148 protein-coding genes, 1 tRNA gene, 1 rRNA gene, 1 pseudogene and 1 riboswitch are annotated in these 186822 nt (G+C 71.1%); of the genes and pseudogenes, 46 read left to right on the forward strand and 105 right to left on the reverse strand.

From position 1 onward, the window contains the following. Nucleotides 1–70: 70 nt before the first annotated feature. The 8 genes from ACFRAC_RS17120 to ACFRAC_RS17155 all read right to left on the reverse strand — a co-directional run bounded on the left by ACFRAC_RS17120 (nucleotide 71) and on the right by ACFRAC_RS17155 (nucleotide 7859). Nucleotides 71–838: a DUF3159 domain-containing protein gene (locus ACFRAC_RS17120; RefSeq protein ID WP_382924697.1), complete on the reverse strand. Its 768-nt coding sequence runs from the start codon at nucleotides 836–838 to the stop codon at nucleotides 71–73. 3 nt (nucleotides 839–841) lie between these two features. Continuing rightward, entirely contained in the window at nucleotides 842–1240 is a 399-nt protein-coding gene (locus tag ACFRAC_RS17125; RefSeq protein ID WP_361346528.1) for an OB-fold nucleic acid binding domain-containing protein, read from the reverse strand. 20 nt (nucleotides 1241–1260) lie between these two features. Beyond that, entirely contained in the window at nucleotides 1261–1944 is a 684-nt protein-coding gene (locus tag ACFRAC_RS17130; RefSeq protein ID WP_361346525.1) for a response regulator, read from the reverse strand. After that, entirely contained in the window at nucleotides 1941–4493 is a 2553-nt protein-coding gene (locus ACFRAC_RS17135) for a DUF4118 domain-containing protein (RefSeq protein WP_382924698.1), read from the reverse strand. Before ACFRAC_RS17135 ends, ACFRAC_RS17130 begins: the two co-directional genes overlap by 4 nt. A gap of 140 nt (nucleotides 4494–4633) precedes the next feature. Continuing rightward, the gene (locus ACFRAC_RS17140) at nucleotides 4634–5800 is read right to left on the reverse strand and encodes an alginate lyase family protein (RefSeq protein WP_382924699.1); all 1167 of its coding nucleotides are present in this window, start codon (nucleotides 5798–5800) and stop codon (nucleotides 4634–4636) included. Between the two features lie 157 nt (nucleotides 5801–5957). Next, the gene (locus tag ACFRAC_RS17145) at nucleotides 5958–6716 is read right to left on the reverse strand and encodes a DUF3710 domain-containing protein (RefSeq protein WP_382924700.1); all 759 of its coding nucleotides are present in this window, start codon (nucleotides 6714–6716) and stop codon (nucleotides 5958–5960) included. Between the two features lies 1 nt (nucleotide 6717). Next, nucleotides 6718–7278: a dUTP diphosphatase gene (gene dut, locus ACFRAC_RS17150; protein ID WP_382924701.1), complete on the reverse strand. Its 561-nt coding sequence runs from the start codon at nucleotides 7276–7278 to the stop codon at nucleotides 6718–6720. Then, on the reverse strand, nucleotides 7275–7859 hold the full coding sequence (locus ACFRAC_RS17155) for a PaaI family thioesterase (protein ID WP_382924702.1): 585 nt from the start codon (nucleotides 7857–7859) through the stop codon (nucleotides 7275–7277). The genes dut and ACFRAC_RS17155 overlap by 4 nt, the downstream gene beginning before the upstream one ends. 58 nt (nucleotides 7860–7917) lie before the next feature. On the opposite strand from ACFRAC_RS17155, the gene ACFRAC_RS17160 reads away from it, so the two are divergent. Next, nucleotides 7918–8379 (forward strand): DUF3093 domain-containing protein, encoded by a 462-nt coding sequence (locus ACFRAC_RS17160; RefSeq protein ID WP_382924703.1) that lies wholly within the window; start codon nucleotides 7918–7920, stop codon nucleotides 8377–8379. A 62-nt stretch (nucleotides 8380–8441) separates the two neighbouring features. On the opposite strand, the gene ACFRAC_RS17165 is transcribed toward ACFRAC_RS17160, so the two are convergent. From ACFRAC_RS17165 to ACFRAC_RS17180, 4 genes are all read right to left on the reverse strand, one after another. After that, nucleotides 8442–9359, reverse strand: a complete 918-nt coding sequence (locus ACFRAC_RS17165) for a hypothetical protein (RefSeq protein ID WP_382924704.1) — start codon at nucleotides 9357–9359, stop codon at nucleotides 8442–8444. Between the two features lie 13 nt (nucleotides 9360–9372). Beyond that, nucleotides 9373–9669, reverse strand: a complete 297-nt coding sequence (locus tag ACFRAC_RS17170; protein ID WP_005481602.1) for a DUF4193 domain-containing protein — start codon at nucleotides 9667–9669, stop codon at nucleotides 9373–9375. Nucleotides 9670–10082: 413 nt separating this feature from the next. After that, complete coding sequence (locus tag ACFRAC_RS17175) at nucleotides 10083–11330, reverse strand: sensor histidine kinase (protein WP_382924705.1); 1248 nt, start codon at nucleotides 11328–11330, stop codon at nucleotides 10083–10085. 6 nt (nucleotides 11331–11336) lie between these two features. Next, nucleotides 11337–11990: a response regulator transcription factor gene (locus ACFRAC_RS17180; protein ID WP_055494404.1), complete on the reverse strand. Its 654-nt coding sequence runs from the start codon at nucleotides 11988–11990 to the stop codon at nucleotides 11337–11339. A 432-nt stretch (nucleotides 11991–12422) separates the two neighbouring features. On the opposite strand from ACFRAC_RS17180, the gene ACFRAC_RS17185 reads away from it, so the two are divergent. Beyond that, nucleotides 12423–12596 (forward strand): hypothetical protein, encoded by a 174-nt coding sequence (locus ACFRAC_RS17185; protein WP_164492381.1) that lies wholly within the window; start codon nucleotides 12423–12425, stop codon nucleotides 12594–12596. Between the two features lie 70 nt (nucleotides 12597–12666). Here ACFRAC_RS17185 and ACFRAC_RS17190 read toward each other — a convergent pair whose 3' ends face one another. Together ACFRAC_RS17190 and ACFRAC_RS17195 are read right to left on the reverse strand one after the other, a co-directional pair. Then, complete coding sequence (locus ACFRAC_RS17190; RefSeq protein ID WP_382924706.1) at nucleotides 12667–13494, reverse strand: inositol monophosphatase family protein; 828 nt, start codon at nucleotides 13492–13494, stop codon at nucleotides 12667–12669. Further along, nucleotides 13491–14618, reverse strand: coding sequence for a ferrochelatase (locus ACFRAC_RS17195; RefSeq protein WP_382924707.1), 1128 nt, complete (start codon nucleotides 14616–14618; stop codon nucleotides 13491–13493). The genes ACFRAC_RS17190 and ACFRAC_RS17195 overlap by 4 nt, the downstream gene beginning before the upstream one ends. Before the next feature lie 179 nt (nucleotides 14619–14797). Here ACFRAC_RS17195 and ACFRAC_RS17200 point away from each other — a divergent pair, with 179 nt between their 5' ends. From ACFRAC_RS17200 to sepH, 3 genes are all read left to right on the forward strand, one after another. Further along, nucleotides 14798–16036 carry an MFS transporter gene (locus ACFRAC_RS17200; RefSeq protein ID WP_382924708.1) on the forward strand — a complete coding sequence of 413 codons (1239 nt, stop codon included), beginning with the start codon at nucleotides 14798–14800 and terminating at the stop codon, nucleotides 16034–16036. Next, nucleotides 15996–17315, forward strand: coding sequence for a D-arabinono-1,4-lactone oxidase (locus ACFRAC_RS17205; RefSeq protein WP_382924709.1), 1320 nt, complete (start codon nucleotides 15996–15998; stop codon nucleotides 17313–17315). The genes ACFRAC_RS17200 and ACFRAC_RS17205 overlap by 41 nt, the downstream gene beginning before the upstream one ends. A gap of 426 nt (nucleotides 17316–17741) precedes the next feature. After that, complete coding sequence (gene sepH, locus ACFRAC_RS17210) at nucleotides 17742–18782, forward strand: septation protein SepH (protein ID WP_382924710.1); 1041 nt, start codon at nucleotides 17742–17744, stop codon at nucleotides 18780–18782. 88 nt (nucleotides 18783–18870) lie between these two features. Here sepH and ACFRAC_RS17215 read toward each other — a convergent pair whose 3' ends face one another. After that, nucleotides 18871–19722 carry a sulfurtransferase gene (locus ACFRAC_RS17215; RefSeq protein WP_382924711.1) on the reverse strand — a complete coding sequence of 284 codons (852 nt, stop codon included), beginning with the start codon at nucleotides 19720–19722 and terminating at the stop codon, nucleotides 18871–18873. A gap of 293 nt (nucleotides 19723–20015) precedes the next feature. On the opposite strand from ACFRAC_RS17215, the gene ACFRAC_RS17220 reads away from it, so the two are divergent. Further along, complete coding sequence (locus tag ACFRAC_RS17220; RefSeq protein ID WP_382924712.1) at nucleotides 20016–20837, forward strand: VOC family protein; 822 nt, start codon at nucleotides 20016–20018, stop codon at nucleotides 20835–20837. Between the two features lie 1014 nt (nucleotides 20838–21851). Then, the gene (locus ACFRAC_RS17225) at nucleotides 21852–25124 is read left to right on the forward strand and encodes a helicase-related protein (RefSeq protein ID WP_382924713.1); all 3273 of its coding nucleotides are present in this window, start codon (nucleotides 21852–21854) and stop codon (nucleotides 25122–25124) included. Between the two features lie 73 nt (nucleotides 25125–25197). Here the strand turns inward: ACFRAC_RS17225 and ACFRAC_RS17230 are convergent, their stop codons facing one another. From ACFRAC_RS17230 to ACFRAC_RS17250, 5 genes are all read right to left on the reverse strand, one after another. Beyond that, complete coding sequence (locus tag ACFRAC_RS17230; RefSeq protein ID WP_382924714.1) at nucleotides 25198–26868, reverse strand: Hsp70 family protein; 1671 nt, start codon at nucleotides 26866–26868, stop codon at nucleotides 25198–25200. A gap of 64 nt (nucleotides 26869–26932) precedes the next feature. Beyond that, on the reverse strand, nucleotides 26933–28933 hold the full coding sequence (locus tag ACFRAC_RS17235; RefSeq protein ID WP_382924715.1) for a hypothetical protein: 2001 nt from the start codon (nucleotides 28931–28933) through the stop codon (nucleotides 26933–26935). A 155-nt stretch (nucleotides 28934–29088) separates the two neighbouring features. Further along, a complete protein-coding gene (locus ACFRAC_RS17240) occupies nucleotides 29089–29565 on the reverse strand; it encodes a hypothetical protein (protein WP_382924716.1) in 477 nt (158 codons plus the stop codon). After that, the gene (locus tag ACFRAC_RS17245; protein ID WP_382924717.1) at nucleotides 29565–32006 is read right to left on the reverse strand and encodes an AAA family ATPase; all 2442 of its coding nucleotides are present in this window, start codon (nucleotides 32004–32006) and stop codon (nucleotides 29565–29567) included. Before ACFRAC_RS17245 ends, ACFRAC_RS17240 begins: the two co-directional genes overlap by 1 nt. 217 nt (nucleotides 32007–32223) lie before the next feature. After that, nucleotides 32224–32739 (reverse strand): ATP-binding protein, encoded by a 516-nt coding sequence (locus ACFRAC_RS17250; RefSeq protein ID WP_382924826.1) that lies wholly within the window; start codon nucleotides 32737–32739, stop codon nucleotides 32224–32226. A gap of 246 nt (nucleotides 32740–32985) precedes the next feature. On the opposite strand from ACFRAC_RS17250, the gene ACFRAC_RS17255 reads away from it, so the two are divergent. Both ACFRAC_RS17255 and ACFRAC_RS17260 read left to right on the forward strand, forming a co-directional pair. Further along, a complete protein-coding gene (locus ACFRAC_RS17255; protein ID WP_382924718.1) occupies nucleotides 32986–33948 on the forward strand; it encodes a helix-turn-helix domain-containing protein in 963 nt (320 codons plus the stop codon). Further along, nucleotides 33945–34160, forward strand: a complete 216-nt coding sequence (locus tag ACFRAC_RS17260) for a DUF397 domain-containing protein (RefSeq protein ID WP_382924719.1) — start codon at nucleotides 33945–33947, stop codon at nucleotides 34158–34160. The genes ACFRAC_RS17255 and ACFRAC_RS17260 overlap by 4 nt, the downstream gene beginning before the upstream one ends. A 63-nt stretch (nucleotides 34161–34223) precedes the next feature. On the opposite strand, the gene ACFRAC_RS17265 is transcribed toward ACFRAC_RS17260, so the two are convergent. The 5 genes from ACFRAC_RS17265 to ACFRAC_RS17285 all read right to left on the reverse strand — a co-directional run bounded on the left by ACFRAC_RS17265 (nucleotide 34224) and on the right by ACFRAC_RS17285 (nucleotide 43443). Further along, nucleotides 34224–35063, reverse strand: coding sequence for a hypothetical protein (locus ACFRAC_RS17265; protein ID WP_382924720.1), 840 nt, complete (start codon nucleotides 35061–35063; stop codon nucleotides 34224–34226). A 107-nt stretch (nucleotides 35064–35170) separates the two neighbouring features. Further along, entirely contained in the window at nucleotides 35171–38446 is a 3276-nt protein-coding gene (locus tag ACFRAC_RS17270) for a type I restriction endonuclease subunit R (protein ID WP_382924721.1), read from the reverse strand. Next, complete coding sequence (locus ACFRAC_RS17275) at nucleotides 38443–39732, reverse strand: restriction endonuclease subunit S (RefSeq protein WP_382924722.1); 1290 nt, start codon at nucleotides 39730–39732, stop codon at nucleotides 38443–38445. Before ACFRAC_RS17275 ends, ACFRAC_RS17270 begins: the two co-directional genes overlap by 4 nt. After that, the gene (locus ACFRAC_RS17280; RefSeq protein WP_382924723.1) at nucleotides 39662–41284 is read right to left on the reverse strand and encodes a type I restriction-modification system subunit M; all 1623 of its coding nucleotides are present in this window, start codon (nucleotides 41282–41284) and stop codon (nucleotides 39662–39664) included. The genes ACFRAC_RS17275 and ACFRAC_RS17280 overlap by 71 nt, the downstream gene beginning before the upstream one ends. Nucleotides 41285–41301: 17 nt before the next feature. Then, the gene (locus ACFRAC_RS17285; protein WP_382924724.1) at nucleotides 41302–43443 is read right to left on the reverse strand and encodes a hypothetical protein; all 2142 of its coding nucleotides are present in this window, start codon (nucleotides 43441–43443) and stop codon (nucleotides 41302–41304) included. A 224-nt stretch (nucleotides 43444–43667) separates the two neighbouring features. Between ACFRAC_RS17285 and ACFRAC_RS17290 the strand changes: the two genes are divergently transcribed. Continuing rightward, complete coding sequence (locus ACFRAC_RS17290) at nucleotides 43668–44303, forward strand: hypothetical protein (protein ID WP_382924725.1); 636 nt, start codon at nucleotides 43668–43670, stop codon at nucleotides 44301–44303. A 345-nt stretch (nucleotides 44304–44648) separates the two neighbouring features. Here the strand turns inward: ACFRAC_RS17290 and ACFRAC_RS17295 are convergent, their stop codons facing one another. The 4 genes from ACFRAC_RS17295 to ACFRAC_RS17310 form a co-directional block, all read right to left on the reverse strand. Beyond that, nucleotides 44649–45296, reverse strand: a complete 648-nt coding sequence (locus tag ACFRAC_RS17295) for a thymidine kinase (protein WP_382924726.1) — start codon at nucleotides 45294–45296, stop codon at nucleotides 44649–44651. 82 nt (nucleotides 45297–45378) lie between these two features. After that, entirely contained in the window at nucleotides 45379–46572 is a 1194-nt protein-coding gene (locus ACFRAC_RS17300; RefSeq protein ID WP_382924727.1) for an alkaline phosphatase family protein, read from the reverse strand. Further along, nucleotides 46572–47159 carry a DUF5998 family protein gene (locus tag ACFRAC_RS17305; RefSeq protein ID WP_382924728.1) on the reverse strand — a complete coding sequence of 196 codons (588 nt, stop codon included), beginning with the start codon at nucleotides 47157–47159 and terminating at the stop codon, nucleotides 46572–46574. Before ACFRAC_RS17305 ends, ACFRAC_RS17300 begins: the two co-directional genes overlap by 1 nt. Before the next feature lie 51 nt (nucleotides 47160–47210). Next, nucleotides 47211–50057 carry a GNAT family N-acetyltransferase gene (locus ACFRAC_RS17310; protein ID WP_382924729.1) on the reverse strand — a complete coding sequence of 949 codons (2847 nt, stop codon included), beginning with the start codon at nucleotides 50055–50057 and terminating at the stop codon, nucleotides 47211–47213. Nucleotides 50058–50223: 166 nt separating this feature from the next. Here ACFRAC_RS17310 and ACFRAC_RS17315 point away from each other — a divergent pair, with 166 nt between their 5' ends. Continuing rightward, nucleotides 50224–50505 carry an HPr family phosphocarrier protein gene (locus tag ACFRAC_RS17315; RefSeq protein WP_029382363.1) on the forward strand — a complete coding sequence of 94 codons (282 nt, stop codon included), beginning with the start codon at nucleotides 50224–50226 and terminating at the stop codon, nucleotides 50503–50505. A gap of 189 nt (nucleotides 50506–50694) precedes the next feature. On the opposite strand, the gene ACFRAC_RS17320 is transcribed toward ACFRAC_RS17315, so the two are convergent. From ACFRAC_RS17320 to ACFRAC_RS17335, 4 genes are all read right to left on the reverse strand, one after another. Continuing rightward, the gene (locus ACFRAC_RS17320) at nucleotides 50695–51390 is read right to left on the reverse strand and encodes a GntR family transcriptional regulator (protein WP_382924730.1); all 696 of its coding nucleotides are present in this window, start codon (nucleotides 51388–51390) and stop codon (nucleotides 50695–50697) included. A 184-nt stretch (nucleotides 51391–51574) separates the two neighbouring features. After that, nucleotides 51575–52360 (reverse strand): M23 family metallopeptidase, encoded by a 786-nt coding sequence (locus ACFRAC_RS17325; RefSeq protein ID WP_382924731.1) that lies wholly within the window; start codon nucleotides 52358–52360, stop codon nucleotides 51575–51577. 12 nt (nucleotides 52361–52372) lie between these two features. Continuing rightward, nucleotides 52373–52536, reverse strand: a riboswitch (cyclic di-AMP (ydaO/yuaA leader). Nucleotides 52537–52749: 213 nt separating this feature from the next. Continuing rightward, complete coding sequence (locus tag ACFRAC_RS17330) at nucleotides 52750–54138, reverse strand: M16 family metallopeptidase (RefSeq protein WP_382924732.1); 1389 nt, start codon at nucleotides 54136–54138, stop codon at nucleotides 52750–52752. Further along, nucleotides 54135–55490, reverse strand: coding sequence for a M16 family metallopeptidase (locus ACFRAC_RS17335; protein WP_382924733.1), 1356 nt, complete (start codon nucleotides 55488–55490; stop codon nucleotides 54135–54137). The genes ACFRAC_RS17330 and ACFRAC_RS17335 overlap by 4 nt, the downstream gene beginning before the upstream one ends. Nucleotides 55491–56006: 516 nt before the next feature. On the opposite strand from ACFRAC_RS17335, the gene ACFRAC_RS17340 reads away from it, so the two are divergent. After that, nucleotides 56007–58463: a DNA topoisomerase (ATP-hydrolyzing) subunit A gene (locus ACFRAC_RS17340; protein WP_382924734.1), complete on the forward strand. Its 2457-nt coding sequence runs from the start codon at nucleotides 56007–56009 to the stop codon at nucleotides 58461–58463. Between the two features lie 31 nt (nucleotides 58464–58494). On the opposite strand, the gene ACFRAC_RS17345 is transcribed toward ACFRAC_RS17340, so the two are convergent. Further along, nucleotides 58495–59553 (reverse strand): CobW family GTP-binding protein, encoded by a 1059-nt coding sequence (locus ACFRAC_RS17345; protein WP_382924735.1) that lies wholly within the window; start codon nucleotides 59551–59553, stop codon nucleotides 58495–58497. 353 nt (nucleotides 59554–59906) lie between these two features. Here ACFRAC_RS17345 and ACFRAC_RS17350 point away from each other — a divergent pair, with 353 nt between their 5' ends. Together ACFRAC_RS17350 and ACFRAC_RS17355 are read left to right on the forward strand one after the other, a co-directional pair. Beyond that, nucleotides 59907–60440, forward strand: a complete 534-nt coding sequence (locus ACFRAC_RS17350; RefSeq protein WP_382924736.1) for a DUF6082 family protein — start codon at nucleotides 59907–59909, stop codon at nucleotides 60438–60440. A gap of 119 nt (nucleotides 60441–60559) precedes the next feature. Next, a complete protein-coding gene (locus ACFRAC_RS17355) occupies nucleotides 60560–60796 on the forward strand; it encodes a hypothetical protein (RefSeq protein WP_062671481.1) in 237 nt (78 codons plus the stop codon). A 195-nt stretch (nucleotides 60797–60991) separates the two neighbouring features. Here ACFRAC_RS17355 and ACFRAC_RS17360 read toward each other — a convergent pair whose 3' ends face one another. Next, complete coding sequence (locus ACFRAC_RS17360) at nucleotides 60992–62158, reverse strand: citrate synthase/methylcitrate synthase (RefSeq protein ID WP_382924737.1); 1167 nt, start codon at nucleotides 62156–62158, stop codon at nucleotides 60992–60994. A gap of 109 nt (nucleotides 62159–62267) precedes the next feature. On the opposite strand from ACFRAC_RS17360, the gene ACFRAC_RS17365 reads away from it, so the two are divergent. From ACFRAC_RS17365 to ACFRAC_RS17380, 4 genes are all read left to right on the forward strand, one after another. Beyond that, a complete protein-coding gene (locus ACFRAC_RS17365) occupies nucleotides 62268–63518 on the forward strand; it encodes a citrate synthase (RefSeq protein WP_382924738.1) in 1251 nt (416 codons plus the stop codon). 76 nt (nucleotides 63519–63594) lie between these two features. Next, nucleotides 63595–64542 carry a sucrase ferredoxin gene (locus ACFRAC_RS17370; RefSeq protein WP_382924739.1) on the forward strand — a complete coding sequence of 316 codons (948 nt, stop codon included), beginning with the start codon at nucleotides 63595–63597 and terminating at the stop codon, nucleotides 64540–64542. Nucleotides 64543–64625: 83 nt separating this feature from the next. After that, the gene (locus ACFRAC_RS17375; RefSeq protein ID WP_382924740.1) at nucleotides 64626–66296 is read left to right on the forward strand and encodes an ATP-binding protein; all 1671 of its coding nucleotides are present in this window, start codon (nucleotides 64626–64628) and stop codon (nucleotides 66294–66296) included. Continuing rightward, on the forward strand, nucleotides 66293–66973 hold the full coding sequence (locus ACFRAC_RS17380; RefSeq protein WP_382924741.1) for a response regulator: 681 nt from the start codon (nucleotides 66293–66295) through the stop codon (nucleotides 66971–66973). The genes ACFRAC_RS17375 and ACFRAC_RS17380 overlap by 4 nt, the downstream gene beginning before the upstream one ends. Before the next feature lie 93 nt (nucleotides 66974–67066). Here the strand turns inward: ACFRAC_RS17380 and ACFRAC_RS17385 are convergent, their stop codons facing one another. The 3 genes from ACFRAC_RS17385 to ACFRAC_RS17395 form a co-directional block, all read right to left on the reverse strand. Then, nucleotides 67067–68659 (reverse strand): cation acetate symporter, encoded by a 1593-nt coding sequence (locus ACFRAC_RS17385; protein ID WP_382924742.1) that lies wholly within the window; start codon nucleotides 68657–68659, stop codon nucleotides 67067–67069. Next, nucleotides 68656–69117, reverse strand: coding sequence for a DUF485 domain-containing protein (locus tag ACFRAC_RS17390; RefSeq protein ID WP_382924743.1), 462 nt, complete (start codon nucleotides 69115–69117; stop codon nucleotides 68656–68658). The genes ACFRAC_RS17385 and ACFRAC_RS17390 overlap by 4 nt, the downstream gene beginning before the upstream one ends. Before the next feature lie 202 nt (nucleotides 69118–69319). Continuing rightward, a complete protein-coding gene (locus ACFRAC_RS17395) occupies nucleotides 69320–71443 on the reverse strand; it encodes a type IIA DNA topoisomerase subunit B (RefSeq protein ID WP_382924744.1) in 2124 nt (707 codons plus the stop codon). A 444-nt stretch (nucleotides 71444–71887) separates the two neighbouring features. Between ACFRAC_RS17395 and ACFRAC_RS17400 the strand changes: the two genes are divergently transcribed. Further along, a complete protein-coding gene (locus ACFRAC_RS17400; RefSeq protein ID WP_361346444.1) occupies nucleotides 71888–72118 on the forward strand; it encodes a hypothetical protein in 231 nt (76 codons plus the stop codon). 99 nt (nucleotides 72119–72217) lie between these two features. Here the strand turns inward: ACFRAC_RS17400 and ACFRAC_RS17405 are convergent, their stop codons facing one another. From ACFRAC_RS17405 to ACFRAC_RS17435, 7 genes are all read right to left on the reverse strand, one after another. Beyond that, nucleotides 72218–73075 (reverse strand): serine protease, encoded by an 858-nt coding sequence (locus ACFRAC_RS17405; RefSeq protein ID WP_382924745.1) that lies wholly within the window; start codon nucleotides 73073–73075, stop codon nucleotides 72218–72220. 130 nt (nucleotides 73076–73205) lie between these two features. Beyond that, entirely contained in the window at nucleotides 73206–74744 is a 1539-nt protein-coding gene (locus tag ACFRAC_RS17410; protein ID WP_382924746.1) for an RNA polymerase sigma factor, read from the reverse strand. 429 nt (nucleotides 74745–75173) lie between these two features. Then, entirely contained in the window at nucleotides 75174–76061 is an 888-nt protein-coding gene (locus ACFRAC_RS17415) for a FadR/GntR family transcriptional regulator (protein WP_382924747.1), read from the reverse strand. Nucleotides 76062–76224: 163 nt separating this feature from the next. Then, complete coding sequence (locus ACFRAC_RS17420) at nucleotides 76225–78297, reverse strand: ATP-binding cassette domain-containing protein (RefSeq protein ID WP_382924748.1); 2073 nt, start codon at nucleotides 78295–78297, stop codon at nucleotides 76225–76227. 140 nt (nucleotides 78298–78437) lie between these two features. Then, the gene (locus ACFRAC_RS17425; protein ID WP_382924749.1) at nucleotides 78438–79196 is read right to left on the reverse strand and encodes an NUDIX domain-containing protein; all 759 of its coding nucleotides are present in this window, start codon (nucleotides 79194–79196) and stop codon (nucleotides 78438–78440) included. A gap of 95 nt (nucleotides 79197–79291) precedes the next feature. Then, a complete protein-coding gene (locus tag ACFRAC_RS17430; RefSeq protein WP_382924750.1) occupies nucleotides 79292–80896 on the reverse strand; it encodes a DUF4192 family protein in 1605 nt (534 codons plus the stop codon). A gap of 149 nt (nucleotides 80897–81045) precedes the next feature. Beyond that, nucleotides 81046–83199, reverse strand: a complete 2154-nt coding sequence (locus ACFRAC_RS17435; RefSeq protein WP_382924751.1) for a RecQ family ATP-dependent DNA helicase — start codon at nucleotides 83197–83199, stop codon at nucleotides 81046–81048. A gap of 337 nt (nucleotides 83200–83536) precedes the next feature. Here ACFRAC_RS17435 and ACFRAC_RS17440 point away from each other — a divergent pair, with 337 nt between their 5' ends. Further along, nucleotides 83537–84172 (forward strand): hypothetical protein, encoded by a 636-nt coding sequence (locus ACFRAC_RS17440; RefSeq protein ID WP_382924752.1) that lies wholly within the window; start codon nucleotides 83537–83539, stop codon nucleotides 84170–84172. A 263-nt stretch (nucleotides 84173–84435) separates the two neighbouring features. Here ACFRAC_RS17440 and ACFRAC_RS17445 read toward each other — a convergent pair whose 3' ends face one another. From ACFRAC_RS17445 to ACFRAC_RS17455, 3 genes are all read right to left on the reverse strand, one after another. Then, the gene (locus tag ACFRAC_RS17445; RefSeq protein ID WP_382924753.1) at nucleotides 84436–85077 is read right to left on the reverse strand and encodes a hypothetical protein; all 642 of its coding nucleotides are present in this window, start codon (nucleotides 85075–85077) and stop codon (nucleotides 84436–84438) included. A 67-nt stretch (nucleotides 85078–85144) separates the two neighbouring features. Continuing rightward, the gene (locus ACFRAC_RS17450; RefSeq protein ID WP_382924754.1) at nucleotides 85145–85846 is read right to left on the reverse strand and encodes a ribonuclease HII; all 702 of its coding nucleotides are present in this window, start codon (nucleotides 85844–85846) and stop codon (nucleotides 85145–85147) included. Between the two features lie 81 nt (nucleotides 85847–85927). Next, the gene (locus ACFRAC_RS17455; protein ID WP_382924755.1) at nucleotides 85928–86551 is read right to left on the reverse strand and encodes a TetR/AcrR family transcriptional regulator; all 624 of its coding nucleotides are present in this window, start codon (nucleotides 86549–86551) and stop codon (nucleotides 85928–85930) included. A gap of 323 nt (nucleotides 86552–86874) precedes the next feature. Between ACFRAC_RS17455 and ACFRAC_RS17460 the strand changes: the two genes are divergently transcribed. Continuing rightward, nucleotides 86875–88434, forward strand: a complete 1560-nt coding sequence (locus ACFRAC_RS17460) for an MFS transporter (RefSeq protein ID WP_382924756.1) — start codon at nucleotides 86875–86877, stop codon at nucleotides 88432–88434. A gap of 109 nt (nucleotides 88435–88543) precedes the next feature. Here the strand turns inward: ACFRAC_RS17460 and ACFRAC_RS17465 are convergent, their stop codons facing one another. The 3 genes from ACFRAC_RS17465 to ACFRAC_RS17475 all read right to left on the reverse strand — a co-directional run bounded on the left by ACFRAC_RS17465 (nucleotide 88544) and on the right by ACFRAC_RS17475 (nucleotide 90843). Beyond that, nucleotides 88544–89449: an ADP-ribosylglycohydrolase family protein gene (locus ACFRAC_RS17465; RefSeq protein ID WP_382924757.1), complete on the reverse strand. Its 906-nt coding sequence runs from the start codon at nucleotides 89447–89449 to the stop codon at nucleotides 88544–88546. 12 nt (nucleotides 89450–89461) lie between these two features. Next, complete coding sequence (locus ACFRAC_RS17470; protein WP_382924758.1) at nucleotides 89462–90121, reverse strand: histidine phosphatase family protein; 660 nt, start codon at nucleotides 90119–90121, stop codon at nucleotides 89462–89464. Nucleotides 90122–90237: 116 nt separating this feature from the next. Then, nucleotides 90238–90843 (reverse strand): YdbC family protein, encoded by a 606-nt coding sequence (locus tag ACFRAC_RS17475; protein WP_361346421.1) that lies wholly within the window; start codon nucleotides 90841–90843, stop codon nucleotides 90238–90240. A gap of 155 nt (nucleotides 90844–90998) precedes the next feature. Here ACFRAC_RS17475 and ACFRAC_RS17480 point away from each other — a divergent pair, with 155 nt between their 5' ends. Then, on the forward strand, nucleotides 90999–91529 hold the full coding sequence (locus ACFRAC_RS17480) for a TerD family protein (protein WP_382924759.1): 531 nt from the start codon (nucleotides 90999–91001) through the stop codon (nucleotides 91527–91529). Nucleotides 91530–91612: 83 nt separating this feature from the next. Here the strand turns inward: ACFRAC_RS17480 and ACFRAC_RS17485 are convergent, their stop codons facing one another. Together ACFRAC_RS17485 and nrdR are read right to left on the reverse strand one after the other, a co-directional pair. Next, a complete protein-coding gene (locus tag ACFRAC_RS17485) occupies nucleotides 91613–94513 on the reverse strand; it encodes a vitamin B12-dependent ribonucleotide reductase (RefSeq protein WP_382924760.1) in 2901 nt (966 codons plus the stop codon). Nucleotides 94514–94678: 165 nt separating this feature from the next. Further along, nucleotides 94679–95242 carry a transcriptional regulator NrdR gene (gene nrdR, locus ACFRAC_RS17490; RefSeq protein WP_382924761.1) on the reverse strand — a complete coding sequence of 188 codons (564 nt, stop codon included), beginning with the start codon at nucleotides 95240–95242 and terminating at the stop codon, nucleotides 94679–94681. A gap of 588 nt (nucleotides 95243–95830) precedes the next feature. On the opposite strand from nrdR, the gene lexA reads away from it, so the two are divergent. Further along, nucleotides 95831–96610, forward strand: coding sequence for a transcriptional repressor LexA (lexA, locus tag ACFRAC_RS17495; RefSeq protein ID WP_361346414.1), 780 nt, complete (start codon nucleotides 95831–95833; stop codon nucleotides 96608–96610). Between the two features lie 170 nt (nucleotides 96611–96780). Here lexA and ACFRAC_RS17500 read toward each other — a convergent pair whose 3' ends face one another. The 4 genes from ACFRAC_RS17500 to ACFRAC_RS17515 form a co-directional block, all read right to left on the reverse strand. Further along, on the reverse strand, nucleotides 96781–98796 hold the full coding sequence (locus tag ACFRAC_RS17500; RefSeq protein WP_382924762.1) for an ATP-dependent DNA helicase: 2016 nt from the start codon (nucleotides 98794–98796) through the stop codon (nucleotides 96781–96783). A gap of 248 nt (nucleotides 98797–99044) precedes the next feature. Beyond that, entirely contained in the window at nucleotides 99045–99800 is a 756-nt protein-coding gene (locus ACFRAC_RS17505; protein ID WP_382924763.1) for a GNAT family N-acetyltransferase, read from the reverse strand. Between the two features lie 38 nt (nucleotides 99801–99838). Next, complete coding sequence (locus ACFRAC_RS17510) at nucleotides 99839–101665, reverse strand: IucA/IucC family protein (protein ID WP_382924764.1); 1827 nt, start codon at nucleotides 101663–101665, stop codon at nucleotides 99839–99841. Nucleotides 101666–101881: 216 nt separating this feature from the next. Beyond that, on the reverse strand, nucleotides 101882–103354 hold the full coding sequence (locus tag ACFRAC_RS17515) for a diaminobutyrate--2-oxoglutarate transaminase family protein (protein WP_382924765.1): 1473 nt from the start codon (nucleotides 103352–103354) through the stop codon (nucleotides 101882–101884). A gap of 482 nt (nucleotides 103355–103836) precedes the next feature. On the opposite strand from ACFRAC_RS17515, the gene ACFRAC_RS17520 reads away from it, so the two are divergent. Further along, nucleotides 103837–105066 carry a trypsin-like serine peptidase gene (locus ACFRAC_RS17520; RefSeq protein ID WP_382924766.1) on the forward strand — a complete coding sequence of 410 codons (1230 nt, stop codon included), beginning with the start codon at nucleotides 103837–103839 and terminating at the stop codon, nucleotides 105064–105066. A gap of 69 nt (nucleotides 105067–105135) precedes the next feature. Here ACFRAC_RS17520 and hflX read toward each other — a convergent pair whose 3' ends face one another. The 6 genes from hflX to miaA all read right to left on the reverse strand — a co-directional run bounded on the left by hflX (nucleotide 105136) and on the right by miaA (nucleotide 113443). Further along, nucleotides 105136–106629: a GTPase HflX gene (hflX, locus tag ACFRAC_RS17525; RefSeq protein ID WP_382924767.1), complete on the reverse strand. Its 1494-nt coding sequence runs from the start codon at nucleotides 106627–106629 to the stop codon at nucleotides 105136–105138. 188 nt (nucleotides 106630–106817) lie between these two features. Then, entirely contained in the window at nucleotides 106818–108404 is a 1587-nt protein-coding gene (locus ACFRAC_RS17530) for a M1 family metallopeptidase (RefSeq protein ID WP_382924768.1), read from the reverse strand. A gap of 80 nt (nucleotides 108405–108484) precedes the next feature. Then, nucleotides 108485–110668 (reverse strand): RelA/SpoT family protein, encoded by a 2184-nt coding sequence (locus tag ACFRAC_RS17535; RefSeq protein ID WP_382924769.1) that lies wholly within the window; start codon nucleotides 110666–110668, stop codon nucleotides 108485–108487. 298 nt (nucleotides 110669–110966) lie between these two features. Then, nucleotides 110967–111836, reverse strand: a complete 870-nt coding sequence (dapF, locus tag ACFRAC_RS17540) for a diaminopimelate epimerase (RefSeq protein WP_382924770.1) — start codon at nucleotides 111834–111836, stop codon at nucleotides 110967–110969. Between the two features lie 50 nt (nucleotides 111837–111886). After that, nucleotides 111887–112396 (reverse strand): hypothetical protein, encoded by a 510-nt coding sequence (locus ACFRAC_RS17545; RefSeq protein WP_382924771.1) that lies wholly within the window; start codon nucleotides 112394–112396, stop codon nucleotides 111887–111889. Between the two features lie 108 nt (nucleotides 112397–112504). Further along, nucleotides 112505–113443, reverse strand: coding sequence for a tRNA (adenosine(37)-N6)-dimethylallyltransferase MiaA (gene miaA, locus ACFRAC_RS17550; protein ID WP_382924772.1), 939 nt, complete (start codon nucleotides 113441–113443; stop codon nucleotides 112505–112507). A gap of 182 nt (nucleotides 113444–113625) precedes the next feature. On the opposite strand from miaA, the gene ACFRAC_RS17555 reads away from it, so the two are divergent. Both ACFRAC_RS17555 and ACFRAC_RS17560 read left to right on the forward strand, forming a co-directional pair. Then, nucleotides 113626–113883 (forward strand): hypothetical protein, encoded by a 258-nt coding sequence (locus ACFRAC_RS17555; RefSeq protein WP_382924773.1) that lies wholly within the window; start codon nucleotides 113626–113628, stop codon nucleotides 113881–113883. A 24-nt stretch (nucleotides 113884–113907) separates the two neighbouring features. After that, nucleotides 113908–114177 (forward strand): antitoxin, encoded by a 270-nt coding sequence (locus tag ACFRAC_RS17560; RefSeq protein WP_382924774.1) that lies wholly within the window; start codon nucleotides 113908–113910, stop codon nucleotides 114175–114177. Nucleotides 114178–114242: 65 nt separating this feature from the next. Here ACFRAC_RS17560 and ACFRAC_RS17565 read toward each other — a convergent pair whose 3' ends face one another. From ACFRAC_RS17565 to ACFRAC_RS17575, 3 genes are read right to left on the reverse strand one after another with little or no spacing between them, the layout of a single operon-like run. Next, a complete protein-coding gene (locus ACFRAC_RS17565; RefSeq protein WP_382924775.1) occupies nucleotides 114243–114959 on the reverse strand; it encodes a class III extradiol dioxygenase subunit B-like domain-containing protein in 717 nt (238 codons plus the stop codon). 58 nt (nucleotides 114960–115017) lie between these two features. Beyond that, nucleotides 115018–116532 (reverse strand): tRNA (N6-isopentenyl adenosine(37)-C2)-methylthiotransferase MiaB, encoded by a 1515-nt coding sequence (gene miaB, locus ACFRAC_RS17570; protein WP_382924776.1) that lies wholly within the window; start codon nucleotides 116530–116532, stop codon nucleotides 115018–115020. Further along, nucleotides 116519–116995: a MazG nucleotide pyrophosphohydrolase domain-containing protein gene (locus tag ACFRAC_RS17575; RefSeq protein WP_382924777.1), complete on the reverse strand. Its 477-nt coding sequence runs from the start codon at nucleotides 116993–116995 to the stop codon at nucleotides 116519–116521. Before ACFRAC_RS17575 ends, miaB begins: the two co-directional genes overlap by 14 nt. Nucleotides 116996–117088: 93 nt before the next feature. On the opposite strand from ACFRAC_RS17575, the gene ACFRAC_RS17580 reads away from it, so the two are divergent. Beyond that, nucleotides 117089–118084, forward strand: coding sequence for a TAXI family TRAP transporter solute-binding subunit (locus ACFRAC_RS17580; protein ID WP_382924778.1), 996 nt, complete (start codon nucleotides 117089–117091; stop codon nucleotides 118082–118084). Nucleotides 118085–118111: 27 nt separating this feature from the next. Here the strand turns inward: ACFRAC_RS17580 and ACFRAC_RS17585 are convergent, their stop codons facing one another. Together ACFRAC_RS17585 and ACFRAC_RS17590 are read right to left on the reverse strand one after the other, a co-directional pair. Next, nucleotides 118112–119503, reverse strand: coding sequence for a sensor histidine kinase (locus ACFRAC_RS17585; RefSeq protein ID WP_382924779.1), 1392 nt, complete (start codon nucleotides 119501–119503; stop codon nucleotides 118112–118114). Nucleotides 119504–119512: 9 nt separating this feature from the next. Continuing rightward, on the reverse strand, nucleotides 119513–120199 hold the full coding sequence (locus ACFRAC_RS17590) for a response regulator transcription factor (protein WP_055622140.1): 687 nt from the start codon (nucleotides 120197–120199) through the stop codon (nucleotides 119513–119515). Nucleotides 120200–120504: 305 nt separating this feature from the next. On the opposite strand from ACFRAC_RS17590, the gene ACFRAC_RS17595 reads away from it, so the two are divergent. The 8 genes from ACFRAC_RS17595 to ACFRAC_RS17630 all read left to right on the forward strand — a co-directional run bounded on the left by ACFRAC_RS17595 (nucleotide 120505) and on the right by ACFRAC_RS17630 (nucleotide 127113). Continuing rightward, entirely contained in the window at nucleotides 120505–121281 is a 777-nt protein-coding gene (locus tag ACFRAC_RS17595) for an amino acid ABC transporter ATP-binding protein (protein ID WP_055622141.1), read from the forward strand. A gap of 87 nt (nucleotides 121282–121368) precedes the next feature. Next, complete coding sequence (locus ACFRAC_RS17600; RefSeq protein ID WP_382924780.1) at nucleotides 121369–122211, forward strand: glutamate ABC transporter substrate-binding protein; 843 nt, start codon at nucleotides 121369–121371, stop codon at nucleotides 122209–122211. A gap of 96 nt (nucleotides 122212–122307) precedes the next feature. Beyond that, nucleotides 122308–122982: an amino acid ABC transporter permease gene (locus tag ACFRAC_RS17605; RefSeq protein WP_382924781.1), complete on the forward strand. Its 675-nt coding sequence runs from the start codon at nucleotides 122308–122310 to the stop codon at nucleotides 122980–122982. Next, nucleotides 122979–123887, forward strand: coding sequence for an amino acid ABC transporter permease (locus ACFRAC_RS17610; RefSeq protein WP_382924782.1), 909 nt, complete (start codon nucleotides 122979–122981; stop codon nucleotides 123885–123887). The genes ACFRAC_RS17605 and ACFRAC_RS17610 overlap by 4 nt, the downstream gene beginning before the upstream one ends. Nucleotides 123888–124131: 244 nt before the next feature. Further along, nucleotides 124132–125778, forward strand: coding sequence for an FAD-dependent monooxygenase (locus ACFRAC_RS17615; protein ID WP_382924783.1), 1647 nt, complete (start codon nucleotides 124132–124134; stop codon nucleotides 125776–125778). A gap of 151 nt (nucleotides 125779–125929) precedes the next feature. Next, a complete protein-coding gene (locus ACFRAC_RS17620) occupies nucleotides 125930–126001 on the forward strand; it encodes a putative leader peptide (RefSeq protein ID WP_309544753.1) in 72 nt (23 codons plus the stop codon). An 86-nt stretch (nucleotides 126002–126087) separates the two neighbouring features. Beyond that, the gene (locus tag ACFRAC_RS17625; protein WP_382924784.1) at nucleotides 126088–126651 is read left to right on the forward strand and encodes a cysteine dioxygenase; all 564 of its coding nucleotides are present in this window, start codon (nucleotides 126088–126090) and stop codon (nucleotides 126649–126651) included. Between the two features lie 27 nt (nucleotides 126652–126678). After that, nucleotides 126679–127113, forward strand: a complete 435-nt coding sequence (locus tag ACFRAC_RS17630) for a rhodanese-like domain-containing protein (RefSeq protein ID WP_382924785.1) — start codon at nucleotides 126679–126681, stop codon at nucleotides 127111–127113. Nucleotides 127114–127230: 117 nt separating this feature from the next. Here the strand turns inward: ACFRAC_RS17630 and recX are convergent, their stop codons facing one another. From recX to ACFRAC_RS17670, 8 genes are all read right to left on the reverse strand, one after another. Then, nucleotides 127231–128082 (reverse strand): recombination regulator RecX, encoded by an 852-nt coding sequence (gene recX, locus ACFRAC_RS17635; protein WP_382924786.1) that lies wholly within the window; start codon nucleotides 128080–128082, stop codon nucleotides 127231–127233. A gap of 3 nt (nucleotides 128083–128085) precedes the next feature. Then, nucleotides 128086–129213 (reverse strand): recombinase RecA, encoded by a 1128-nt coding sequence (gene recA / locus ACFRAC_RS17640; protein ID WP_382924787.1) that lies wholly within the window; start codon nucleotides 129211–129213, stop codon nucleotides 128086–128088. A 219-nt stretch (nucleotides 129214–129432) separates the two neighbouring features. Continuing rightward, on the reverse strand, nucleotides 129433–130797 hold the full coding sequence (locus ACFRAC_RS17645) for an AI-2E family transporter (protein ID WP_382924788.1): 1365 nt from the start codon (nucleotides 130795–130797) through the stop codon (nucleotides 129433–129435). A 60-nt stretch (nucleotides 130798–130857) separates the two neighbouring features. Beyond that, entirely contained in the window at nucleotides 130858–131052 is a 195-nt protein-coding gene (locus ACFRAC_RS17650; RefSeq protein WP_382924789.1) for a DUF3046 domain-containing protein, read from the reverse strand. Nucleotides 131053–131190: 138 nt separating this feature from the next. Then, complete coding sequence (locus ACFRAC_RS17655) at nucleotides 131191–131505, reverse strand: hypothetical protein (protein WP_382924790.1); 315 nt, start codon at nucleotides 131503–131505, stop codon at nucleotides 131191–131193. Beyond that, complete coding sequence (locus tag ACFRAC_RS17660; protein WP_382924791.1) at nucleotides 131502–132056, reverse strand: RNA polymerase sigma factor; 555 nt, start codon at nucleotides 132054–132056, stop codon at nucleotides 131502–131504. The genes ACFRAC_RS17655 and ACFRAC_RS17660 overlap by 4 nt, the downstream gene beginning before the upstream one ends. 417 nt (nucleotides 132057–132473) lie before the next feature. After that, nucleotides 132474–132776, reverse strand: a complete 303-nt coding sequence (locus tag ACFRAC_RS17665) for an anti-sigma factor family protein (RefSeq protein ID WP_382924792.1) — start codon at nucleotides 132774–132776, stop codon at nucleotides 132474–132476. A 657-nt stretch (nucleotides 132777–133433) separates the two neighbouring features. Beyond that, nucleotides 133434–133745 (reverse strand): anti-sigma factor family protein, encoded by a 312-nt coding sequence (locus ACFRAC_RS17670; protein ID WP_382924793.1) that lies wholly within the window; start codon nucleotides 133743–133745, stop codon nucleotides 133434–133436. A 700-nt stretch (nucleotides 133746–134445) separates the two neighbouring features. Here ACFRAC_RS17670 and ACFRAC_RS17675 point away from each other — a divergent pair. Next, nucleotides 134446–134865, forward strand: a complete 420-nt coding sequence (locus ACFRAC_RS17675) for a DoxX family membrane protein (protein WP_382924794.1) — start codon at nucleotides 134446–134448, stop codon at nucleotides 134863–134865. A 75-nt stretch (nucleotides 134866–134940) separates the two neighbouring features. On the opposite strand, the gene ACFRAC_RS17680 is transcribed toward ACFRAC_RS17675, so the two are convergent. The 7 genes from ACFRAC_RS17680 to ACFRAC_RS17710 all read right to left on the reverse strand — a co-directional run bounded on the left by ACFRAC_RS17680 (nucleotide 134941) and on the right by ACFRAC_RS17710 (nucleotide 143170). Further along, nucleotides 134941–135642 (reverse strand): response regulator, encoded by a 702-nt coding sequence (locus ACFRAC_RS17680; RefSeq protein WP_382924795.1) that lies wholly within the window; start codon nucleotides 135640–135642, stop codon nucleotides 134941–134943. Continuing rightward, on the reverse strand, nucleotides 135639–137549 hold the full coding sequence (locus ACFRAC_RS17685; protein WP_382924796.1) for a PAS domain S-box protein: 1911 nt from the start codon (nucleotides 137547–137549) through the stop codon (nucleotides 135639–135641). The genes ACFRAC_RS17680 and ACFRAC_RS17685 overlap by 4 nt, the downstream gene beginning before the upstream one ends. After that, complete coding sequence (locus ACFRAC_RS17690) at nucleotides 137546–137983, reverse strand: hypothetical protein (RefSeq protein WP_382924797.1); 438 nt, start codon at nucleotides 137981–137983, stop codon at nucleotides 137546–137548. Before ACFRAC_RS17690 ends, ACFRAC_RS17685 begins: the two co-directional genes overlap by 4 nt. Before the next feature lie 63 nt (nucleotides 137984–138046). After that, on the reverse strand, nucleotides 138047–139642 hold the full coding sequence (locus ACFRAC_RS17695) for a hypothetical protein (RefSeq protein ID WP_382924798.1): 1596 nt from the start codon (nucleotides 139640–139642) through the stop codon (nucleotides 138047–138049). Between the two features lie 24 nt (nucleotides 139643–139666). Beyond that, nucleotides 139667–141181: an ArnT family glycosyltransferase gene (locus ACFRAC_RS17700; RefSeq protein WP_382924799.1), complete on the reverse strand. Its 1515-nt coding sequence runs from the start codon at nucleotides 141179–141181 to the stop codon at nucleotides 139667–139669. 181 nt (nucleotides 141182–141362) lie between these two features. Beyond that, entirely contained in the window at nucleotides 141363–142658 is a 1296-nt protein-coding gene (locus ACFRAC_RS17705; protein ID WP_382924800.1) for a glycosyltransferase, read from the reverse strand. Next, on the reverse strand, nucleotides 142655–143170 hold the full coding sequence (locus ACFRAC_RS17710) for a GtrA family protein (RefSeq protein ID WP_382924801.1): 516 nt from the start codon (nucleotides 143168–143170) through the stop codon (nucleotides 142655–142657). The genes ACFRAC_RS17705 and ACFRAC_RS17710 overlap by 4 nt, the downstream gene beginning before the upstream one ends. A gap of 388 nt (nucleotides 143171–143558) precedes the next feature. On the opposite strand from ACFRAC_RS17710, the gene ACFRAC_RS17715 reads away from it, so the two are divergent. The 4 genes from ACFRAC_RS17715 to ACFRAC_RS17730 all read left to right on the forward strand — a co-directional run bounded on the left by ACFRAC_RS17715 (nucleotide 143559) and on the right by ACFRAC_RS17730 (nucleotide 147613). Continuing rightward, nucleotides 143559–144707, forward strand: coding sequence for a S8 family serine peptidase (locus ACFRAC_RS17715; RefSeq protein ID WP_382924802.1), 1149 nt, complete (start codon nucleotides 143559–143561; stop codon nucleotides 144705–144707). 86 nt (nucleotides 144708–144793) lie between these two features. After that, the gene (locus tag ACFRAC_RS17720; protein ID WP_382924803.1) at nucleotides 144794–145786 is read left to right on the forward strand and encodes a glycoside hydrolase family 6 protein; all 993 of its coding nucleotides are present in this window, start codon (nucleotides 144794–144796) and stop codon (nucleotides 145784–145786) included. A gap of 205 nt (nucleotides 145787–145991) precedes the next feature. Then, nucleotides 145992–146333 (forward strand): response regulator transcription factor, encoded by a 342-nt coding sequence (locus ACFRAC_RS17725; protein ID WP_382924804.1) that lies wholly within the window; start codon nucleotides 145992–145994, stop codon nucleotides 146331–146333. 170 nt (nucleotides 146334–146503) lie between these two features. Continuing rightward, nucleotides 146504–147613 carry a glycoside hydrolase family 5 protein gene (locus tag ACFRAC_RS17730; protein WP_382924805.1) on the forward strand — a complete coding sequence of 370 codons (1110 nt, stop codon included), beginning with the start codon at nucleotides 146504–146506 and terminating at the stop codon, nucleotides 147611–147613. Between the two features lie 58 nt (nucleotides 147614–147671). Here the strand turns inward: ACFRAC_RS17730 and ACFRAC_RS17735 are convergent, their stop codons facing one another. From ACFRAC_RS17735 to ACFRAC_RS17765, 7 genes and pseudogenes are all read right to left on the reverse strand, one after another. Further along, entirely contained in the window at nucleotides 147672–147812 is a 141-nt protein-coding gene (locus tag ACFRAC_RS17735) for a hypothetical protein (RefSeq protein ID WP_382924806.1), read from the reverse strand. Between the two features lie 120 nt (nucleotides 147813–147932). Next, nucleotides 147933–149897 carry a GAF domain-containing protein gene (locus ACFRAC_RS17740; RefSeq protein WP_382924807.1) on the reverse strand — a complete coding sequence of 655 codons (1965 nt, stop codon included), beginning with the start codon at nucleotides 149895–149897 and terminating at the stop codon, nucleotides 147933–147935. A gap of 110 nt (nucleotides 149898–150007) precedes the next feature. Then, a complete protein-coding gene (locus ACFRAC_RS17745) occupies nucleotides 150008–150730 on the reverse strand; it encodes a response regulator (RefSeq protein WP_382924808.1) in 723 nt (240 codons plus the stop codon). Nucleotides 150731–150806: 76 nt separating this feature from the next. Next, the gene (locus tag ACFRAC_RS17750) at nucleotides 150807–151772 is read right to left on the reverse strand and encodes a phosphatase PAP2 family protein (protein WP_382924809.1); all 966 of its coding nucleotides are present in this window, start codon (nucleotides 151770–151772) and stop codon (nucleotides 150807–150809) included. Between the two features lie 345 nt (nucleotides 151773–152117). Beyond that, nucleotides 152118–153800 (reverse strand): acetolactate synthase large subunit, encoded by a 1683-nt coding sequence (locus tag ACFRAC_RS17755; RefSeq protein ID WP_382924827.1) that lies wholly within the window; start codon nucleotides 153798–153800, stop codon nucleotides 152118–152120. Nucleotides 153801–154055: 255 nt separating this feature from the next. Further along, a complete protein-coding gene (locus tag ACFRAC_RS17760) occupies nucleotides 154056–154556 on the reverse strand; it encodes an RDD family protein (RefSeq protein WP_382924810.1) in 501 nt (166 codons plus the stop codon). Nucleotides 154557–154846: 290 nt separating this feature from the next. Further along, a pseudogene (locus tag ACFRAC_RS17765) lies at nucleotides 154847–156547 on the reverse strand (glycoside hydrolase family 9 protein); the annotation flags it as partial. Between the two features lie 1011 nt (nucleotides 156548–157558). Here ACFRAC_RS17765 and ACFRAC_RS17770 point away from each other — a divergent pair. Next, nucleotides 157559–158209 carry a pentapeptide repeat-containing protein gene (locus ACFRAC_RS17770; RefSeq protein WP_382924811.1) on the forward strand — a complete coding sequence of 217 codons (651 nt, stop codon included), beginning with the start codon at nucleotides 157559–157561 and terminating at the stop codon, nucleotides 158207–158209. Between the two features lie 413 nt (nucleotides 158210–158622). Beyond that, complete coding sequence (locus ACFRAC_RS17775; protein WP_382924812.1) at nucleotides 158623–159558, forward strand: hypothetical protein; 936 nt, start codon at nucleotides 158623–158625, stop codon at nucleotides 159556–159558. 27 nt (nucleotides 159559–159585) lie between these two features. Here the strand turns inward: ACFRAC_RS17775 and ACFRAC_RS17780 are convergent, their stop codons facing one another. The 3 genes from ACFRAC_RS17780 to ACFRAC_RS17790 all read right to left on the reverse strand — a co-directional run bounded on the left by ACFRAC_RS17780 (nucleotide 159586) and on the right by ACFRAC_RS17790 (nucleotide 161547). Next, nucleotides 159586–159894: an AzlD domain-containing protein gene (locus ACFRAC_RS17780; RefSeq protein ID WP_382924813.1), complete on the reverse strand. Its 309-nt coding sequence runs from the start codon at nucleotides 159892–159894 to the stop codon at nucleotides 159586–159588. Further along, nucleotides 159891–160559 (reverse strand): AzlC family ABC transporter permease, encoded by a 669-nt coding sequence (locus tag ACFRAC_RS17785; protein WP_382924828.1) that lies wholly within the window; start codon nucleotides 160557–160559, stop codon nucleotides 159891–159893. Before ACFRAC_RS17785 ends, ACFRAC_RS17780 begins: the two co-directional genes overlap by 4 nt. 136 nt (nucleotides 160560–160695) lie before the next feature. Next, nucleotides 160696–161547: an AraC family transcriptional regulator gene (locus ACFRAC_RS17790; RefSeq protein ID WP_382924814.1), complete on the reverse strand. Its 852-nt coding sequence runs from the start codon at nucleotides 161545–161547 to the stop codon at nucleotides 160696–160698. A 161-nt stretch (nucleotides 161548–161708) separates the two neighbouring features. Here ACFRAC_RS17790 and ACFRAC_RS17795 point away from each other — a divergent pair, with 161 nt between their 5' ends. The 3 genes from ACFRAC_RS17795 (at nucleotide 161709) to ACFRAC_RS17805 (ending at nucleotide 168329) form a co-directional block, all read left to right on the forward strand. After that, nucleotides 161709–166583, forward strand: a complete 4875-nt coding sequence (locus ACFRAC_RS17795) for an ATP-dependent helicase (protein ID WP_382924815.1) — start codon at nucleotides 161709–161711, stop codon at nucleotides 166581–166583. A 64-nt stretch (nucleotides 166584–166647) separates the two neighbouring features. Continuing rightward, a complete protein-coding gene (locus ACFRAC_RS17800) occupies nucleotides 166648–167532 on the forward strand; it encodes a DNA-formamidopyrimidine glycosylase family protein (RefSeq protein WP_382924816.1) in 885 nt (294 codons plus the stop codon). 32 nt (nucleotides 167533–167564) lie between these two features. Further along, a complete protein-coding gene (locus ACFRAC_RS17805) occupies nucleotides 167565–168329 on the forward strand; it encodes an SDR family NAD(P)-dependent oxidoreductase (protein WP_382924817.1) in 765 nt (254 codons plus the stop codon). Here ACFRAC_RS17805 and ACFRAC_RS17810 read toward each other — a convergent pair. The 9 genes from ACFRAC_RS17810 to ACFRAC_RS17850 all read right to left on the reverse strand — a co-directional run bounded on the left by ACFRAC_RS17810 (nucleotide 168277) and on the right by ACFRAC_RS17850 (nucleotide 182619). After that, complete coding sequence (locus ACFRAC_RS17810; RefSeq protein ID WP_382924818.1) at nucleotides 168277–168555, reverse strand: hypothetical protein; 279 nt, start codon at nucleotides 168553–168555, stop codon at nucleotides 168277–168279. The genes ACFRAC_RS17805 and ACFRAC_RS17810 overlap by 53 nt on opposite strands. Nucleotides 168556–168823: 268 nt before the next feature. Beyond that, nucleotides 168824–169204 (reverse strand): helix-turn-helix domain-containing protein, encoded by a 381-nt coding sequence (locus ACFRAC_RS17815; RefSeq protein WP_019756312.1) that lies wholly within the window; start codon nucleotides 169202–169204, stop codon nucleotides 168824–168826. 109 nt (nucleotides 169205–169313) lie between these two features. Further along, the gene (locus tag ACFRAC_RS17820) at nucleotides 169314–169859 is read right to left on the reverse strand and encodes a CinA family protein (RefSeq protein ID WP_382924819.1); all 546 of its coding nucleotides are present in this window, start codon (nucleotides 169857–169859) and stop codon (nucleotides 169314–169316) included. Then, the gene (gene pgsA / locus ACFRAC_RS17825) at nucleotides 169856–170644 is read right to left on the reverse strand and encodes a CDP-diacylglycerol--glycerol-3-phosphate 3-phosphatidyltransferase (RefSeq protein ID WP_382924820.1); all 789 of its coding nucleotides are present in this window, start codon (nucleotides 170642–170644) and stop codon (nucleotides 169856–169858) included. Before pgsA ends, ACFRAC_RS17820 begins: the two co-directional genes overlap by 4 nt. After that, nucleotides 170641–172110, reverse strand: a complete 1470-nt coding sequence (gene rimO / locus ACFRAC_RS17830; protein ID WP_382924821.1) for a 30S ribosomal protein S12 methylthiotransferase RimO — start codon at nucleotides 172108–172110, stop codon at nucleotides 170641–170643. The genes pgsA and rimO overlap by 4 nt, the downstream gene beginning before the upstream one ends. Before the next feature lie 94 nt (nucleotides 172111–172204). Further along, on the reverse strand, nucleotides 172205–173044 hold the full coding sequence (locus tag ACFRAC_RS17835) for a helix-turn-helix domain-containing protein (RefSeq protein WP_382924822.1): 840 nt from the start codon (nucleotides 173042–173044) through the stop codon (nucleotides 172205–172207). A gap of 276 nt (nucleotides 173045–173320) precedes the next feature. Further along, nucleotides 173321–176068: a DNA translocase FtsK gene (locus ACFRAC_RS17840; RefSeq protein ID WP_382924823.1), complete on the reverse strand. Its 2748-nt coding sequence runs from the start codon at nucleotides 176066–176068 to the stop codon at nucleotides 173321–173323. A 148-nt stretch (nucleotides 176069–176216) separates the two neighbouring features. Further along, entirely contained in the window at nucleotides 176217–176900 is a 684-nt protein-coding gene (locus tag ACFRAC_RS17845; protein ID WP_361346303.1) for a response regulator, read from the reverse strand. 244 nt (nucleotides 176901–177144) lie between these two features. Next, complete coding sequence (locus ACFRAC_RS17850; protein ID WP_382924824.1) at nucleotides 177145–182619, reverse strand: HAMP domain-containing protein; 5475 nt, start codon at nucleotides 182617–182619, stop codon at nucleotides 177145–177147. 378 nt (nucleotides 182620–182997) lie between these two features. On the opposite strand from ACFRAC_RS17850, the gene ACFRAC_RS17855 reads away from it, so the two are divergent. Beyond that, nucleotides 182998–185742 (forward strand): SpoIIE family protein phosphatase, encoded by a 2745-nt coding sequence (locus tag ACFRAC_RS17855; RefSeq protein WP_382924825.1) that lies wholly within the window; start codon nucleotides 182998–183000, stop codon nucleotides 185740–185742. A 58-nt stretch (nucleotides 185743–185800) separates the two neighbouring features. Here ACFRAC_RS17855 and ACFRAC_RS17860 read toward each other — a convergent pair. From ACFRAC_RS17860 to rrf, 3 genes are all read right to left on the reverse strand, one after another. Next, a tRNA-Thr gene (locus ACFRAC_RS17860) sits at nucleotides 185801–185876 on the reverse strand. 75 nt (nucleotides 185877–185951) lie between these two features. Then, on the reverse strand, nucleotides 185952–186614 hold the full coding sequence (locus ACFRAC_RS17865) for a DegT/DnrJ/EryC1/StrS family aminotransferase (protein WP_382924829.1): 663 nt from the start codon (nucleotides 186612–186614) through the stop codon (nucleotides 185952–185954). A gap of 113 nt (nucleotides 186615–186727) precedes the next feature. After that, nucleotides 186728–186822, reverse strand: a 5S ribosomal RNA gene (gene rrf, locus ACFRAC_RS17870); the annotation flags it as partial.

Consider the following 186822-nt stretch of genomic DNA (forward strand, 5'->3'; position numbering starts at 1 on the left):
ACTTCGAGGAGATGCCATTCGGTGGCCCCGCGGATGCGGGGCGCCCTCCGTCGTCTCGGTCCGAGGGAGCTCAGACGTCGCGGCGGTGCCGTCCGCCGGTGGTCTCCCCGGTCTCGGCGGCCGTCGCGGCCCGGCGCTCCTCCTCGGCCTTCTCCGCCGCCTCCATCTCCGCGAAGACGTCGATCGGCGCCGGGGCCTTCGCCAGGAACACCCAGGTCAGCCAGACGGCCAGCAGGAACGGCGGGATCTTCAGGGCGACCAGCACCCAGCCCAGCTGGGTGGTGTCGGCCCACCAGTACAGCGGGAAGAGGATCGCGCACTTGGCGAGCAGGATCAGGCCCCAGGCGTAGCTGGCCTTGGAGTACGCCTTCTTGCGGCCGGGGTTGCGGGTGCGCCAGGAGAGGTTCTCCTTGAACACCGGCCCGAGGATCAGCCCGATCAGGGGGACGCCGCACAGCGTCGTGATGATGTAGGCGAGGGCGAGGCCCAGCGTGTAGAGCATGCCGGGCAGGTAGAAGTCCTTGGCGTTGCCCGTCATCATCGCGAAGACGACACCGAAGGCCACACCGAAGACACCGCTGAACGCGTGCTTGACCGTGTCCCGGGTCACCAGGCGCACCACGACCAGCACGACGGACACCGCGAGGGCGGCGATGGCCGCCATGTGCAGGTTCTTGTTGATCGTGTAGATCGTGACGAAGAGCAGGCCCGGCAGGACCGTCTCGATCATGCCGCGCATGCCGCCGAAGGCCTCGAACAGCGCGGCCTCCGTCACCGCGCGGGAGTCGTGCCCGGCGTCTGCGGTGGTGTCTTCGGTCGGCTTGTCGAGCGACGTCACCGGCTACTCCCGTCCGAGGGGTCTCAGTTCGTATTTCGGGTTGAACAGCACCCGGCGGCCCCGGCTCATGGCGATCCTGCCGGAGGCGATCAGCCGGCGCCCGGGCTCTATGCCGACTATGGAGCGCCTGCCGAGCCACACCACGTCCAGCGCGGCCGTGCCGTCGAACAGCTCGGCCTCCAAGGCCGGGACTCCGGCGCGCGGCCGCAGGGTGACCGTGCGCAAGGTACCAGTAACCGTCACGATCTGGCGGTCCCGGCAGTCACCGATCTTGGTGCATCCGGCGGTCTCGGCGTCCTCACGCAGCTCCTCGGACTCCAGGTCCTCCTGCGACGAGGAGAGCCGGTCGAGCATGCGCCGGAACCGGCCCACCGCCTTTTCCGAACGAGGAACAGCAGTCATGTCTTGAAGCGTACCGGGCCTCACTTCTCGAACCGATAGCCCATCCCCGGCTCGGTGACGAAGTGCTTCGGGTGGGAGGGGTCCGCCTCGAGCTTTCTGCGCAGCTGGGCCATGTACACCCGCAGATAGTTGGTCTCCGTCCCGTAGGACGGGCCCCAGACCTCCTGGAGCAGCTGTTTCTGGCTGACGAGCCGGCCGGTGCTGCGGACCAGCACTTCGAGGAGATGCCATTCGGTGGGCGTGAGGCGTACGTCCCGCCCGCCGCGGTTGACCTTCTTCGCGGCGAGGTCGACGGTGAACTCGTCGGTCTCCACGATCACGTCGTCCTCGCCGCCCCCGGTGGGCTCGGCCCGGCGGACGGCGGCCCGCAGCCGGGCCAGCAGCTCGTCCATGCCGAAGGGCTTGGTGACGTAGTCGTCGGCGCCCGCGTCCAGCGCCTCGACCTTCTCGTCGGAGGAGTGCCGGGCGGACAGCACCAGGATCGGCACCCGGGTCCAGCCGCGCAGACCGCGGATCACCTCCACGCCGTCCATGTCGGGCAGCCCGAGGTCGAGGACGACGACGTCGGGGTGCCGGGCGGCGGCGAGGGCGAGGGCGGTGGCCCCGTCGTGGGCCGCGTCGACCTCGTAGTGGCGGGCCTTGAGGTTGATCACGAGGGCGCGCACGATCTGCGGCTCGTCGTCCACCACGAGTACCCGGGTCATGCGGTCTGCCTTTCGGGTCGTACGTCGGGGCGGACGGGGCCGGGCCCCGCTCCGGCGGCCCGCAGGGTGAGAACCATGGTGAGACCGCCGCCAGGGGTGTCCTCCACGCCCAGGGTGCCGTTCATGGCCTCGGCGAAACCTCGGGCGACCGCGAGGCCCAGACCGACCCCGGCGCCGCGCGGGGCGTCGCCGTACCGCTGGAAGGGCTCGAAGATGCGCTCCTTGGCCGCGTCCGGGACTCCGGGCCCGCGGTCGACCACCCGGACCTCCACCCGGTCCGCCAGGGCGCTGGCGGCCACCAGGACCCTGCCGTCACGGGGGCTGTACTTGACGGCGTTCTCGACGAGGTTGGCCACCGAGCGCTCCAGCAGGCCGGGGTCGACGGCGACCATCGGGAGCGTCTCCGGCACGTCCAGGTCGACGCTGCCCTCGGGCACCCCGCCGAGCGCCATCGGCACCACCTCGTCGAGGTCGATCTCCCTGATCAGCGGGGTGACCGTGCCGGTCTGGAGCCGGGACATGTCCAGCAGGTTCCCGACGAGGTGGTCCAGCCGGTCGGCGCCCTCCTCGATGCCGGCCAGCAGCTCGGCCTCGTCCTCGGGCGACCAGGCCACGTCGTCGGAACGCAGCGAGGACACCGCCGCCTTGATGCCGGCGAGGGGGGTGCGCAGATCGTGGCTGACGGCCGCCAGGAGCGCCGTGCGGATGCGGTTGCCCTCGGCGAGCTCCTTGGCCTGGTCGGCCTCACGCTGGAGCCGCTGGCGGTCCAGGACGACCGCGGACTGCGCGGCGAAGGCGGCCAGGACGCGCCGGTCCTCGGCAGGCAGCACCCGGCCGGTCAGGGCGAGCGCCATGTGGTCGCCGACGGGGACGTCGACGTCGGCGTCCTCGGGCCGGCTCAGGGCCGGTCCCGCGCCGGCGCGGCCCGCACAGGTCCAGGGGGCCACGTCGTCCTCCCGTTCGAGCAGCGCCGCGGACTCCATGCCGAAGGTCTCCCGGACCCGTTCCAGCAGCTCCTCGAGGCCGGTCTCGCCGCGCAGCACGCTGCCGGCGAGGAACGACAGGATCTCCGACTCGGCCCGCAGCCGGGCCGCCTGGTGGGTGCGGCGGGCCGCGAGGTCGACCACGGAGGCGACCGCGACCGCCACGCACACGAAGATCAGCAGGGCGAGCAGGTTCTTGGGGTCGGCGATCGAGATGCGGTGCAGCGGCGGGGTGAAGAACCAGTTGAGCAGCAGGGAGCCGACGGCGGCGGAGGCGAGCGCCGGACAGAGCCCGCCGATCAGGGCCGCCGCGACCGTCAGGGTCAGGAACAGCAGCATGTCGTTGGCGAGGCCGAGCTCGACGTCGACGTTCGACAGCAGCATGGTGAGCAGCACCGGCCCGCCGATCGCGGCGAGCCAGCCCCACACGGTCCGCCACCGGCCCAGGCGGGCGCCCCGCGCGACGGGCAGCCCGCGGCCCTTGGCGACCTCGTCGTGCGTGACGATGTGCACGTCGAGGTCGGGTCCTGACTCCCGGGCGACCGTGGCGCCCACGCCGGGCCCGAGGACGTACTGCCAGGTCTTGCGGCGGGACGAGCCGAGGACTATCTGCGTGGCGTTGACGCCGCGCGCGAAGGCCAGGAGCGCCGCGGGGACGTCGTCGCCGACGACGTGGTGGAAGGTGCCGCCGAGATCCTCCACGAGGGTCCGCTGGAGTGCCAGCTCCTTGGGCGAGCCGGAGGTGAGGCCGTCGCTGCGGGCGACGTAGACGGCCAGCACCTCGCCGCCGGCCCCCTTCTCCGCCAGCCGCACCGCGCGCCGGACCAGGGTGCGCCCCTCGGGGCCGCCGGTGAGTCCGACGACGATCCGCTCCCGGGACCCCCAGATCGCCGACACGTGGTGCTCGGCGCGGTACTGCTGCAGATGGGCGTCGACCCGGTCGGCCACCCACAGCAGGGCGAGCTCGCGCAGCGCGGTGAGGTTGCCGGGGCGGAAGTAGTTGGACAGGGCCGCGTCGACCTTGTCGGGCCGGTAGATGTTGCCGTGCGCCATGCGCCGCCGCAGCGCCTCGGGCGACATGTCGACGAGTTCGATCTGGTCGGCGCGGCGCACCACCTCGTCCGGCACGGTCTCCTGCTGCCGTACCCCGGTGATGGACTCCACGACGTCGCCCAGGGACTCCAGGTGCTGGATGTTGACCGTCGAGATGACGTCGATGCCGGCCGCGAGGAGTTCCTCGACGTCCTGCCAGCGCTTGGTGTTGCGGGAGCCGGGGATGTTGGTGTGGGCCAGTTCGTCCACGAGGGCCACCTCGGGGCGGCGGGCGAGGACGGCGTCGACGTCCATCTCCGTGAAGGTGCCGCCCCGGTACTCCAGCCGCCGGCGCTCCACCTGCTCCAGGCCGTGCAGCAGGACCTCGGTGCGGGGCCGGCCGTGGTGCTCCACGACGGCGACGACGCAGTCCGTGCCCCGCTCGACGCGGCGGTGCGCTTCGGCGAGCATGGCGTAGGTCTTGCCGACGCCAGGTGCCGCACCGAGGTGGATCCGAAGCCTGCCGCGTCCCATGGTCCTCATTGTGTTCCGGTCGAAGGTGCCTGCGCAGCGTCGACCCTACGACCCGCAATCGCGACAAAGGGGACCGGGTGAGACGGCGGCGGCGTCTTTGACGCAACCCTGACGCCACCGCCGTCACCCGTGGGGGGTGGTCAGGCCGGGTTGTCTCCGTGGGTGAGGGTCTCCCAGGCGACGAAGAGGTTGTTGGTGCCGGAGGGGCGGTTGCGCTGGTTCAGCGTCTCGGTGTTGGTCATGGCGTGGCCGAGGCGGTTGGCCAGGGCGTTGTGCCCGACCTCGGTGACGGGGCCGAGCCCGAGGTGGAGCGAGCCGCCGCACAGCCAGCTCGGCACGGCGGCGCCGAGCTCGTACTTGGCCTGGAAGCCGAGCGCGTGCCGCAGCCGCTCGCCGACGTCGGTGCCGTAGAGGTCCTGGCCCTGGATGCGGCTGGTCTCGGCGACGTGGGAGATCGCGGAGACGCCGTATCCGGTGTGGGTGAGGTCGCGGCAGGTCTCCTGGGTGAGACCGGTGACGAAGGTGCCCTGCCCCTGCCAGTAGTCGACGATCTTCTGGCGGGTGTCCAGGTTCTGGCCGGGCACCGTCTTCGGCAGATCGCCGTCGGAGGCCAGGTAGACGTACGCGGCGGTGCGGGTGCGGAACTTCGCCATGGCCTTGTCGTAGGAGGCCTTGTCCTCCAGGAAGACGGAGATGCCGACGGCGGCCTCCATCATCGACAGCTCCCAGTTCCCGTTGGAGTTGGAGCCGTTGATGATCTCGGGCAGGTAGACGGTGCGCAGCATCGTGGCGAAGCGGCCGGAGTTCGCCCAGCCCCCGCCGTAGGTGTACTTGATGATCTCGGCGGCCCTGGGCCAGGAGGAGCCGGCCCAGCCGGTCTGGAGGGGCGCGTTGCTGTTCGTGTGGTCCCTGATCACCGCGGACCAGGCGTCCATGAGCTCGATGGCCTTGCGGGCGTGCCGTTCGTCGCGGGTGATGTACCAGGCGACGGCCTGGGTGTAGGCGGCGATGGCGTCCTCGCGCTCGTCGGTGCAGCCGTTGTTGGGGTTCGAGTACGAGCCGCACTCGACGACGGCACGGGGCTTGGGGGCGCGGTTCAGGTCCGCGTACCTGCTCGCCATCATCCGGTCGAAGGCGCCCTTCCAGGGCTGGGCGCCGGCCTGGACCTGGGAGCGGGCGAAGTCCAACTGGGCCTTGGAGACGGTGACTCCGGGGTGGGCGAAGGTCGTGGGGGCGGCGCCGGCGGGCCGGACGAGGGCGGCGGCGAGCAGGGCGGCGGCGACGGCGAGGAGAGCGGTTCTGCGCATGCGTGGGGGGCCTTCCGTTCTCGTATGTGAACGTCAAGCGCCTTTATGAACAGGCGCGCTGAGCCGAGACGGTAGGTACAGACCAATGAGGCGTCAAGGGTTCACGCATGGGAAAGGGCCGCACCCGGCGGGGTACGGCCCTGGATCGATCCACGGCTCAGCGGACCTCGGTGATCTCCGGTCCGCGCTGGAGCTGGCCCATGCCGCCGGAGAAGCGCGAACCCGCCTCCTCCTGCTGGACCCCTTCGGGGACCATCTGCGCGTCGTCGGGCAGCTTGAGGACGATCGGGTCGCGCGGGGCCATCGGGCCCTCACCACGGACGACGACCGTGTCCCGGAAGATCTGCTCGAGCAGGCCGGCCGCCTGCGGCTGCACCGCGCCCTGGCCCGAGATCACCCCGCGCAGGAACCAGCGGGGGCCGTCCACACCGACGAACCGCACGACCTGGAAACCACCCGTGCCGTCCGGCAGCTGCACCGGCACCTGGGCCCGCAGCTCCCAGCCGAGCGGACCCTCGACCTCGTCGACGATGCCACCCTGCTGGGTGATGCCCGAGCCGATCTCCTCGCGCACCTCGCCCCAGATGCCCTCGCGCTTGGGGGCGGCGAAGGCCTGCAGCTGGATGGCGCTGTCGCCCAGCACGACGGTCGCCGCGACGATGGCGTCGCCCGCGACCTCCACCCGCAGCTCCATGCCGTCGACACCCGGTACGAACAGGCCGCCCAGGTCCACCCGGCCCTCGCCGGGGTCCCTCACCTCGGAGCTGTCCCACGGCCCGTCGGGACGCGGTCCCGGCTCGAGCCGTACGCGCTCGCGCGTGCCGTCGTCGTCCGCCTCAGTGTCGATGTCGACGACCTGCTCGGGCTCGCCGGCCGCGTCCTCGGCGGCACCCTTCTTCTTGCGACGTCCGAACACGTCACTGTCCTTCCCGGTCGGATACGACCGAAGCGTATCGATTCCCACCCGTAGCGCCGCCAACGGCGGCCCCATCGCCTGTATCGCTTGTGGCGCTTTCGCCGCCCACCTCGGCATGACCGCCGGTGGACCCGAAGCCCCCCTCGGCCCGTGCCGAATCGGGAAGCTCCGCCACCTCCCGGAAGCGAACCCTCTCGACCTGCTGGACAACCAGTTGGGCAATCCGGTCGAAGCGCTCGAACCGCACGGACTCGCGCGGGTCGAGATTCACCACGATCACCTTGATCTCCCCACGGTACCCGGCATCAACCGTCCCCGGGGCATTCACGAGGGCGACACCGAGGCGGGCGGCGAGCCCGGAGCGGGGGTGCACGAACGCCGCATACCCCTCGGGCAGGGCGATGGACACCCCGGTGGGCAGCACGGCCCGCTCCCCCGGCTCCAGCTCGCGGCTCTCCGTGGTCCGCAGGTCGGCGCCCGCGTCCCCGGGGTGCGCATACGCCGGGAGCGGCACGTCCGGATCGACGCGCCGGATGAGGACGTCCAGGGGAGCACGGCTCACGGGTTCACCTCGAAGGCGCGGGCCCGGCGCACCTGGTCCGGGTCGTCCATCGCGGCCCGGATCTCCTCCGGGCGCCCGTTGTCGATGAAGTGGTCGACCTTGACCTCCACGAAGAGGGCGTCGGCGCGGACCGCCACGGGGCCGTCGGGCCCGCCGATCCGCCCGGTGGCGGTGGAGTAGATCTTGCGGCCGGCGACCGCCGTCACCTCGGCCTCCAGATGCAGGACCGTGCCGACCGGGACGGGCCGCACGAAGTCGGTCTCCAGGCGCCCGGTCACCGCGATCGTGCGCAGCAGCCAGTTCAGCGAGCCGAGGGTCTCGTCGAGGGCGGTGGCGAGCACGCCGCCGTGCGCGAGGCCGGGGGCGCCCTGGTGGGCGGGCTGCACGGTGAACTCGGCGGTGATGCTGACGCCGTCCCCGGCCCGTGCCTCCAGGTGCAGTCCGTGAGGCTGCTCGCCGCCGCAGCCGAAACACTCGCCGTAGTGCGGGCCCAGGAGTTCGCCGGGCGCGGGCGCCTCCGGGTGCCGGACGGGTTTCACGGCGCCGGCCGGAGGCTGAAGAGCTGGGGAAGTACCTCTCACGAGCGCAGACCTTACCCGCGCGTCGGCCGAGTCCCGACACCGTGCCAAGCTTGGATCCATGCAGCTCTCCGCCACCCCGTACGAAGAACGTCTCACCGCCCCGCGCTCCTGGTGGCTGGTCTCGTTCCTGGTGGGGCTCTCGCTGGCCCTGATCCTGCTGCCGTTCGGCACCCTGCCGATGCTGGCCGGCCTGGTCGGCGGCACCGCCGCGGCGGCGGTCGTCGCCAGCTCCTACGGCTCGGCCCGCATCCGTGTGGTGGGCGACTCGCTGATCGCGGGCGACGCGCGGATCCCGGTTCGGGCACTGGGCGAGGCGCAGATCCTGGACCGCGAGGAGGCGCGCGCCTGGCGGACGTACAAGGCCGACACCCGCGCCTTCCTGCTGCTGCGGGCCTACATCCCGACGGCCCTGCGCGTGGAGGTCACCGACCCCGAGGACCCGACGCCGTACCTGTACCTGTCGACGCGGGAGCCGGAGCGGCTGGCGGACGCGATCCGGGCGGCCCGGGCCGCGGTCTAGATTTTGCCTCCGGCAGGGCGGAACTTTGACCGGCCGGGGACGGGCCCGGCCGCAGCGGGGTCTCAGCCTCCGCCGCCCAGCCCCTTGTGGCCGTGCCCGGGCAGGATCTCGTCCAGGTCCAGGGGCTCCGCCGGGCGCTCCAGCGGCGGCAGCTGCGGCAGGTCCTCCCAGGGCACCTGCACCTTGCGCAGGTCGGCGCGGACGCGCGCCGCGAGTTTCCTGGTGTCCCGGCGGTTCATGACCGCGCCCACGGCGGCGCCGACCATGAAGGGCATCAGGTTCGGCAGGTTGCGCACCATGCGCTTCATGATCTGCTGACGCAGTTCGCGTTTCATCTGCCCGCCCAGCGCCGCGTTGATCGTGACGGGCTTGAGGGGGTCGATGCCGCGTTCCTCGGTCCACGAGGACAGATAGGCGGTGCTGCGCTCGCGGAGGTTTCCGGGCGGGCGTACGCCGTACACCTCGTGCAGTTCGGCGATCAGCTTCAGCTCGATCGCGGCCACGCCGGTGATCTCGGCGGCCAGTTCGGTGGGCATCGCGGGCGGTACCGGGAGCATCGCCGCGGCGCCGACGCCCGCCCCGACCGTGGAACTGGCGTTCGCGGCGCCCGTCACGAGCTTGTCCGCGATCTGCTCCGGGCCGAGGTTCGGGAACTGGCGGCGCAGCGTCGCGAGGTCGCGTACGGGGATGCGCGGGGCGTACTCGATGAGGCGGTCGGCGAGGTAGCCGAGGCCGGCTCTGGCGTGGCTGCCGCTCTTGCGGACGCCTTGCGCGGCCCTCTCCCGCATCACCGCCGCCCGGCGCCGGGTGGCGGGAGCCCGCACCGGGGCGGGCACGGCCACGGCGGACGCCGGATCGAGCGAGGCTCCCTCGTCGGGTGAGCCCCGCTCGCCGTCACGCGCGCCGTGCGGGCCGTCGGACGGCCCGGGGTCCGCTCCCCGCAGGAAGCGGCGCTTCCGAGGAGGGGTCGAGCCGGTCATGCCCGACCCGTCCTCAGTCGCAGTCGCGGCAGATCGGCTGGCCGTTCTTCTCGCGGGCCAGCTGGCTGCGGTGGTGCACCAGGAAGCAGCTCATGCAGGTGAACTCGTCCTGCTGCTTGGGCAGCACCCGGACGGCCAGCTCCTCGTTCGAGAGGTCCGCGCCGGGCAGCTCCAGGCCTTCTGCGGCCTCGAACTCGTCGACGTCCACTGCGGAGGTCGACTTGTCGTTACGCCTGGCCTTGAGCTCTTCCAGGCTGTCCGAATCGACGTCGTCGTCGGTCTTGCGTGGGGTGTCGTAATCCGTTGCCATGTCGCTCTCCCCCTCTGGGTGTCTGTGGTGTCTCCAGCGCACTAACGCGTGAGAGGCCGGACTTGTGCCCGACCTGAGGCGGAGATTTTGCCTCACATCAAGGTCTGTTACTCAATCGACACCCAACCGGACTCCTCAAGAGTGATCGGCTTGGATGGCGAACGGGACCGTACACGGTCCGAATGCCGCAGATCAAAGGCATCTCACCGTGTACTTCCCGTGATCAGGACCCCTGAAAACCCGGATTTTCCCGGCTTTCCGACCGGTCACACGATCACGGACAGTAGATGGCCGGAAAACCGGCCTTGTGATCGATCACACACGAGTTCCCTTCTGGGGCGGAGTGAAAATTCCGCGCAAAGCGAACAAGCCCTCGGAGTGCCGTGTGTCGGGCTGTGTCGGTGCACATGCTCTCAGACCGGGAACGTCACCCGCATCAGGAGACCACCTCCCTCGCGCGGCTCCGCCGCGATGTGCCCGCCGTGGGCCCGGGCCACGGACCGCACGATGGACAGTCCGAGCCCCACACCCTTGTCGCTGCCGGTGCGCTCGGTGCGCAGCCGCCGGAAGGGCTCGAAGAGGTTGTCGATCTCGTACGCCGGCACCACCGGACCCGTGTTCGTCACGACGAGCACCGCCTGCCCGTGCCGGACGTCGGTGGTGACCTCCACCCAGCCGCCCTCCGGCACGTTGTACCGGACGGCGTTCTGCACCAGGTTCAGCGCGATCCGCTCCAGCAGCACGCCGTTCCCCTGGATGACCGCGGGTTTCTGCTCGCCCTGGATCGTCACGCCCTTGGCCTCGGCCTCCGCGCGGACCTGGTCGACGGCCTGCTCGGCCACCTCCGCGAGGTCCACCGGCTTGCGCTCGATGATCTGGTTGTCGCTGCGGGCGAGCAGCAGCAGGCCCTCCACGAGCTGTTCGCTGCGCTCGTTGGTGGCCAGCAGCGTCTTGCCGAGCTGCTGGAGCTCCACGGGAGCGCCCGGATCGGAGAGGTGGACCTCCAGCAGGGTCCGGTTGATCGCGAGCGGGGTGCGCAGCTCGTGCGAGGCGTTGCCGACGAAGCGCTGCTGGGCCGTGAAGGCCCGCTGGAGCCTCTCCAGCATCTCGTCGAAGGTGTCGGCCAGCTCCTTGAGCTCGTCGTCCGGTCCGTCCAGCTCGATACGGCGGGACAGGTCCGAGCCGGCCACCGCGCGCGCGGTGCGGGTGATCCGGCCGAGCGGCGAGAGCACACGGCCGGCCATGGCGTAGCCGAACGCGAAGGCGATCACGGCGAGGCCGAGCAGGGCCAGCAGCGAGCGGCTGAGGAGGTTGTCCAGGGCGGCCTTGCGCTCGTGGTCCATGCACGCGCTGATCGCGTCGTTGAACTCGGCCAGCGACAGGTCGCTGGTGGCGATCCCCGGGCAGTTGTTGCTGGTGACCTTGAGGCTCTGGAACTGGACGATCTTGAACAGCGGTTCGTTGCCCGAGCGCAGCGCCTGGGCGGCCAGCAGATAGATGATCGACAGCAGCAGGATGCCGGCGATCAGGAACATGCCGCCGTACAGCAGGGTGAGCCGTATGCGGATCGTCGGGCGCAGCCACGGGAAGGGCTGGTCCGGCTTGCGCGGCTCCCAGGTCGGTTTGGGCGGCGTGGCGGGCGGTGCGGGTGTCGCTGCCATCGCCGGTCAGATCCGGTAGCCGGAGCCGGGCACGGTGACGATCACCGGCGGCTCACCGAGCTTGCGGCGCAGGGTCATGACGGTCACCCGCACCACGTTCGTGAACGGGTCGGTGTTCTCGTCCCACGCCTTCTCCAGCAGTTGCTCGGCGGAGACGACGGCTCCCTCGCTGCGCATCAGCACCTCCAGGACGGCGAACTCCTTCGGGGCGAGCTGCACCTCCTTGCCTTCGCGGAAGACCTCGCGGCGGTTGGGGTCCAGCTTGATGCCGGCGCGCTCCAGGACGGGCGGCAGCGGCACGCTGGTGCGGCGGCCGAGGGCCCGGACGCGCGCGATCAGCTCGCTGAAGGCGAAGGGCTTGGGAAGGTAGTCGTCGGCGCCGATCTCCAGGCCCTCGACCCGGTCGCTGACGTCGCCGGAGGCCGTGAGCATCAGCACGCGCGTGGGCATGCCGAGTTCGACGATCTTGCGGCAGACGTCGTCGCCGTGCACCAGGGGGAGGTCGCGGTCGAGGACGACCACGTCGTAGTCGTTGACGCCGATGCGCTCCAGGGCGGCCGCACCGTCGTACACGACGTCGACGGCCATGGCCTCCCGGCGCAGTCCGGTGGCCACCGCATCGGCGAGCAGTTGCTCGTCCTCGACGACGAGTACGCGCACGTCGCTTGTCCTTCCTGTGTCCACCCGCGTAGCGCGCCAAGGCGCGCGCGGGCAGGGGTGTGGTCGGGTCCGTGGGCCTCCATCCTGCCCTTTTCGGCCATAAGTCGGCGGTAAGACGGGTGAGAGGGCCGGTGACGGGCGGGAATCCCGGGGAACGGGCCGCAGGCCCAGGAATGCCGATTATTTCGCGCGGGTTCAGGTTTCCGAAGAAGACGGCGGGGGGAGGACGGCAGGTACACCCCGCGATCACGCTCTGCTTGTGCCGCACCACGTGCGGTACGGGATGATCCGCTTCCGCAGAGTGGTGGTGGGTGTCCGGCACCGTCGCCGCCCGGCTCGGGCAGCGCTGGGCATCTACTGGAGACGTGATCGCCCCTTCCGACGGCACACCCCCGTGCCACCGACCCACGACCCAGGACGAGGGGGCGCAGCATGGACGCTTTCACCGCAGGACTTCTGCAGCGCATAAAGGCGACCGAGTCCGACCTGACGCGGGCTCGCGACGAGGGCGACGACTTCCTCGTCGAGGTTGAGCAGGGCGAGCTCGACGACCTGCGCCGCCTCGCGGCCGAGCATGGCGTGGAGGTCGGCGCGACCGCCGTCTGACCGCCTCAGCACGCACGAGGGCCCCGGTGAATCCAGCACCGGGGCCCTCGTGTGCGTGGGGACCGGCGCATCAGTCGTGCCAGGCGCCGAAGTCCTCCAGGAGTCGCTGGAGGGGTTCGAAGACGCCGGGGGTGGCCGCCACCGTCAGCTCGCGTGAGGGGCGCTCACCGGGACGGCCACCGGTCACCGCGCCCGCCTCCCGGGCGATGAGGTCGCCCGCCGCGACGTCCCAGGCGTTCAGCCCGCGCTCGTAGTAGCCGTCCAGGCGGCCCGCCGCGAGGTCGCACAGGTCGATCGCGGCCGAGCCCGAGCGCCGGATGTCCCGCAGCAGCGGGATCAGCCGCCGGGCCACCTCGGCCTGGTGGGCGCGGACCTCGCTCACGTAGTTGAAGCCGGTCGACACCAGGGCCTGGTCGAGGGGGGCCGTGGGACGGCAGGTGAGCCGGCGCTCGCCCTCCCACGGGCCGGTCGCCCACGCTCCCCCGCCGCGCACCGCGTGATAGGTCTCGCCGCGCATGGGCGCCGCGACCACCCCGGCGACCGTCTCGCCGTCCTGCTCGGCGGCGATGGAGACCGACCAGGTCGGCAGGCCGTAGAGGTAGTTGACCGTGCCGTCCAGGGGGTCGATCACCCAGCGGATCCCGCTGGTGCCCTCGGTGGCGGCGCCCTCCTCGCCGAGGAAGCCGTCCTGCGGGCGGCGGCCGGAGATCACGTCGGTGATCAGCTTCTCCGCCGCGATGTCCATCTCGGTGACCACGTCGATCGGGCTGGACTTGGTCGCCGCGACGGCGAGGTCGGCCGGGCGCCCGTCACGCAGCAGGTCACCGGCGCGGCGGGCGGCCTCGCGGGCCAGGGCGAGCAGATCCGAGGGCTGGGCGTCGCTCACGGGGCTCCTCATGCGTAGGGGCTGTCGGCACCGGCCGCCGCGGGCCTGGGGGCGCGGGCCGGGCAGCAGCCGACCGGGCACAGCTGGTGGCTCGGGCCGAGGGCGCCGAGGGCGCAGGGCCTGACGTCCTCGGCCCGCTCGACGGCGGCCCGCTCCAGGACGAGGTCACGGACGGCGGCGGCGAAGCGCGGGTCGTCGCCGACGGTGGCCGAGCGCCGCATCGGCAGTCCCAGCGCCTCCGCCTTGGCCTTGGCCTCCGTGTCGAGGTCGTAGAGGACCTCCATGTGGTCGGAGACGAAGCCGATGGGCGCGATCACGACCGCGGGGACGCCGGCCGCGTGCCGCTCCTCCAGGTGGTCGCAGATGTCGGGCTCCAGCCACGGGATGTGCGGGGCGCCGGAGCGGGACTGGTAGACGAGCTGCCAGGGGTGGTCACGGCCGGTGCGCTCGCGGACCGCCTCGGCGATCGTGCGGGCCGCGTCCAGGTGCTGGGTGACGTACGCGCCCCCGTCGCCGTGGGCCTCGACCGGGCCGGAGGTGTCCGCCGCGGAGAGCGGGATCGAGTGGGTCGAGAAGGCGATGTGGGCGCCCTCCCGGACCTCCTCGGGCAGGTCGGCGAGGGAGGCGACCACACCGTCGATCATGGGCTCCAGGAAGCCGGGGTGGTTGAAGTAGTGCCGCAGCTTGTCGATCCGCGGGAGCTCCAGGCCCTCCGTCTCCAGCGCGGCCAGGGCGTCGGCGAGATTCTCGCGGTACTGGCGGCAGCCCGAGTAGGAGGCGTAGGCGCTGGTGGTGAGGACCAGGATGCGGCGGCGGCCGTCGGCGGCCATCTCGCGCAGGGTGTCCGTCAGGTACGGGGCCCAGTTGCGGTTGCCCCAGTAGACCGGCAGGTCCAGTCCGTGGTCGGCGAAGTCCTTGCGCAGGGCGGTCAGCAGGGCGCGGTTCTGGGCGTTGATGGGGCTCACGCCGCCGAAGCCGAAGTAGTGCTCGCCGACCTCCTTCAGGCGTTCCCTGGGGATGCCCCGGCCACGGGTGACGTTCTCCAGGAACGGGATCACGTCGTCCGGGCCCTCGGGGCCGCCGAAGGAGAGCAGGAGCAGGGCGTCGTAGGGGCTGGCATCACGCGGATCTGGCATGGGTCGATCCTGTCACCCGGTACGGACAACCGGGCAGCCGACCGGGTTCCCGGCTGTGCCGGACGGGTGGGTTAGGGTCACCTGACTCGTACGCTGTTCCGGCCGTCCGTACAGCTCATCGAGGCTTTCCGTCCGTCGAGCCGCCCTTGTCCGCCGCTCCCCCCTGCCCGGAGTCCGCCGTGCCCAGCCCTTACCGCGCCCTGTTCGCCGCCCCCGGCAGCAAGCGCTTCACCACCGCGGGCCTCCTCGGGCGGATGCCGCTGTCGATGATGGGCATCGGCGTGGTCACGATGGTGTCGCAGCTCACCGGGCGCTACGGCCTGGCCGGCGCCCTGTCGGCGACCATCGCGCTCTCCGCCGCCGTGGCCGGCCCCCAGGTCTCCCGGCTGGTCGACCGGTACGGGCAGCGGCGGGTGCTGCGCCCGGCCACGCTGCTCTCGCTCGCCGCGGCGGCCCTGCTGCTGCTCGCGGCCCATTTCGCGTGGCCGGACCAGGTGCTGTTCGCGGCCTGCGTCGGCATCGGCTGCGTGCCCAGCGTCGGGGCGATGGTCCGGGCCCGCTGGGCCGCGGTCTACGGAGGGACGGAGAAGCTGCACACCGCGTACTCGTTCGAGTCGGTGATCGACGAGGTGTGCTTCATCTTCGGGCCGATCATCTCCATCGGGCTGTCCACGGCGTGGTTCCCGGAGGCCGGGCCGCTGCTGGCCGGCTGCTTCCTGGCCGTCGGCGTCTTCTGGCTGACCGCGCAGCGGGCCACCGAGCCCGCTCCGCACCCCCGGGAGCGCGAGGGCGGCCGCACCGCCCTCGCCGCGCCGGGACTGCAGGTGCTCGTGGGCACGTTCGTGGCGACGGGCGCGGTCTTCGGCGCCGTCGACGTGGTCACCGTCGCCTTCGCCGAGGAGCAGGGGCACAAGGCCGCGGCGAGCGTGGTGCTCGCGCTGTACGCGGCCGGTTCCTGCGCGGCGGGTCTGGTCTTCGGGCTGCTGCGCTTCACGGGGGCGCCCGAACCTCGCTGGTTGCTGGGCATATGCGCGATGGCCGTGAGTATGATCCCCCTCCTACTGGTCGGGAACCTGCCGTTTCTGGCCGTGGCGCTGTTCGTCGCCGGCATGGCCGTCGCTCCCACGATGATCACCACCATGTCACTGATCGAGCAGCACGTACCACGCGCGCAACTGACCGAGGGCATGACCTGGGTGAGCACGGGGCTCGCGGTCGGGGTCGCGCTCGGCTCGTCCGTGGCCGGCTGGGTGATCGACGCCGCCGGAGCGGACGCCGGGTACGTGGTCCCGGCGGTGTCCGGGGCCGCCGCGGTCGCGGTCGGTTTCCTGGGGTACCGCCGGCTCAGCAGGCCGGCGCCACGTCGGGGAGGCACCGTTGGGCAGCACGGCGAGCGCGAAGAACGGCACGTGGCGTAACTGGGGCGGCAACGTGGCGGCGCGCCCCGCGCGGGAGGTCGCTCCGGCGTCGGTGGAGGAGCTGGTCGAGGCGATACGCCGGGCCGCCGAGGACGGCCTGAAGGTGAAGGCGGTCGGCAGCGGCCACTCCTTCACGTCCATCGCGGCCACCGACGGCGTGCTGGTGCGCCCGCGGCTGCTGACCGGCATCCGGAGGATCGACCGGGAGGCCATGACGGTCACGGTGGAAGCCGGCACCCCCTTGAAGCGGCTCAACATGGCGCTGGCGCGCGAGGGGCTGTCCCTCACCAACATGGGCGACATCATGGAGCAGACGGTCTCCGGCGCCACCAGCACCGGAACCCACGGCACCGGCCGCGAGTCAGGGTCGATCGCGGCCCAGATCAGGGGCCTGGAGCTGGTCACGGCGGACGGCTCGGTCCTCAGCTGCTCCGCGCGGGAGAACCCGGAGGTCTTCGCGGCGGCCCGGATCGGCCTGGGCGCGCTCGGGGTCGTCACCGCGATCACGTTCGCGGTGGAGCCGATATTCCTGCTCCAGGCCCGCGAGGAACCGATGCCGTTCGGCCGGGTGCTCGCCGAGTTCGACGAACTCTGGGCCGAGAACGAGCACTTCGAGTTCTACTGGTTCCCCCACACCGGCAACACCAACACCAAGCGCAACAACCGCAGCGCGGGCCCCGAGCAGCCGGTGTCCCGGCTGAAGGGCTGGTTCGAGGACGAGTTCCTCTCCAACGGCGTCTTCCAGGTCGCCCAGTGGGCGGGCCGCGCGGCACCCGCCGCGATCCCGTCGATCGCCCGGATCTCCAGCACGGCCCTGTCGGCGCGGACGTACACGGACGTCCCCTACAAGGTCTTCACATCGCCGCGCCGGGTCCGCTTCGTGGAGATGGAGTACGCCGTCCCGCGCGCGGCCGTCGTGGACACGCTGCGCGAACTGAAGGCCATGGTCGACGGGTCGGGGCTCCGGATCAGCTTCCCCGTCGAGGTGCGCACGGCCCCCGCCGACGACATCACGCTCTCCACCGCGTCCGGCCGCGACAGCGCGTACATCGCGGTCCACATGGCCAAGGGCACCCCGTACCAGCGGTACTTCACCGCCGCCGAGCGCATCTTCACCGGACACGAGGGGCGTCCGCACTGGGGCAAGGTGCACACGCGGGACGCCGACTACTTCGCGAAGGTCTACCCGCGCTTCGGCGAGTTCACCGCACTGCGGGACCGGCTGGACCCCGGCCGCCTCTTCCAGAACGACTACCTGCGACGGGTTTTGGGGGCCTGACCGGGGGCAACCACACCACCGGAAACCATTCGCTCCGTTTCTGCGCATCGCGTGAAGTACGCCACGTCCAAGATCTTCGAACTGCTCAACGGACGGCCGAGTCACGCTTCTTGCCAGAACTTGGGCGGCGTGCCAATCCACGCACGTGGCCCAAATGGAGTACTGTTGCGAACCCTGGGTCCGGTCTCCCGCCTGGGCGTCCGTGGCCTTCAAGGACCGCCGGGAGGGGGCTAGTTGCACAGGGTGACGGAGTTGGTCACTTAGCGTTGCGAATAGGTAACCGTGCCATAACGGCGATCCAGGGCCCACGCCCGACACGCCGGGCAACTCGGCAAGGTTGTGGCAGGCTGCACCCGGGCAGGCCACACTCGACTAGCGGAAGCAGCGACGCACGTGACGTCGGCAGGCACCACCCGGGAGGTCCCCATGCCCGAACTGCGTGTCGTGGCCGTCTCCAATGACGGCACACGGCTGGTGCTGAAGGCTGCCGACGCGACGGAGTACACCCTTCCGATCGACGAACGCCTGCGCGCCGCCGTGCGCGGCGACCGTCCCCGCCTCGGCCAGATCGAGATCGAGGTGGAGAGCCATCTCCGCCCCCGCGACATCCAGGCGCGTATACGAGCCGGTGCGACCGCGGAAGAGGTCGCCCAGCTCGCCGGCATCCCCGTCGACCGTGTGCGGCGCTTCGAGGGCCCCGTGCTCGCCGAGCGCGCCTTCATGGCCGAGCGCGCCCGCAAGACGCCCGTCCGCCGCCCCGGTGAGAACGCGGCGGGGCCCCAGCTCGGCGAGGCCGTCCAGGAGCGGCTGCTGCTGCGCGGCGCCGACAAGGACACCGTGCAGTGGGACTCCTGGCGCCGCGACGACGGCACCTGGGAAGTGCTGCTGGTCTACATGGTGGCGGGCGAACCGCACTCGGCGAGCTGGACGTACGACCCGCCCCGGCGGCTCGTCCAGGCCGTCGACGACGAGGCGCGCTCGCTGATCGGCGAGTCCGACGACCTCACCGCGCCCGAGCCGAGCTTCCCGTTCGTGCCGCGGATCGCCCGGCTGCCGCGTGAGCGTCCGGAGCGTTCGCTGGAGCGCGCGCTGGAGCGGCCGAGCCTGCCCGCGCAGGTGTCCGAGCCGGCCGAGGAGATGACGGAGGAGCGGGACTCGCTCACCAGCCTGCTGGAGGCGGTGCCGAGCTTCCGCGGCGACCTGGTGGTCCCGGAGCGGCCCACCGAGCCCGACCCGGAGGAGCCCGCGCTCGAGCCGGCCGCCGAGGAGCCCCCGGCGCCCGCCGCGTCGGCCGGGTCCGCGTACGCGGACGTCCTCATGCCGCGTTCCGTCGGCAGCCACCGCGACCGGCTCATCGGTGCCACGGACCGTCAGGCCGAGGCGGACGGTGTCCGCCCGGGCCGCCGGGCCGCCGTGCCGAGCTGGGACGAGATCGTGTTCGGCACGCGCAGGAAGAAGCAGGAGTAGCGAGCGGACCCGTTCGCTCGTCGAACGCCCGTGAGCGAGGGCCGCGTCGGACCGACGCGGCCCTCGCTCATGCCGGAGCGGCCTGCCGCTACCGCGGGTCCGGTCCGACGGCCACCGGTCGCGTGGGGTCGGCCGACCACTCCGACCACGAACCCACGTACAGGGCCGCGGGAACGCCGGCCACCGCGAGCGCCAGCGCCTCGTGGGCCGCCGACACGCCCGAGCCGCAGTACACACCGACCTCCGTGCCCTCGACGGCGCCCAGCTCCCTGAAACGGGCGGCGAGTTCACCGGCGGGCAGGAACCGGCCGTCCGGGCCGACGTTGTCGTTCGTCGGGGCGGACACGGCACCCGGGATGTGCCCCCCGACCGGGTCGATCGGCTCGACCTCGCCGCGGTACCGCTCCCCCGCCCGCGCGTCCAGCAGCAGACCCGACCGCGCGAGCGCTTCGGCGCCGTCCGCGTCGAGCAGCCCCGTCGCCGACGGCACCGGCTCGAAGTCGCCCTCCGCCGGCGTCGGTACGGCCGTCTCCAGCGGCCCCTGCCAGGCCGTCAGCCCGCCGTCCAGGACCCGCACGTCGGGGTGCCCCGTCCAGCGCAGGAGCCACCAGGCGCGGGCCGCCCCCCAGCCCTGCCCGCCGTCGTACACCACCACGGGACGCGTCGAGGACACACCCGCCCGCCGCATAGCCCTGCCGAATTCGGCCAGGTCCGGCAGTGGATGACGCCCGCGCGGGCCGGGCTCGGACGCCAACTCCCGGTCCAGGTCGACGTAGACCGCACCGGGGATGTGCCCGGAGGCGTGCGCGGCTCGGCCGTCGAACGGCGGTTCACCGGACGCCGTGGGGAGCGTCAACTGCCAGCGGACGTCGAGCAGCACCGGCGGGTCGTCGCCCGCCAGGGCGGTGGCCAGTTCTGATGCAGAGATGATGGCGTTCATGGTCCCCATCCTCGCGCACAGGGTGGCCGCGACGGCTCACGCCGGTTAATCTGCCCGCCGGACAGGCCCGATCACGAGGCGTACGGGATCGGGCACAAGCTGTACAGCCGATCGACATCCGTCGTCCCCCGCACGGGAATGGGCGGTATCAGCGCACCGGGCACCCTCGAGCGCCGGCCGCCGTGCGGCGGCGCGCCCGCGACAGGCGCGGCCAGGGTGGTGCGAGCATCGGCTCGGGGGTCCGGACACCGGAAGCGACACGGCCGGCGCCAGCGGCCGAGGAGAGAGTGACGATGACCGAGGCACGGGGGTCGGCCGGCCCGAACGGCGCGAGGCACACCCGGCACACGCCCGGCACACCCTGCTGGGTGAGCCTGATGGTGCACGCGCTGGACGCCACCCAGGAGTTCTACGGAGCGTTGTTCGGCTGGGAGTTCCAGCCCGGTCCCCGGCAACTCGGTTCCTACGTGCGCGCATTACTCGACGGGCGCGAAGTGGCCGGAATCGGCCAGTTGCCGCCCGACCGTCATCTCCCCGTCGCCTGGACCCCGTACCTCGCCTCGCCCGACGTCGACGCGACCGCCGAGACGGTACGGCTGTGCGGCGGCACGGTCGGGGTGGGGCCACTGGACGCCGACGAAGCCGGCCGTATGGCGATCTGCTCCGACCCCGCCGGCGCCGTCTTCGGCATCTGGCAGGCCGCCGCCCACCTCGGCACGGCCGTCTCCGGTGTGCCCGGCGCCCCCGCCTGGAACGAACTGCGGACCTTCGAGTCCGAGAACATCGCCAAGTTCTACGCCACGGTGTTCGGTTACGAGGAGGAGCCGACCCGAGCCGACGGGCTCGACCACGTCACCCTGCGCGTCGAAGGCCGCCCCGTCGCGGACATCCACGGCGTCGGCACCGCGCTCCCCCGGGACCGGGGCCCTCACTGGCTGACGTACTTCACCGTGCCCGACACCGACGCGGCGGTGGACCGGGTCGTCACGCTCGGGGGGCAGTCGCTGATCGCGTCCCACGACACCGCGCACGGCCGGGTCGCCACGGTGGCCGACCCGGAGGGGGCACGGTTCGCGCTGGTGGGGAAGGCGGGACGTCTCGGCGGAGCCCCTTGAAGCGGGCGTCGAGCCGGTAGCGGGACTGTAAGGCACCTGGTACGCGGCGAACAGGGCGTTGGTGACGACGGACCAGCCGGCGACCCAGACGGCGGCCCACGGCCGGTCGGCCACCGGCCTGGAGACGGCGAACAGAGCGACGAACGCGGGCGCGAGGGCTCAGCCCGCCGTCAGCAGCCGCAGCCTGGTCCCCCGGCGGGCGCGTTCCCGGTCGGACAGGGAGCCGACGAACGGGTGCAGGACGCTGTCGACGGCCTTCGGGACACGGCGACGGGTCGGCGCCGGTGTCCGTCGTGGGCTGCGACCTGACCGACCCCGAGTCGGTGACGAAGGGCGTGCCCACCACGCCCCTGCCCTGGCCGACCGGATCGTCCGCCGCACTGTCGCGGCCCGGGTGGCGGCGGACGCCTTCGCGAAGGCGCCGCTGGCGGAGGGACTGCGACGACGGCACGGGCGGGGCACTACGTAGTGGTTCACGACGAGTGGCTGCGGCGGCCGTAGTGAAGTCAGGCCAGCCATCTGACGTCACCGAGTAGTCTTGCTCGGGTCAAACCGGCTAGTCGGAGGCGGTTCTGGCACCACACAGCAAGCCCGGCAGCACATGGATTCCCTCCCCGTTGGCCAGCCCGATAGCCGCGGCCACACCGGTCGTCCCGGAGCGGCGGGCGGTGAATCATTCAGCTCTCGGGTGGGGTGTTCGTCGGGGAGGGGGACAAGGTGAGAGAGCGAGCAGAAACATCGAGCGGATCCCGTCCGACGGCGGTTGATGTGCCACTGGACGATGACCGGCTCCGGCTGCAGTACATCCCTTGGGGGGACCCGGCCGAAGCGACGGCCTCACACGCCCTCGAGGGAGCACAGCACTTCTTCTACGACAGCCCGGAGTGCTCCGGACGTATCCCTGTGCCTCAGGCACGACAGCATCCCGTGCCTGTGACAGGTGACGGCGGCTCCCTCAATGAGCAGCTCCCCGGTGGCGTCTACATATTCGAGTCGCGAGCTGACCGTATAGTCGTGGGCTTCGCGTTGAGCAACGGGGCGGCCAGCATCGCCCCCCAGCGCAAGCGCCTCCGCGACATAGACGACGACCACCTGCTCCACCGGGCCCTCCAGCAGTACCAGGAGTGGTGCGACGCTGCGCCCGAGAAAGCCGCGCCTGCATTCAACCCCGGCGACTTCGTCCGTCTCGCGGGCACGCGGGAGACGTTCACCGTGGTCAAGGCGACACCGATACGGGACGGAAGCGTCCATTACAGGTTGCGGGACGTAAGAGGCGGCCGCCGTATGGCGTTCGAGGAGGATCTCGAGGAGCTTCCGCCCGGCGCGGAAGACCCCGAGGACTGGATCATCCGCCCACCCGCGTCAGCCGACCGGACAGCGCTTGTACTCACCCTCGCCAAGTTGAGTACGCCACTCACGGACGTCGTGTACTCGTACCAGTCGAGCCGCACGGTTTTCCGTCCCTATCAGTTTCGGCCTGTGCTCAAGCTGATGAGCTCCGACCGCCAGCGATTGCTGATCGCCGACGAGGTCGGCCTCGGTAAGACCATTGAAGCCGGTTTGATCTGGAACGAATTGGAGCAGCGTACTCACCTCCAGCGCTCTCCGGGACAGCGCGGCGGCACCCACTTCCGAGGACTCGTCGTGTGTCCGGCCGCATTGGTCACCAAGTGGCAGAACGAAATGCGTGACCGCTTTGACCGGCAACTACGCATCCTCGACAAGGAGGGGATGGCGGAGTTGGTGGAGCTGTTTCGCAGCGGGGACACCAGCGAGCCGTTCGCAGGCGTGGTTTCGCTGGAGCGGCTCCGGCGTGCGGGACAGCTCGATGAGCTCGCCGAACTCCAGCCTCGATTCGACCTCGTGATTGTGGACGAAGCCCACTACCTGCGCAATGCCAGCAGTCGGAGCCACGCCGCAGCAGCCCTGCTCGCCGACTGGGCGGACGCCTTGATCTTCCTCTCCGCCACACCGCTCAACCTCGGCAACCAGGACCTCTACAACCTTGTTCACCTCCTGGACGAGGCATCCTTCCCGGAGCCCAGAGTCTTCGAAAACCAGCTCGAGCCCAACCGTCACCTGAATGCGGTGGCCGTCGGTATCGCTGAAGGCCGGGCGGACACCAGGGACGGTGCTCGAGCCCTGCACTCCCAGCTCATGCGGGTCAAGACTTCCACGTATGGCCGCATCACTGCCCGACGCCCGGAGTTCCACCGCCTCCGGGAACTTTTGAGCACCGGTGAGCCACTTCCTCCCCAGCAACGCGCTGAGGCGCGACGGTGCATCGCCGAACTCAACGCCCTCGCGAGCATCATCAATCGGACGCGTAAGGCCGACACTCCGGACCGCAAGGCCACGCGAGAGGCCGAAGACGTCGCGGTTCACTGGACTCCCCAGGAGCGTGCGTTCTACGACGACCTGCACGCGTGGTGCCTTGAGCGGGCTGCTCGCAGCGGTATGGCCGCCGCCTTCGCGGCACAGATGTGGCTGCGGCAGGCGGCCAGCTGTATCCCGGCCATGCAGCAGCGACTGAGGGAGCGCTTCTCGCCCCAGCCGGTCGAGGAGGAAGCTGCGGAAGAACTCCTCTACGACTCGGAGGTCGTCGACGACTCCAAGGACGCCCCAGCCAGCAGCGGTACGCCAACTGCTTCTTCAGCCGGCAGGCTCGCCCGTGAACTGGCGGAGCAGGCCGACGACCTCTCGAGGCTGCGCCCCTTGCTGCGGGACCTCCCTGTGGACACCAAGTTCGAGCGGTTCAAGGACATGCTGCTCGGCGCCCGGACCAAGGGCATGCGGCAGGCAATGGTCTTCTCCTTCTTCACCCGCACCCTGGAATACCTCGCGGAGAGACTGACACCCGAGTTCAAGGTTCGGGTCATGCACGGCAAGACACCACCGGCCGAGCGAGAACGCATCATGAAGGACTTCCGCGCCGGCGCCTTCGACCTTCTACTGGTGAGTGAGGTAGGTAGCGAGGGCTTGGACTTCGAGTTCTGCAACGTCCTGGTCAACTACGACCTGCCCTGGAACCCCATGCGGGTTGAGCAGCGCATCGGTCGGCTCGACCGGTTCGGGCAGCAGCACGAAAAGATCTTCATCTTCAACATGCAGGTCCCGGGCACCATCGAGACCGACATCTTCCAACGTCTCTACGCACGCATCGGAGTCTTCCAGGATTCCATCGGAGAACTGGAACCGATCCTGCGCGGACGCCTCAAGGAGTTGCACCGCATCGTCCTGGACCCTCACCTCTCCCTCGAGCAGCGACGCCGCCAGGTCGACCGGATTGCGGTGGCGCAGGTGGATCGCGAGAAGGACCTGGAGCGCCTGAACGAGGCCCAGGCTCTTCTCACCGGTCTGGACGGCCTGCTCATCGAGGGGTTCGACGAAACCAGTCCGGGCAGGGGGCGTTATCTGGGCCCCCTGGAGATTCGCGGACTGGTCGAATGCTTCCTCACCGACAGTGGCTTCGGACTACTACGTGACGTCCGCGACGATGACGACCTGGTGGACGTGACGGGTAGCACCGACCTGCTCAAGGCGATGTACGAGGCAATGGACGCGGGTGCTTTCTCCCACCCTCGCGACGACCTGCTGGCCAGGTTGAGAAGCGGCTCGCCGACACAATTCAGTCTGACTGCGAGCGCCTCGTCATCGAGCGGGACACCATTGCTCAGTGTCCGCCATCCATTGGTGCGCACAGCCCAGTGGTGGTACGAGCAGCACCCGGAGTCACTCCTACGCTACGGGCGGACACGGCTGCCCGGCCTCCCGCCCGGCTCCTGCTATCTGGTGGAGGTCCGACTGGCTCGTACGGACGGCACCCGCTCACGGCGCGAACTGTGGACCACCGCGATCGATGTCGAGACGTTGAAGGAGGTGCCCGAGATCGGCACGGCGCTGCTCACCGCTCTCGCTCGTGGCGAGCTTGTCAGCGCCGACGAACCTTTGCCGGCCGGCATCGATACGTTGCTCACCGAAGCCCTGGAAGAGGTGCAGAATCTCGCCGCCGTGCAAGAGCGCACAACCAAGCGGCTCTACGAGGCCGAGAACACGCGACTGGCCGAAGGCCGGCACGCCACGGTAAGCGATACCTTCCAGTTGAAGATTTCGCGATCTCGTCGTCTCGCCCACGAGGTGAGCCACCCGTCCATCCGGCGCCTGTACGAAAGCCGGACGACACACCTGGAGACCAGACGGGACGCCCTCCTGGCACAAATGGAGCGGGAAGCACGCTTCAGTCTCTCCACGGAGACTGTCGCCCTCGTTCTGGTCGAGGGCGAGTGACGAACCCCGCGAATGGAGATCGGTCCATGATCGGTGGTGGCCCGGGTTAGCTGCGGACCACCACCGAAGGCCGTCACTGCCATGGATGGGAGTACACGTCGGTGAATGATGTCCGCTGGTGAACCAGGGGGCCCTTTCGAAGCGGCGTCAGGCGGATGGCCTCCTGCTCTCCCGCCCGGAGCACGGGCCACCTCTCCACTCTGAACATCATGGGCCGGGCGGTCGAGTCATGCACGACCATCTCCCCGTTGAGTCGCAGAACGAGCGAGAAGGCCGTCCTCGGGTGGAGCACGACAGGCAGGTACGGCAGCGCGTTGCCTTCCACTGAGAAGTCCATCGCTTCACCGTCCACCGCCAATGCCCGGATCCGCGCGTCGGTGACCCGGTGAACATCCGGTGCCCCCCGCCAGCGGTGGGCCAGCTCCTCGCCGCGCACCACCCGATGCGGCTCGTAGAGGGGCTGGAAGGCCGGGTAGAGCAGTTCGCTGTGCCGGCCCCCGCTCGCGTCATCCCACTCCAGCACCAGGTCGAAGCCGGGCCGAGGCAGATTGAGGCGGTGGTAATTGTGTACCACGAGGCCGGTCACAACCGACTGCTCCGGCGATTCCAACGACCTGTCGAAGTCCACTCGGGCATGCGAGAAGTTCTCTTCGAAGAGTCGACGTACGAGCGGCACCTGTGACATGCCGCCGGCGAGCAGGACATGGTGCACGTCAGTCGCGAGTTCCTTCAGCGGCATACGCTTCAGACGCTCGATGTCGGGCGTGGTGCGCCGGCGCAGCCGTGCCTCGCACAGGGCGGCCCTGACGTATTCCAGGGCTTCCAGCATCTGTGGCCGGAAGGCCTCCTCCAGGCGCCCTCGCGTGTAGGTGAGCAAGGGCAGATTGCTGTATCCGCCACCTACCGGGACCGCCTGTTCGTCGTACCGGGTGTCTGTGAGCAGCACTTTGAGCCGGCGGGCAGCCGCCAGAATCAAAGCCCTGAGGGTGACAGGATCCGGCATGCGGTCTACCAAGATGCCCTGCCTCTGCAAGTCCCGTTCCAGGTCACGGGCGATCCGAAGGTCCAGATCGTCACCGGCCCTGGCTACACCGCGCGCCGAGAGCACGGTGAGTTCGGGGGCGCCGTCTTGGAGCGACTCGGTGACCTCGACCACGGCGATGTCCAGGGTGCCCCCGCCGAAATCGAAGACCAGGGTAATTCCGTCGGGTCGTTCCTCGCCGAGTTCCCAGTACAACCCCTCCGACCAGGCCAGTCCGGCTGCCACAGGCTCGTCGACGATGTCCCCGACCGCAACGGGCACACCCGCGGCCCTCGCCAGGGTGGCGAGCCGCCTGCGCTGCGGTCCGTCCCAGATCGCGGGGCAGGCTAGGCGGAAGTGTGCGTCCTCGGTGTCTGCTCCCGCGGCACTGGCACGCAGCAGCACGTGCTGCAACAGCTGTTTGATCAATTCGTCGGCGGACTGCCTGATCGCGCCGGCTTTTTCCCGGCCCGGCAGCTCATCGGGTGTCAGTCCGAGCGTGATGCACTGCTTCACCGATCGCAGTGCCGACGCCCCGACCGCCGCCTCGGCGTCTTCGCCGAACAGAAGGTCACCGGCGTCGGAGACGCCGATCACGCTCGGCATCCAGGATGTGCCACGACCGACCGGCACTATTTCCGGCACACCACCGGGAAGCCGCTGGCTCACCAGGGTGGTTGCGGTACCGAAATCAATACCGATCAAGGGTCTGTCGTGCTTCAACGATGTCCTCCATGGAACCTGGCTGCCGTGCTCCTCAGCCCCAGCAGCGGAAAGACTGTTTCGATTACTGCTCGATCCCCCGCACGAGTGCCTGTTCCAGCACGATGGGTTCGGGCTCCAGCGGGCCCTGCCACACGAAGCCGGGACGCTCCACCACCACACGTGGCGCCGGGCCGCCCGGGGCCCGGTGCCTCACCGGGTCGTAGCCCGTCTCTTCTCCGAGCGCTTCCATGTCCAGCACGCCCGCTTCCGCCGCGCGGGCCAAGGCCCTGCGATACAGAGCGTTTGCCGGCCCCATCTCGTCGTCTTCGTGAATCGCCTGGTCCGCTACTTCGGTGAGCACCGCGGCGAGCACGCGCAACGTGTCGATCCTCGCCTGTCGCAGCTGTGCCTGCGATGCTCCGCGGGCTGTCTGCCGGGACTGCCGCAGCTCATCGTCCCGCCGCCGGAGCTGACGCGTCATCGCTTCCACACGCTGCTCCGCTTCTTCCAGACTCTGCCGAGCAGCTTCCGCCGATGCCTCAGCGTCGCGCGCACGCGCCTCTGCCTCGGCGCGGTGCTTCTCCTCGTCCGCGATGCGGAGCCGCAACCGCTTCGCCGTCGCTTTCGCCTCTGCCAGCGCTTCCAGGGCATCCCGATGCTGCCGCTCGAACTCGGCCTGGGCCGCGTCGGCTTTAGCCTGTTCCTCCTGCAACAGGCGCTTGAGAGTCTCGGCCTCGGCCTGCGAGCTCTGCTCGGGCTCCTGAGGTGTTTCCGGTGTCCCGTCCGGAGCGTCCTCTGTCACCTCCTGAAAGGGCTCATCGGTCGCGATCCCGGTGTTCGCGGGCTCAGTGCCGTCAGTTTCGCCCGCCTCCGCGTCGGTGTCGCCTTCCTCCTCGACTCCCGTCGACTCCGACTCCTCCACAGGCACCGTGAGTGTCTCCAGTGTGGCCTCGGTCTGCCGGCCTCCCGTCCTCCTCTGGTCGCGACCTGTACCGTCTGTCCCCGCCGCGTCCGCGGCTTCGGCCGCCGCAGCGGCCTGGGCCGTTCTTGCTGCCTCCCGAAGCTCAGCAGGAATGTTCGGGTGGTCGGCTACGTGCTGAGCCCACTCGCGCACAAGACCATTCCACCGCTCCTGGATCCGGGAATCCGCCAGCAGCCCGCAGGCCCGGGACGCCATCTCCTCCGCGAACTCCAGCCAGGGAAGGTCGTCCTCCTTGGGGCGTCTCCTCAGGACCGTCGTCAGGAGGTCCCTGGTCCTGGCCGAGAGAGGGGCCAGCCGCTCCTCCTGAGCCCGCGTTACCCCGGAGCCAGAACTCGTGGACAGCGCCTGCTCGAAGTACTCCATCCCGGCACGCAAGGCCTCCCACGCCTGTTCGCCTCCCAACGCCTTGGCCGCCCTGTCCGCCGCAGGGCTCGCAGCGGGCATCGCCACCAGGGGGACGAGCAGTGGAAGGAGATCGAGGGACGACGGGATCTCCGCAGCCTTCTTCGCGGCCGGGCTGGGTTCGGTACCGGGGAGAACGACCCGCTTCCTGGCGCGCGACACATCGAGGATGTGCTCGACAGCAAGCACGCGGACCTCTTCGGGCACACGCTCGGGGTGGGGCTCCCTCCAGCGTCGCGGCCACTCGGTCACGGGGATGCCGAGTGCGTGTACCGCCAGAAGTTCGTACGGCGACAACTCGTCGAGCCCAGCGGACACGGCGGCCAACAACGGTTGCTTGGTGCCCTTCGGCTTAGGAGACTTGTCCACCAGCTCGCGGAGAGCATCAGAAGCGGACCTTTGCTGGGGGAGGCTACTGGCCTCTTTCCTGCCTCCGTCCCACCGCATGCCCTTGGTCGTTTTGCGCACCTCGGGACGGGCGCTGAGCGATTCACCCAACTGGCGCCAGTTGAGTGACTTGTTCACGAGGAGCCCCACGTCCTCCACGTTCTTTCGCAACGCGGTGATGTTGACCATCTCGCCCAGTTCGCGGAGCAGCTCGACCAACACCTTCACGGGATCGCTTTCGAACTCGCGCTGAAGCTCGGCGAGGTCGGTGGCGGCCTTGTACCGAATCGTTCCCGGAGTAAGTATCTTCACCGACTCCGGTACGGGTACGGGCAAATGCTCACTTTCCCCTCCCTGCCACTCGACGACGACTTCCGTCTCGCCCAGTGCGCGAACGGTACCTACGCGACGTACGGCACTGCCGTCGCATTGCTCAACCAAAGATCCGATTTCCACAGCGCGAGACTTTATCGGCTGGTGCGGCGGCTTCTGCGGTCCGGAGCCCGATACCCCCCGCCCCCTACGTACTCTCCTGCTGACGGGGACGCCACCGTCACCCCGACTAGGGCAAGTTCCGCGACGAGCGTCCCGACATCTGCTCGCCAGACCCTTACCTGGGCATGGGTCGGGCCGAGTTCGTCGTGGTGGTACTTGCAGGCCGCGCTGAGCCGGTTCCAGAGGGCGTGGGCACGGCGGGCACGGGCGGGGCCGGCGTAGTGGTGCAGGCAGAGCAGTTTCGCGCGCATGCTGCGGAGTCCGCCGAGTCCGGCCTCCTCGGCCGTGAGGGCCGCGTCGACGGCTGCTTCCAGGGCGATGCGCAGGGCGTAGGCCGCGCCGCGGTCGCGGCCCGCAGGGGTCAGCGGGCCGTGGGTGCCCTGGCTTTCGATGAGGAGGTCGTCGGCGGTCGCGAGGAGTACGGCCGCGGCGGTGGGGGTGGCGGGCATCAGGCGTTCACCTCCGGCTTGCGGATCCTGTTGGCGAGGTCCTCGACCTTCCTGACGAAGGCGACCGGATCCTGCGGGAGGAATCCGTCGGGGTGGGCGCCCTGCTGGCACTGGTACATCAGGACCGTGCTCTCACGGCCGTACAAGGAGCGGAGAGTGTCCTTGACCTCCTCGTCGGGGTGGACGAGGCCGTCGTCGAAGAGGGCGAAGGACGCGAGCGGGAGGAGCCGTTCGGTCGTGTCGATGGCGGACTGGAGGTCTTCGGCGCGGAGGCCGGTGCGGTTGCGGCGGAGCCAGGCCGCTTCGACGATCGCCGTCGCCAGGGCCTCGCGGCACAGGGACGGCAGGACGTGGCGCAGGGCCGTCTCGGAGCAGTTCTCGGTGTGGGCGAGGGCCATGGCGTTGTCGACGGCCTCCTTGACCGGGTCGGTGTCCGAGGTGACGTGCACCTTGGACTGCTCGCCCCGCTCCACCTTGAGCACCGTCACCGGCAGACCCTGGCTGCGGAAGGCGTGCGGGAGGCGGGTGTCGTGGGTGAAGACGACGACCTGCCGGTCGCGGCCGAGTTCGTCGAGCACCTGGGCCAGGCCGTCGACCTTCGCCGGGTCCATGGACTGCACGGGGTCGTCGATGACGACGAAGCCGAAGGGACTGTCGGCCGTGGCGGCGCGGGGCAGGAACAGGGAGAGGGCGAGCGAGTGCAGTTCGCCCTGGCTCATGACGCCCAGGGCGGAGGCCTCGGTGTCGTCGACGGTGACGTCCATGACCAGCTTGCGGACGACAGCCTTCTCGCTGCCGTGCAGGCCGACGCGGGTCAGGTCGACGCTGCTCTGCTGGCGGAGCTTTTCCCAGATCCGCTGCGTGTGGCCCGCGAAAGCGTCGACGCGGAGGTCGCGGACCTCGGTCGTGAGCTTCTTGATCCAGGTGAGGGCGGCGTTGACCGCCGTCCGGCGGGGCCCGGCCGCCTCGGCCTCCCGGGAGAGGTGCGTCCACTCGGCGAGCAGGCCGACGACGGCGTGCCAGCGCTCGTCCATGGCTGCCAGTTCCTCGCGTGCCGCCCCGGCCACGATCGCGCACGCGTCCGTCAGCGTCACCGCCGCCTTCAGCGCGCGCTCGCCGAGTTCGACGGGGTCGGTGATCCGTCGGCAGTCGCCCCAGGCCTTCCACGGTGCGGCGAGTGCGGCCGGAATCTCCCGGGGCGGGACGACCAGGTCGTGCAGGGCGCGTGTCGCGCTCCGCAGCCGGGCCTCGGCCGCGCGTACGGCCTCGGCCTCGCGCAGGAGGGCGGCGATCTGTGCCTCGGCGCGCGCGGCCCACTCCCGGTCCAGGACCTGTTCCGTCCCGCAGACCGGGCAGGCCGGGTCGTCGGCGTGGCGGTCGCTGTGGCGGAGCGCCGCCTGGAGCAGTTCGGCCCTGCTGTGGGCGTCGGCGGCCGCGGTGCCCTTCAGGTCGTCGGCGTCGGCGACGGCGCTCCGCAGCGCGTCGACCGCGGCACCGACCCGGTCCAGGTCGGGGCTCTCGGTCTCGGCGGCGGCCTCCAGCCGGGCCTCCCGCAGCCGGCCTTCGTCGGCCGTGGACGCGCCGGAGATCAAGGCGTCGAGCACGGCGTGGTCGGGCCCGCCCTTCTCCTCCATCGCCACCAGGGCCTTGAGCGCCCGGTCGTCGTGTCCGACCTCCTCCAGGGCCGCGTGCAGGAGCGGCTTCCTGTCCTTCGGGGCGTTGACGACGGCGTCGAGTTCCTTCTTCGCGGCCGTCAGCCGGCGCGCGGCGGCGTTCAGGGCGTCGAGGCCGAGGATCGCGGCGATGTTGTCGTACATCTCGGCCGGCTTGCCGTTGATCAGGTTGTCCAGGTCGGCGTAGGACAGGAAGGGGCGGTGGGCGCGGGTGGCCTGTTCCCAGCCGGCCTGTTCCAGCGACACGGTGCCGTGGCCCGGCCGCCTGAGCACGGCCTCGGAGTCGGTGAAGGCGTCGCCGGTCCAGGTGCGGGTGAGGGTGCTCGGCGACGGGTCGCCCTCGACGGTCAGCTTGGCCTCGACGACGGTCCGTTCGCCCTGGTGCAGGTTGCGCCAGCGGACGGCGTGGCTCGGGTGCCGGCCGGTGCAGTGGGCGTTGGTGCCGGTGAACAGGGTCTCGATCGCCTCGGCGATGCTCGACTTGCCGGAGCCGTTGCGTCCGACGACGAGGGTGACGCCGGGCTTGGGCTTCAGCTTGACCAGTGCCTTCGAGCCGACGCCGCGGAAGCCGGTGACCGCGATGTTGCCCAGGTAGACGGGGCCCGCGGAGGGCCGGGGGTCGCCTTCGGCGTCCTCGGAGTCGCCGAGTGCCTCGCGGACGAGGGCCTTCGCCGGGGCGGACAGCTTGCGGTCACCGGCCAGGCGGGCCTCGACGAGTTCGGGCAGGGGCAGTGCGCCGTCGGGGGTGCGGTCCGTCGCGTCGTCCATGGTGTCTCCCGTGATGTCCGTACGGAGAGGGAAAGGGGCGAACACCGACAGGCACCGGGCGGCCGAAGCGTTGGGGTGCCTGTCGACGGACGGAACCGTAGGCCCTAGGGGGAGTGGAACGTCCTCCTCCCTCTGATAACGGCGGTTATCACGGCAGTTGACGGTGCGAGAGTGATCATTCGAGGCGGGCTCAGTGCCGTTTCGCCCGCCTCGGTGATCAGTTGACTTGTCCCCCGGTCCCACCGTTCCGCCTGTCCGACTCGTCGTCCGGCGCGGCCTGTTCACGCACACCGGAGTCGTAGTCGTAGCACTTCCCCTCCCGTGGAGCGGCGCGTACGTGCTCGTACTCCGCCCAGACGGTCTTGCCCGGACCGTCGGGGCGCAGGTGCCAGTCCCAGCGGGTCGCGAGCTGCGTCACGAGAAGCAGTCCGCGGCCCCTTTCCTCGACGCCGGCGGCGCTCTGCGGGAGGGCAGGGTGGCGGGGGTGACGTTCGGTGCGGGTGTCGGTGACCTCGATGCGCACGGTGCGGCCGTCGGGGGTCGCGTGGAGGCGGAGGTGGAAGTCCCGGCCGGGGACGTGGCCGTGGCTCACGGCGTTCGCGGTGAGCTCGGCGACAATCAGCACGATCGCGTCGTGCGGGTCGGTGCCGTACGGGATGCCCCACGCGTCCAAGCGGACGGCCGCGAGGCGGCGGGCGAGACGGGCCCCGCGCGGTGTGGAGGTGAAGCGCATCTCGAAGGCGGGGCCCGGTGGCGAGGACGCCTTCAAGGGAGCGCAGGAGGTGGCGGGTTGGGTGGTGTCAGTGGGATTGATGGGTTTCGTCGTCACGCCCCTCACGGTCCCGCCGGTCGCGTAGCGTGACCAGTGGTGACGCAGCGACAGGGGGTGGTTGTACCCGTGTTGTACGCGCGTGTCGGAGCTGCGCGCCGTGACGGCGTCCCTTGCGGGGGCGTTGAGCGAGAGAAGGCGGTGGTGGACATGGCGGAGCGCACGGGTGCGGAGGCCGGGGCCGAGGCGGTTCCCGGGGAGCGTGAGCACGGCGAGGGCGAGGGCGACGGCGGCGGTGCGGGTGCGGCGCCGGTCGTGAGTCTCGGGGACGGGTGGGAGAACGACGGCGGGGCCGGGCGGCGACCGGAGGACGAGGCCGGGCGGGGCGTCGTGGTCGCGTTCGGGCAGACCCTGAAGACGCTGCGGGTGCGGGAGGGGCTGGAGCGCGAGGAGTTCGGGCGACGGCTCGGGTACTCGGCGTCCACCATCGCGTCGTTCGAGCAGGGGCGGAGGATTCCGACGCCCCGGACGATCGAGCGGGCGGATGAGGTGCTGGGGGCGGGCGGGTTGCTGTGCCTGTGGAAGGAGCAGGTGGAGCGGGCTCAGTATCCGGGGTTCTTTCAGGGGATGGCGGTGTTGGAGAAGGAGTGCCTTGAGCTGCTTATGTACGACACCCATGTCGTCAACGGGCTGCTTCAGACCGAGGAGTACATGAGGGCGCTGCTCGCGATGCGGCGTCCGCCCCTGCACTCGGAAACGGTCGAGCAGCGGGTGACGGCCCGGCTGGCCCGGCAGGGCATCTTCGAGCGCAGGTCGGCCTCACTGTTGAGCTTCGTAGTGAACGAGGCGGTGTTGCGGCATCGATACGGCGGCACGGACGTGCTGCGGGGACAGTTGGAGCACATTCTCCTCGCCAGCCAGAAGCAGAACGTCGAGATCCAGGTCATGCCGACGGAGTGTGAAGAGAACGCAGGCGTGAACGGACCGTTCACGGTTGTCACCAGGAAGGACGGCAAGAAGTTCGTCTACACAGAGACACACACGACCAGTTCTCTTGAAACCGACCCGGAACAGACGGCTCTCGCGGCTGCACGCTATGGGATTATCCGATCACAGGCTCTCAGTCCGCGAGAGTCGACGAAGTTCATCGAAGGGTTGCTGGGAGCGCTATGAACAACGCTGAGTCCTCGACCATCGCCTCGGACCTCGCCTGGTTCAAGAGCAGCTACAGCGGAACCGAGGGCGGTCAGTGTGTAGAGGTCGCGGCCGGTTCGGCTGCTGTGCACGTCCGGGACTCGAAGAGTGAGGCCGGCCCCGTACTCACCGTCTCGCGTGAGGCATGGGCAGGCCTCGTCGAGTTGACCTCCTCGGAACGGCGCGTCTGACGTTGGGGCTCTGCTGACACATCCGGGCTTAAGAGCGCCCGGATGCGTCAGCGGGGGGATTCCCTACTTGGATGCAGCGTCGTCCCCACCGGGCTGTTCGACGTAGTCCGTGGCTGAAGGCTCGTGCTCTTGCACGACCTCGATGTCCTCGACCCGCAAGGTGGGCTTCGTCATGTCCAGCTCGGCGAGGTGGTTCTTCAGCTTCTTCGCCATGGGAAGGAAGGTCGCGAACGTGAGCCCACCGGAAACAACGGCTCCGACGACGGGGACCGCCTTGGAGACGGCCCTTGCGAAGGTCTGCTTCGTCATCTCCTTACCGAGGTGACCCGCGACCTTCTTCACGAGGGGATAAATAAAGCCCTTCGTGAGTGCCTTCTGGGGAAGCTTTTTGGCGACCTGCTTCGACATCGCCTCCGCGACCTTCCCGACAGCAGTGTTCGCTGAATGGGCGCCGAACATCACGCCGACGAAGAGTGTGAGCACTCCCTCGGTCGCGTCATCCATGTCGTCGCCGTCTCCGGAGAACAGGTCGGGCCAGCTGTAGAGGTAGGCGAGCTTCTGCGCGATGCGCAGCATGTGCCCCAGGTACTGCGCCAAGTCGGCAGGGACCGTGACGGGAAGGAAGACCAGGCCAGGCAGTCCAGCAGCCGCGGAAGCCGCGCTGACCTTGGCGGTCTCGTACTTGATGGAGTCGTTGGCAGCCTTTTCCAGAATGTCGAGGGGGATACCCGCCGCTGCCGGTGTCTCTTCGATCGCTTCTTTGATCTGCTCTTCGGAGCAATGGCGAGACAGCGCCTTCCGAAGGTACGCCTGTCTGTCGATACGCACACCCGGAAGTTTCGCCGCAGCGACCAGTACTGAGGAGAAGTAGGACCCCGGGTCTTCGATCTCTTTACCCGCCATGAATAAACCTGACCTTTCGGGAGGAACTACCTCCCCGTGTGTCTTCAGAGTTCTGGTGAGTCGGTGAGCATCCCTCGCTCAAGCGCGAGGGGTTGTGGGTGGAGAGCTCAGCCGCCGGCCTCTCCGTTGGTGGACCATTCGTTGGCGAAGTGCTCCATCTGACGGAGGACCAGGTCGATGGCCTCCTTCTGCTGGTCCGGCGGGTAGTTGTTGCGGGCCAGGAGGCGCTTGATGGTGCTGCGCAGGCGGGCGCGGACGGACTCGCGGGCGATCCAGTCGGGCTTGAGCTGGCGGCGGACCTCGGCCACCAGTTCGCGGGCGATGCCCGCCAGGACCTCGTCGCCCATCAGGGAGCGGGCCGTGCCGTGGTCGGCTACGGCGTCGTAGAAGGCGAGTTCGCGCCAGTTCAGGGGCGGGTCGAACCTCTCACCCCGGTTGGCGTCGGCCATGACGTCCTTGGCCATCTCGACCAGCTTGGCGATGAGTTCGGCGCTGGTGTACTGCTGGCGCATGTAGCGCACCATCAGGTCCTGGAGGCGTTCGGAGAACGTGGTCTGCCGGACGATGTTGTGCCGGGTGACCTCGCGCATCTTCCGTTCGACGAGCCGCCGCAGCGCCTCGGCCGCCAGGTGCGGGGTGTCGCTCTGCTGGAGCTGGGCGACGAGCGCGTCGGTGAGGTGGGTGAGGTCGGCGGTCTCCAGCCCAGCCTCGGCGAAGAGGTCCGTCACTCCGCCCGTCTCCACGACGGACGACGTGAGCTGGGAGAGGTACATCTCGACATCGCGGGCCACGGGGAGGCCGCGCGCCTCGCGCTCCATGGCGTCCAGTTTGGCCATGTAGGCGCGGACCTCGACGAAGAACTGGATGTGCCGCTTCCAGGCCGGCGTGTCCGCGAACCGCTCCCCCACCTCCTTCGAGCTGCCCGCCAGCGCCCAGAAGCGCTCCAGCCGGTAGGCGTGGTCGCGGAAACGGCGGCCCAGGGTCTGGCGCGGGTCGTCGAGCAGGTCGGGGTTGTTGCCCTTGGTGCGGGGGTCGCGCAGGTGGTTGGCGGTCTTCAGGGCGGCGTCGACGAAGGCACGGGGGCCAGAACGGTCGAGCATGGGTTGCCACTCGAAGCCGCGCAGGATGCCGGTGAGGATGTCGTACTCGTTGCGCAGCTCGTCCAGCGCGCGTTCGACGTCCTGGCCGAGGGTGCGGTCACGCTGGTCGGCCTCGGTGTACTCGGCGATGGCCCGCTGGAGGTTCTCCGTCAGCGGGGCGTAGCCGACGAGGAGGCCGTCCTCCTTGCCGCGGAAACGGCGGTTGACGCGGGCTAGGGCCTGCATCAGGTTGGCGCCCTTGAGCGGCCGGTCCAGGTACATGGTGTGGATCGGCGGGGCGTCGAAGCCGGTCAGCAGCATGTTGTTGACGATGAGCAGTTCCAGCTCGTCGTCGGGGTCCTTGGCCCGGTTGATGACGGCCTTGCGGCGGCTGTCGATCAGCGCGTGGGCGAGCAGCTCGTCCGAGTCTTTGCGGGAGTTCGAGGAGAAGACGATCTTCATCGCTCCCTTCTCGAACTCGTCGCTGTGCCACTCGGGGCGCAGCTCGCGCAGGGCGTCGTAGACGCGGACGCAGATCTCGCGGGTCGTGCACACCACCATCGCCTTACCAGGCGCCCCGCCCGACTCGGAGGCGCCGACGAACGGCTTCATCCGTTCCCGGCGCGCCTCCCAGTGCTCCACCAGGTCGGCCGCGAGGTCCCGTATCCGGGCCGGCGCGCCGTACATGGCGTTCATCGTCGCCACGGCCTGTTCGACGCGGCGGCGCTCGGTGTCGTCGAGGCCGTCGGTGATGCGGTCGGCCTCCTCGTCGATGGTGGTCGGATCGACGTCGCGGTCCAGGACGAGCTGGATCACGCGGCTCTCGTGGTAGACCTTCACGGTCGCGCCGTCGTCGGCGGCCCGCTTGAGGTCGTAGACGTCGATGTAGTCGCCGAACACCTCGCGGGTGTTGCGGTCGGCCTCCGAGATCGGCGTTCCGGTGAAGGCGAGCAACGTGGCGTGCGGGAGCGCGTCGCGCAGGTGGCGGGCGAGGCCGTTGAGGTCGTCGTAGTGGCTGCGGTGCGCCTCGTCGACGATCACGACGATGTTCCGGCGGTCGGAGAGCATCGGGTGGTCGGTGCCCGACTCCCGCTCTTCCTTGGTCTTGCCGAACTTCTGGAGCGTGGTGAAGAGGATCCCTCCCGTCCTCCTCGCCGCGAGCTCCTCCCGGAGTTCGGCGCGGGTGACGACCTGCTTCGGCGTCTCCGGGAGGATCTCGCTCTCCTGGAACGTCGAGTAGAGCTGGTCATCGAGATCCGTGCGGTCGGTGACGACCACGACGGTGGGGTTCAGCAGGGCCGGGTCCCGCATCACCATGGTCGTGGTGAGGACCATCTCCTCCGACTTGCCGGAACCCTGGGTGTGCCAGACGACGCCGGCCTTGCCGTCGCTGGCCGATGCGGTGCGGACGGCGTCGGCAGCACGGGTCACCGCGTGGTACTGGTGCGGCTTCGCGATCCGCTTCATCCGCTTCGACGGGACGAAGTTGATGAAGGACTGGATCAGTTCGAGGAAGCGGGACTGGGTGAACAGGCCGTGGAGTGCGAGGTTCTGCCCCGACTCCGAGAAGCCGTCGGCGGTCAGCGGGTCGACGCGGGCGCCGAACTCGTCCGTGTTCCACGGGGCGAAGTGCTCGTACGGGGTGAACGGTGTGCCGTACTTCGCGGTGATGCCGTCGGAGAGCAGGACGACCGCGTTGTAGCGGAAGGCGGTCGGGAACTCCTGGACGTATCGCGCCACCTGGGCGTGGGCCGTCTGGAGCGTCGCGTCCTCGTCGCCTGCGCGCTTCAACTCGATGGCGGCGAGGGGCAGGCCGTTGACGTACAGGATGACGTCGAAGCGGCGGTTCCTGTCACCGTCGATGACCGTTACCTGGTTGAGGGCGCGGTAGGTGTTCGCGTCCGGGTCGGCCAGGTCGAGGAGGCGAATGGTGGGGTTGTGCTCGGCGCCGTGGGAGTCGGTGTAGGTGACGGAGCGTATTCCGGTGGTGAGGTGGCGGTGGGCGGCCCGGTTCTCCTCGTATGTGTCCTGGGAGCCGGGGGTGGCGGCGGTCGTCACGGCATCGTGGACGGCGTCCGGGGGCAGCTCCGGGTTCAGGCGCTCGATCGCCTCCCGGAGGTCCGGGTAGAGGATCAGGTCGTCCCAGGACTTGCGGTGCCCGGAGCCGGGCGCGAATTCGTTTCCGGAGGCAGGCGACCAGGCCAACTCGGCCAGCTCATCGAGGGCGAGCAGCTCCCAATCGGCTTCGGTGGGGCGGCGGTAGGTTCTGTCGTCGGGCTCGCTTCCGTCGTGGCTCGTCGTCATGTGGCGTCCTCGACAATCTTCTCGGCGTCCTTAACGCGGAGGCGGCCGGACATGAGTTGGGGGAGGAGGGCGTCGCGGAGGGTGGCGAGGGCGCGGTTCTCCAGTAGGACCTGGGCGGAGAGCTTCACCAGCGGTGCTGTTCCAGCCGACCATTCACGCAGGTCGTCGGAGAAGGGCACGCGGCACTCAAGTTCAGTAATGACCCGCTTGTTGATGTGCTGCTGCGCCCCGCCCGAGGCATGCTTGGTGAGATCGGCGACACGGAATCTAATGTCATAGAACAGCCAGTCGTTGAGCGCTTGGTCGTCGGACCAGACCCCGGCGACGTTCTGACTGCCACCGGCGGTGATCTCAAGACGGGAGATCTGCCCCATCGTGGCCCCGGTGATGCCGATCAAAGTGGCCCCGGGTGGCATGAGCTTCACGGAGCTATTGGCCAGTCCCTCCTCCGTGATCATTTCACTGGGCTGGATGACCCGGAAGTCGTTTGCCTTCCCGGAGTTGATCCAATGAACCGTCCCGCCTGTCCAGTACTCAGGTTTCGCGCGGCTGGGTGTTCCGCCGACCACCACCTGAGCCAACCGGCCGAGCCGTTCGAACTTCCCGGCCGACGTGATCGCGGTCCAGCGGTGACGGGCACTCGCCAAGGCATCGGAGGTGGTGGCGACGCGTTCGTTGACGGCGATCTTCTCATCCAGCGCCCCGAGCACGGCGGCAATGGCCTCCTGCTCAGAACGCGGGGGCACCAAAATAGGGAACTGCTCGATTTGCCGCTTGGTCAGTGCCTTCCTCGTAGCCCCGGAGCTGTGGGAGATCATGAACCTCTTGAACGCCGGGTTCACCAGGTACTTCTGCAAGAAGACCGGGTCGAGCAGATTCGAGGTCCGGATGATCGCCACATGCTGGTTAACGCGGGCCGACTCAAGGACCGGGTCGACCAGAGCGCACCTGGCAATCGAGTCACCGGTAATGTTCAGCAGTACGTCCCCGCGACGCACGGTAACCCCGCTAAGCGCTCGCGCGGCCTCATCGCCGATATACGCGATGTCATCACTCAGCATCCGGTGGTCGACGACGTTCTGAGAGCGGATGAAAGGCGTCCCTCTTTCGACGTACACCTCCTTCCCCCCTCGGGGGGTGGCACCGGAACCGATCTTCGTGACCAATTCTCCGAGCGTCCGCAGTTCCCAACCCGAATGCAGGGGGATTGGCGAATCAAGCACTGACCCTCCCCAACTGCTCACGCACCGACTTCTCCAGTTCCGCTGATCTGTCGAACAGCTCATACAGTTCCACGCTCAGTACGCCGATCCGCTCGGCGACGGCCTCCGGGGCCTCCTCCTCGACTTCCACAGCCCCCACGTACGGGCCGGGTGTCAGCACATAGCCGTACTCGCGGACCTTCCCGAGGTCGGCCGAGTGACAGAAACCCGGCACATCCTCGTACTCCAGCCCTGCCTCCCGCGCCGATCCTGTGCCGCGCCATGCATGGTAGGTGTCGGCGATCCTCGCGAGGTCAGCCCCGGAAAGTATGCGTTCTGTGCGGTCCAACATTCGCCCCATGGAGCGGGCATCGATGAAGAGGATTTCGGCGCGCCGATCGTGGAGCTGCCGGGCGCCCTGCGGCGACTTGTCCCTCGACAAGAACCAGAGGCACGCGGGAATCGGAGTCGTGCGAAAGAGCTGTGGAGGCAGCGCAACCATGCAGGCCACGAGGTCCGCCTCAATCAGGGCCTGCCTGATCTCGCCCTCGCCACCGGACTGGGAGTTCATGGACCCGTTGGCCAGCACAATGCCGGCCGTCCCCTTCTCCCCCAGCTTGGAGATCATGTGCTGGAGCCAGGCATAGTTCGCGTTGTTCTTGGGCGGAACTCCGTACTTCCACCTAGGATCCGTCTCGTCCCTCGCCCAGTCCTTGATGTTGAACGGCGGGTTGGCCATCACGAAGTCGGCCTTGAGGTCCGCGTGCTTGTCGTCGGCGAAGGTGTCACCCCAGCGGGCGGCGAGGTTGCCGTCGATGCCGTGGATGGCCAGGTTCATCTTGGCGAGCCGCCAGGTGCGCTCGTTCAGCTCCTGGCCGTAGACGGCGATGTCGGACTTGTGGCCGCGCCCTTGGTGCGCCTCGATGAACTTCGCGGCCTGGACGAACATGCCGCCCGAGCCGCACGCCGGGTCGTACACCCGCCCCTCGTACGGCTCCAGGATCTCCACGATCAGCTGGACCACGGACCGAGGCGTGTAGAACTCGCCGCCCCGCTTACCCTCCGCCCGCGCGAAGTTACCCAGGAAGTACTCGTACACCTCACCCAGCAGATCCTGCGCCGGCTTGTCCCCGCTGCCGCCGAACCGCGCGTCGCTGATCAGGTCGACGAGTTCACCCAGGCGCTTCTGGTCGACGCGGTCCTGGTTGAAGATCTTGGGGAGGACGCCGGTGAGGGAGGCGTTCTCCCGCATGATCGCGTCCATCGCCTCGTCCAGGAGTTTGCCGACGCCCTGGGCCTTGGCGTGCGTGGCGATCCAGGACCAGCGAGCGGTCTCCGGCACCCAGAAGACATGCGCGCCGGTGTACTCGTCGCGGTCCTCCAGGAAGTCGTCGAGGCGGTCCTCGGCGATGCCCTCCTCCATGAGCTCCTTGGCGAGCTCGGTGCGGCGCTCGTCGAAGGCGTCCGAGACGTACTTCAGGAAGATCAGGCCGAGGACGAACTCCTTGTACTGGGCGGCGTCGATGGAGCCGCGGAGCTTGTCGGCCGCCTTCCAGAGGATGTCCTGGATCTCCTTGGCGGTGGAGGCGCTGAACAGCTCCGCCTGGTCGGCGGGCTTCTTCGTGCGTGGAGGCATGTGGTGGACCGTCTCCTTCAGTGGGCGTCGGTGTACGGGAGTGACTGGATGGTGAGCGTGCCGTCGGTCATGCCGGCCGCCATCACGCGGGTCAGGTCGTCGAGCGCGGCCGTCTGCTCGCGCAGCAGCGCCGCCCGGCTCTCGACCTCGGCGAGGACGGCCTCGTACAGGTCGGCCTCGGCGCTGCTCAGGTCGGGGACGATCAGGTCCTCGATACGGCGGGACGCGCGCACCGCACCGCTGGTGCGGGCGTGCTCCCCCGCTGCCGCCCGCAGCAGCGCGGCCAGCACCCGGGGGCGTACCGGCGGGTCCGCGTCGGGATGCACGCGCAGGATGCGGGCCGGGGCCGCGACCAGCGAGACGCCCTCCACGTCGACGTACACGCCGAAGTGCGGGTGGGCGGTGACGACGAGGTCCCCGGGTTCGGTGAACTGGGCGTGCTCGTAAGCCGTGAGGAGGATGCCCCGGTCGATGCGACGGCCGCCGATGCGGGCCGTGCCGAGGATCTCCTCGGGGGTGAGGACCGTGTAGTGGCCCTCGGGGGTGAGGTGTTCGGGGGCGAAGCGGTGGCCGGGGCGGCGGCGCAGGCGGCGGGCGCGCAGGAGACGGCCGACGGACGTGCGGCGTACCGGCTGGTTCTCCGGGCGCAGTTCCGCCTGGGCGTGCAGCCGGAGTTCGTCGGCACGCGAACGTTCGTGGAGCTCGCCCAAGCGACGCTCCAAGTCTGCGATGAGTGCGGGGCGTTCCACCACCGTCCGCAGGTGCCGGGACGCGGGCGTGCGGTGCTGCGGGGTGAACGCGGCACCGGGACTGCCGTCCAGGTCGGTGCCGTGGACGATGGCGGCGTGGCGCGGTTCGTGGCGCCTGTCGGGGGTCCAGCCGGAAGCACGCCAGATGGCGATGTCCTCGGCGAGGGCGTCGAGGGCGGGCTCGGTCAGCGGTCTGGCGGAGTAGTCCGCGAGGAGAACGAGACCCGTGCGCTGCTCCTCGGGGACGCGGGCGAGGATCCAGACCGCCGTGCGGTAGCCGGGGCGGTAGGCGTAGGCGCCGTCGGGGAGGCTGATGGCCGCCTTGAGTAAACCGGGCTTGAGGAAGGAGCGGCGCAGACGGTCGGCGTCGCCGTGCCGGGCGAGGGGGCCGGTGAGGACGTCGGCGGGGCCGAGGACGACGGCGGTGGCACCGGTGTCGAGGTAGTCGGTGAGGGCGGCGACCTGCTCCAGGACGGCCTTGGCGTCGCGGGTCTCGGCGGCCTCGTAGGGAAGGGCGCAGACGAGAAGGTGCGGGTAGCCCCACTCGTCGGCGGTCAGTTCCTCGCCCTCGACGACGTCGAGCCGGAACTCGTACACCCCTCGCACCAGCATCCGCCGGCGGACCAGGCGGACCCGGGCCGGGTCGGGGTCGGCGGCGAGGTAGACGTGGCCGGAGTCCTCGGCGGCGCGGTCGTGGAGGGCTGCCGGGAGGTCACCGGAGCAGGCGTACGGGACCGCGATCACCGCTCCCTCGTCGAGGGTGTCGACCCCGGAGAGCGCGGCGAGGGCGCGGACCACGGCCGGGGTGGGTCCGTCGGCGGCCGGGTCGTGGCAGCCGAGGCGGTGGCGGGCCTGGAGGATCCAGTCGAAGGCCTCGGCGGGGTTGTAGGCGGCGTCGACCAGTTCGTCGGCGAGGTGGGCGAGGGCCGGGCCGGTGTGCTCGGGGTCGGGCAGGGCCCGCAGTTCGGAGAGGAGGAAGCGGTCGTCGGGGTCGAGGTCGGCGGCCCGTTCCAGGAGCGTGTGCCAGGGGTGGCCGTCGGCGACGGGGGCGTCGAGCTGCTGGTGCAGGCAGGCCAGGGAGGTCAGCGCGCCGAGCAGGACGGACGCGGACAGGGCCGGGGTGCGCCAGGCGGCCAGGGTGTGCAGGGCGAGCTCGGCGCGGAGCCGGCGGGGGTCGGTGTTGCCGCGACCGGTGGAGGCGAGCCAGTCGACGATCGCGCGGGCGTCGAAGAGCGGACGTCCGTCCTCATGGGCCACGGGTGCGGGAAAGTCGGGGTGGCGGCGGGCCCACGTGGTGGGGACCGGGCGCTTGACCTGGGCGAGGGCGGCGATCTCGGCGTAGGTGATCCGCCAGGCCGGGGTTTCGGGCAGGATGGCGGAGGGCGTCCGCGCGGTCGTGTGCGTCGTCATCGGACGTGTCCCCCCTCTCCCCCGGGTCACCGAGGCCGGCTTCCTCGCCTCGCGGTCCGCCCCTCTTCAGTGGGGTGGACGTCAGCAATCTACAGCGAGGTCGAAACCTGAAGGGAAACCCACCTGATAATACGGGTTATCAGTAGGCTCCTCCCCAGTTCACCGATACGGCGGGCACCTTGTGACCACCAAGCGCCACGACGCCGAACCGGAGGACCACCGCGATGAGCCACCCGCCCTCGACACCGCCCAGCACCCCACAGCCGTCCGGTTCCGGGAACGCGCCGAGCTGGGGCGCCGTACCGCCGATGCCGGTCCCGCCGGCCGGTGCCGGGCAGCCTCCGGCGGGCACACCCGTGGGGCCGAAGCCGTCGCGCCGCAAGGCCTGGCTCACCCACGGCGCGACCGCGCTCGTCGCCCTCGTGATCGGCGCGGGCATCGGCGGCGACGGGGAGTCCGGCGGCAAGGACGACTCCTCCGCGCCCGCCCCGGCCGTCACTGTCACCAAGACTGCATCTGCCGAAGCCGGCGAACCGGAGCCGGCTGTCACGGTCACCGAGAAGGTCACGGTGACCCCGAAGCCCGCCAAGCCGGCCAAGAAGCCGGGAGCAGCCACCACGGTGGACGGCGACGGCCAGTACCTCGTCGGGGAGGACATGCAGGCAGGGACGTACAAGACCGCCGGCCCCGACAAGGGCAGCGTCATCGAGAACTGTTACTGGGCGCGCACCAAGAACGCCTCCGGGGAGTTCGACGCGATCATCGCCAACGCGAACCTCCAGGGCCAGGGCCGGGTGACGGTCAACAAGGGCGAGTACTTCGAGACCAACGGCTGCCAGGAGTGGACGAAGGTCGGCTGAACGGCCGCCGCAGACGCCGCCGCGCTCGTGGGGGGACGTGGCGGACCCGGGGCGGGCGGTCCGTCGGGAACGGACCGCCCGCCCTCCCTTTCAGCCACCCGCCCGACGTGAACAGGAGGGGCCGTCGATGGGCCGCCGTTCCCCGCTCGCACAAGGCCAGCACCGGCCACCACGCCGCCACCGGTGAGACCGGACTCCGCACCATGCCTAACCGCGGTACCTCAGCGCCCTCTCGTCCGCGTGGTCGTCACCGGACTCCGGTGCGTGTACCGAGGGCTACGGCAGATCTTCGCGGCGCGCCCCGGACAGCACACGGTGGTACGCATCGGCACCTCTTGAACGGACTCAGACCTGCTGAACCGGCAACACGTCCGGTGACAGCACTGCCGCCCGGGCCGTCGCCGCCGTCATACGGCGGCGGTGGTGGCGGCGGCACAGGACCTCGTAGCCGATCGTGTCGGACTGGTCGACGTCGCCGACGACGACCTGGGCGCCCTCGACCACCATCTCGCCGCCTATCGTGCGGGCGTTGTGGGTGGCGCGGGCGCCGCACCAGCACAGGGCCTCGACCTGGAGGACCTCGACACGGTCGGCCAGTTCCACCAGGCGCTGCGAGCCTGGGAAGAGCTTCGTGCGGAAGTCGGTGGTGATGCCGAAGGCGAAGACGTCGAGGCTCAGGTCGTCGACGACGCGGGCGAGTTGGTCGATCTGTTCCGGGGCGAGGAACTGCGCCTCGTCGGCGATGACGTAGTCGGCGCGGCCGCCGCGGGAGAGCTGGTCGACCACGTAGGCGTACAGGTCGGCGCCGTCCTCGACCTCTACCGCGTCGGTGACCAGGCCGAGCCGGGAGGACAGCTTGCCCTCGCCCGCGCGGTCGTCGCGCGTGAAGATGATGCCGGCCAGGCCACGCGCCGAACGGTTGTGCTCGATCTGGAGAGCCAGCGTCGACTTCCCGCAGTCCATGGTTCCGGAGAAGAACACCAGCTCGGGCATGTGGGGTCGAGCGCCTTTCGGTGAGGGTCAGGGCAAGGAGGGTCAGGGCAAGGAGGTCAGGGGGAACAGGGGGGTGGGGGCGTCAGGAGCGTACTTCGAGCAACGGGACCAGTTGCTCGGCGGGGGTCATCGAGCCGTGGTTGCCGACCATGGCCGACTCCTTCGGTTCCCGTTCGGACGCGATGATCAGGACGTCGTCCCGCGCGGCCGCGATCACGTCGCCGAGACGGCCGTACACGCGCTCGTCGATGTGCGGGCCGAACCAGCCCGCCTCGATCGCCTCGTCCCGCGACGCCACCCAGAACTGCTCGCCCAGCACCTCGCGCCAGCAGGTCAGGACGTCCTGTGCGGCACCGGGCACCGCGTAGACGTGCCGGGCCCGGCCCTCGCCGCCCAGCAGGGCGACCCCGGCGCGCAGCTCCCAGTCCTCGTCGAAGTCGATGCGGTGCTCTTCGTCGAAGGGCACGTCGATCATGCCGTGGTCGGCGGTGACGTAGAGGGCGCTGCGCGGCGGGAGCTGTTCGGCCAGGCGCTGGACGAGCCGGTCGACGTACATCAGCTGCCCGCGCCAGGTGTCGGAGTCGACGCCGTAGCGGTGCCCGGCGCCGTCCAGCTCGGCGTAGTACGTGTAGACGAGGGAGCGGTCGCCCGCCGCCAGCTGCTCGGCGGCTAGGTCGACGCGGTCCTCGCCGGTCAGGCGCCCCAGGAAGCTGCCGCCGCTGAGGGCGACCTTGGTGAGCGGGGTGTTCTGAAAGGTGGGGGACGAGACCTGCGCGGCGTGCACGCCCGCGCGGTGCGCCAGCTCGAAGACGGTGGGGTACGGCTGCCAGACGTGCGGCGGGGTCCACGGGTTCCAGCGGAGCTGGTTCATCAGCTCGCCGGTGTCGGGGTTGCGCACGGTGTAGCCGGGCAGGCCGTGCGCGCCGGGCGGACGGCCGGTGCCGACGGAGGCGAGCGAGGTCGCCGTGGTGGCCGGGAAGCCCGCGGTGATGGGGTGCCCGGTGCCGCCGCGTGAGCCGGCGAGGAGCGACGTCATGAACGGCGCCTCGTCGGGGTGCGCCCGGAGCTGCTCCCAGCCGAGGCCGTCGATCAGGAACACGCAGTTGCGGTCGGCGGCGGACAGCTCGGTTATCCCGGCCGTCATGTCCGGTACGCCCATGCCCGCGGCCAGGGTGGGCAGCAGGTCGGCGAGGGATCCGTCGCCGTACCGGGGGACGGGGGCGGAAGCGACGGCGAGGGGTTCCGGGTGGGCGTCCCAGTCGGCGGTCTGGACCATCAGCGGGCGACGTCCGCGGTCGCCTCGGAGAGGGCCTGCGCGAAGAGGAGGGCCTGACGGACGGTCTCCGGGCCGTCGCCGGCCTCGCTCACGCGCAGGCTGAGGTCGTCCGCCGTCGAGCTGCCCGTGTAGCCGTGGTCGGCCTCGCAGTTGGGGTCGCCGCAGGCGGCGGGCTCGAGGTCGATGCGGGAGACGGCGCCCCAGCCGATGGTGAGGACGATCTCGCGGGGCAGGGTGCCCGGGGTGTACTGCTCCGGGTTGGCGACGACGCGGCTGACGACGACCGACGAGATCCGGCCGAGCTTGACCGACTCGGTGGACGTCGTGGCGTACGGCGTCGGGGAGGTGCTGTCCTCGGCCTGCTCGTCGGTGTGGCTGACGATGAAGCGGTTGTGCGTGAGGACCAGCACGGTCACGTGCCGGCGCACCTCGTTCTGGTCGAACGTGGTCTCCTGGTGGACCAGGTACGACCGGATGGGCTCGCCGCCCACGGCGGCCTCCACCGCCTCGGCCACGAGGGCCGGGTAGTAGCCGCTGCGCTCGATCGCCGCACGCAGCCCCTGGGTCGTCGTACTGGTCTTGGCCATGACGCCATCCTACGGGGGTGCACTGACTGCGAGGCACCGGTCACCGTCGTCTCAGTAGGCGGGCAGGGTCCGCGGCCCGAGATCGTCGCGGGCGGGCGGCGGGGCCAGGCGCACGGAGGCGCCGAGCACGCTCAGGCCGTGCGCGGCGACCACCACCGGTTCCAGGGTGACGGCGACGACCTCGGGGTGGTCGTGGACCAGCCGCGACACCCGCAGCAACAGCTCCTCCAGGGCCGGGGTGTCCACCGGTGCGGAGCCCCGCCAGCCGAACAGCAGCGGGGCGGTCCGGATGGCGCGGACGAGCGAGGCGGCGTCGCGGTCGGTGACCGGGACCAGGCGGTGCGCCATGTCCCCGAGCAGCTGGGAGGCGGCACCGGCGAGTCCGAAGGACAGCACGGCGCCGGCCGCCGGGTCGATCACGGCGCGGACGACGGTGTCCACGCCACGTGGCGCCATGCGCTGCACGACCGGCCTGATCTCCTCCGGCTTGCCGAACAGCTCGGCCAACTCGGTGTACGCCCGCTGCAGTTGCTCCTCGTCCGCGAGGTCGAGGCGTACTCCGCCGAGGTCGGAGCGGTGCCGCAGGTGGGGCGCGGTGGCCTTGAGGGCGACGGGGTAGCCGAGCGCCTCGGCGGCCTCGACGGCCGCGTCGGCGGTGGGGGCGTGCATCGCGCGGTGCACAGGGACGCCGTAGGTGCCGAGCAGCTCGCAGGTGTCGTCGGTGCCGAGCGTGAGGCCCTGGCCGCGTGCGAGCAGCCGGTCGATCAGCCGCGCGGCGCCCTTCTCGTCGATGTCGTCGTACTCGGGGACGCGGCCGGGGTCGGCGGCCTCGCGCCGCCACTGGGCGTACTTGACGGCCTCGCCGAGCGCGCGGACGGCCCGTTCGGCGGCCGGGTAGGCCGGGATCAGGCGGGGTGCGCCGGCGGAGTCGCCGTCCGGTCCGGGCGGCGGTTCCGCCGGGAAGTCGAGGGGGCGGACGGGGTGGGGGCGGGGCACGGTGCCGCGGGGCGCGGTGGTGGTCCGCGGGGCGGTGCTCGCGGCCGCCGACAGGGCCTCGGCCAGGCCGCCCAGCTCCACGTGGACCACCAGGACCGGCTTGCCCGGCACCCGCTCCGCCGCCGACCGCAGCGCCTCGGCGAGCTCGGCGTCCCCGGTCGAGGCGTCGCCGATCGCCGGGATCGCGGTGACGACGACGGCGTCGCAGGCGTCGTCGGCGAGCGCGTGCGACAGGGCGGCGTGGAAGTCGGCGGCCGACGCCTGGGTCGTCAGGTCGAGCGGCGGCAGGGGCCGCAGTCCTTCGGCGAGGCAGGCGTCGTAGGTGAGCAGGCCGAGCGACTCGGAGTTGCCGAGGATCGCGACGCGGGGTCCGGCGGGCAGCGGCTGGCGGGCGAGCAGCAGTCCCGCGTCGACCAGCTCGGTGATCGTGTCGACGCGGATCACGCCGGCCTGGCGCAGCAGCGCGGACACGGTGGCGTGCGGCAGCCGGGTGACGCGGACGGTGTGCCCCTGCGGGGCGGCGCCGCCGTGCCGGGCGCCCTGCACCACGACCAGGGGTTTCGCCGCCGCCGTGCGCCGGGCGAGGCGGGTGAACTTGCGGGGGTTGCCGATGGACTCCAGGTACATGAGGACGACGTCGGTGTCGGGGTCGTCGTACCAGTACTGGAGGACGTCGTTGCCGCTGACGTCGGCACGGTTGCCGGACGAGACGAACGTGGAGACGCCGGTGACGCCGGTGACGCCGCCGCCGCGGCGGTGCAGCCGGGACAGCAGCGCGATGCCGATGGCGCCGGACTGCGCGAACAGCCCGATCCGGCCCGGGCGGGGCATCTCGGGGGCGAGGGAGGCGTTGAGGCGGACGTCCTGGGAGGTGTTGATGACGCCGAAGGCGTTGGGGCCGATGATGCGCATGCCGTAACTGCGCGCCTGCCGTACGAGGGCGCGCTGCCGCTCGCGCCCTTCGGGTCCGCTCTCGGCGTATCCGGCGGCGAGGACGACCAGCCCCTGGACGCCGTGCGCCCCGCACTCGGCGACGACCTCGGGCACGTGCTCGGCCGGGACGGCGACGACCGCGAGGTCGACCTGCTCCTCTATCTCGCGCACGGACCGGTGCGCGGGCACCCCGTCGATCTCCTCCAGGCCCTTGGGGAACGCCTTGTTCACGGCGTACAACCGGCCGGTGAACCCGGCGTCCGTGATGTTGCCGAGGACGCCGCGGCCGACGCCGCCGGGGGTGCGGCCGACTCCGATGACGGCGACGGAGCCGGGCGCCAGGAGGCGCTGCACGGACCGGGCCTCGGCGCGCTGCTCCCGCCCGTACTGCACGGCGAGCGAGCGGTCGGTGGGCTCCAGGTCGAACTCCAGATGGACGACGCCGTCCTCGAAGCTGCGCTTCTGGGTGTACCCGGCGTCCGTGAACACCTTGATCATCTTGGTGTTGCCGGGCAGCACCTCGGCGGCGAACCGGCGAATGCCGCGCTCCCTGGCGACCGCGGCGATGTGCTCGAGCAGGGCGGAGGCGACCCCGCGCCCCTGGTGGGCGTCCTGGACGAGGAAGGCGACCTCGGCCTCGTCGGCGGGGGCGGACGCGGGCGTCCCGTCGGCGCCGATGCGGTCGTACCGTACGGTGGCGATGAACTCGCCGCCCACCGTGGCGGCGAGTCCCACCCGGTCCACGAAGTCGTGGTGGGTGAACCGGTGGACGTCCTTGGCGGACAGGCGCGGGTAGGGCGCGAAGAAGCGGTAGTACTTCGACTCGTCCGACACCTGCTCGTAGAAGCTGACCAGGCGCTCGGCGTCGTCGACGGTGATGGGGCGGATGCGCGCGGTGCCGCCGTCGCGCAGCACCACGTCGGCTTCCCAGTGGGCGGGGTACACGTGCCGGTCCGAGGCGCTCTGCATGGGGCCAGGTTACGGCTCGCGCACGGCACCGGCGCGAGGCAGGCTGTTCCCGACGTCCCACGGGGTCCGGCGGTCGTCGAGGCAGCGGCACCCGGGCCGTTCCGCCGGGCACCCCTGGTGTGGGAAACTGGTCTAGACAACCTTGAACACCGAAGGGCAGCAACACATGGCTGAGCGCCGCGTCAACGTCGGCTGGGCCGAGGGTCTCCACGCCCGCCCCGCCTCCATCTTCGTCCGGGCCGCCACGGCCACAGGCGTCCCGGTGACCATCGCCAAGGCCGACGGCAACCCCGTCAACGCGGCCTCCATGCTGGCGGTCCTGGGCCTCGGCGCCCAGGGCGGGGAGGAGATCGTCCTCGCCTCCGACGCCGAGGGTGCGGACGCCGCCCTCGACCGTCTGGCCAAGCTGGTCGCCGAGGGCCTCGAGGAACTGCCCGAGACGGTCTGAGCGGCCCGAGCGGGCCTCCCGCACGGCACAAAAGCCGCGTCCGCCTTTCCGGCGGGCGCGGCTTCGTCTTTCCCGGCCGGCTCGCGTGGAATTTCACGGCGGCGGGCTCCGGAATTTCCCGGACAGCCGGAAAAGGGCAGCGTAAATCCACTGCCCCAGAATTGCTCTTCTTTGTATACGGCGCCTGTGTTAATTGCGCAGGCTCGGCATGTTTACGGCATGTTGCGAATTCCTCACACGCTCCCCGCGGTCGCCCCCGGAGCCGAAGCGCAGCCGGTGCGCGGACAGCCCGCGCTCGGTGTGCAGGGCGGTGAGCGCGCGGGCGCGTTCGCCGTCGCCACGCGCCACCGCGTCCACGATCGCGCCGTGCTCCGCCCAGGACTCCACCGGGTCGGCGGGCGCCTCCACGGCGAACATCCAGGCGATCTTGTGCCGCAGCTGGGTCAGCGTCGAGGTCAGCGCGGTGCTGCCGGACGCCTGGGCCAGCGTCTCGTGGAACCAGCCGCCCAGCGAGCGCAGATCCTCGCTGTTGCCGCGCCTGGCCCGCTCCTGACCCAGCCTGACCAGGCCGCGCAGCACCTTAAGATGGGCCTCCGTGCGCCGCTGGGCGGCCCGGGCGGCGCCGAGCGGCTCCAGCAGAGTGCGCATCTCCAGCACGTCGGCCGCCTCCTGCTCGGTGGGCTCGGCCACGCACGCGCCCGCGTGCCGGCGGGTCACCACGAAGCCCTCCGCCTCCAGGGTGCGCAGCGCCTCGCGCACGGGGACACGGGAGACGCCGTAGCGGCGGGCGAGGACTTCCTCCGTGAGACGGCCGCCGCGCTCCAGGACACCGGCGACGATGTCGTCCCGGATCGCGGTGCACACCGAGTGCGCCGGAATACGCATGCCGACCTCCGCCTTAATGCCCGTGAAACGTCGACGAATGACGTGTGTTCAGCGACTCTATGGCAAGAAGCGTGAATTTCCGACGGCGGGCCGGAATCCATGGATATTTTTTGGACAGCCGTTGTCCAGAAAGACCGAAAGCCCCGGCTCGGGAGCCGGGGCTGCGGTAAGGAGGGCGGAGGCGTCAGAGGTCGACGCCGTGCGCGCGCAGGTAGGCGACCGGGTCGATGTCGGAGCCGTACTCGGCGCTGGTGCGCGCCTCGAAGTGCAGGTGCGGCCCGGTGACGTTGCCGGTGGCGCCGGACAGGCCGATCTGCTGGCCGGGGGTGACCGTCTGGCCCACCGAGACGCCGACCGACGACAGGTGCCCGTACTGGGTGTAGGTGCCGTCGTTCATCTTGATCACGACGTTGTTGCCGTAGGCGCCGCCCCAGCCGGCCTCGACGACAGTGCCCGCGCCGACCGCGTGCACGGAGGTGCCACTGGCGGCGTGGAAGTCGATGCCGGTGTGGCTGCCGGAGGACCAGACGGCACCGCCGGACCGGTACGCGGTGGACACGTACGAACCGGCTATCGGGGCCACGTAGGACAGCAGGCGCTTGCGCTCGGCCTCCCGCGCGGCGCGCTCCTTGACCTCCCGCTCCTGCTTGGCCTTCTCGGCGGCCTTGTGTCGCGCGGCCTCCTGGGCGGCCTCCTTGCGGGCGGCGGCCTCGGCGGCGGCCCGCTCCTGGGCGGCGGCCTGCGCGTCGATCTGGGTGGCGATGGAGTCCTCGACGACGACGACCGGGATGAGGCCGGTCTGCCCCGCGGCGGGCTCGGCGGCCAGCGCGGGGGCGGCGAGGGTGCCCACGACGCCGGTGGCGGTGAGGGCGGCGACACCGGCCGCACGGGCCGTGGTGCGCTCGAACCGGCCGGGCTTGCGGTGCTTCCCGGAGGGGCGGTTCTTCCCCGTGGCGCAGCTGAACGCCATGTGGTGGCTGGTCCTTTCCTTCCCTCTCGCCTACCGGGTTAGCTGACGGGTTCGGAGCAGGAAGGTCTCCTACGGACCCCCTCGCGGCTGCGCGGGCGTCCGATTCACCCCAGGGACTGCGGTGGGTCCCCGGCTCCCCTGGCTCGCGCCGTACGGGGACTCGGCGATGGCTGTCCGGTGCCGCGGGCGCGGCGCACTGCCTGACGGACAGCCCGGATGACGCTAAGCGGGGCCGCGTTCAATTCCCAAACGGAACGCGGCTTTTGTAGCGCATCCCACAGGGCAGACAGGCAACCTCCGCCCCAATTCGGGCATAAGGGAGCCCTGGTGACTTTGCCGTCACCAGGGCTCTCCTCGCGTGCCGGCCCGCCGCGGGGCCGGCGGGTGCTCTACTCGGCCGTCACGACGGTGACTTCACCGATGCCGAGGGCCTCGACGGGCTCCCGGATCGCCGAGGCGTCGCCGACGAGAACCGTGACGAGGCGGTCCGCCGGGAAGGCGCTCACGACCGCGGCCGTGGCCTCGACGGTTCCGGTGGCGACGAGCTGCTGGTACAGCTTCGCCTGGAAGTCGTCGGGCAGGTACTGCTCGACCTGGTCGGCCAGGGTGCCCGCCACGGCGGCGGCCGTCTCGTACTTCAGCGGCGCCACCCCGACGAGATTCTGCACGGCGAAGTCCCGCTCGGCGTCGGTGAGTCCGTCGGCCGCGATCCCGCGCAGGACGGTCCACAGGTCGTCCAGGGCGGGGCCGGTGTTGGGCGTGTCGACGGAACCGGTGATGGCGAGCATCGAGGCGCCGGTGCCGTCCGGCGCGGAGCGCAGGACCTGCCCGAACGCGCGCACGCCGTAGGTGTAGCCCTTCTCCTCGCGCAGCACCTTGTCCAGGCGGGAGGTGAGGGTGCCGCCGAGGCAGTACGTGCCGAGGACCTGCGCAGGCCACACGCGGTCGTGCCGGTCCGGGCCGATCCGGCCGATCAGCAGCTGCGTCTGGACGGCGCCGGGACGGTCCACGATGACGACGCGCCCGGTGTCGTCCGCGGTGACCGGCGGGACGGGCCGCGGCTCGGCCTGCGAACCCGTCCAGGCGCCCAGGCTGTCACCGAGCAGGGTGTCGAGGTCGACGTCGGTGAGGTCGCCGACGACCACGACCGTGGACGTGGCGGGGCGCACATGCCGCTCGAAGAAGGCGCGTACGCCCGCGGAGTCGATGCCGGCGACGGTCTCCTCGGTGCCCTGGCGCGGACGGGACATACGCGAGGACGCCGGGAACAGCTGCCGGGCGAGCTCCTTGGCGGCCCGGCGCGAGGGGTTGGCCAGCTCGTGCGGGATCTCGTCCAGACGGTTGCGCACCAGGCGCTCCACCTCGGCGTCGGCGAACAGCGGCGCCCGGAGCGCGTCGGCGAGCAGGTCCAGCGCCTTCGGCAGCCGGGAGACCGGCACCTCCAGGCTGACGCGGACGCCGGGGTGGTCGGCGTAGGCGTCGAGGGTGGCGCCGCAGCGCTCCAGCTCGGCGGCGAACTCCTCGGCGGTGTGCTTGTCGGTGCCCTCGGACAGGGCCCGCGCCATGATCGTGGCGATACCGTCCAGGCCCGCGGGCTCGGCGTCGAGCGGGGTGTCGAGGAGGACCTCGACGGCGACGACCTGCTGGCCGGGGCGATGGCAGCGCAGCACCGTCAGGCCGTTGTCCAGGGTGCCGCGCTCGGGGGCCGGGAAGGCCCAGGGCCGGGGCGCGCCGGCCTGGGGCTGCGGGTGGAACTCCATGCTGGCGAGCTCGGTCACTGCGCCGACTCCTCGTTCTCGTCGGTGGCGGGGGCTTGGGCGTCCTCGGCCTCACCGGCGACCGGCTCGTACACCAGCACCGCGCGGTTGTCCGGGCGCAGCCGGGCCTGGGCGACCGCCTGCACCTCCTCGGCGGTGACGTCGAGCACGCGCCGCACGGCGGTGAAGGCGAGCTGCGGGTCGCCGAACAGGACGGCGTACCGGCACAGTTCGTCCGCGCGGCCGGCGCAGGTGCCGAGCCGGTCCAGCCACTCGCGCTCCAGCTGGGCCTGCGCGCGCTCCATCTCCTCGGCGGTGGGGCCCTCCGCGGCGAAGCGGGCGAGCTCCTCGTCGACGGCCGCCTCGATCACGGGCACCTCGACGTCACCGGAGGTCTTCACGTCCAGCCAGCCGAGGGAGGGCGCGCCGGCCAGGCGGAGCAGGCCGAAGCCGGCCGCCACGGCCGTACGGTCGCGCCGCACGAGCCGGTTGTAGAGGCGGGAGGACTCGCCGCCGCCGAGGACGGTCAGCGCCAGGTCGGCGGCGTCGGCCTCGCGGGTGCCGTCGCTCGGGAGGCGGTAGGCGGCCATCATCGCGCGCGCGGGGACGTTCTCCTCGACGACCTCGCGCAAATCCTCGCCGATGACGTCGGGCAGCGAGCCGTCGCGCGGAGCAGGCTTGCCGTCGTGGGACGGGATGGAGCCGAAGTACTTCTCGACCCAGGCCAGCGTCTGCTCCGGGTCGATGTCGCCGACGACCGACAGCACGGCGTTGTTCGGCGCGTAGTAGGTCCGGAAGAACGCGCGCGCGTCCTCCAGGCTCGCCGCGTCGAGGTCGGCCATCGAGCCGATCGGCGTGTGGTGGTAGGGGTGCCCGTCGGGGTACGACATCGCGGTCAGGCGCTCGAAGGCGGTGCCGTACGGGACGTTGTCGTAGCGCTGGCGCCGCTCGTTCTTCACGACGTCGCGCTGGTTCTCCAGGCCCTCCTCGTCGAGCGCCACCAGGAGGCTGCCCATGCGGTCGGCCTCCAGCCACAGCGCGAGCTCCAGCTGGTGGGCGGGCATGGTCTCGAAGTAGTTGGTGCGCTCGAAGCTGGTGGTGCCGTTGGGCGAGCCGCCCGCGCCCTGGACGAGCTCGAAGTGGCCCGTGCCCTTCACGCTGTTCGACCCCTGGAACATCAGGTGCTCGAAGAGGTGGGCGAGTCCGGTACGGCCCTTGACCTCGTGGCGGGAGCCGACGTCGTACCAGAGACAGACCGCGGCGACCGGCGTGAGGTGGTCCTCGGAGAGCACCACGCGCAAGCCGTTGGCCAGGCGGTGCTCGGTCGCGGTGAGGCCGCCGGATTGTGCCTCCGGTGTGGCCGTGTGACCCATGGGCAAGATGTCCTTCCGGTCGCGTGCGCTGCGTTGTGTCGAGCGGATCCCGCTCAGCTCCTGCCACTGTATGCAGCGTGCGGAGGCTCGGCGAAGTTCCCGGGCACACCGACGTGCCGGTCCGGCCCCGGCCGCGGCCTCCGGCGGCGCCCCCTCGGGGCCGCCGAGCGGCTTCGCCGGGCCTCACGGCGCGGGCGCGGCACGGCCGGGCGGTCCGGGCCCCGGGCCGACACCGCTCGCCTCGACCTGGCATGCTTCCCGTCGATCACCCCTGAGGGTGAACGGTCGCGCGGCACCGGCTTGCCGCCGGCGCCGCGCGCGGTCCCGAGCGGGCCGGCCGGTGTCCCGTGCGCCACCGCGGTCGCGGGAGGAGACCGGCGTCGGCGACACTTCACCTCGCCGGGCGGGAGCCCCACATCGGGTCCTGGTCGGTGGTTGTCAGTGCCGCGGTCCACAATGGTCCGCGTCAGACCCGTCACACGCTTGCGCCACAGCACACAGAAGGAGCCGGCAGCGATGGCCCGCCGCAGCACGAAGACCCCGCCGCCCGACGACTCGTTCGAGGAGCGGATCCTCGACATCGACGTCGTCGACGAGATGCAGGGCTCCTTCCTCGAGTACGCCTACTCGGTCATCTACTCGCGCGCCCTGCCGGACGCCCGCGACGGCCTGAAGCCGGTGCACCGCCGCATCGTCTACCAGATGAACGAGATGGGCCTGCGTCCCGACCGCGGCTATGTGAAGTGCGCCCGTGTCGTCGGCGAGGTCATGGGCAAGCTGCACCCGCACGGCGACGCGTCGATCTACGACGCCCTGGTGCGAATGGCCCAGCCCTTCTCGATGCGCGTGCCGCTGGTGGACGGCCACGGCAACTTCGGCTCCCTGGGCAACGACGACCCGCCGGCCGCCATGCGGTACACCGAGTGCCGGCAGGCGCAGGCGACGAGCCTGATGACGGAGTCGATCGACGAGGACACGGTCGACTTCGCCCCGAACTACGACGGCCAGGAGCAGGAGCCGGTCGCCCTGCCGGCCGCCTTCCCGAACCTCCTGGTCAACGGCGCGTCCGGCATCGCCGTGGGTATGGCGACGAACATGCCGCCGCACAACCTCTCCGAGGTCATCGCCGCCGCCCGGCACCTGATCCGCCACCCGAACGCGGATCTGGACACCCTGATGAAGCACGTCCCCGGCCCCGACCTGCCGACCGGCGGCCGGATCGTCGGCCTCTCCGGCATCCGGGACGCCTACGCGACGGGCCGCGGCACCTTCAAGATCCGCGCGACGGTGGAGATCGAGACGGTCACCGCCCGCCGCAAGGGCCTCGTCGTCACCGAGCTGCCCTTCGCGGTCGGCCCGGAGAAGGTGATCGCCAAGATCAAGGACCTGGTCGGCTCGAAGAAGCTCCAGGGCATCGCGGACGTCAAGGACCTCACCGACCGCGAGCACGGGCTGCGCCTGGTCATCGAGATCAAGAACGGCTTCGTGCCGGAGGCGGTCCTGGAGCAGCTGTACAAGCTGACGCCGATGGAGGAGTCCTTCGGCATCAACAACGTCGCGCTGGTCGACGGGCAGCCCCTCACCCTGGGCCTGAAGGAGCTGCTGGAGGTCTACCTCGACCACCGCTTCGAGGTCGTACGGCGCCGCAGCGAGTTCCGGCGGGCCAAGCGGCGTGACCGGCTGCACCTGGTCGAGGGCCTGCTCACGGCGCTCATCGACATCGACGAGGTCATCCGCCTGATCCGCTCCAGCGAGAACAGCGCGCAGGCGAAGGAGCGCCTGATGGAGCGCTTCTCGCTGTCCGACGTGCAGACGCAGTACATCCTCGACACGCCGCTGCGCCGGCTCACCAAGTTCGACCGCATCGAGCTGGAGGCGGAGAAGGACCGGCTGGGCCGGGAGATCGCCGAGCTGACCCGGATCCTGGACTCGGACACGGAGCTGCGCAAGCTGGTCTCCGCGGAACTGGCCGCGGTCGCCAAGAAGTTCGGCAGCGAGCGGCGTACGGTCCTGCTGGAGTCGTCCGGCACCCAGGTGTCCGCCGTGCCGCTGCAGGTCGCGGACGACCCGTGCCGGGTACTGCTGTCCTCGACGGGTCTGCTGGCCCGTACGGCGAACGGCGGCCCGTTCGCGGACGACGACGACGCTAAGCGGTCCAAGCACGACGTGATCGTCTCGGCGGTGCCGGCCACGGCGCGCGGCGAGGTGGGCGCGGTGACGTCGGCGGGCCGGCTGCTGCGGATCAGCGTGGTCGATCTGCCGCAGCTCCCGGAGACCGCGTCGCGGCCCAACCTGGCGGGCGGCGCGCCGCTGGCGGAGTTCGTCTCCCTGGAGGACGGCGAGCGGGTGGTCTGCCTGACGACGCTCGACGAGTCCTCCCCCGGCCTGGCGCTGGGCACGGAGCAGGGCGTGGTCAAGCGGGTGGTGCCCGACTACCCGTCCAACAAGGAGGAGCTGGAGGTCATCACCCTGAAGGAGGGTGACCGGATCGTCGGCGCGGTCGAGCTGCGCACCGGCGAGGAGGACCTCGTCTTCATCACGGACGACGCCCAGCTGCTGCGCTACCAGGCGTCCGTGGTCCGCCCGCAGGGCCGTCCGGCGGGCGGTATGACCGGTATCAAGCTCACCGAGGGCGCGAAGGTCATCTCCTTCACCGCGGTGGACCCCGCGTCCGACGCGGTGGTGTTCACGGTCGCGGGCTCGCGCGGCACCCTGGACGACTCGGTCCAGACGACGGCCAAGCTGACCCCGTTCGACCAGTACCCGCGCAAGGGACGCGCCACGGGCGGCGTGCGCTGCCAGCGGTTCCTGAAGGGCGAGGACTGCCTGTCCCTGGCCTGGGCGGGCGCCACCCCGGCGCGGGCCGCCCAGAAGAACGGCACACCGGTCGAGCTGCCCGAGATGGACCCGCGCCGCGACGGCTCGGGGGTGTCCCTGCCGAAGACGGTCGCGGTGGTGGCGGGACCGTTCTAGGGGGCGCCGGCGGCGCGGTGGGCCGCGCGCGTCAGGCAGCCTCCTCCGGGTCCCGCACATAGCGCAGGACGCCCCACATGCCGTGCTCGTCGGCGGTGTGCGGGGCGTCGCTCGTGCACGCGCGCAGGTCCTTCTCCAGGGCGGCCGCGTCGATGCCGGAGCCGATCAGGACGAGCTGCGTACGGCGGGGCGCCCCGCCGGGCCGGCGCTCCGGATAGAAGCGCAGGAACGGCCCGACGGCGTGCACGGCGTAGCGGTTGGCGGGGTCGTAGGCCCCGAAGTCCACGTATCCCTTGATCCGGTACAGCCCTTCGGACCTGCGGTCGAGGAAGGCGATCAGCCGGCGCGGGTCGAGGGGGACGTCGGAGGTGAAGGACAGGCTGTCGTAGCCGGTGTGCAGATGCCCTTCGGGATCCTGTCCGGGCTGGTCGTCGTGGTGGTGCAGATCGTCGAAGGACAACTGCCCGACGCGCTCCTCGCTGGGCCGGCAGTCGAAGAGGAAGCCGGGGTCGATGCGGCCGTAGGTGGCGGGGACGACGGCGGCGTGCTCCGCCAGGTCACGGACCGGCCCGAGCACGCGCTCGCGGTCCGCGGCCCGGTCCAGTTTGTTGACGACGACGAGGTCGGCGAGGGCGAGATGCCGGTCGATCTCGGGGTGCTTGGTACGGGTGGCGTCGAACTCGGCGGCGTCGACGACCTCGACGAGCCCGCCGTACACGATGCCGGGCAGCTCGCTGGCGAGCAGCATCCGGACGAGTTCCTGCGGTTCGGCCAGACCGCTGGCCTCGATGACGATGACGTCGATCCCGGTGCCGGGCCGGGCGAGCCGCTCCAGATAGCCGTCGAGCTCACTGGAGTCGACCGCGCAGCACAGGCAGCCGTTGCCCAGGGACACGGTGGAGTCGCCGAGTGCCCCGGCGACGGCGAGCGCGTCGATCTCGATGGCGCCGAAGTCGTTGACGATCGCGCCGATCCGGGTGCCTCCGCTGTGGTGGAGGAGGTGATTGAGCAGAGTCGTCTTGCCGGAACCGAGGAATCCGGCGAGGACGACGACCGGAATCTGCTGCGGGCCCTGGCTCGGCTGAGTCACCGTGCGACCTCTCTCACGCCTACGGGTGCACCGGCTCGTGGCCCGGCGCACGTACGAGAATCGAATGCCGGACCAGGATACGAGCGGTGAGAATCGCCGCGAAGTGAACGATTGTTAGCAGCACTTGCCGGGCAGACGTCTGGCATGGCGCTGGAGTGTGCGACCCTCGCTTCCCTCTGTGCGCCTCCTCTCCGCCTCCCCGCCGATCAGAGCCGCTCGGCACTCTGGGAGACGGCAAGCGCCGCCCACCGCTCGCCGGTCCCCTCCAGTCGCCCCACATCCCGACGACCGGCGGACGGCCGCCGCCTGATTCGGGGGTTGACATGGCCACAAAGAAGAGTGCCGCAAGGAGGTTGGGCTCCGTCGCGGCCGGTCTCGTACTCGCCACGGCGGGGATGACACTGGCCGCGCGCCGCAGCCTGGAAGCGGAGAAGCTGCAGTTGAGGCGCCTGGAACTGGAGGAACTGACCTCCCGGCGCAGGGCTCTGGCCCATCAACAGCGCATGCACTGGGAACTGCTGTCCAGGGCGATCGACGATCCGTCGCTGGCCGCCGTGATCGACACCTACGCTCCGGATACTCCGCCTGCGAAGCGCCGCCAGTACTTCTATGCCAACGCGTGGTACGTCAACCTCTATCACCTCTACCGGGCGGGACTCATCGACCTGGAGGAGTTCCACGGGCACGCGCGCGAGCTCATGCACACCCCCCTGATGCGGGAGTACTGGGAGGCCGCGAAGGCGCTGCGCGCGACCCTCGCCGACTCGTCGGACGAGGCTCAGCTGGGCCGACTCGTCGACCAACTGGTCAAGGACCTCGACGAAGCCGACACGGATGAGTGGTGGGTGGTCGGCAACCCACCGACGAATCCCACGAACGACAGCTGAAGTACCGTATGCCATCAGGGTCAACACATCGCTACGACTCGGGTTCTTTGTCAGTCAGACGTCCTGGCTCCCAGTAACGTTCTGCCGTCCACTAACCCTCCGTAGCGATCGGAAGTACCTTGAAGATCAAGCGCCGTATTGGTGTGCCACCAAGTGCCCGAGGCAGTGCCTCGGGAGGCAACTGCCCAGATGTGTTCGAACTGAGCGATGGGAACTTCGCTGTGATCGGCACCGAGGCCACTGAGGCGCTTGAGCGAGAACTGCCCGCCGACGCGTCGCGCGCAGACTACGAACGCATCGTGGTCGTGAGCAGAGAGACGTTGATCCGCGCCAAGGCCGACATTCCCGACGCCTGAACCGTACGAGCACGCGCCCACCCGTCTCGTCCGCTGAAGCCACGCCCGACCGCGCGCCACCGCTGCGCGAACCGGGTACACCGACTCGCGAGCAGGCCGTCACCTCGTGACTGCTCGATCTCCCCCCGATGAGGCCTGGAGCCAGAACGGCACCAGGCCACACGTATGTCCGGACCACATGTCGGCCGGTGAGGCTCAGGTCGGCACCGGTACCGCCACCGGTGCCCCCGGCCCCACGTAACGCGCCGACGGCCTGATGATTTTCGAGTCCTCCGCCTGTTCCAGCAGGTTGGCGCTCCAGCCCACCACGCGGGCCGCCGCGAACGTCGGGGTGAACATCTCTCGGGGCAGGCCGCACAGTTCCATGACCACGCCCGCGTAGAACTCGACGTTCGTGTGCAGTTCACGGCCCGGCTTCAGCTCGGCCAGGATCGCCTCCACGCGCCGCTCGACCTCCACGGCGAAGTCGACGCGCGGGCCGCCGAAGCTCTGGGCGATCTCCCGGAGCATCCGGGACCGGGGGTCCTCCGTGCGGTAGACCGGGTGGCCGAAGCCCATGATGCGGTCGCCCGCGAGGACCCGTTCACGGATCCAGGGGTCGATGCGGTCCGGGGTGCCGATCGCGTCCAGCGTGTCCAGCGCGCGGCTGGGAGCACCCCCGTGCAGCGGCCCGGACAGCGCGCCCACCGCCCCCACCAGGCAGGCCGCGACGTCCGCCCCCGTGGAGGCGATGACCCGCGCCGTGAAGGTTGACGCATTGAATCCATGGTCAATGGTGGAGATCAAGTATTGCTCGACGGCCCGCGCCCGCTCCGGCTCGGGCTCCGCCCCCGTCACCATGTACAGGTAGTTCGCCGCGTGGGACAGCTCGTCCCGCGGCTCCACGGGGTCGAGCCCGTTGCCCAGCCGGTGCAGCGCGGCGAGCAGCGTCGGTACGGCCGCGGTGGCGACCAGTGTGTCCCGGCGGCGCTGCCGGGCGTCGATGTCGTACACCGGTCTGAAGCCCTTCGCCGCGCCCAGCAGGGACAGCGCGGTACGCAGGCCGGCCAGCGGGCCGGAGACCGCGCTGCCCGCGGCGACCACAGGCAGGACCGCCCGCACCTCCTCGGGGAGCCGTCTCAGCGCGACCGTCTCGGCGCGGAATGCGGCGGCCTGCGCGGCGTCCGGCAGTTCGCCGTGGACGAGGAGGTGCCAGACGTCCTCGAAGGGCCGGGTCCGCGCCAGGTCGAGGGCGGAGTACTGGCGGTAGTGGTAGAAGCCCTCGCGCCCCCGGACGTCGCCGACCTCGGTGTCGGTCACGACGACCCCCGCGAGCCCGCGCGGTACGTCGACGAGTGTGGCTGCTGACCTGCTGACGGACATCATTGCCTCCCTGGACTTGATTTGACTGTCCATGCTTGACTGATTGCCTGTCAATATTGATTTGATCAATGCAAGGATCCATGAACGGCAGCCTGGATACGGTGACCCCATGCGCGATCAAGAACCCGGCCCGGAGGGGCGGCGGCTGACCACCCAGGAGGCCGCCGAACTGCTCGGCGTGAAGCCCGAGACCGTGTACGCCTACGTCAGCCGCGGTCACCTCAGCAGCCGGCGCGTGCCCGGCGGACGGGGCAGCACCTTCGACGCGAAGGAGGTCGAGACGCTCGCCCGGCGCAACAGACGGGAGAGCACGGCCGGCTCGGGTCCCGGCGCCGACCTGTCGGTACGGACGGCTCTCACCCTCATCGACTCCGACCGCTACTACTTCCGCGGCGTGGACGCGACCGAGCTCGCCGCACGGCACTCCTACGAGGAGGTCGCCGAGTGGCTGTGGACGGGCCGGCTGCGCCCCGGCGTGACCTTCACCGCGCCCGCGGCCTCCGTCGCCGCCGCCCGCCGCGCAGCCGGCGCCCTGCCCGAACACGCCGGCCCTGTCGATCGCCTGCGGGTCGCGGCGGTCGCCGCCGCGGCCGCCGACCCGCTGCGTTTCGACCTGTCCGAGGAGACCGTGCTCGCCACCGCGCGCACCCTGATCCCGACGCTCGTGGCGGCCCTCGGCCCCGCTGACCCCGCCGACCGCGACGAGGGCCCACTTGCCCGCCGGTTGTGGGGACGGCTCAGCGGGCGGCCCGCCGACGAGGCCACGCTGCGTGTGCTGGACACGGCCCTCGCCCTGCTCGTGGATCATGACCTGGCCGCCTCGACCCTGGCCGTGCGGGTCGCCGCTTCGGCCCGCGCGCACGCCTACGCGGCCGTCTCCGCGGGGCTCGGCGCGCTCGAAGGCCCGCTGCACGGCGCGGCCAGCGGCCTCGCCCACCGGCTCGTCGTGGAGGTGCTCGACCGCGGCGACGCCGGTCCCGTCATCGCGGAGGAGCTCCGAGCGGGCCGGCGCATCCCGGGCCTCGGGCACCGGCTCTACTCCGGCGAGGACCCCCGCGCGCGTCTGCTCTTCACGCTGCTGGCGGACCTGCCCCGCTGCGAACCAGCCCTGGCCGCCGCCCACGACATCGTCGCGACGGCCGCTCGCCACACCTCGCTGCACGCCAACGTCGATCTGGCGCTCGCGGTGTTCACGGCGTCCTACGCGATGCCCGCGACGGCGGGTGAGACGATCTTCGCGGTGGGCCGGACGGCGGGCTGGATCGCCCACGCCCTGGAGGAGTACGGCGAACGCCCGCTCCGCATGCGGCCGACGGGCCGGTACACCGGTCCCAAGCCGCCGCAACCGCTGCTCCAGTAGGCCGGAGCCGGGCGGCCGCCGTGTCATACGGGCCCGGGAGAGCCGCCCCGGGCCGACTCAGGTTAGGCTCACCTCTGTGAGTACGTGCACGACCGTCTCGCAGGACCTCGACGAGCCCGTCGCGGGGACTGCGGCGACCGCGACGACCTGGCTGCTGCTGGAGCAGCCCGGCCCGTGGGGTGCCAAGGCACTCACCCAGAGCCACCTGGACCCCGCGCTCGGCCGCGCGCTGGAAGCCGCCGCGCAGGGCACGGGCGTGCGTATCGCGCTCATCCGCCGACCCGGCCGGCACGCCGACTGCGGGCTCCCCTCCGAGCGCCGGGTGTACGCCGCTCACACGGTGCCCGGCGCCGTCTGGCTGCGCACCGCCACCGTCCGTGACCCGCGTCAGCTGCTCGAACTGGATCTCGCCGCCCTCGGCCGGGGCGACCACCGCACCTTCGACACGGCGCTCGGCGGCAAGGCCCACACCGGGGAACCGCTGGCGCTGGTGTGCACCAACGGCAAGCGCGACCGCTGCTGCGCCCTGCTCGGCCGGCCGCTCGCCGCCGAACTGGCCGCCTCCGGCGTGGACGGCGTCTGGGAGGTCACGCACCTGGGCGGCCACCGCTTCTCGCCGACACTGCTCGTGCTGCCGTACGGGTACGCCTACGGGCGGGCCGAGGCGGAGGCCGTGCGCAGGGTCCTGCACGGGGTCCGGGAGGGCCGGATCGTCGGCGAGGGCTGCCGGGGGAACTCGGCCTGGGAACGGCCCGGCCAGGCCGCCGAGCTCGCGGTGCGCAGGACCACGGGTGAGACCGCCGCCGAGGCGCTGAGCGTCGTACGGACGGAGGGCGTCGCTCCGCGCTGGACGGTGACCGTGGCCCACGCGGACGGCCGGAGCTGGCGGGTCGACGTGGCCCAGGGTGCCGCCCAGCCGCCGCGCCCCGAGAAGTGCGGCACCTCGGTGCTGGGCTCGCCCGCGCGCATGGACGTCCTCGGCGTGCGGGAACTCAGGACGGCGGCCACGGCGCTCGCGGGCTGACCCCACCGGCCTCGGCACCCTGCACGAGATCCCCGCCACATCCCTCTACGGCCCGCCCCGCGCCGCCGCGTACGGTCAGGGGCATGAGCCCCACCTCCCTCACCCGTCGCCTGCGCCTGGGCCTGCCCCGGCGCATGTTCGCGCAGGTGCTGCTGATGCAGGTGGCGGTCGCCGCGGGCGTGGCGGTGCTGGCGACCGGGCTGTTCCTGGCGCCGCTCAGCGAACAGCTGGACGACCAGGCGATGCGCCGAGCGCTGTCCATCGCCCAGACCACGGCCGCCCAGCCGCAGATCGCCGAGGACCTGACCCGGACCCCGGCGACGGCCGGCGGCCCGGTGCAGCGGGAGGCGGAGCGGATCCGCGCGGCCACCCGCGCCGAGTACGTCGTCGTGATGGACCGGCGGGGCGTGCGCTGGTCCCATCCGACCGCGCGCGAGATCGGGCGGCTCGTCTCGACCGACCCGGGCCAGGCCCTGGCGGGCCACGAAGTCATGCAGATCGACGACGGCACGCTGGGCCGCACCGCGCGCGGCAAGGTGCCGTTGCGGGACGGCGCCGGCCGGATCGTCGGCGCGGTCTCGGTCGGTATCGCGTACGACAATGTGCGGGCCAGGCTGCTGCACGCCATCCCGGGACTGTTCGCGTACGCGGGCGGAGCCCTGGCGGTGGGGGCGCTGGCGGCCTGGCTGATCTCCCGCCGGCTCCAGCGGCAGACCCGTGACCTGGCCTTCTCCGACATCTCGGCGCTGCTCGCGGAGCGTGAGGCGATGCTGCACGGCATCCGGGAGGGCGTCGTCGCGCTGGACCGCACGGGACGTATCCGCCTCCTCAACGACGAGGCGCGGCGGCTGCTCGGCCTCGGGGACGAGGCCGTCGGCCGCTCCCTCGACGAGGCGCTCGGCACGGGCCGTACCGCCGACGTGCTGGCCGGGCGGGTCATCGGCACCGATCTGCTCACCGTGCGCGGACAGCGCGTCCTGGTCGCCAACCGCATGCCCACCGACGACGGCGGCGCCGTCGCGACCTTGCGCGACCGCACCGAGCTGGAGCAGCTCGGCCGAGAGCTCGACTCGACGCGCGGCCTGATCGACGCGCTGCGCGCCCAGGACCATGAGCACGCCAACCGCATGCACACGCTCCTCGGGCTGCTGGAGCTGGAGATGTACGACGACGCCGTGGAGTTCGTCGGGGAGGTCGTCGGTGATCACCGGGCCACCGCGGAGGAGGTCGCCGAGAAGATCCAGGACCCGCTGCTGGCCGCCCTGCTAGTCGGCAAGGCGACCGTGGCGGCCGAACGGGGCGTCGCGCTGCGCCTGTCGGAGCGCACCGGGCTCCCGGACCGGCTGGTCGATCCCCAGGGGCTGGTGACCGTCGTGGGGAACCTCGTGGACAACGCCCTGGACGCGGTCGCCGGCACCCCGCACGCGCGCGTGGAGGTCGAACTGCGCGCCGAGGGCCGCGCGGCGACCCTGACGGTCCGCGACACCGGGCCGGGAATCCCGGTGGAACAACGCGAGTTGATCTTCACCGAGGGCTGGTCGACCAAGCAGCGCCCGGCTCATCGTGAGCGCGGGATCGGGCTGTCGCTCGTGCGGCGCCTGGCGGAACGGCAGGGCGGTACGGCCCGGGTGGGCGAGGCCGCCGGGGGCGGCGCCGAGTTCACGGTCGTCCTGCCCGAGGCGCTGACCGGGCCGGAGCCGGCCCTCAGCACGCCCGTTGACGCCCACACCGGCGCCGAGGAGGAGTCGCGATGATCGAGGTGCTGGTCGTGGACGACGACACGCGCGTGGCGCGCGTGAACGCCGCCTACGTCGAGAAGGTGCCGGGCTTCCATGTGGCCGGCGAGGCGCACACGGCCGCCGAGGCGCTGCGGCAGGTGACGGAACTGCCGCGGCTCGACCTGGTCCTCATGGATCACTACCTGCCGGACGACACGGGTCTGGCGGTGGTCCGGGAGATGCGCCGGCGCGGCCACCAGACCGACGTGATCATGGTGACGGCGGCCCGGGACGTGTCGACCGTGCAGGCGGCGATGCGGCTCGGGGCGCTCCAGTACCTGGTGAAGCCGTTCGCCTTCGCGGGGCTGCGCGCCAAGCTGGAGGCGTATGCGGAGCTGCGCCGCACCCTCGACGGCGGCGGCGAGGCGGAGCAGGCCGAGGTGGACCGCATCTTCGGCGCCTTGTCCGCGCCGTCGGAGCCGAACCTCCCCAAGGGGCACTCCCCCACCACCGCCGAGTCGGTGCGCCGGGCCCTGATGAACGCCTCGGGGCCGCTGTCGGCCCAGGAGATCGCCGAGCGCACCGGGGTGAGCCGTCAGACCGCCCAGCGCTATCTCAAGCTCCTGGAGCGCACCGGGCGGGCCCGCCTCACCCTCAAGTACGGGGACGCGGGCCGCCCTGAACACCGGTATGTGTGGGCGACCCGCGCCTGAGGCACGGCCCCGTGGGGGCGGGGGAAGGAACCGTGCCGCCCTTTCATACGGACGCCGGCCCCCGAAACGTCAGCGGCCCCCCGAGGGGATGTCCTAGACGGCACCCGCGCCGGTCAGCGACCGGACCTCCGTCTCGGCGTGCTTGGCCTCGTCGGGCGCCTCGGGCGAGGTGACGGTGCCCAGCCAGCCGGCGACGAAGCCCAGCGGGATCGAGATGATGCCGGGGTTGTCCAGCGGGAAGTACTGGAAGTCGACACCGGGGAGCAGCGACTGCGGACTGCCCGACACCACGGGTGACAGGACGACGAGGACCACGGCCGGGATCAGGCCGCCGTACACGGACCAGACGGCGCCCCGGGTGGTGAAGTCGCGCCAGAACAAGGAGTAGAGCAGCACGGGCAGGTTCGCGGAGGCCGCGACGGCGAAGGCGAGGCCCACGAGGAAGGCGACGTTCAGGTCGCGGGCCAGCAGCCCGAGGCCGATCGCGACGGCTCCGATACCGACGGCGGAGAAGCGTGCCACGGTCACCTCGCTGCGGGCCTTGCCGCCCCGGCGCCGCAGGGACACGTACAGATCGTGGGCGACCGAGGCCGAGGAGGCGAGCGTGATGCCGGCGACGACGGCCAGGATCGTGGCGAAGGCGACGGCCGCCACGACCGCGAACAGCACGGTGCCCGCGGTGGAATCGGCGCCACCGCCGAGGTCGAGGGCGAGCAACGGCACCGCCGTGTTGCCGGCGGCGTTCGAGGCGCGCACCTCCGCGGTCCCCACGATCGCGGCCGCACCGAAGCCCAGGACGATGGTCATCAGGTAGAAGCCACCGATGAGGCCGATCGCCCAGACCACCGAGCGGCGTGCGGCGCGGGCGGTGGGCACGGTGTAGAAGCGGGACAGGATGTGGGGCAGCCCCGCGGTGCCGAGCACCAGGGCGAGGCCGAGGCTCATGAAGTCGAACCGGGACGTCCAGTCCCCGCCGTACCGGAGTCCGGGCGCCAGGAACGCCTCCCCGTGGCCGCTGTGCTCGGCGGCGCTGAGCAGCAGCCGGTCGATGTCACCGTGGAAGCGCAGCAGGACGAGCACCGTCAGCGCGATGGTGCCGCCGAGCAGCAGGACCGACTTGACGATCTGGATCCAGGTGGTGGCCCGCATCCCTCCGAACGACACGTAGATCACCATGAGAGCGCCGACACCGATGACGGTCCACGCCTGCGCCGCCCCGCCGTCGCCTCCCAGCAGCAGCGCGACCAGGGTGCCCGCGCCCACCATCTGCGCCACCAGATACAGAACGGACACGGTGACCGAGGACGTTCCCACCGCGATGCGGACGGGGCGTTCCCTCATCCGTGCCGCGACGACGTCGGCGAGGGTGAACCGCCCGCAGTTGCGCACCAGTTCCGCGACCAGGAAGAGCACGACCAGCCAGGCCACGAGGAAGCCCACCGAGTACAGCATCCCGTCGTAGCCGAACAGGGCGATCAGCCCGGAGATGCCGAGGAAGGACGCGGCCGACATGTAGTCACCCGCGATGGCAAAACCATTCTCCATGGGCGAGAAGAGCCGGCCGCCGACGTAGAACTCCTCCGCCGAACCCCGGCGGTTGCGGCCCGCCCAGGTCGTGATCGCCAGGGTGACCGCGACGAACACGCTGAACAGCAGCAGCGCCAGGGTGCGGTGATCCTGCGTCATGCCACGCCCCCCTTGGTGCCCCGCGTCAGCTCCTGGGTGTCCCAGCGCAGTTCGAGCGCCGCCCGGTCCCGGCGCAGGCGCGCGTGGCGGGTGTAGGCCCAGGTGAGCAGGAACGTGGTGAGGAACTGCCCGAGCCCAGCGAGCATCGCGACATTCACGGCGCCCGCCACGGGCCGCGCCATCAGGTCGGGCGCGGTGGTGGCGGTCACGACGTAGGCGACGTACCAGGACAGGAACCCGGCGGCCGCCGGCAGCGCGAACCTCCGGTAGCGGCTGCGCACCTCCTGGAAGGCGGCGCTGCGCTGCACCTCGAGGTACACGTCGGCGGCGGCCGGCGGGGCTGCGTCAGGGGCCTGAGTGACATCCGACTCGCCCCATCCGGAGGCGAGGACGTCGTACCAGGGATCGTCGTACCGCGGGGTTCTGGCGTCGCGGGGTCGGCCGTCGCTTGAGCACATGCCCAAGCATGGACAGAACGCAAAGACCATCGACCGGGCTTCTCGGAGCGTTTCACCCCATCAGGTGATTCAGCAGGCAAAGCCGTATACCAGCCACGCGCCACAAGAGGCACGTACCGCGGGAAGGGGCCCGGAACGACGGAACCGGCCGGGGCGCGCACCCCGGCCGGTCCGTACGGCGGTCTGGTCCTGCGCGCTGGTCCTACGTGTCGATGCGCGACCGGTCGAGCGTCGCGGCCGAGCTGGAGATGAACTCCTTGCGCGGCGCCACGTCGTTGCCCATCAGCAGGTCGAAGACCCGCTCGGCCGACTCGAGGTCGGTGAGGCTGATCCGCCGCAGGGTGCGGTGGCGCGGGTCCATGGTCGTCTCCGCGAGCTGGTCGGCGTCCATCTCACCGAGGCCCTTGTAGCGCTGGATGGAGTCCTTGTAGCGCACGCCCTTGCTCTCGAACTCCGTGAGCTTGTCGCGCAGCTCGCGGTCCGAGTAGGTGTACACGTACTTGTCCTGGCCCTTCTTGGGCTGGACGAGCTCGATCCGGTGCAGCGGGGGCACCGCGGCGAACACCCGGCCCGCCTCGATCATCGGGCGCATGTACCGCTGGAAGAGCGTCAGCAGCAGCGTGCGGATGTGGGAGCCGTCGACATCGGCGTCGGTCATCATGATGATCTTGCCGTAGCGGGCCGCGTCGATGTCGAAGGTGCGGCCCGACCCCGCCCCTATGACCTGGATGATCGCCCCGCACTCGGCGTTCTTGAGCATGTCGGTCACGGACGACTTCTGAACGTTGAGGATCTTGCCGCGGATGGGCAGCAGCGCCTGGAACTCGGAGTTCCGGGCGAGCTTGGCGGTGCCCAGCGCGGAGTCGCCCTCGACGATGAAGAGCTCGCTGCGGTCGACGTCGTCGCTGCGGCAGTCCGCGAGCTTCGCGGGCAGCGAGGAGGACTCCAGGGCCGTCTTGCGGCGCTGCGCGTCCTTGTGCTGGCGGGCCGCGATACGGGTCCGGGCGGCGGCGAGGGCCTTCTCGAGGACCACGCGCGCCTGTGCCGCCGCGTCCCGCTTGGGGGACGTCAGGAACGCCTTGAGCTCCTTGGCGATCACGCCGTTGACGATGCGGCGGGCCGCCGAGGTGCCGAGGACCTCCTTGGTCTGCCCCTCGAACTGCGGCTCGGCGAGGCGGACGGTGACGACCGCGGTCAGTCCCTCCAGGGCGTCGTCCTTGACGATGTCGTCCTCGGCGACGCGCAGCATCTTCTTGGCGCGCAGCACCTCGTTCATGGTGCTGGCCACGGCGGTCTCGAAGCCCGCGACATGGGTGCCGCCCTTGGGGGTGGCGATGATGTTCACGAACGACTTCAGGGTCGTGTCGTAGCCGGTGCCCCAGCGCAGGGCGACGTCGACACCGAGTTCGCGGGTGACCTGGGTGGGGGTCATCTGGCCGTGCTCGTCCAGAACCGGGACCGTCTCCTTGAAACTGCCCTGTCCGGTGAAGCGGAGGACGTCGCAGACCGGCTTGTCGGTCGCCAGGTACTCGCAGAACTCGCTGATGCCGCCGTCGAAGCGGAAGGACTCCTCGCCCTTGCTCCCGCCCGCGCCGAGACCGACCTCGTCGCGGACGACGATGGTCAGGCCGGGCACCAGGAAGGCGGTCTGGCGGGCGCGCTGGTGCAGCGTCTCCAGGTCGAGCTTGGCGTCCTTGAGGAAGATCTGGCGGTCGGCCCAGTACCGCACGCGCGTGCCCTCACGCGTCTTGGGGATCTTCTTCGTCTTGCGCAGGCCGCTCTTGGCCTCGAACTTCGCCGTCTGGCCGTCCGCGGCGAAGGCACCGGGCACACCGCGCCGGAAGCTGATCGCGTGGGTGTGGCCGCTCCGGTCGACCTCGACGTCCAGGCGGGCGGACAGGGCGTTCACCACGGAGGCGCCGACGCCGTGCAGACCGCCGGAGGCGGCGTAGGAGCCGCCGCCGAACTTTCCGCCGGCGTGCAGCTTGGTCATGACGACCTCGACGCCGGAGAGGCCGGTCTTGGGCTCGACGTCGACCGGGATGCCCCGGCCGTTGTCCCGCACCTCGACGGAGCCGTCGTCGTGGAGGATCACCTCGATGTGGTCGCAGTACCCGCCGAGGGCCTCGTCCACGGAGTTGTCGATGATCTCCCAGAGGCAGTGCATCAGACCGCGGCTGTCGGTCGACCCGATGTACATGCCGGGGCGCTTGCGCACGGCTTCGAGGCCCTCGAGGACGAGCAGGTGCCGCGCGGTGTAGTTGGAACCGTCCCGGTCTGCTCCTGCCAGCAGCGCTGTGGACGGCACGGACGTATCGGCGGTCACGCGGTTCGCTCCTCGCTGAATTTCACTGTGCGCCCTTGTGGGTACGGGCGTGGCTTCGGTTGCCGCTCAGAGGGTACCGAGGCCTGGTAGAGCCGTTGTAACGCCACCCTCGTAGGAAGTCACCCTAGTCCAGACTCGTATGGATGTTCGATCCCTCGGAGGAGTGAAGCACATATCACGTTCCCTTCCAGGCATGAACCATTTAGGCTCCGGGCACGTCCTCATGAACAAACCGGCAACCCGGCCGGGGAGGACCGACCATGACCGAGAGCGCGAAACCGTAAGCACGACAGCACGCGATACGGCACATTCGCCGCCACACCGGCAGCAGCCCACCACCCCCCGAAAAATTTCTCTCTGGGAGAAGCCACGAGCGGGAACGTTTTGGGGCTGGTTGGATGTTGACCCTGGTACGACAGCTCGTCGAGCTAGAGAAGAGGCGACGTGACTACTGTTCTGACCCCCGCGAGCCCCCTGACGGCCGCTGACCGCTGCGACCGTTGCGGCGCCCAGGCGTACGTGCGCGTCGTCCTGCTCAGCGGCGGAGAGCTGCTCTTCTGCGCCCACCACGGTCGCAAGTTCGAGCCGGAACTCAAGAAGATCGCCGCTGAGATACAGGATGAGACGGAGCGGCTCACGACCGTTCCCGGGACGGCGACCGAAGAAGAGCGCTGACACCTCGCATCACGACGAGCCAGCATCGGCACAGGCCGGTTGACGGGCGGTCTCCCCTGAATCCTCGGGGGAGACCGCCCGCGCTCTTCTCAGCGGCGCTCAGCCGCTTCCCGCACCCTCCCGCGCCGCGGAGCGCCAGCCCGCGGCGCCGATGACGTCGGACACCCGTGTGTAGACACCGGGGCTCCCCGCACGGCCGCAGCCGTTGCCCCAGGACACCAGTCCGATCAGCTTCCCCTGCGCGACCAGAGGCCCTCCGCTGTCCCCCTGACAGGCGTCCCGGCCTCCTGCGCGTTCCCCGGCGCACACCATGCTGTCCGCCCTATACCGCCCCTCGCCACCGCCCGGATACGCCTCCTCGCAGAGCGCGTCCGGCAGCACCCGCACCCGCGCGGCTCGCAGTCCCCGCGGATAGTCCCCCGCTCCCGTGACATCGCCCCAGCCGTAGACGAGGGCCCGGGTGCCCGGCGCATAGGCGGGGTCGCCGGCGCCCGCCATACGGATGACCGCGGCGGCGGGCAGGGCCTCGGCGAGCGAGAGCACGGCGAAGTCGCCGTCGTTGGTGTCACCGTCGTAGTCCGGGTTCACCCGGGCGCCGCTGACGGGGATCTCCTTGCCGCGCGTGGACGTCAAATCGGTGCGCCCCGCGATCACTGTGAGGTCGCTCACCTGGTCCGGCGCGGAGCCCAGGACCTCCGAGCTGAGGCAGTGGGCCGCCGTCAGCACGGTGGAGCGCCCCACGGCGACGCCCACGCAGAACTGCCCGGCCCGGGTACCCCCGAACCGGTCACGGCTGGACAGCGCCACCGTCCAGGGACTCTGGGACACATCGACGGGGAACCCGCCTACGACGACACGGTCGGCGGCCGCCGGAACGGCTGTGACCAGCGGTATGGCAGCCGCCGCAGCCGCCAGAACCAGCGGCCGGGCCAGCGCCCGGACAAAGGTACGACGCATGACGCTCCTCACTCTCGGGTAGTCATGGCACACCCAGAGTGATTCAGCCGGTCCGCCCCCGCACCCGCGGAACGCAGAAAAGCCCGGCGCCCCTGAGGGGTGCCGGGCCTTCCTCGGACGTCGAGGCGACCTAGTCGAGGTAGTCGCGCAGGACCTGCGAGCGCGACGGGTGGCGCAGCTTCGACATCGTCTTCGACTCGATCTGGCGGATGCGCTCACGCGTCACGCCGTAGACCTTGCCGATCTCGTCGAGGGTCTTCGGCTGCCCGTCGGTGAGGCCGAAGCGCATGGAGACGACGCCGGCCTCGCGCTCGGACAGGGTGTCGAGCACGGAGTGCAGCTGCTCCTGGAGCAGCGTGAAGCTGACCGCGTCGGCCGGGACGACGGCCTCGGAGTCCTCGATGAGGTCACCGAACTCGCTGTCGCCGTCCTCGCCCAGCGGGGTGTGCAGGGAGATGGGCTCGCGGCCGTACTTCTGGACCTCGATGACCTTCTCCGGGGTCATGTCGAGTTCCTTGGCCAGCTCCTCCGGGGTGGGCTCGCGGCCCAGGTCCTGGAGCATCTGGCGCTGCACGCGGGCGAGCTTGTTGATGACCTCGACCATGTGCACCGGGATACGGATGGTGCGGGCCTGGTCGGCCATGGCGCGGGTGATCGCCTGACGGATCCACCAGGTGGCGTACGTGGAGAACTTGTAGCCCTTGGTGTAGTCGAACTTCTCGACCGCGCGGATCAGACCGAGGTTGCCCTCCTGGATCAGGTCCAGGAAGAGCATGCCGCGGCCGGTGTAGCGCTTGGCCAGGGAGACCACGAGGCGGAGGTTGGCCTCCAGCAGGTGGTTCTTGGCGCGGCGGCCGTCCTCGGCGATGATCTCCAGCTCGCGCTTGAGCTTGGGGGCGAGCTTGTCGGCGTTGGCCAGCTTGTCCTCGGCGAACAGGCCCGCCTCGATGCGCTTGGCGAGCTCGACCTCCTGCTCGGCGTTGAGCAGGGGGACCTTGCCGATCTGCTTCAGGTAGTCCTTGACGGGGTCGGCGGTGGCGCCGGCCGCGGCGACCTGCTGCGCGGGCGCGTCGTCCTCGTCCTCGTCGGAGAGCACGAAACCGGCGCTCTCGGTGCCCTCGGGCTCGTCGCCGGGCTTCGCCTCTTCGAGGACCTCTTCCTCGACGAGCTCGGCGTCGTCCTTCTTGGCGGAGGTCTTCTTGGCCGTCGTCTTCTTCGCGGCGGCGGTCGTCTTCTTCGCCGCGGCCTTCTTGGCCGTCGTCTTCTTGGCGGCCGCCTTCTTCGCGGGGGCCTCGTCCTCGACGGCGGGTTCCGAGGACGGCGCCGCGGGTGTGGCGGCGGTGGCAGTGGCCTTCTTGGTGGTCACCGTCTTCGCCGCGACCGTCTTGGTGGCGGTGCGCTTGGCCGGACTCTTCGCTGCGACGCTCTTTCGGGTGCGCTTGGGCTCCGCGGCACTGACCATCAGCGTCACACCCTCTTCCTCGAGGATCTGGTTGAGGCTGCGCAGTACGTTCTTCCACTGAGTGGCCGGAATCTGGTCAGCTTCGAAGGCCCGACGCACATCGTCGCCGGCGATCTGCCCCTCAGCCTTTCCCCGCTCGATGAGAGCCATGACAGAGACGGACTCGGCGATCTCCGGCGGGAGCGTACGGGATGTGCTGGCCGACACGAACAACCTCTCGGAACGTTGGAAAGCGGCTTCCGGCCCCGTCCGATGCGGACAGGAGCCGACCACCGGCCTGGGGATTCGACCGACGGTGCGGGCGGGGGCCGGGAAGATTCACAGCGCCTCGAACGGCGTCCGTATTCCTTCCTCGGCTGTCACCTCTTAGGTCATCGCGCTGTTTCCCCGAGCGTTACGCCCATTCTGCGTGGCCCGAGTCACATCCCATAACCGACCAAAAACAGACATAGAGCTACATAAGAGGTCATTCTGAGGCCCGTCTCGGCACGGTCACGGCTGTCGAACCCCTCTTCGCACCGTCGGACCCGCAGGATCCGTCGTGGATCCTGCGGGTCCGACGGGGAAGGGTGCGCGAACGGGGGATGCCCAGGAGGGGGAGGCATCACCCGGGCGCGGCACCCGGAGGGGGTGGAGTCAGTGCTCGCGAGGCGCGGGCACCACGCGCTCCACCTCGGGGTGGACGGTGAGCAGCTGGCGCATGGCCACCTCGGCGGCCGCGCCGTCGCCGGCCGCGAGGGCGTCGACGATCCTGCCGTGCTGGGTGAGCGACGTCTCGTTCGGCCGGTCACAGCCGGTCACCGGGCCGCCGGAGACCTGGAGAGCGGCCGAGACGATGCCGGAGAGGTGCTCGAGCATGCGGTTGCCCGCCATCTGGATGAGCAACGAGTGGAACTCGGAGTCGGCGCGGGAGAAGGTCAGGACGTCGCCCTGGCCCATCGCGTGCCCCATGATCTCGACCATGTCGGCGAGGCGCTGCTGGACGTCGTCGCGCCCGTGCCCGGCGGCAAGACGGGCGGCGAGCGGCTCGATCGTCCAGCGCAGCTCGCTCAGCTCCCGGCGCTGGTCGTCGCGCTGGGGCCCGAAGGCCCGCCACTCGATGATGTCCGGATCGAGCAGGTTCCAGTCACTGACGGGGCGCACCCGCGTACCGACGTTCGGACGGGCACTGACCAGGCCCTTCGCCTCCAGGACGCGGAGCGACTCCCGCACGACGGTCCGGGAGACCTCGAAGCGCTGGCCGATCTCCTCGGGCACGAGCGGACGGTCGGCGCCCAGGTCTCCGGACACGATCATCTGTCCGAGCTGCTGAACAAGTTGGCCGTGCAGCCCGCGTCCGCGGCTGCCCGCCGCACGGCGGCCGACGCGGCCGAGTTCGGGATCCGCGCCCTCCCAGGTGGGGGTTCCGACGCGGTCGGCGACGGATGCCTCGGCGTACGGGTAGCGGTCGAGTTCGCCCGGGCCGACGAGTCCGGAGTCGGCGGCGCGGGCGGCGGTCATCATGGTGTGCGCAAGGGTACTCACGCATCCTTTGTCGGCGTCGTTTCCAACTCCCTTGAGGTCTTTGGTGAAAAGCACACGAAAGGGTGATCGCTCACCCCGTCGCAATTGACGCCTTATCGGAAAGAAATGAGCTATCCCCGGGGAGTTGCGCTCAACGCCATTCAGAATAGGGCGGGAAGAGTCGTCATCGGACCTTGCCGCGTAGGGTCGAAAAAAGGAAAGCGCCCAGCAGAGCGGCGAGGGACAACGTCAGCGCGCCACCCACGGGTTGTGCGACCAGGCGCGCCGCGCCCTCCACGTACCGCTCCCCACCGAACGGCCACTGGTTCAGCAGCAGCTCCCGCATCCGCAGCGGGAACCCGGCCGCGGTCCGCACGGACGGTCCCTCCACGACCTTCTGTACGACGGGTACGACGGCCACGGGCACGGCGACCACCGCCGCGAGCCCCGCCGTGGTGGACCGGAACAGCCCGGCCGCGAGCACCCCGGCCCACGCGCACCCCACGACGAGCCCGAACCAACTGGCACTCAGCCGCAGCCAGTCCGAGGGAACCTCCGCGAGTTCCCGGCCGTATACGAGATAGAGCATCTCGATGTCGCAGCCCAGGGTGAGCACCGCGAGCAGCAGGGCGGTGGCGGTGGTGACCAGGAGCTTCGCGGCGAGCAGCCCCAGCCGGCGCGGGACGGTGCCGCGGTCGGCCGCCAGCGCGGGATGGCGGAACTCGTCGCCGAAGGCGAGGGCGCCGAGCAGCCCGGCCCCGAGCGCCGCGGGCGGCAGCGGCAGCTGCGTGGGCCACCCGGCCATCAGCCGGGGCCGCGGGGTGTGACCGATCCGCGCGAGCAGGACGGCGGTGACGGCGGACACGAGGAGCACGACCCCGCAGGTGACGAACCCGGTGCCGACACCGGCGGCGCGCCGCAGCTCGTAGCGCAGGGGGCGGAGCGGGCTGGGGGCGGGGCGGACGGAGATGGGGGGCGGGAGCTCGGGAAGCGCGTCGAGACCGGCGGAGGGCGCCTCGGCGGCCCGCTGCCTGGGAGCGTCCTCCGCCGCCTCGGCCTCGGTCTCGGTCCCGGTCGCAGTCCGCTGCCGGCCGCCGGAGCGCGCCTGCGGGGTGCGGGCCGCGTTCTTCTGCGGGGAGCGGTCCGCGGACTCCTGTGGGGCGGCGGGGCGCTCACGCCGCTTGCGCGCCGGTGCGGACGCGGTGGCGGACGACTGCGCGGCCTCCATCGCCGACGAGGACTCGGCGCCGGTCGGGCCGCCGCGGCGGGCGCGTGTCGCCGTCTGCTCGCGGGAGCCGGCGGAGCGCGTCGCGGCGGCTTTGCGCTGCGGCGCCACATCGGCCCGCTCCGCCTCGCCCGCGGACCGGTCGGCCGCGGCGGTCGGCCCCATGTCCCCGATCTCGTCGGCGAGTTGGTGGACCGGGATGCCGTTCCGGAACGCCGTCTCGCCGATGTCGGCGCACGTACTGCCGTACACCGACAGCCGGTTGCCGCTCTCGCGCACGACCTCGACCGACCGGTGCGTGGCGCGGGCCTCCTTGGCGAGCAGGGTGGCGAGTCGGGGGGCGTGGGGGGTGCGGACGGCGACCCGGGGACGCAGCCGGGTGCGGGCGAAGTCGGCGGCCTCCTGGTCGGCGACGGTCCGGCCCCGCTCCAGGGTGACGACCTGGTCGGCGGTGCGGGCGGCCTCCTTGGGATCCGCCGTGGTGCACAGGACGGTGCCGCCCTGGGCGACGTGCGCGCGGAGCATGCCGTGCAGCCAGCGCTTCTCACGCGTCGAGAGTCCACCGGCGGGATCGTCGAGCACGAGGGTGTGCGGATCGGTCAGCAGGGCGCAGGCCAGCCCGAGGCGGCGGTCCATGCCGCGCGAGAGCGTGGAGAGCCGTTCGTCGCGCAGGCTGACGAGGCCGACCACCTCCAGCACCTCGTCGGCTCGCCGGGCGGGGACGCCGGCCGCCGCGCAGAGCATGCGCAGATGACCGCGGACCGTGCGGGACGGATGTCCCGGCACGTCCCCGAGGACCACACCCACCTCGCGCGAGGGATGGGCGATGCGGTGCAGGGGGCGGCCCCTGAAGTAGGTGACGCCACGGCCCCGTTGGAGTTCGAGCATGAGTCTGAGCACCGTGGTCTTGCCCGCACCCGGCCCCCCGAGCAACGCGGTGACGCGCCCCGCACGCGCCTCGAACGAGACGTCGTCGACGGCGGGGGGAAGGCCCTTGCGAGGGTCGCTGGTCAATCCGATGGCCTGGATCACCCGCAGCAAGATAGCGCGATATGTCCGTTTTTTCGGGTAGGGCAAGGCCCGCTTCCGGGACCCCTTCCACGCGGCCGGGCCGGGCCCGGCTCCCCGCCCTTCGGCCACGCCCGCACCGGAACGCCGTGCGGGCCGCCGCGTCAGACCTCGGGGCGCAGCATCGGGGGGTTGAGCAGCGTCGCCCCGCCGGCCCGGAAGAGCTGTGCCGGGCGCCCCCCTTGGCGGGTGGTGGTGCCGCCGGTCGGGACGAGGAACCCTGGTGTGCCCGTCACCTTGCGGTGGAAGTTGCGCGGGTCGAGCGCCACGCCCCACACCGCCTCGTACACACGGCGCAGCTCGCCCACGGTGAACTCGGCGGGGCAGAACGCCGTGGCCAGCGACGAGTACTCGATCTTGGACCGGGCGCGTTCCACTCCGTCGGAGAGGATCTGCGCATGGTCGAAGGCGAGCGGTGCGACGGGCTCGCCGTCCCGGCCGTAGCCGCCCTGCTGCAGCAGTTCGTCGACCGGGGCCCATCGCGCGTTGCTCGCGTCGCCCCCCGCCGTCGGCGCGGGCAGGTCGGGGGCCAGCGCCAGGTGGGCCACGCTGACGACCCGCATCCGGGGGTCCCGATCGGGGTCGCCGTAGGTCGCGAGCTGCTCCAGGTGAGCCCCGTGATCCTGGGCCGGGGCACCCGGATCGTGGGCCTGCAGACCGGTCTCCTCGGCCAACTCGCGCGCCGCCGCCTGCGCCAGATCCTCGTCGGCCCGCACGAACCCGCCGGGAAGCGCCCAGCGCCCCTGGAACGGAGGCTCACCCCTGCGGACCGCCAGCGCGCACAAGGCGTGACGGCGCACGGTCAGCACGACCAGGTCCACGGTGACGGCGAAGGGCGGAAAGGCTGACGGGTCGTAGGGCATGCGGCGATCATAGTCGTCTGCCTGACGATAAACACTCCCTTCCGTGGGCGGGATGATCGCGGATCGGGGTCACGTCCGGATTCGCTTGCACCTCCTCACTCGGCCGTACCGCCACCCCCGTCGCACCCCCCGTCCGAACGGGCCGTGGTCCCGCGAGCCGGCCTCTTCCTCGGCGCGCGGTCAGCCGTCCCCCTCGTGGCGTTGGGAGAGGGCGTCCCCGGTCGCGCGGGCCCCGGGTGCGTGCCAGCCGCAGTACGCGGGCGGGGGATCCTGGCCCGTCGTTCCCCTCCCGGGCTCTTCCCCGCGCGGGAGGCACCGCGGGAGGCGCTCGACGGGTGGCGGGACCGGGCCAGGCGGCGTTCCTCGGAGGCGGTGTCCGGCTCGTCCGGTGCCTCCTGCGCCGCGCCGGCCAACCGACGGCCCGCGCCCCCGCTCCCCTCCCCCGACGGCTCCGCCGCTCCCGCGCTCTCCCTGCTCCGCCCGGTGCGTTCCGCCCGGAGGCAGCGGCGGATCGACTCCGGGTCGAGTCCCTCGTTGCAGGCCTGGTGCAGTAGGCGGGCGAAGAGGTAGTCGGGGTCGGCCGCGAGGGCCATGGCGAAGGCCTCGCGTGCCTCCAGGTCGTCGCCGCTCGACCAGGCGACCCAGCCGGCCAGTGTCAGGGGCGCTGCCGCATGCTCGTGGTAGGGCCGCACGCAGCGGCGGGCGAGCGCCCGCCACAGCCGCAGGGCGGGCGCGGCCTCGCCGCCCTCCATCCACTCGGCCACGCGGTCCCGGGTCGCACGGTCCTGGAGGCCCAGAATGAGCCGCGCCGCCTCATCGTGTGCGAGCAGTTCGTCGTCGCTAAGGTCCGCGATGAGCGTCCCGGACACGAGCGGGGCCTCGGCGAACCGGCGCAGCGTCCGCTCGGCCAGCTCCAGCGTCTCCGCCGCGACGCCCGCCCGCGTGGCCTCGTCGAGGACCCTGGGCACCAGCTGCAGGGCCACGGTGTCGAGGGCGACCTCCTGCTCCAGGGCCGCACCGGTCTCCAGGGGCTGCAGCCGCGCCCTGAGCTGACGGAGGGAGCCGCGGACCTGCACCCCCGCGTAGGCGGCGGCCGCCGCCAGGACGGACGTGCCCGGGAGGCCCATGGGCCGGCCCTCGGGCGGGCAGCACTCGCCCCGGTCGCAGCAGTAGGACCAGAAGCGGCCGTCCGAGATGCACAGGGCCTCGACGACGGGGACGTCCAGGCTGCCGCAGGCGAGGCGGGTCTTCTGGGCCAGCGGACGGAGCCGCTCCATGACCTGCCGGCCGGTCTCGCCCTTCGCCGGTTCCTGGCAGAGGAAGGCGACCATCTGCTCCGGCTTGGCGCCCCTGCGCTCGCTGCCGGTCACGAGGCCGAGGGCCAGCTGACCGGCGGCGGATTCCCAGTCGTCGGCGCTCGCGGGGATACCGAGGCGGGCCCGGCCGCCGAAGCGGCCCCGGCCGCCCGCGTCGTGCAGCGCGACCAGCACGATGCTGTCCTCCGGGCGGTACCCCAGCAGATACGGCAGGGCGTCGGCCAGTTCGTCGGGGGTGCGCAGGGTGACCTGGTGCTCCGGGAGCGGGCGGTCCCGCACCGCCGGCATCCGGTCCGGGCCGGTCGTTCGCCGGGCGTGCTGCCGCTCGCCGCCGACGGTGTCGTCGTTGTCGGGGGTTCCGGTCGTTCCGCTGTGGTTCGTCATACGCCGACGATCTCGCGGAACTCAAAACTCCGCTTGACCCTGTGGATAAGTCCGACCAGGGACACGACAACAACGAACGGCTCGGCCGTCATCCGACCGCTCCCTGCCCGACCCTCACCGCCCTCCGCACGCCCCCCGCCCGGCCCCCGTCACCCGGTGGCCGCCAGCACCAGCGGAAGCACCTCCCCGCTGCCCGCCCTGCGCAGCAGCCGGGCGGCGACCGCCAGCGTCCAGCCGGTGTCGGTGAAGTCGTCCACCAGCAGCACAGGACCGGGCGTGCCGGCCAGCGCACCGGCCAGGTCACCGGAGACCGTGAACGCCTCGGTCAGCCCCTTGAGCCGCTGTGCGGAGTTGCTGCGCCTGGCCAGGTGGGCGCCGTCCTCCCCGGCGTACGTCAGCGCGCCCAGGTACGGCAGCCGGCCGATGGACGCGACACCGCGCGCGAGGGAGCCCACCAGCTCGGGACGGGTCAGCGACGGGACGGCGACGACGCCCACCGGCCGGTCCACGGCGTCGCGGACGTCCGGGGCCCAGCCGCCCGGGGAACGCGCCCAGTCGGCGAGGACGGCCACCACGGCCTTCAGCACGTCGTCGGGGACCGGGCCGTCGGGCGCGTGCTCGGCGAGCAGCGGGCGCAGCCGGTTACCCCAGCCGATGTCCGAGAGCCGCCCCAGGGCACGTCCCGTCGCGCACTGCTCACCGGCCGGGATGCGGCCCTTGAGCTCGACTCCCAGCGCGGGCATCCCGGTCGGCCACATCCGGCGCGGTTCGATCTCCACGCCGGGGCGGTCCAGCTCCTTGGCCGCGCCGGTCAGCGTCTCCGGCGAGACGGAGGCGTCGGCCCAGGGGCCGGCGCAGTTGTCGCAGCGGCCGCACGGGGCGGCCCCCTCGTCGTCCAGCTGCCCGCGCAGGAACTCCATCCGGCACCGGGACGTGCCGACGTAATCGCGCATGGCCTGCTGCTCGGCCGCCCGCTGACGCGCCACGCGCGCGTAGCGTTCGGCGTCGTACACCCACTCGGCGCCGGTCGCCGTCCAGCCGCCCTTGACCCGCTTGACCGCGCCGTCGACGTCGAGCACCTTCAGCATCGTCTCCAGCCTGCTGCGGCGCAGGTCCACCGACGCCTCCAGGGCGGGCACGGACAGGGGCCGTCCGGCGTCCGCGAGCGCGGCGAGGGTCTGGCGGACCTGCGGCTCGGGCGGGAAGGCGGTGTCCGCGAAGTAGCGCCAGATGGCCTCGTCCTCCTGCCCCGGCAGCAGCAGCACGTCGGCGTGCTCGACGCCGCGGCCGGCCCGTCCGACCTGCTGGTAGTAGGCGATCGGCGAGGAGGGCGAACCGAGGTGCACCACGAAGCCCAGGTCGGGCTTGTCGAAGCCCATGCCCAGGGCGGAGGTCGCGACCAGCGCCTTGACGCGGTTCGCCAGGAGATCGTTCTCGGCCTGCAGCCGGTCCGCGTTCTCCGTACGGCCCGTGTAGGACGCGACGGCGAAGCCCCGCTGCCGCAGGAACGCGGTGGCCTCCTCGGCCGCGGCCACCGTCAGCGCGTAGACGATGCCCGAACCCTGCAGCTCGTCCAGGTGCTCCGCGAGCCACGCGAGGCGGTGCGCGGCGTCCGGCAGCCGGACCACGCCCAGCCGGAGGCTCTCCCGCTCCAGAGGTCCGCGCAGCACCAGGGCCTCCCCGGCGCCGGTGCCCAACTGCTCGGCCACGTCGGCGGTCACGCGCGCGTTGGCCGTCGCCGTCGTGGCCAGCACGGGGACACCAGGTGACAGCTCGGCGAGCATGGCGCGCAGCCGCCGGTAGTCGGGGCGGAAGTCATGGCCCCAGTCGGAGATGCAGTGTGCCTCGTCGACCACCAGCAGACCGGTCGTGGCGGCCAGCTTGGGCAGCATCTGGTCGCGGAAGTCGACGGAGTTGAGGCGCTCGGGGCTGACGAGGAGCACATCGGTCTCCCCGCGCTCGATCTCGCCGTGGATCGTCTCCCACTCCTCGGGGTTGGCCGAGTTGATGGTCCGCGCGCGGATACCGGCCCGCGCCGCCGACTCGACCTGGTTGCGCATGAGCGCGAGCAGCGGCGAGACGATCACCGTCGGTCCCGCGCCGCGCCGGCGCAGCAGCGCCGTCGCGACGAAGTACACCGCGGACTTCCCCCAGCCGGTCCGCTGGACCACCAGGGCCCGCCGGCGCTCGCGCACCAGCGCCGCCACCGCCTGCCACTGGTCCTCCCGCAGGCGCGCCCCGGGGGTCCCCACGAGCTCGGCGAGGATGGCATCGGCTTCGGTGTGCAGCTCCAGGTCGTCCATGTCTCCATGCAACCCGAAGACCGGGCAGATCAGCCACTCACAGCAGGTGACAACCCTCTCACATGCGGTTCCGTCGCCGCCCCGGGTCACTGCCGACGGTCTTCCGACGGTCCGCCCATGCGTCGCGGGCGGCATTTCCGGGTAGGGATATAACCCCCGAGCCATCCGATACCGGTCAGCGACACCAATTGCTCGTTGCCGCAACCAGGTTCGCCAGGAAGAATTGAAGTCCGCTCCCCGCACGGCTCGTCCGTGGTCCGGTAGGGCTCTGCTGCGGTGCGCGCTCCCCCGAATCCGACCTCGCCCTCCGTGTGGGCGCGTAGCCGAAGGGAGGACCGTGACCTTCGGATTCGCTCCGTCCTCCGCGGCATCCACGTCGACGTCAGCCGACCTGCCCGCCGCATCCGCCAACTCTCTGGCCCGCATGCTCGAACCCGCCGAATGGGCCGCCGCGGGCATCCCGCTGCTGCGCAATCCCCGCGAGGTCGTCAGCGGACTCCACTCCCGGCATCGCCCCAAGCCGTCGACCGCGATCGTGGCCGTCCTCGATCCGGACGAACGGCTGCGGGCGAGCGCGTCGTTCGTCCGCCGCTCGGCACCCGCCGACGGCTGGATGTTCCGCAACGCCCTGCTGTCCCAGCTCCGCCGCGTCATCCCGCACGACCTGCGGCGCCGCACCCCGGTGCGCACCGCGGTCCTGCTCTACTGCCGCGAGGGCGACGGGCGTTGGACGGAGGAGGACGGCGCGTGGATGTGGGGGCTGCGGGACGCCTGCACGCTGCACGGCCTGCGCTGCGGGGCGTACATCACGCTGACCCGCGACGGCTGGCAGGTCCTCGGGGAGGGCCGTGGCGGCCGCCGCCCGAGCACCGACTCGACGCCGGAGCCGTTCGCCACGTCCGAGTCCCCGCTGCCGATGCCCCGCACCGGCGGCGCGGCGTCGGAGGTCCTGCGGCGCGCCGCGGCGCGCTGAGGCCGGTCCGGCAATCGGCCCCGGTGCCCGGTCCTGGCCACCACCGGGCACCGTGAGCCCGATCGGGTACGACCCGGCAACACGAATGGCCCACGGGCACAGCGGGGACAAGGACCGCCCCAGCACTCGGCACCGCGACGAGACCCACGGACGCGGGGAATCCGGCCTGCCCGGCCGCACACCGGTGTCGTACGCGCCCTCTCACCACGAAGCGCCCCGTCCGGGGGCTGGTCGCCGACCGGGCCGGGCGAGCCGGTGACGGCTCAGACGCCCGCGCCCAGCACCGAGTTGATGCGCTGCGGGTCGCCGCAGACGATCAGCAGGGCACCGGCCCGGCCGAGGGCCAGCGGCAGGGTCTCGGCGGCCACCGCGTCGGTCCCGCCGTTCAGCGCCACGACGACCACCTGGCGCGGCGCCGCACGGCCGGCCGCGGAGGCGTCGGCGTAGAAGACGTCGTCTCCCGCGTCGTGCTGCGCCCAGTAGGCGGCCTCGCCGAACGACAGTTCGTGGGCGGCCCACGGGTGCTGGTCGCCGGTCGTGATCACCAGCACCTCACCGGGGGCACGCCCCGAGTCGAGGAGCATGTCGACGGCTTCCTCGGCGGCGTCGAGCGCGCCCTCGGGCGAGGCCAGGATCAGCTGGATCTGCGGGGCGGCCGGGGGCGGAGCGGAGACGGCGGCAACGGCCGGAGCCGACGGACCGGGCTGGGCAACGGCCACGTCACGCGGGGTGCGTTGCGCCGGCGGCGTGGGCCGCAGGGGCCCGGGGCGGCCGGGACGCGACGGAGCCGCGGGGCGGGGGCCGGGGACGGGGCGGGGGGTCGGCGCGGTACGGCCACTGGCCGAAGTGGCGCGGGGACCCTGGGCACTCTCGTGAATCTGAGGCTCCTCGGGAATGAGAGGCATGAGCTGATTTTTATCAAACGCTGGTCCGGCTGGCGCCGGCGGGTGGCACACAAGTGCGAGCGGAACGTCAGAAATCGAAGCCGAGCTGGCCCTCGATCGCCGGAACGCTTCCCTCCACCCACGTGCGGACCTTCTTGAGGTGCCGCCACTGGGGCAGCGCATCAAGATACGCCCACGACAACCGGTGGTACGGGGTGGGTCCCCGCTCCGCCAGTGCGGCCTTGTGCACGGGCGACGGATACCCGGCGTTGTCCGCAAAACCGAAGTCTGCATGGTCGATACCCAGTTCGGCCATCATTTTGTCGCGCTGGACCTTGGCGATCACCGAGGCCGCGGCCACCGCCACGCACGACTGGTCGCCCTTGATCACCGTACGGACCCGCCAGGGGGTCCCGAGGTAGTCGTGCTTGCCGTCGAGGATGACCGCGTCGGGCCGGACCGGCAGGGCCTCCAGGGCGCGCACCGCGGCGAGCCGCAGCGCGGCCGTCATCCCCCGCTCGTCGATCTCCTCCGGGGAGGCGTGCCCGAGGGCGTAGGAGGTCACCCAGGTCCGCAGCGTCTCCGCGAGTTCGGTGCGGCGCTTGACGGTGAGCAGCTTGGAGTCCGTGAGCCCTTCCGGGGGCCTGCGCAGTCCGGTGATCGCGGCACAGACGGTGACGGGACCGGCCCAGGCACCCCGCCCGACCTCGTCGACACCGGCAATTATCTTCGCTCCGGTCGTGGCTCGGAGGGAGCGCTCGACGGTGTGGGTAGGTGGTTCGTACGGCATGGCGCCCTCAGCCTACGCCGCCCGGAGCCGCCTCCGACACCCGGTTCACCGCACCCGGACCACGCCCGGACGAGCGCACGATCAGGAGTCCGTCCTGCGGAGCAGCGGGATCATGAACTGGTCGATCATCTCCTCCAGATCACGGTCACCCCATTCGCTGCCGCACATCTTCGACCGGTACATCATCATCGCCGGGATGGCGTCGTAGGTGTAGCCGTTCGCCGCGTCCTCACGCACCTCGCCCCGCTCGATTCCACGGACGATGACCTCGCGCAGCAGCCTGATCGTCGGCTCGACCAGCCCTTCGAAGATCACGGCATGGAAGCGCTCGGCTTGAATATCTTCACATTCGTGAATAACTGCGCGAAGTGCGTGTCCGGGGCGCGAGAACATCGCGTCGCGCGCCAGCCGGCACAGGGCGAGGAGGTCCTCGCGCACGGATCCGACGTCGGGAGCCGACTCCAGCGGCGGCAGTCCGGCCCGCAGCGCGTCGGCGACGAGGTCCTCCTTGGAGGGCCAGCGACGGTAGACGGCGGCCTTCCCGGTCTGCGCGGAGGCCGCGACGCCCTCCATCGTCAGACCCTTCCAGCCGACGGTGCTGAGCTGCTCCAACGCGGCGTCCAGGATCGCCCGTTCGAGCACCGCGCCGCGCCGGCGCGGGGAGGCGGGCCGAGCGGGAGCGGCCGTCCGGCGCGAGGTAACCATCTGAGCGTCTCCAACGAACGAGCGAAGCGGGGCACAGGGAGGCGCGAGCGCCACGCGGCGACCGAAGGGGGGACGCGCCGCGTGACCACGCCCTCCCCAGCATGTCAGGCGACGGCCGCTCTTTCGATGCCCCTGGCACCGAAACGGCTGGAACCGCCAGGGACGGACGGTGCGGTCCGCCCGCCCCGGCACCCCGCTGACCAGCACGGCGACGGACGTCTCGAAGGACCCTTTAGGGAACGCTTGTGTTCACTAAGGAGGACTCGCTATCGTCCCCGCTAGTGAACGCACACGTTCACTACTTCGTCTTTGGGGGACGCTCTGTGACGCACGATCAGATACAGACCCACTCACCCGCGCCCGCTCCACCGGGCCCGGCCTCCCGCCCGTCGCATCCGGGCATCGCCCTCGCGGTCATCGCCGCGTGCCAGCTGATGGTGGTCCTCGATGCCACCATCGTCAACATCGCCCTGCCCGACATCCAGACCGCGCTCGACTTCTCCACGACCGACCTGACCTGGGTCGTCAGCGCCTACACGCTCACCTTCGGCGGCCTGCTGCTGCTCGGCGGGCGAGCCGGGGACATCCTCGGGCGCCGCCGGGTCTTCATCGCCGGCATCCTGCTGTTCACCTTCGCCTCGCTGCTCGGCGGCCTCGCCCAGGAGCCCTGGCAGTTGCTCGCCGCGCGTGTCCTGCAGGGCATGGGCGGCGCCATCGCCTCACCCACGTCGCTCGCGCTGATCACCACGACGTTCCCCGAAGGCCCCGAGCGCAACCGGGCGTTCGGCATCTTCGCGGCCGTCTCCGCGGGCGGCGGCGCCATCGGGCTGCTGGCCGGCGGGCTGCTCACCGACTGGCTCGACTGGCGGTGGGTGCTCTTCGTGAACGTGCCCATCGGCGTTCTCATCGCGGTCGTCGCGCCGCGCTACATCAACGAGTCCGAGCGCCACCCCGGCCGTTTCGACCTGACCGGCGCGCTCACCTCCACACTCGGCATGGTCGCGCTGGTCTACGGCTTCATCCGCGCGGCGTCCGACGGCTGGCGGGACTCCCTGACGGTCGGTGCGTTCGGCGCGGCCCTGGTGCTGCTCGCCGCCTTCCTGTACGTCGAGAGCCGCGCCAAGGAACCGATCACCCCGCTGCGGATGTTCGCCGACCGCAACCGCTCGGGCACGTACCTGATCATGATCAGCCTCGCCGCGGCGATGTTCGGCATGTTCTTCTACATCGTGCTGTTCGTGCAGAACGTGCTGGGCTACTCCCCCATCCGCGCCGGACTGGCCTTCCTGCCGGTCACCGTGGTGATCGCCGTGGGCGCCGGGATCTCGCAGCGGCTGCTGCCGGTGCTCGGCCCCAAGCCGTTCCTGATGGCCGGTACCACGCTCGCGGCCATCGGTCTCGCCTGGCAGTCCCTGGTCGACTCGGGCAGCTCGTACGTCGGCGGGGTGCTCGGCCCGATGCTGGTCTTCGGCCTCGGTATGGGCCTCAACTTCGTCACGCTCACCGTGACCGCCGTGTCCGGTGTCGCCCCGCGCGAGGCGGGTGCGGCCTCCGCCCTGCTCAACACCACGCAGCAGGTGGGCGGCGCGCTCGGTCTGTCCATCCTCACGACCGTCTTCGGCTCCGCCAGCCGCGACGAGGCGACCGAGCAGGCCGCGTCGTTCATGGCCCAGGCCACGCCGGAGCAGAAGGCCGCGTTCGCCGAGTCGGGTCAGCTGCCGGCGCCCTGGGGCCACGAGGTCCTGTCCCAGGGCATCTCCACGGCGTTCATCCCGGCCGCCGCCATGGCCGTCCTGGCGTTCGTCGTCGCCGCGGTCGTGGTGCGGGTCCGCCGGAGCGACCTGGACGCCCTCTCCGGGACGGCGGGTCCCCTGGCGGGATGACGGACGTGGCCCACACCGGGCGGCGGACGACCGGCTCGGGTCCGGAGACAGGTGACGAGGACCCCGGGCCGGTCATCCGTGCGCCCCGGCCCCGTGGAACGCCCTCCCGCTACACCGAGGCGTGCACCCACTCCGGAAGCGCCTCGGTCCGGCGCAGCCACTCGGCGGGGACCGACCCGGCCTTGCCGGAGCCGATCACGCCGCCCACGATGGCGCAGGTCGTGTCCATGTCGCCGCCGACCTGGGCGGTCGTCCAGAACGCCTCCTCGTAGTCACCGAGGGCGCGCGCGGCCGACCAGAGCGCGAACGGCACCGTGTCATGGGCCGTCGTCCGCCGGCCGCAGCCCAGGACGGCCGCGACGGTGGTCGCGTCGCCGTAGTCGAGCATGTCCCGGGCGCGGCGCAGTCCCGCGGCGACCGCGCTCTTCGGGACGAGGGCGATGACGTCGTCCAGGAGCGTCTCGGGGCGTGGCGGCCCGCCGGGAGCGGCGGCCAGGGCTGCCGCGGCGGCGACCGCCATGGCCCCGACGACCGCCTCACGGTGCTGGTGCGTGGGGTAGGCCGAGATCTCGGCCTGGTGCGTGGCCTGCTCGGGGTCGTCGGCGTACCAGGCGCCGAGGGGGGCGATCCGCATCGCCGCGCCGTTGCCCCAGGAGCCCTGTCCGTTGAACAGCGCGGCGGACAGCTCGCGCCAGTCGCCGCCCTCCCTGACCAGGCGCAGCAGCCGGTTGACGGCGGGCCCATAGCCCCGGTCGAAGTCATGGTGCTCGGCGAAGGAGCGGGCGAGGGCGTCCTGGTCGATCCGGTGGTGGGTGCTCAGCACGGCCACCACGGAACCGGCCATCTCCGTGTCGTCCGTCCACTGCCAGGGGCCCGGGGGCAGCTCGCGGCGCTTGAGCAGCGGGTAGTTCACCGGGACGAAGAACTGCGAGCCCAGCGCGTCCCCGACCGCCAGTCCGCGCAGGCTGGCGAGGGCGCGCTCCAAGCGCTCGTCGGGGGAGGAATCTGCGGTCATCGCACTGCCACTCTATCCGGTGATCCCGTACGGTTCCGGGTCACGCCAGCGGTGAAACGGCCTGTCCAAGGTGTACTTGCCGTCGTCCCCCAGAACGAGCATCCGCATGTCCGCGTTCCCCGGATTGGACAGGGATTCGAATTCCGCGACCGTCCAGTGGAACCAGCGCATGCAGAACAGCCGCATGGCCAGCCCATGGGTCACGAGCAGCACGTTCGGGGGGTGGTCGGGGGCCTCGAAGCTGCGGAAGAGGCTCTCCAGGAAGCCGCCGACCCGGTCGTAGACGTCGGCGCCGGACTCGCCCTGCGCGAAGCGGTAGAAGAAGTGGCCGTAGGCGTCCCGGTACGCCTTCTGGAGGCGGACGTCGTCGCAGTCCTGCCAGTTCCCCCAGTCCTGTTCCCGCAGGCGGGGCTCCTCGCGGACCCGTACGAGCTCGGGGTCGAGGTGGAAGGCACGCAGCGTCTCGTGCGTGCGGCGATACGGGGAGACGTACACGCTGACGCGTTCGCGGCCGAAGACCTCGCGCAGCCGTTTGCCGGTCTCCTCCGCCTGCTGCCAGCCCCGCTCGGTCAGGGCGAGAGCATGGTCGGGTTCACGCTCGTACACGGTGTCATCAACATTGCCGGTTGACTCCCCGTGCCGGACAAGGACGATGCGCCGTGGTCGTGCCATGCCAAAACCCTAGATCGGGGGACGGTTGATGGAGCACTCCTGGGGGCTCCATAAGGCGTAGGTCACACATTTTCCGCCTCACGGGTCACATCGGGACGCGTGGACGAGGGGTGATGTCACACCGTCCAGGTGGGCTCCAGTTGCACGATGTCGCCGGTGAGGGCGGCCACGTCCGCCTCCGTCTGGGCCCGCAGGGCCAGCCGCTCCACCCGTTCGGTGCGGTACTTTCCGTGCTCGGCCGCCGACCGCCACATGGACAGCACCAAGAACTCGGGTCCCGGCGCCTCGCCGAACAGCCCGCGGATCATGCCCGGCGATCCCGCCATCGCGGGGTTCCAGACCTTCTCCTGCATGAGCGTGAAGTGCTCGGCCCGTTCCTCGTGGACCCGGCAGTGCGCCACCCGGACGAGGTCCGCGTCGGTGAAGCGCGGCTCGAAGCCCGTCTTCACGTCGAAGCGGTAGTCGAAGAGCTTGACCTGCGCGTCCTTGAAGGTGCCCGACTGGGTCGCGGCCAGCCGGTCGTGGGACCGGGCCATGAAGGAGTCGTAGAAGGAACGGCTCTCCCAGAACGAGAAGACGTGCGCCACCCCCTGCCGCCCCCGGCTCCACCCACCGCCTTGCCCCCTGAACCCCGGCTCACCCAGAAGCCCCGCCCATTTCCGCTGCCCCCGCTCGAAACCGCGGCGGTCCACCACGGTGCAGCGAATCCACTTGACCAGCACCGCGCCATCGTAAGGCCAGGGGGCGTGGTGCCGGTCACGGTCGGCGGCAGTGCTCTGCGGCACGGGTTCCGCTTCGCGTGGCAGGATGGACAACCGGCCTTGTCCGCCGGGCAGTTCGGGTCGAGGCACTCGCGGTACGGGGAAGGGGAAACCTGGTGAACGCCATCAGCAAGAGCTTCCGGAAGGTCGAGATCTCGGTCAAATGGGATCCGAGTCCGGCAGGGCAGCCGCCCACCGACCTGGACATCGTGGCGGCCACCTACGCGGCGAGCGATCCCTACGGTGATCCCGCCTACGTGGTCCACTTCGACAGCCGCTCCCCCGACGGCACGATCCATCTGAACCGGGACAGCAAGGACGGCCAGGGCTTCGGCTGGGACGAGGTGCTGACCGTGGAGCTCGACCGGCTCGACGCACGGTACGCGCGCGTGGTGGTCGGTGTGGTCATCCAGCAGCACCCGGCGCAGCGGACCTTCGTGAGTGTCGTCAAGCCGGCCCTGCGGATCCGCGAGGGCTACACGGTCCTGGCCGAGGACGACTTCGGCGGGGTCCTCGGCGCGACGGCGGCGACGGTCGCGGAGTTCGTCCGGGACGGCTCGACGACCTGGGACTTCCGTCCCGGCGTACACGGCTTCGAGGACGACCCGGCGGACTTCACGCAGATCATGGGCCGCCGCCGCATCTGAGGGCCGCCGGCAGGGCGGACACGGGAGAGGGGCGCCGGCACGATCGCCGGCGCCCCTCTCGTCACGCGTCACTCATCAGCGGGTCAGCTGCAACCGCTGGTCGATCCGCAGCCCTCGCAGATGTAGCAGGAACCGGCCCGCTGCATCTTCGTACCGCAGGAGAAGCACAGCGGGGCGTCGGCCTGGATGCCCAGCTGCATCTCCACCAGCTCGGCGCTGGTGTGGGCCTGCTTCGGGGCGGGCTTGGCCGCCTCCACCTCGGACTTCGGCGCGGCGACGGCCTTCAGCTCCTGGGCGCGCGGCGCCGACTGCGCCAGGCCCTCGACGTCGACCTCGTCGTCGTCGATGGACTGCTCGTACGAGCCGGTCTCCAGGTGGCGCTGACGCTCCTCGGCGGAGTGGATGCCGAGCGCGGAGCGGGTCTCGAAGGGCAGGAAGTCCAGCGCCAGGCGGCGGAAGATGTAGTCGACGATCGACTGCGCCATCCGCACGTCCGGGTCGTCGGTCATACCGGCCGGCTCGAAGCGCATGTTGGTGAACTTCGAGACGTACGTCTCCAGCGGCACGCCGTACTGAAGGCCGACGGAGACCGCGATGGAGAAGGCGTCCATCATGCCGGCGAGGGTCGAGCCCTGCTTGGACATCTTCAGGAAGACCTCGCCGAGACCGTCGTCCGGGTAGGAGTTGGCGGTCATGTAGCCCTCGGCGCCGCCGACGGTGAAGGACGTCGTGATGCCGGGACGGCCCTTGGGCAGACGCTTGCGGACCGGGCGGTACTCGACGACCTTCTCGACCGTCTCACGGATGGTGGCCTCGGCCTTCTCCGTGATCTCGGTCTTCTCCTTCTCCTTGGTCTTGGCGGAGAGGGGCTGGCCGACCTTGCAGTTGTCGCGGTAGATGGCGAGCGCCTTGACGCCCATCTTCCAGGCCTCGAAGTAGATCTCCTCGACCTCCTCGACGGTCGCCGTCTCCGGCATGTTGACCGTCTTGGACAGGGCGCCGGAGATCCACGGCTGGATCGCGGCCATCATGCGGACGTGGCCCATCGGGGAGATGGCGCGCTCGCCCATGGCGCAGTCGAACACCTCGTAGTGCTCGGGCTTGAGACCGGGGGCGTCGATCACGTTGCCGTTCTCGGCGATGTGGGCGACGATCGCCTCGATCTGCTCCTCCTGGTAGCCCAGGCGGCGCAGGGCCTGCGGGACGGTGCCGTTGACGATCTGCATCGAGCCGCCGCCGACCAGCTTCTTGAACTTGACCAGCGCGAGGTCGGGCTCGAGGCCGGTGGTGTCGCAGGACATCGCGAGACCGATGGTGCCGGTCGGGGCGATGACGGACGCCTGCGCGTTACGGAAACCGTTCTTCTCGCCGAGGCGCTGCACGTCCTGCCAGGCCTCCGTGGCGGCGGCCCAGATCGGCGTGTCCAGGTCGTCCATGCGGACGGCCACGGCGTTGGCGTCGGCGTGCTGCTTCATGACGCGCAGGTGCGGCTGCGCGTTGCGCGCGTAGCCGTCGTACGGGCCGACGACCGCGGCGAGTTCGGCGGAGCGCTTGTACGAGGTGCCGGTCATCAGGGAGGTGATGGCACCGGCGAGGGCGCGGCCGCCCTTGGAGTCGTAGGCGTGGCCGGTCGCCATCAGCAGGGCGCCGAGGTTGGCGTAGCCGATGCCGAGCTGGCGGAACGCGCGCGTGTTCTCACCGATCTTCTGCGTCGGGAAGTCCGCGAAGCAGATGGAGATGTCCATCGCGGTGATGACGAGCTCGACGACCTTGGCGAAGCGCTCGATCTCGAAGGACTGGTGGCCCAGGCCGTCGTCCTTGAGGAACTTCATCAGGTTCAGCGAGGCGAGGTTGCAGGACGTGTTGTCCAGGTGCATGTACTCGCTGCACGGGTTCGAGCCGTTGATACGGCCGGACTCCGGGCAGGTGTGCCAGTGGTTGATGGTGTCGTCGTACTGGATGCCGGGGTCGGCACAGGCCCACGCGGCCTCGGCCATCTTGCGGAAGAGCGACTTGGCGTCGACCTCCTCGATGACCTCGCCGGTCATCCGGGCGCGCAGGCCGAACGTGCCGCCCTGCTCGACCGCCTTCATGAACTCGTCGTTCACGCGGACCGAGTTGTTGGCGTTCTGGTACTGGACGGACGTGATGTCGTCGCCGCCCAGGTCCATGTCGAAGCCCGCGTCGCGCAGGGCGCGGATCTTCTCCTCTTCCTTCACCTTGGTCTCGATGAAGTCCTCGATGTCCGGGTGGTCGACGTCGAGGATGACCATCTTGGCGGCCCGGCGGGTGGCGCCGCCCGACTTGATGGTGCCCGCGGAGGCGTCGGCGCCGCGCATGAAGGAGACCGGACCCGAGGCGTTGCCGCCGGAGGACAGCAGCTCCTTGGAGGAGCGGATGCGGGAGAGGTTCAGGCCGGCGCCGGAGCCGCCCTTGAAGATCATGCCCTCTTCCTTGTACCAGTCGAGGATCGACTCCATGGAGTCGTCGACGGACAGGATGAAGCAGGCGGAGACCTGTTGGGGCTGCGGCGTGCCCACGTTGAACCACACGGGGCTGTTGAAGCTGAAGATCTGGTGGAGCAGGGCGTAGGCGAGCTCGTGCTCGAAGATCTCGGCGTCGGCGGGCGACGCGAAGTACTTGTAGTCCTCGCCGGCCTTCCGGTACGTCTTCACGATGCGGTCGATGAGCTGCTTCAGGCTCACCTCGCGCTGCGGGGTGCCGACGGCACCCCGGAAGTACTTGCTGGTGACGATGTTGACCGCGTTCACCGACCAGAAGTCGGGGAACTCGACGCCGCGCTGCTCGAAGTTGACCGAGCCGTCGCGCCAGTTGGTCATGACGACGTCACGGCGCTCCCAGGCCACCTCGTCGTACGGGTGCACGCCGGGGGTGGTGTGGATGCGCTCGATACGCAGCCCCTTGGCCGTCTTGCCGCCCTTGGCGCGGGAACTCCGTGCCGGACCGCTCGCCGTCTCTGTCATGCCGCCTCCCTGTACGGGCAAAAACGCCCTGAAGTGCCCCGATGTTCCCCGTGGCACGTGTTCTGTCCTTCGCTGCGGGCACCCTCTGGTCGCCGCCCGCAGCACGTCTTTTCCCCGCCGCTTCCCCTGCCGGATCCGGTCTGTCGACGCCGGTCCGGCCGGCTCTCAGTCGGCGGCTTCGGCGGGCACGGGCACCGGTACGGCCCCCGCGGCCCCGCCTTCGTTCTCCTGGCCCCCTGTGTCCGCGCGCGACTCACCGGCGTCGTCGTCCGTGGCGCGGCACCCCGTCGCCTCCCTCAGTTCCGCGATCGCGGCCTCGAAGTCCTCGAGCGAGTCGAACGCCCGGTACACGGAGGCGAACCGCAGATACGCGACGAGGTCGAGCTCCTGCAACGGGCCGAGTATGGCCAGACCCACGTCGTGGGTGGTCAGCTCGGCGCTTCCGGTGGCCCGCACCGCCTCCTCGACCCGCTGGCCGAGCTGGGCGAGGGCGTCCTCGGTGACAGGCCGCCCCTGGCATGCCTTGCGCACACCGTTGATGACCTTGGTACGGCTGAACGGTTCGGTGACTCCGGACCGCTTGACCACCATCAGTGAGCACGTCTCCACGGTCGTGAAACGACGGGAGCAGTCGGGACACTGACGGCGCCTGCGGATCGACGTGCCGTCGTCGGTCGTACGGCTGTCGACGACGCGGCTGTCGGGGTGCCTGCAGAAGGGGCAGTGCATGACTCCGAACCCTCCTCACAGCAGACTCAATAGCCTCACTGGGCCACATGCGCCCCGCGAAGCAGCCCCCAGCATAGGCGATCTCCGAGCGTTCGAAGACCCGGGTCACCACAACTTCTGGGCCGCTCCCGCAATCCAACCACTAGATGTGGGGCTTGGCCCATACACCCACGCCATAGAGCGTGTCGGGCCGAAGCGGGTGCCGACGGGGTCGCGGCCCCCGCCGTGTGCCCCGTCGCGGGGCCGTCATGCCGCACATTCGGGTGCACGGCCGTATCGCCCCGGCACCTACGGAGATAACGTGAGCGCCGCACGGAGGGGAGGTGGGACTCCCGCGCACATGGGGGTCGGTCCACGAGACGGACGGCCCTGGATGGCAGACTGGGCAACCACCGACGAGGCCGTTGCCTCGGCGGTGAAGAGTACAACAAGGGGCCCCTTCGCCCGCCGGGAAAGCTTGCCAGCTATACACCCCACTTTGTGATCACGTAAGACGATCCGCGATTTTTCACTCGAACGTGTGTTTGGCGCAACCTTTCGAAAGCAACTACCGTTGTGCAGCAGGGAGACCATCGAGAAGGGGCCGACGTGACCACCACCGCAGACAGTGCCACCATCACTGCCCAGGACCGCTCCCAGGGCCGACTCGAGCCGGTGCATGCGATGAACGAAACCGTGAATCCCGAGGTCCAGAAGCGCTCGCTTCCGGGCCGACCTCCAGGCATCCGGGCCGACAGCTCAGGGCTCACGGACCGCCAGCGCCGGGTGATCGAGGTCATCAGGGATTCCGTGCAGCGGCGTGGGTACCCGCCGTCGATGCGGGAGATCGGTCAGGCGGTCGGCCTGTCGAGCACGTCCTCGGTCGCCCACCAGCTGATGGCGCTGGAGCGCAAGGGCTTCCTCCGCCGCGACCCGCACCGCCCGCGCGCGTACGAGGTCCGCGGCTCCGACCAGGCCGCCTCGGTGCAGCCCACCGACACCGCCGGCAAGCCCGCCGCCTCCTACGTCCCCCTGGTCGGCCGGATCGCCGCCGGTGGCCCGATCCTCGCCGAGGAGTCCGTCGAGGACGTCTTCCCCCTCCCCCGGCAGCTGGTCGGCGACGGTGAGCTGTTCGTCCTCAAGGTCGTCGGCGACTCGATGATCGAGGCCGCGATCTGCGACGGCGACTGGGTCACGGTCCGCCGCCAGCCGGTCGCCGAGAACGGCGACATCGTGGCCGCCATGCTGGACGGCGAGGCCACCGTCAAGCGCTTCAAGCGCGAGGACGGGCACGTCTGGCTCCTCCCGCACAACGCCGCGTACGAGCCGATCCCCGGTGACGACGCGACCATCCTGGGCAAGGTGGTGGCGGTGCTGCGCCGCGTGTGACGGCCGCGGCGGGCATAGCCGCGTGCGGCGGCCCCCCTGACCGGGCCCCGGGACCTCTGCGCCGGTTCCGGGGCCCTGTGCTGTCCGGACCCCGGGCCGTCGGGGCCCGGTGAGAAGCCGCCCCTGATCAGTGGTTAGCCTGTCGCGGGCCCGCGACAGGCTAACCACGATCACTCCGTCCCGTCGGCCTCCACCGGCTCCGCGCCGGCTCCGGCCGCCTCCGTGTGCCGCGCGGACGCGTCGATCGCCGACAGCGACCGGCGCACCTGGTTACGGTCCGTCGTGTACCAGAAGTCGGGCAGGGACGCCTTGAGATAGCTCCCGTAGCGCGCGGTGGCCAGCCTCGGGTCCAGGACCGCGACGACACCACGGTCCTCGGTGGCCCGTACGAGACGGCCGGCGCCCTGCGCCATGAGCAGCGCGGCATGGGTGGCGGCCACCGCCATGAAGCCGTTGCCCCCGGCGTCCTCCACGGCCTTCTGGCGGGCGCTCATCAGCGGGTCGTCCGGCCGGGGGAACGGGATCTTGTCCATGACGACCAGCTGGCAGCTCGCGCCCGGGACGTCGACGCCCTGCCAGAGCGACAGCGTGCCGAACAGACAGGTCTTCGGGTCGGCCGCGAAGTTCTTGATCAGCTCGCCGAGCGTCTCCTCGCCCTGCAGGAGGATCGGGAACTCGGGGATACGCGAGCGCAGCTCCTCCGCGGCCAGCTGTGCGGCCCGCATCGAGGAGAACAGCCCGAGCGTGCGGCCCCCGGCCGCCTGGATCAGCTCCGTCAGCTCGTCCAGCATGTCCGCGCGGTCGCCGTCCCGCGCGGGGCGCGACAGATGCTTGGCGACGTAGAGGATGCCCTGCTTGCGGTAGTCGAACGGGGAGCCGACGTCCACGCCCTTCCACTCCGGGACGTCGTCGCCCTTGGTGCCCTCGGGTGCGAGTCCGAGGGAGGCGCCGACGCCGTTGAAGTCCCCGCCCAGCTTCAGTGTCGCCGACGTCAGGACGACCGAGCGGTCGGCGAAGAGCTTCTCGCGCAGCAGACCCGACACCGACATCGGGGCCACGCGCAGCGACGCGCCGAACCGGTCGTGCCGCTCGTACCAGACGACGTCCCACTCGGAGCCGTTCGTGATCCGCTCGGCCACGTCGTGCACGGACTCCACCGAGGCCAGCGCCTGCTTGCGGACCGCGTCCTCGTCCTGCACGGACTTGTCACGGGTGGCGCCGATGGCCGAGATGACCGTGCGGCAGGCGTCGCGCAGCGCCATGAGCGCGTAGCCGAGGTCCTCGGGGATCTCCTCCAGACGTCCCGGCAGCGCGAGCTCCATCAGCCGCTCGAAGCCCTCGGCGGCGGTCTGCAGCTGGTCGGCGGCCTTCTCGTTGACGAGCTTCGCCGCTCGGCGCACCGCGCGGTTGACCTGTCCCGGGGTGAGCTCGCCGGTGGCCACGCCGGTGACCCGGGAGACGAGCTCGTGCGCCTCGTCGACGATCAGCACCTCGTGCTGCGGGAGCACGGGGGCGCCTTCGATGGCGTCGATCGCGAGCAGGGCGTGGTTGGTGACGACGACCTCGGCGAGCTTGGCCCGCTCCCGGGCCATCTCGGCGAAGCACTCGGCGCCGTACGCGCACTTGGTCGCGCCCAGGCACTCCCGCGACGACACCGACACCTGCGCCCAGGCGCGGTCCGACACACCCGGCGTCAGGTCGTCCCGGTCGCCGGTCTCGGTGTCGTCCGACCAGTCGCGCAGCCGCAGGAGGTCCTGCCCGAGCCGGCTGGTGGGCGCTGCCGCCTCGAACTGGTCGAACAGGCCCTCCTCCTCGTCCTGCGGGACGCCCTCGTGCAGGCGGTGCAGACAGAGGTAGTTCGACCGCCCCTTGAGCATGGCGAACTCGGGGCGCCGGCGCAGCAGCGGATGCAGCGCGTCCACGGTGCGCGGGAGGTCCCGCTCCACGAGCTGCCGCTGCAGGGCCAGGGTGGCCGTGGCCACCACGACCCGCTCCCCGTGTGCGAGCGCGGGCACCAGATAGCCGAGTGACTTACCGGTGCCGGTGCCGGCCTGGACCAGCAGATGGGAACCGCCGTCGATCGCCTCGGCGACGGATTCGGCCATGGTCACCTGGCCGGGGCGCTCCATGCCGCCGACGGCGGTGACGGCGGCATGCAGGAGTTCGGGGAGGGAGGGCTTCGTCATAGCGCGACCACCCTACGGCCCGGCACTGACAACCGGGCGATCACGGTCGGGGAGAGGGACGGGATCAGGACCGGGGTTGTTGCCCCTCGGGACCGGCCGGGACCGAAGGGGGCCGGGGTGGAGCGGTAACGGTTCGACTGTGCGCGGAAGGCGGTCGGAGCCGGTCGGCATCGGACCGGCTTCGACCGTCTCCGATGCCGGCCCGTCGTCGCGCGCCCCGTCACCGGCACCGTGGCGGGTGACGGCCGTCACAGCAGATGCCGCAGGTTCCGGTCCCTGACCATGAGGGCCGCCCGTTTGTGGGGCAGTTCGACCTCCGAGGAGAACCGGAAACCGGCGCCGAGGAAGGCCGCGAGCGACGGCGTGTTGCGCAGGTCGGGCTCCGCCACGACCCGGCCGCACGCCGGGCGCCTGCCGAACGCGAGGTCCGCGACCGCGCGCAGCAGCGTCCGCCCCAGGCCGCGCCCGCGGTCGCCGGGCCCGCCGATGAGGAGGTGGACCCCGGTGTCGTGGGGCCGGGCGGGGTAGTACCGGGCCAGGGGGTCGAGGTCGGCCCGGTAGATCTCCCAGTAGCTCATCGGTGTGCCGTCCAGCAGGCCGACGCACGGGACGCTGCGTCCGTCGCCCGAGAGCTGGGCCCGCAGATGCCGCTCCGTGATGTCCTCGGGCCCGGCGAGCCCCCAGAACTCCGCGACGGCCGGATCGTTCATCCAGCGGCTGAGGAGCGTCAGATCGCGTTCGATGCGGACCGGGACCAGATGGAACACCCCAGCGGGGGTGCTGACCGGCCCCCAGCCGGCCACATGGTCGAGGAGGTCGGACATCCCGGCGAGCGGTTCCCCGGGCCGGGCCCCGGGGCCCGCGTCCCCGGCACCGCCTCTCCCGGTGTCCGAGGCGATGAGGGTGACGAGTTCGTCGGGCAGTTCCAGGTCCAGGGTGTCCTCGGCGTCGGTGTCGGGCGGCGGGACGGGGTCGGCGTGGGCGCTCGTGTCGGTGGGGGGCACGACGAGGTCCTCTCGGGAGGTGGGGCGGGTCGTCGCCGTCAGAGGTGCAGGGGGTTGGGGATGCCGACGTACACGGACTGGGTGTCGACCGGGCCGACGAGTTCGTCCAGGCCGTGCACCCGGGTCAGCAGGTTGGCCTTGCAGCGCAGCACCGGGGAGTCGAGCAGCAGCGCGGGGAACGGGGTGCGCAGCCGGGCGGGCCCGGAGGCGACCTCGCCGAGGAAGCGGCGGAGCGCGGCGAGCAGCAGCCGCTCGTCGGCCAGTCCCTGGGAGCCGAACGCGCCGACGAGCCCGAGGATGTTGTTGATCCCCAGGTAGTAGGCGAAGCGTTCGTCGGTGACCTCGTCCGGGACGAAGGTGTCGCTGAGTTCGCCGATGCCGGGGAGCCGGGCGTCGAGTTCCGCGCGCCGGGACGCGCGGAAGTAGTAGCCCTGGTTGTCGCGGTAGCGGCCGCCCGCGGGCCAGCCGTCGGCGTCCAGCAGGAGCAGCGTGTTCTGCTGGTGGGCCTCCAGGGCGATCCCCGCCTCGGAGTCCAGCCACAGCACGGGCCGGACGACCTGGTCGAGGTATCGCAGGAACCACTCGGCGGCGACCGCGCCCGGCGATCGTCCGGTCCGGGCTGCGAGCCGGGTGACGACCGCGGCCAGCCGGGACGGCGCCGGTCGCGCGTCCGGGAAGGCCGGGCCGTGCGGCCGGGGGGACACCAGGCCGGCCACGCAGGACACGTCGTCCGTGGGCACGAAGGGGTTGTGCCGGATCATCACGTCGAGCCCGGTCACCGGGGTGCCGTCCGGTCCGTCGACGGCGAGCCAGGCCGGGTCGCGCACGATGTCGAAGCCCTGGTGCGCGGCCTGCCACCGGGTCCCGAGGCCGCCGCGCAGCAGCCGGTGCACCTCCACGCCCCGGTGCAGTTCCTTGCGGAGGTTCTCGCGGCGGGAGTTGGTGATGCGCAGGCCGAGGGAGAGCTTGAGCATGGCGGGGGCACCGGAGCGGTAGACCGTGCGGACGGACGAGGTGGGGTGCCACGCGGGCCCGTGGGTGCCGGCGTCGCGGAGCAGACCGGCGTCGAACAGGGCCGCCGTATCGGGGCGCTGCCGGATCTCGCGCAGCTGCCAGGGGTGCAGGGGCAGTGCGGCGTATCCGTCGGGCAGCGGCAGCCCTGGGCCGGCGAGCCGGGCCGTGAGCTGGGGGGCGGTGACGGGGCGCCCCGCCTCCGTCCACGCCGAATCGGTGGCGACGATGTCCGGGGCGACGGCCAGCCAGGCGAGCGGGAAGGCGCCGCGCGTCTCCGGTGAGTAGATCCGGGCCTCGGCCTCGGACAGTCCTTCGCGGCTCTTGGGGGTGGGGTGGAGCGGGTGCCCGAGGACGAGGGCCTGCTCGGCGGCCAGGAAGCGGTCGGTCACGTCGGCCGGGTGGGCGCGGCGGTCCTGGAGGAAGACGGCCGTGCGGCGGACGGAGTCCGCGACACGGCCGACGAGGTCGGTGGTGTGGTCGGCCACCGGGGGGCGCGCTGCCGCGGCCTCCCGGGTGAGCAGTGCGGCGAGGGTGACCGCGTCGAGCGGCGGGGTCCCCTCCGGGGTGCCGGCCGGGCGGGGCGGGCCGAAGCGGTGCCACCCCGTCGGCGACCAGTGGTGGACCGGGACCACCACGGCCGTGCCGGTGGCGGGCAGCGGGACGCGGAGGACGCCGTCCGGTGGTGCCGGCATCCGGGTCTCGCGTACGTGGCAGCGCAGCAGGTTCTCCAGGGCGGCGGCCTCGGCCGCCTGCTGCGGGTCGGGGTGGTTCAGGAGGTCGTTCGGTGCGCTGTCCGGGCTCTGGGCTCTCGCGGGCCGGCTGTCGGGGAGGGAGAGGGGGGTGGTCGTCACGATGGTCCTCTGCGGTGGCTCTGGGGTGTGGGGGCGCCTTGGGGTGAGCCAGGGCGCGTGGTGCGACGGTGGTGGTGCGGGAGGCGGGGGTGAGCCGTGCCGCGTGACGTGGCTGGGGTGGCCCTGTGGTGGGGGCCACCGCCGGTGGTGGGTGCCGCGTGAGGTGGGGCTGGTGTGCCGGCCTGTCACGGCCAGGGGAATCGAGTGCGAGCGTCCTCAGTCGGCGTGCGAGGGCCGGTCGCCGTGCCGTCCGGGGCCGGGGGGCCGCTGAGCGGCGAGGGCCCGGTCACCGGACACGGCGTCCACCGCGTCGGCGAGCCGGTCCAGCACCGCGGCCGCCTGCTCGTCGGTGATGGTGAGGGGCGGAAGCAGCCGTACGACGCTGGAGTGGCGTCCGCCGAGTTCGACGATCAGCCCGCGGCGCAGGCACTCGCGCTGAAGGGCGGCCGCGAGACCGGGAGCGGCGGGCCGGGGCTGCTCCTCCGGCGACCGGGCGGTCGCCGCGAGGGTGACGATCCGCTCGCCGCTCGCGGCCGGGGCCTGCGGATCCACCACCTCGACGCCCATCATCAGCCCCCTCCCCCGCACGTCCCCGATGCACGCGTGCTCCCCCATGAGCCGGCGCAGCTGACGCAGCATGTGCGCGCCCAGGTCGGCGGCCCGCTCGGCGAGCCGGTTCTCACGGACGTACGCGAGGGTCGCCGTACCGGCGGCCATGGCGAGCTGGTTGCCGCGGAAGGTGCCGGCGTGGGCGCCGGGCTGCCAGGTGTCGAGCTCGTCGCGGTAGACGATGACCGCCAGGGGCAAGCTGCCGCCGATGGCCTTGGACAGGACCATGACGTCGGGGGTGACACCGCTGTGCTCCACGGCCCAGAAGGCGCCGGTGCGTCCGACGCCGGTCTGCACCTCGTCGGCGATCAGCGGGATGGAACGGTCGGCGGTGATCCGCCGTACGCGCCGCAGCCAGGCGTCCGGCGCGGGCAGCACACCGCCCTCCCCCTGGACGGGTTCGAGGATCATCCCGGCCGGGTCGGGCACGCCCGACTTGGGGTCGTCGAGGACGGACTCGGTCCAGCGGGCGGCGAGTTCGGCGCCGCGTTCCCCGCCGACCCCGAAGGGACAGCGGTAGTCCTGCGGGAACGGCAGGCGCGCGACCCGTACGTCGGGGGCGCCCCCGGAGGCGGCGAGCGCCCCGGCGGTCATCCCGTGGTAGGCGCCGCTGAAGGCGAGGATGCCGTCGCGTCCGGTGGCGGCCCGGACGAGGGTGAAGGCGGCCTCGACCGCGTCGGTGCCGGCCGGTCCGCAGAACTGCACGCGCGCGTGGTCGGCGAGTCCGGGCGGCAGCGTGTGGAACAGCTCGGTGACGAAGGCGTCCTTGACCGGGGTGGCGAGGTCCAGGACGTGCAGGGGCGCCCCGGAGTCCAGGACCCCGCGGATGGCCTCCAGGACCACGGGGTGGTTGTGGCCGAGGGCGAGGGTGCCGGCGCCGGACAGGCAGTCGAGATAACGGCGGCCGTCCGCGCCCTCGATGGTCAGGCCCCGGGCCCGGACCGGCACGATCGGCAGGGCGCGGGCGTAGGTGCGGGCCGCCGACTCCCGGGCCGACTGCCGCCGCAGGATCCCCTCGTGCGCGGTGCGCGCGTCCTCGGTACCGGGGGATCCCCCGCGCACGGATTCGATTACGGCCATGGCTCCCTGTCCTCCCGCTGTCCAGGGGCGAGCGGGTGTTGCGTGTCCTCGCCCGTCCCGACATACGCAGCCCCGCGAGCGTCCACTCGAAACTGCGGGGAACCGGGGACCGGGGACCGCGCACGCACGGCCGGCCCCCACCGCTAAAAAGAGCGGGACACGCACCGGGTTACGGGTTGGCGCACAATCTCCGCCCGGCGGGGCCCCGAAACGGCGTTCCCCGCGACCGGCGGCGACGGCCGGACGCCGTCCCGGCGCTGTGACCTGCCCGGCCCGGCGGGCTGTGGCTGAACCGTTGCCGTTCCGTCAGAACTCGCCCACAGCGACCGCATAGTGTGTGGTGCCGTTCCACCGAGCCGCGAGCCGTACGCGCACGCCGTCTGGCGGACGATCGGCCCGCTAGCCGGACGAGTGATCGGACAGCGGCCGGCGCGCGTATGTGAGAGCGGCACAAGTACCGTCACCTCAGGGGGAGTCACACCATGCGATCCATACGGCCGTCGTTCACCGCCCGCAGGGAGAAGAGCGCGCGCCGCGGTCTCTCCCCGCTGCCGGTGGTCGCGCTCGCCGCCGCCCTGGCCCTCACGGTCACCGCCTGTGAGTCCGGGGACGCCGACGCCGGGGGCACCGCGACCGCGACCGCGACCGCGTCCGCCGCGGCCGGGGGCGAAGGCACGATCACGATTCCGGACGACATCAGGGACAGGCTCCGCGAACACGGGATCGACATCGACAAGTGGCGGGACGGCGACTGGAAGAACTGGGATCGCGACGACTGGCTGCGCGAGGCCAAGGACTACATCAACCCGATCATCAAGGACCTCTGGGACCCGGACCGTATGCGGGACGCCGAGGACCCGGACCGGGGGGTCGACGAGAACGACCTGTCGGGCGACCAGGGCGTGACCGACCCGACGCCGGACCCGGTGGACGCGCAGGCGGTGGCGCCGCGGTACCACGCGAGCGTGCCGGAGGCGGGCAAGGTGTTCTTCGACTCCCCCGAGGGCACGATGGTGTGCTCGGCGACCGTCGTGAAGGACCCCGCCCACCCCGGGAAGTCCAACATGGTGTGGACGGCGGGGCATTGTGTGCACGCGGGCAAGAGCGGCGGCTGGTACCGGAACATCGCGTTCGTGCCGTCGTACAACGACGCGGGCCGGAGCGAGGCCGAGTTGGAGGGTGTCGCCAAGGAGGAGGTCGCTCCCTACGGCATCTGGTGGGCCGACTGGGCGCAGACCTCGAACCAGTGGATCGCGCAGGGCGGCGCGACCGGCGGTGACGGTGCCCCGTACGACTTCGCCGTGCTGCATGTGAAGCCGGAGAACGGGGGCGGCAAGTCCCTGGAGGAGACGGTCGGTTCGGCTCTCCCGGTGGAGTTCGACGCTCCTGCCGTACCGCGGGTGAAGAGCATCGAGGCGATCGGCTACCCGGCCGCCGCACCCTACGACGGGCAGAAGCTGTACCAGTGCCAGGACCGGCCGGGCCGGCTGTCGCTGCGTGCGTCGGACCCGACGATGTACCGCATCGGCTGCACCATGACGGGTGGTTCCTCGGGCGGTGGCTGGGTCGCCACCGGCAACGACGGCCGGCCCGCGCTGGTGTCCAACACCTCGATCGGCCCGGTCGAGTCGGGCTGGCTGGCGGGCCCGCGGCTGGGCAAGGAGGCCAAGACCGTCTTCGACGGGGTCAGCGACAAGTTCGCCGGCCGCTGATCCGAGCACGAAGAAGGCCCGCTCCCCCCCAAGGGGAGCGGGCCTTCCGCCGGTCCGGTGCCGGACGGCTCAGCCGGCCGGTGTGGGAACGTACGGCGCGAGGTCCGCCGCCAGCTCCTCGTGCACCCGCAGCTTGAGCAGCGTGCCCTCCGGGGTGTGCTCCTCGGAGATCACCTCGCCCTCGGTGTGGGCGCGGGCGACGAACTTGCCGTGGGTGTACGGCACGAGTACCTCGACCTCGACGGCCGGGCGCGGCAGCTCGTTGTCGATCAGGGCCAGCAACTCGGCGATGCCCTGGCCGGTGCGGGCCGAGACGGCGATGGACCGCTTCTCGATCCGCATCAGCCGCTGGAGGGTGAGCGGGTCGGCCGCGTCGGCCTTGTTGATCACGACGATCTCGGGTACGTCGGTGGCGCCGACGTCCCTGATCACCTCGCGCACGGCGGCCAGCTGCTCCTCCGGGTTCGGATGCGAGCCGTCGACCACGTGCAGGATCAGGTCGGAGTCGCCGACCTCCTCCATCGTGGAGCGGAACGCCTCGACCAGGTGGTGCGGCAGGTGCCGGACGAAGCCGACCGTGTCGGCCAGCGTGTAGAGCCGTCCGCTCGGGGTCTCGGCCCGGCGCACGGTCGGGTCCAGGGTCGCGAACAGGGCGTTCTCGACCAGGACGCCCGCGCCGGTGAGGCGGTTGAGCAGGGAGGACTTGCCGGCGTTGGTGTAACCCGCGATCGCGACCGAGGGCACCTTGTTGCGCCGGCGGGACTGGCGCTGGATGTCGCGGCCGGTCTTCATCTCCGCGATCTCCCGGCGCATCTTCGCCATCTTCTCGCGGATGCGCCGCCGGTCCGTCTCGATCTTGGTCTCACCGGGACCACGGGTGGCGAGGCCGCCGCCCTTGCCGCCGCCCATCTGCCGGGACAGCGACTGACCCCAGCCGCGCAGCCGCGGCAGCATGTACTGCATCTGCGCGAGCGCGACCTGCGCCTTGCCCTCTCGGGACTTGGCGTGCTGGGCGAAGATGTCGAGGATCAGCGCCGTACGGTCGATGACCTTGACCTTGACGACGTCCTCGAGGTGGATGAGCTGGCCCGGGCTGAGCTCACCGTCGCAGATGACGGTGTCGGCGCCGGTCTCCAGGACGATGTCCCGCAGCTCCTCCGCCTTGCCGGAGCCGATGTAGGTGGCCGCGTCGGGCTTGTCGCGGCGCTGGATCACGCCGTCGAGCACAAGGGCGCCCGCGGTCTCCGCGAGGGCGGCGAGCTCCGCGAGGGAGTTGTCCGCGTCCTGCACGGTCCCCGAGGTCCAGACGCCCACGAGGACGACCCGCTCCAGGCGGAGCTGGCGGTACTCGACCTCGGTGACGTCCTCGAGCTCGGTGGAGAGGCCCGCGACGCGGCGCAGGGCCGCGCGGTCGGAGCGGTCGAACTGGTCGCCGTCCCGGTCTCCGTCGATCTCGTGGCTCCAGGCGACGTCCTCTTCCATCAGGGCATCGGCCCGAAGACCGTCGGGGTAGGTGTGCGCGAGGCGCTTCGAGTCCTGGGAAAAGGAAGAAGAGGAGGTCATTGGGTCCTTACGTCGTTGGGGATTCCGTGGTGCGGCGACGGGGCGGCGGCCCGGACGTCACGCTCGGCGGTACGCCGGAGAGCTGTTCCGTCACTGGTCACAACGCACGGGTACCCCGGGGGATTCCCGTGGCCCGTGCCGCGCCGACCGGACGATGGTCGCACGGCACGGGCCGTCTCGTCACCGGCTTATCGCACGGCCGATCTCCCGGCCTTCGCGTGGGCGCCCGGCCGCTGGTCGGCGGCCCACTTGTCCTTGGCCTCCGGCTTGGCGGGGTCGGCGGCCTTCCAGTCGGGCCGGCCGGGCATCGGCGGCGTCTTCTCGCCGTACAGCCAGGCCTGCAGGAAGCCCTTCAGATGCCGTCCGGAGACGTCTTCGGCGAGGGCGACGAAGTCCGCGGTCGAGGCGGAACCGTCCCGGTTGCGGCTCACCCAGGCGCGCTCCAGCCGGTCGAACGCGGAGGCGCCGATCTCCTCGCGCAGGGCGAAGAGGACGAGGGCCGCGCCGCCGTACACGTTGGGGCGGAAGATGCTGATCTTCTTGCCCGGGTCGGGTGCCTTCGGGGCCGCGGGTGGTCCGCCCGCCGCGCGCCAGCGGTCGGAGGCCGCGTAGGCGGCCTTCATCCGCGCCTCCAGGGAGCGGTTCGCCTTCTCGGCCGCGTACAGGGCCTCGTACCAGGTGGCGTGGCCCTCGCTGAGCCACAGGTCGGACCAGGTGCGCGGGCTGACGCTGTCGCCGAACCACTGGTGCGCCAGCTCGTGCACCATGATCGACTCGACGTACCACTCGGGGAAGGCGGGCTGGGTGAACAGGTCCCGTTCGAAGAGGGACAGCGTCTGTGTCTCCAGCTCGAAACCGGTGCTGGCGTGCGCCATGAGCAGCCCGTACGTCTCGAACGGGTAGCGGCCGACCTTGCCCTCCAGCCAGGCGATCTGGCCGGGTGTCTTCTTCAGCCAGGGTTCGAGCAGCTTCGCGTCCTTGGCGGGCACGACGTCCCGCACGGGCAGACCGTGCGGGCCGCTGCGGTGCAGGACCTTGGAGCGGCCGATGGACACCTGGGCGAGCTCGGTGGCCATGGGGTGCCGGGTGCGGTACGTCCAGGTGGTCGACTTCCCCGCCCGGTCCACGTCGGTCCGCAGGCCGTTGGCCACGGCGGTGTAACCGGTGGGCGCGGTGACCCGGACGGTGAACATCGCCTTGTCGGAGGGGTGGTCGTTGCACGGGAAGACGACGTGCGCGGCGTCGGCCTGGTTGGCCATGGCGAGGCCGTCGGCGGTGCGCACCCAGCCGCCCTCGCGCTTCCGCCCGTACACGGGGTCGCTGCTGTGCCGGACGGTGATGCGCATCCAGCTGCCCTCGGGCACCTCCTCGGCGGGGGTGACGACGAGGTCCTCGCCCGCGCTCCTGAAGGTCGCGGGCTCGCCGTCGACGACGACCGAGTCGACCTTGCCGTGCGCGAAGTCCAGGTTGACCCGCTCGAGGTCGGCGGTCGTCCAGGCGTCGATGGTGGTGACGGCCTTGAGGGGCTTGTCGTTGGCGCCGGAGTAGGTGAAGGAGAGGTCGTACGACGCCACGTCGTAGCCGGGGTTGCCCAGGTGGGGGTAGAGCCGGTCGCCGACGCCGAGCGGGGTGGCGGGGGCGCTCGCGGCGAGCAGGCAGAGGGAGACGACGGGGATGAGCAGGGCGGGCACCTTCAGGCGCCGACGGGGTCCGGATCGGGGGCGAGGAGCGCCAGGGGCCGGTCGCTGAGCCTCGCTGCGGGGGGAGAGCAGCATGGACCACGGCTATCAGCGCTCGGCGACGGGACGTGGACGGCGCGCGACCGCCCCACCCGAACGGGTGGCCCGTTCTCTCCTCAGGCCCGCTGGGCCTGGGCGTGCGCCCGGCTGACGTCGTAGACGCCGGCGACGTCGCGCATGGCGCGCATCAGGCCGGGGAGCCGGCCGGCGTCCGGAAGCTCGACGGTGTAGGTGTGGCGGACGCCCTGCTGGGTCGGAGGCTCCACGGTCGCCGAGACGATCTCCGCGCCTGCCTGCGCCATCGCCTCGGTGAGGTCCGCCAGCAGATGCGGACGGACGAACGATTCGGCGACCAGGGTGACCCGGCACTCCGCGGTGTCCCCCCAGCGCACGCCGACGTCCGCGCGACCGGCGCCCCGCATCCGCGCCACGGCGGAACACCCGGCGCGGTGGACGGTGACCGCTCCCCCGCGCACGGCGAACCCGGCGATCTCGTCGGGCGGTACGGGCGTACAGCACCCGGCGAGGCGTACGGCGGCGCCGGGCCGGTCGGCCAGGACACCGGCGGCGGTGGAACGGCCGCCCGGTCCCTCGGCGCCGGGCCGGAACGCCGGACCCGCCTGGCTCCCGGCTCCTTCGGCGGGCTGCCGGAAGGGCGCCCCCTGCCCGCCTTCCCCGGTACCGGACTCGCCCGGTGCGGGATGGGAGGCGAGCCACCGCTGGATGGCGATACGGGCGCCCGGCGTGTGGGCGTGCTCCAGCCACTCGCGGGACGGCTCGGAGGCGGGGTCCTGTCCCATGAGGAGCTGCACGCTGTCGCCGTCGCGCAGGACGGTGCTGAGGGTGGCCAGCCGGCCGTTGACGCGGGCGCCGATGCACGCGTGCGCGTCCTCGCCGTACTGGGCGTAGGCGGCGTCCACGCAGGTGGCGCCCTCGGGCAGGCCCAGGGTGCCGCCGTCGGGCCGGAAGACGGTGATCTCGCGGTCCTGGGCGAGGTCCTCGCGCAGGGTCGACCAGAACGTGTCGGGGTCGGGTGCGGCCTCCTGCCAGTCCAGGAGGCGGGAGAGCCACCCGGGGCGGGTGGGGTCGGCGCGCTCGCCGTCGCCGGCGGCGGTCTGCTCCTCCGCGGGACCGGCGTAGGGGTTGCCGAGCGCGACCACTCCCGCCTCGGCGACCTTGTGCATCTGGTGGGTGCGGATGAGGACCTCGGCGACCTGTCCGTCCGCGCGGGCCACGGCGGTGTGCAGCGACTGGTACAGGTTGAACTTGGGGACGGCGATGAAGTCCTTGAACTCCGAGACCACCGGGGTCATACAGGTGTGCAGTTCGCCGAGGACGCCGTAGCAGTCCGCGTCCTCGTTCACCAGGACCAGCAGCCGACCGAAGTCGGTGCCGCGCAGCCGGCCGCGTTTGCGGGAGACGCGGTGCACGGAGACGAAGTGCCGGGGCCTTATGAGGACTTCGGCCTGGATCCCGGCCTCGCGCAGGACCGTGCGCATCTCGTCGGCCATCTCGGTGAGCGGGTCGTCGGCACGGGCCGCGTTCTCGGCGATCAGCTCCCGGGTGTGCTTGTACTCCTCGGGATGCAGGATCGCGAAGACCAGGTCCTCCAGCTCGGTCTTGAGCGCCTGGACGCCGAGCCGCTCGGCGAGCGGGATGAGGACGTCGCGGGTCACCTTGGCGATCCGGGCCTGTTTCTCGGGGCGCATCACGCCGAGGGTGCGCATGTTGTGCAGCCGGTCGGCGAGTTTGATCGACATCACGCGCACGTCGTTGCCGGTGGCGACGAGCATCTTGCGGAAGGTCTCGGGTTCGGCGGCGGCGCCGTAGTCGACCTTCTCCAGTTTGGTGACGCCGTCGACGAGGAAGCGGACCTCCTCGCCGAACTGCTCGCCGACCTGGTCGAGGGTCACGTCGGTGTCCTCGACGGTGTCGTGGAGCAGGGACGCGGTCAATGTCGTGGTCTCGGCGCCGAGTTCGGCGAGGATGAGGGTCACGGCGAGCGGGTGGGTGATGTACGGCTCACCGCTCTTGCGCATCTGGCCGCGGTGCGACGACTCGGCCAGCACATAGGCGCGGCGCAGCGTGTCGAGGTCGGCGTCGGGGTGGTGGGCCCGGTGCGCGTCCACGACGTGGCCGATGGCGTCGGGCAGCCGGCCGCGCGCGGTGGGGCCGAGCAGCGCGGCCCGGCCGAGGCGGCGCAGGTCGATGCGGGCGCGGGACTTCCTGCGGGGCACGGCAGGCGTCACGGCGCCCGATACCGGGCCTGGCGTCGCGGAATTCGTGGCCTCCGCACTCATGGGCACCTCCGGCTGCGTGGACCGGCGGACGGGGTTCCCCATGACGGACTCGGCACAGGGGATGGCGACTTCTCCCCGTCCGGGCCGGTGCTTGATGCTACCGAGCCCATCACGTGCTTCCGACCGCCTCCGCCCGAGCGTGAAACGGATCACCCATTCGAGCGAGGCTTTGCGGGTTTACGGTTTGCGCCATCCGGCCGGGACCGGTTCCCGCCGTCGAACGCACCGGGACGGCGCATTCCCGGGAACGGCGGGGGCGAAGACCGCCCGGCCCGGACACCGGAGGGACGGGTACCCCTCAGCGGCCGAACGATTCAAGCCATTCCGCGTCGAGCTCGCCCTCGGCCACGATCACCGCGGGGCCGGTCATCTCGATCTCGCCGTCCGGCCGCTCGGTGATGATCAGGGTGCCGCCGGGGACGTCGACGGTGTACGTCGCCGGGGCGCCGGTGACGGCCGGGTCTGCGCCGTCGCGGCGGGCGGTGGCCACGGCGACCGCGCAGGCGCCGGTGCCGCAGGAATGGGTCTCGCCGGAGCCCCGCTCGTGGACGCGCATCGCCACGTGCCGGGGGCCGCGGTCCACGACGAACTCGACGTTGACGCCGTCGGGGTAGGCGGAGGCCGGGCTGAAGGGCGGCGCCTCGGTCAACGTCCCGGCGTCGGCGAGGTCGTCGACGAAGGCCACGGCGTGCGGGTTGCCCATGTTCACGTTCCGGGCGGGCCAGCTGTGATCGCCGACACCGACCGTGACCTCGCCCTCGGGGAGGCGGGCCCGGCCCATGCCGACGGTGATGCCGCCGTTCTTGTCGATGTGCACGGTCTTCACGCCGCCGCGGGTGGCCACCGCGAGGTCGCCCTCGCCGGTGTGGCCGGCACGCTGGAGGTAGCGGGCGAAGACCCGGACGCCGTTCCCGCACATCTCCGCGACCGAGCCGTCGGCGTTGCGGTAGTCCATGAACCACTCGGCCTCGGCCGCCAGGTGCCGGGCCTCGGGGTGCGCCGCGGACCGCACGACGTGCAGCAGGCCGTCGCCGCCGATGCCCGCGCGGCGGTCGCACAGGGCGGCGACGGCGGCCGGGGGCAGCTCGATGACGTTCTCCGGGTCGGGGACGATCACGAAGTCGTTCTCGGTGCCGTGACCCTTGAGGAAGGCGATCCGCGTGCTCATTCCTCGATCGTACGGTGCTGGTCCGACATCCCGTACGGCGGCGGCCAGGCTCAGCGCAGGCGTGCCACGCGCCACACGGCCAGCGCGACGATCGCCGCGACCAGCAGGCAGTACGCCCCGGCGACGCGCCAGTCCGGTCTGCGGCCGGAGCCGCGCTGGGGCAGGCCGGGCCAGGTGTAGCCCACGCGGCGGGCGGCCATCATGCCCCAGCCGGCCGCGCAGAGGCAGATCAGCAGCCCCAGCATGGCGATCACGGCGCCACTGTCGCCGAAGTCGAAGGCGAGGGGGAAGGCGAACATCAGGGAGCCGATCGCGGCCAGGCCCACGATGGGCGCGAGCTGCCACAGCCGAAGCCTGCGCTGCGGGCGGAGCTCGACCTCGACCTCGGGGCCGCCGGTGTACATCTCCTCCGGCGTGGGACCGTCGTCGGTCACACCGCCGTCGACGTCGGTGTCATCGGGTCCGTCCGGGTTCAGCCGCTCGCTGCCGGGCTCCCGCTCACCGGTGCCGGTGGTGCGGTTCCCCGTGCCGTGTGCGGTGTCGCGAGGGCCGGCCTCCATCGCCACGCGCCCTCCCAACTCGGACTCCACTTGGTCGATCGAAGCTCGATGATGGCACGGTGACGCAGGCCCGGATGACGACCGGAGCGTCCCGATGCCATCACGTGATCAGGCTGTAACCGGTCGTTCGACCAACGCCAGGGCCAGCTGCGGAAGTTCTGTGACATCTGCCGCAGCCCCACTGAGCCAGTGCACCCGCGGGTCGCGTCTGAACCACGAATCCTGACGGCGCGCGAAGCGTTTGGTGGCACGGACGGTCTCCGCGCGGGCCTCGTCGAGGGTGCATTCTCCGGCGAGCGCCGCGAGCACCTGCTGGTAGCCGAGCGCGCGCGAGGCCGTACGCCCCTCGCGCAACCCTTCCGCCTCCAGTGCGCGCACCTCGTCGACGAGCCCGGCGTCCCACATCCGGTCGACGCGGCGGGCGATGCGCTCGTCGAGCTCGGGGCGGGCGACGTCGACGCCGATCTGGACGGTGTCGTACACCGAGTCGTGGCCGGGGAGGTTGGCGGTGAAGGGCCGGCCGGTGATCTCGATGACCTCCAGGGCCCGCACGATACGGCGGCCGTTGCCGGGCAGGATCGCCTGGGCGGCGTCGGGGTCGGTGGCGGCCAGGCGGGCGTGCAGCGCTCCGGAGCCGCGCAGGGCCAGCTCCTCCTCCAGCCGGGCCCGGACCTCGGGGTCGGTGCCGGGGAACTCGAGGTTGTCCACGGCGCCCCGGACGTACAGTCCCGATCCGCCGACCAGGACGGGCCAGCGCCCCTCGGCGAGCAGGGCGTCGATGCGCGCGCGAGCGAGGCGCTGGTACTCGGCGACCGAGGCGGTGACCGTGACGTCCCAGATGTCCAGCAGGTGGTGCGGGACCTCTTGGCGCTCCTCGGGCGTCAGCTTGGCGGTGCCGATGTCCATCCCCCGGTAGAGCTGCATGGAGTCGGCGTTGACGACTTCACCGCCGAGTCGCTGCGCCAGGAAGACGCCCAGATCGGACTTTCCGGCCGCGGTGGGTCCGACGACGGCGAGGACGCGCGGGGAGGGGGGTGTGCTGCTCACCGCCCCAGTCTCGCAAACCTCCGGGGGTGGTCTCGAACGAGTTACGTGACGGCGCGTGTGCGGGGTCGTTGCCTGTTGCGAGGTTTTCGCCGCCGTTTCGGTGGGGGCGGCCACCCGGGGGCGCAAACGGACGCACCGGACGACGCGGGATTTCGCCCGCACGAGTACCGTATGGAGTGGATATGGGCGTTTTCGCACGGATTTTTGGCAGGTCGAAGGTCTCGGAGGAGGCGTCGTCCTCCGAGCCCGAGGCGGGCACGGGGGCGGCCGAGCCGGCGGCGGAGCCCTCGGGCCCGTCGGGCGCCGAGGCGGAGGAGACGGCCCCCGCGGCGGCCGCCGACAGCGAGGGGACCGGCGCCGACGACGGCGTCGAGATCCCCAAGCAGCAGTCCGCCGACGAGGCCGCCGACAGCGACGCCGGTGAGGGCGCCCGCAGGTAACCGCCCTTCGCGGGAAGGTGAAGCATGGGTCTGATGGACAATCTGAAAGCCAGGATCGCCCCGGCCAAGGACAAGGTCTCCGACTTCGCGCAGCGGCACGAGGACAAGGTGCACCACGGCCTCGACAAGGCCGCCAAGGCCGTCGACGAGCGGACCAAGGGCAAGTACAGCGACAAGATCCACTCGGGGACGGGCAAGGCGCACGGAGCCATGGGCCGCCTCGCCCACAAGGGCGACGACCCGGCGACGGGCGGTGGCACGCCGCCGCCGGGCGCACCGCCGCCGACCACCTGACCGGCACCTTCACGAACGGCCGCGCAGCCCCCGGGCGCGCGGCCGTTCCCCGTTCCCGGCCGGGCCTACGACCAGGTGGCGACCAGGTAGCCCACGCCGTACGGGGCGTCCTCGTACAGCAGGGCGCCCGCCAAGCCCGCCCCCTCGGCGGCTCCCGCCAGGATCTGCCACGGGGCCCGGCCCGACGTCTGCAGCTCCTGGGCCAGCGCGATGTCGAGCTCCTTGAGGGCTGACACGTCCGCCGCCCCCAGCGCACGCGCGACGGACGCGTCGAAGGGCGCGGCCCGCTCGTCCAGGTAGCCGGGCGCCTTCAGCGTGCGGCAGGCGCTGGCGTCGCCCATCACCAGCAGCGCCACCCGGCCGGCCCGGGCGGCGATCTCCCTCCCCATGTGGATACACCGCTCGGCGGTCGTCGGTTCCCCCACGCCGAGTCCCTCGATCGGGGCGTCCGACCAGCCGGCGCGCTCCAGCAACCAGGCGGCCACGGCGAGGGACGGCAGCAGCACGCGCCCCGGCTCCGCCGCGGCGGCAGCCGTGCCCAGGCGTACGCCGACGTCCACACCGAAGCCCCGGAAGGAGCCCGGCGTGCCCTCGGGGTGGGTCCCGATGCCGCTCGCCTCGGCGGGTCCGACGACCAGCAGCAGATCGGGCCGGGCGGCCGCGAGCACCCCGAGCGCGTCGGCACACGCGGCGCGCGCGGCGTCCAGCTCGGGAGCGGCGCCCTCCGCGACCTCGGGCACGAGGAGGGGCGGGCACGGGCAGACTGCGGCGGCGACAAGCATGATCGGCAGCCTACTGCGGTGCCGCACGGCGGCCGGGGACGGCTTCCGCGGGCTGCCGTCAGTCGATCGCGCAGCCCCCGGTGACCACCGGCAGCGGCTCGGGCACGCCCACCTTGGGCAGGCCCAGCAGCACACCGGCCGGCTCGGCCTGCGCGGCGGCGTTGCGCTTCTCCCAGGCGTCGCCCGCGCGCGTGCGACGCACGCCGAGGACGGGGCCCTCGGCGAGGAGGTGGTGCGGGGCGGCGTAGGTGATCTCGACGGTCACCACGTCACCGGGGCGGACCTCCTGGTCGGGCTTGGTGAAGTGCACGAGACGGTTGTCGGGGGCGCGGCCGGACAGGCGGTGCCTGGCGTCGTCCTTGCGGCCCTCGCCCTCGGCGACCATCAGCTCCAGGGTGCGGCCGACCTGCTTCTTGTTCTCCTCCCAGGAGATCTCCTCCTGGAGGGCGACCAGCCGCTCGTAGCGCTCCTGGACGACCTTCTTCGGGATCTGGCCGTCCATCGTGGCCGCCGGGGTGCCGGGCCGCTTGGAGTACTGGAATGTGAACGCCTGCGCGAAGCGCGCCTCGCGCACCACGTGCAGCGTCTGCTCGAAGTCCTCCTCGGTCTCCCCGGGGAAGCCCACGATGATGTCCGTGGTGATGGCGGCGTGCGGGATGGCGGCGCGGACCTTCTCGATGATCCCGAGGTAGCGCTCCTGGCGGTAGGAGCGGCGCATCGCCTTCAGGACGGTGTCCGAGCCGGACTGGAGCGGCATGTGCAGCTGCGGCATCACGTTCGGCGTCTCGGCCATGGCGGCGATCACGTCGTCGGTGAAGTCGCGGGGGTGCGGCGAGGTGAAGCGGACGCGCTCCAGGCCCTCGATCTTCCCGCAGGCCCGCAGCAGCTTGCTGAACGCCTCGCGGTCGCCGATGTCCGAGCCGTACGCGTTGACGTTCTGCCCGAGCAGCGTGATCTCGCTGACGCCCTCGGCGACCAGCGCCTCGACCTCGGCGAGGACGTCGCCGGGGCGGCGGTCCTTCTCCTTGCCGCGCAGGGCCGGGACGATGCAGAAGGTGCAGGTGTTGTTGCAGCCGACGGAGATCGACACCCAGGCCGCGTAGGCGCTCTCGCGCCGGGTGGGCAGCGTGGAGGGGAACTCCTCCAGCGACTCGGCGATCTCGACCTGCGCCTCCTCCTGCACACGCGCGCGCTCCAGCAGGACGGGCAGCTTGCCGATGTTGTGCGTGCCGAAGACCACGTCGACCCAGGGGGCCCGCTCGATGATGGTGTCGCGGTCCTTCTGGGCGAGGCAGCCGCCGACGGCGATCTGCATGCCGGGCCGGCTCGCCTTCTTCGGGGCGAGGTGACCGAGGTTGCCGTACAGCTTGTTGTCGGCGTTCTCGCGGACCGCGCAGGTGTTGAAGACGACGACGTCGGCGTCGCCGTCGGACCCCTCGGGCGCGCGGACGTACCCGGCGTCCTCCAGCAGACCGGACAATCGCTCGGAATCATGGACGTTCATCTGGCACCCGTAGGTGCGTACCTCATACGTCCTGACGCCCACTGCCTGGCTCCGGTCACTGCTGCTCATGGGACAAGGGTATGCGGTCGTGCGGAGCCCCCTTCCCGCTGTCCCCAGGTGCGGTGTCCCCAGGGGGGCCGGGCGTCCATCCCTGGCGGCGCAGCACGGCACCCACGTCCGGCGCCTCGTAGTGGTCGCCCTTGAGGACCTTGCCGTCGGCCCGGCGGGCGACCTGGCCGTCCGGACCGAGCTTGGTCATGTTCGAGCGGTGGATCTCGGCCAGGACGGCGTCCAGGTCGATGCCGTGCACGAGGGCGGTGCCGTAGGCCACGTACACGACGTCCGCCAGTTCGTGCGCGAGCCGGTCGAGGGGGCCGGTGACCGAGACCTCGGCGACCTCCGCGGCCTCCTCGGCGAGCAGCTCTCCCCGGTGGGCGGCGAGCTCCGGCGCCACCTCCGTCGGGGTGGTGCGGGCGTCGAGCCCGAAGGCCAGGTGGAACGCGCGGACCAGGTCGGCGGGAGAGGGACTCATGCGGCCGACTGTAGCGAGCGGCCGGCCACGATCCGGGCTCCGCCTGGGACCCGGCCCTGGTCAGCGGGTGCACCGGCTGGCAGGATCGCGGACATGTCCTCAGCACTCACCCGCATCAGCAGGCGCCGGGCCCTCCAGGGCGCGGCCGCCGGCGTCGTGGCCCTCGGGCTGCTGCTGTGGTGGGTGCTGCCCCTGGGCGAGGACCCGCCGAGCGGGACGATCACGTTCAGCACGGGCACGCGCGCGGGTGTGTACCAGGAGTACGGCGAGCTGCTGCGCGAGGAGCTGGCCAAGGACATGCCCCAGCTGAAGGTGCGGCTGCTGACGAGCGACGGGTCGCAGGAGAACGTGCAGCGGGTGGCGACCGGCGAGGCCGACTTCACGATCGCCGCCGCCGACGCCGTGGACACGCTCCGGATCGGCGGCAGGCCCGTCATGGACCGGCTGCGCGGGGTGGCCCGCCTCTACGACGACTACGTCCAGCTCGTCGTGCCGCCGGACTCGGACATCCGCTCCGTCGCCGACCTCAAGGGCAAGCGGGTGGCCATAGGGCTGCCGGACTCCGGGGTCCGGCTGATCGCCACCCGGGTGCTGGAGGCGGCGGGCATCGACCCGGCGAAGGACATCACGCCCCGCTCGGACGGCATCGACACCGGCCCCGAGCGGCTCGGGTACGAGCTCGACGCGTTCTTCTGGTCGAGCGGGGTGCCCACGGACGGCCTGGCGAAGATCGCGGAGACGTCCTCGTTCCGTTTCGTGCCCATCGACGCCGCCCTGGTCGCCAAGGTGCACGCCCAGGGCGACGCGGCCCACTTCTACCGGGCGACGAACATGCCGGAGTCGGCCTACCCCACCGTCCAGAACGGCAGCACGGTGCCGACCATCGCCGTCTCCAACCTGCTGATCACCCGCGAGGACATGGACCCCCGGCTCACCGAGTGGCTGACCCGGACGGTGATAAAGAGCCGGGACGGCATCGGCGCGCATGTGCACTCCGCGCAGCTCGTGGACCTGCGCACGGCGATCTACACGGACCCGCTGGGCCTCCATGAGGGCGCGCGGCGGTACTACCGGTCGGTCAAGCCGTAGCGCGTCCCGTGGCGTGCGCCCGCGTCGCTACGCGGCCGGGCCGGTCCTCGGCAGCGTCACCGTCACCCGCAGGCCGTGCGGCTCGTGGTGGGCGTACGCGATCGTGCCGCCGCCCGCCGCGAGCAGGGCCCGCGAGATCGACAGGCCGAGGCCCGAGCCCTTGACGTTCTGGTGGCGTCCGCTGCGCCAGAAGCGGTCGCCGACGCGGGCGAGCTCCTCGTCGGTGAGGCCGGGTCCGCGGTCGGCCACCTCGATCGTCGACGTGTCGCCGTCGGACGCGACGGTCACCTCGACCTTCTCGCCCCGCGGTGTGAACTTCACCGCGTTGTCGATCACGGCGTCCAGCGCGCTGGACAGGGCCACCGGGTCGGCCCAGGCGGTCGTGGCCGGGCAGGTCCCCCGCAGCCGTACGCCCTTCACCTCGGCGGTCGGCGCCCAGGCCGCGACGCGCTCGGCGGTCAGCGCGCCGATGTCGGTCAGCCGGACGTCGGCCTCGGTGTGCTCGGCCAGGGCCAGGTCGAGCAGGTCGTCAAGGACCTGCGCCAGACGCCGGCCCTCGGCCTGGACCGAGGCGATCTCCGCGTTGCCCTCAGGCAGTTCGAAGGCGAGCAGTTCGATGCGCAGCAGCAGCGCGGCGAGCGGGTTGCGCAGTTGGTGGGAGGCGTCGGCGACGAACGCGCGCTGCTGTTCCAGGACGTCCTCGACGTTGTCGGCCATCTCGTTGAACGACCGGGCCAGCCGCCGCAGTTCCGGCGGGCCGCTGGCCACCGCGACCCTGGACTTCAGGCGTCCGCTCGCTATCTCGTGCGTGGTCACGTCCAGGACCCGCACCGGTCTGAGCACCCAGCCGGTCAGCCGGAGCGCGGCCGAGACGGCCACCAGCATCGCCGCGGTCAGACCGGCGCCGATGATCAGCCAGCCGTGCAGGGTCCGGGACCGCATCGGCCCGGTGGGCGAGTCGGTGACCACGACGGCGACGACGTCACCGTCCCGGATCACCGGCGAGGCGACGACGAGCCGGCCGCGCTGCCAGGGCCAGACCTGCTCCGGGTCGTGGCTGCGCCGGCTCAGCAGGGACTCCTCGAAGGCGTCGCGCACCTCGCCGGTCCCGGGCAGGAACCAGGTGGCCGGGCCGCTGGCCAGCGGGGTGTCGTTGGGCAGGAAGACACCGGCGCGGACGCCGTAGACCTCGTAGTAGTTCTCCAGTTCCCGGCTGAGGACGCGCAGGACGTCGCGGGAACCGGTGGCGCTGTCGGTGGCGGGGCGCGCGATGGCCGCGAAGTACGCCGTGTCGTCGATCCTGTCGACGACGACCTTCTGCTGCTGGGCGGCGGCCAGGCTCACCGCGAGCGGCACGCCGAGCGCGAGCAGCACGGCCGCCATCAGGACGATGAGCAGCGGGAGAAGCCGAGTACGCACCCTGGCCCGCTACGCCGCCGGGGCCACGAGCCGGTACCCGACCCCGCGCACGGTCTCGATCAGCGCCGGCATCCGCAGCTTGGCCCGCAGGGACGCCACGTGCACCTCGAGGGTGCGCCCGGTCCCCTCCCAGCTCGTCCTCCAGACCTCGCTGATGATCTGCTCGCGGCGGAAGACCACGCCGGGGCGCTGCGCGAGCAGGGCGAGCAGGTCGAACTCCTTGCGCGTGAGCTGGACGACCGAGCCGTCCACGCTGACCTGGCGGGTGGGCAGCTCTATGTGCACGGCGCCCAGGCGCAGCACGCCCTCGCCGCCCGTCGCGGCGTCCTCCGGAACGCTGCGCCGGCTGACGGCGTGGATCCGGGCGAGCAGTTCCCCGGTGTCGTACGGCTTCACCACGTAGTCGTCGGCGCCGAGGTTCAGCCCGTGGATGCGGGAGCGGACGTCGGAACGGGCCGTCACCATGATCACCGGGGTGCTGGTGCGTTTGCGGATCTTGCCGCAGACCTCGTAGCCGTCCTGGTCGGGCAGGCCGAGGTCGAGCAGGACGACGCCGAAGCCGTTGCCCTCCGGGACCAACGCCTGAAGGGCCTCCTCGCCGCTGCGGGCGTGCGTGACGTCGAAACCGTGCCGGGCGAGGACCGCGGACAGCGCGGCGGCGACGTGGTTGTCGTCCTCGACGAGAAGCAGTCTCATCCGTGCCTCCTTCGGTTCACCGGGCGTACGGTTCGGACAGATACGACTGGGGGGCGGACCCGCGGTGCGGTTGTGCACGCGCGCGTGCACATGGCAGTCACGCTGATGGACGAGGACGCCGTCAAGAGGGTTCCGGTTGCTCGCTGTTTCCGTTATGCAGCCGGTACGCACACGTTCGCCGGTACTACGACACGTGTCCGATCGCTATCGGATCGTGATGCTCAGATTCACCTCAGAAGTAATGACGCAGGTCGGGAACGGTCACTACTGTCCTCCGAAACCGAGGAGGACGGAGCCTGAGAGCGATGACCGAAGTATCGGTGGCCAAGGACGACGTGGCCGCGTCCGGCGACCTTGTGGTCCTGAAAGATGTGAACAAGCACTTCGGCGCGTTGCACGTGCTCCAGGACATCGATCTGACGATCGCCCGTGGCGAGGTCGTCGTCGTCATCGGGCCCTCCGGGTCCGGCAAGTCCACCCTGTGCCGCACCATCAACCGCCTCGAGACGATCGACTCCGGCTCGATCACCATCGACGGCAAGCCGCTGCCCCAGGAGGGCAAGGAGCTGGCCCGGCTGCGTGCCGACGTCGGCATGGTCTTCCAGAGCTTCAACCTCTTCGCGCACAAGACCGTGCTCGAGAACGTGATGCTGGGGCAGATCAAGGTCCGCAAGGCGGACAAGAAGAAGGCCGAGGAGAAGGCCCGGCAGCTGCTGGACCGCGTGGGCGTGGGAACCCAGGCGGACAAGTACCCCGCGCAGCTCTCCGGCGGTCAGCAGCAGCGGGTCGCCATCGCCCGGGCCCTGGCCATGGACCCCAAGGTCATGCTCTTCGACGAGCCCACGTCGGCGCTCGACCCGGAGATGATCAACGAGGTCCTGGAGGTCATGCAGCAGCTGGCCCGCGACGGCATGACCATGATCGTGGTCACCCACGAGATGGGCTTCGCGCGTTCGGCGGCCAACCGGGTGGTCTTCATGGCCGACGGCAAGATCGTCGAGGAGGCCGTGCCCGACCAGTTCTTCAGCGCCCCGCGCAGCGACCGCGCGAAGGACTTCCTGTCCAAGATCCTGCACCACTGACGGACTGCGCCCCGCAGCCGACGCCCCGCGTCACCCGCCGGCCCGTCTTCAGGGCACGTGTCTTTTCATCACACAAAGGATGTTCACATGAAGCTCCGCAAGGTCTCCGCCGCGGCCGCCACGGCACTCGTCCTCACCCTCACCGCCACCGCTTGCGGCGGCGACGGGGACAGCGAGGGCGGGTCGGGCTCCGGTGGGGGCAAGAAGATCAAGATCGGTATCAAGTACGACCAGCCGGGTCTGGGTCTGAAGGAGCCCGACGGTTCCTTCTCCGGTTTCGACGTGGACGTGGCTACGTACGTGGCCAAGGAGCTCGGCTACAAGCCCGACCAGATCGAGTTCGTCGAGACGAAGAGCGCCGACCGCGAGAACGCGCTCGCCCGCGGCGACGTGAAGCTCATCGCGGCCACCTACTCGATCACCGACGAGCGCAAGGCGAAGGTCGACTTCGCCGGCCCGTACCTGCTGGCCCACCAGGACCTGCTCGTCAAGACGGACTCCGACATCACCGAGGCCACCGACCTCAACGGCAAGGACCTGTGCTCGGTGACCGGCTCCACCTCGGCCCAGAACGTCAAGAACGACTTCGCGCCCAAGGCCAACCTCAAGGAGACCGGCGGCTACTCCGAGTGCCTCGCCGGTCTGCAGAGCGGCTCCGTGGACGCTCTGACCACGGACGACTCGATCCTCGCCGGCTACGCCGCGCAGCAGCAGTACAAGGGCAAGTTCAAGCTCGCCGGCCTCAAGCTGAGCAACGAGAACTACGGCATCGGTGTGAAGAAGGGTGACACCGAGACCGTGAACAAGGTCAACGCCGCCCTGGAGAAGATGGTCAAGGACGGCGCCTGGGAGAAGGCCGTCAAGGACAACTTCGGTCCGGCCAACTACAAGAACGAGCCCGCGCCGAAGATCGGCACCATCGTCAAGTAGCGCAAGGGTCCACCGGCGCGCCGCCGTCCACCGCGATCAGGGCGGCGGCGCGCCGCGCTATCCCCACACGCCACCCACCCGGAAGCGCGGGAGATCGTGTTCGACTTTCTTTCTGACTACAACGACCCGACCCTGTTGGGTGCCTTCTGGATGACGGTGAAGCTCACCTTCTTCTCCGCCATCGGTTCGATGATCCTGGGCACTTTCCTGGCCGCGATGCGGGTCAGTCCGGTCCCGCTCATGCGCGGGTTCGGCACGGCCTATGTGAACATCGTCCGGAACATCCCCCTGACGGTCATCATCATCTTCACCTCGCTCGGTCTCGCCGACATCTTCGGTGTGACGATGGGCGCCTCCGACTTCGGCGTCCGGGGATTCCGCCTGGCGATCCTCGGTTTCGTCGCGTACACCGCCGCCTTCGTCTGCGAGGCGATCCGTTCCGGCATCAACACCGTGCCGATGGGCCAGGCCGAGGCGGCTCGCGCCATCGGGCTCACGTTCACGCAGACCCTTCGGCTCATCATCCTGCCGCAGGCCCTCCGCTCGGTCATCGGCCCGCTGGCCAACGTGTTGATCGCCCTGACCAAGAACACCACGGTGGCGGCCGCGATCGGCGTCGCCGAGGCCGCCTACCTGATGAAGACAATGATCGAGAACGAGGCTGAGACGGTACTCATCGGTGCGGTCTTCGCCTTCGGTTTCGTGGTCCTGACCCTGCCCACCGGCCTGTTCCTCGGGTGGCTGAGCAAGCGACTGGCGGTGAAGCGATGAGCTCCGTTCTCTATGACGCTCCGGGCCCGCGCGCCAAGCGGCGCAACGTGGTCGTCTCGGTGGTCTTCTTCGCCCTGCTCGCACTGCTCATTTGGTTCATATGGCTCACGCTGGATGAGAAGGGCCAGCTGGAGTGGTCCCTCTGGAAGCCGTTCACCGAGTCGCCGGCATGGACGACCTATCTGCTGCCGGGCCTGGCCAACACGCTGAAGGCCGCGGCCCTGGCCATGGTGATCGGTCTTCCGCTGGGCGCGGTCTTCGGTATCGCACGCCTCTCCGACCACCGGTGGGTGCGGCTTCCGGCCGCGTGGGTGGTCGAGTTCTTCCGGGCCATCCCGGTCCTCCTGCTGATGCTGTTCGCCAACGAGTTCTACAACCGCTGGACGGACGTCAGCAGTGAGCAGCGGCCTCTGTACGCGGTCGTCACCGGCCTGGTGCTCTACAACGCCTCCGTCCTCGCCGAGGTCGTACGGGCCGGCATCCTCTCCCTGCCCAAGGGGCAGTCCGAGGCCGCCATGGCGATCGGCCTGCGCACGGGCCAGACGATGCGGACCATCCTGCTGCCGCAGGCCGTCACCGCCATGCTCCCGGCCATCGTCAGCCAGCTCGTGGTCATCGTGAAGGACACCGCGCTGGGCGGCGTGATGATCGGGTTCACCGAGCTGCTCAACTCGCGTGCGACGCTGGCGGCCTTCTACGCCAACGTCATCCCCAGCTTCGTCGTCGTGGCGATCATCTTCATCGTCCTGAACTTCGCCCTCACCAGCTTCGCGAGCTGGCTCGAGAAGCGGCTGCGGCGGAGCAAGCGCAGCACGGGTGCCGTCCTCGGGGCCGAGGACATGGAGGAGCTGAACCCGGCCGCCACGGGCGGCACCTTCGGGACCGGTGCCGGCGGGAGCATCTGACCTCCGGTCACATCGCACGCGCACGGAGGGCAGTGGCTTGATCGCCACTGCCCTCTCCGCTCTCCCGCACCCCGGAGCCACACCCGAACCGCCCGGGGTGCGATGACATGATCGCCACAGCCTTCCGTCACTTGACGCAAACACTGGCAATGGGTTGCATACGTTCTGTGATCGTGCACCCTGCCCCATCTTCTTGTTCACTCGCGTCCCTCGGGACTCCGTTGCGGGCAGGGGGCGCCGCGCCGTGGACCCTGTGATCATCGTCGGCGCGGGGCCCGTCGGGCTCACCCTCGCCCTGGCACTGGCCCGTCAGGAGGTGCCCTGCGTCGTCCTCGACGAGGGCCCGGGCAAGGACGAACCCCGTCTCGCCCGCACCGTCGTCCTGCGGGAGGACACCACCGCCCTCGTGGAACGCCTGACCGGCGCCCCGCTCGGCGCGCTCGGCACCCGCTGGGCCGGATGGCGGTCGATGCGGCGCAAGCAGGTGACGCGCGAGGTCTCGTTCGAGGACGCCGCCGCTCACTCCGAGGGCCACCCGAACCCCGCCCCGCTGCACATCGCCCAGCACGCCCTGACCGGCGCCCTGCGCACCGCCCTCGCGAACGAACCCCTCGTCAAGCTCGCCGTGGACAGCCGCCTGGACGCGATGGAACAGGAGCCCTCCGGCGTCACTGTGCACACCCGCGGCCCCCAGGGCACCTGGTGGCGCGGCAGTTACGTCGTCGGCTGCGACGGCCCCCGCTCGACCGTCCGCAAGCTCCAGGACATCCGCTTCCCCGGCCGTACCGCCGTCGAACGGCACGCCGTGGCCGCCCTGCGCGTGGAACTCCCCTGGGAGGGCCGCGCCTTGCTCCACCGGATGCCGCCGTGGCGGATGTCCGGCCCGTCGGCCGGCGAGATCACCGGACGCCCGCTCCCCGACGGCGTGTGGCGCCTGGACTGGCTGCTGCCGCCGGGCAAGGACCTCGTCACCCCCGAACTGCTGGTGACACACATCCGGGAGACCCTCGCCGGCTGGTGCGGCGGCGCGACACCGCCGTACGACCTGCTCGACACCGGTGTGCACACGGTCCATCACCGGCTCGCCCGCCGGTGGCGCGCCGGCCGCGTCTTCCTCGCGGGCGACGCCGCGCACTGCCTCGGCACCCTCGGCACCCACGGCCTCGACGAGGGGCTGCGCGACGCCGACAACCTCGCCTGGAAACTGGCACCGGCCTGGCACCACGGCACGCACGAGGCGCTGCTCGACTCCTACCAGACCGAGCGCCGCGCGGTCGTCGCCGCCCGGCTGCGGGCCGCCGACCAGGCGCTTCCGCTGCTGCGCTCCGGCGGCGGCCTGCGGACGCTCGTCCCCGGCTCGGCCCGGGGCCACGAGGCCCTGCTGACGGACGGGCACCTCGGCCAGGGCCCCGTCGGAGCGCCGGGGACGTACGCCGACTCCCCGCTCGCCCCAGGCCGGCTGGAGGGCGAGGTCCCCGTCGACACGCCGCGCGGCACACCCGTCGCTGACGTGCGGGTCACCGCCGAGGACGGCTCCTTCGCCCGGCTCCGGGACCGGCTCGGGCGCGGTGCGCTGCTGGTCGTCCTCATCGCGCCGGGCACGGGTGTGTGGGACCGCAAGCACTGGGCGACCGCCGGCATCATGCCGCGCCTGGCGGCGGCGGTGACGGCGTTGCCGTACCGGGCCGAGCTGCTGGTCGCGGAGAGCTATCCGGGCGCGGCCGCGCACTCGGTCCTGCTGGTGCGCCCCGACGGGTATCTCGTGACCGCCCTCGGCGGGGTGCGGCCCGCGGATCTCTACGCGGCGGCCGAGGCCGCCCTGGGCGGACCGGCCACCGCCCAGGCGCAGACGCAGGCCGGGGCGGAACGGGCCGGAGCCGCTTCGCGCTGAAACCTTGCCTCAGCCGTCCCGCGGTCGCCCTCGGCCATGCCGGCTTCGTGCACGGGGGCGACACCCACGGTCACTGTCGGGTCCGCATAGTGACGGTGAGTTGACCGGCCCCGACCGGCGTGGTGTACTCCCGAACGTGACCGACACCTGTGTGCGCCTGTGGCGGCGGGTCCATATGGACCTCGTCCGCTATGCGGGCTGCGTGTGTCGTCCGTCCTGCTGACTTCGCCTCTTCTCCTTCCGCGCGCGCCGCGACCTTCGCCCGTGCTGCCGCGCGCTCTTCGCGAACTCCCTTCAGGACGGTGCCCCTTGTCTGTCTCCCGTGCCGCCGTTGCCTCCTCGCGGCAGAACCCCACGGCCGACGCCCCCTCCTCGGCCTCCGCTCCGACGCAGGCGGACCTGCTCGACTTCGTCCGGCGCGCCGCCGCCGACACCGAGTTGATCGCCTCGCTCCCGCTCGATCCCGAGGGCCGCACCTGGGTACGGCTCGAAGGCCCCGGTGGCAGCGAGGCCTGGCTGATCGGCTGGCCTCCCGGCACCGGCACCGGCTGGCACGACCACGCCGAGTCGGTCGGGGCGTTCGTCACCGCGTCCGGTGAACTCACCGAGCACTCGCTGGCCGTCCGGCTGCCGGCCGGCGGCTGGAAGACGCTGGAACTGGCCGACGACGTGGACCGCTCACGCCGGCTGCCGGCCGGCAAGGGCCGCGGCTTCGGCCGGCACCATGTGCACGAGGTCCTCAACGAGTCGACCGAGCGGCACGCGATCTCCGTGCACGCCTACTACCCGCCTCTCCCGCTCATCCGCCGGTTCAGCCGCAGCGGCCCGGTCCTGCGCCTGGAACAGGTCGAGCAGCCCGAAGACTGGCAGTGAGCGAGTGCCGAACGGAGGCGAACGACGATGAGCGGTACGGAGAACACCGGTGAACGGCCTGTCGGTATCGACACGTTGCTGGAGCGGGTGCGCGCCGGCTACGAGCGGATCGAACCGCGGGACGCCTACGCGGCCGCCGAGGACGGTGAGGCCCTGCTGGTCGACATCCGGTACGCGGCCCTGCGCGAGCGGGACGGTCTGATCCCGGGCGCGCTGGTCGTCGAGCGCAACGAGCTGGAGTGGCGGCTCGACCCCCAGGGCAGCCATCGCGTCCCCGAGGCCACGGGCCATGACCTGCGGGTCGTGGTGCTCTGCAACGAGGGCTACGCGTCGAGCCTGGCGGCCGAGTCGCTGCACCGCCTGGGGCTGCACCGGGCCACCGACCTGGTCGGCGGCTTCCAGGCATGGCGCGCGGCGGGGCTGCCGGTGACGCCGGGCGCGGAGGGTCAGGGCCCCTCCTGAGCCCTCGGCCCGGCCGGCTCCCGGGCGCTTCCTGAAGCCGGACGCGAACCCGAACGCGATGGGCGCCCCCGCGCGTCCACCGTGTCCGGCATGTCCGGTGTCCCACCGGGCCTCGCCTCAGGCCCCCTCGTCCCCCAGGAAGTCGGTGTCCTCGCCCTCCTCCTCCAGGGCTTGCCGGACCACCCGCAGGGCCATGCCCTCGGGGTAGCCCTTGCGGGCGAGCATGCCCGCGAGGCGGCGCAGGCGCTTGTCGCGGTCGAGTCCGCGTGTGGAACGCAGCTTGCGCGCGACGAGTTCGCGGGCGGTCGTCTCCTCCTGCTCGGAGTCGAGCCGGGAGACGGCCTCGTCGATCAGCGCGGAGTCCACGCCCTTGGTGCGCAGTTCCCTGGCGAGTGCCCGTCGGGCGAGCCCCCGGCCGTGGTGCCGGGAGTCCACCCAGGCGTCCGCGAACGCGCTGTCGTCGATGAGCCCGACCTCCTCGAACCGCGACAGCACCTCCTCGGCGGCGTCGTCCGGGATCTCCCGCTTGCGCAGGGCGTCGGCGAGCTGCTTGCGCGTGCGCGGGGTCCCGGTGAGCAGGCGCAGGCAGATCGCCCGTGCCCGCTCGACCGGGTCCCCCGGAGGCGTCCCCTCCTCGGCCCTCGACGAGGAAGTGGCGCCACCGTCCTCACCGGACGGCTCCGTACGTCCGCGCCGGCGTCGCCCGCGCGGACCCTCAGGGCCGTCCGAACCCCATGCCCCGCCGCGGTTCCGCCCGCGGCGGGGGCCTCCACCGGAGGCAGCGGCACCGTCGTACGCCATGCCGCCCTCCCTCCGGGCCCCTCTGTCGATCCCGCCGACCGCGTCATGGGCCGGGTCTCCGCCGGGGGTGTACCCGCCCGTCCCGGAGGAGCCCTCGTCGGCTCTCCCCCACCCGCGTGGGGCCTGCGGGTGGTCGGTGTACTCGGCCCAGTCCGTTCGCCGTGTCACGGATCAGCTCTTGGCAGCCGTGGCCTTGGTCTTGGCTGCCTTGGCCGCTGCCGGAGCGGGCACCGACTTCGCGGCGTCGTCCGCGGGGGTGGCGGCAGCGGCGTCCGCGCCGGGCTCGGCCGCGGGCTCCTCCGGGCGCACGCCGACGCCCAGCTTCTCCTTGATCTTCCTCTCGATCTCGTTGGCGAGGTCGGGGTTGTCCTTCAGGAAGTTGCGGGCGTTCTCCTTGCCCTGGCCGAGCTGGTCGCCCTCGTACGTGTACCAGGCACCGGCCTTGCGGACGAAGCCGTGCTCCACGCCCATGTCGATCAGGCCGCCCTCGCGGGAGATGCCATGGCCGTAGAGGATGTCGAACTCGGCCTGCTTGAAGGGCGGCGCCACCTTGTTCTTCACGACCTTGCAGCGGGTGCGGTTGCCGACCGCCTCCGTGCCGTCCTTCAGGGTCTCGATGCGGCGGATGTCGATGCGCACCGAGGCGTAGAACTTCAGCGCCCGGCCACCGGTCGTGGTCTCCGGGGAGCCGAACATCACGCCGATCTTCTCGCGGAGCTGGTTGATGAAGATCGCCGTGGTCTTGGACTGGTTGAGCGCGCTGGTGATCTTCCGCAGGGCCTGGCTCATCAGACGGGCCTGGAGACCGACGTGGCTGTCGCCCATCTCGCCCTCGATCTCCGCGCGCGGGACGAGCGCGGCGACGGAGTCGATGACGATGAGGTCGAGGGCGCCGGAGCGGACCAGCATGTCCACGATCTCGAGCGCCTGCTCGCCGTTGTCCGGCTGGGACAGGATCAGGTTGTCGATGTCGACGCCGAGCTTCTTCGCGTACTCGGGGTCGAGCGCGTGCTCCGCGTCCACGAAGGCGACCTGGCCGCCGGCCTTCTGCGCGTTGGCCACGGCGTGCAGGGTCAGGGTCGTCTTACCGGAGGACTCCGGTCCGTAGATCTCCACCACACGGCCGCGCGGCAGGCCGCCGACGCCGAGGGCGACGTCGAGGGCGGTCGATCCGGTCGAGATGACCTCGATCGGCTCCATCGACCGCTCGCCCATGCGCATGACCGCGCCCTTGCCGAATTGCCGTTCAATCTGTGCGAGAGCGGCATCCAGGGCCTTCTCGCGGTCGGTTCCTGCCATGGGTTCCACCCGGTTTGCTTGAGTCGATCGCTTCACGTCAAAGACGCTAACGCCTGCCACTGACAACGCGCCCCGACGCCCGTCCAGCCTGTGGACAACTCGGGGACTTATCCCTCGAAACCGTGGTGAAACGCCCACCGAGTGGCCTGCCGGAGTCTCCATAAGAATAGATGTTCGATTTTCGTGTCAAGCGCGCCACGCCCTCCCGGGGCAGGCCCCTCAGGAAGGCCCCGGCCCCGATCCCCCCGGGTTCTCCGCGTTCCCCGAGTCCCCCGAGTCTCCCGAGTCCGTGCCTGAGCCCGGCCCGGCGCCCGGTCCCGGCTCCTCTCGGGAGTCCGGCCCGGACTGTGCCGTCGAGCCCCCGGTCGGCCGGTTCCATGCCTCACGGGCCCGCCCGACCAGCCCGCGCCCGGCGCCCCGGTCCCGGTGCCCGTGGACGCGAGGGTCGTCGGTGACGTCGTACCGCTTCACGTAGGCACCCAGGAACGCCTGCAGCGTGGCGACCGCCGGAATGGCGATCAGGGCGCCCACCGCACCGAGCAGAGCGGTGCCCGCGACGACCGAGCCGAAGGCGACGGCGGGGTGGATGTCGACGGTCTTGGAGGTCAGCTTGGGCTGGAGGACGTAGTTCTCGAACTGCTGGTAGACCACGACGAAGATCAGCACCCAGAGCGCGTACCAGGGGCCGACGGTGAACGCGATCAGCATGGGCAGGGCGCCCGCGAGATAGGTGCCGATGGTGGGGATGAACTGCGAGACCAGACCCACCCACACGGCGAGCACCGGCGCGTACGGCACATCCAGACTGGCCAGCAGGATGTAGTGGGCTACGCCCGAGATCAGCGCCATCAGACCGCGCGAGTACAGATAGCCGCCGGTCTTGTCGACGGCGATCTCCCAGGCCCGCAGCACCTCGGCCTGCCTGGCCGGCGGCAGCACGGAGCACAGGCCCCGCCGCAGGCGCGGGCCGTCCGCGGCGAAGTAGAACGAGAACAGCGTGATCGTCAGCAGCTGGAACAGGCCGCCGAGCACCTGGGCGGAGACGTCCAGGACACCGGTCGCGCTGTTCTGCACGTAGTTGCGCAGCCAGTCGGACCGCAGCAGCCCCTCCTGGACGTCCACCCGCCGCAGCTCGGTGTTGAAGTGCGTGTTGATCCAGTTGATGACGGAGTCGAGGTACTCCGGGAAGTCCTCGACGATCTTGACGATCTGCCCGGCGAGCATCGACCCCAGAAGGGTCACGAACCCGGCGGAGACGACCATCACGGCGAGGAAGACGATGCCGGTGGCCAGTCCCCGGCGCATGCCGCGGGAGGCCATCCAGCTCACCGCGGGCTCGATGGCGAGCGCCAGGAAGAACGCGATGAGGATGTTGATCAGCAGGCCGGTGAGCTGGTGGAAGGCCCAGCTGCCGAGCTGGAACGCACCGACGAGGGCCAGCGTCAGCACCAGGGCGCGCGGCAGCCAGCGCGGCATGCGCGCGTCCGGCCCGCCACCGGCCTCCCCCGGGGGCGGGGCGGGCGGGGTCGTGCCGAACGGGGGTTCCTGCCGGGCGGGCTGCCCGGTCTCGTCAGTGCGTGCCACGGGGCAAGTCTCGCCCACGGCGGTGACAATCGGACCCGGGCCCGCGATCTCTGTGACGGGTCAGCGCTTCTCCCCCGGGACGTTCATGACCTCGCACACCACACGCCACACGTCCTTGGCGTCCCAGCCGGCCCCCAGTGCCTCGTGCACGGTGCGTCCGCCGAGTTCCGTCATCACATGGTCGCGCGCGAACGTCTCGGCGTTCCCCGGACCGAAGTGCTCCGCCATCCGCTGCCAGAAGACCGTCAACCGCATGCTTTCCGCTCCATGCCCGCCATGACCTGCATGTTTCCAGCGTCTCACACCCCCTCGTGGCCGTCAGGGGGCTTCTGCTGAACCAACTGGCCGGAAGCGCGGGTCAGAACACAGGTGGCATGTCCTGCCGTCCGGCGGTCACCAACGACTGTCGCGTGGCCACCGCCCGCCGCCGAGTCCGGCCGTCTCGTCGTACGTCTGGGTGGCCCCGGGCAGGGCGCTGCCGAAGTCGCGTAGCCGTGCCATCGTGCTCTCGTGCGGCACCACCTGACGGGCCAGTGAGTCCTTGATCTCCTGGCAGACGGCGGTCTCGAGTCCGCAGCGCCGGCAGTCCTCCACATGCGCGGCGACCCGGCGGGCGGTCGCCTCGTCCGCATCGCCGCCGAGGCAGGCTGCAGTACTCGGGGCACTTCCCTGCAGGTCATGGGGTGGCGTGCCGCCCCGCCCGATCACATCCTGCTCCGCTTCGGCTTCGGCGCGACCCCGGCCGCCGCCATGTGCGTCCTCATCCGCTTGCGGGCCCGGTGCAGTCGGCTCATCACGGTGCCCTCCGGTACGTCGAGCACTTCGGCAGCCTCCGCGTAGCTCAGCCCGCCGATGTCCACCAGGCGGACCACCTGGCGGTGTTTGTCGGGCAGAGCGGCCAGCGCGGCGCCGACCAGCTCGTCGAAGCCCTCGCCGAGCACGACCTCCTCCGGCGAGGCCACCGTGTCGGCCGCGGTCATCCGGTCCAGGGCGGCGTCGGGGTCGTCGAGCAGGTGGGGCCTGCGGCGGCGGTGCCGGTTGATCTCCGCGCGCCGCATGATGGTCAGCAGCCAGGCGCGGGGGTGCCGGCCGTCGAACCGGTCGATCGCGTTGTAGGCGCGCAACAGCGTGTCCTGCACCAGATCCTCGGCGTCGGCGGGCTGCGCCGTCAGCGTCATCGCCACCCGCAGCAAGACCTCCACCTCGGGCAGCACGAACTCCGCGAATGCCTTGTCCCGCACCTCCGGCGGCTGCGCCACTGTGTCTCCCAAGGACTAGACCCCCCAGGCCAACCGGAGCATTCCACGAAATGGGGCACGCCGTAACGCGGGTTTCCCGTGCATGACGAAGCCGAGTGCGACGGCGACGACCTCGCTGGGGGCTGTTCTCCCTTACATGCCACCAACGCGGTGAAGCCCTGGTGTGCACGGCGGCGATGCTTGCCCGTGGCGGGGTCGAGCTCGGCGATCCGGTGCCCGGAGCGCACCAGGGCGATCAGCACGGTCCGGGCCAGGGACGGGTTGTCGTCCGACAGGGCGAGGAACCCGGCTCCAGATGCCATTCCGCAGCATCCCCCAGCGGAAAGCCGTCCGGCCCGGCCGGAGCTGCCGCTGCTCAAGCCGCACGGCCAAGCGAGCCGCCAACGGACCGGAGCCGGGTGTCCGGCCGAGCGTCGCTCACCTGCCGGGTGTGCGAGCGGCCCCGTCACCCGGCCCGGTGTGCAGCAGGGACGAGCCGAACCCGCGCAGCCGTTCCACCGCCTGAGCGTCGGGCCGCCCCCGCCGGGCCAGCGACTCCTTGATCTCGCCATATTGGACGGCCTCCACGCCGCAGTCGAGGCAGTCGTCCAGGTGTGCGATCACCTGGCGGGCGGTGACGTCATCCGTCTCCCCGTCCAGATACGCCTGCAGGACACGGATCGCCTCGGCACAGCCCATCCTCGGCCGCGCCGCGTACCGCCGTCTCGGCCACACCCTCATCGCCTACCTCGCCTCGCTCCCGGACCGGCCGTCGCGCCGACGTCGTCGTCTGCGCAACGACGGCTCCGGCACCCGCACACCCCAACCACCGGCGTTCGGGCACGGCTCAGCGGGGAACCAGACCGCTCACCCCGAGCGCCCGGGCAATCCGTACCCCTGCCCACCTGCCAACAGGGGGCGTCGGCGCCCGGACACGGCCCTTTGCACGCAGGGAACCCGCTGACGGCGCCTCCCCATTCCCTTCGGCGGGCGGGCGTCCGCTGTCCAGGCGGTGAACGTGGGTCCGATCAACTCCCAGCGCGCGCCGGACAAGTCGCCGGGGTACGGGCGGCGTCGCGTCATGTTTCGTGGTACCGGCGGGTGCAACCCGATCTCAGGGCCTAAACGGCGTCAACCTGGGGCGCCTTGGGATCAGACAGGAGCGACTCATCAGCCGGGACCCGGCCGCGCTCAGCTTCCGTACCCCGTCCGGGCCATCGGGGTGCACGTCCGACCGGCCGAACCCCTCCATGCCGCGCCGGACCGCACCGCCCTCGCCCTCGCCGGTCCACTCGCCCGCACGGGACGACAGCACGGCCCGCAGCCCGTCCTGGGCCATGGACGCGAAGTCCGCGTACGTGCCCGCGACGGCCAGCGCGAACCGGCGGCATGTTCCACTCAGGGCAGTGGGTCAAGCCCCTTGTGTACGCACCCCTCGTCCTCGTTCCCACCGCCGTGCAGCAGTCCCTCGGCAATACCCCGCAGCCGCTCGACCGCGTCGGCGTCCGGCTCCGACCGGCGGGCGAGCGCGTCCTTGATCTTCCGGTAGGTCTCGACCTCTAGTCCACAGTGGCGGCAGTCCTCCAGATGGGCCGTCACCCGGCGGGCGGTGGCCTCGCCGGTCTCCCCGTCCAGATACGCCTGCAGGATCCGGGCCACCCGCATGCAGTACATCCTGCGCTCGGCGGGCCGTACGCGCTTCGACCACATGTTCACCATTCACCTCGTCCTGGCACCAGCCCGGCCGCAGCCGGCCGGACACGGATCCGCCTGCGCGCTGGGCGCAGTCGCCTCGTCACGGTCGCGTCACGCGTACCCGGCAGAGCGGCCGCCTCCGCGTACGACAGGCCGTCGATGTCCGCCCTGCGCACCACCTGCCCGCACCTGACCAGCAAAGCCTCCGGCGCGCTGTCCACGACCTCGTGAAACGCCGGTCCGACCACGAGCGTTTTCTCCGGGCGCCCGAGCGCGCCCACCGACGCCCCGACAGGACCGTCATCCCGTCGTGCGACCTTGGTGATCCGCCGTCGTGACGCCGTTCGGTGCGCGCCTGACGCATCAGGGTCAGCAGCCAGGCCCGCGGCTGCCGACCGTCGTACCGCTCGCACATCCGGTACGCCCGCAGCGGGGTGTCCCGCACCCGTTCCTCGGCCTGACCCGACCACGCGGTCAGCGCGGTCAGCGTGGTCGCCACCCGCAGCAGCATCTCCACTTCGGGCAGCACGCACCGCGCGAACGCCTTGTCCCGCCCCCTCTGCGCGTGCGGCAGCCATTCCTCCACGATGACGGAAACCCTTCACTCACTCCCGAGTCCGCGCTCCACTCCTGCACGGACCGCAGCGGACGTAGTCGAAGAGTACCCTTTTGTACAGATTGTCCCTGCTCCAGCATTCCATGGCCGGAGGTCATCATGGACGTCCTGGTACTCATCGGCCGCATCCTCTTCGTGGCCCTCTTCCTCGCCTCGGCTCTCAGCCACTTCACGCAGACCAGGACGATGGCCGAGTACGCCGCATCCAAAGGTGCCCCGTCCTCCGACGCAGTGATCCGCGGCACCGGTCTGTTGCTCCTCGTCGGCTCACTGAGCGTCCTGCTCGGCATCTGGGCCGACCTCGGCGCGCTGCTGCTGGCCGTGTTCCTGATCCCGACCGCGCTGCTGATGCACGCGTTCTGGAAGGAGAGCGACGCCCAGTCCCGGCAGTTGGAAATGGTCCAGTTCCTGAAGGACATAGCGCTGGCCGGGGCCTCGCTGATGCTGCTCGCCCTCATCTCTCACGCCGGTGGGGACCTCGGGCTGACCATCACCGGTCCGGCGTTCGACATCGGCTGACACGGCGCTCGGCTCAGTACGCGTCCACCTTCGTACGGCCTGTCTCCTACCGGTTCACATTCCGGGCCCGCGCCGTCACGGTCCGTCCGGCTCCGGTGCCGGGTCGGGCTGCGGCGGGCGGAAGCCCCAATCGGTGGCCTTGGCGACCGCCTCCAACTGGGACCGCGCGTCCAGCTTCTCCAGGATCCCGCGTACGTGAGTGCGCACGGTGGCGTAGCTGATGGTGAGGTGGTCGGCGATGGCCCGGTTGTCGAGGCCCTGGGTCATGAGGGCGAGGATCTCCCGCTCTCGCGCGGTGAGGCTCTCCAGACGTTCCGTCTGCCGGGCGGAGGCACGGGTGCTCTCACGGTGGCGGGCGAGAACTTCCATGAGAGTGCGGGCGGGAATGAGGGTCTCGCCCGCGGCCGCGGAACGGATGGCCGTGGCGATCTCGTCGCCGCCCGCCGACTTGAGCAGGTATCCGCTGGCGCCGGCCTCGACCGCGGCCAGCAGAGCGGCGTCGCTGGTGTCGGCGCTGAGGAACACGACCGCGATGGCGGGGTCGTGGGCGCGGATGTGGGCCGCGGCCTCCGCACCGGTGCCATCGGGCAGCCGGTAGTCGATCAGCGCCACCTGTGGAGAGAGTTGCTCCGTCATCGGCACGGCTTCGGCCACGGAGTCGGACCAGCCGACAACGGTCAGGTCGTCGTACTCGTCGAGCAGGGCCCACAGTCCCTCGGCGACAGCCCGGTGGTCCTCGACAAGGAGCACCTTGGTGAGTTCGGGTGCCTGGTTCATGGCCCGGGGTCCTTCGGCACGGACGTGCCGTTCTCCTCCGTTCCGGATTCCGTGGACGGTGAGGGCGTCCCCTCGATCGGAACCCAGAACTCGACGGTGGTGCCTACTCCCGGCTCGCTCTCCACGCGGCTCCAGCCTCCCGCCATCTGGGCGCGTTCGTGGATGAGGGTGAGGCCCAGGTGACCGGGGCGGGACTCGACTTCGAGGGGGTCGTAGCCCGCGCCGTCGTCGACGATCCGCATCAGGCAGCCGTCGTTGAGGCCGAGCAGTTGGACTCGGACTGTCTTGGCCCGAGCGTGCTTGAGCACGTTCATCAGGGCTTCCTGGGCGGTCCGGTAGAGGAGCACCATGGGCTCGACGGACAGAGGGGTCTCCAGCCGGTCCTCGAACTTGTAGTGCGTGCCGGTCTCGACGCGCATCCGGTCGAGGAACGTCTGCAGGGCGGTGGCCAGGCTGCCGTGCTCCAGGTCGGGGGGCCGCAGATCGAAGATGAGTTGGCGCAGGCGGCTGAGGGAAAGTTTCAGGGTCTCGTCCAGCCGGTCCATCACCTGGACGTCCTTGGGGTCGGTCAGCCGCCTGCGCAGCTGCTGCAGGCGCAGGCCGGCGGCGGTGATGACCTGGATGGTGTCGTCGTGGATGTCGGCGGCGATGCGCCGGCGTTCCTCCTCCTGGGCGTGGATGAGGTGGCTGAGCAGTGCCTGCCGGTCGCGGTCGGTACCCTCCAGGAGTTCCAGGCTGCGTTCGAGGACGAACTGGGCGCGCTGCACCTCGGTGATGTCCCGTACCGTCAGGACGGCGAACACGTTCCCGGCGGTGCGCAGCGGACTGACGCTCACATCGACCGGGAACTGCTTGGAGTCCTGGCGTCGGCCGACCAGTTCCACGCGGCGTCCCGCCGGTTCCTGGCGCGGATCGGCCCAGTCGCTGAGTGAGACGGTCAACGGCTGATCGGGCAGCAGCACCTCGAGTCGCGTGCCGATCAACTGCTCGTGGCTGTACCCGAAGAGGGATTCGGCACGGGGGCTGGCCTGGCGGACGCGGTCCTCGGCGTCCACGACCAGCATCGCGTCGGGAGAGGACTCGACGAGCTGGTGCAGCCGATCACCGGTCCCGCCCGCCTCGCCGAGGTCCGTCACGTACACCACGCGACGGGGACGCCCGCCCCGCAGTCGGCCGCCGCCGATCCGCGCGGGGAACTCCGAGCCGTCCCGGCGCAGACCCGGCGTGACCGGAGCGATCAGCTCTTCGGTGGCCACACCGGCACCGGAATGTTCGGGCAGCAGGTCGCGCAGCCGCTTGCCGCGCAGTTCCGACGCGCTATAACCGAACATGTGCCGGGCGTGGCCGTTGGCGAGTTCGACACGGTCCTGGGCCCCTACGACCAGCACGCCGCAAGGCGCCTGTTCGAGCACGTCCAGGCATGCCTTCTCGTCGATACGGGTGAGAGCGGCTGTCGCCCCGGGCACCGGCGGTCTGGGGACGCGCCGCAGTGGTTCCAGGTAGGCCTCCGCCAGTTCGGCCGACGTGCTGAACTGGCCACGGGCCGCGCGGGTGATGGCTTCGAGGATCTCCTCCGCGGGCGCGCCCTTGACCAGATATCCGACGGCCCCGGCGAGGAGCACATCGGTCACGGTCTCCCGGTCGGCGTACGCGGAGAGGGCCAGAATCCTCGTGTCCGGCGCGCGTTCACGGAGGGTGCGTACGGTGGTGGGGGCGTCGCCCTTGGGCATCTGCACGTCCAGGACCAGGACCCGCGGATGCGTCCGGGCGGCCACCGCGACCGTCTGCGCGTGGTCGACGGCCAGGCCCACCAGTTCGAAGGCCGGGTGGGACTCGACCAGGTCGGCGAGCGCCTCGCGGACCTCGGCGTCGTTGTCGGCCACCATGACCGGGATGCGGTGAGTCATGGCCGCCGGCTCCTCCCGAGCACGGCGTCCGGCAGGTGGCGGGGGCCGAGCTGGTCGCGCCGGCACACGCCCAGGGAGGGCATCACGGCGGCAACCGGGGCGATCAGAACGTCGTAGTGGCCGCCGATCCGGTCGCAGACCGCGATCGCCATCACCGCGTCCCACACCGCTGCCCAGAACGCCCAGTCGTGCCTCTGGTGGCTCAGCGCCGCGTCCAGGGCCGCCCGGCGGGCCACGGACGCCGCCACGAGAATGCGATAGCGCTCCTCGTCCGTGGTCGTGCGCCGGACTTCGGCCCACGCCTCGGCGCGGGTCTGGCTGGACGTCTGCCGCCACAGGCCGGCCACCCGGTCGATCTCCTGCGGCGACAGGTCCTCGATGTGGGTGAGAAACTGCAGGACCCGTCGGGTGTTGGGCCCGAAGACGACGCTCATGGTGTGCTCCTCCCGTGTCGGTCGCCGTGCGGCTCCGGCCGTTCGTCCGGCCCGTCCGGTCTACTACCCCTGGTCCTGCTGACCTTGGTCCTGCTGTCCCTGGTCCTGCTGACCTTGGTCCTGTTGTCCTTGGTCCTGCTGACCTTGGTCCTGCTGTCCCTGGTCCTGCTGTCCCTGGTCCTGCTGACCTTGGTCCTGCTGACCCTGGTCCTGCTGTCCCTGGTCCTGCTGACCTTGGTCCTGCTGACCCTCCCCCTTGGCCGAGTTGACGGATGCCTTGGCCTCTCCGCCACTCTTGCTGCCGACGAGCTTGAAGGTCACTCCGCCCTCGTCGGCCTTGGTGATCGGGTACGAACCCACGGCCTCCGCGTTGCCCTTGGCGTCGACCTGGAAGGTCGTGACCTTCTTGCCGTCGCCGCCCGGGCCGCCGGCGTAGAGGGTCACGGTCTCGTTCGCGGCGAAGCCGGTGACATAGAAGCTCACCGCCGTACCGGCCTTGCCGGAGTAGGCGCTGGGCTCGGCGGCCGGCGTGTAGGGCATCACCTGGAAGCCGGAGCGGACCACGGCCCGGGTGCGCTCTCCGATCGCGGTGAGGCTCTGCTTGCCCTTCAAGCCGAAGGGCACGTCGAAGGACACGGACCCGACCTTGCCGTTGGCGTCGGCGGTGGCGGTGAAGGCAGGGACGCCGCTGGCGCTGTTGATGTAGTACAGGACACGCTCCGCCGGGGCGAACCCGCCGGCGGAGACGGTGATCCGGTGTCCGGACTTCAGGGCGTACGGCGACGACTTGAGCGTCGGGTACAAGCCCAGGATCTGGAAGGGCGCGGTAGCCGTGGTCTTGCTCTTCTCACCGACCAGGATCAGCGTGCTGACACCGGTGGGGGCGACGCCGACCTTGACGTCGGCGCGGCCGATGCCGCCGGATTCGTCGGCGGTCAGGCTGGCGTCCGGCTTTCCGCCGACGCGGCCCCAGAAGACGTCGATCTTCTCCCCGGCCCCGAAGCCCCGGATGCTCAGAGACACACGGTCCCCGGGCTTGCCCACCGCCTTGCTGATCTTCACCGAGCCGACCACGCCGCCCGAGACGAACTGGGCCTCGGCCACCTTGTCGGCGTCGCGTTGCTGTGCGACCAGGACGGCGCCCCGGTTGACGTTCTCGGGCACCGCGATCTGTGCGTTGATCGACCCGGTCTTGTCGGTTTTCGCCGTGCCTATGCTCTTTCCCTCGCTCTTCTTGGCCGAGGTCTTCAGGAACAGGTCCACGGTGGACTTCGCGTCGAAGCCCGCGCCCTCGACGGTGGCCTTGCCACCGGGCGTGACCAGGCCGGGGTTGAGCACGATGACCGGCCCGGACTCCCGCGGGATCTTCTGGTTCCCCAGCTTGACCGACTTCGGCTTCTTGGTCGGTTTCTTGATCTCCTTGGGCGCGCTCTTCTGGTGCTGGGACTTGTCGCCGGTCGTGTTCAGAGCGCCGCCGAATCCGCTGCTTCTCGCGATCTGGAAGAGGGACCCGACGACGATGAGCGCGATGGCGGCCATCAGGAACCTCTTCCAGGTGAACCCACTCTTCTTTCCTCCGGGTGCTCCTGGAGGTGCCTGTTCGTCCTCCTCGAGGCTTTCCGGTATGTCCTCTTCCCTGTTCTCGGGGTTCTCCGGCATGACGTTCACCTCCTCGGCCCGGGGCTAACCGACCCGGTAGATCTGCAGTTTGATGTCGCCCTGACCCGTCTCCCAGACCTTCTTCGCGTTCTTCAGTCCGGCCAGGATCCAGTTCTCGCGGCCGTCGCCGTTGTTGCCGTTCATTGACTGCCGCATCTTGTTGGACATGACGATGTAGTCGATGTTCTGCCATCGCTTGGCGAAGAGTCTGTCGCGTACGTCGGGGTCGGCTGAGGCGTTCCAATGGGAGTGCGCGAACGGATAGAACGGAGGGACGTCGTGAAGTGCGCTCCACAGGTCGTCGTCCATGATGATCCGCGCGTCCGACGGGACGTTCTCCCGTATCCAGGCGACTTGTTGCTCCTGCATACGGGTCAGGTTCAACTTCGGGTGGTACTGGTCCGCGACCGCCACCCGCCCCTCGTCATTGACCGTCAGCAGATAGCCGGTCACCGGTACGAGCAACAGCACTGCCGCAGCCGCGGCCGGCACTGCGATCCGCAGCCGGGGACGCAGCCGCCCCACCAGCCGATCGGTCACCATGCCGATGCTCATCGCGAACAGCGGGATCATCGGAGCGATGTAGAAGTCCAGCAGGACACTGCCCCGCACGAGATAGAAGGCATAGGCGACGGCCATCGTGCCGACCACGAGGAATCCCAGGTTGCGCTGACGGTCCCTGAGCCCCCAGTACAGGGCGGCCAGCATGGCGAGCAGACCGAGGACCAGGAACAGTCCGTCCCTCGGGAGCCAGCTGTTGTACAGGAAGCTGCCCTGGCCGAGCAGGGATCCCTGGTTGCGGTTGAGCTGCCACCACAAGGTGTAGAGCAGGGACACGTGATCGGCCGGCGGGTTGTTCAGGTCGAAGTCGAGGCCACTGGGCACCAGCTCGTTCTTCAGCACCGCGTACAGGACGTAGGCACCGAGCGGGATCACCATCGCGAACGGCCACAGCGACCTGGTGAACCGGCGTTGGGTGGAGCCCTTCACCCTGCGGTGCAACAGGTACACCAGGGTGGGGACGAAGAAGAGCGCGTTCTCCTTGGTGATCAGCGCGATGCCCAATGCGGAGCCGGCACCCACCGCGTGCCGGATCCTCATGTCGCGGCCGATCAGCAGGTACAGGCTCAGCAGCGCCCAGAACATCATGAGGTTGTCCAGCAGGACCTGCCGCTGGTAATAGACGGCGAGCGGCGAGACGTTGTAGAAGAACGCGGCAACGGAGGCGGCCAGGATGCTGCCGCTCAGCCGCCGGACGATCTCGAAAAGCAGGGCCACGCTGACCAGGTGGACCAGCAGCATCAGGAACCGGCCGGTGTTGATGGCGTTGCCGAACGTCTCGAACTGGCCCGGCAGCGGGAAGGCGAAGCCGGCGAGCTGGATCCAGCCGCCGGGCGCGTGGTCGTAGTCGTAGGTGTACGGCGACAGCCGGGTCTGCCGGACCAGCGACCAGGCCCGCTGCATGTAGATGCCCTCGTCGGTGAGGTACAACGGGTACTGGAACAGGTGCCAGCCGTGCGTGACCAGCCCGGTGACCACAGCGGCTCCCAGCGCGATCCGCCCGCGCTGCCCCAGCTCGGGGAACCGGCCCAGCTTGACGACCGGCCGTGTGTCCTTCCGGGTCGGCGCCGGGGCTCGTCCGGTCGGTGCGGACTGCCCCTCATGTACGACGGCCAGTTGGGGCCTCGTCGCACGAGGTCCTGTCCCACGCCGTCTCATCTCACGCGGCATCGGAGTCCGCCCCCGACGACTCGGCCCGGTGAGCGCCGACGTGCTGGGTCTTCTCCCAGTTGTTCTGGCCGGTCAGCTGGCGTCGCATGGCGCGCAGCGCGGCGTAGGAGAGGACGAGTTGGTACGGGTACCAGGCGATGGCCATTTTCAGCACGGCCTTCGGAGTGGCCTGGAGGCCGTGGGCGTCGGTGAACTCGTACAGGCCCACGGTCTGCGTCACGAAGTGCGCCGCCAGCATCAGTACGGGTAGCCAGGAGATGAGCGCGATCAGCACCGGCACCTTGAGGAAGAACATCATGCCGAGGGAGACCAGTAGGTACAGGCCGAGCAGGGCCTGTCCATGCGGGAAGGCCAGCACGTAGAAGGCGAGCCAGCGCTGCTTGCGGGTGGGCATCTGCTTCCAGGTGCCCTTTTTCAGAGTCTGCATGAAGCCCTGGCTCCACCTGGTGCGCTGGCGGATGAACTGCTCGAGTGTGGGCGGCGTCTCCTCCTTGGTGACGTACCGGTCGTCGTAGACGACCCTCACCCGCTCTCCCGCGGCGGACACCCGCAGGCCCAGTTCCGCGTCCTCGGTGAGGTTGTACTCGTCCCAGCCGCCGAGCCGCACCAGCAGCTCGCGCTCGAAGAACACGGTGTTGCCGCCGAGCGGAATGGAACCCTCAATGGCGTGGTAGTGCAGGCGGCTCTTGAACCAGAAGAAGTACTCCAGCACGTTCAATGCCGAGTACCAGGTGGACTGATAGTTCATCAGTTGCACGCCGGCCTGGACGACCTTGACCTTGTCCTGAATCATCACCGTGTTGACCAGGTCGAAGATGGCCGGGTGGATGTCGTCCTCGGCGTCGAAGATGGTCACCACGCCATTACTCGCCTGGGGCAGAGCCGCGTTGAGGCCGTGCGGCTTGTTGACGGGCTTGTCGTCGAAGACGACGACCTCGACGTTGTGCAGCCCCTCCCGATGGAGTGCGGCGATCTTCTCCTCGGCCTTGCCGATCGTGCCGGTGTCGTCCGCCGAGCAGATCACGAAGACCTCCAGCAACTCGGCCGGATAGTCGGCGCGCACCACACGGTCGATGGTGGTCTGGATGACGTCCTCTTCGTGCCGGGCGGGCAGCAGCACGCTGAACGACAGCTCCGGTGGCAGGAACTCCTCCGGCACCTTCGCCTTCGCCTCCGCCTGCGGCTGATCCCAGGTGTAGAGCATCAAGTAGAGGACGTGGGCCGACTGCACCGTGAGCAGGATGGAGATCAGAACCAGTCCGGTGTACAGCAGGAGCGTCATCATCGGTTCCTCCTCCGGGTCCTGCCCCACACCCACTGCACGCTGGAGGCGTAGTTGACCGAGAAGGCGGCAGCGATGGCGAGGAGGTTCGCCACCAGGAGATGGACTCCGACGTGTACGAGGGTCCACACGACGAGCACATTGGCCGCGAGGCCGGCGAGCATGGACATGTTGAACTTCCCGAACCGCCTGAGCGACGGCGCACGCACCGCGAAGGTCCACCGGTCGTTCAGCACGTAGTTGTGGGCCACGGCAAGCTCGACGGCCACCGCCGACGCGACGACCAGCGGCACACTCAGCAGGCGATGAAGGACGTACAGGGCTGCCGTATTCACGACCGTGCCCGCGCCACCGACCACCGCGAACCGCAGCACCCGGCTCGTCGGAAGCCTTCTGATCCAGCCGCCGCGGGCCTGGGGGGCAGTATTCCGGGCCGGTTCCCCCGCCGCTCGGGCCGGTTCCCCCGCCGCTCGTGGCTCGTCGGTGTGGACCGGTACCGTTCGGAAGTAGTGCATCGCGGCTCCTCCGAGGCGAGAGCGCTGCGGCCCCGCCCGGCGGGACCTCCGACACCAGCCTGCACGCGCGAGCAGTCGCGAACATCACGTAAACGGGTGAGCGGCATGCCCGCTTTCGGGGGAGCCATCGCGGTCCCCCATTTGGGGGAGAAGCCGGAGATCAGGCCCGGAAGACGGGAACAGCCGCCCCTTCTGCTCCCCCGAAGAGGGGAGCGCCCTCTCCCCCATCGGCGGGTGCAACGCCACCCCTCGGCTGCGGACGATGGAGCGAGCAGCGGAGTCCAGGCCCGGTGTCCTGTCGGGAGCACTGGGTCGGGACGGCCGGGCCGTCCTCCTCGCTTCCGGTGGCCCGGCCTCACATTCCAGCACCAGAGGTAGGTGCCTCGCCATGGCAGGTCGTAGGACATCGGGCCCCGCGCTCGCCACACGCGCCGGAGCCGCCGCGGCGGCGCTGGCACTCGCTGTTGTCGCCCCCGGCACGACCGCCCAGGCTGATTCCGGAGCCCTCCGCGAGTCCGAGTGGGCGCTGACCGCTCTCAAGGCCGAGAAGGCCTGGGACATCACCCGGGGCAAGGGCGTGACGGTCGCGGTGATCGGCACCGGGGTCGACGCCGCCCACCCCGACCTGGCGGGCCGCGTCGTCAAGAGCAAGGATGTCGACGGCGTGCGCGACGAGGGGGGCTCCGCGGCGGTACAGGGCACCCACGCGGCGGGCGTGATCGCCGGAACCGGCCGCAGCTATGCCGGCGACGGCCTGTTCGGGCTCGCTCCGGAGGCACGCATCCTGCCCTTCAGCGTCTACCGCGACAACAAGGCCCTGACCGCCGCGACCGCGAGGTCGATCATGGACGCCGCGCGCCAGGGAGCCGAGGTCATCGACGTCACCGTCGGCTTCCCCCGCCCGAGCGACGACCTCAAGACGGCCGTCGAGTTCGCGGCCGACCGGGACGCCCTGGTCGTGGCCGGTGCGGGCGACACGGGTGGGACCGGCAACGCCAAGACCTACCCGGCCGCCTATCCGGATGTCCTCTCAGTCACCGCCGTCGACAAGAAGGGCGCGCTCTGGCCGGACTCCCACCACGGCAAGGATGTGGACCTGGCCGCGCCGGGTGTCGACATCCTGACCACCGCCCGGAGCCGCGACTACTGGACCGGCTCCGGCACCGCGCTCGCGGCGTCCTGGGTGGCGGGCTCGGCCGCGCTGCTGCGCTCCGAGCACCCGAAGTGGACGGCCGACCAGGTCACCCGGGCACTGACCCGGACAGCCACTCAGCAGGGCAAGGCGAACTGGGATGCGCGGTACGGCTGGGGGGTCGTCGCCCCCGCTGCGGCGCTGGCGAAGCGGGCCGCCTCGTCCGAACCCGTGAGCGCCTTGCAGAACGACCGGGCGGCGAACGCCGAGAGCCGCGCCACGTCCGATTCGTCCGATGCCGGACCGGCGCTGATCGTACTGGCCGTGACCACGACGCTACTCGTACTGACCGTCATCTCATGGCTCCTGATCCGGCGCAGCGTCACTCCGTCGGACGACGACTGACGGCGAGCCGGTTGAGCGGCCCCGTCCCCCAGCGCGCGCGCCCCGAAACACCGGCCCCGGGGCGCGCGCATCCACGTCCTTGGAGGGTGCGGCTGGGGGCCCTGCTGGCCGCTCTCGGCCTCCTTGTGGCGGTCTCCACGGCAGTGACCAACGCCCCGTTCCTCCCTGACCCGCGTACCGGCGCCGCTTTGCCGCCCGCCCTGCCGGAAGCGCGTTTCCCCGCGGCAACCCGTCTGTACACCGCCCCCGACACCCCGGCCGCCCGCTGGGTGCACGAGCACCACCGGGACCCCCGGTCAGCGGTCATCCGGAAGCGCATCGCCTCCTGGCCCCAGGGATCCTGGGTCACCGACGCGGATCCGCAGAAGGTGGAGGGCGAGGTACGCGCCGTGGTCGACGCGGCCCGGGCACGGGGCGCGCTGCCGGTCCTGGTCCCCTATGCCGTGCACCGCCGCGACTGCTCCGGGTACAGCACCGGCGGCACGGGGGACGTTTCCGCCTACCGGAACTGGATCGAGGGCTTCGCCCGGGGAATCGGTTCATCCGACGCACTGGTGGTCCTCGAACCGGACGCGCTCGCGCTCGCCGACTGCCTCAGCTCCCGGGAACGGCGGGATCGGTACGCGGCCCTGTCCCACGCGGGCCGCGTACTGCACCGCGACGCTCCGCGCGCCTCGGTGTACTACGACGCGGGCAATTCCGGCTGGCACTCCGCCCGGACCATGGCCGACCGCCTCCGGCGCGCCGGTGCCACCCGTTACGGGGACGGCATCGCGCTGAACGTCTCGAACTTCAATAGGACCCGTGACGAGATCGACTACGGCTACTCGGTGCTCCGGGAACTCGACAGCGGCCGCCTGAGCATGGTGATCGACACCAGCCGCAATGGAGCCGGACCGGCCCGCGGCAACCGCACCTGCGATCCACCCGGCCGCCGCCTGGGACAGACCCCGACGACGGACACCGGCGTCCGTGGTGTCGACGCCTACCTATGGGTGAAACCGCCAGGCCAGGCCGACGGCTGCGCCGCGGCCGCGGGAACCTTCGACGCGCAGTACGCCTACCGGCTCGCCCGATGACGCGACGGAAACCCCGCATCTTCTCCTGACACGCATAAGAGACGTAAGTAACTAATCGGCCGAATTCGGTCTACCTCAATTGAGGTAGCCCGGATTCGGCCGATTGGCGTGCCCGGAATTCGCTCGGTCGTACGGCGATTTGAACCCGACTCTTTTCCTAGTCTCGTGGGCATGGCAGCGAAAAGCCCGAAGGAGACCGCCGTCCATGAAAAGAGTTCTCGTCGTGGAGCCTCATCCGCACGTACTGACGGCTCTCGCCGAACTCGTGGAAGAGGAGCCGGGATATGAACTCGCCGGCGCCGTCGCCACTATCACCGAGGCAATGTCGCAGATCAGCGACTTGACGCCGGACATCATCCTGGTCGACACGGATACGGCGACCCAGGAATCCCACCGGCTCGGCGAACTGCTTCCCATGGCTTTGCTCGTCCATCTTTCCGCGGCCACCGAGCCACACAAGGAGCGCCCGGACTCGTCGGCGAAAACGCCCTCCATCAGCATTCTCAAGACCGACGCACCCGAATTCCTCAGGAGTCTCACCGCATGAATTCCCCCCTGGAAAACCACACCGACCCGACCACGTCTGTGTCTTCCGAATCGACGACCGAGGGGAAGAAGCGACGCAGCAGTCGACGCCGGCTGACGCTGGGCGTCGCGGGGGCGGCCGTCGCCGTCGCCGCCGTCGGCGGAACCGTCAGCGCGTTTACAGTGGACTCTGTGAGCGGCTCCGGAAAGACCGCCGCGTCCGGGGTGCACGGCCCGCTGCACACCAAGGGCGGCGACATGGTGGACGCCGAGGGCAAGACGGTGGTCCTGACCGGCGTCAACTGGTTCGGCCTGGAGACCGGCACCTTCGCGCCGCACGGCCTGTGGGCCCGCAACCTCGATTCCATGGTCAAGCAGATGGTCGACACCGGGTTCAACACCCTCCGGCTGCCGTACTCCAACGAGCTCTTCGACGCCAAGAGCAAGCCCACCGGCATCGACTTCAAGAAGAACCCCGAGCTCAAGGGCCTCAACGGCATCCAGATCATGGACAAGGTCGTCAAGAGCGCCACCGATCACGGGATGATGGTCATCCTCGACCAGCACCGCCCGGACCAGTACGGCCAGAGCGAGCTCTGGTACACCGACAAGCTCTCCGAGAGCAAGTGGCTGTCCGACTGGAAGATGCTGGCCGACCGCTACAAGAGCAACGACCGGGTCATCGGCGCCGACCTGCACAACGAACCGCGTGGCCAGGCCACCTGGGGCGACGGAAACCCCAAGACCGACTGGAAGATGGCCGCCGAGAAGGCTGGCAACACGATCCACTCGGTCAACCCGGACTGGCTGGTCTTCGTCGAGGGCAATGACAAGTACAAGGACGAGTCCACCTGGTGGGGCGGCGAGCTGCGGGGTGCCAAGGACCACCCCGTGAAGCTCAAGGAGGCCAACAAGGTCGTCTACTCCGCGCACGACTACGGGCCCGGCGTCTACAACCAGAACTGGTTCATGGACAAGAGCTTCCCGAACAACATGCCCGCCTTCTGGGACAAGCACTGGGGCTTCCTCAAGAAGGACAACACCGCTCCTGTGCTGCTCGGCGAGTTCGGCGGTAAGAAGAGCACGGGCAACAGCACCGAGGCCGTCTGGCAGAAGAGCCTGATGCAGTACCTGAAGAAGAACGGCCTCAGCTACACCTACTGGAGCTGGAACCCCAACTCCGGTGACACCGGCGGCGTCCTCAAGGACGACTGGACGACCGTGGACTCCGGCAAGAAGGCACTGGTCGGCACGTACCAGGACCCGCTGCCGCAGTCGAAGGCGGCGAAGTCCTCGCAGTAGTCCCCCGCGCACCGGGGCGTGAGCGGAGAGAGGCCGCGGACATCATGTCCGCGGCCTCTCAGCCGTAGGCGCCCGCTTCCGCCCGGCCGATCGCCCAGGCCGCGTTGACCAGACCGGTTTCCTCCACCGGCAGACCGACCTCGTTCGCGCAGGCGGCGGCCCGCCCGAAGACCTCCCGCGCCTCGGTCCCCTCCCCCATCAGCGCGAGTGCGTGCGCAAGCCAGCGGATCGCGCGGCGAGAGACGCCTTGGCCGGGCCGCGCGTACGCGGCAGACGTGCGCGCCCGGCGCTGACCTGGGGAAAGGCCGGAGCGGCACGGTCACCGGTCCGCCGTGGGGCGTACGGCGCCCCGGCCGTCCGGTGCCGGGCGTGCGGGGATGGCGACCCGGACCCGGGTCCCCTGCCCGAGACGGCTGTCCACCTCCAGCGTGCCGCCCGCCTCACGCGCCCGCTCCCGCATGGAACGCAGGCCCAGGTGGCCGGGGAAGGACCCGCCGGTGTCGAAGCCCACGCCGTCGTCCGTGACGACGAGCGTGATGGTGTCCGGCGTCGTGGACAAGCGGAGCAGGACATGCCGAGCCGCCGCGTGCTGGATGACGTTGTGCAGCGCCTCCTGGGCTATCCGGTAGAGCGCGTGCTTGGTCTCCGGTGCCGCGTCCGGCTCGGCCGAGAACTTCGCCTCGACTGCGACAGTGTGTCGGACGCGCACCTGGCCGACGTACCGGCTCAGAGCGGTGACCAGCCCCTCGGTCTGCAGCGACTCGGGGCTGAGCCGGCACAGAATCGTCCGGACTTCGCTCAGCCCCGCGTCGGTCAGCCGGAGCACGGAGTCGATCGACTGGTGCGCCCCGGTGTCCCCGCGGCGGAGGAGTTCGCGGGCGGTGCGGGCGTTCAGGGCGATGCCGTAGAGGGCCGGGCAGACGGAGTCGTGCAACTCACGGGCCAGATACCGCCGCTCCTCGCGCGTCGCCTGCTCCTGGGCCACGGCCCACAGTTGTTGTGTCTCCACGGCCGCGGCGGCCCGGACCGCGAGGGTCTGGAGCGCCGCGAGATCCTCGGCACCGGGAAGCCGGCCCTGGGGAAACCGGCAGCAAAGGGCGCCGACCGCCTCCTCCCGGCACAAGAGCGGCACGGAGGTGAGGAACTCCCCGGAGACGGGGGCCCGTGGTGCTCGCGCGGGTCCCGGATCCCTGTCCGCCGCCTCCTCCTCGCAGCCTCTGCTCACCGGGGCCGCCGTCGTGATCGCCTCCATCGCCACTTCCACGGGATGGGTGACGGAGCGCTCCGCCTCGCCACAGGGGAGCGGATCGGCGTCGGTGCCACCATGGCCGCCGACCGGACGCAGGCCCGCCCCGGGTTCCAGCAGGTAGACCACGCAGCGCACCGCACCGGTGCGGGTGACCGCCTCGGCGGCCACCGAGTTCAGTGCCTGCCGTACGGAGTCCTGGTCGACCAGGGATCTGCGCCCGCCGAGCCGGTCCAGGTCCTCCTCCGCACGGGACCGCTCGACCGCGAGCCCCGTCGGCCCGGTGAACGGCTCCACGATCCGCAGGTCCTCGGAGGTGAAGGAGCGCCCGCCCCGCCGGTTCGCCACCTCCAGCAGCCCGACGACCCGATCGCGGACCGTCAGCGGCACATCCATGACCGATGCCAGCCCGGCTTCGCGCAGCGCCGTGCGCAGCCTCGACGGCTCCTGGCCGGTGTCGGAGAAGATCCGGGGTCGTCCGCCACGAGCCGTCTCGCGCACCAGCACGGACTCCCCCGGCATCAGAAGGCCGTGTGAAGCCCCGTTCCCCACGCCGTCCACGGCGCACACGGTCGGTGTGTCTCCCCAGTCCAGTGCCAGCACGCGAACCGTCTCCGCGCCGACGGACTCCCGCACCCGGCGCGCCGCCAGCGCCAGCACCTCGTACCCGGGCCCGGACTCGACCACGCTCTTGGTGACCTCGGCGACCGCCCGCTCCCGGCGCTCGTGCCGCCAGAGGGCGCTCATGTCGCGGACAACCACGCAGTAGCCGACCAGATGTGCGTGCGCGTCCCGGGTCGCCGTGATGACTGTCTCGGCCCAGAAACGCGCCCCGTCCGGGCGAAGGCGCCAGGCGTGCTCCCGGTGTCTGCCGAGGCCCGCGGCCGCGTCCAGGGCGCGGGCCGCGCCGCCCGACGCCGCGTCCTCGGGCGGGTAGAGGAGCGAGACGTGCCGCCCCACCAGGTCGGCCGAACCGTGACCGTCCGGGGAGGCGGCGCCCGAGCCGACGCTCAGCACGTGCCCCTGGGGATCCAGCACGAGGAGCACTTCCTCGGGCCTTTCCCCGTACGGCGGCCGCCCGCTCCGGCCGGACGTGGCGTCGGGCATCGTGTCCGGTGCCGCCGGCATCGTGGCGGGAGGGGTGTCCCTCACGCCGACCACCGGAACTCGTCCGTCGCGGTGAGGCCGCGGGCGAGTTCTCCGGCCGGCACGAGCCCCAGCCGCAGCGCGTGGGCGACCGCCTGCGTCCGGCTGTGCACTCCCAGCTTGTCGAAGATGTGGCTGACGTACGTCTTCACGGTCTGCTCCCCGATGCGCAGCTCGCGCGCGATCTCCTTGTTCGCCTTGCCTCGGGCGAGCATGACGAGGACTTCTGTCTCACGCTCGGTGAGACGCTCCGGCTGGGTCGCGTCCGTGACCTGGTCGAGCAGGCGGGCGACGGCGGAGCTGGAGACGTGCGTCCGCCCGGCCCCCACGGCTTTCACCGCGTGCCGTAGCTCGTCGGCCTCCGCGTTCTTCAGCAGGAAGCCCGTCGCGCCCGCCCGGACCGCCGCCATCACCGCACCACCGTCCAGGGCGCTCGTCAGCGCCACGACTCTGACTTCTGGCAGCTCCTGACGGATGTGCTCCGTGGCCTCGATTCCGTCCATGACGGGCAGCATCAGGTCCATCAGCACCACGTCGGGGCTCAGTTCCCGGGCCAGCCGCACGGCCTCCCGTCCGTTGGCCGTCTCACCGGCCACCTCGATGTCGCCGTCAAGGCTCAGGAAGGCGCGTAGTCCTTCCCGGACCACCGCATGATCCTCCGCGATCAAAACATGAACTGCCACTGGTGATCTCCGTCGTCGAGCGCGGCTCACAGCACCCACCACGGGTTGCCCGCGGTACGCGCCCCGAGGCCTACGCGGTCGCCATCGCCCTATGGGTTCATCCCGGTCGCCCGGATACTCAAGGGACACACATAACGAGCATTTCCGGCACACCGGGAACCCGCGGCGGCCCACGCTCATTCCATTCCCCGACCCCGGATCGAGCGGCGGCCGTCGCCACGGAAGGGCTCGCGTGTCGCGACCACGGGGCGCAGGGCGACGGACTTCGCGCTGCCGCACCGGCGGGACACGGCCCGTCCCTCGCCCCGTGTCGCCCTCCACGGCCGCGATGCCGCTGCGCCCCGACGACGGTGATCGCCGTGGGAACGGGCACAGGCTCCGCACACAGGCGCTCCCGCAGTCCCCTGCCCCACACGGTCACACGCTCGACGAGAGGCTCGCAGCGCGGCAGGGCCAGCAGCACCAGCGCCCCGGCAGCCCAACCGCCCAGGGCGTCGCTGAACCAGTGATATCCCTGGTAGACGGTGGTCAGCCCGACCGTCAGCGCGACCAGCGCGGCCAGCACGCCCACTGTCCTGCGACGACGCGTGGCCAGGTATGCCAGCGTCCCCCAGACGACGACACCGTTCGCCGTGTGGCCGGAAGGGAACATGTTGCCGCCCCGGAAGAGCTCGTCGGATCCAATGGCGTGCGCATAGCCGGGCCCCAGGCGTCCGGTGCCGAGTTTGACCGCACCGACACTCAGATTGAGCAGCAGCAGCGCCGCCAGGAAGACCAGCAGGGGGCGCGGGTTCCGGCTCCGCCAGAAGCGCCACCCCAGCCAGGCCAGCGCCACTGTCGCCGACGGCCCGCGCTGTCCTGCGACGACGAGGACGTCCAGCAGCCCTGCCGGCTCGTGCCACTGTCTGTACGGCCGCCACATGGCCACGCGCCAGTCGAGTTCCAGCAGGGGCGACCGGGTGAGCACCCCCAGGAAAACGGCCACGTACACCCCGGCCACCAGCGCGAAGAGAGCCGCCGTACGCCTGCCGAGCACTTCAGGGAAGAGCCTTGCCCGCCACAGGGGGTGAGCGATGAAACCCATGTCGTAACTCCCGGTCCATCGGGAACTTCGACCGCCTAAAACCGGCACAGAGTCCGCACCCGGCACGACGCGACGGCACACGAAAAGGAAGCCCAGCTCGACACTCCCGGAACTCCCGTTTCGCCAAATATATCCCTGTAAGCCCGTTACGACTTTTTGGCCGGTCTCGCCGACCTCGGTGTGACGAGCGTCGCTGGCTCAGCGTCACCAGGCCGTGCCGCTGCCGGCACCACCCCAGTACTGCGAGATACGGCCCGTACGGCCGAGACGATCACGAGCCCGGCGAGGGTCCGCACGGGCAGGCAGGTGACGGCATATCGGGCCGCCCTCATCCGCGTGTGACTATCAGATCGGGCTGTAAAGGGCGCCGAGCCGGTCGCTGAGGCGGAGGTTCTCGGTGTAGTCGACGGGGCAGGCGATCACCGAGACGGCGTCCTCGGCCAGGGCGCGGCGCAGGGAGGGCAGCAGGTCCGCGGCGGTGTCCACGCGGTGGCCGCGGGCGCCGAAGCTCTCGGCGTGGGCGACCAGGTCGGAGTTGGCGAATCCTATGCGGCTGGGCCGCCCGAGTTCCAGCTCCATCCTCCGGTTGATCAGCCCGTACTCGCCGTCGACCAGGACGAGCACGACCAGCGGAATCCGTTCGCGTACGGCGGTCTCCAGCTCCTGGGAGTTCATCAGGAACGACCCGTCACCCACCACCGCCAGCACGCGCTGGTCCGGGCGGGCGAGCTTGGCGCCGATCGCACCGGGAAGGGCGAAGCCCGTGGTGGACAGGCAACTGGAGAGCAGACAGGTGTCCGGCTCGTAGGCCGGGTACAGCCGGGCCATCCACATCTTGTCCGCACCGGTGTCCGCGAGCACGACGTCGTCACGCTCCAGCGCCTCACGCACGTCGGCCACCACACGCTGCGGCACCAGGGGAAATGCCTCGCTCTCGCGGCCGTACGCCAGCTCGTCGGCCAGCAGCGCCCGGATCCGCTCGGCGGCGGTCGTGCCGTGCTCGAAACGGCGCGGTACGGCAACGCTGAGCGCGTCGAGGGCCTGGGCGATGTCGCCCACGACGCCGACCGCCACCGGGTAGTGGGCGTCCACCTCCGCAGGGAAGCGGTGCAGGTGGATGATGCGCTTGTTCCCGTGCGGGTTGATCCGCTCCGGGTCGAATTCCTGCAGCTCGTAGCCGACGCAGACCAGTACGTCGGCCTCGTCGAAGCCGAAGCTGGCGTAGTCGTGACGCATGAGGCCCACCGCGCCGAGCGCATTCGGGTCGTCGTCGGGGAAGACGCCCTTGCCGTGGAAAGTGGTGGCCACCGGCACGTTCAGTCTCCTCGCGAACAGCACCAGCGCCGCGGACGCGCCGCCCCTGGCCGCCCCGTGCCCGGCCAGCACCATCGGGTGGCGAGCGTTGGTCAGCGCCTCGGCGGCCCGCGCCACCAGGGCGGGCGAGGGTGGGTCCGCCCGCACGGTGTTCTGCGGCAGCGGGTCGAGCGAGTTCGTGGGGCAGGCCCCCTCGACGTCCTCGGGGACGGCGAGGAACACGGCGCCCGGGCGTTCGGTCTGTGCGGTGTTGAACGCCTTGCGTACCGTCTCCGGCACCGCGTCGGGCGTGTTGACGCGCGCCGCCCACTTGGTGACCGGGGCGAACATCGGCACCAGGTCGATCACCCGGTGGGACTCCTTGTGCATGCGGGACAAGGCTCCCTGCGCGGCTATCGCCACCAGCGGGGTGCTGTTCGCCGTCGCGTCCGCGGTGCCCAGCAGGAGGTTGACCGCGCCGGGCCCGAGCGTCGCGGAGCACACACCCGCCCGGCCGGTGAGCCTCCCGTACATCTCGGCCATGAACGACGCGCCCTGCTCGTGCCGGACCAGGACGTATCGGATCGAGGAGTTCGCGAGTGCGTCGGCCAGGCGGACATTCTCGTCGCCGGGAATGCCGAAGACGTAGTCCACCCCTTCCGCCTCCAGGCAGCGGACCAGCAGACAGGCGGCGTTCTCCAGCTCGATGCCGCCGTACTGGCCGTCGAAGGGCATGGAGGCTGGGGAAGCGCTCATGGGCCCAGCGTAGGAAGCACTGTGACAGCGGGCCCGTTCGCGCGGCCCGGTCGGGTGAGGAGATGCCAACCGGGGAAGTCCCCTCTCGGCCCGGCGTGGGGAGCGGACTTCACGACTCCGCGGGTCCATGTGGCGGTGCGGCCGGCCGAACAGAGCAAAGAGCCGCACGGTCCGCATGGCTGCAGCACGCACCGCACGCTGGTCCTGTCCCTTCGGCGCTCCTCGCTCACCAGCTCACACGCCGCGCGGGCAGTCCCGCGGCAACGTCGCACGCACCACACCACCGCGGGCCCGGAGCACTCGCCGGTCACGCACGACGAGAGTGCCCGCGACCACGTCCCCCAGCCGCTGGCGACGGGCAGACAGACGCATCGCGATCAGTCCGACCAGGCCGTCCACGACGAGCAACAGCAGACGGGCGACGGCGTCCCGCGTGGTCAGAGGCGACCGGTCGGCCCTGACCACGCGAAGGCCGAGCAGCCGCATCCCCCAGGTCTGGCCGGTGCCGACCGGACGCAGGACCCAGTACCAGAACAAGGTGAGAAGCCCACACAGGAGCCCGGCGAGCACCGCCCAGGCGGTCGTACCGCTGTCGCTGTTCGCGCCGATGCCGACGAGCAGGGTCAGGGGCAGCACGATCAGCGCGGAGATCAGGACGTCCAGCACGTACTGCACGACACGCCGCCCCACCACCTCGGTGTCCCACGCGTCACGGCTGGGCAGGGCCGTCGCCATCACAGACCTCCTGACGGAGCGGTGATCTCCTGCTCCCAGCGTGCACGCCGACGGCTGTCCCGGCATGCCGGGACAGCCAGGCGGAGGACGACGCGCACGACTGGCCCCGTACCGGCCGAGCGCCCCGAGAACCGTCAGACCGTGCCGCGGACGGCGGCACCGACGAGCGGCTCTCCGGCGACTGGGGGCAGAGGCACCCAAGGGCTGCTGTCAAGTTGTCCGGTCATGCAAGAGGAGGGCCGGGAGACCCGGCCCTCCTCGTTCGACCTATGCGGTCACAGACCTTCGTATCAGGCCTGGTCGTCCAGGTAGGAGGCCACCCACGCCAGCGGGGCGTTCCAGTTGATGGTGATCTCGTTCGTGGACCAGGACTCGATGTCGTCCATGTAGCTCTTCGCCGGGGCGCTGCCCTTGAGCTTGGTCTGGGCGAGCGGGTCGTCGATCGACGAGTTCGGACCGCCCGCCACGGCGCCGGGGGCCGGCTGCGGCAGCTTGGCGTCCTTCTGCTTGGCCCAGAAGCGGTGGTGCTGGTTGTGCGCGTACCGCTCGCCGTAGCCGGTGACATACGACAGGCCCATCGGGTTACGGCCCAGTATGTAGTCCATGCCGCTGGTCACCGCGTCGCGGTACTTGCGGTCGCCGGTGATGTCGTGGGCGGTGGCGAGGACGACCATGTTGTTCAGCACCTGGCCGTTGGAACCCCACTGGTAGCTGCCTCCGTCGGGGGCGTACGGGACGCCGTACCCGGCGTTGCGGGCGGCGGCGGCGTAGCGATCGGCGGCCTGGGTGACGGTCTTGCGTACGGCCTTGGTCTCGGCCCCGCCCAGCTTGTTCGGCACGGTGGCCAGGTCCAGGGCGCCGAGCCCGCCGACCGACTGCCAGGAGACACCGCCGCTCGGGAAGAGCGCCTTGGTGTCGTTGTGCAGCGGGGACTTCACCACCTCCTGGCGGTACTCCTTGTCCCCGGTGGTGATGAACAGCTCGGACGCGGCCCAGTAGAACTCGTCCTTGACGTTGTAGTCGCTGTAGGCACCGCCGCCGGTGGCGTCGCCGGGGTCGGCGTACATCTCCGGGTGTGCCTTCGCCGCGTCAAAGGCGACGCGCGCCGCCTTCAGGGACTTGGCGGCGAACTCCTTGTCGTACGGCTCGAAGAGGCGGGCGGCCTGGGCTGCGGTCGCCGCAAGGTTGAGGGTGGCCGCGGTGGACGGGGCGTGCAGCTCGCGCTTGCCCTCGCTCTTGTCGGCCCTCAGCGGCAGGCCGGACCACTGGCTGTCGTGGACCTTGTGGTGGGCCATGCCGGCGAGCTTCTCGCCCTTGGGCACCTGCATCTTCAGCAGGAAGTCCATCTCCCAGCGAGCCTCGTCCAGGATGTCGGGGACGCCGTTGCCCTGCTCGGGCACGACGAGCCGGCCGTCGCCGAGGGCGTCGGCGTCGGCGCCCTTCGCGTGCTGGGTGCGCTCGTAGCTGGACATCAGCTGGGCGACGGAGATACCACCGTTGACCACGTACTTCCCGTAGTCGCCCGCGTCGTACCAGCCGCCGCTGACATCGAGGGAGTAGTCGCAGACCTTCGGCTGGCAGGGCACCTTCTCGTCGCTGGACGCCGCGCCGTCGACGTGGCCGGCAGGGCGGGCGTACTCCTTGCCGACGAGGTCGGCGTCGATGCTGATGCCACTGCGGTTGTGGTAGAAGTACGCGAGCGAATCGGTGCGCAGCTGCGAGTACAGATCGTCGGCGATGGTGAACGGCTCGCTCTTGTGACCGTCGACAGTGACGCTGTAGCCCTGACCGCTCTCGGTGACGTCGCTGAAGTCGAAGGTATGGACGTTCTCACCGGAGGACTTGTCCACACCGCCGGGTGTGGTCATCCCGTGAGCCACTTCCTTGCCGCTCGCGTCCTTGAGGGACCAGGCCAGCGGCTTCTTGGCCTTGGTCGCGACCGTGCCCTTCTTGGGGCTCTCGGTCTGGTAGCCGACCTGGTTCACCCGCACGGTCGGGGCGGGGCCGGTCTTGGAGGCTGCGGGCTTGGAGATCTGCGGCTTGGCCGCCGCGGCTGCGCCCGCCTCGGAGCCGAAACCGGAGGCGACGACGGGGACCGCGATACCGCCGGCCAGCACACCGGCCACGGTCGCGACCGCCAGCCTGCGGCGTCCGCCACGGTTGAGGCGGTCGAGTACACGGGGCATACGGGGGAGCGGGCGAGACACCAGGAGGGTCCTTCCGAAGGTCGGGTGCAAGAGATCCGCGGCTTTGCAACCGCTCCACCGACGGTAGAAGGGGGCCCTGCCCTCAATCACCGTACGCGCGAGCGAAGTTGAGACCCTTCGATCGAAGGGCAGGCGCCTACCTCAATTGAGGTACGCGCCTGCCGGCGCCCGGCAAGGACGGTTGCCCAGCGATCTTCAGAGACCCATCGGGTCGCTTTCAGTGACTGATCCAGTGCGCAGGGGGACGCGATGGTGGATCGAGGCGGTGCTCAGGACGGCGCTGAAGGACGCGACAGCCGGACTGGATCCGAGCGCCCCGGTGTATGTGCGGCCTCGCCCCCTCCGCCTCCCGCTCGGTCGCGGACCGTTGCCCAACGTGCACGCCACGCGTCCGCAGAGTGTGATGGATGGGATGGATGTACATGGATCAGCCCCGATGGAGTGCTGGGCCTCTCCAGAGGGGCGGAGAGAGTCACTGATGACGAGCGTGAGCCAGGACGCAGAACGGCTGGATTGCGGGCCAGCGAATGCCTCGGCAGGAACGTGGCCGAGCCCTGGCTCCCCCGCCCGAGGCACTTCCGGCCTGAGTACCGCCCAAGCAGCAGGGCGTACGGTCGACGTCCTCGGCGAAGAGACCCACAACCGTCCCGTACGTCACCGTGCCGGCGGCATTCCGGCCGACCTTCCGCGCGGACACGAAATGACCGCGGCTGCGGGCTGCACCATGGCTGAGGCTGATCGTCGTCCGCTCGGGTGTATGCGCCTGCCCCGCCACGACTGCGCCAGGAGTGGCTCGTGAAGATCTGTGTGATGCGTCTGCGGCTGTGTCCGGCCGTACTCGCCCTGCCCGTCGTCCTGGCGACCGGCTGCGGTGAGGGCGCGCAAGGCCGGACCTGTCCCGACGGGACGGGCAAGGACCTGTCGGGCCGTGCCGTCGCGGGGGTTGAGCTGTGGCAGAAGACGCTCCGGTGCGTCAATCTGGAGGGCTCGGCACTGACAGGCTCGGTGTCCGAGGCGAACCTGAGCCGCGGCAACCTCTTCGGGGCGCAGCTGGCCGAAGTGTCGCTGGAGAGCGTGGACCTGCGTGACGCGGATCTGCGCCGCGCCCGGCTTGCTTCCGCCACTCTCGGCGAGGTCGACCTGCGGGGTGCCGACCTCGGCACCGCTGTGCTCGACGAGAGCCTGCTCACCAACGTCAGCTTCGAGGGGGCGAAGCTCCGTGGTGCGACACTGCGCTCGGTGACGCTCACCAACGTCGACTTCGGCGACGCGGATCTGAGCGACGCGGATCTGGCGGGTGCCACCCTGTCCGACACGACACTGCGCGGGGCACGACTGGACGGGGCTGACCTCTCGCACACGAGTTGGGACAACGTCGTGTGTCCGGACGGCACCAAGTCCGTCGGTACGCGCTCCTGCGCCGGCCACCTTGTCCCGGCGTCCTGAGGGCCGGCCAGGCTCACGAGGGCGTACGAGCCTGCTGGTGAGCGGATCGACGCGGCTCGCGACCGGCATGTCCTCCGGCTCAGGCGCGACGACGCCACACCGGGTGGCCGAAGGCAGGCCGGAGCCAGAGGTTCACCCACCCAGGCAGTCACAGAGAGTCGTTACCCTCACGGCAAGTCGCCAGCGCAAAACGGCCAGGTCGCACCCTGGACCCTGGATAGGACGCGAAGGGCGCTCAATTCCGCACAGAAGCGCAGGTCAGAGCACCTACTTGCGAAGATCTCCGCAGGTCGGCGAGACATCCGCCGCCAGAAGACCGTCCGTCAACCGCGTGCGTCCTGTATCCCGCCCCTGAGAGTGGGCCTGAGCCGGTACCCCTTGCCGAGACCGCTTTCCGCCCTACGGTCTGTCGCATGCCCGAACCAGGAGCCTCCCCTCTCCGCCAGGCGCCTCCCCCGGCGCGCTCTCCGCTGTTCCACGCCGAGCAGTTCGTCTGGCTGACCGCGCGCGTGCTGGAGCAGCGCCTCTTCGCGTACCACTTCCTGAACGGCGCCGCCGACCCGGTGGAGACCGCGCTGGACGCGTACCGCAACGACGACGGCGGCTACGGCCACGGTCTCGACCCGGATCTGCGGGGTCCGGTCAGCCAGCCGCGGCACGCCTGCCACGCGCTCCAGGTGCTGGACGCGATCGGGCGGTGCGGCGGACAGCGCGTGGACCGCGTCTGCCGCCATCTCACCTCGGTCTCGGCCCCGGACGGCGCTCTGCCGGCCGTCCATCCCAGCCTGCGCGGCTATCCGGCGGCGCCGTCCCTGCCGGTCGTGGAGCCGCCGCCCAGCTCGCTCCTGGCCACGGGGCCGGTGGTGGGCCTGCTGCATCGCAACGAGGTCTGGCACGCGTGGCTGTTCCGGGCCACGGACTTCTGCTGGCAGGTGGTCGAGTCCCTGGAGAAGTCGCATCCGTACGAGGTGGAGGCGGCGGTGGCCTTCCTGGACTCGGCTCCCGACCGCCCGCGCGCGGAGGCGGCCGCCGACCGGCTGGGCCGGCTGGTGCGCAGGCAGCGCCTGGTGGCACCGGAGCCGAGCGGCGCCGACGGTTCCCCGCTCGCGGAGGACGCGCCCCACTTCCCGCACGAGTACGCGCCCCGCCCCGACTCCCTCGCGCGCGCGTGGTTCACGGACGCGGAGATGGGCCGCTCCCTCGAGCGGCTCGCCGGCGATCAGCAACAGGACGGCGGCTGGCCGACCCGCCGCCACCGGTGGGCGCCCGGCATCACCCTGGAGACCCGCCCGATGGCGACGATCGAGGCACTGCGCACCCTCAGGGCGTACGGCCGCCACGTCGGCTGACCGGCGTCCCGCGCCTCAGCGCCGCTGTCAGCCCCCGAGGGCCCGCACCCCCGACGTCACCAGGACGGCCGCAGCGACGACGAGCAGGAAGGGCGCCCGCAGGATCAGCATGACGGCGGCCGCGGCGAGGCCGCCCACGCGCGCGTCCAGGACGAGCTCCCGCCCGTCGGCGAACGTCTGCTGGGCGGTGAGCGCGGCCAGGAGGGCGACCGGCAGCAGGGCGGCGAGGCGCCGCACGAGGGGCCGTTCCAGGGCGCCCGCGGGCACGAGGAGCCCGATCAGCTTGACGGCGTAGCAGCCGAGCACGGTGGCGGCGATCGCGATCCAGACGTTCACCGTCCCTCCTCCGGTATCTCGCCCCGGCGGCCCCGCGCCCACAGCACCACCGGTGCCGCCAGCGCGGCCACGAGGACCGGCACACCGGCGGGCAGGACGGGCAGCAGGCCGAGTCCCAGCACCACGGCCAGACCGGCGACGGCGCGTTCGGTCGTGGACTTCAGCATCGGTGCGAGCAGCGCGAGGAAGACCGCGGGCCCCGCCGCGTCGAGCCCCCAGGCGTCGGTGTCCCCGATGGCCTCGGCGCCCAGGGCTCCCAGCAGGGTCGTGAGGTTCCACAGCACGTACAGGCTCAGCCCGGTCACCAGGAACCCGATCCGCGCGCTGCGCCGGGTCGGTTGCGCCAGCGTGACGGCGGTCGTCTCGTCGATCACCCACTGGGCGGCGAACGGCCGCATCGCGCGTGTGAGACGCAGCACCTGCGACAGGCGCAGCCCGTAGAAGGCGTTGCGCACGCCGAGGAAGAAGGCGCCGGCGGCCGCGGTCAGCGGGCTGCCGCCCGCCGCGAGCGCCCCGACGAGCGCGAACTGGGAGGCTCCCGTGAACACCAGCAGGCTGAGCGCGCAGGTCTGCGCGAGCGTGAGTCCGCTGCCGGCGGACGTCACTCCGAAGGCGAAACCGGACAGTCCGACGGCGACGCCCACACCGAGGGCGTCCCGCACCACGGCGGCGTCGGGTTTGTCCCGGCCGTCGTCGGGGTCCGTCTCAGGGGCGCGGTCCGGATCCCCGTCCCGTTCGGGGTCCGGGTCCGGATCTGTCCTGGGTCCTGCGAGGGCTTTCCGTTCTGACACGCCCGCCACGCTAGGACGGCTCCCGCCAGGCGTCTTGTACGTTCTTGCGCTCGCGTTGGTAGGCGCCGGGCGGTACGCCGACGATTCGGCTGAAGTGCCGGTTGAGGTGGGGCTGGTCGGTGAAGCCCACGGCGAGCGCGGCCTCGGCGGGTGAGACGCCCGCGTCCAGCATCCGGCGGGCGCGCCGCACGCGCGCGTCGGTCAGCCAGGTGTGCGGCGGCATCCCGTAGGTGTCCCGGAACGCCCGCAGCAGGGCGAACGGGCCGGTGTCCAGGTCGCCGGCGAGCTGCTCCAGGCTGGGCGGCTCGGCCATGCGCCGTTCGAGCACCTCACGCGCGTGTGCCGCCACGCGGGCGCCCGCCGACCGCACCTCGCGCTGCGGCAGCGGGCCACCGTTCAACCGCAGCAGCCGGGTCACGGCGACCCGCAGCAATGTGTCGGCGGCGAGCGCGTTGCCCTCGTCGGCGGCCCGCAGCACCTGGTGCACCAGGGACACGGCGTACGGATCGTCCAGCACGGGCCGCACGAACCCGGGCGTCCCCTTGATCGACGTCGTCTCGGCGGCGATCTCGGCGACGACCCGCGGCGAGGGGTAGACCGCCCCGTACCGCCAGCCCTCGGGGACACCCGCCCGCCCGGTGTGCGGCGTGTCCGGGTTGACCAGAGCGAGCGCCCCGGCCCCGGCGTACTGGTCTGCGCCCCGGTGGTGGAAGACCTCCACGCCGTCGGCGATGGCGGCGATCACGAAGTGCTCGTGGGTGTGCCGCACGAACGCCTTGCGGATGTAGTGGGCGCGCAGCAGGTCGACGTCGGGCAGCTCGGCGTACCGCCAGTGCCGCGCCTTCTCACCCTGCCCTGCCATGCCCCCATTGTCCGTGACCTGCGCCGCTGTCTCGCCCCCACCCCGCCTCCGCACCCGTCCGAGCCGCTCCTCCGCCGGCCGGAGAGACCCGCCCGCGCACCGGCTCGGCGGCATCAGCGCAGGTCAGACGTATTGTCAGTCCTCGGGTGCAAGATAGATGCATGGTCAGCGATCCCCAGCGAGCCCTGGACGGCTTCTCCCCAGCGACCCGTGACTGGTTCACGGGTGCCTTTTCCGCGCCCACCGCGGCGCAGGCAGGCGCGTGGCAGGCCATCCACGAGGGCTCGGACGTGCTGGTCGTGGCCCCCACCGGTTCCGGCAAGACGCTGGCCGCGTTCCTCGCCGCCCTGGACCAGCTGGCCGCCACGCCCCCGCCGGCCGACCCGAAGAAGCGCTGCCGCGTCCTGTACGTCTCCCCGCTGAAGGCTCTCGCCGTGGACGTGGAGCGCAATCTGCGCAGCCCGCTGACCGGCATCCGCCAGGAATCCGTCCGTCTCGGCCTGCCCGAGCCGGAGGTCAGGGTCGGCATCCGCTCCGGCGACACCCCGGCGGCGGAGCGGCGGGCGCTGTCGACCCGGCCCCCGGACATCCTGATCACCACGCCCGAGTCGCTGTTCCTCATGCTGACGTCGGCGACCCGCGACGCGCTGACCGGCATCGAGACGGTGATCCTGGACGAGGTGCACGCGGTGGCGGGCACCAAGCGCGGCGCCCATCTCGCACTCAGCCTGGAGCGCCTGGACGAGCTCCTGCCGAAGCCGGCGCGGCGGATCGGCCTGTCCGCGACCGTCCGCCCGGTCGACGAGATCGCGCGCTACCTCTCGCCGAACCGGAAGGTGGAGATCGTCCAGCCGGCGTCGGGCAAGGAGTTCGACCTGTCCGTCGTCGTCCCCGTCGAGGACATGGGCGAACTGGGCGGCTCCCCGGTGACCGACGGCTCCGAAGGCGCGGAGCGCCCCTCGATCTGGCCGCATGTCGAGGAGCGGATCACCGACCTCATCCAGTCGCACCGCTCCACGATCGTGTTCGCCAACTCCCGCCGACTCGCCGAGCGCCTGTGCAACCGCCTGAACGAGATCGCCTACGAGCGGGCCACCGGCGAAACCCTGGACGAGCACCACTCCCCGGCGGAGCTGATGGGCGGTTCCGGCGCCGCCCACGGAGCGCCGCCGGTCATCGCCCGCGCCCACCACGGCTCGGTCTCCAAGGAGCAGCGCGCCCTGGTGGAGGAGGACCTGAAGGCGGGCCGCCTCCCCGCGGTCGTCGCCACCTCCAGCCTCGAGCTGGGCATCGACATGGGCGCGGTGGACCTCGTCGTCCAGGTCGAGTCGCCGCCGTCCGTGGCGTCGGGCCTGCAGCGCGTGGGCCGCGCGGGGCACCAGGTCGGGGCCGTCTCCACGGGAGTGGTCTTCCCGAAGTACCGGGGCGACCTCGTCCAGTCCGCCGTGGTCACCGAGCGCATGCGCACCGGTGCCATCGAGTCCCTCCGCGTCCCGGCGAACCCGCTGGACGTCCTCGCGCAGCAAGTGGTCGCCATGACGGCGATGGACACCTGGCAGTTCGACGACCTCCTCGCGCTGGCCCGCCGGGCCGCTCCCTTCGCGTCGCTGCCCGAGTCGGCGTTCACGGCGGTCCTCGACATGCTCGCCGGCCGCTATCCGTCGGACGCCTTCGCCGAGCTGCGCCCGCGCGTGGTGTGGGACCGGGTCGCCGGCACCATCACCGGCCGGCCGGGTGCCCAGCGCCTCGCGGTCACCTCGGGCGGCACCATCCCCGACCGCGGCCTGTTCGGGGTGTTCCTCGCCGGATCGGACCCGAAGAAGGGCGGCGGCCGGGTCGGCGAGCTGGACGAGGAGATGGTCTACGAGTCCCGTGTCGGCGACGTCTTCACGCTGGGCACCAGCTCGTGGCGCATCGAGGACATCACACGGGATCGCGTGCTGGTCTCCCCCGCTCCGGGTGTGCCGGGACGGCTGCCCTTCTGGAAGGGCGACCAGCTGGGCCGCCCGCTGGAGTTGGGCCGCGCGGTGGGCGCGTTCCTGCGCGAGGTCGGTTCGCTGTCGAAGGAGGACGCCCGGCTCCGCCTGCTCACCGCGGGCCTGGACGCCTGGGCCGCGGACAACGTGCTGTCGTACCTGGACGAGCAGCGCGAGGCATGCGGTCACATCCCGGACGACCGCACGATCGTCGTCGAGCGCTTCCGCGACGAGCTCGGCGACTGGCGTGTGGTCGTGCACTCCCCGTTCGGCGCCCAGGTCCACGCCCCCTGGGCCCTGGCCCTGAGCGCGAAGCTGTCCGAGCGCTACGGCATGGACGCGCAGGTCATGCACGCCGACGACGGCATCGTGCTGCGCCTTCCGGACGCCGATCTCATGGGCCTGGACCTGCTGGACCAGGAGCCCAGGAAGGCCGGCACGGAGTTCGACGCCGACCAGGCGCCCGTCGGCGCTGCGGACGTCGTCTTCGACAAGGGTGACGTCGACCAGGTCGTCACCGACCAGGTCGGCGGCTCGGCGCTGTTCGCGTCCCGCTTCCGCGAGTGCGCCGCGCGCGCCCTGCTCCTGCCGCGCCGCAGCCCCGGCAAGCGCACCCCGCTGTGGCAGCAGCGCCAGCGTGCCGCGCAACTGCTGGAGGTGGCGAGCGAGTTCGGCTCGTTCCCGATCGTGCTGGAGGCGGTCCGCGAATGCCTCCAGGACGTCTTCGACGTTCCCGGCCTCATCGAGCTGATGGGCGACCTGGAGTCCCGCAAGGTGCGGCTCGTCGAGGTCACCACCCCCGAGCCGTCCCCCTTCGCGCGCTCCCTCCTCTTCGGGTACGTCGCCCAGTTCCTGTACGAAGGGGACTCGCCGCTGGCCGAGCGCCGCGCCGCCGCCCTGTCGCTCGACTCGCGGCTGCTGGCCGAGCTGCTCGGGCAGGCGGAGCTGCGCGAGCTGCTGGACGCCGAGGTGCTGACGGAGCTGGAGCGCGAGCTGCAGTGGCTCACCGAGGACCGCCGGATCAAGGACGTCGAGGGCGTCGCCGACCTCCTGCGCGTCCTCGGCCCGCTCACGGACGCCGAGCTGGCCGAGCGCGGCGCGGAGCCGGCGTGGGCGCGGGAGCTGGCCGCTGCCCGCAGGGCCATCAAGGTGCGGATCGGCGGCGCCGACCACTGGGCGGCGATCGAGGACGCGGGCCGCCTGCGCGACGCGCTGGGCACGGCACTGCCCGTGGGTGTCCCGGAGGCTTTCACCGAGCCGGTCAAGGATCCCCTCGGCGACCTCCTCGCGCGCTACGCCCGCACCCACGGACCCTTCACCTCGGCGACGGCGGCGGCCCGTTTCGGCCTGGGGGTGGCGATCACCGACGGCGCGCTGCAGCGGCTGGCGGCGAGCGGACGCGTGGTGCAGGGCGAGTTCCATCCGGCCGGCATCGGCCAGGAGTGGTGCGACGCCACGGTCCTGCGCCGGCTGCGCCGCCGCTCCCTCGCCGCGCTGCGGCACGAGCTGGAGCCGGTGCCGCCGGGTGCGCTCGCCCAGTTCCTGCCGCAGTGGCAGCACATCGGCAAGGGCCACGGCCTGCGCGGGACCGACGGACTGGTCCGCGCCATCGAGCAGTTGCAGGGGGCCTCCGTGCCCGCGTCCGCGCTGGAGAAGCTCGTCCTGCCGTCCCGTGTCGCCGGCTACCAGCCGGCCATGCTCGACGAACTCACGGCCGCCGGTGAGGTCGTGTGGGCGGGGGCGGGCTCACTGCCGGGCAAGGACGGCTGGGTCTCCCTCTACATGGCGGACACCGCCCCCCTGCTGCTGCCGCAGCCCCATCCCCTGGAGCTGACGGCGCTCCACCAGTCGATCCTGGACACCCTGTCCGGCGGCTACGGCCTGTTCTTCCGTCAGATCGCCGACCAGATCCGCGCCACCACCCACCCGGAGGCCACCGACCCGCAGCTCGCGGACGCCCTCTGGGAGCTGGCCTGGTCGGGCCGCCTGACGAACGACACGCTCGCACCGATGCGTTCGCTGCTGGGCTCGGGCCGCACCGCGGGCTCCACGGCCCACCGCGCCAAGCGCACGGTCCCGCGCGGGCGCTACGGTTCGCTGACCGCCGCCGCCCGCACCGCCTCCCGTACCGGCCCGCCGACCGTCGCCGGCCGCTGGTCCCTGCTGCCCGCGCAGGAACCGGACCCGACCGTGCGGGCCCACGCCCTGGCCCGCACCCTTCTGGACCGGCACGGCGTGGTGACGCGCGGCGCGGTCGCCGCGGAGGGCGTCGAGGGCGGCTTCTCGGCGATATACCGCATCCTGGCCGCCTTCGAGGAGAGCGGCCAGGCCCGGCGCGGCTATGTCGTGGAGGGGCTGGGCGCCGCGCAGTTCGCGATGGACGGCGCGGTGGACCGGCTGCGCGCGGTGTCCAACGCCCGCGACCGCGGGGAGGACCTGCCCGGCCCGCCCACACCGGGGGCCGACGGCTCCGGCGGCCTACCGGACGACCCCGACGGCGGCCCGTCCTACGACATCCCCGACCTCGACCACGACTTCCTCGACGCACACCTCGAGCGGCTCAAGCCGGACGAGTACGTCTCCCCCCTGGACCGCGCCGGTGCCGGCCTCCGCCGGGGGCCGAACTCCCCGTGGGGGACCGGCGCCCGCCGCAACCGCCCCACCCCGGCCACCCGGGCCGTCGTCCTCGCGGCGGCCGACCCGGCGAACGCGTACGGCGCCGCCCTCCCCTGGCCCGAGCCGCCCACCGGCGCCGGGCACAAGCCGGGCCGCAAGGCGGGCTCGCTCGTGGTCCTGGTCGACGGGGAGCTCACCCTCTACATGGAGCGCGGCGGGAAGACCCTGCTCGCCTGGCCGTCGGCCCCGGAGACCGAGCCCGCCGACGACCCCCGGCTGCGGGCCGCCGCCGAAGCCCTGGCGGGCGCCGCGGCGGCGGGTTCCCTCGGCACGGTCACGGTGGAGCGGGTGAACGGCGCACAGGCCCTGACGTCTCCCGTGGGCACGCTCCTGGAGGCGGCGGGCTTCATCGCGACGCCCCGAGGGCTCCGCCTCCGTGCCTGATCGCACCGTCAGGGCCGGCCCGGCTCCCCGGCGTGCTCCCCGCCCCTCGTGTCACCCTTGAGACATGCCCGAAGGTGACACGGTCTGGCAATCCGCGAAGCGGCTCCACGCCGCCCTCGCGGGCCGGGTACTGGCCCTGAGCGACTTCCGGGTGCCGAGGTTCGCCACGGTCGACCTGGCGGGCCGCACCGTCCTGGACGTCACGGCGCGGGGCAAGCACCTCCTCACCCGGGTCGAGGGCGGCCTGACGATCCACTCGCATCTCGGCATGGAGGGCTCCTGGCGGATCTCCACCGACGGAGAGCGCTGGGCGGGCGGTCCCGTCCACCAGATCCGGGCGGTCCTGACCACCGCCCCCGCCCCGGACGCGGCCGCCGCCGAGGCGCGCCCGGCCCGCACGGCCGTCGGCTACCGCCTCCCCGTCCTGGAGGTCCTGCGCACCGCCGAGGAGGACACGGTGGTCGGTCACCTCGGCCCCGACCTGCTGGGCCCGGACTGGGACCCGGACCGCGCCCTCGCCAACCTGCTCGCCGATCCCGGCCGTTCGCTCGGCGAGGCCCTGCTGGACCAGCGCAACCTCGCCGGTGTCGGCAATGTCTACAAGAGCGAGATCTGCTTCCTGCTGCGGGTCACCCCCTGGCTGCCGGTCGGCGCGCTGCCCGCCGAGCACACCGCCCAACTGCCCCTGCTCGCCAAGAAGCTGCTGGAGGCCAACCGCGACCGCCCGATCCGCAGGACGACGGGCCTGCGCGGCCAGGACCTCTTCGTCTACGGCCGCGCGAGGCGCGCCTGCGTGCGCTGCGGCACCCGGATCCGCGTGGCGCAGCAGGGCGACGGCTCCCGCGACCGCCCCACCTACTGGTGCCCCCGCTGCCAGGCCGGCCCTGCCCCGACCGGCACGCCCGGCACTCCCCCGCGTCCCGGGGACCGCGACGGCGCCAATAGTTGACGACCCGTCAGATACGCCTCTACGGTCCCCTCATGCCCGTCACGGCGTACGACCTCACCGGCCGCACCGCGTTCGTCACCGGTGCCGCCGGCGGCATCGGCCGCGCCTCGGCCGTCCTGCTCGCCCAGGCCGGTGCCACCGTGCACTGCGCCGACCGCGACAGGCAGGGACTGCACGAGACGGCGGACCTCATCAAGGCGGCCGGCGCCAGCGCCCGCACCCACCACCTGGACGTCACCGACCCCGCGCGGCTGCACCGTGCCGTCGCCTCCTGCGAGCGGCTGGACGTCATGGCGGCGATCGCCGGGATCATGCACAGCAGCCCCGTCCTGGACACCCGTGACGAGGACCTGGACCGGGTGCTGGAGGTCAATTTCAAAGGCGTGCTGTACGCCTGCCAGGAGGCGGCCCGCGCCATGCTCGACCGGGGCGTCGCCGGCAGCATCGTCACGATGGCCTCGGGCGCCGTGGACACCGGGGCGCCCGGCCTTCTCGCGTACGGCGCGGCCAAGGCGGCCGTGGTCCAGCTGACGAAGACCCTCGCAGCGGAGATGGGCCCGCACGGCATCCGCGTGAACGCGGTCGCTCCGGGCTGGATCCGCACCCCCATGACCGACCGGCACGACGACGCCGTACAGGCGCGGGCGGAGTCGTCCATGGCGCGGCTGTCACCGCTGGGCCGGGTCGGCGAACCGGAGGACGTCGCGCACACGGTGCTTCATCTGGCGTCCGACGCCTCGTCGTTCACGACGGGGCAGATCCTGCGTCCGAACGGTGGTGTGGCGATGCCGTGGTAGTGCGCCCCGCGCGCCAGGCCCGCACCCACTTCCGCGCGTCGACGGCCCCGTCCGCCTGACCCTTCGGTTCGCAGTGCACCGGCAGCAGGCTCAGCCCCCAGCCGCCGGCGGCGACGGCCGCCTCCAGCGCTCCCGCGCCCGGTGCGCACATGAGACGCACCACGGCCCACCACCACAGCGCGGAACCCCCGAGAACCACCCCCCAGCGGACTATGGGCCGTGCCATCCGCTCACCTCCAGCCCGGCGCCGCATCGCGCCTTGCGCCACCAGCGGGCGTACACAGCGCAGGCCCTCGTCACCGCGCGTTCATGCGCCGTCACACGTCCACCCTGACCGGCGCGCGGCACCTCGGCAAGCGCGCCCCGACGGCTCACGGAAGCCCGGACAGCACGAAACCCCGACCCGCACTCTCCAGATCCGACTGGAGAAGCCCTGGCCGGGGCCTCACACCACACCTCAGCGCATGGTCAGTTCACGCGCACCGGTGGCACCGTCACGCGGCGACCACGTCCACCGCTTCGGACGGCGCCTTGATGGTCACCCGTTCCGGTGGCACACCGGTCACCGATACGGAACCCAGCATCGGCCGGACCGATGTGGGTACAGGCTCACTGGGGGTGGCCGCAGCAGACTGAGCCAGCTCGGCAAGGGCGAGCTCGTCGCTCACTTCCCGCATGAGCTCGGACATCCGTACGTCCAGCGCGTCGCAGATCGCGGCGAGCAGCTCGGAGGAAGCCTCCTTCTGCCCCCGCTCCACCTCGGAGAGATAGCCGAGCGAGACTCGGGCGGACGAGGAGACTTCGCGCAGAGTACGGCCCTGGCGCTGGCGCTGCCGACGCAGCACGTCACCCAACAGGCGACGGAGCAGAATCATCGGTGGCTCCCTCCTCGGACCGCGTAGCCGCATCCTTCACGCCCCACCGTACCGCCTTGCGCCGCGGCCGTGCGGGGAGCGATGTCGTGTTCACTCAGGGCTGCAAACATCAAAACCCCCCGTTCCGTTCCGTATCCTGTGCCCGCTCATTCCCACTGTGTTCGTTCGCCAGCTCCCTCAGAAGCAGGGCGAGTACGCTCCGTACACTCTCCATACGAATTTCCGCCCGGCCGCCGTTCAACCGCAGGGCCTCCACTTTTCCGCCACCGGCGGAACCGGAATCCGGACGGACGGGGCCGTCCACGGCCACGAAGACGGTGCCCACGGGCTGTCCGTCCTGCGGATCCGGGCCGGCCACACCGGTCGTGGCGATGCCCCAGTCGGCTCCCAGCGCCTTGCGCACACCGGCCGCCATCTCCGCCGCCACCTGCGCATCCACCGCTCCGCGCCGCTCCAGCACGGTGGCGTCCACGTCGAGCAGCCGGTGCTTGAGGTCGGTGGCGTAGGCCGTCACCGATCCGCGGAAGACCTTCGACGCCCCCGGAATGCCGGTGATGTCCGCCGCGACCAGGCCGCCGGTCAGCGACTCGGCGACGGCAAGCGTCTCGCCCTTCACCGTGAGTAGTCGCACGACGTCCGCGGCGCGAGAGTTCACGCTTCCGTCTCCTCCAACGCTGCCCTGCGCTCCGCGATTCCCTGCCGCCGCAGCACAATGGCCTGTCTCACATAGTCGAGTCCGGTCACCACCGTCAACACGACGGCAGCCGCCATCACCCACCAGCGCAGCGTCGCCAGCCACCCCGTCAGCGCCAGGATGTACATACCGACGGCCACGCCCTGCGTGAGCGTCTTCAGCTTGCCACCGCGGCTCGCCGGGATGACGCCGTACCGGATGACGATGAAACGCAGCAGGGTGATCCCGAGTTCCCGGCCGAGGATGACGCCCGTGACCCACCACGGCAGATCGCCGAGCCCGGACAGACAGATGAGGGCCGCTCCCATGATCGCCTTGTCGGCGATGGGGTCGGCGATCTTGCCGAAGTCGGTGACCAGGTTGTAGGCGCGGGCCAGATGCCCGTCGAACAGGTCGGTGATCATGGCGATGGCGAAAGCCGCCCAGGCGAACGAGCGCCAGGCGGGGTCGTAACCGCCGTCCGCCAGCATCAGGGCGACGAATGCCGGCACCAGGACCAGCCGGAGCATGGTCAGCAGATTGGCGATGTTCCAGATGCTCGCCTGGTTGACGGCCGCGGCCGCGATCTTGGCGCCCCGCGCGGGCCGGCCGTCGCCCTCGGCACCCTGGCCGCCCGCGGGCCGGGCCACACCCGGCTGGGACGCACCTGTCGCGTTCGCCTTCCCCGTCGTACCCACCGCGCTCACCTTGCCCGTCGCACCCGCCGGGGAGGGGCCGCCCGCGGCGGACGCCGGAACTCCGGTCATCTGCCCGCCTCCTCACTACACGCGAACGTGCCCTGGAGGGGTTCGGCCACCAGATCGACGCCTTCGGTGCCGACCACCTTCGCCTCGACCATACGACCGATACTCAGGCCCGCGCCGCTCGTGAGCAGCACTTGGCCGTCCGTCTCCGGCGCCTGGTGCGCACCGCGCCCGTACACGCCGTCCTCGTCGACGGACTCGACCAGCACGTGCACCGTCTCGCCGAGGCGCTCCTCGGCCCGCTGCGACACCAGCTCCTCGGCGAGCCGGGACACCCTGGCGAGCCGCTCGGCGACGACGTCCTCGGGCAGCTTGCCGTCGTAGGTCGCGGCCTCGGTGCCCTCCTCGTCGGAGTAGCCGAAGACGCCGATCGCGTCGAGCCGGGCCCCGTTCAGGAAGCGCTCCAGCTCGGCGAGGTCGGCCTCGGTCTCGCCGGGGAAGCCCACGATGAAGTTGGAGCGCACCCCCGCCTGGGGCGCCTTGCCGCGGATGGTGTCCAGCAGCTCCAGGAAGCGGTCGGTGTCGCCGAAGCGGCGCATCGCGCGCAGCACGGCGGGCGCGGAGTGCTGGAAGGAGAGGTCGAAGTAGGGGGCGACCTTCGGCGTCGACGTCAGGACGTCGATCAGACCGGGCCGCATCTCGGCCGGCTGCAGATAGCTGACGCGGACCCGCTCGAGGCCGTCGACCTCGGCGAGCTCGGGCAGCAGGGACTCCAGCAGCCGGATGTCACCCAGGTCCTTGCCGTACGACGTGTTGTTCTCGGAGACCAGCATGATCTCCTTGACACCCTGCTCGGCCAGCCACCGCGTCTCGTTCAGCACGTCGCTCGGCCGGCGCGAGATGAAGGAGCCGCGGAAGGACGGGATGGCGCAGAAGGTGCAGCGCCGGTCGCAGCCGGAGGCGAGCTTCACCGAGGCGACGGGGGCGCCGTCGAGGCGGCGGCGCAGCGGCGCCCGCGGCCCGGAGGCCGGAGCGAGCCCTTCCGGAAGATCGGCGGGGGCGTGCCCGGGCAGCGCGACCCCGGCCGCGGACTCCTGCCGCTCGGCCGGGCTGATCGGCAGCAGCTTGCGCCGGTCCCGCGGGGTGTGCGCGGCGTGGATGCCGCCGGACAGGATGGTCTGGAGGCGGTCGGAGATGTCCGCGTAGTCGTCGAAGCCGAGCACGCCGTCGGCCTCGGGAAGGGCCTCGGCGAGGTCCTTGCCGTACCGCTCGGCCATGCAGCCCACGGCCACGACGGCCTGGGTTCTCCCGTGGCCCTTGAGATCATTGGCCTCCAGGAGGGCGTCGACGGAGTCCTTCTTGGCAGCGTCGACGAAGCCACAGGTGTTGACGACGGCGACGTCCGCGTCGGCGGCGTCCTCCACGAGGTCCCAGCCGTCCGCCTCCAAGCGGCCTGCGAGCTCCTCCGAGTCCACCTCGTTGCGGGCGCAGCCAAGAGTGACGAGTGCGACGGTACGGCGTTCAGGCATGGGCTCAAGACTACTTTGTCTCACTGACAGCCCATGTCGACGGGGTTGGCCGATCCCGGCCGACCCCGTCCACGGCTCACCCCGTCGTCCGGACCTATCCGGCCTGCGGGTCGCCCTTGGTGTAGCTCAGGCGCTCCACGGCGCCCGGCCGCCAGTCGTCCTCGATCTTCTTGCCGTTGACGTACAGGTCGATCGCTCCGGCGTCGCCGAGGACCAGGTTGATCTTCTCGCTGTCCTGGAAGGTCTTGCTGTCGCCCTGCTTGAGGAGGCCGTCGAAGAGCAGCCGGCCGTTGTGGTCCTTGACGGCCACCCAGCTGCGTCCGTCGGCGGCACTGACCTGCACGGTCACCTTGTCCTGCGGGACGGCGGCGATGGCGCTGTCGGAGGGCTCGGGCTCGGGGTCCTTCGGTTTGTCGGTCTTGGGGGTCGCCGCGCTCTTGTCGGCCGACGGCGTCGAGCCGCCCTCGGCGACGGCGGACTTCCCGCCCTCGTCGTCGCCGCCCTTGAAGGCGGTGAAGCCGACGAACCCGATCACGGCGACGATCGCGGCGACCATGGCCGCGGTCCAGTTCGGCCCGCGGCGCTCGGGACGGATGCGCTCCGCCTCGAACAGGGGGGCCGCCGGGGTGGGCGCCGGCCGTCCGCCGTGGGACGCGTCGTACTGGGCGAGCAGCGGGGCCGGATCGAGGTGGACGGCCTTGGCCACGGTCCGGATGTGGCCACGGGCGTACACGTCGCCACCACAGGGGGTGAAGTCGTCCGCCTCGATGGCCTGCACGATGGCGATGCGGACCCGGGTGGCGGTACTGACGTCGTCGACGGTCAACCCGGCGTCGAGACGGGCCTGCCGCAGGGCATGCCCGATCGAGGGCCGGGAGTCGTCGGACTCGTCGTCGAACGGACGCTCGTCTTCAGGGGAGTTGCCGATGGACACGGGGGCGCCTTTCGAGCGTTGAGCCACCTGTGCTGGAGGTTCAGTCTAGGGGGGCGACAAAAGGGTGAGGCAAGCGGGCGGTGGGACTTTGTACGCCATCGGTAGGGCCCGACACGCCGATGGCGGCCAAGAGTTTGTCGTTTCGCTCAACTTGACGTACGTCGAAGGGAAACGGTTGCTCAATGATCCCCTACGGGTGAGTCACGATCAGGCATCGACTCATCGCCTACCCGGCCCGCTCGCCACCAAGGGTCCGCTTTTCCGCCGGGGGCACATTCAAGCCTCCCCGCGGATCACCGCGAGCACACCGTCCAGCTCCTCGGCCTTGACGAGGACGTCACGCGCCTTCGATCCCTCGCTCGGTCCCACGATGCCGCGCGACTCCATGAGGTCCATCAGGCGCCCCGCCTTGGCGAACCCGACCCGCAGCTTGCGCTGGAGCATGGACGTCGAGCCGAACTGCGTGGACACCACCAGTTCCGCCGCCTGGCACAGCAGGTCGAGGTCGTCGCCGATCTCCTCGTCGATCTCCTTCTTCTGCTTCGTCCCGACGACCACGTCGTCCCGGAAGACGGGTGCCATCTGGTCCTTGCAGTGCCGGACGACCGCCGCGACCTCCTCCTCGGTCACGAACGCGCCCTGCATCCGGGTCGGCTTGTTCGCGCCCATGGGCAGGAACAGGCCGTCGCCCTTGCCGATCAGCTTCTCGGCGCCCGGCTGGTCGAGGATGACCCGGGAGTCGGCGAGCGAGGAGGTGGCGAAGGCCAGCCGCGAGGGCACGTTCGCCTTGATCAGACCGGTGACGACGTCGACCGACGGCCGCTGGGTGGCGAGCACCAGATGGATGCCGGCCGCGCGCGCGAGCTGCGTGATGCGGACGATGGAGTCCTCCACGTCCCGCGGCGCGACCATCATCAGGTCGGCGAGCTCGTCCACGATGACCAGCAGGTACGGGTAGGGCTGGAGCTCCCGCTCGCTGCCCTCCGGGGCCTTCGCCTTGCCGCTGCGGACGGCCTCGTTGAAGTCGTCGATGTGCCGGTAGCCGTAGGCCGCCAGGTCGTCGTACCGCAGGTCCATCTCGCGGACGACCCACTGGAGCGCCTCGGCGGCCCGCTTCGGGTTGGTGATGATCGGCGTGATCAGGTGCGGAATGCCCTCGTACGCGGTCAGCTCGACGCGCTTGGGGTCGACCAGGACCATGCGGACGTCCTCCGGGGTCGCCCGCATCATGATCGAGGTGATCAGGCAGTTGATGCAGGACGACTTGCCGGAGCCGGTCGCACCGGCGACCAGGACGTGCGGCATCTTGGCGATGTTCGCCATGACGTAGCCGCCCTCGACGTCCTTGCCGAGCGCGACCAGCATCGGGTGGTCGTCCTCGGCGGCGGCGGCGAGCCGCAGCACGTCACCGAGGTTCACCATCTCGCGGTCCGTGTTGGGGATCTCGATGCCGACCGCGGACTTGCCGGGGATCGGGCTGATGATCCGTACGTCGGGGCTGGCGACGGCGTAGGCGATGTTCTTCGTGAGCGCGGTGATGCGCTCGACCTTGACGGCCGGCCCCAGCTCGACCTCGTAGCGCGTGACCGTCGGCCCGCGCGTGAAGCCGGTGACCCGGGCGTCGACCTTGAACTCGGTGAAGACGGTGGTGAGCGACGCGACGACGGCGTCGTTGGCGGCACTGCGCGACTTGCCGGGACCGCCGCGTTCGAGCAGGTCCAGCGACGGCAGCGCGTAGGTGATGTCACCGGAGAGCTGCAGTTGCTCCGCGCGCGGGGGCAGATCGCGGATCTCGTCGGGTACGGGCGCGGCCTTGGTGAGATCGGGGACCTCGGTCTTGGTGAGACCGGCGGCCTTCGGCCTGGGCAGCCGGTCCTGCTGGGGCCGCGCCGCAGGGACGGGCGTCGGCACGGGCGTGGTGTCCTCGCGGTCGCCCACGCTGACGCCCTGGGTGAGGTCGGCGACGATCGGCGAGGGCGGCATGCCGTGCATCACGGCGCCGTCGAGCGCGGCCGCGGCGGCCGCGGCGACGTCCACAGCGTCCATGGGACGGTCCATCTCGGGCTGGGGCACCGCAGAGCGCCTGGGACGCCCGCGACGGCGCGAGAAGGCCTCCTGCTCGGCTCCTTCGGGGTCGTACGCCTCGGGGGACCGGGTCCGCCTGCGCCCGCGCGCGGCGGGCAGCGCCTCACGCCACTGCTCGTCGTAGCGCTCGTCGTCCTCGGGGTAGTCCTCGTCGTCCTCCGGATCGGGCAGCAGGCCCAGCTTCACGCCGAGCAGCCGCAGCCGCTGCGGGATCGCGTTGACCGGGGTGGCCGTGACCACCAGCAGACCGAAGACCGTCAGCAGCACGAGCATCGGTACGGCCAGGACCTCGCCCATGGTGTACGTCAGCGGAGTCGCCGCGCCCCAGCCGATGAGCCCGCCGGCGTCCCTTATGGCCTGCATGCCGGCGCTGCGGGCCGGCGATCCGACCGCGATGTGGACCTGGCCGAGCACGCCGAGGACGAGCGCGGACAGGCCGATGACGATACGGCCGTTGGCCTCGGGCTTCTCGGGGTGCCGGATGAACCGCACGGCGACGACCGCGAGCAGGATCGGCGCCAGCAGGTCGAGCCGGCCGAAGGCGCCGGTCACGATGATCTCGACGAGGTCCCCGACGGGGCCGCGCAGGTTGGACCAGGTCCCGGCGGCGACGATCAGGGAGAGGCCGAGCAGCAGCAGGGCGACGCCGTCCTTGCGGTGGGCGGGGTCGAGGTTCTTCGCGCCCTGCCCTACCCCGCGGAACACCGCGCCGACGGCGTGCGCGAGCCCGAGCCAGATCGCGCGCACGAACCGGTACACGCCCCCGGTGGGGCTGGGCGCCGGCTTGGGCGGGGGCGCGACTTTGCGGGCCGCGGCCTTCTTCGCCGGCGCCTTCTTCGCGGGGGCTTTCCTGGCGGCGGCCTTCTTCGCCGGAGCCTTCGCCGAAGCGGCCGCCTTGTTCGCGGGCGGCTTCTTGGCTGCGGAGGAACGTGAGGCCATGGAGGTGAGGTTACCGGTGGAGGAGACAGTGGACACGTGTGCCCACCGCTTCACCCGTTCGTGTCGCCCGTGCGGAGGCCGTGAACTGACGCCGACTCACACATCGGGACATAGCGCCGCCCGGTCACCAACCGGGGCCGCCCCGCGCTCAGTTCTGCGAGGACACCGACGACGCGTTGCCGGCGCCCGGCTCCAGCGCGTCCAGCGCCCGCCGCAGACCCGTGAGTTTGCGTTCGAGATGGGCCGCCGTGGCCACCGCGGCCGCGTCGGCCGAGTCGTCGTCGAGCTGCTTCGAGAGCGCCTCGGCCTGCTCCTCGACGGCGGCCAGGCGCGCCGACAGCTCGGCGAGCAGCCCGGCGGGCTCCTTGGACTCGGCGCCGGCGGCCTTCCCGCCACCGCCCTCCAACTGGAGCCGCAGCAGTGCCGCCTGCTCGCGCAGCTGGCAGTTCTTCATGTACAGCTCGACGAACACCGAGACCTTCGCCCGCAGCACCCACGGGTCGAACGGCTTCGAGATGTAGTCCACCGCGCCCGCCGCGTATCCGCGGAAAGTGTGATGCGGACCGTGGTTGATCGCGGTGAGGAAGATGATCGGGATGTCCCGGGTCCGCTCCCGTCGCTTGATGTGCGCCGCGGTTTCGAAACCGTCCATTCCCGGCATCTGGACGTCCAGCAGAATGACCGCGAAGTCGTCCGTCAGCAGCGCTTTGAGCGCTTCCTCCCCGGACGATGCCCGCACCAGGGTCTGATCGAGCGCAGAGAGGATCGCCTCCAGCGCCAGCAGATTCTCCGGCCGGTCATCGACCAGGAGGATCTTGGCCTTCTGCACCATGGCCCGCCCTCCTCGCCCCGGCAGTGCACCGGGCTCCGCCCCAGGGGACGGCTCCCTTACGCCGCCCGCCCTCGTGCCGGTCATGGTAGCCGCACCCCGCCTGTCGCCACACCCTGTCACCACGATGTCACTGTGCACGTAGCAGAAACGTAGCGGGAGACGTGAAGGTTCCCCGAATCCCGCACTTCTACACAGCTTCGAGCACCCTGAGTCAACAAAATCCCGGCACGCCCGTCCGCCCCCGTCACTGCTCCCTCATCCACTGGTGCATCACCGTGAGCAGATGATCGGGGTCCACCGGCTTGGTCACGTAGTCGGAGGCGCCCGACTCGATCGCCTTCTCCCGGTCGCCCTTCATCGCCTTCGCGGTGAGCGCGATGATCGGCAGCCCGGCGAACTGCGGCATCCGGCGGATCGCCGTGGTCGTCGCGTACCCGTCCATCTCGGGCATCATGATGTCCATCAGGACGACGGCCACGTCGTCGTGCTGCTCCAGGACCTCGATGCCCTCCCGGCCGTTCTCCGCGTACAGCACGGACAGGCCGTGCTGCTCCAGCACGCTGGTCAGCGCGAAGACGTTGCGGATGTCGTCGTCGACGATCAGCACCTTCTCGCCCCCGAAGCGGATGCCCCGCCGGGCCCGGGCGGCCGCGGCCTCGTCGGTGCCCGCCGGCCGCAGCTCCGGCTGGGCGGGCCGCTGCTCCAGCTCCGCGGCCCGGCGCCGGCGCCGGAAGAGCGCGGCGGCTCCGTTCTGCGTCTCCCGGTACGACCGGACCTCGGCCGGCGTCTCGATCTCGGCATCGGACAGCTCCGACAGATCGGCCGCCGACGCCACCAGGTCACCCGGGTCCAGCGGCGGCAGCTGCTGCTGATACCCCTGCGGAGGCAGTTCGCTGGGGTGCAGAGGCAAATACAGCGTGAACGTCGAACCGCGCCCCGGCTCGCTCTGCGCGTGGATCTCACCGCCGAGCAGCTGGGCGATCTCCCGCGAGATCGACAGCCCCAGACCCGTACCGCCGTACTTGCGGCTCGTGGTGCCGTCCGCCTGCTTGAACGCCTCGAAGATCACCCGCATCTTGCTCGCGGCGATCCCGATGCCGGTGTCGGTCACCGAGAACGCGATCAGCGGGGCGTCGGCCTCGGCCAGCGACCCGGCCTCCAGCAGCTGCTCCCGGATCGACTGCGGCACGTCCGAGCCCGCGGGCCGGATGACCAGCTCGACCGATCCGGAGTCGGTGAACTTCACCGCGTTGGACAGCAGGTTCCGCAGCACCTGGAGCAGGCGCTGCTCGTCGGTGTGCAGGGTGGCCGGCAGCTCGGGCGAGACCCGCACGGACAGGTCCAGGCCCTTCTCCGCGGTCAGCGGCCGGAACGTGGCCTCGACGTAGTCCACCAGCTGCACCAGCGCGATCCGCGTCGGCGAGACGTCCATCTTGCCCGCCTCGACCTTCGACAGGTCCAGGATGTCGTTGATCAGCTGCAGCAGGTCGGAACCGGCCCCGTGGATGGTCTCGGCGAACTCGACCTGCTTCGGGGAGAGGTTCCCCTCGGCGTTGTCGGCGAGCAGCTTCGCCAGGATCAGCAGCGAGTTGAGCGGCGTGCGCAGCTCGTGCGACATGTTGGCGAGGAACTCGCTCTTGTAGCGCATCGACACCGCGAGCTGCTCGGCGCGCTCCTCCAGCACCTGCCGCGCCTCCTCGATCTCGGTGTTCTTCACCTCGATGTCGCGGTTCTGCTGGGCCAGCAGCTCGGCCTTCTCCTCCAGTTCGGCGTTGGACGCCTGGAGGGCCTTCTGCCGGTTCTCCAACTCGGCCGACCGCTCGCGCAGTTGCTCGGTCAGCTCCTGCGACTGGCGCAGCAGCACCTCGGTCTTGGTGTTGACCGAGATGGTGTTGACGCTGGTCGCGATCATCTCGGCGATCTGGTTGAGGAAGTCCTTCTGGATGTGCGTGAACGGGGTGAAGGAGGCCAGCTCGATCACGCCGAGCACCTTGCCCTCGAACAGCACCGGCAGCACGATCACCTGCGCGGGCGGCGCCTCACCGAGCCCGGAGGAGATCTTCAGATAGCCGCTGGGCGCGTTCTCCACCAGGATCGTGCGCTTCTCCAGGGCGGCCGTCCCGATCAGCCCCTCGCCCGGCCGGAACGACGTCGGCATCGACCCCATCGAGTAGGCGTACGACCCCAGCATCCGCAGTTCGTACTGGTCCTCGCCCTCGGCGCTGATGTCCTTGCCGTCCACCAGCGGCATCGCCAGGAAGAACGCGCCGTGCTGCGCGGACACCACCGGCGTCAGCTCGCTCATGATCAGCGAGGCCACGTCCTCCAGGTCCCGGCGGCCCTGCATCAGCGCCGAGATCCTGGCCAGGTTGCCCTTGAGCCAGTCCTGCTCCTTGTTGGCGATCGTGGTGTCGCGCAGGTTGGCGATCATCTTGTTGATGTAGTCCTGGAGCTCCTGGATCTCGCCGGACGCGTCGACGTCGATCTTCAGGTTCAGGTCGCCGCGGGTCACCGCGGTCGCCACGCGCGCGATGGCGCGCACCTGCCGGGTGAGGTTCCCGGCCATCTCGTTCACGGACTCGGTGAGGTCCCGCCAGGTGCCGTCGACGTCCCGCACGCGTGCCTGGCCGCCGAGCTGCCCCTCGGTGCCCACCTCGCGGGCGACGCGGGTGACCTCCTCCGCGAACGACGACAGCTGGTCGACCATGGTGTTGATCGTGGTCTTGAGCTCCAGGATCTCGCCCCGGGCGTCGATGTCGATCTTCTTCGTCAGGTCGCCCTTCGCGATGGCGGTCGTGACCATGGCGATGTTGCGGACCTGACCGGTCAGGTTCGACGCCATCTGGTTCACGGACTCGGTGAGGTCCTTCCAGGTGCCGGACACTCCCGGCACATGCGCCTGACCGCCCAGGATGCCGTCCGTACCCACCTCACGGGCCACCTTGGTGACCTGATCGGCGAACGAACTCAGCGTCTTCACCATCGTGTTGAACGTGTCCGCGAGCTGCGCGACCTCGCCGCGCGCCTCGATCGTCACCGTCCGCGTCAGATCGCCGTTGGCGACGGCGGCGGCGACCTGCGAGATGTTGCGCACCTGCATGGTGAGGTTCTTCGCCATCAGGTTCACATTGCCGCTGAGGTCCTTCCAGATGCCCGTGACCCCCGGGACGTGCGCCTGACCGCCCAGGATGCCCTCGGTACCCACCTCACGGGCCACCCGCGTCACCTGCTCGGCGAACGACGACAGCTGATCGACCATCGTGTTGACGGTCGTCACCAGTTCGAGGATCTCGCCCTTGGCGTCGACGGTGATCTTCTTGGACAGGTCGCCCTTGGCGACCGCCGTCGTGACCTCGGCGATCTGGCGCACCTGGATGGTCAGGTTGTTCGCCATGAAGTTCACGGACTGGGTGAGGTCCTTCCAGGTACCGGAGACCCCCTGCACCTCGGCCTGACCACCCAGCTCGCCCTCGGTGCCCACCTCACGGGCGACCCTGGTGACCTCCTCCGCGAACGACGACAGCTGGTCCACCATCGTGTTCAGCGTGTTCTTCAGCTCCAGGATCTCCCCGCGCGCGTCCACGGTGATCTTCTGCGAGAGGTCACCGCGCGCCACCGCCGTCGCGACCTGCGCGATGTTGCGCACCTGGGCGGTGAGGTTGCCGGCCATGCCGTTCACGGAGTCCGTGAGGTCCCGCCACACACCGGCGACGCCGGGCACCTGCGCCTGGCCGCCGAGCCGGCCCTCGGTGCCCACCTCACGGGCCACCCGGGTCACCTGGTCGGCGAAGCCGGAGAGCTGGTCGACCATCGTGTTGATGGTGTTCTTCAGTTCGAGGATCTCCCCGCGCGCGTCGACGTCGATCTTCTGCGACAGGTCACCGCGCGCCACCGCCGTCGTCACCTGGGCGATCTGCCGCACCTGGGACGTCAGGTTGCCGGCCATGAAGTTGACGGAGTCGGTGAGCTCCTTCCAGGTTCCCGACACCCCCGGTACGACGGCCTGACCGCCCAGGCGGCCCTCCGTGCCCACGTCCCGGGCCATCCGCGTCACCTGGTCGGCGAACGACGAGAGCTGGTCCACCATCGTGTTCACGGTGTTCTTCAGCTGGAGCATCTCGCCGGACACGTCCACGGTGACCTTCTGCGACAGGTCGCCGTTGGCCACCGCCGTCGTCACCTGCGCGATGTTCCTCACCTGTCCCGTGAGGTTCCTGAACGCCGTGTTGACGGAGTCCGTGAGGTCCTTCCACGTGCCCGCGGCCCCCGGCACCTGCGCCTGGCCGCCGAGCTCACCCTCGACACCGACCTCCCGGGCGACCCGGGTCACCTCGCTGCCGAACGACGACAGCTGATCGACCATGCCGTTGACGGTGTTCTTCAGCTCCAGCATCTCGCCGGCCACGTCGACCGTGACCTTCTGCGAGAGGTCACCACTGGCCACCGCGGTCGTGACCGCCGCGATGTCCCTCACCTGAATGGTCAGATTCCGGAACACCGTGTTGACGGAGTCCGTCAGGTCCTTCCAGGTGCCGGCCGCACCCGGCACATTCGCCTGACCGCCCAGCTGGCCCTCCGCGCCGACCTCGTTGGCCACCCGCGTGACCTCGTCCGCGAAGATCCGCAGCGTCTCGGTCATCTGGTTGATGGTGTCCGCGAGCTGGGCCACCTCGCCCCGTGCCGACACCGTCACCTTCTGCGACAGGTCACCGTTGGCGACCGCCGTCGTCACCTGTGAGATACCGCGCACCTGGGCCGTCAGGTTGCCGGCCATCAGGTTCACCGAATCGGTGAGGTCCTTCCACACACCGGCCACACCGGGCACCTGCGCCTGACCGCCCAGCTCACCCTCGGTGCCCACCTCGCGGGCGACGCGCGTCACCTCGGACGAGAACGACGACAGCTGGTCCACCATCGTGTTGACGGTGTTCTTCAGCTCCAGCATCTCGCCGGCCACGTGCACCGTGACCTTGCGCGACAGATCGCCCTTGGCGACCGCCGTCGTCACCAGCGCGATGTCCCGCACCTGAGCGGTCAGCCGGTACGCCATCGTGTTGACGGAGTCCGTCAGGTCCTTCCAGGAACCCGACATGCCCCGCACCCGGGCCTGCCCACCGAGCTTGCCCTCGGTGCCCACCTCGCTGGCCACCCGCGTGACCTCGTCGGTGAACGTCGACAACTGGTCGACGAGGTTGTTGACGGTACGGCCGACCTTCAGGAACTCGCCCCGCAGCGGATGCCCCGTGCCGTCCGGGGCCTGCGTCCGCAGCTCCATCCGCGGCGACAGATCACCCTCGGCCACCGCCGACAGCACCCGCCCGACCTCGGACACCGGTCGCACCAGGTCGTCCACCAGGGCGTTCGAGTTGTCGATCGCGGCCGCCCAGGAGCCCTCACAGGCCCCGGTCTCCAGCCGCTCGGTCAGCTTGCCCTCCCGGCCGACCATCCGGCGCACCCGCGCCAGCTCACCCGTGAGGTGCAGATTCCGGTCGGCCACCTCGTTGAAGACGGCCGCGATCTCCGACATCACGCCGTCCCCGGACACCGTGAGCCGCTTGCGGAAGTTCCCGTCGCGCATCGACACCAAGGCCGCCAGCAGCCGGTTCAGGGCCGCCGTGTCCACGGCGGTGGTACCGCCGCGACTCTTGCGTTCGTTCTTCAGGGACTGTCCGCCTTTCGCGCGCGTCTGAGTGCCCCGCGTCGCTGCGCCAGACTCCACTGTGTCCCTCCCGCAGGGGTCGACCATCACTGTCGTGCTCGGTGCTGCTGCTTGCGCGTACCCGTTGTCCACCGGGGGTCCGCCCGGACGAACGGGGCCGCACCACGGGCTGCTGCCCGCCGGACGCGCCCCACACTCGGCCTGCCCGGACCTTCACCGGAAGCCTGCCCAGTGTTTCACCCCGGCTGAACCCGGCCATAACAGTTCGGCAGCTTCGCACATCGTCCGCACACCCCCCGGACGGAAACACTGCAGACCGGCATCCGCAGGGACCGCGAAGGTAAGTAACCTTGCATGCGGCTGTCCAGCCGCGCCGGTCCGTCCGGCCTGGGCGGTGGCAGGAGGAGCACGAGCGGGCAAACGGAGGGGCAGCCGGACATGACCACCGGACTGATTCCGGGGGCACCGACCCCGGAGGGGCCGACGGGCGGACAGATGCCGCACCAGCGGCACGACCCGGCCGGCCGCGAAGCCCTGCATGTCGACGACCGGACGAGGAGTTCAGTGATCACCGCGCGCGCGGCAGCCAGCTTCGAGCCCGTCGGGCGGTCCGTCGCGAGCGCCCGCTCCTTCGTCCGCGACACCCTGCAGGGCTGGGGCTTCGCCGACATCGTCGACGACGCCGTGGTCCTCACCAGCGAACTGGTGACGAACGCCGTCGTCCACGCGGGCACCTCCGCGGACGTCCTGTGCCTGCGCAGCGAGGACGGCGTACGGATCGAAGTGGCCGACCACTACCCGGAACGGGAGATCCCGCTCCAGGGCTCGCCCGTCAACATGGGCAGCCCCGACCGCGAGGGAGGCCGTGGCCTCCAGCTCTGCGCGGCGCTCGCGGGCCGCTGGGGCGTCGACTACTCCCCCACCCACAAACAGGTCTGGTTCCAGCTCGACCTGCCCGAGCGCCCCGTCGGCACCCGCGCCGCCGGACCGTCGCTCCCCCTCGACCTCCTCCCGCTCGCCGACGGCCGCGTCCGCGTCGCCGTGGTCCAGATCGACCGGACCGGCGCCATCTCCTCGTGGAACGAGGACGCCGAGGACCTCTTCGGCTACGCGGCGGAGCAGGTCGTCGGCAAGCCCCTCACCGACTTCGCGGCCTGGCCGCACACCCCCGGCACAAGCACCGGCATCGCCGAGGCCCTCCAGCTCTCCCGTTGGGAGGGCAGCTACGGCATAAGGGGCGCCGACGGCCGCGTCATTCCGGTGTACGCCTCCCACCTGCGCGTCCGCGACACCGACGGCGAGCCCTCCACGGTCTGCCTCCTGGTCCGCAACCACGAGCGCGCCGTCCTCCAGACACCCGTGCGCGTGCCGGCCGGCGACTCCGCCTCCGAGTCCTCGAGCAGCGACCCGTTCGAGGTGTTCATCGGCTCCCCCGCCCCGGACGACCTCGACGGCCTGCTCCAGCGCACCGTGGAACGCGCCCGCGACATGCTCGACGGCGACTCGGCCTTCCTGCTGCTCGCCACCGACGACGAGACCGAACTGGAGGTCCGCGCCTCCACCGGCCTGCCCTCCGCCCGCCAGCGCTTCGCCCGCGTCCCGGTCGAGGCCGGCCCCGGCCGCTACGGCTCCGCCCGGATGCCGGCGGTCCACGAGGACCTCACGATGGTGCCCGGCGCCGTCCCCCTGCTGCGCGGCACCGGCATGCGCTCGGTCGTCACCGTCCCCCTCAAGGTCGAGGGCCGCCTCACGGGCTCCCTCGGCGTCGCCGCGGAGGGACCCGGCCGGTACACCAACGAGGAGGCCCTGCGGCTCCAGTTCGCCGCCGACCGCATCGCCCTGGCCGTCGAGTCCGCCCGCCTCGGCGAACTCGAACGGCTGCGCCGGGGCTCCCTCAGCTTCCTCGTGGAGGCGTCCGACCTGCTGGCCGGCACCCTGGACCGCGACCAGACGCTGGCGCTCATGGCCCAGATGACGGTCCCCACCCTCGCCACCTGGTGCGCCGTCTACACGATCGCCGACCAGGCCTCGGAGCCGTACCTGTCGTACGTCCTGCACGAGGACGAGGAACTCATCGACGGCATCAAGTCGTTGCTGTCGAAGATCTCCCCGCCGGACCCGGTACCCACCCCGGGCGCCCGCATCTGGTCGGCTCCCGCCGAATCGGCGCACCAGGCCGCCCTGCGCACCTCCATGCGCAGCCTCGGTCTCGGCGAGCCGGTCGGCCGCGTCAGCGCGGGTATCGGCCCCACGCTCGCCACGGCCTCCGCGGTGGGCGGCGAGACCGTCGTCCTGCCGCTCGTCGCCCGCAACCGCGTCATCGGCATGCTGACCCTCGGCAAGCCGACCGACGAGCACTTCCGCCAGGAGATCCTCGAACTCGCCGAGGACCTGAGCCGACGGGCGGCCCTCGCCCTGGACAACGCCCGCCTCTACTCCGAGCGCACGGCCATCAGCCAGTCCCTGCAGCGCAGCCTCCTGCCGCCGGAGCTGCCCGAGATCGACGGCGTGGAGGTCGAGGTCATCTACCGCGCCGCCGGCGAGGGCAACGAGGTCGGCGGCGACTTCTACGACCTCTTCCCCATCAGCGACGGCGCCTACGGCTTCGCCATCGGCGACGTCTGCGGCACGGGCCCCAACGCCGCCGCGGTCACCGGCCTCGCCCGGCACGCCCTGCGGCTCCTCGCCCGTGAGGGTCTCAGCGGCCCCGCCGTCCTGGAGCGCCTGAACTCCGCCATCCTCGACGAGGGAGCCCGCAGCCGCTTCCTGACCCTCCTCTACGGCGAGATGAGGCCGCAGGAGGACGGCAGCGCGGAGCTGAAGGTGGTCTGCGCCGGCCACCCGCTCCCCCTCCGCCTGCGCCAGGACGGCACCGTCGAACCGGCCGCCGAACCCCAGCCTCTCCTGGGGGTCATGGAGGACCTGGAGCTCTACGAGCAGACGGTCACCCTCGACCCGGGCGACGTCCTGCTGTGCGTGACCGACGGTGTCACCGAACGCCGCGAAGGCACCCGCATGCTGGGCGACGACGGTCTCGCCGACGTCCTGACCACCTGCACGGGCCTGACGGCCGGCGCGGTCGCGGCCCGCATCATGCGCGCGGTCGAACGCTTCGCCTCCGACGCCCCGTCCGACGACATGGCGATCCTGGCCATGCGGGTTCCGGAAGTCCACCAGGACTGAGAGAAGACGGAAAAAGGGCATGAAAAAGGCCCCGCCCGAAGGGGCGGGGCCTTTTCTGTGGAGCCCCCAAACGGAATCGAACCGTTGACCTTCTCCTTACCATGGAGACGCTCTACCGACTGAGCTATAGGGGCCGGCTGCCTTGCGGGGTTTCCCTCGCGGCAACGAAAGAGATCGTACCCTGAACGCGCCCGTGCTCCCAAATTCCGTCAGAAGGCGGGCTGGAGCAGTCCGCCGAGCGCGTTGCAGGCCGACACCACGCGCTGCAACTCCCGCTTGGTGAGGGCGGCGTCGACGGGCAGCGCCAGTGTCTCGTCGGCGGCCCGCTCGGTCTCCGGCAGGGACACGCACCGCCGGTACTCGGGCAGCCGATGCACCGGCGTCTTCACCGGCACGCGGCACTCAACTCCCTTGAGCCGCAGAGCCCGTGCGAACGCGTCCCGGTCGGGCCGCCCGTTCCCGGGCACCCGCACCACGTACTGCTGGTAGGTGTGCCCGTCACCGCCGTCGGGCACCAGCACACCCTTCAACTTGGCGTCCAAATAGGCCGCCCGCTGACGGCGCTGCGCGACCTCGTCGTACGGCACCTCGGACTCGCCCTGCTCCAGCACCAGCAGCCCATGCCGTCGCCCGACGGCCCGCAGCCGCGGCACATCGGCCACCCGCCCGAAGCGGTGTACGGCGACGACAGCGGCCGTCCGCGGACCGAGGACCGCGTCCACGGCGGCGGCGTCCAGGCAGTACGTCACCGGGTCTATGTCGGCGAACACGGGCAGCGCACCCGCGAGGACCACGGCCTCGGCCACCTCGACGTTCCCGAAGGCCGGTACGACGACCTCGTCACCGACCCCTATGCCGGCGGCCCGGAGCATTGCAGCAGTACCCATGCCATGGATCGTGTGCTCGACACGTGAACGACAGATGACGCACAACAAAAAAGGGCTGGACCCGAAACCTAAGTTTCGGGTCCAGCCCTCTAAGTATTGTTCGGCGGTGTCCTACTCTCCCACAGGGTCCCCCCTGCAGTACCATCGGCGCTGTAAGGCTTAGCTTCCGGGTTCGGAATGTAACCGGGCGTTT

It is taken from the genome of Streptomyces sp. NPDC056628 (assembly GCF_042792555.1).
GTDB lineage: Bacteria > Actinomycetota > Actinomycetes > Streptomycetales > Streptomycetaceae > Streptomyces.

What these genes read in the sequence shown, in the direction of transcription:
- ACFRAC_RS17125 (WP_361346528.1), bottom strand. Translation starts at nt 1,240, where the DNA reads ATGACTGCTGTTCCTCGTTCGGAAAAGGCGGTGGGCCGGTTCCGGCGC.
- ACFRAC_RS17130 (WP_361346525.1), bottom strand. Translation starts at nt 1,944, where the DNA reads ATGACCCGGGTACTCGTGGTGGACGACGAGCCGCAGATCGTGCGCGCC.
- ACFRAC_RS17135 (WP_382924698.1), bottom strand. Translation starts at nt 4,493, where the DNA reads ATGGGACGCGGCAGGCTTCGGATCCACCTCGGTGCGGCACCTGGCGTC.
- ACFRAC_RS17140 (WP_382924699.1), bottom strand. Translation starts at nt 5,800, where the DNA reads ATGCGCAGAACCGCTCTCCTCGCCGTCGCCGCCGCCCTGCTCGCCGCC.
- ACFRAC_RS17160 (WP_382924703.1), top strand. Translation starts at nt 7,918, where the DNA reads ATGCAGCTCTCCGCCACCCCGTACGAAGAACGTCTCACCGCCCCGCGC.
- ACFRAC_RS17165 (WP_382924704.1), bottom strand. Translation starts at nt 9,359, where the DNA reads ATGACCGGCTCGACCCCTCCTCGGAAGCGCCGCTTCCTGCGGGGAGCG.
- ACFRAC_RS17170 (WP_005481602.1), bottom strand. Translation starts at nt 9,669, where the DNA reads ATGGCAACGGATTACGACACCCCACGCAAGACCGACGACGACGTCGAT.
- ACFRAC_RS17175 (WP_382924705.1), bottom strand. Translation starts at nt 11,330, where the DNA reads ATGGCAGCGACACCCGCACCGCCCGCCACGCCGCCCAAACCGACCTGG.
- ACFRAC_RS17185 (WP_164492381.1), top strand. Translation starts at nt 12,423, where the DNA reads ATGGACGCTTTCACCGCAGGACTTCTGCAGCGCATAAAGGCGACCGAG.
- ACFRAC_RS17190 (WP_382924706.1), bottom strand. Translation starts at nt 13,494, where the DNA reads ATGAGGAGCCCCGTGAGCGACGCCCAGCCCTCGGATCTGCTCGCCCTG.
- ACFRAC_RS17195 (WP_382924707.1), bottom strand. Translation starts at nt 14,618, where the DNA reads ATGCCAGATCCGCGTGATGCCAGCCCCTACGACGCCCTGCTCCTGCTC.
- sepH (WP_382924710.1), top strand. Translation starts at nt 17,742, where the DNA reads ATGCCCGAACTGCGTGTCGTGGCCGTCTCCAATGACGGCACACGGCTG.
- ACFRAC_RS17215 (WP_382924711.1), bottom strand. Translation starts at nt 19,722, where the DNA reads ATGAACGCCATCATCTCTGCATCAGAACTGGCCACCGCCCTGGCGGGC.
- ACFRAC_RS17220 (WP_382924712.1), top strand. Translation starts at nt 20,016, where the DNA reads ATGACCGAGGCACGGGGGTCGGCCGGCCCGAACGGCGCGAGGCACACC.
- ACFRAC_RS17240 (WP_382924716.1), bottom strand. Translation starts at nt 29,565, where the DNA reads ATGCCCGCCACCCCCACCGCCGCGGCCGTACTCCTCGCGACCGCCGAC.
- ACFRAC_RS17245 (WP_382924717.1), bottom strand. Translation starts at nt 32,006, where the DNA reads ATGGACGACGCGACGGACCGCACCCCCGACGGCGCACTGCCCCTGCCC.
- ACFRAC_RS17250 (WP_382924826.1), bottom strand. Translation starts at nt 32,739, where the DNA reads ATGCGCTTCACCTCCACACCGCGCGGGGCCCGTCTCGCCCGCCGCCTC.
- ACFRAC_RS17255 (WP_382924718.1), top strand. Translation starts at nt 32,986, where the DNA reads ATGGCGGAGCGCACGGGTGCGGAGGCCGGGGCCGAGGCGGTTCCCGGG.
- ACFRAC_RS17260 (WP_382924719.1), top strand. Translation starts at nt 33,945, where the DNA reads ATGAACAACGCTGAGTCCTCGACCATCGCCTCGGACCTCGCCTGGTTC.
- ACFRAC_RS17265 (WP_382924720.1), bottom strand. Translation starts at nt 35,063, where the DNA reads ATGGCGGGTAAAGAGATCGAAGACCCGGGGTCCTACTTCTCCTCAGTA.
- ACFRAC_RS17270 (WP_382924721.1), bottom strand. Translation starts at nt 38,446, where the DNA reads ATGACGACGAGCCACGACGGAAGCGAGCCCGACGACAGAACCTACCGC.
- ACFRAC_RS17275 (WP_382924722.1), bottom strand. Translation starts at nt 39,732, where the DNA reads ATGAGCTGTTCGACAGATCAGCGGAACTGGAGAAGTCGGTGCGTGAGC.
- ACFRAC_RS17280 (WP_382924723.1), bottom strand. Translation starts at nt 41,284, where the DNA reads ATGCCTCCACGCACGAAGAAGCCCGCCGACCAGGCGGAGCTGTTCAGC.
- ACFRAC_RS17285 (WP_382924724.1), bottom strand. Translation starts at nt 43,443, where the DNA reads ATGACGACGCACACGACCGCGCGGACGCCCTCCGCCATCCTGCCCGAA.
- ACFRAC_RS17290 (WP_382924725.1), top strand. Translation starts at nt 43,668, where the DNA reads ATGAGCCACCCGCCCTCGACACCGCCCAGCACCCCACAGCCGTCCGGT.
- ACFRAC_RS17295 (WP_382924726.1), bottom strand. Translation starts at nt 45,296, where the DNA reads ATGCCCGAGCTGGTGTTCTTCTCCGGAACCATGGACTGCGGGAAGTCG.
- ACFRAC_RS17300 (WP_382924727.1), bottom strand. Translation starts at nt 46,572, where the DNA reads ATGGTCCAGACCGCCGACTGGGACGCCCACCCGGAACCCCTCGCCGTC.
- ACFRAC_RS17305 (WP_382924728.1), bottom strand. Translation starts at nt 47,159, where the DNA reads ATGGCCAAGACCAGTACGACGACCCAGGGGCTGCGTGCGGCGATCGAG.
- ACFRAC_RS17310 (WP_382924729.1), bottom strand. Translation starts at nt 50,057, where the DNA reads ATGCAGAGCGCCTCGGACCGGCACGTGTACCCCGCCCACTGGGAAGCC.
- ACFRAC_RS17315 (WP_029382363.1), top strand. Translation starts at nt 50,224, where the DNA reads ATGGCTGAGCGCCGCGTCAACGTCGGCTGGGCCGAGGGTCTCCACGCC.
- ACFRAC_RS17320 (WP_382924730.1), bottom strand. Translation starts at nt 51,390, where the DNA reads ATGCGTATTCCGGCGCACTCGGTGTGCACCGCGATCCGGGACGACATC.
- ACFRAC_RS17325 (WP_382924731.1), bottom strand. Translation starts at nt 52,360, where the DNA reads ATGGCGTTCAGCTGCGCCACGGGGAAGAACCGCCCCTCCGGGAAGCAC.
- ACFRAC_RS17335 (WP_382924733.1), bottom strand. Translation starts at nt 55,490, where the DNA reads ATGGGTCACACGGCCACACCGGAGGCACAATCCGGCGGCCTCACCGCG.
- ACFRAC_RS17340 (WP_382924734.1), top strand. Translation starts at nt 56,007, where the DNA reads ATGGCCCGCCGCAGCACGAAGACCCCGCCGCCCGACGACTCGTTCGAG.
- ACFRAC_RS17360 (WP_382924737.1), bottom strand. Translation starts at nt 62,158, where the DNA reads ATGTCCGTCAGCAGGTCAGCAGCCACACTCGTCGACGTACCGCGCGGG.
- ACFRAC_RS17365 (WP_382924738.1), top strand. Translation starts at nt 62,268, where the DNA reads ATGCGCGATCAAGAACCCGGCCCGGAGGGGCGGCGGCTGACCACCCAG.
- ACFRAC_RS17375 (WP_382924740.1), top strand. Translation starts at nt 64,626, where the DNA reads ATGAGCCCCACCTCCCTCACCCGTCGCCTGCGCCTGGGCCTGCCCCGG.
- ACFRAC_RS17380 (WP_382924741.1), top strand. Translation starts at nt 66,293, where the DNA reads ATGATCGAGGTGCTGGTCGTGGACGACGACACGCGCGTGGCGCGCGTG.
- ACFRAC_RS17385 (WP_382924742.1), bottom strand. Translation starts at nt 68,659, where the DNA reads ATGACGCAGGATCACCGCACCCTGGCGCTGCTGCTGTTCAGCGTGTTC.
- ACFRAC_RS17390 (WP_382924743.1), bottom strand. Translation starts at nt 69,117, where the DNA reads ATGTGCTCAAGCGACGGCCGACCCCGCGACGCCAGAACCCCGCGGTAC.
- ACFRAC_RS17405 (WP_382924745.1), bottom strand. Translation starts at nt 73,075, where the DNA reads ATGCGTCGTACCTTTGTCCGGGCGCTGGCCCGGCCGCTGGTTCTGGCG.
- ACFRAC_RS17425 (WP_382924749.1), bottom strand. Translation starts at nt 79,196, where the DNA reads ATGCCCTACGACCCGTCAGCCTTTCCGCCCTTCGCCGTCACCGTGGAC.
- ACFRAC_RS17430 (WP_382924750.1), bottom strand. Translation starts at nt 80,896, where the DNA reads ATGACGAACCACAGCGGAACGACCGGAACCCCCGACAACGACGACACC.
- ACFRAC_RS17435 (WP_382924751.1), bottom strand. Translation starts at nt 83,199, where the DNA reads ATGGACGACCTGGAGCTGCACACCGAAGCCGATGCCATCCTCGCCGAG.
- ACFRAC_RS17445 (WP_382924753.1), bottom strand. Translation starts at nt 85,077, where the DNA reads ATGCCTCTCATTCCCGAGGAGCCTCAGATTCACGAGAGTGCCCAGGGT.
- ACFRAC_RS17450 (WP_382924754.1), bottom strand. Translation starts at nt 85,846, where the DNA reads ATGCCGTACGAACCACCTACCCACACCGTCGAGCGCTCCCTCCGAGCC.
- ACFRAC_RS17455 (WP_382924755.1), bottom strand. Translation starts at nt 86,551, where the DNA reads ATGGTTACCTCGCGCCGGACGGCCGCTCCCGCTCGGCCCGCCTCCCCG.
- ACFRAC_RS17465 (WP_382924757.1), bottom strand. Translation starts at nt 89,449, where the DNA reads ATGACCGCAGATTCCTCCCCCGACGAGCGCTTGGAGCGCGCCCTCGCC.
- ACFRAC_RS17470 (WP_382924758.1), bottom strand. Translation starts at nt 90,121, where the DNA reads ATGGCACGACCACGGCGCATCGTCCTTGTCCGGCACGGGGAGTCAACC.
- ACFRAC_RS17485 (WP_382924760.1), bottom strand. Translation starts at nt 94,513, where the DNA reads ATGACAGAGACGGCGAGCGGTCCGGCACGGAGTTCCCGCGCCAAGGGC.
- nrdR (WP_382924761.1), bottom strand. Translation starts at nt 95,242, where the DNA reads ATGCACTGCCCCTTCTGCAGGCACCCCGACAGCCGCGTCGTCGACAGC.
- ACFRAC_RS17500 (WP_382924762.1), bottom strand. Translation starts at nt 98,796, where the DNA reads ATGACGAAGCCCTCCCTCCCCGAACTCCTGCATGCCGCCGTCACCGCC.
- ACFRAC_RS17515 (WP_382924765.1), bottom strand. Translation starts at nt 103,354, where the DNA reads ATGGCCGTAATCGAATCCGTGCGCGGGGGATCCCCCGGTACCGAGGAC.
- ACFRAC_RS17520 (WP_382924766.1), top strand. Translation starts at nt 103,837, where the DNA reads ATGCGATCCATACGGCCGTCGTTCACCGCCCGCAGGGAGAAGAGCGCG.
- hflX (WP_382924767.1), bottom strand. Translation starts at nt 106,629, where the DNA reads ATGACCTCCTCTTCTTCCTTTTCCCAGGACTCGAAGCGCCTCGCGCAC.
- ACFRAC_RS17530 (WP_382924768.1), bottom strand. Translation starts at nt 108,404, where the DNA reads ATGCTGCTCTCCCCCCGCAGCGAGGCTCAGCGACCGGCCCCTGGCGCT.
- ACFRAC_RS17535 (WP_382924769.1), bottom strand. Translation starts at nt 110,668, where the DNA reads ATGAGTGCGGAGGCCACGAATTCCGCGACGCCAGGCCCGGTATCGGGC.
- dapF (WP_382924770.1), bottom strand. Translation starts at nt 111,836, where the DNA reads ATGAGCACGCGGATCGCCTTCCTCAAGGGTCACGGCACCGAGAACGAC.
- ACFRAC_RS17545 (WP_382924771.1), bottom strand. Translation starts at nt 112,396, where the DNA reads ATGGAGGCCGGCCCTCGCGACACCGCACACGGCACGGGGAACCGCACC.
- ACFRAC_RS17555 (WP_382924773.1), top strand. Translation starts at nt 113,626, where the DNA reads ATGGGCGTTTTCGCACGGATTTTTGGCAGGTCGAAGGTCTCGGAGGAG.
- ACFRAC_RS17560 (WP_382924774.1), top strand. Translation starts at nt 113,908, where the DNA reads ATGGGTCTGATGGACAATCTGAAAGCCAGGATCGCCCCGGCCAAGGAC.
- ACFRAC_RS17565 (WP_382924775.1), bottom strand. Translation starts at nt 114,959, where the DNA reads ATGCTTGTCGCCGCCGCAGTCTGCCCGTGCCCGCCCCTCCTCGTGCCC.
- miaB (WP_382924776.1), bottom strand. Translation starts at nt 116,532, where the DNA reads ATGAGCAGCAGTGACCGGAGCCAGGCAGTGGGCGTCAGGACGTATGAG.
- ACFRAC_RS17575 (WP_382924777.1), bottom strand. Translation starts at nt 116,995, where the DNA reads ATGAGTCCCTCTCCCGCCGACCTGGTCCGCGCGTTCCACCTGGCCTTC.
- ACFRAC_RS17580 (WP_382924778.1), top strand. Translation starts at nt 117,089, where the DNA reads ATGTCCTCAGCACTCACCCGCATCAGCAGGCGCCGGGCCCTCCAGGGC.
- ACFRAC_RS17590 (WP_055622140.1), bottom strand. Translation starts at nt 120,199, where the DNA reads ATGAGACTGCTTCTCGTCGAGGACGACAACCACGTCGCCGCCGCGCTG.
- ACFRAC_RS17595 (WP_055622141.1), top strand. Translation starts at nt 120,505, where the DNA reads ATGACCGAAGTATCGGTGGCCAAGGACGACGTGGCCGCGTCCGGCGAC.
- ACFRAC_RS17600 (WP_382924780.1), top strand. Translation starts at nt 121,369, where the DNA reads ATGAAGCTCCGCAAGGTCTCCGCCGCGGCCGCCACGGCACTCGTCCTC.
- ACFRAC_RS17610 (WP_382924782.1), top strand. Translation starts at nt 122,979, where the DNA reads ATGAGCTCCGTTCTCTATGACGCTCCGGGCCCGCGCGCCAAGCGGCGC.
- ACFRAC_RS17630 (WP_382924785.1), top strand. Translation starts at nt 126,679, where the DNA reads ATGAGCGGTACGGAGAACACCGGTGAACGGCCTGTCGGTATCGACACG.
- recA (WP_382924787.1), bottom strand. Translation starts at nt 129,213, where the DNA reads ATGGCAGGAACCGACCGCGAGAAGGCCCTGGATGCCGCTCTCGCACAG.
- ACFRAC_RS17650 (WP_382924789.1), bottom strand. Translation starts at nt 131,052, where the DNA reads ATGCGGTTGACGGTCTTCTGGCAGCGGATGGCGGAGCACTTCGGTCCG.
- ACFRAC_RS17665 (WP_382924792.1), bottom strand. Translation starts at nt 132,776, where the DNA reads ATGAGGGTGTGGCCGAGACGGCGGTACGCGGCGCGGCCGAGGATGGGC.
- ACFRAC_RS17670 (WP_382924793.1), bottom strand. Translation starts at nt 133,745, where the DNA reads ATGTGGTCGAAGCGCGTACGGCCCGCCGAGCGCAGGATGTACTGCATG.
- ACFRAC_RS17675 (WP_382924794.1), top strand. Translation starts at nt 134,446, where the DNA reads ATGGACGTCCTGGTACTCATCGGCCGCATCCTCTTCGTGGCCCTCTTC.
- ACFRAC_RS17680 (WP_382924795.1), bottom strand. Translation starts at nt 135,642, where the DNA reads ATGAACCAGGCACCCGAACTCACCAAGGTGCTCCTTGTCGAGGACCAC.
- ACFRAC_RS17685 (WP_382924796.1), bottom strand. Translation starts at nt 137,549, where the DNA reads ATGACTCACCGCATCCCGGTCATGGTGGCCGACAACGACGCCGAGGTC.
- ACFRAC_RS17690 (WP_382924797.1), bottom strand. Translation starts at nt 137,983, where the DNA reads ATGAGCGTCGTCTTCGGGCCCAACACCCGACGGGTCCTGCAGTTTCTC.
- ACFRAC_RS17695 (WP_382924798.1), bottom strand. Translation starts at nt 139,642, where the DNA reads ATGCCGGAGAACCCCGAGAACAGGGAAGAGGACATACCGGAAAGCCTC.
- ACFRAC_RS17705 (WP_382924800.1), bottom strand. Translation starts at nt 142,658, where the DNA reads ATGATGACGCTCCTGCTGTACACCGGACTGGTTCTGATCTCCATCCTG.
- ACFRAC_RS17710 (WP_382924801.1), bottom strand. Translation starts at nt 143,170, where the DNA reads ATGCACTACTTCCGAACGGTACCGGTCCACACCGACGAGCCACGAGCG.
- ACFRAC_RS17715 (WP_382924802.1), top strand. Translation starts at nt 143,559, where the DNA reads ATGGCAGGTCGTAGGACATCGGGCCCCGCGCTCGCCACACGCGCCGGA.
- ACFRAC_RS17725 (WP_382924804.1), top strand. Translation starts at nt 145,992, where the DNA reads ATGAAAAGAGTTCTCGTCGTGGAGCCTCATCCGCACGTACTGACGGCT.
- ACFRAC_RS17735 (WP_382924806.1), bottom strand. Translation starts at nt 147,812, where the DNA reads ATGGGGGAGGGGACCGAGGCGCGGGAGGTCTTCGGGCGGGCCGCCGCC.
- ACFRAC_RS17750 (WP_382924809.1), bottom strand. Translation starts at nt 151,772, where the DNA reads ATGGGTTTCATCGCTCACCCCCTGTGGCGGGCAAGGCTCTTCCCTGAA.
- ACFRAC_RS17755 (WP_382924827.1), bottom strand. Translation starts at nt 153,800, where the DNA reads ATGCCCTTCGACGGCCAGTACGGCGGCATCGAGCTGGAGAACGCCGCC.
- ACFRAC_RS17760 (WP_382924810.1), bottom strand. Translation starts at nt 154,556, where the DNA reads ATGGCGACGGCCCTGCCCAGCCGTGACGCGTGGGACACCGAGGTGGTG.
- ACFRAC_RS17775 (WP_382924812.1), top strand. Translation starts at nt 158,623, where the DNA reads ATGCCCGAACCAGGAGCCTCCCCTCTCCGCCAGGCGCCTCCCCCGGCG.
- ACFRAC_RS17790 (WP_382924814.1), bottom strand. Translation starts at nt 161,547, where the DNA reads ATGGCAGGGCAGGGTGAGAAGGCGCGGCACTGGCGGTACGCCGAGCTG.
- ACFRAC_RS17795 (WP_382924815.1), top strand. Translation starts at nt 161,709, where the DNA reads ATGGTCAGCGATCCCCAGCGAGCCCTGGACGGCTTCTCCCCAGCGACC.
- ACFRAC_RS17800 (WP_382924816.1), top strand. Translation starts at nt 166,648, where the DNA reads ATGCCCGAAGGTGACACGGTCTGGCAATCCGCGAAGCGGCTCCACGCC.
- ACFRAC_RS17805 (WP_382924817.1), top strand. Translation starts at nt 167,565, where the DNA reads ATGCCCGTCACGGCGTACGACCTCACCGGCCGCACCGCGTTCGTCACC.
- ACFRAC_RS17810 (WP_382924818.1), bottom strand. Translation starts at nt 168,555, where the DNA reads ATGGCACGGCCCATAGTCCGCTGGGGGGTGGTTCTCGGGGGTTCCGCG.
- ACFRAC_RS17815 (WP_019756312.1), bottom strand. Translation starts at nt 169,204, where the DNA reads ATGATTCTGCTCCGTCGCCTGTTGGGTGACGTGCTGCGTCGGCAGCGC.
- pgsA (WP_382924820.1), bottom strand. Translation starts at nt 170,644, where the DNA reads ATGACCGGAGTTCCGGCGTCCGCCGCGGGCGGCCCCTCCCCGGCGGGT.
- rimO (WP_382924821.1), bottom strand. Translation starts at nt 172,110, where the DNA reads ATGCCTGAACGCCGTACCGTCGCACTCGTCACTCTTGGCTGCGCCCGC.
- ACFRAC_RS17840 (WP_382924823.1), bottom strand. Translation starts at nt 176,068, where the DNA reads ATGGCCTCACGTTCCTCCGCAGCCAAGAAGCCGCCCGCGAACAAGGCG.
- ACFRAC_RS17845 (WP_361346303.1), bottom strand. Translation starts at nt 176,900, where the DNA reads ATGGTGCAGAAGGCCAAGATCCTCCTGGTCGATGACCGGCCGGAGAAT.
- ACFRAC_RS17855 (WP_382924825.1), top strand. Translation starts at nt 182,998, where the DNA reads ATGACCACCGGACTGATTCCGGGGGCACCGACCCCGGAGGGGCCGACG.
- ACFRAC_RS17865 (WP_382924829.1), bottom strand. Translation starts at nt 186,614, where the DNA reads ATGCTCCGGGCCGCCGGCATAGGGGTCGGTGACGAGGTCGTCGTACCG.